Annotated in this window: 145 protein-coding genes, 2 pseudogenes and 1 riboswitch (1 of these 148 running past the window's edge); of the genes and pseudogenes, 69 read left to right on the top strand and 78 right to left on the bottom strand. The window is 67.1% G+C overall.

Annotated elements, in window-relative coordinates; translation table 11 throughout:
• From pcaF to ACFQXB_RS09115, 3 genes are all read right to left on the bottom strand, one after another.
• Positions 1-403, bottom strand: the 5' portion of a protein-coding gene (pcaF, locus tag ACFQXB_RS09105; protein ID WP_377402466.1) for a 3-oxoadipyl-CoA thiolase. The gene continues 803 nt to the left of window position 1, outside the view; the window shows 403 of its 1,206 coding nt (coding positions 1-403); its start codon is at positions 401-403; its stop codon lies off the left edge, out of view.
• A gap of 154 nt (positions 404-557) precedes the next feature.
• Positions 558-1,460 carry a PaaX family transcriptional regulator C-terminal domain-containing protein gene (locus tag ACFQXB_RS09110; RefSeq protein WP_377402469.1) on the bottom strand — a complete coding sequence of 301 codons (903 nt, stop codon included), beginning with the start codon at positions 1,458-1,460 and terminating at the stop codon, positions 558-560.
• Positions 1,461-1,531: 71 nt separating this feature from the next.
• Positions 1,532-4,945, bottom strand: coding sequence for an indolepyruvate ferredoxin oxidoreductase family protein (locus ACFQXB_RS09115; RefSeq protein WP_377402472.1), 3,414 nt, complete (start codon positions 4,943-4,945; stop codon positions 1,532-1,534).
• Positions 4,946-5,088: 143 nt separating this feature from the next.
• Between ACFQXB_RS09115 and ACFQXB_RS09120 the strand changes: the two genes are divergently transcribed.
• On the top strand, positions 5,089-5,547 hold the full coding sequence (locus ACFQXB_RS09120; RefSeq protein ID WP_377402475.1) for an Lrp/AsnC family transcriptional regulator: 459 nt from the start codon (positions 5,089-5,091) through the stop codon (positions 5,545-5,547).
• A 7-nt stretch (positions 5,548-5,554) separates the two neighbouring features.
• On the opposite strand, the gene ACFQXB_RS09125 is transcribed toward ACFQXB_RS09120, so the two are convergent.
• The 5 genes from ACFQXB_RS09125 to ACFQXB_RS09145 all read right to left on the bottom strand — a co-directional run bounded on the left by ACFQXB_RS09125 (position 5,555) and on the right by ACFQXB_RS09145 (position 12,794).
• On the bottom strand, positions 5,555-7,024 hold the full coding sequence (locus tag ACFQXB_RS09125; RefSeq protein ID WP_377402478.1) for an L-lactate permease: 1,470 nt from the start codon (positions 7,022-7,024) through the stop codon (positions 5,555-5,557).
• Complete coding sequence (locus ACFQXB_RS09130; RefSeq protein ID WP_377402481.1) at positions 7,024-8,034, bottom strand: 2-hydroxyacid dehydrogenase; 1,011 nt, start codon at positions 8,032-8,034, stop codon at positions 7,024-7,026. Before ACFQXB_RS09130 ends, ACFQXB_RS09125 begins: the two co-directional genes overlap by 1 nt.
• Before the next feature lie 42 nt (positions 8,035-8,076).
• On the bottom strand, positions 8,077-8,955 hold the full coding sequence (locus ACFQXB_RS09135; RefSeq protein WP_377402484.1) for a substrate-binding domain-containing protein: 879 nt from the start codon (positions 8,953-8,955) through the stop codon (positions 8,077-8,079).
• Between the two features lie 558 nt (positions 8,956-9,513).
• On the bottom strand, positions 9,514-11,133 hold the full coding sequence (locus ACFQXB_RS09140; RefSeq protein WP_377402487.1) for an isocitrate lyase: 1,620 nt from the start codon (positions 11,131-11,133) through the stop codon (positions 9,514-9,516).
• Between the two features lie 74 nt (positions 11,134-11,207).
• Positions 11,208-12,794 (bottom strand): malate synthase A, encoded by a 1,587-nt coding sequence (locus ACFQXB_RS09145; RefSeq protein WP_377402490.1) that lies wholly within the window; start codon positions 12,792-12,794, stop codon positions 11,208-11,210.
• 159 nt (positions 12,795-12,953) lie between these two features.
• Between ACFQXB_RS09145 and ACFQXB_RS09150 the strand changes: the two genes are divergently transcribed.
• On the top strand, positions 12,954-14,378 hold the full coding sequence (locus tag ACFQXB_RS09150) for a helix-turn-helix domain-containing protein (protein WP_377402493.1): 1,425 nt from the start codon (positions 12,954-12,956) through the stop codon (positions 14,376-14,378).
• A gap of 392 nt (positions 14,379-14,770) precedes the next feature.
• Here the strand turns inward: ACFQXB_RS09150 and nrdF are convergent, their stop codons facing one another.
• The 7 genes from nrdF to ACFQXB_RS09185 all read right to left on the bottom strand — a co-directional run bounded on the left by nrdF (position 14,771) and on the right by ACFQXB_RS09185 (position 20,746).
• The gene (gene nrdF / locus ACFQXB_RS09155) at positions 14,771-15,742 is read right to left on the bottom strand and encodes a class 1b ribonucleoside-diphosphate reductase subunit beta (protein WP_377402496.1); all 972 of its coding nucleotides are present in this window, start codon (positions 15,740-15,742) and stop codon (positions 14,771-14,773) included.
• A 7-nt stretch (positions 15,743-15,749) separates the two neighbouring features.
• Entirely contained in the window at positions 15,750-17,903 is a 2,154-nt protein-coding gene (nrdE, locus tag ACFQXB_RS09160) for a class 1b ribonucleoside-diphosphate reductase subunit alpha (protein WP_377402499.1), read from the bottom strand.
• On the bottom strand, positions 17,885-18,301 hold the full coding sequence (gene nrdI / locus ACFQXB_RS09165) for a class Ib ribonucleoside-diphosphate reductase assembly flavoprotein NrdI (protein ID WP_377402878.1): 417 nt from the start codon (positions 18,299-18,301) through the stop codon (positions 17,885-17,887). The genes nrdE and nrdI overlap by 19 nt, the downstream gene beginning before the upstream one ends.
• 29 nt (positions 18,302-18,330) lie before the next feature.
• Positions 18,331-18,549 carry a glutaredoxin-like protein NrdH gene (nrdH, locus tag ACFQXB_RS09170; RefSeq protein WP_377402502.1) on the bottom strand — a complete coding sequence of 73 codons (219 nt, stop codon included), beginning with the start codon at positions 18,547-18,549 and terminating at the stop codon, positions 18,331-18,333.
• Between the two features lie 95 nt (positions 18,550-18,644).
• A riboswitch (cobalamin riboswitch) is annotated at positions 18,645-18,832 on the bottom strand.
• Between the two features lie 372 nt (positions 18,833-19,204).
• A complete protein-coding gene (locus ACFQXB_RS09175; RefSeq protein WP_377402505.1) occupies positions 19,205-19,591 on the bottom strand; it encodes a type II toxin-antitoxin system VapC family toxin in 387 nt (128 codons plus the stop codon).
• On the bottom strand, positions 19,588-19,830 hold the full coding sequence (locus ACFQXB_RS09180) for a type II toxin-antitoxin system Phd/YefM family antitoxin (protein WP_377402508.1): 243 nt from the start codon (positions 19,828-19,830) through the stop codon (positions 19,588-19,590). Before ACFQXB_RS09180 ends, ACFQXB_RS09175 begins: the two co-directional genes overlap by 4 nt.
• A gap of 61 nt (positions 19,831-19,891) precedes the next feature.
• Positions 19,892-20,746 carry a helix-turn-helix domain-containing protein gene (locus ACFQXB_RS09185; protein ID WP_377402511.1) on the bottom strand — a complete coding sequence of 285 codons (855 nt, stop codon included), beginning with the start codon at positions 20,744-20,746 and terminating at the stop codon, positions 19,892-19,894.
• A 574-nt stretch (positions 20,747-21,320) separates the two neighbouring features.
• Here ACFQXB_RS09185 and ACFQXB_RS09190 point away from each other — a divergent pair.
• The 4 genes from ACFQXB_RS09190 to ACFQXB_RS09205 all read left to right on the top strand — a co-directional run bounded on the left by ACFQXB_RS09190 (position 21,321) and on the right by ACFQXB_RS09205 (position 25,846).
• Positions 21,321-22,769: an aldehyde dehydrogenase gene (locus tag ACFQXB_RS09190; protein WP_377402514.1), complete on the top strand. Its 1,449-nt coding sequence runs from the start codon at positions 21,321-21,323 to the stop codon at positions 22,767-22,769.
• 604 nt (positions 22,770-23,373) lie between these two features.
• Positions 23,374-23,838, top strand: a complete 465-nt coding sequence (locus tag ACFQXB_RS09195; RefSeq protein WP_377402517.1) for an Lrp/AsnC family transcriptional regulator — start codon at positions 23,374-23,376, stop codon at positions 23,836-23,838.
• Between the two features lie 28 nt (positions 23,839-23,866).
• Positions 23,867-25,510 (top strand): aminotransferase class V-fold PLP-dependent enzyme, encoded by a 1,644-nt coding sequence (locus ACFQXB_RS09200; protein ID WP_377402520.1) that lies wholly within the window; start codon positions 23,867-23,869, stop codon positions 25,508-25,510.
• Positions 25,511-25,576: 66 nt separating this feature from the next.
• A complete protein-coding gene (locus tag ACFQXB_RS09205; RefSeq protein WP_377402523.1) occupies positions 25,577-25,846 on the top strand; it encodes a DUF6522 family protein in 270 nt (89 codons plus the stop codon).
• Here ACFQXB_RS09205 and ACFQXB_RS09210 read toward each other — a convergent pair.
• The 4 genes from ACFQXB_RS09210 to ACFQXB_RS09225 form a co-directional block, all read right to left on the bottom strand.
• Positions 25,824-26,270, bottom strand: a complete 447-nt coding sequence (locus tag ACFQXB_RS09210) for an NUDIX hydrolase (protein WP_377402526.1) — start codon at positions 26,268-26,270, stop codon at positions 25,824-25,826. The genes ACFQXB_RS09205 and ACFQXB_RS09210 overlap by 23 nt on opposite strands.
• A gap of 76 nt (positions 26,271-26,346) precedes the next feature.
• Positions 26,347-27,216, bottom strand: coding sequence for an SMP-30/gluconolactonase/LRE family protein (locus ACFQXB_RS09215; RefSeq protein ID WP_377402529.1), 870 nt, complete (start codon positions 27,214-27,216; stop codon positions 26,347-26,349).
• Positions 27,217-27,309: 93 nt separating this feature from the next.
• Positions 27,310-28,302, bottom strand: coding sequence for a YcjF family protein (locus ACFQXB_RS09220; protein WP_377402532.1), 993 nt, complete (start codon positions 28,300-28,302; stop codon positions 27,310-27,312).
• 1 nt (position 28,303) lies between these two features.
• Positions 28,304-29,731, bottom strand: a complete 1,428-nt coding sequence (locus ACFQXB_RS09225) for a YcjX family GTP-binding protein (protein ID WP_377402535.1) — start codon at positions 29,729-29,731, stop codon at positions 28,304-28,306.
• A 97-nt stretch (positions 29,732-29,828) separates the two neighbouring features.
• On the opposite strand from ACFQXB_RS09225, the gene truA reads away from it, so the two are divergent.
• A complete protein-coding gene (gene truA / locus ACFQXB_RS09230) occupies positions 29,829-30,650 on the top strand; it encodes a tRNA pseudouridine(38-40) synthase TruA (protein WP_377402538.1) in 822 nt (273 codons plus the stop codon).
• On the opposite strand, the gene ACFQXB_RS09235 is transcribed toward truA, so the two are convergent.
• The 11 genes from ACFQXB_RS09235 to ACFQXB_RS09285 all read right to left on the bottom strand — a co-directional run bounded on the left by ACFQXB_RS09235 (position 30,622) and on the right by ACFQXB_RS09285 (position 46,738).
• Positions 30,622-32,727: an exonuclease domain-containing protein gene (locus tag ACFQXB_RS09235; protein WP_377402541.1), complete on the bottom strand. Its 2,106-nt coding sequence runs from the start codon at positions 32,725-32,727 to the stop codon at positions 30,622-30,624. The genes truA and ACFQXB_RS09235 overlap by 29 nt on opposite strands.
• A complete protein-coding gene (locus ACFQXB_RS09240) occupies positions 32,720-33,127 on the bottom strand; it encodes a response regulator transcription factor (RefSeq protein ID WP_377402543.1) in 408 nt (135 codons plus the stop codon). The genes ACFQXB_RS09235 and ACFQXB_RS09240 overlap by 8 nt, the downstream gene beginning before the upstream one ends.
• Entirely contained in the window at positions 33,127-33,663 is a 537-nt protein-coding gene (locus tag ACFQXB_RS09245) for a hypothetical protein (RefSeq protein WP_377402546.1), read from the bottom strand. Before ACFQXB_RS09245 ends, ACFQXB_RS09240 begins: the two co-directional genes overlap by 1 nt.
• A 4-nt stretch (positions 33,664-33,667) precedes the next feature.
• A complete protein-coding gene (locus tag ACFQXB_RS09250; protein WP_377402549.1) occupies positions 33,668-35,491 on the bottom strand; it encodes a DUF294 nucleotidyltransferase-like domain-containing protein in 1,824 nt (607 codons plus the stop codon).
• 51 nt (positions 35,492-35,542) lie between these two features.
• Positions 35,543-37,312 (bottom strand): sodium:solute symporter family protein, encoded by a 1,770-nt coding sequence (locus ACFQXB_RS09255; protein ID WP_377402552.1) that lies wholly within the window; start codon positions 37,310-37,312, stop codon positions 35,543-35,545.
• A gap of 10 nt (positions 37,313-37,322) precedes the next feature.
• A complete protein-coding gene (locus tag ACFQXB_RS09260; protein ID WP_377402555.1) occupies positions 37,323-37,583 on the bottom strand; it encodes a DUF4212 domain-containing protein in 261 nt (86 codons plus the stop codon).
• A gap of 60 nt (positions 37,584-37,643) precedes the next feature.
• Complete coding sequence (locus tag ACFQXB_RS09265; RefSeq protein ID WP_377402558.1) at positions 37,644-38,324, bottom strand: adenylate kinase; 681 nt, start codon at positions 38,322-38,324, stop codon at positions 37,644-37,646.
• 10 nt (positions 38,325-38,334) lie between these two features.
• On the bottom strand, positions 38,335-40,305 hold the full coding sequence (gene acs / locus ACFQXB_RS09270) for an acetate--CoA ligase (RefSeq protein ID WP_377402561.1): 1,971 nt from the start codon (positions 40,303-40,305) through the stop codon (positions 38,335-38,337).
• Positions 40,306-40,637: 332 nt separating this feature from the next.
• The gene (locus ACFQXB_RS09275; protein ID WP_377402564.1) at positions 40,638-42,317 is read right to left on the bottom strand and encodes a SulP family inorganic anion transporter; all 1,680 of its coding nucleotides are present in this window, start codon (positions 42,315-42,317) and stop codon (positions 40,638-40,640) included.
• A gap of 279 nt (positions 42,318-42,596) precedes the next feature.
• The gene (locus tag ACFQXB_RS09280; protein WP_377402567.1) at positions 42,597-44,888 is read right to left on the bottom strand and encodes a glycosyl hydrolase family 28-related protein; all 2,292 of its coding nucleotides are present in this window, start codon (positions 44,886-44,888) and stop codon (positions 42,597-42,599) included.
• Positions 44,889-45,157: 269 nt separating this feature from the next.
• A complete protein-coding gene (locus ACFQXB_RS09285; RefSeq protein ID WP_377402570.1) occupies positions 45,158-46,738 on the bottom strand; it encodes a lysine--tRNA ligase in 1,581 nt (526 codons plus the stop codon).
• A 117-nt stretch (positions 46,739-46,855) separates the two neighbouring features.
• On the opposite strand from ACFQXB_RS09285, the gene ACFQXB_RS09290 reads away from it, so the two are divergent.
• The gene (locus ACFQXB_RS09290) at positions 46,856-47,278 is read left to right on the top strand and encodes a tellurite resistance TerB family protein (RefSeq protein WP_377402573.1); all 423 of its coding nucleotides are present in this window, start codon (positions 46,856-46,858) and stop codon (positions 47,276-47,278) included.
• Between the two features lie 257 nt (positions 47,279-47,535).
• Here ACFQXB_RS09290 and dacB read toward each other — a convergent pair whose 3' ends face one another.
• A complete protein-coding gene (dacB, locus tag ACFQXB_RS09295) occupies positions 47,536-49,041 on the bottom strand; it encodes a D-alanyl-D-alanine carboxypeptidase/D-alanyl-D-alanine endopeptidase (protein WP_377402576.1) in 1,506 nt (501 codons plus the stop codon).
• Between the two features lie 556 nt (positions 49,042-49,597).
• Here dacB and ACFQXB_RS09300 point away from each other — a divergent pair.
• Entirely contained in the window at positions 49,598-50,455 is an 858-nt protein-coding gene (locus ACFQXB_RS09300; protein ID WP_377402580.1) for a DMT family transporter, read from the top strand.
• Here the strand turns inward: ACFQXB_RS09300 and ACFQXB_RS09305 are convergent.
• Entirely contained in the window at positions 50,388-51,047 is a 660-nt protein-coding gene (locus tag ACFQXB_RS09305) for a nicotinate-nucleotide adenylyltransferase (RefSeq protein WP_377402583.1), read from the bottom strand. The two genes, ACFQXB_RS09300 and ACFQXB_RS09305, sit on opposite strands and share 68 nt — an antisense overlap.
• A 148-nt stretch (positions 51,048-51,195) precedes the next feature.
• On the opposite strand from ACFQXB_RS09305, the gene ettA reads away from it, so the two are divergent.
• The 4 genes from ettA to ACFQXB_RS09325 all read left to right on the top strand — a co-directional run bounded on the left by ettA (position 51,196) and on the right by ACFQXB_RS09325 (position 55,728).
• Entirely contained in the window at positions 51,196-52,851 is a 1,656-nt protein-coding gene (gene ettA, locus ACFQXB_RS09310; protein ID WP_377402880.1) for an energy-dependent translational throttle protein EttA, read from the top strand.
• Positions 52,852-53,649: 798 nt separating this feature from the next.
• The gene (locus ACFQXB_RS09315; protein WP_449301243.1) at positions 53,650-53,811 is read left to right on the top strand and encodes a DUF3309 domain-containing protein; all 162 of its coding nucleotides are present in this window, start codon (positions 53,650-53,652) and stop codon (positions 53,809-53,811) included.
• Positions 53,812-54,089: 278 nt separating this feature from the next.
• Positions 54,090-54,296, top strand: coding sequence for a cold-shock protein (locus ACFQXB_RS09320; protein ID WP_377402586.1), 207 nt, complete (start codon positions 54,090-54,092; stop codon positions 54,294-54,296).
• A 145-nt stretch (positions 54,297-54,441) separates the two neighbouring features.
• On the top strand, positions 54,442-55,728 hold the full coding sequence (locus ACFQXB_RS09325) for an acetylornithine deacetylase/succinyl-diaminopimelate desuccinylase family protein (protein WP_377402589.1): 1,287 nt from the start codon (positions 54,442-54,444) through the stop codon (positions 55,726-55,728).
• Positions 55,729-56,065: 337 nt separating this feature from the next.
• On the opposite strand, the gene ACFQXB_RS09330 is transcribed toward ACFQXB_RS09325, so the two are convergent.
• Genes ACFQXB_RS09330 through ACFQXB_RS09360 form a run of 7 tightly spaced genes read right to left on the bottom strand, consistent with a single transcriptional unit; the run spans position 56,066 to position 63,955 of the window.
• On the bottom strand, positions 56,066-57,418 hold the full coding sequence (locus ACFQXB_RS09330) for an MmgE/PrpD family protein (protein ID WP_377402592.1): 1,353 nt from the start codon (positions 57,416-57,418) through the stop codon (positions 56,066-56,068).
• On the bottom strand, positions 57,415-58,530 hold the full coding sequence (locus ACFQXB_RS09335; RefSeq protein ID WP_377402595.1) for a CapA family protein: 1,116 nt from the start codon (positions 58,528-58,530) through the stop codon (positions 57,415-57,417). Before ACFQXB_RS09335 ends, ACFQXB_RS09330 begins: the two co-directional genes overlap by 4 nt.
• A complete protein-coding gene (locus ACFQXB_RS09340; protein ID WP_377402598.1) occupies positions 58,520-59,500 on the bottom strand; it encodes an oligopeptide/dipeptide ABC transporter ATP-binding protein in 981 nt (326 codons plus the stop codon). Before ACFQXB_RS09340 ends, ACFQXB_RS09335 begins: the two co-directional genes overlap by 11 nt.
• Positions 59,497-60,486, bottom strand: a complete 990-nt coding sequence (locus ACFQXB_RS09345; protein WP_377402601.1) for an ABC transporter ATP-binding protein — start codon at positions 60,484-60,486, stop codon at positions 59,497-59,499. The genes ACFQXB_RS09340 and ACFQXB_RS09345 overlap by 4 nt, the downstream gene beginning before the upstream one ends.
• A 2-nt stretch (positions 60,487-60,488) precedes the next feature.
• Positions 60,489-61,394, bottom strand: coding sequence for an ABC transporter permease (locus ACFQXB_RS09350; protein WP_377402604.1), 906 nt, complete (start codon positions 61,392-61,394; stop codon positions 60,489-60,491).
• Entirely contained in the window at positions 61,394-62,317 is a 924-nt protein-coding gene (locus tag ACFQXB_RS09355) for an ABC transporter permease (protein ID WP_377402607.1), read from the bottom strand. The genes ACFQXB_RS09350 and ACFQXB_RS09355 overlap by 1 nt, the downstream gene beginning before the upstream one ends.
• A 51-nt stretch (positions 62,318-62,368) precedes the next feature.
• Positions 62,369-63,955 carry an ABC transporter substrate-binding protein gene (locus ACFQXB_RS09360; RefSeq protein WP_377402610.1) on the bottom strand — a complete coding sequence of 529 codons (1,587 nt, stop codon included), beginning with the start codon at positions 63,953-63,955 and terminating at the stop codon, positions 62,369-62,371.
• Between the two features lie 149 nt (positions 63,956-64,104).
• Between ACFQXB_RS09360 and ACFQXB_RS09365 the strand changes: the two genes are divergently transcribed.
• Positions 64,105-64,767, top strand: a complete 663-nt coding sequence (locus ACFQXB_RS09365; protein ID WP_377402613.1) for a GntR family transcriptional regulator — start codon at positions 64,105-64,107, stop codon at positions 64,765-64,767.
• A 3-nt stretch (positions 64,768-64,770) separates the two neighbouring features.
• Here ACFQXB_RS09365 and ACFQXB_RS09370 read toward each other — a convergent pair whose 3' ends face one another.
• On the bottom strand, positions 64,771-65,994 hold the full coding sequence (locus ACFQXB_RS09370; protein WP_377402616.1) for a cytochrome P450: 1,224 nt from the start codon (positions 65,992-65,994) through the stop codon (positions 64,771-64,773).
• Positions 65,995-66,123: 129 nt separating this feature from the next.
• Here ACFQXB_RS09370 and ACFQXB_RS09375 point away from each other — a divergent pair, with 129 nt between their 5' ends.
• Positions 66,124-66,702 (top strand): GNAT family N-acetyltransferase, encoded by a 579-nt coding sequence (locus ACFQXB_RS09375; RefSeq protein WP_377402884.1) that lies wholly within the window; start codon positions 66,124-66,126, stop codon positions 66,700-66,702.
• A gap of 20 nt (positions 66,703-66,722) precedes the next feature.
• On the opposite strand, the gene ACFQXB_RS09380 is transcribed toward ACFQXB_RS09375, so the two are convergent.
• The 6 genes from ACFQXB_RS09380 to ACFQXB_RS09405 are packed head-to-tail and all read right to left on the bottom strand — an operon-like array spanning position 66,723 to position 71,886.
• Positions 66,723-68,024: a TRAP transporter large permease gene (locus tag ACFQXB_RS09380; protein ID WP_377402619.1), complete on the bottom strand. Its 1,302-nt coding sequence runs from the start codon at positions 68,022-68,024 to the stop codon at positions 66,723-66,725.
• Positions 68,021-68,542, bottom strand: coding sequence for a TRAP transporter small permease (locus ACFQXB_RS09385; protein WP_377402622.1), 522 nt, complete (start codon positions 68,540-68,542; stop codon positions 68,021-68,023). Before ACFQXB_RS09385 ends, ACFQXB_RS09380 begins: the two co-directional genes overlap by 4 nt.
• Before the next feature lie 49 nt (positions 68,543-68,591).
• A complete protein-coding gene (gene dctP / locus ACFQXB_RS09390) occupies positions 68,592-69,716 on the bottom strand; it encodes a TRAP transporter substrate-binding protein DctP (RefSeq protein ID WP_377402625.1) in 1,125 nt (374 codons plus the stop codon).
• A gap of 31 nt (positions 69,717-69,747) precedes the next feature.
• Positions 69,748-70,620 carry an amidohydrolase family protein gene (locus ACFQXB_RS09395; RefSeq protein ID WP_377402628.1) on the bottom strand — a complete coding sequence of 291 codons (873 nt, stop codon included), beginning with the start codon at positions 70,618-70,620 and terminating at the stop codon, positions 69,748-69,750.
• Complete coding sequence (locus ACFQXB_RS09400; RefSeq protein ID WP_377402631.1) at positions 70,617-71,090, bottom strand: MarR family winged helix-turn-helix transcriptional regulator; 474 nt, start codon at positions 71,088-71,090, stop codon at positions 70,617-70,619. Before ACFQXB_RS09400 ends, ACFQXB_RS09395 begins: the two co-directional genes overlap by 4 nt.
• Positions 71,083-71,886: a crotonase/enoyl-CoA hydratase family protein gene (locus ACFQXB_RS09405; RefSeq protein WP_377402634.1), complete on the bottom strand. Its 804-nt coding sequence runs from the start codon at positions 71,884-71,886 to the stop codon at positions 71,083-71,085. Before ACFQXB_RS09405 ends, ACFQXB_RS09400 begins: the two co-directional genes overlap by 8 nt.
• A 190-nt stretch (positions 71,887-72,076) precedes the next feature.
• Between ACFQXB_RS09405 and ACFQXB_RS09410 the strand changes: the two genes are divergently transcribed.
• The 4 genes and pseudogenes from ACFQXB_RS09410 (at position 72,077) to ACFQXB_RS09425 (ending at position 77,584) form a co-directional block, all read left to right on the top strand.
• Positions 72,077-73,921, top strand: coding sequence for a feruloyl-CoA synthase (locus ACFQXB_RS09410; RefSeq protein WP_377402637.1), 1,845 nt, complete (start codon positions 72,077-72,079; stop codon positions 73,919-73,921).
• Positions 73,921-74,679: an SDR family NAD(P)-dependent oxidoreductase gene (locus ACFQXB_RS09415; protein WP_377402886.1), complete on the top strand. Its 759-nt coding sequence runs from the start codon at positions 73,921-73,923 to the stop codon at positions 74,677-74,679. The genes ACFQXB_RS09410 and ACFQXB_RS09415 overlap by 1 nt, the downstream gene beginning before the upstream one ends.
• Positions 74,676-76,319 (top strand): acyl-CoA dehydrogenase family protein, encoded by a 1,644-nt coding sequence (locus ACFQXB_RS09420; RefSeq protein WP_377402640.1) that lies wholly within the window; start codon positions 74,676-74,678, stop codon positions 76,317-76,319. Before ACFQXB_RS09415 ends, ACFQXB_RS09420 begins: the two co-directional genes overlap by 4 nt.
• Positions 76,320-76,533: 214 nt before the next feature.
• Positions 76,534-77,584 (top strand): annotated as a pseudogene (locus ACFQXB_RS09425) (IS110 family transposase).
• A 276-nt stretch (positions 77,585-77,860) separates the two neighbouring features.
• Here ACFQXB_RS09425 and ACFQXB_RS09430 read toward each other — a convergent pair.
• The 4 genes and pseudogenes from ACFQXB_RS09430 to ACFQXB_RS09445 all read right to left on the bottom strand — a co-directional run.
• Positions 77,861-78,057: pseudogene (locus ACFQXB_RS09430) on the bottom strand (transposase domain-containing protein); the annotation flags it as partial.
• A gap of 355 nt (positions 78,058-78,412) precedes the next feature.
• Positions 78,413-79,351, bottom strand: a complete 939-nt coding sequence (locus ACFQXB_RS09435) for a methylenetetrahydrofolate reductase (protein ID WP_377402643.1) — start codon at positions 79,349-79,351, stop codon at positions 78,413-78,415.
• 112 nt (positions 79,352-79,463) lie between these two features.
• On the bottom strand, positions 79,464-80,870 hold the full coding sequence (gene ligM, locus ACFQXB_RS09440) for a vanillate/3-O-methylgallate O-demethylase (protein ID WP_377402646.1): 1,407 nt from the start codon (positions 80,868-80,870) through the stop codon (positions 79,464-79,466).
• Between the two features lie 109 nt (positions 80,871-80,979).
• A complete protein-coding gene (locus ACFQXB_RS09445; RefSeq protein ID WP_377402649.1) occupies positions 80,980-81,717 on the bottom strand; it encodes a GntR family transcriptional regulator in 738 nt (245 codons plus the stop codon).
• A 158-nt stretch (positions 81,718-81,875) separates the two neighbouring features.
• On the opposite strand from ACFQXB_RS09445, the gene ACFQXB_RS09450 reads away from it, so the two are divergent.
• The 4 genes from ACFQXB_RS09450 to ACFQXB_RS09465 are packed head-to-tail and all read left to right on the top strand — an operon-like array spanning position 81,876 to position 84,086.
• Positions 81,876-82,580, top strand: coding sequence for an alpha/beta fold hydrolase (locus ACFQXB_RS09450; protein WP_377402652.1), 705 nt, complete (start codon positions 81,876-81,878; stop codon positions 82,578-82,580).
• The gene (locus ACFQXB_RS09455) at positions 82,577-82,918 is read left to right on the top strand and encodes an extradiol ring-cleavage dioxygenase (RefSeq protein ID WP_377402655.1); all 342 of its coding nucleotides are present in this window, start codon (positions 82,577-82,579) and stop codon (positions 82,916-82,918) included. The genes ACFQXB_RS09450 and ACFQXB_RS09455 overlap by 4 nt, the downstream gene beginning before the upstream one ends.
• A 3-nt stretch (positions 82,919-82,921) precedes the next feature.
• Entirely contained in the window at positions 82,922-83,764 is an 843-nt protein-coding gene (locus ACFQXB_RS09460) for a class III extradiol dioxygenase family protein (RefSeq protein ID WP_377402658.1), read from the top strand.
• A 4-nt stretch (positions 83,765-83,768) separates the two neighbouring features.
• A complete protein-coding gene (locus tag ACFQXB_RS09465) occupies positions 83,769-84,086 on the top strand; it encodes a YciI family protein (protein WP_377402661.1) in 318 nt (105 codons plus the stop codon).
• 610 nt (positions 84,087-84,696) lie between these two features.
• On the opposite strand, the gene ACFQXB_RS09470 is transcribed toward ACFQXB_RS09465, so the two are convergent.
• Positions 84,697-85,602, bottom strand: coding sequence for a LysR family transcriptional regulator (locus ACFQXB_RS09470; RefSeq protein WP_377402664.1), 906 nt, complete (start codon positions 85,600-85,602; stop codon positions 84,697-84,699).
• Positions 85,603-85,693: 91 nt separating this feature from the next.
• Here ACFQXB_RS09470 and ACFQXB_RS09475 point away from each other — a divergent pair, with 91 nt between their 5' ends.
• The 9 genes from ACFQXB_RS09475 to ACFQXB_RS09515 all read left to right on the top strand — a co-directional run bounded on the left by ACFQXB_RS09475 (position 85,694) and on the right by ACFQXB_RS09515 (position 96,947).
• Positions 85,694-86,977: an NAD(P)/FAD-dependent oxidoreductase gene (locus tag ACFQXB_RS09475; RefSeq protein ID WP_377402667.1), complete on the top strand. Its 1,284-nt coding sequence runs from the start codon at positions 85,694-85,696 to the stop codon at positions 86,975-86,977.
• A gap of 745 nt (positions 86,978-87,722) precedes the next feature.
• Entirely contained in the window at positions 87,723-88,814 is a 1,092-nt protein-coding gene (locus tag ACFQXB_RS09480; protein WP_377402670.1) for a transporter substrate-binding protein, read from the top strand.
• Positions 88,811-89,413 (top strand): ANTAR domain-containing response regulator, encoded by a 603-nt coding sequence (locus ACFQXB_RS09485; RefSeq protein ID WP_377402673.1) that lies wholly within the window; start codon positions 88,811-88,813, stop codon positions 89,411-89,413. Before ACFQXB_RS09480 ends, ACFQXB_RS09485 begins: the two co-directional genes overlap by 4 nt.
• A complete protein-coding gene (locus ACFQXB_RS09490) occupies positions 89,394-90,278 on the top strand; it encodes an ABC transporter permease (protein ID WP_377402676.1) in 885 nt (294 codons plus the stop codon). The genes ACFQXB_RS09485 and ACFQXB_RS09490 overlap by 20 nt, the downstream gene beginning before the upstream one ends.
• Positions 90,278-91,198, top strand: a complete 921-nt coding sequence (locus ACFQXB_RS09495; protein WP_377402679.1) for an ABC transporter permease — start codon at positions 90,278-90,280, stop codon at positions 91,196-91,198. Before ACFQXB_RS09490 ends, ACFQXB_RS09495 begins: the two co-directional genes overlap by 1 nt.
• Before the next feature lie 26 nt (positions 91,199-91,224).
• Positions 91,225-92,850, top strand: coding sequence for an ABC transporter substrate-binding protein (locus tag ACFQXB_RS09500; protein WP_377402682.1), 1,626 nt, complete (start codon positions 91,225-91,227; stop codon positions 92,848-92,850).
• A gap of 1 nt (position 92,851) precedes the next feature.
• Entirely contained in the window at positions 92,852-93,796 is a 945-nt protein-coding gene (locus ACFQXB_RS09505; protein ID WP_377402685.1) for an acetamidase/formamidase family protein, read from the top strand.
• Positions 93,793-95,541 carry an ABC transporter ATP-binding protein gene (locus ACFQXB_RS09510; RefSeq protein ID WP_377402688.1) on the top strand — a complete coding sequence of 583 codons (1,749 nt, stop codon included), beginning with the start codon at positions 93,793-93,795 and terminating at the stop codon, positions 95,539-95,541. The genes ACFQXB_RS09505 and ACFQXB_RS09510 overlap by 4 nt, the downstream gene beginning before the upstream one ends.
• Before the next feature lie 482 nt (positions 95,542-96,023).
• Positions 96,024-96,947, top strand: a complete 924-nt coding sequence (locus tag ACFQXB_RS09515) for a LysR family transcriptional regulator (protein WP_377402691.1) — start codon at positions 96,024-96,026, stop codon at positions 96,945-96,947.
• Here ACFQXB_RS09515 and ACFQXB_RS09520 read toward each other — a convergent pair.
• The 10 genes from ACFQXB_RS09520 to pip form a co-directional block, all read right to left on the bottom strand.
• Positions 96,901-98,283 (bottom strand): MmgE/PrpD family protein, encoded by a 1,383-nt coding sequence (locus tag ACFQXB_RS09520; RefSeq protein WP_377402694.1) that lies wholly within the window; start codon positions 98,281-98,283, stop codon positions 96,901-96,903. The two genes, ACFQXB_RS09515 and ACFQXB_RS09520, sit on opposite strands and share 47 nt — an antisense overlap.
• A 3-nt stretch (positions 98,284-98,286) precedes the next feature.
• Entirely contained in the window at positions 98,287-99,201 is a 915-nt protein-coding gene (locus ACFQXB_RS09525) for a serine hydrolase domain-containing protein (protein WP_377402697.1), read from the bottom strand.
• Entirely contained in the window at positions 99,198-99,983 is a 786-nt protein-coding gene (locus ACFQXB_RS09530) for an ABC transporter ATP-binding protein (RefSeq protein ID WP_377402700.1), read from the bottom strand. Before ACFQXB_RS09530 ends, ACFQXB_RS09525 begins: the two co-directional genes overlap by 4 nt.
• Positions 99,980-100,846, bottom strand: a complete 867-nt coding sequence (locus ACFQXB_RS09535; protein WP_377402703.1) for an ABC transporter ATP-binding protein — start codon at positions 100,844-100,846, stop codon at positions 99,980-99,982. The genes ACFQXB_RS09530 and ACFQXB_RS09535 overlap by 4 nt, the downstream gene beginning before the upstream one ends.
• A complete protein-coding gene (nikC, locus tag ACFQXB_RS09540; RefSeq protein WP_377402888.1) occupies positions 100,839-101,747 on the bottom strand; it encodes a nickel transporter permease in 909 nt (302 codons plus the stop codon). The genes ACFQXB_RS09535 and nikC overlap by 8 nt, the downstream gene beginning before the upstream one ends.
• A gap of 11 nt (positions 101,748-101,758) precedes the next feature.
• Positions 101,759-102,805: an ABC transporter permease gene (locus ACFQXB_RS09545; protein WP_377402890.1), complete on the bottom strand. Its 1,047-nt coding sequence runs from the start codon at positions 102,803-102,805 to the stop codon at positions 101,759-101,761.
• An 83-nt stretch (positions 102,806-102,888) separates the two neighbouring features.
• A complete protein-coding gene (locus ACFQXB_RS09550) occupies positions 102,889-104,493 on the bottom strand; it encodes an ABC transporter substrate-binding protein (protein WP_377402706.1) in 1,605 nt (534 codons plus the stop codon).
• A 39-nt stretch (positions 104,494-104,532) separates the two neighbouring features.
• A complete protein-coding gene (locus ACFQXB_RS09555; RefSeq protein WP_377402709.1) occupies positions 104,533-105,960 on the bottom strand; it encodes a M20 family metallopeptidase in 1,428 nt (475 codons plus the stop codon).
• A 9-nt stretch (positions 105,961-105,969) separates the two neighbouring features.
• Entirely contained in the window at positions 105,970-107,748 is a 1,779-nt protein-coding gene (locus tag ACFQXB_RS09560; RefSeq protein ID WP_377402712.1) for a prolyl oligopeptidase family serine peptidase, read from the bottom strand.
• On the bottom strand, positions 107,741-108,718 hold the full coding sequence (gene pip, locus ACFQXB_RS09565; protein WP_377402715.1) for a prolyl aminopeptidase: 978 nt from the start codon (positions 108,716-108,718) through the stop codon (positions 107,741-107,743). Before pip ends, ACFQXB_RS09560 begins: the two co-directional genes overlap by 8 nt.
• 471 nt (positions 108,719-109,189) lie before the next feature.
• Between pip and ACFQXB_RS09570 the strand changes: the two genes are divergently transcribed.
• From ACFQXB_RS09570 to ACFQXB_RS09590, 5 genes are all read left to right on the top strand, one after another.
• Complete coding sequence (locus tag ACFQXB_RS09570) at positions 109,190-110,539, top strand: NAD(P)/FAD-dependent oxidoreductase (protein WP_377402718.1); 1,350 nt, start codon at positions 109,190-109,192, stop codon at positions 110,537-110,539.
• 13 nt (positions 110,540-110,552) lie between these two features.
• Positions 110,553-110,906, top strand: a complete 354-nt coding sequence (locus ACFQXB_RS09575; RefSeq protein WP_377402721.1) for a DUF5368 domain-containing protein — start codon at positions 110,553-110,555, stop codon at positions 110,904-110,906.
• A gap of 329 nt (positions 110,907-111,235) precedes the next feature.
• Positions 111,236-111,952, top strand: a complete 717-nt coding sequence (locus tag ACFQXB_RS09580; RefSeq protein ID WP_377402724.1) for an ABC transporter ATP-binding protein — start codon at positions 111,236-111,238, stop codon at positions 111,950-111,952.
• A complete protein-coding gene (locus ACFQXB_RS09585; protein ID WP_377402727.1) occupies positions 111,946-114,306 on the top strand; it encodes an ABC transporter permease in 2,361 nt (786 codons plus the stop codon). Before ACFQXB_RS09580 ends, ACFQXB_RS09585 begins: the two co-directional genes overlap by 7 nt.
• Positions 114,307-114,309: 3 nt before the next feature.
• Entirely contained in the window at positions 114,310-115,488 is a 1,179-nt protein-coding gene (locus ACFQXB_RS09590) for an efflux RND transporter periplasmic adaptor subunit (protein ID WP_377402730.1), read from the top strand.
• A gap of 21 nt (positions 115,489-115,509) precedes the next feature.
• Here ACFQXB_RS09590 and arsH read toward each other — a convergent pair whose 3' ends face one another.
• The 11 genes from arsH to ACFQXB_RS09645 all read right to left on the bottom strand — a co-directional run bounded on the left by arsH (position 115,510) and on the right by ACFQXB_RS09645 (position 125,877).
• Positions 115,510-116,223, bottom strand: coding sequence for an arsenical resistance protein ArsH (arsH, locus tag ACFQXB_RS09595; RefSeq protein WP_449301244.1), 714 nt, complete (start codon positions 116,221-116,223; stop codon positions 115,510-115,512).
• 28 nt (positions 116,224-116,251) lie between these two features.
• The gene (arsC, locus tag ACFQXB_RS09600; protein ID WP_377402733.1) at positions 116,252-116,674 is read right to left on the bottom strand and encodes an arsenate reductase (glutaredoxin); all 423 of its coding nucleotides are present in this window, start codon (positions 116,672-116,674) and stop codon (positions 116,252-116,254) included.
• Positions 116,671-117,690 (bottom strand): ACR3 family arsenite efflux transporter, encoded by a 1,020-nt coding sequence (arsB, locus tag ACFQXB_RS09605; protein ID WP_377402736.1) that lies wholly within the window; start codon positions 117,688-117,690, stop codon positions 116,671-116,673. The genes arsC and arsB overlap by 4 nt, the downstream gene beginning before the upstream one ends.
• Positions 117,691-117,693: 3 nt before the next feature.
• The gene (locus ACFQXB_RS09610; protein ID WP_377402739.1) at positions 117,694-118,041 is read right to left on the bottom strand and encodes an ArsR/SmtB family transcription factor; all 348 of its coding nucleotides are present in this window, start codon (positions 118,039-118,041) and stop codon (positions 117,694-117,696) included.
• Positions 118,042-118,383: 342 nt separating this feature from the next.
• A complete protein-coding gene (gene nagB, locus ACFQXB_RS09615; protein WP_377402742.1) occupies positions 118,384-119,139 on the bottom strand; it encodes a glucosamine-6-phosphate deaminase in 756 nt (251 codons plus the stop codon).
• Between the two features lie 19 nt (positions 119,140-119,158).
• Complete coding sequence (locus tag ACFQXB_RS09620; protein WP_377402745.1) at positions 119,159-120,247, bottom strand: ROK family protein; 1,089 nt, start codon at positions 120,245-120,247, stop codon at positions 119,159-119,161.
• Positions 120,247-121,287, bottom strand: a complete 1,041-nt coding sequence (locus tag ACFQXB_RS09625; RefSeq protein ID WP_377402748.1) for an ABC transporter ATP-binding protein — start codon at positions 121,285-121,287, stop codon at positions 120,247-120,249. Before ACFQXB_RS09625 ends, ACFQXB_RS09620 begins: the two co-directional genes overlap by 1 nt.
• Positions 121,287-122,804: an argininosuccinate lyase gene (gene argH, locus ACFQXB_RS09630; RefSeq protein ID WP_377402751.1), complete on the bottom strand. Its 1,518-nt coding sequence runs from the start codon at positions 122,802-122,804 to the stop codon at positions 121,287-121,289. Before argH ends, ACFQXB_RS09625 begins: the two co-directional genes overlap by 1 nt.
• A 2-nt stretch (positions 122,805-122,806) precedes the next feature.
• The gene (locus ACFQXB_RS09635) at positions 122,807-123,661 is read right to left on the bottom strand and encodes a carbohydrate ABC transporter permease (RefSeq protein WP_377402754.1); all 855 of its coding nucleotides are present in this window, start codon (positions 123,659-123,661) and stop codon (positions 122,807-122,809) included.
• 1 nt (position 123,662) lies between these two features.
• Entirely contained in the window at positions 123,663-124,610 is a 948-nt protein-coding gene (locus ACFQXB_RS09640) for a carbohydrate ABC transporter permease (protein WP_377402756.1), read from the bottom strand.
• A 16-nt stretch (positions 124,611-124,626) separates the two neighbouring features.
• Positions 124,627-125,877, bottom strand: a complete 1,251-nt coding sequence (locus ACFQXB_RS09645; RefSeq protein ID WP_377402759.1) for an extracellular solute-binding protein — start codon at positions 125,875-125,877, stop codon at positions 124,627-124,629.
• 207 nt (positions 125,878-126,084) lie between these two features.
• On the opposite strand from ACFQXB_RS09645, the gene ACFQXB_RS09650 reads away from it, so the two are divergent.
• The 3 genes from ACFQXB_RS09650 to ACFQXB_RS09660 are packed head-to-tail and all read left to right on the top strand — an operon-like array spanning position 126,085 to position 130,552.
• The gene (locus ACFQXB_RS09650) at positions 126,085-127,302 is read left to right on the top strand and encodes an ROK family transcriptional regulator (protein WP_377402762.1); all 1,218 of its coding nucleotides are present in this window, start codon (positions 126,085-126,087) and stop codon (positions 127,300-127,302) included.
• 34 nt (positions 127,303-127,336) lie between these two features.
• Positions 127,337-129,655 (top strand): PIG-L family deacetylase, encoded by a 2,319-nt coding sequence (locus ACFQXB_RS09655; protein ID WP_377402765.1) that lies wholly within the window; start codon positions 127,337-127,339, stop codon positions 129,653-129,655.
• A 6-nt stretch (positions 129,656-129,661) separates the two neighbouring features.
• Positions 129,662-130,552, top strand: coding sequence for a DMT family transporter (locus ACFQXB_RS09660; protein ID WP_377402768.1), 891 nt, complete (start codon positions 129,662-129,664; stop codon positions 130,550-130,552).
• On the opposite strand, the gene ACFQXB_RS09665 is transcribed toward ACFQXB_RS09660, so the two are convergent.
• Positions 130,549-130,839 (bottom strand): hypothetical protein, encoded by a 291-nt coding sequence (locus tag ACFQXB_RS09665; protein WP_377402771.1) that lies wholly within the window; start codon positions 130,837-130,839, stop codon positions 130,549-130,551. The genes ACFQXB_RS09660 and ACFQXB_RS09665 overlap by 4 nt on opposite strands.
• 523 nt (positions 130,840-131,362) lie before the next feature.
• On the opposite strand from ACFQXB_RS09665, the gene fni reads away from it, so the two are divergent.
• From fni to ACFQXB_RS09700, 7 genes are all read left to right on the top strand, one after another.
• Positions 131,363-132,394, top strand: coding sequence for a type 2 isopentenyl-diphosphate Delta-isomerase (fni, locus tag ACFQXB_RS09670; protein ID WP_377402774.1), 1,032 nt, complete (start codon positions 131,363-131,365; stop codon positions 132,392-132,394).
• 68 nt (positions 132,395-132,462) lie between these two features.
• Positions 132,463-133,320, top strand: coding sequence for a fatty acid desaturase (locus ACFQXB_RS09675; protein ID WP_377402778.1), 858 nt, complete (start codon positions 132,463-132,465; stop codon positions 133,318-133,320).
• Positions 133,317-133,844, top strand: a complete 528-nt coding sequence (locus ACFQXB_RS09680; RefSeq protein WP_377402781.1) for a sterol desaturase family protein — start codon at positions 133,317-133,319, stop codon at positions 133,842-133,844. Before ACFQXB_RS09675 ends, ACFQXB_RS09680 begins: the two co-directional genes overlap by 4 nt.
• A gap of 5 nt (positions 133,845-133,849) precedes the next feature.
• Positions 133,850-135,061, top strand: coding sequence for a glycosyltransferase (locus tag ACFQXB_RS09685; RefSeq protein ID WP_377402784.1), 1,212 nt, complete (start codon positions 133,850-133,852; stop codon positions 135,059-135,061).
• The gene (crtY, locus tag ACFQXB_RS09690; RefSeq protein ID WP_377402787.1) at positions 135,058-136,230 is read left to right on the top strand and encodes a lycopene beta-cyclase CrtY; all 1,173 of its coding nucleotides are present in this window, start codon (positions 135,058-135,060) and stop codon (positions 136,228-136,230) included. The genes ACFQXB_RS09685 and crtY overlap by 4 nt, the downstream gene beginning before the upstream one ends.
• Entirely contained in the window at positions 136,227-137,714 is a 1,488-nt protein-coding gene (locus tag ACFQXB_RS09695; protein WP_377402790.1) for a phytoene desaturase, read from the top strand. Before crtY ends, ACFQXB_RS09695 begins: the two co-directional genes overlap by 4 nt.
• Positions 137,711-138,619: a phytoene/squalene synthase family protein gene (locus ACFQXB_RS09700; RefSeq protein WP_377402793.1), complete on the top strand. Its 909-nt coding sequence runs from the start codon at positions 137,711-137,713 to the stop codon at positions 138,617-138,619. The genes ACFQXB_RS09695 and ACFQXB_RS09700 overlap by 4 nt, the downstream gene beginning before the upstream one ends.
• 406 nt (positions 138,620-139,025) lie before the next feature.
• Here the strand turns inward: ACFQXB_RS09700 and ACFQXB_RS09705 are convergent, their stop codons facing one another.
• Complete coding sequence (locus ACFQXB_RS09705) at positions 139,026-140,060, bottom strand: polyprenyl synthetase family protein (protein WP_377402795.1); 1,035 nt, start codon at positions 140,058-140,060, stop codon at positions 139,026-139,028.
• 253 nt (positions 140,061-140,313) lie between these two features.
• Here ACFQXB_RS09705 and ACFQXB_RS09710 point away from each other — a divergent pair, with 253 nt between their 5' ends.
• The gene (locus tag ACFQXB_RS09710; RefSeq protein WP_377402798.1) at positions 140,314-140,970 is read left to right on the top strand and encodes a hypothetical protein; all 657 of its coding nucleotides are present in this window, start codon (positions 140,314-140,316) and stop codon (positions 140,968-140,970) included.
• 1,028 nt (positions 140,971-141,998) lie between these two features.
• Here the strand turns inward: ACFQXB_RS09710 and ACFQXB_RS09715 are convergent.
• A complete protein-coding gene (locus tag ACFQXB_RS09715; RefSeq protein ID WP_377402801.1) occupies positions 141,999-144,170 on the bottom strand; it encodes an esterase-like activity of phytase family protein in 2,172 nt (723 codons plus the stop codon).
• Between the two features lie 68 nt (positions 144,171-144,238).
• On the bottom strand, positions 144,239-144,361 hold the full coding sequence (locus ACFQXB_RS09720) for a hypothetical protein (protein ID WP_377402803.1): 123 nt from the start codon (positions 144,359-144,361) through the stop codon (positions 144,239-144,241).
• Positions 144,362-144,698: 337 nt separating this feature from the next.
• Between ACFQXB_RS09720 and ACFQXB_RS09725 the strand changes: the two genes are divergently transcribed.
• From ACFQXB_RS09725 to ACFQXB_RS09790, 14 genes are all read left to right on the top strand, one after another.
• Positions 144,699-145,184, top strand: a complete 486-nt coding sequence (locus tag ACFQXB_RS09725) for a TRAP transporter small permease (RefSeq protein WP_377402806.1) — start codon at positions 144,699-144,701, stop codon at positions 145,182-145,184.
• Positions 145,177-146,481: a TRAP transporter large permease gene (locus ACFQXB_RS09730; RefSeq protein WP_377402809.1), complete on the top strand. Its 1,305-nt coding sequence runs from the start codon at positions 145,177-145,179 to the stop codon at positions 146,479-146,481. Before ACFQXB_RS09725 ends, ACFQXB_RS09730 begins: the two co-directional genes overlap by 8 nt.
• 27 nt (positions 146,482-146,508) lie before the next feature.
• Positions 146,509-147,522: a TRAP transporter substrate-binding protein gene (locus ACFQXB_RS09735; RefSeq protein ID WP_377402812.1), complete on the top strand. Its 1,014-nt coding sequence runs from the start codon at positions 146,509-146,511 to the stop codon at positions 147,520-147,522.
• A 103-nt stretch (positions 147,523-147,625) separates the two neighbouring features.
• Entirely contained in the window at positions 147,626-148,606 is a 981-nt protein-coding gene (locus ACFQXB_RS09740) for a VOC family protein (RefSeq protein WP_377402815.1), read from the top strand.
• 2 nt (positions 148,607-148,608) lie between these two features.
• On the top strand, positions 148,609-150,132 hold the full coding sequence (gene mhpA / locus ACFQXB_RS09745; RefSeq protein WP_377402818.1) for a bifunctional 3-(3-hydroxy-phenyl)propionate/3-hydroxycinnamic acid hydroxylase MhpA: 1,524 nt from the start codon (positions 148,609-148,611) through the stop codon (positions 150,130-150,132).
• A gap of 3 nt (positions 150,133-150,135) precedes the next feature.
• Positions 150,136-150,978: a fumarylacetoacetate hydrolase family protein gene (locus ACFQXB_RS09750; protein WP_377402821.1), complete on the top strand. Its 843-nt coding sequence runs from the start codon at positions 150,136-150,138 to the stop codon at positions 150,976-150,978.
• A gap of 38 nt (positions 150,979-151,016) precedes the next feature.
• The gene (locus ACFQXB_RS09755; protein WP_377402824.1) at positions 151,017-151,811 is read left to right on the top strand and encodes a DNA-binding transcriptional regulator; all 795 of its coding nucleotides are present in this window, start codon (positions 151,017-151,019) and stop codon (positions 151,809-151,811) included.
• 365 nt (positions 151,812-152,176) lie between these two features.
• Positions 152,177-153,070 carry a LysR family transcriptional regulator gene (locus ACFQXB_RS09760; protein WP_377402827.1) on the top strand — a complete coding sequence of 298 codons (894 nt, stop codon included), beginning with the start codon at positions 152,177-152,179 and terminating at the stop codon, positions 153,068-153,070.
• Between the two features lie 101 nt (positions 153,071-153,171).
• A complete protein-coding gene (locus ACFQXB_RS09765; protein WP_377402830.1) occupies positions 153,172-153,978 on the top strand; it encodes a carbon-nitrogen hydrolase family protein in 807 nt (268 codons plus the stop codon).
• A gap of 12 nt (positions 153,979-153,990) precedes the next feature.
• Positions 153,991-154,662 carry an RraA family protein gene (locus ACFQXB_RS09770; protein WP_377402832.1) on the top strand — a complete coding sequence of 224 codons (672 nt, stop codon included), beginning with the start codon at positions 153,991-153,993 and terminating at the stop codon, positions 154,660-154,662.
• Positions 154,663-154,700: 38 nt separating this feature from the next.
• Positions 154,701-155,753, top strand: coding sequence for an ABC transporter substrate-binding protein (locus ACFQXB_RS09775; protein ID WP_377402835.1), 1,053 nt, complete (start codon positions 154,701-154,703; stop codon positions 155,751-155,753).
• A gap of 12 nt (positions 155,754-155,765) precedes the next feature.
• Positions 155,766-156,869: an ABC transporter ATP-binding protein gene (locus ACFQXB_RS09780; protein WP_377402839.1), complete on the top strand. Its 1,104-nt coding sequence runs from the start codon at positions 155,766-155,768 to the stop codon at positions 156,867-156,869.
• Positions 156,866-157,729, top strand: coding sequence for an ABC transporter permease (locus tag ACFQXB_RS09785; RefSeq protein WP_377402842.1), 864 nt, complete (start codon positions 156,866-156,868; stop codon positions 157,727-157,729). The genes ACFQXB_RS09780 and ACFQXB_RS09785 overlap by 4 nt, the downstream gene beginning before the upstream one ends.
• Positions 157,730-157,741: 12 nt before the next feature.
• On the top strand, positions 157,742-158,536 hold the full coding sequence (locus tag ACFQXB_RS09790) for an ABC transporter permease (RefSeq protein ID WP_377402845.1): 795 nt from the start codon (positions 157,742-157,744) through the stop codon (positions 158,534-158,536).
• Positions 158,537-158,767: 231 nt separating this feature from the next.
• On the opposite strand, the gene ACFQXB_RS09795 is transcribed toward ACFQXB_RS09790, so the two are convergent.
• The gene (locus ACFQXB_RS09795; protein WP_377402848.1) at positions 158,768-159,679 is read right to left on the bottom strand and encodes a LysR family transcriptional regulator; all 912 of its coding nucleotides are present in this window, start codon (positions 159,677-159,679) and stop codon (positions 158,768-158,770) included.
• Positions 159,680-159,789: 110 nt separating this feature from the next.
• Between ACFQXB_RS09795 and mdlC the strand changes: the two genes are divergently transcribed.
• The 7 genes from mdlC to ACFQXB_RS09830 all read left to right on the top strand — a co-directional run bounded on the left by mdlC (position 159,790) and on the right by ACFQXB_RS09830 (position 168,785).
• Positions 159,790-161,370, top strand: a complete 1,581-nt coding sequence (gene mdlC, locus ACFQXB_RS09800; protein ID WP_377402851.1) for a benzoylformate decarboxylase — start codon at positions 159,790-159,792, stop codon at positions 161,368-161,370.
• A 58-nt stretch (positions 161,371-161,428) separates the two neighbouring features.
• On the top strand, positions 161,429-162,445 hold the full coding sequence (locus ACFQXB_RS09805) for a TRAP transporter substrate-binding protein (protein ID WP_377402854.1): 1,017 nt from the start codon (positions 161,429-161,431) through the stop codon (positions 162,443-162,445).
• 25 nt (positions 162,446-162,470) lie between these two features.
• On the top strand, positions 162,471-162,938 hold the full coding sequence (locus ACFQXB_RS09810) for a TRAP transporter small permease (RefSeq protein WP_377402856.1): 468 nt from the start codon (positions 162,471-162,473) through the stop codon (positions 162,936-162,938).
• A complete protein-coding gene (locus ACFQXB_RS09815; RefSeq protein WP_377402858.1) occupies positions 162,938-164,236 on the top strand; it encodes a TRAP transporter large permease in 1,299 nt (432 codons plus the stop codon). The genes ACFQXB_RS09810 and ACFQXB_RS09815 overlap by 1 nt, the downstream gene beginning before the upstream one ends.
• 25 nt (positions 164,237-164,261) lie before the next feature.
• Entirely contained in the window at positions 164,262-165,722 is a 1,461-nt protein-coding gene (locus ACFQXB_RS09820) for an aldehyde dehydrogenase (RefSeq protein ID WP_377402860.1), read from the top strand.
• A 402-nt stretch (positions 165,723-166,124) separates the two neighbouring features.
• On the top strand, positions 166,125-167,801 hold the full coding sequence (gene ggt, locus ACFQXB_RS09825; RefSeq protein WP_377402862.1) for a gamma-glutamyltransferase: 1,677 nt from the start codon (positions 166,125-166,127) through the stop codon (positions 167,799-167,801).
• A gap of 15 nt (positions 167,802-167,816) precedes the next feature.
• A complete protein-coding gene (locus ACFQXB_RS09830) occupies positions 167,817-168,785 on the top strand; it encodes a 2-hydroxyacid dehydrogenase (RefSeq protein WP_377402864.1) in 969 nt (322 codons plus the stop codon).
• A gap of 142 nt (positions 168,786-168,927) precedes the next feature.
• Here ACFQXB_RS09830 and ACFQXB_RS09835 read toward each other — a convergent pair.
• The coding region (locus tag ACFQXB_RS09835; RefSeq protein ID WP_377402866.1) for a hypothetical protein at positions 168,928-169,126 on the bottom strand (199 nt) is incomplete at its 5' end.

The following is a 169,126-nucleotide window of genomic DNA, read 5'->3' on the forward strand; positions in this document are numbered from 1 at the left end:
AAAAGGCGCTTTCGGCCTTGGGCATGACAAAGGGCGCGCGGCTCATGCTTTCGACGCCGCCGGCAATCATCAGATCGCAGTCGCCGGCGCGGATCGCGCGGGCCGCCATGCCCACCGCATCCAGACCCGATCCGCACAGCCGGTTGACCGTCGTGCCCGGCACGCAATCCGGCAGGCCGGCCAGCAGGGCCGCCATGCGCGCCACATTGCGATTGTCTTCGCCCGCCTGGTTCGCGCAGCCATAGACGAGGTCATCGACCCGCGCCCAGTCCACCCCGGGATTGCGCGCCACAAGGGCAGCCAGCGGCACTGCGGCAAGATCATCCGCGCGCACGGTCGCAAGCGCGCCGCCATAGCGGCCGATGGGCGTGCGCAGCGCATCGCAGATGAACGCTTCCGACATGACGCCTCCCCTCGCTGTCGTCCGGCAGCGGCTAATCATCGACCGCTCGGTTGATGATATAGCGCGCGAAGCGTCACAAATCAAGCATGGCGAAGCTCAAATCTGTGATGTTTCGCAGCCTGATTTCCGTCCCCGCAACAAGCCCCTGCGAATGCTAGGAAATCGCCTTTTCAAGCCCCTGTGCGCGGGCAAGCGTTGCGGCGGTCCTGGGGGGAAGCGGGCCAAGACGGGTGACGAAATCGGCCGCCACCGCCGACTCGGCCCCCGGGGACAGGGCCAGATAGCTGCGGGAAAAAAGCCGCCGCGCCTCATGGCCGGGCCAGTCTGTCGGCAGTGCGGCGCCGGGCAGGCGCGGATCGCGCAGCAGCACGGCGCGGAACAGATGCACCAGCAGCAGGCGCGCGGTCAGGCAGGTGCCGGGGCCGGGCGGACCGTCCTGTTCCAGGATCCGGGCAAGCGGGGTGAACCAGCCGATGAACCGGGCATAGGCCGCGGCGTGACGGTCCAGATCCCAGTGCGCCGCCGCAAAATCGCGCAGAGCCTCGGGCGGGGCACCGGCCCCGCAGGGCATGCGGGCGGAAAAGACCAACCCGGGAAGGGCCGACCCGTCCCCGCGCGCCGGCCCGGCGAAAAGCTGCGGCCCGACACGGGCAAAGCCCATCGCCTCAAGCAGGGAGATCTGGGATGGCGGGGCATCGGCGCCAAGGTGAACGAAACGCCAGGCCTCCGTCTGGCCCGCCGCCGGCGGATGGAACAGGACCTGCGCTGCCTGCGCGAATTCGGCGCGGGCCTCGGGCGTCAGGCTGTAGTAGCTGCGCCGCCCTTCGCGTTCCCCCGACAGCTGCCCCGCGGTCACCAGCCGCGACACGGCGGTGCGCACCAGCGTTTCGCTGATGCCTGCAGCCGCGCAGGTGGCAATCAGATTGCCCATCCAGACCTCGCCACCGCGCGGGTCGATCACGTCGCCATAGATGGTGACGATGAAGCTGGCGGCCCGCAGGCCGCAGTCTTCTAGTATCCGGTCGATCTGCCGCCCCGCACGGTCGTTTCTGGTCACGTCGCCGCCCTATGCCCACTGCCCGACCGGGTCTGACATGGGCGCAGGGGGTTGGCAACCGGGGCGCGGGTTCAGCGCGCGGCGGACAGCCCCTCCAGAAGGGCCGCAACCCGCGCCTGCCCGGCCTGCACCGCAGCCTCCTTGACCGGGCCATAGCCCCGCATCTCCATCGGGGCGGACAGGATCTGCAGCCAGGTGGCGCGGGTCGTCGCGCCGGTCTCCGGGTTCAGATCATGCGCCGCACGTTGCAGCAGCGCCTCGTACCAGGGGATCAGCGCGCGCTCCATCCGCCGTTCGGCGGTATGGCCGAAGGGATCGAGGGCCGTGCCGCGCAGCCGCTTCATCCGGACCAACGCCGCAAAACCAAGCCGCATCGCACTGCCGAATTCGCGCTTGCGCGGGCGACCACGTGCGTCGCGCCCCGGCAGCAGCGGCGGCGCCATGTGCCAGCGCAGCTTTGCCCCCGGCTCGAAAGCTTCAGCGATCTGCGTGGCAAAGGCCGGATCGCGATGCAGGCGCGCCACCTCGTATTCATCCTTGTAAGCCATGAGCCGGAACAGCGACCGCGCCGCAACCGCCTGCAGATCCGGGTCCGCCGCCAGGGGCGCCAGCGCCGCCCGGTATCGCGCGGCATAGGCGGCATCCTGATAATCCGTCAGGAAGGCGGCGCGCCGCTCGATCAGGTCGGAGACATCGGCGGCAGGGGCATCGGAGGTTTCGCGCAGAAGGTCCGGCGCGGTGATGGCCAGCCGACCCAGGGCAAAGGCCAGCCGGTTGCGATCGGGGGCCACGCCGTTCAGCGTGATCGCCTGATCCAGCGCCGCGCGAGAAACCGGCACCAGCCCTGCCTGCCAGCCCATGCCCAGCATGATCATGTTGGCAAAGACCGCATCGCCCAGCAGACGCTCGGCCAGACGGTTCGCGTCGATCGCCCGCATGCGCCCGGGCCCGGCCACGGCGGCGATGGCCGCCAGCCGGTCGTCGATCCGCAGATCGGCGTCACGGTTCAGAACGATGTCTCCGGTGGGCATCATGGCCGCATTCACCACCGCCCCCATGCCGGGGCGATAGCTTGCCGAGGCCTTGGGCGAGGATGACACCACCGCATCACAGCCGATCAGCGCATCGGCACTGGCCGCATCGATCCGCACCTGCCGGATGTCGTCAGGTGTCGGGGCCAGCCGCACATAGCTGAGCACCGGTCCGAACTTCTGCGCGAACCCGGTGAAATCCAGCACGCTCGCGCCCCGGCCCTCCAGATGCGCGGCCATGGTGACCAGCGCCCCCAACGTGACGACGCCGGTGCCGCCGACCCCTGTCACCAGAAGGTCATAGGGCCGATCGAGCAGCGGCAGATCCGGTTCCGGCAGCACCTCCAGCGCGGCGGCGATATCCGGCGGAAGCCCCCCCTGCGCGCGCCGCCGCTTGCCCTCGACCGTGACGAAGCTGGGGCAGAAGCCGTTCAGGCAGGAATAATCCTTGTTGCAGGCCGAGGGGTTGATACGGCGCTTCGGCCCGAATTCCGTCTGCACGGGTTCAACGGACAGGCAGTTCGATTCCACCGAACAGTCGCCGCAGCCTTCACAGACCAGTTCGTTGATGACGACATGGCGGTCAGGGTCGGGCATCAGCCCGCGCTTGCGCCGACGGCGCTTTTCGGTGGCGCAGGTCTGTTCATAGATCAGCACCGACACGCCCGGAATCTCGCGCAGGTCACGCTGCACCGCGTCCAGATCACGGCGGTGGTGCAGCGTGGTTCCGCTGGGGAAATCGGCCAGACGAAACTTTCCGGGTACGTCCGAGACAAGCGCGATACGCTCCACCCCCTCGGCGCGGCAGCTGTGGGCCACCGCCTGCACGCTGACCGGCCCGTCCACCGGCTGGCCACCGGTCATCGCCACGGCGTCGTTGTAAAGGATCTTGTAGGTGATGTTCGCCCCGGCGGCGCGCGCCTGCCGGATCGCCATCGAGCCCGAATGATACCAGGTGCCTTCGCCCAGGTTCTGGAACACATGGCCCTTGCCGGTGAACAGCGAGGATGCGGCCCAGTTCACCCCCTCGCCGCCCATCTGGATCAGCGACGAGGTTTCGCGGTTCATCCAGCTGGCCATGAAGTGACAGCCGATCCCCGCCAGCGCCTTCGATCCTTCCGGCACCCTGGTCGAACTGTTGTGGGGGCAACCCGAGCAGAAATAGGGCGTCCGCACCGCCCCGGGCACCGAAAGCTGCGGCACCGGTGCCGCCAGAAGCGCCTCGGCGCGGGCCAGGAAGCCCTGATCGGGAAACAGTGTCTCAAGCCGGCGCGCCACGATCGGCACCAGAAGGCGCGGCGACAGCTCGCCCGTCCAGGGCACCAGCCGTGCACCGGACTCGTCGCGCTTGCCCACCATGCGCTGCGGCTTGTCGCCGGGCCAGTCGTAGAAATATTCCTTGAGCTGGCTTTCGACGATGCCGCGCTTTTCCTCGACGACCAGCACCTCTTGCTTGCCGCGCACGAAATCCAGCGCCCGGCGCCGGGCCAGCGGCCAGACCATGCCGACCTTGTAGATATCAATGCCAAGGTTGCGGCAGCGCGGCGCATCCAGCCCCAGAAGCCGCAGCGCCTCCATCAGGTCCAGATGCGCCTTGCCGGTGGTGACGATGCCAAAGCGCGCCGGGCCGCCGTAAAGCGCGTGGTCGATCGGGTTTGCCTCGGCAAAGGCCAGCACCGCGTCTTTCTTGGCCTGCATCCGCTCTTCGATCTGCGGGCCGGGCAGGTCGGGCCAGCGATAGTGCAGCCCCGTTGCGGGAGGCCGGTGATCGGGCGCGACAAAGATCCGGTCGGGCGCCAGTTGCACCGACATCGCGCTTTCCACCACATCCGAGATCGCCTTGAACCCGACCCACATCCCCGAATACCGCGACAGCGCATAGCCCCATTCGCCAAAGCTCAGATATTCCGCGACCGAGGCGGGACTGAGCGTCGGCATGAACCACGACATGAAGGCCACGTCGGACTGATGCGGCATCGAGGACGACACGCAGCCGTGGTCATCCCCGGCGACCACAAGCACCCCTCCGTGGGGCGAGGATCCATAGGCATTGCCATGTTTCAGCGCATCGCCCGCCCGGTCCACCCCCGGCCCCTTGCCATACCACATGGCAAAGACACCCTGAACCTCGCGCGCGGGGTCGGTTTCCACCTGCTGGCTGCCCAGCACCGCCGTGGCGGCAAGATCCTCGTTCACGGCGGGCAGAAAGCGGATGCCCGCCGCATCGATGCGGTCGCGCTGGCGCCAAAGCTCCAGATCCACCCCGCCCAGCGGCGATCCGCGATAGCCCGAGACGAAGCCGCCCGTCTTCAGCCCCGCCGCCGCATCGCGCCGCGCCTGATCCAGCAGGATGCGCACCAGCGCCTGCGTTCCGGTCAGGAACACCCGCCCCTCGGTGCGCAGGTAACGATCGTCAAGCGCGTAATCCTGCAACGGCTGATGATGAAAGGTCATCCGGTCCTCCCCTCCCGAGCTGGTTCTTCAGGATATCACGCGCGCCCTGGCGATTGTTTCCCGATTGTCCCGCGGATCGCGCTTGTTGCGAAAGCAATTTTCCGCCATCCTGCCCCAAGCGGAAAAAACTGCCACGAGGCGCGATGAAGCTGGAAGATCAGGACTGGCGCCTGCTGCGCATCCTTCAGGAGGACGGGCGGATCACGAATCAGGATCTGGCCGACCGCGCCGGCATGTCGGCCTCGGCCTGCTGGCGGCGCGTGCGCGCGCTTGAGGGCGCCGGGGTGATCCGGCGCTATGCCGCCCTTCTGGACAACCGCAAGGCCGGCCTCGATTTTCACGCGATTGTCCATGTGCAACTGGTGCGCCACAGCCGCGAGAATGTGCAGGAATTCGTGGACGAGGTGACGCGCTGCCCCGAGGTTCAGGCCTGCTATGCCACATCGGGGGTCTCGGATTACCATCTGCGGGTGCTGTGCCGCGATCAGGATGCCTATAACGCCTTTCTGGAACGGTTCCTGTTCCGGCTGAGCGGCGTTGCCAACGTGCAGACCAATATCGTGCTGCGCGAAATCAAGGCCGATGCGTCGCCGGGCGGCTAGGCGCCCTTCATCCCGCCAGCCACACCAACACCCCGCCCGCCAGCGCATAAAGGCCGCAGATCGGCAGGGTCAGGCGCAACACCTCGCCCTCGCGCCCCGGAGCAAGGGCAACGGTCGCTGCCCCGGCGATGATGTTGTGCGGGCTGACGATATTGCCGATCGCCGCGCCGAAGTTCTGCGCGCCATGCATGAGGGGCGGTGTGAGGCCAAGCGCCTCGGCGGCACCCTGCTGCAACCCGGTGAACAGGATGTTCGACGCCGTTGCCGATCCGGTGACAAAGGTTCCCAGAACCCCCACGAAGGGTGCAAGAACCGGCCAGATCGCCCCGCTGGCCGCCGCAGCCTGGGCCAAGGCCGCGATCATGCCGCCATGCACCAGAACCCGCGACAGCATCAGCATGGCGAGAAGCGCAAGCGCCACCGGCGCCAGGCGGCGCAGCGCCCGCGCCATCGCCGGGGCAAGGCCCGCCGCCTGCCCCTGCAGGACACCGCCCAGAAGAAACCCGATCAGAAGCAGGGTTCCGGGATGGTAAAGCGGCTCGATCCGGCCCGAGAAGCCGCCGGGAAGAGTCCAGGCAATCTCGATCGCGCGCAGGGGTTCGCGCAAGGGCGGCAGAAGCCGGGTCGCAAGGATCAGCGCCATCAGCACCAGATAGGGCAAGGCGGCCCGCAGGAGCGCCCCGGCCGGGGGGCCGGGCAGATGTGCCGCTACCGCATGACGCCGCGCCACCAGCGCGAAGGCCGCCCCGCCCACCAGTGCCGGCGCAAGCGTCGGAAGCTCGGGGCCTACCATCGCGGCAAGGGCCAGGGAGGGGCCAAGGAACAGCGCCGCCGCCAGAACCGGCCAGCCCCAGGCTGCCCGCGGGGGCCACCCCGGCGCGGCCAGCCGGAACAGCGCCGCAACCAGCCCAAGCCCCAGTGTCGCATGCAGCGCCGCCGCAGGCCAGGCCAGTGCCTGACCATCAAGCCCGGTGATCCCCATCTGCGCCATGACCGGCGTGCCGACCGCCCCGAAGGATACCCCCGCGGCATGGCCCACCAGCGCCAGCACCACCGCCCGCACCGGCGCGATCCCCAGCGCCACCAGAAGCGGCGCCGCAAGCGCAACGGGCGTGCCGAAACCCGCCACCCCCTCCATGAACAGGCCGAAGAACCAGGCAACCAGCAGCACCTGGATGCGCAGATCATCCGCCACCCGCACCAGCGCGCTGCGGATCGTCTCGAAGGCGCCGGCGCGCAGCTGCGCCTCGTAAAGGCAAAGGGCGGGAAAGATGATCCAGAGGATCGTCACGGTCAGGAAGCCCGCCTCGGCCGCGGTTCCGGCAAGCACCGTCGCACCGCCATAGTCGAAGGCGAACGCGCCCACTACCAGCGCCGCCCCCAGCCCCAGCGCCCCGGCCGAGGCCGCGCGCCAGCGCAGGCCCAGCATTGCCCCCACCACCAGCGCGATGGGCAAGGCGGCCAGCAGCACCGGCATCAGGGCTTTCCGGCGATCATCTCGACCGAGATCTCATGCGGCGCGCGCCCGCTCTGGCGGAACGCGATCAGGTTCTCGACCGTCGTCTCGGCGATATTGGTCATCGCCTCGCGGGTGAAGAAGGCCTGATGGCCGGTGATCAGCACGTTCGGGAAGGTCAGCAGCCGCGCAAAGACATCATCATGCAGCACCTGATCGGACAGGTCCTCGAAGAACAGATCGGCCTCTTCCTCATAGACATCCAGCCCCAGCCCGCCGATCACCCCCTCCTTGAGGCCGCGGATCACTGCCTGCGTTTCCACTACCGCGCCGCGGCTGGTGTTGATCAGCATCATGCCGGGCCGCAGGAGCGGCAGCACCTCGTCCCGGATCAGGTGGTGGGTTTCCGGTGTCAGCGGGCAATGCAGGCTGAGGATATCCGAACGCGACAGGATCTCGTCCCGGCCGACATAGTCCATGCCCAGGGCCTCGCACACCGGGTTGGGAAAGGGGTCATGCCCCAGCAGCCGGCAGCCAAACCCGGAAAGGATGCGGGCCAGAACCTCGCCGATCTTGCCGGTGCCGATGATGCCCACCGTCTTGCCATGCAGGTCGAAGCCCAGAAGCCCGTCCAGCGCGAAATTCCCCTCGCGCACGCGGTTATAGGCGCGGTGGATACGCCGGTTGAGCGCGAGGATCAGCGCCATGGTATGTTCGGCAACCGCGTGGGGCGAATAGGCCGGCACCCGCGCCACATGCAGCCCAAGATCGCGCGCCACCGGCAGATCGACATGGTTGAAACCGGCGCTGCGCAAGGCGATCAGCCGCACACCGCGATCGGCAAGCACACGCAGCACCGGCGCCGAAAGGTCATCGTTCACAAAGGCACAGACCGCCCCGGCGCGGGCCAGCGCCGCGCTGTCCGTCGTCAGCCGGGCTTCGAGAAAATGCAGCGCAAGATCCTGCCCGGTTGCGGCGGCGTCAAGGAACTGCCGGTCATAGGGCTTGGTGCTGTAGACGGTTACATCCATGAAATTCCTCCTCGTGGCATGATCGGGCAACGATCCGTGCGCCTAGCCGTTCCAGCGCACCGCGCCCAGATCGGTCAGATCGTAGCCGCCCAGACGGGCGGCACGGGCGGCCATGTCGGGGCCTCGGGCAAAGCGCAGCAAGGCTTGCACGGGGGCTTCGAAATAATCCCGGCGGCGAAGCACCAGATCGAAACATTCGTCCGCGATCAGCGGCAGGAAGCCCAGCGGCCCCGCCACGGCCTTCAGCCCCAGCCCGCAATCCGCCTCGCCGGTGGCGACCATGGTGGCAAGGTCGGCATGGGTGGCAACCCGGCGCGCGGCGGGCTGCACGGCCATTGGCGTCAGCCCGGCGCGCGTCAGCAATACATCCAGAAGACGTTCAGAGCCGCTGCCCGCGGTGCGCCGCGCCAGACGCAACCCCCGCGCCGCCACATCGGAAAGATCGGTGATGCCCAGCGGATTGCCCGGTGCGACCAGAAGCCCCTGTTCGCGCCGCGCCCAGTGGATGACGACGATTCCGCCGCTCAGGCGCGCGCGCACCGCGGGCAGGTTGTATTCGCCGCTTTCCGGATCAAGCAGATGGCAGCCTGCCAGAACTGCCTGTCCCTCGGCCAAGGCTGCCAGCCCCTCGCCCGAACCCGAGGCCAGCACCGCCAGGCCCGATCCGCTTTCCCGCAACGCCCATTCCAGCAGCGGATCGTTCGACCCGGCATAGATCGGCGGCGGAGCGGCAGGGCCTCCCGCAGGATGCTCGGTCTGCGCCTCGACCCAGGCGTCGATGAGACGGCGCGGAAACAAGAGCTTGCCGGTTACCCGCGTGAAGGGGATGGTCTGGCGGTTGACCATCTCGTAGATCGTGCGCTCCTTGACGCGAAGATAGGCCGCGATTTCCGCCGTGGTCAGAAGCGAAGGGTCCTGCATCTGCTTGCAAATCCTGGGTTGTCCTTCGCCAAGCCTACCCAGTTCCACCTGCGGGGGCGAGGTCAATCTGTCACCCGCCGCGCCGGTCCCGATGCGGCGACAGGCCGCCACATCCATGCAGCAGACAGTCTCCTCGGACCATGTTGCGACATCGCCGGAACCGGAGGCAGCAGGACCAGCCGCCTGCGACCCCCGGGCACCGGCACGCGAGGATATCTCGCCGTCGCCTTCGGCAGACAGCCAGCCCCCCGCCCGCACCAGTTCGCGCCGGGGCAAGTCCCACAAACCCAGCCGCTGCCGCGACAGGCACGATCGGCAAGGCTCCGGCGCCCCCGCGCAGGGGCATCGGGGCAGTGCCTGCCTGCGTGACCGGCGGTCGGACGCATGGCCGTCGGCCCAGGGGAGCGGCAGGCGGTTGCCCGGGGGATCGCCTTGCCGGCCCAAGGGCCCGCCGCTTGTCACAGCGCGCGCCGGCCGGCGGTGCAAATGCGATCGTCCCGAAGGCCGGAGCCTTCGGGACGCGGTCTGCACCACAACGGGGCCGGAGGTCGGCCGCGGTTACTCTGCGGCGAACTGGTTCATGGTGTTGGCATGGCCACCGGCCTTGAGCGCACGTTCGCCCGCGACCATTTCCTTGAATGTGTCGCCCAGATCCGAACCCACTTCGTGCTGATGCTTGACGGCCGAGATGCCGCGGCGGATCTCTTCGCGCTGCACGGTGTTGACATAGGCCAGCATCTTGTCCTCGCCAAAGTAGCCCCGGCTCAGTTCGTCCACCGATTTCGCCGTCAGGTGGAAGGTGGGCAGGGTGATCAGGTTGTGGAACACGCCGGCCCTGGTCGAGATGTCGGTCTGGAAGCGGCGCAGCCGGTCGTCGGCCTCGCGGCCCAGGTCGGTCGCGTCATACTCGGGCTTCATCAGCTCGTTGCCGGCCGGATAGTCGGCCTCGGTGATGCGGCCTTCGCTGATCCACTGCTCGCGCACCTGCTTGCGCAGGTTCAGCGTCCAGTTGAACGAGGGCGAGTTGTTGTAGGTCAGCTTGGCATTCGGCACCACCGCGCGGATTTCGTTCACCATGCCGGCGATTTCATCCACATTCGGGGTGTCGGTCTCGATCCACAGCAGATCGGCGCCGCCCTGGGTCAGCGAGGCGATGCAGTCCTCGATCACCCGCGCCCGGCCGGACCCGTCCTGGAAGGGGAACAGGCCATTGGGCAGGCGGGCCGGGCGCACGAACTGGCCGTCACGATAAAGCGCCAGCTCGCCGTCGCGGATCGGGTTGGCATCGCTGATCGGCTCGGTCTTGAGCCACTTGATGTAGTCGGACGCCAGATCGCCCGGCTCTTTCGACACCGGCACCTTCTGGGTGAGGCCTGCGCCAAGGCTGTCGGTCCGGGCCACGATCACGCCGTCGTCCACGCCCAGTTCCTCGAAGGCCAGGCGGCAGGCGCGCAGCTTTTCGATGAAATCCTCGCGCGGCACGGTCACCTTGCCGTCCTGGTGGCCGCATTGCTTGGCATCCGAAACCTGGTTTTCGATCTGCAGGCAGCAGGCACCGGCCTTGATCAGCTCCTTGGCCAGAAGGTAGGTCGCATGTTCGTTGCCAAAACCCGCGTCGATATCGGCGATGATCGGCACGACATGGCTTTCGAAGGTATCGATCGCCTTGATGGCAGCCTTTTCGGCAGCGGCGTCGCCAGCAGCGCGGGCCGCCTTGAGGTCCTTGAACAGATCGTTGATCGCCACTTCATCCGCCTGCCGCAGCGAGGTGTAGATTTCCTGGATCAGGTCGGCAACGGCGGTCTTTTCATGCATCGACTGATCGGGCAGATGGCCCCAGCGGTTGCGCAGCCCGGCCACCATCCAGCCCGACAGATAGACATAGGCGCGCTTGGTGGTGCCGCGCAGACGCTTGACCGACTTGATCATCTGCTGCGCGTGAAAGCCCGACCAGCAGCCCAGCGACTGGGTCGAAAGGCTCGGGTCCGCGTCATAGGCAGCCATGTCCTCGCGCATCACGCGGGCCATGTCGCGCGCGATGTCAAGATGGGTGTCATAGCTGTTCTGCAGCCGAAGCTGCACGATGTCGTCCACGCTCACGCCGCCGGGGGTCTGGCCGGAGGGATAGCGGGCCAGTGCCTCGTTGCGAAGATCGGCGTAGGATTTGCGTCGTGCCATGCTGAGGGTCCTTTTCTGACAGGCAAGAGGGTATGGGTGGAACGGCACCGGGCGCGACGGCCCGGGCCGGAACGTCATTCAAGCGCGTTGAGCACGTCACCCGCCGGGACGGCGATGAAATCGGGCAGCATCTCGGCGGTGACCGCCTCGCTCAGCAGCCGCACGGCCGAGGCGTAATGGCCGCGGTGGAAGGCGCCGCCGCCGATCCGGTCAAGGATCGTGCCGACTTCGGCCTGCAGAAGCGCGCTGAACCACTCGGCGGTCATGGTCCGGGTGCCGCCCTGATCCAGCTGGACCGTCGCGCCATGACGCACCCATTGCCACAGCTGCGCGCGGCAGATCTCGGCGGTCGACATGTCGGGCGGCGCATCGCCGGCGGGGGCACTGCCCCGGCCCGAAAGCCAGCGGGCAAGGCATTCAAGGGCGGTGGCGATGCTGTCACGCAGGCCGGTTTCGGTAATCGCGCCCCGATGCGGTTCAAGCAGCTTCTGCTCCTCGATGCGGTAATACTGGCGCGGACGCTTGATCTGGTTCGCCTCGGGCATATGGGCGTCGAAGACGGCCCGGACCGGCGCCACGAGGGCCGGATCCGACACGCGGCTGCCGTCATGGCCCATCTCGACCTCGCGCAGCTTGTCGGCGCGCAGCACCTCAAGCGTCGCGGCGGGGCCGGCAAGCTGGCTGGCCACGCCGCCCAGGGCATGAATGCCGCGGCGGTGGCAGACCTTGACCAGCCGTGCGCCGTAATGGGCCAGGAATCCGTGATCCAGGCGCAGCTCGGCCCGGTCGGGCAGAACATGGGCGGCATGGTTGCGCAGCGTCCGGATATAGCTGAGCACATAGGTTCCGGGCGCCGCGATCAGCGCAGTGATGACCTCGCGCAGTTCCCAGACGATTTCGTCCATTTCAAAGGCAGCGCGCAGGGCGTCGATCTCGACCGTGACGCGGATCGCGCCGGGGGCAAGCTCCAGCCGCTCTTGCGCCCAGCCAAGGATGCTGTTCCACAGCCGCGCCTCGCGGTGGTTCTCGATCCCGGCAAGGCACAGGAACGGGCCGCGGCCCGCGTCGGCCAGCGCCCGGGCGTTGTGGAACATGTGCAGTCCGAAGTCGAACAGCGCCGCGGCAATCGGGCCGCCGTCGATCATGATGTTGCCTTCGTGCAGGTGCAGGCGGCGGGGGCGGACGAACAGAACCGGCGCATCCGGAAGGGCCGGGGCGCCCTCGGCCAACGCTCCGCTGCACAGGTCGATCAGATTGGCCTGACCCGCGATCATCGTGTCGAAGCGCGGCGCGGTGGCATCGTCGAAATCGGCGACAAAACTGCGTGCGCCCGAAGACATTGCGGCAATCATCTCGGGGCGGGTGACGGGGCCGATCAGTTCGACCCGGCGATCGGCAAGGGGCGCCGGAACCGGGGCGGCCGACCAGGGGCCGCGGCGGATATCGGTGGTTTCCTCGAGATAGCCCGGCAGGCGGCCCGAGTCATACCCATGCTGGCGTGCAAAGCGGGCACGCAACACCGCCTGGATCTGCGGCCCGAAGGCGGCATGCAGCGCGCCGAGAAAGGCAATCGCCTCCGGCGTCAGCACACGCTCGGCACCGGGCACGTCGCGCAGAACAAGAAGGGTCTTGGCAGCGGTCGGAGAGAGATCAAGGGACATTCCGGCATCCTTTCCGTATGCGACTGTATGCGATTCACAATGTCACACTAGTAATGTCAGTTCCGTTATGCATTATGCTTTTCAAATAAAGGGGTGCGGCTGTAAGTTTTGTAATGCCGCACCGCATCATTCAGTAGGATTGTCAGTGTGACAAAACGCATGACCAAGTTGATGATCGGGCGCCGGCTGCGGGTGCTGCGCAAGTCGCTGGGCCTGACGCAGGCGCAGATGGCCGAGCAGCTGGACATCTCGGCCAGCTACATCACCCTGATTGAGGCCGATCAGCGCCCGGCCTCGGCCAAGCTGCTGATGCGGCTGGCGCAGGTCTATGACATGAACATCTCGGAGCTTGCCCCCGAGGTGGACGCGCAGCTGGCCTCGGATTTCGAGGCGGCGCTGAAGGATCCCGCACTTGAACTCGGCCCCCTGCCCCGCAGCGAGATCGAGGCGGCGCTTCAGGCCTCGCCACGCATCGCCGCCGCGCTGGTGCGGCTGCAGGGAAAATACACCGAAACGCTGATGCGGACCCAGGCCGAGGACAATCCCCTGACCGACCGCAACAAGGTCGAGGTTCTGGGCCAGATCGCGCGGCCCGTCGAAACCGTGCGCGACTGGCTTTACGATCACGGCAACTATGTCGATGCGGTGGACCGCGCCGCCGAGGCGCTGGCCCGCGACATGGGTCTGCACCGCGATGAACCCCATGTCGCGCTGACCGAGCGGCTGTCGCGCCACGGCATCCGGGTTCGCATCCTTCCGGCCGCGGTGATGGGCGGGGCGCTGCGCCGCTATGATCCGCACCGCAAGGATCTGATGCTGTCCGAGCTTCTGGGCCAGGCCAGTCGCCGCTTCCAGATCGGCGTGCTGATCGCCCGGCTGGAATACGAGACGCTGATCGAGGAGACGATCGCCGCCGCCGCCTTCGAGGATCGCGAAACACGCAGCCTTGCCCGCGTCAGCCTGGCCAATTATTTCGCGGCCGCCCTGCTGATGCCCTATGCGCGGTTTCTGGCCGCCTGCGAACAGGAACGCTATGACGTGGAGCTCATCAGCCACCGGTTCGGCGTCAGTTTCGAGCAGGCCGCGCATCGCATGTCTACCCTGCAACGCCCCGAGGCGCGCGGCATCCCGTTCTTCTTCGTCCGCATCGACCGGGCCGGAAACGTGTCAAAGCGGTTCAGCGCCGGCCGTTTCCCGTTCTCGCGCTTCGGGGGCACCTGCCCGCTGTGGAACATCCATGCCGCCTTCGAAATGCCCGGCCAGGTCCAGACCCAGATCATTCGCATGCCCGAGGGGACCAGCTATTTCTCGATCGCGCGCACCGTCACCCGCGCCGGGGGCACCCATTCGGCGCCCGCGCAGCGCATGGCGATCGGCCTTGGCTGCGATGTCTCCTACGCGCCGCGGCTGATCTATGCCGACCGCATCGATCCGACCCGCAGCGAGCCCACCGATATCGGGCTGAACTGCTATCTGTGCGAACGGCAGAACTGCGCCTCGCGCGCGCAGTCGCCGCTCAACCGCAAGCTGGCGATCAACGAACGCGAACGAAGCCTTGCGCTGTTCACCTTCGAGGGCGACTGAACGCAGCAGAACGCGGGCCGGTTCAGGCGCCACGCCATCCCGCGCGGGATCATGGTGCCGCTGCGGGGGGCTGCGGCTTCGCGCGATCCGGCTGTCCGCCGTCGGCAGCCCCGGTCGCCGTGCGGGGCCAGACGATTCTTTCGCGACAGATCCCCTCGGCAGGCAGAGCCGCGGGCTGTTCACCGCTACCCGGCCAGTCGGAGCCCGGCTGCCGCCCGAAGAGCCCGTCGCAGAATCACCGGCCGGAACGGCCCGGCCGGCTGTCCTGCCGCCCGGTCAGCGACGGCATCGCGGCCGGAGCACGATCCGGCCTTCCGGACGGTGATCACGAACTCGCGCGGAGGCCGGAACGGCGCATCGCTGCGGGTTCCGGCCTTCCTCGTCGCGGCGCCTCAGAAGTCCCAGTCCTCATCCTCGGTGGCAACGGCCTTGCCGATGACATAGGACGATCCCGAGCCCGAGAAGAAATCGTGGTTCTCGCTGTCCGGGGCCAGGGCGGCCAGGATTGCCGGGTTCACCTCGCAGGCAGCGGGCGGGAACAGCGCCTCATAGCCCAGGTTCTGCAGCGCCTTGTTGGCGTTGTAATGCAGGAAGGCCTTCACATCCTCGGTCAAGCCGATCCCGTCATAAAGCTCCTGGGTATAGCGGGCCTCGATCTCGTAAAGCTCGAACATCAGCGAGAAGGCGAAATCCTTGAGCGCGTCGCGCTCGGCCTGCGGCAGCCGTTCGCAGGCGCGCTGGAACTTGTAGCCGATGTAATAGCCATGCACCGCCTCGTCGCGGATGATCAGGCGGATCAGGTCCGCGGTATTGGTCAGCTTGGCCCGGCTGGACCAGTACATCGGCAGGTAGAAGCCGGAGTAGAACAGGAAGCTTTCGAGGAACACGCTTGCGATCTTGCGCCTGAGCGGGTTCGCGCCGGCATCATATTCGTCCAGGATCAGCCGCGCCTTGGCCTGAAGATGGGGGTTTTCCTCGGACCAGCGGAAAGCCTCGTCCACCTCCTTGGTCATGCACAGCGTCGAGAAGATCGAGGAATAGCTGCGCGCATGAACGGCCTCCATGAAGGCGATATTGGTCAGCACGGCTTCTTCATGCGGGGTCTGCGCATCCCCCAGCATCGTGGGCGCACCGATCGCGTTCTGGATCGTGTCCAGCAGCGTCAGCCCGGTGAAGACGCGGATCGTCAGCTCGCGCTCTTCGGGGCGCAGCGTGGCCCAGCTTTGCACGTCATTCGACAGCGGCACCTTTTCGGGCAGCCAGAAGTTCACCGTCAGCCGGTTCCAGACCTCGAGATCCTTGTCATCCTGCAGACGGTTCCAGTTGATGGCGCGCGGCACCGCGCGGGGGATGAAATCCTTCATGAATGCCTCACAATGTGCAGGAAACGCAGCCCTGGACCTCGGTGCCCTCAAGGGCGGTCTGGCGCAGGCGGACGTAATAAATGGTCTTGATGCCCTTTTTCCACGCAAGGATCTGGGCACGGTTGATATCGCGGGTCGTGGCCTCGGCCGGGAAGAACAGGGTCAGCGACAGGCCCTGGTCCACATGCTCGGTTGCGGCGGCATAGGTTTCGATCAGCGCCTCGGGGCCGATTTCATAGGCGTCGCGGTAGTATTCGAGGTTGTCGTTGTTCATGAAGGGCGCGGGATAATAGACCCGGCCGATCTTGCCTTCCTTGCGGATCTCGATCTTGGAGACGATCGGATGGATCGAGGAGGTGGAATTGTTGATATAGCTGATCGAGCCCGTCGGCGGCACCGCCTGCAGGTTGCGGTTGTAAAGGCCGTCGCGCATCACCGCTTCGCGCAGCGTCGCCCAGTCCTCGCGTGAGGGCAGAGCCACCCCCATCCGGGCGAACAGGTCGCGCACTGTCTCGGTTTCCGGCAACCAGTCGCGGCTGACATACTTGTCGAAGAAACTGCCGTCGGCATATTTCGATTGCGCGAAGCCAACGAAGCTGCGGCCCTTTTCGCGCGCCAGCGCATTCGACGCCCGGATCGCGTGAAAGGCCACGGCGGCGAAATAGCAGCGGGTGAAATCCACGCCTTCCGAGCTGCCATAGTGGATGTGTTCGCGCGCCAGGAAACCGTGCAGGTTCATCTGCCCCAGCCCCACGGCATGGGCTTCGTCATTGCCGCGCCGGATCGAGGGCACGCTGTCGATGGCCGACATTTCCGACACCGCCGTCAGCGCGCGGATCGCGGCCTCGACCGTGGCACCCAGATTGCCGCCATCCATCGTTGCCGCGATATTCAGCGAACCGAGGTTGCACGAGATATCGGTGCCCAGGTGACGATAGCTGAGGTCATCGTTGAACTCGGACGCCTCGTTGACCTGCAGGATCTCGGAACAGAGGTTCGACATGGCGATGCGCCCGGCCACCGGATTGGCGCGGTTCACCGTGTCTTCGAACATGATGTAGGGATAGCCGGATTCGAACTGGATCTCGGCCAGGGTCTGGAAGAAGGCGCGGGCATTGATCTTCTTCTTGCGGATGCGCTTGTCGCCGACCATCTCGTCGTATTTCTCGGTGACCGAGATATCCGAGAAGGGCATGCCATAGACGCGCTCCACGTCATGGGGTGAAAAGAGGTACATGTCCTCGTTGCGCTTGGCGAGGTCGAAGGTCACATCCGGGATCACCACGCCCAGGCTCAGCGTCTTGATGCGGATCTTCTCGTCGGCGTTCTCGCGCTTGGTATCGAGGAACCGCAGGATGTCGGGGTGGTGCGCGTTCAGATAGACCGCGCCCGCCCCCTGCCGTGCGCCAAGCTGGTTGGCATAGCTGAAGCTGTCCTCGAGCAGTTTCATCACCGGGATCACCCCGGACGACTGGTTCTCGATCCCCTTGATGGGCGCGCCATGTTCGCGCAGGTTCGTCAGCATCAGCGCGACCCCGCCGCCGCGCTTGGACAGTTGCAGGGCCGAGTTGATGCCGCGCCCGATCGATTCCATGTTGTCCTCCAGCCGCAGCAGGAAGCACGAGATCAGCTCGCCCCGGCTTTTCTTGCCGGCATTGAGGAAGGTCGGCGTCGCGGGCTGGAACCGGCCCGAAATGATTTCGTCCATGAAGCTCATGGCCAGGGCTTCGTCGCCACGCGCCAGCGCCAGCGCCACCATCACCACCCGGTCTTCATAGCGCTCCAGGAAGCGCTGCCCGTCGCGGGTCTTCAGCGTGTAGGAGGTGTAATACTTGAAGGCGCCAAGGAAGGTGGGGAAGCGGAACTTGCGCGCAAAGGCCGCGTCCCAGATCCGATGCAGGAAGGCACGGCTGTAAAGCCCCAGAACCTCGGCCTCATAATATCCTTCGTCCACCAGATAACCGAGCTTTTCATCAAGGCTGTGGAAGAACACGGTGTTCTGATTCACATGCTGGAGGAAATACTGGCGCGCCGCCATCCGGTCGGCGTCGAAGCGGATGCGGCCGGCCTCGTCATAAAGGTTCAGCATCGCGTTCAGCGCGTGATAGTCAAGCGTCGCCGGCGCGGTCGCGGCCGGGCCTTTCAGGCCGTGGTCAAGCATTCCATTCCCCAGAATTTGCCAAGCCCGGCACGAACGCGGGCGATGTCGGTTTCCGTTCCCGCAAGCTCGAAGCGATAGAGCACGGGAACGTTGCATTTTTCGGCGATCACCGCGCCCGCAAGCGCGAAGGTCGCCCCGAAGTTGCGGTTGCCCCCGGCAATCACGCCGCGCAGAAGGCTGCGCCGGGCGGGATCGTTCAGGAAGCGGATCACCTGTTTCGGCACTGCGCCCCGCCCCTCGCCATCGGCATAGGTCGGACAGATCAGCACGAAGGGCGCCGCGGGCTGCGGCAGCGGCGCATCGGCCGCGATCGGGATGCGCAGGCTTGGCAGGCCAAGGGCGTTCACGAAGCGCTCGGTATTGCCCGACCGCGACGAGAAATGCACCAGCTGCGCCACCCCTGCCCCCTGCATTGCCTCAGATCCGGTCAGGCCAGACGGCCGATCAGATCCGGGCGAAAGCCCGACCAGTGATCCTCGCCCGCCACGACCACCGGCACCTGGCGATAGCCAAGCTCGGTCACATGCGAAAAGGCTGCATCATCTTGGGTCAGATCGACCACCTGGAAATCGAGGCCGCGGGCCTCAAGTGCGCGGGTGGTGGCGGTGCACTGCACGCAGGCCGGTTTCGAATAGACGGTGATCATCGTTCAGTCCCTTTCACGTTTCGCGCGGGCAGGGACACGTAGCCGGCACGGGATATCCCGGCCGGTGCGCGCGCCCCAGGGCCCTCCGCCGCTGGTCGTCATCTCGTGCCCTGGCAGGTCTCCTGGCTTGCGGGTCGGGGCTCGGCTGGCCTTCCCGGGCAAGGCCCAGTGGCATTTCCAGCGTCACTCGCCGCTTACAGTTGCGGGGGCAGCACCGGAATCGCACCGGCTTCCCTCTTCGCCTGCGAGTCGCCCCGCAAGCACCAAAGCTCCGCCATATTGCGTCCTGGTGGGCCGCAATGTCAATATCTGGGGTGGCCGTGGCGTGAATTTGGTCGCGGCAGGACCGAAGGCCCTTGCGATACAGGGCCGGATCGCCCGCGCGGCACCGCACGAGTCGCCTGATTCCGCCGGGTGTCTCGCCGCAACTTCCGCAGGGTGGGCCAGGCGTTGCAGAGAACTGCACCCGCGCCGCGCACGCCGGAATCAGGTGCCACCGCCCGTGGCGTGGGCCCAGCATCGCCCGGCCGCCTGCCGTTCATTCACGGCCGGCGGACACCGATGCGGGGAACTTGGCAGCTCATATGCGGCTGGATCCGCGTCCGGTCCACGCCCCGGTTCGCAGGCGCGCCGGCGGGCGGTGCGGAGGCAGCGCTCAGACCAGAACCACCGGCCCGCCATAATCGGCAACACGTCGGTCGGCGGTCAGCAGTGTCAGCCCTTCCGCCATCGCCTGCGCGATCAGGATCCGGTCGAACGGGTCGCCGTGAATCGGCGGCAGCGTGGCAAGCGACAGCACATGCCGCCCCTCGACCGCGATCTCGCGGTAGCCATTGGCCAGAAGCCCGGCCCGCAGAACCGAGGCATCGGTGCGGAAATCCGGACGGTCAAGGCTGCGCTTGATCGCCACCTCCCAAAGGCTGGCGACGCTGAACCACAGCGCATTCGCGGGATCCTTGACCAGGGCATCGGCACGGGCCGACATAAGGTCATCCCGCGCCGCCGCCCACAGCAGAAGATGCGTATCCAGAAGCAGGTTCACGCCGGCCCACGCCCCTCGAACAGGGTCTGGATCTCGTCACTGGCCATGCTGTCGAAATCCTCGGGCAGATCGACCGCACCCTTGAGAAACCCGGTGCGGCGCGGCTCCTCGGCCTGGATCATCACGACCTTGACCAGGGGCTTGCCCGCCCGCGCGATGACAAAGGGCTCGCCCTTCACCGCGCTCTCGACAAGCCGCGACAGATGGGTCTTGGCTTCATGCATGTTGACGATCTTCATGGCGGCACTCCGGTTTAGTCCGCCAGACTTAGTTCAATGCACTGCCGATTTCAAGATCATGTCACGGCCAGGCCGCAAAGGACTGATCCTGCCCCCCGGCAGCCGCCCGGCGCATCCGCCGGTATCGACCGGGCGAAAGGCCCTCGGCGCGGGTGAAGAAGCGGCTGAAATAGGCAGGATCCTGAAACCCCAGCCGAAAGGCGATTTCAGCCACATGCAGCGGCGCGTTCTGCAACAGGTCGCGCGCCTCGGCCAGCATCTCGCGGTGGATATAGGCCTGGGGGGAAAGACCGGTCGCCCGCTGGATCGCCCCGCCAAGCCGGTCGCGGGAGACACCGAGCGCGCGGGCATAATCCTCGACCCGCCAGTGATCGCGCCGATGCTCCGCAACCAGCAGCACAAACCCGTCGACCACACTGCGTGGCACCGAACGGGGATAGACCCGGTCCCCCTGCGCCTGTCGCCACAGCAGGATCAAGAGCGCCGTCACCACGCTCGTGACCAGCACCTCGGCCCCCGGTTCGGCCCGATAAAGCTCGTCCGCGATATCGCGCATCTGCGCGGCGATCCGGCGTTGCTCGGACCCCGGCGACAGGACAAGACGATGGCTCAGAAGCCCCCGAAGCTGCGCAAAAAGCGGCCCCGTCGGCATCGCCTGCAACAAGCCGCGGGTCGATAGTGCCAGATGCATGCCGCGCGATCCCGCCATCAGGCGCAGTCGTCGCCCCTCGCCCTGCGGCAGCCACAGAATCTGCGGCGCGGACAAGAGCGGCGCCGGCCCGTCGCTTGCGCCCGCTTCAATCAAGACCAGATGCGCCTGCCCCGGGGACAGGCCGTATTCGGCCACCCCGAGTGCCGGACGAATGACTTGTGCTGCAAAGGCGGGAAAATCTCGGGCCTGCGTCTCGGACCTCATGTCACCCCCAAAAGTACAGTATTTGCCCGCAACAGTGCATTCCTACCGGGTGACAGTCGCTTACACTAGCAGGAACCGCAGTGGGGAATGAGCTGCGGTGACCAGGGAGGAAACATGCGGCATTTCTCGCGCAGAACGGTGTTCTGTATCGTGTCGGCGGTTGGGCTGCTGGCGTCGATGCGGGATCGGGTCCATGGCCTCTTTCCCCGTCTTGCGAAACGGCGCTGCCGACTGGCCCCACGGGGGCGAGAGGCGCACAGCAGGTGGTCGGCATCGGTCGCACACTGATGCCGGCGCCCGACCATCTGCTGCTGGACAGCCCCTCGCCTGGCCTTGCTTCGGTCGTGACTCAGGAACCGTTTGCCGCACTGATGCGTAGCCAGAGTGCGGGACGTGCCCTGGTCATCTTGGAGCAGAAGGTGCGCGAGAGCCTGAAGCTGGCAGGTCGCGCCCTGATGCCGGAGGGGGCGCGCGGCGTGGGCCAGGGCGCAGCGGCAGCGTTTCTGCACGATCCCGCGGTGCAACATGCCTTCCTGGGCGGCACCACTCCGGACATTCACGAGAAGGACATCCCATGCACAAGACCGAGCTTTTCATCGATGGCGAATACCGCCCCGCCTCTGACGGGAACCGCTTCGAGCGAACGAACCCCGTGACGGGCCAGGCCGTGACAAGCGCTGCCGCCGCCACTACCGAGGATGCCGAGGCCGCCGTGGCCGCGGCGGCGCGCGCCTTCCCGGAATGGGCGGCCACCGCACCGGGCGAGCGGCGGCGCCTGCTTCTGGCTGCGGCCGAGTCCCTGCGCGGGCGCGCCGATGACATCGTTCTGGCGATGAAAGAGGAGATCGGCGCGACCGAGGCCTGGGCGCGGTTCAACGTTTCGCTTGCCGCCGAGATGCTTGTCGAGGCCGCCGGCCTTGTCACGCAGATCAAGGGCGAGATCATCCCCTCGAACCGCCCCGGCAGCATGGCCATGGCGGTGCGCCAGCCGGTGGGCGTGGTGCTGTCGATGGCACCCTGGAACGCGCCGGTCATTCTTGGCGTGCGGTCGCTGGCAGCGCCGCTGGCCTGCGGCAATACCGTCGTGATGAAGACGTCCGAGCTGTGCCCCCGGACCCATGCGCTGATCGTCGAGGCCGTGGCCGAGGGCCTGCCTCGTGGGGTGGTCAACGCAGTTTCGAATGCGCCCGAAACCGCAGCCGAACTGGTCGAAACCCTGATCGCGCAACGCCCCGTCCGGCGTGTGAACTTCACCGGATCGACCCGCGTTGGCCGGATCATTGCCGAAACGGCGGCACGCTATCTGAAACCCGCCTTGCTGGAGCTGGGCGGGAAGGCGCCGCTGATCGTTCTGGACGATGCCGATGTGGATGCGGCCGTGGCCGCCGCAGCTTTCGGTGCCTACATGAACCAGGGCCAGATCTGCATGTCGACCGAACGGATCATCGTCACCCCCGGCATCGCTGATCGCTTCGTTACCGCCTTTGCCGAGAAGGTCCGCAGCCTCGGCGCCGGAGATCCGACCGAGGCACGCCACCCGCTGGGCTCGCTCGTCAATGCCGAGGCGGCCGAGCGTGTGAAGGCTCTGGTCGCCGATGCCGTCGCCAAGGGGGCCCGCCTGATCGCCGGCGGCGATGGCCGGGGCACGATGCTGGACGCGGCCGCCGTTGACGGCGTGACACCCGCAATGCGGCTCTATGCCGAAGAGAGCTTTGGTCCGGTCGCCGCGATCATCCGGGCCGGCAGTCTGGACGAGGCCGTGCGCATCGCAAATGACACCGAGTTCGGGCTTTCTGCCGCGGTCTTCGGGCAGGACGAGGCCCGCGCGCTCGAGGTCGCACGCCGGATCGAAAGCGGCATCTGCCATGTGAACGGCCCCACCGTGCATGATGAGGCGCAGATGCCCTTCGGCGGGGTGAAGGACTCGGGCTATGGCCGTTTCGGCGGCACGGCGGCCATAGCCGAATTCACCGAACTGCGCTGGATCACCACCCAGAACGGCCCGCTGCATTATCCGATCTGAGGCGGCGCGCCGGCAGATCCGTCCGGCCCATCCGGGCCGGGTTCCGGCGCGGCCGCCCCCCCGGCAGCAGGGCATCTGCGGCCGGGGACGGGGCAGATACCCCCACAGGCACGATCCCCGACACCTGCGCCGGCCGGGCTGGCGCAGGTTCGGTTCCCAGATCCTTCGTGCCGGATCACGGGGGCACCCGGGCTCTGCTGCTTCGGACCCGAAAAACAGCCTGCCACCGCCTGGGCGATGTGACATCACGGCCTTGAGGGCAGGAGCCCGCTGCAGCACGGGTGCCGCCGGTCCTGATCAGAGATCCGCCGGCATCCCGCCCTCAACGGCCCGATGCACGCCCCGCCAAGCATCGGGCCGGAGCCATCAGGCCCTCACCGGACCCCGCACATCGGCACGGATGTGATCCCATATCGGGCGCAACCTGCATCGCCGGGCCGACTCAGGCGGGATCGCTCCTGATGAAAACTGCCGGTGTCGAAAATCAAGGCCCCGGGCCTGGGCGACCGGTGGCGCCGCATGGCATGTTCATTCCGCTTGACGCGGCCAGAGCCACGCGCTCTGGTGCAAAAACACTCCAAAGAAGCACAATGTGAGGACAATCTTGCCAATTGATTCCTTTGATCTGCGCATACTTGACGCTTTGCAGCGCAATGGTAGCCTGTCCGTTGCCAAGGTCGCCGACATGGTGGGCCTGTCCCCCACCCCCTGCTGGCGGCGCATTCAGCGCCTTGAGAAGGAAGGCTATATCGAGAACCGCATCGCGGTCCTGAACCCGCAGAAGCTTGGCTTCGGCCTGACCGTGTTCGTCATGGTCAAGACCGACCGGCACACGGTCGACTGGCTCGAACGCTTCGGCGAGGCCGTGCAGGCCTTTCCCGAAGTGATGGAGGTAAACCGGCTCGCGGGGGAATATGACTATCTTCTCAAGGTCATAACGCGGGACAACCAGTCGTATGACGCATTCTACCGGCGCCTCATCGCCCGAATCGAGCTCAGCAACGTCACATCCTGCTTCTCGATGGAGCAGGTCAAGAAGATCACCGAGCTTCCGCTCGGCCAGGCCTGAGGGCGGCGACACCGACTGGCTGGAACGTGTGCGCGCCGGCCTTGTCGGCGAAGGCAGCGCCTTTGCCGGCCCGTTCGGCCCCCGTCCGCTGATCTATGCCGATTACACGGCTTCCGGCCGGTCGCTCGATTTCATCGAGGAAGCGATCCGTCGGCAGGTGCAGCCCTTCTACGGCAATACCCATACCGAAACGTCCCACACCGGCATGCACACCACGCGCCTGCGCGAAAGTGCGCGCGCCGCGGTGCGCGCGGCGGTTGGCGCCGGGCCGGAGCATGCGGTGATCTTCACCGGGGCCGGGGCGACCGCCGCGATCGACAAGTTCGCGCGCCTGCTGGCGCAGCACCCCGGGGGGCGGCCACTGGTGCTGATCGGCCCGCATGAGCATCATTCGAACGATCTGATCTGGCGCGAGGCCGCCTGCGACACTTTGCGCATTCCGATGGGCGCCGATGGCGCGCCCGATCTTGCGGCCCTGGCCGAGGCGCTTCGGCTCCACCGCGACCGCCCGCTCAAGGTCGGGGCCTTCGCGGCGGCGTCGAACGTGACCGGGCTGCGCACCGATCTGCGCGCGATCGCCCGGATGATGCATGCGGCGGGGGGTCTGATCGCCTGCGACTTTGCCGCCGCCGGCCCCTATGTTTCCATCGGCATGGCCGGCAGCGCCCCCACTGCCGACGACCATCTTGATGCCGTGTTCCTGTCGCCGCACAAGTTCGCCGGAGGGCCCGGCGCCTCGGGGGTGCTGGTGGTTGACCGCGCCTTGTGCGACACGCCGCGACCCACCGTGGCCGGGGGCGGCACGGTCAGCTATGTGACCGCAGACCGGCACAGTTTCGTCGCGGCCGCCGAACGGCGGGAAGAGGCCGGAACGCCCGCGATCCTGGGCGATATCCGCGCCGGCATGGTGCTGCGACTAAAGGATCTGGTGGGCACCGCGCGTATCCATGCCGAAGAGACGCGGATCGTGGCCGAGACCTTCGCCGACTGGGGCAGGAACCCGCGGATCAGGATCCTCGGCCCGCAGAACCCGGACCGGCTGGGGATCTTTGCGCTCAATGTCGTTGCAGGCAGGCGGATGCTGCATCACAACCTTGTCGTGGCGCTGCTGAATGACCTGTTCGGCATCCAGGCCCGCGGCGGCTGTTCCTGCGCAGGCCCCTACGGCCATGCGCTGCTGGGGCTGGATCGTGACACCGCCGCCCGGCACGAGGCGTTGGTGGCCGCCGGCCACAGCCTGTTCCGCCCCGGCTGGGCACGGATCGGCCTCAACTGGCTGATGACGCCCGCAACCTGCGATCACATCCGGCGTGCGGTTGCCTTTGTCGCCGATCACGGCGCCGATCTGATGCGGCTTTACCGCGTGGACAGCCGCAGCGGCATCTGGCGGGCCAGGGGCCACGGCAGCCCGGCAGAGCCGACGGATATCGCCAGCCTTCTGCACCCTGCCCCACCGCCCGAACTGGTCGCGCCGGATCCGGCCGCCTGTTTCGATCTGGCGCGTGACCTGGTCGCGGCGGCCCGTGAGATGCCGCCACCCCCCGCGCCCGATGCCCCCGATCCCGCGCAAGAGGCCGTGCGCTGGTTCTGGTGGCCGCACGAGGCGGAGGCAGCCGCCACAGGCGGCGCAGATCACGGCGCCGCTTTCGCCCCGGCGTCCGGTCGGCTATGATCCTCCCATGCAGATCCGAGCCTCATCCCGCCGCGTATCGCGTCCGAACATTCCCTGCCCCGCGTCATGAGCGGGGTGACCCGCGAGGGCGAGGGATTCGTGGTCGAAGCCGCGCTTCTGGCCGAAGGGCTTGGTCTTCAGGCCGATGAGGTGCCGGAGCTGATGCGCTCGGGCCAGATCAGCAGCCGCTGCGAGAAGGGCACCGGTGAGCATGAGGGGCGCTGGCGGCTCAGCTTCCGCCTGGGCGGCCGGACGCTGCGCCTGACGGTCGATGGCGCGGGACGGATCCTGGCCCGCGCCCGGATCGGTGGCGTCAACCGCGGCTCGGCGGGCTAGCCGCCTTCCACGCCAGCGCCTCGCTCAGGACAGTGTCCACATCGACGCTCATCTCCAGATCCCGCGCGAGGATGCGCGCCACCGGAAACCAGGCGGCATCCGCCACATCATCCTGCGGCACCGGATCGCCCGCCACATGTCGGCAGAGCACCGGCACCAGAAAGAAGTGATGCGCCCAGCCGCCGCCGGGCGCCGGCAGGATCACGTCCAGCCCGCCCAGATAGCGCAACGGCTCGGCGATCACGCCGGTTTCTTCGCGCAATTCGCGCAGGGCGGCGACAGCCACGCTTTCGCCTGCATCGACATGGCCCCCGGGATAGCCCCAGAGCCCGGCATCGGGCGGGTTCCGGCGGCGTGCCAGCAGCACCTCGCTGCCACGCAGCAGCACCGCAAGCGCGGCCAGTCTGGGAAAGGGGATCGTCATGGCGCTGATGTCAGCACGGGCGGCGGCCAAGGGCAAGGGCCGCCGCAACTTGCCGCCTTGCAGGGCCCATTCGCCGTCAGGCCGCGGGATGATCCACCGCCGGCTCCGGCAACCCCGGCGCCATGCCCTCCAGCGCGAAGGTGGCCCCTGACAGCGGCGCCGCGGCCCGTTCGGCGGCACTCATCCCTTCGCTGGCCGAGGTGCAGAACAAGGTATCGAACGCGGCCCCGCCATAGGCCGGGCAGGTCGTCTGCGGCGCGGGCAGGGCATGGCGCGGGCCGATCCGCCCGTCGGGCCGCACCTCGATCACCGCGCCGGCGCCCCAAAGCGCCACCATCAGAACCCCGTCGGCCCGCGTCACCGCGCCGTCCGGATTCAGGCCCAGGGCCGCGAAATCCACCAGCAGTTCGGGCCGGGCCCGCGGCCAGCCGTCCCCGTCCAGCGCCAGACGCATCAGCGCGCCGCGCGCGGTATCGGCGAAATAGGCGCAGGACCGGTCGGGGGCGAAGCAGGTGGCGTTCGGGATGCTCAGGCCCTGAACGACCTGCCGCAATTGGCCCCGATACCAGCGATAAAGCGCCCCCGCCCCGGGTTCTGCTTCCTTGCCCATGGTGCCGATCCAGAATCCCCCCCAGGGATCGGCGCGGCCGTCATTCGCGCGGGTCGCCGGGCGGTCGGCTTCAAGCCCCGCGACGCGGCCGAGGGCGCCCGTTTCAACGTCAAGCAGCCACAGCCCAGTTTCCGAGGCCGCGAAAAGCCGCCTTTCGTCAACCCAGCCAGCGGCCGAGAACATCTCGGGCAGCGCAATGTCGCGGCTCTGCCCGGTTGCCGGGCTGCGCACCAGAAGCCGGGACGACAGGATGTCGAACCAGAACAGGTCCTGTCGCAGGGGATGCCAGAGCGGCCCTTCGCCAAGGCGGCAAGGACGAGGATCAAAGGGTGTCATGGCGGGCCTCCTGCCGTTGCCGGGAGCATTGCGCGCGCCGGTTGTGCGCCGGACGACGGCGAAAGCCGGGGCCGAGCGGCGGCGGCGCCCGTGTCAGACACGGGCGAAAAGCCCCGTCACCCCCAGGCTGACCAGGGCCGAGGTGCGGGGCGGGGCCAGAGCGCGGAACGGCAGCGGACGGCAGACCTCCATCGCCGCGACGCCCACCCGCGCGGTCAGCGCGCCATTGACCACACCTTCGCCAAAGCGCCGCGAGAGCTTGGAGATCACGCCGCCACCGGCCGCCGCGCCGATCAGATCATCGCCCACGGCCACCGCCCCTGTTGCCACCAGATGCGCCAGCACCGCCCGCGTCAGCCGCCAGGCGCCCAGCGTCCCGGTGCGGCCGCCATAGATTTCGGCCAGACGGCGGATCATGCGCAGATTGGCCAGCAGCGCGGCCGCCACATCGGCAAAGGCCAGCGGCACGAAGGCGGTGACGGCGGCAACCTGACGGGCAGCGGCGGCAACCTCAAGGCGGGCAGCCTCGTCCAGCGGGGCCAGAAGCTCGGTCTCGGCCAGGTCGATCAGGGCGGAAGCGTCGAACAGTTCGTCACGCCGCTCGCCCAGGCGGCGGCGCGCCCAGGCCAGATCCTCGCGCCCCGCATAAAGCGCCTCGATCCCCGCCACCACCCGCAGCGCCTGCGCCCGGTCGGCCGAAAGCACCGCGGCCTCGGCCGCATCGCGCAACTGGTCGATGCGACGCAGCCGCGCGAAGGCCAGAAGCTCGCGCAGCGCGAGCGCCACCGCGGCGCACAGGAGCAGCACCAGAAGCAGGCCCGCCACCGCCCCCAGAACCGGAACGCGGGCCAGAAGGCGCGCCACGAAGTCCCAGGCCGCCAGCGACAGGACCAGCGTCAGAAACCCGCCCGCCGCAGCAAGGAACAGGCGCCCGGCGAGGCTGCCGCGCCGGCCCCGCGCGGCGATCTGCGCCGCACGCCGCATGGCGCGGCCCTCGGGTGCATCCTCGATCGGCGGGGCATCGGCGGGGCTTGGCCCCTCGCCATCAAGTTCGATCAGAAGCGGATCGTCACGGCCTTCGGTCATCTCATTCCCCCAGAAGCCGGTCGCCGAACAGGAAGTCGGCCGCGCGATCCAGCCGGATATGCGGCGGCCCTTCCCCCGGGCGCAAGGTCATGCGGGCGGGGGCAAAGTTCATCACGCGGAAATCGGCGTCAAGCCAGCGCTCTGCCCCTTCGCGCGCCGGCGACAGAAGCCGGGCCGGATCCTCGGGCAGCGCGCCCGGATAAAGCGCCGCCTGCCGCCCGGTCTCCAGCAGAAGGCCGCGCACCGCATCGACGCTGCGGCCCTGATGGGTCAGCGTTTCCTCGACCGTGGCGCGCACCGCAGCAAGCGCCATCGCCCCGGTGCGGGCGCCGGCGAAATCGGCGCGACTGCGCGCCTCTTGCAGCAGGGCTTCCAGGATCGCGGTCAGGCGCGGATGCTGGCTGTGATGCAGGTGATCGGCCTTCGAGGCGGCGAACAGGATCCGCTCGACCCGCCGCCCCTGCAGAAGGCGCGTCAGGAAGGCATTGCGCCCGGGACGGAAGCTGCCGAGGATCTCGGCCATCGCGCGGCGCAGATCCTCGACCGCCTGCGGACCGGAATGGATCGCGCTTAACGCATCAACCAGCACCACCTGCCGGTCGATCCGCGCGAAATGGTCGCGGAAGAAGGGGCGCACCACCTCGCGGCGATAGGCGTTGTAGCGCCGTTCCAGTTCCGCATGCAGACTGCCGCGGCGGGGCCGGTCGGGGGCGGGAAGCGGCGCGAAGGTCAGCACCGGCGAGCCGGCCAGTTCCCCCGGCATCAGGAAACGCCCCGGCGTGCAATCAAAAAACCCCGCCTGGCGCGCGGCGCTCAGGTAGTCGGTAAAGGTTGCGGCCAGACGCTGTGCCAGCCCTTCATCAAAGGGCTGCGACGGGTCAAGCCCCTGCAGGGCTGCCAGATAGGGCGCGGCCGCGGGGCGGGGGGCGATCCGCTCCAGCACCTCGCGCGACCAGGCGTCATAGCTTTTCTCCATCAGCCCGAGGTCCAGCAGCCATTCGCCGGGATAATCGACGATATCCAGATGCACGCGACGCGGCCCGCGGAACCCGCCCATGATCCCCTGCCGCGCCACGCGAAACGACAAGCGCAGCTCCGACACCGCGCGGGTCGAGGAGGGCCAGCGCGGATCATCGCCCGTCAACGCGGCCAGATGCGTTTCGTAGTCAAAGCGCGGCACCGTGTCATCAGGCTGGGGCTGCAGCCAGACGCCCGCGATCGCGCCGCGCGCTTCGGCCCGCAGGCCCGGCATCCGGCCCCGGTTCAGCAGATTGGCCACCAGCGAGGTGATGAACACCGTCTTGCCGGCCCGCGCCAGCCCCGTCACGCCCAGCCGCACCACCCGCTCCGAGGAAACCGCATCGCCCAGCGTTTCCCCCGCAGCCCCCAAGCCGCGCCCGATCTGTTCCGTCAGCCTGCCTACGACCACTGCCTGTCCTTCCGCCACCTGCCACTCAACATAGGCACGGTGCGCGGCTTAGGGTAGGCCCATTGCCAAGCCCCGCGTCCCGGGCTAACCCGCGTCCATGCCCAGATATGCCCTGCAGATCGAATATCACGGAGCGCCCTTTGCCGGATGGCAGCGCCAGGCAGAACAGCCCTCGGTCCAGGCTGCGGTCGAGGCCGCGCTGCGCCGGCTGGAACCCGACGCCCCCGGCATCGCCGCCGCCGGGCGCACCGACGCCGGGGTTCATGCGACGGCGCAGGTGGCGCAGTGCGATCTGGCCCGCGACTGGGATCCGTTCCGGCTGAGCGAGGCACTCAACCACCATCTGCGGCCCTTGCCGGTGGCGATCCTGCAGGCGGCGCGGGTGGCGGATGATTTTCACGCCCGCTTTTCGGCGATCGAGCGGCGCTATCTGTTCCGGCTCGTGTCGCGCCGCGCGCCGGTGACGCATGATGCGGGGCTGGTCTGGCAGGTGCGTCATCCGCTGGCGCTGGCACCCATGCAGGAGGCGGCCAGCCATCTGCTTGGCCTGCATGATTTCACCACCTTCCGGTCCACGCTGTGTCAGGCAGCCAGCCCGGTCAAGACGCTGGACGAGTTGACGATCACCGAACACCCCGTTCCCCAGGGAACCGAGTTCCGCTTTCACCTGCGCGCGCGCAGCTTTCTGCACAACCAGGTGCGCAGCTTTGTGGGCAGCCTTGAACGGGTGGGCGCCGGAAGCTGGCCCCCCGACCGCCTGCGCGCAGCGCTTGAGGCGCGCGACCGCGCCGCCTGTGGGCCGGTCAGCCCGCCGCAGGGGCTTTATCTGTGCGGCGTGGGCTACCCCGAGGATCCCTTCGCGGCCGCGCCGCAGGGCGGGGATGATCCCGTCAGTGCAGCTCTTCGTTCAGATCCCTGAGCAACCGCCCATGGCGGCGCACCTCGGCCAGCACCGCGCCGAAGGTCTCGAAGCCGCGCGCCTGAAGCATCGGCAGCAGCCGCAGGAACGCCTCGGCCGTGGCCACCGTGTCGCCAAGGGCGGTGTGACGCGCCTCTTCGGGGATGGTGATGCCCAGCCGCGCGGTCAGCGCATCAAGGCTGTGGCTTTCACCCTGCCCGAAGATCACCGCCGACAGCAGCACCGTATCAAGGATCGGGTTGTCGAACCGCTTGCCGATCGTGGCCTCGTGCCGGCGCAGGAATTCCATGTCGAAGGGGGCGTTATGCGCCACCAGCACCGCGCCATCGGCAAAGCGATGAAACTGCCGCCCGGCCTCGGCGATGTCGGGGGCCCCCATGACCATGGCATTGGTGATCCCGTGCACCAGGGTCGAAGCCTGCGGAATGTGGCGCCCGGGATCCACCAGCGTGTCAAACACCTCGCCGGCCACGCGCCGGCCGTTGACCAGCCGCACCCCGGCGATCTGCACGATCTCGTCGCTGGCCGGTGACAGGCCGGTGGTCTCGGTGTCGAAGACCACATAGGTCAGGTCGCTCAGCCGGCTGTCGGCGACCTTGTCGTTGCGCGCCTTGGACAGAAGGTCGAAATCATAGACGACCGCCCGCGCCACCGGGGCGGGCCGGCGCCCGGCGCGCCGCGCCTCGCGGATAGGGATGCAGATGGCGGCCCGGCCGTCGGCAAGGCGTTCGGGCCAGGCCTCGGTGCCATGGGTGTGCAGCACCGACCGCCCGGTGACATCGGCAAGCCCGATCTCGAGCGGCTCGGTCAGCCAGCGGTCGAGGTCGCCCACCGACAGGGGCGGACCCGGCCAGCTGAGTTCGATCACCGCGCCCGGGCCATCCTCTTCGCGGATCACCAGGCCAAAATGCCTACCATAGCCCTGCGCGGCAAGCCGCGCCCCAAGCCAGGCCAGCAGCGCCACCAGCTCGAACCCGTCGCAGCGCAGGATCAGGCCACCCCCCTCGGTATCGACGGCAAGCCCTGCCGCCTCCATCCGCGCCCGGATCCCGTCCAGAAGGTCCGAAGACCGGGTCTGCGCCAGCGGCCACCAGTCGGTGCGGCCATCGTCATAGCGCCGGCCCAACTCGGAAATCGCCGCCGTCAGCGCCGCCACCTCCTGCATCAGCGCCGCGTTCAGCGCGGCGGCACCGCCCCCGGCCATCTCGGCATGTTCCGCCAGAACGCCGATCACCGTCTGCAGATTGGCGGCGGGGCGCCGCACCCGGTCGAACACCTCCTCAAGAAGCTGTTCGCGCCGCGCATGGGCGGCCAGATCGGCCGTCACGTCGCGCAGCGTCAGCACATAGCCCGGTGCCCCGTGCCCATCGCTGCCCCGCCCGGCCAGAAGCCGCATCCGTCCCGCAAGCACCCGTGCCTCGCTGCGCGTCGCGCACAGAAGATCCGAGGCGGCATCGGCATCCTCGGCCTCGCACAGGCGTTGATAGGCATGGCGCACCGGGGCGTCGCGCAGATAGTCGAACAGATTGCGGTCCAGCCCCGGCGCATGGCCGCTGCCCAGCAGATCCACCGCCTGCCCATTGTAGAACACCAGTTGATGTTCCCCCGAACACAGCAACACCCCCACCGGCACATCGGCCAGCAGCGTTTCAAGCCGCGCCTTTTCTTCCGAAAGCCGCGCCGTTTCGCGGGCCACCGCCTCGGCCAGCGCGCCGCGGGTTTCGGCAAGGCTTGCCGTCACCGCCACCGCCGCCGGCGCCAGATCGCCCAGATAGCGCGCCCGGCTTGCGTCGATCTCGTCGCGCACCTCGGCATGGGCGCGGGCGCGGATGCCGGCGGCCAGGCCCTCGACGGCGCGGGCCACATGGGTGTCGAACAGGAGCCAGATCCAGGTCACCAGCCCCAGAATGGCGAAGGCCGCGATGATCCCGCCCTGCTGCACCGCCGGAAGGATCGCCGGATTGCCGAAGTGGCGGTAGCCCAGCCACAGCCCGGCCGCCAGCGCCACAAGGCTGCCCCCCGCCAGCGCCAGGAAGAACAGGAAGATGCGCAGCCTCAGCCCCAGCCGCTCAACCATGGCCGGCGGCCTCGCCCCCCGGTTCGAGGATGCGCTTCACCTCGGCGCGCAGTTCCGTCAGTTCGAACGGCTTGGAGATGAACCCGTCCGCCCCCAGCGCAAGGCCCTTGCGCCGCTCCATCGCGCTGCCCCGGGCCGTCATCATCAGGATCTTCACATCGTCCAGCCCGGGATCAAGCCGCACCGCCTGGCAGATCTCGTAGCCCGAAACCTCGGGCAGCATCACGTCCAGCAGGACCAGATCGGGATGGGTGGCGCGGATGCGCTCCAGCGCCTCGCCGCCATTGGCCACACGATCCTGTTCATAGCCTTCGCGGGTGATGAGATAGTCAAGCGCGACGGCGATATTGTCCTCGTCCTCGACCACCAGCACGCGTTTCCTGGCCCTGTCGTCGCCCATCAGACCCCCCTTTCGCCCCCCTCGGCGCAGGCCCGCGCCAGCGCCGGATCGTCCGGCGGCAGCGTGACCCAGTCGGCCCCCACCGGCGCGCCGTCGGCGGCGAAGGCCACCGCGTCGGTCAGCGCCGCGCGCCGGCTGCCGGCGCAATCGAAGATGACCGGCACATCCGCGCCCGGCTCCCACCGCGCGCGCAGCACCAGCCGGGTCAGCACCAGATCGGGCAGGGCCTCGTTGCGGCGGTTCATGCGCGTGTCCACGGCGACCAGACGGTTCGCCAGCGGCGAGAGATAGGTCCAGGGGCGGTAGAAGCTGGTTTCGTAATTGACCGAAACCACCTCGACGCCGTCGGGGAAGCTCTCGGTCATGCGCGGCAGCCAGCTGTATTCGCTCCAGACGACATAGGAAAACATCGCAAGCCCCGCAGCGGCCGGCATGAACCAGCGCGGCAGCCTTCCGCGCATCGCCTTGTTGAGGATCAGGACAACGCCGGCGGCAGCAAATCCCGAGGCGATGGTGGCGATCAGTTCCAGAAACATGTGGTCATCCCGGCGCGCCGCGGCCGTGGCCGATGGCGGATTGCATTGTGCGCACGACGACGAAGGCGTCGCGCAGATGGCTTCGTTCGAAATCCGACAGGTCGGACGGCGCCATGTAGTTGTCGGGGCGGCGCCCCGATTTCACCAGCGCCGCCTGGTTCTCCAGCCGCATCGTGGCGATCAGGTCATAGGCCTCGATCAGATCCCGCGCGCCGGAAACCGAGATCACGCCCGCCGCCTCGGCCGCCAGCAGCCGCGCCCGGGTGTTGACCTCGGGCAGCTGGCCGATCAGCGCATAGACCCGGCCCAGATCGACCACCGGGATCACCCCGTTCAGCTTCATGTCGACATGGTTCTTGAACTCGCCCGACCGGATCGTGGCAAAGCCGCGCAAGAGCCCCAGCGGCGGCGTATGCTTGAGCGAATTGGCGATCATATGCGCCACGAAGATCGTGTTCTTCGAGGCCATCTCCAGCGTCTCGGCCTGAAGATCGCGGAACAGCGTGGCCGCACCGCCGATCGGCCGCAGATCGAACATGACCGAGGCCAGCATCTGCGCCATCGGGTCGGGCTTGTCGACCCAGCCGCGGAAATAGTCGCGCCAGACGCGCATCGGCTGGCACCATTTGGGATTGGTCGCCATCATGTCGCCGGGGCAATAGTAATAGCCGCAGACGCTCAGCCCGTCCGATACCTGCCTTGCAAGCGCATGGAACCAGGGCATGTCGTCCGGGGTCACGCTGTCATGCAGGAACAGGCAGTTGTCCTGGTCCGAGACGCCGGTCTGTTCCTGCCGCCCCTGGCTGCCACAGGCCAGCCAGAGATAAGGCACCGGCGGCGGGCCAAGCGCGGCCTCGGCCATCTGCAACAGCCGCCGGGTAACGGCATCGGTGATATCGGTCACCAGCCGGGTGGTGACCTCATGCGCGTTGTTGCCGGCGGTCAGCTGCACCAGAAGCTGCGGAATGCGGGCGGTGATTGCGGCCATGTCCTCGACGCGCTCGGCGGAACTGATGTCACGGATCAGCTGGGCCGAGGACACCGCCTGGAAGCGGGTCAGATCGGTCTGGGTGATCATGCCGACCAGCCGTCCGGCCTCGACCACCGGCAGATGGCCGATGCGCCGTTCCAGCATGATGTGGAGGATATCCGAGCCAAGCGCCTGCGGCGGCAGGGACACGGGATCCGCCGTCATCACCTCCGAGACCGGCGTCTGCGCCGGAAGGCCGGCAGCCAGAACCCGGTTCGACAGGTCGCGCACGGTGACGATGCCCAGAAGCTCTTCGTCGCGGACCACGCCCAGGCTTGACACCCGCGCATCGCGCATCCGCCGCGCGGCCTCCTGCACCGGCGTGTCCGGTGCGCAGGTGACCGGATGGCGCGCCATCAGGTCGGCCACGCGCAGTGTCGTCAGGTCCGAGCCGCGGCCCTCGCCGCCACGGGCGCGGTTGAAGAACCGCTCGAAGGCGGGATAGGCGGTCAGCAACTCGCGGAACCGCACGGCCGGCAGCATCAGCAGCACGCTTTCCTCGGTGGTGCGGGCGGTGGTCACGGCCAGCCCGTCGCGCATCAACCCGCGTTCGCCAAAGCTGTTGCGCGGCCCGAGGATCGAAACCAGCCCGCCGTTGCGGTCCAGCACCTCGACCGATCCACGCTTGATCAGGAACAGCCCTTCAAGCGCCGCACCGATCCGGTAAACTTCCGTTCCCGGCGCATAGACCCTGCGGCTGAAGCAGCCGGCGACACGCGCCAGCTCGTCCTGCGGCAGGCTGTCATAGGGGTGCACCGTCTCCAGGAACCCGATGATCGTCGCCGTCTGATCGTCCATTTCCCCCTCCCAAGGGTGGCGCGCGCCCCGAATGGGGGCGCGCGTCCGTTGTCAATGGTCGACCGCTGCGCCGGCACCGCGCGGGATGCGGATGCTTTCCACCAGGTCCTGCACGTCCTGGGGCGGGGCGGCGGTGAGCGACGACACCAGATAGGCCGTGCCGAAGTTCAGGATCGCGCCGATCGTGCCGAAGGACAGGGGCGACACGCCCAGGATCCAGTTGTCCGGCGTATTGGCCAGCATGTTGGTGCCCGGGATGAAGAACCAGCCCAGATAGGTGAAGATGTAAAGCAGGGTCGCCACCAGACCCACAAGCATCCCCGTGATCGCCCCCGCGCTGTTGATGCGCTTCGAGAAGATCCCCATCATCAGCACCGGGAACAGCGTTGCCGCCGCAAGCCCGAAGGCCAGCGCCACCACCTGCGCGGCAAAGCCGGGCGGGTTGAGCCCCAGATAGGTCGCCACCACGATCGCCCCCGCCATCGAGATCCGGGCTGCAAGCAGTTCGCCCTTCTCGCTGATCCGCGGGTTCAGATAGCTCTTGATCAGGTCGTGGCTGACCGCCGAGGAGATCGCGAGCAGAAGGCCGGCCGCCGTGGACAGCGCCGCGGCAAGACCACCGGCGGCGATCAGCGCGACCACCCAGCCCGGAAGCTGTGCGATTTCCGGATTGGCCAGAACAAGGATGTCGTTGTTGATCGTCAGTTCCGATCCGGCCCAGCCGCGTTCGGCCGCCTCGGCCGCAAAGGCCGGATTGCCGTCGTTGTAAAGCTGGATGCGACCGTCATTGTTCTTGTCCTCGAAGCGCAGAAGACCCGTCGTTTCCCAGGTGCGCATCCAGTCGGGGCGCGCCTCGTATTCGATCGGCTCTTCGGCGGCGCCCTGCGGATAGAGCGTGGTCATGATGTTCAGCCGCGCCATGGCACCCACAGCCGGAGCCGTCAGGTACAGAAGCGCGATGAAGACCAGCGCCCAGCCCGCCGACCAGCGCGCATCGGCCACTTTCGGAACGGTGAAGAAGCGGATGATCACATGCGGCAGGCCCGCCGTCCCGATCATGAGCGAGATGGTGAACAGAACCATGTTCATCATCGAGCTGTGCAGGCCGGTGTAGCTGGTGAAGCCCAGGTCGGTGACGATCTGGTCAAGCGTCTGCAGCAGCGGCTGGCCACTGCCGGTATGGCTGGAGAACAGGCCCAGCGGCGGCAGCGGGTTGCCGGTCAGTTGCAGCGAGATGAAGACCGCCGGAATCGTATAGGCCACGATCAGCACGCAGTATTGCGCCACCTGGGTATAGGTGATGCCCTTCATGCCGCCCAGAACCGCATAGACGAAGACCACTGCCGAGGCGATGAAGAGGCCCGTGGACACGTCCACCTCGAGGAAGCGCGAGAAGGCCACGCCGGCGCCGGTCATCTGCCCGATCACATAGGTCACCGAGATGATGATGAGGCAGAGCACCGCCACCAGGCGCGCGGTCTGGCTGTAGAACCGGTCGCCGATGAATTGCGGCACGGTGAACTTGCCGAACTTGCGCAGATAGGGCGCAAGCAGCAGCGCAAGCAGCACATAGCCGCCCGTCCAGCCCATCAGGTAGCTCGAGTTCACATAGCCCGCGAAGGCCACGAGGCCCGCCATCGAGATGAACGACGCCGCCGACATCCAGTCGGCCGCCGTAGCCATGCCGTTCAGAACCGGGTTGACGCCCTGGTTGGCGGCGTAGAATTCCGCGGTCGAGCCCGCACGGGCCCAGATCGCGATGCCGACGTAAAGCGCGAAGGACGCGCCCACGACGAGCAGGTTGAGTGTATACTGATCCATCGCCGCCCCCTTACTGCTCGTCCACGCCGTGTTCGGCGTCGAGTTTGTTCATGAAGCGCGCGTAGTTGAAGATCAGCGCGATGAACACGAGGATCGAACCCTGCTGCGCAAACCAGAAGCCGAGATCGGTGCCCCCGACCGGAATGCCCGACAGCAGGGGCCGCAATACGATGCCGAAGCCGATCGAGCAGACGAACCAGATCACCAGACTGATCAGAATGATGCGCTTGTTCGCGTCCCAATAGGCTGTGGACGAAGACTTGTCCGCCATAGACGTTACTCCCTGTTTTCCCTCCGTTCCGCTGCCCCGTGCCCCGGGACAACGGCCTCCCTAAGCCGAAACGCGGCTTACGATGTCGGAAAGCGCGCCGGAAATCGCCTCGATGGTCCCCATCGCGTCGATCCGTTCAAGCACGCCCCTTTCCTCGTAATAGGCGATCAGCGGTGCCGTCTGCGCGTGATAGGCGGCAAGCCGTGCCCCCGCAGTCTCGGCATTGTCGTCGGCCCGGCGCTTGAACTCCGTGCCGCCGCATCTGTCGCAGACCCCGGCAACCGCCGGGATCTTGTAGCTGTCGTGCCAGCCCTCGCCGCAGGCGGCGCAGGTATAACGCCCCGCCACCCGCGCCACCATCGCGGCGTCATCCACCTCGAGCGAGATGGCGGCCGAGATCTGCAGTCCCTGCCCCTCCAGCAGCGCATCCAGCGCCGCCGCCTGCCCTTGGGTGCGCGGAAACCCGTCGAGGATCACGCCGCGCACCACGTCGGGGGCGCTCATCCGGTCCCGGAGGATCGCAAGCACGATCTCGTCGGACACCAGCCCCCCGGCCTCCATCACCGCCTGCGCGGCGCGTCCGGCCTCGGTGCCCGCAGCCACCGCCGCGCGCAAAAGGTCACCAGTGGACAGTTGCACCAGCCCGAAGCGTTCCTCGAGCATCCGCGCCTGGGTCCCCTTGCCGGCGCCGGGCGGACCCAGCAGGATCAGGACGGCGGGACGGGCTTCAACCTCTGCCATGGTCATCGCCTCAGCCCCGGTTCATGCGGTTCTCGATCAGATCCTCGACCACCGAGGGATCCGCGAGGGTCGAGATATCCCCCAGCGCGCCATAGTCGTTTTCGGCGATCTTGCGCAGGATGCGGCGCATGATCTTGCCCGACCGGGTCTTGGGCAGGCCCGGCGCCCACTGGATGAGGTCGGGCTTGGCGATCGGCCCGATCTCGGTGCGCACCCAGGCTTCCAGCTCCTTGCGCAGCGCATCCGTGGGCTCGACCCCGTTCATGAGCGTGACATAGGCATAGATGCCCTGGCCCTTGATGTCGTGCGGATAGCCCACCACCGCCGCCTCGGCGACCTGGGCATGGGCGACAAGGGCGGATTCGACCTCGGCCGTGCCCATACGGTGCCCCGAGACGTTGATCACGTCATCGACCCGTCCGGTGATCCAGTAATAGCCGTCCGCATCGCGCCGGCAGCCATCACCCGAGAAGTAATAGCCCTTGTATTGCTGGAAATAGGTCTCCTGGAAGCGGTCGTGATCGCCCCAGACGGTGCGCATCTGCCCCGGCCAGCTGTCGGCGATGCACAGCACCCCCTCGGCCTCGGGCGTCTCGATCAGCTTGCCGCTTTCGGCCTCCAGCACCACCGGCTTGACGCCGAAGAAGGGCTTGGTGGCCGATCCGGGCTTGGCCGGGATCGCGCCGGGCAGCGGCGTGATCAGATGGCCACCGGTTTCCGTCTGCCACCAGGTATCGACGATCGGGCAGCGCCCCTTGCCCACGACCTCATTGTACCAGTTCCAGGCCTCGGGGTTGATCGGCTCGCCGACCGAGCCCAGCAGCCGCAAGCTCGACAGGTCATGCTTTTCGACAAAGCCGTTGCCCTGCCCCATCAGCGCCCGGATGGCGGTGGGCGCGGTGTAGAACTGCGTGACCTTGTGCTTTTCGCAGACCGCCCAGAACCGGCCGGCATCGGGATAGGTCGGCACGCCCTCGAACATCAGGGTCGTCGCGCCATTCGCCAGCGGGCCATAGATGATATAGCTGTGGCCCGTGACCCAGCCCACATCGGCCGTGCACCAGAAGATGTCGCCGTCATGGTAATCGAAGGTGTACTGATGGGTCATCGCCGCATAGGCAAGGTAGCCGCCCGAGCTGTGCACCACGCCCTTCGGCTTGCCGGTGGAACCGCTGGTGTAAAGCACGAACAGCGGATCCTCGGCGTTCATCTCTTCGGCCGGGCAATCCGGCGCGGCATGGTCCATCAACGCCTTCACATCGACATCGCGGCCATCGACCCAGGTGGTCTGATCGCCGGTATGCTTGACGACAAGGCAGCGCACCCGGTCCGAGCAATGCAGCAGCGCCGCATCGGTATTCGACTTGAGCGCCGTCTTGCGCCCGCCCCGCGGCGCCGAATCAGCGGTAATCACCACTTTCGCGGCCGAATCGTTGATGCGGTTGGCCAGCGCATCGGGGGAAAAGCCGGCAAAGACGATCGAATGAATCGCCCCGATCCGCGCGCAGGCCAGCATCGCATAGGCCGCTTCGGGGATCATGGGCAGATAGATCACCACCCGGTCACCGCGCGTCACGCCCTGGCTGCGCAGCACATTGGCCATCCGGCACACCTTGTCGTGCAACTGGCGATAGGTGATGTGCTGGGCCGGCGCGTTCGGATCATCGGGTTCGAAGATGATTGCTGTCTGGTCGCCGCGCGTCTCCAGATGCCGGTCCACGCAGTTCTGCGCCACGTTCAGCGTGCCGTCCTCGAACCATTTGATGCTGACCTGACCGAAGGTGAAATCGGTGTTCTTCACGCGGCTGTAGGGCTTGATCCAGTCCAGCCGAAGGCCATGTTCGCCCCAGAAGGCGTCCGGATCGGCAATGGACGCGGCGTACATCTCTTCATAGCGCGCCGCATCGACATGGGCCTTGGCAATGAATTCCTGGGGGGCCGCGTAGCTTTCCGGCGCAGCAGCCTGGGCCTGAGCGTTCATGAACAATCCTCCTGCATATCCGGCACCGCAGGCCCTTTCCGGCGCGGCGCCCGACCGGCCAGTCGAGGCCGATCCTCCATCCCGGGATCGAGTGTAACGCATAAGTCAACGAATACGTAACCCTTTTTAGACATGGGTTTTTTCTGCAAATATTTTCACGTTACTCGGGCAAAGGTGTAAATTTTCCTGCAGGATGCGAGCAAAGAGTGTTACGTTTCAGTAACTTCCATGTTCACGCTTTGGTGAGGTCGCCGCCAGCCATAGTGACGCAGCGTCACGCCCGGCGGTCGTGCGGCCGGCCGGGATCACGCGGATGAACCACAGGTGATTCGCTACAAGAGGGCGCGGGCCTCGGCCAGTGCATCGCGGATGGTCGCGCGATAAAGCACCTCGGGTTCATGCAGGCCCTGCGCCAGCAGCAGGCGCCGGATCTCGGCAGTGGTGCCGGTCAGATAAAGCTGCCGCCCGCCCCGCCGCATCCGCTGCGCCAGCAGGTCGATCGCATGGGCGCCGGTGCTGTCCAGAAGCGGCACATCGCTGAAATCCACGACAAAGGCACGGGGCCGGTCGGCAATCCGTTCAAGCACGCTGCCCGCCGTCGCCGCCGCGCCGAAGAAGAAGGCCCCGCGAATGCGATAGACGACCACATCGCCATCCGATGCCTCGGCCGGGTCGAAGGCTTCGTCATCCTCGTCCGCCGCGCGCAGATGACCGACATCGACCCGCGCCGCTTCGGACATGCGGTGAATGAACAAGAGCCCGCCAAGCGCGAAGCCGACCACGATGCCCTCGGTCAGGTCGCGGAACACCACCAGAAGGAAGGTCACCAGCAGGACGGCCGCATCGCCGCTCGAACTGCGCAGAAGGCCCCAGAATTCCTGCTTCTCGGCCATGTTCCAGGCCACGACCAGCAGAACGCCGGCAAGGGCGGCCAGCGGCACATGGCCGGCGAGCGGCGCGGCCAGCATCATGAAGGCCAGCAGGAACAGCGCATGCAGCATCCCCGACACCGGCCCGCGGCTTCCGGCACGCACGTTGGTGGCGGTCCGGGCAATGGTGCCGGTCACGCAAAAGCCGCCGAAAAGCGCCGCGCCCATGTTGGCAACGCCCTGCGCCACAAGCTCCATGTTCGAACGGTGCTGGCGGCCGCTCATCCCGTCGGCAACGACCGCCGAAAGCAGCGACTCGATCGCACCCAGAAGCGTGAAGCTGACCGCCCAGGGCAGCGCGGCCAGAACCTGCGGCCACGAGAAGGACGGCATGCCCGGCTGCGGCAATCCCCGCGGCAGTTCGCCAAAGCGGCTGGCGATCGTATCCACCGGCAGGCCCGCCACAGCCGCCAGGGCCGAGGCCAGCCCGATGGCGATCAGCATGCCGGGCCAGCCCGGCCGCAGCCGCTTGATGCCGGTGATGATCGCGACAGTCCCCGCACCCAGGGCGAGCGCCGCCGGGCTGAGACTGGCCCGCGCCTGCCATAGCGCCTCGATCTTGGGCAGAATCGCTGCGGGTTCCGGGCCGGTCAGCCGGAGACCAAAGAACTCGCTGAGCTGGCTCGCCAGGATGATGACCGCAATCCCGGCCGTGAAGCCGACCGTGACGGGATAGGGGATGAACTTGATATAGGTGCCCAGCCGCAGCGCCCCCAGGCCGATCAGCATCAGGCCCGACAGGAAGGTCGCAAGGATCAGCCCGCTAAGCCCGGTTGCCGCGACACAGGCCGAGACCAGCACGATGAAGGCCCCCGCAGGCCCTCCGATCTGATAGCGGCTGCCCCCAAGAAGCGAGACAAGGAAGCCCCCGACGATTGCCGTGTAAAGCCCCCGTTCCGGCCCCACGCCCGAGGCGATGGCAATCGCCATCGACAAGGGCAGCGCGACGATGGCAACCGTCAGGCCTGCCACCCCATCGCGCCGCAGAGCGTCAACCCCGTAACCTTCCCGCAGCACCGTCACCAGCTTTGGCGTGAATTCGGATGCAGAGGGCGAAGGCGGCAACGGGCGGGAAAGAGTCATGTCACTTCGTTGGCTGGGTTGCGCAAGCCTGCGCGCGCGCCGCGCCTCTTGTCAACCGGAAGGGCCGTTACGCCCCGATCGGTCTTGCTGCAGATGACCGCGCGCAGCGCGGTTGCGCCCTCTGCAGATGGCGCCGGCCAGGACATGTCGCGGCCGTGGTTCCAGATCCCCGGATCCGGGGTGCGCTGGCCGGTGGCGGGGGTGGCTCTTGTTCCCCGCGACGGCCCGGCGGCACGCCTGTGCCGCCCCGGAAAGGCGGGGCGGCTCGGCCGCGCAGGCCTAGTTCGGATTATCGACCCGCACGGTCACCTGGGCCCGGCCGCGCACAGCCTCGGGCCAATGCAGCTGGATCTGGCTCCGGTTCGGCCCCTGTTCCACCATCGCATAGGGCATGTTGCCGCGCAGCTGTCCCGCTCCGTTCAGAAGCGGCCCCTCGGCCATCACCGACTGCACCAGCCGCGCCCAGCCCCCGAAGGGCAGGAAGGGGGCGGCGTCGATCGTCCAGGTCGTCGCGGCCGTGTTCTGGTCATGGCGCAGCACCACCGGGCTTGCCGTCAGCTGGGCGATGCCGTTGAAGGTATTGCCGTCGAAGGTGATGTTGCGCATCCGGCCGAAATCGAGTGTGGCGAAAGTGCTGTCCACCGCCTCGACCCGGTCGATATTGCTGTTGAAGGTGCGGAAGGTGTTGCCCGAAACATAAAGCCCGTGGATGAAATGACCCGGGCCATAGGGCTTGACCACGAGCCAGCGGAACCAGGGCGCCACGTTGGTCGCGATGAAGATATTGCCGGTGATCGTCAGCCCGCCGAAGGAAAACTGGTTGGAGAACTGCGGCACCGCCTCGTGCTCATTCGTCCACTCGATCGAGCAGTTGTCGATATAGTTGCCGGTGATCGTCGATTTGCAGTTCGGCGTGGTCATGATGAGCCCGCCGACGCGGCTGCCGTTGTTCTCGTCATCGCCGTTGAAGAAATGGTTGCCCACGAACATGTGGCCGGTGCCGTTGCAGATCGCGAAATGCAGGAAGCGAACCACGCGGTTGTTGCGGACCTTCACGTCATTGGCGTTGACGTTCAGCGCGATGGTGCTGCGGTTGGGCGCGCGCACCGACATCTCGTTCGACAGGAACTGACAGCGATCAACGAACATGCCCTGGCAGCCGCGTCCCGGCGAGGTGATGCCCCGGTCGCGGGGGCGGTTGATGACGCAGTCCGAAACCCGGAAGGTCAGCCCTTCGGGGGCAAGAAGGATGCCGCTCGCCAGCCCGTTGCACAGGAACTCGCAATTCGTGACCTCAAAGGCCGACAGCGCGCTGAAGCCCGAGAAGTCGAGCACATAGGCAAAGCGGCGGAAGGTGTACTGCTGGGTTCCGGCCGCATCGAACAGGGGCTGGCTCAGCGTGAGGACACCGGTGGCCACGTTCTTTTCGCGCACATAGACCTCGCGCCCCACGCCGTTGCCGACCACCAGCGACCCGACCGGGATGTTGGCGATATTGGTGACATTGGTCAGTTGCAGCGGCTGGTTCGGGTTGTAGGTGCCGGCCGAGGTGAAGGACCGCGTGTTCCAGGAGGGCCCGTCGATGATGTTGAACTGGCCGTTGGTAATGCCGCGCCGCACCGCAAAGCTGGTCACCGCGTCCACCGCCGCCTGCACATCGATCGGTGCATCCACCTCCACGCGCCGCCCGCACAGATCGAAAGTCACGTGATCGGTAAAGTTGAACAGCGCCTGAATGCCGCGGCGCAGCCCCTCCATCTCGCTGCCGAAGGCCTGGGCATAGGTGGCGAGGTCAAAGTTGCGGGTCAGCGCCAGCCGCCGGTTCGCCGGCAGCGTGACCGTGCCCTCGAACCGGACCGGAGCGTTCATCGTGACATGGTCGCCCAGGAAATAGCTGCCCGCTGGCACCAGAACCTGGCGCCCCGCCGCCGCCGCATCCGCAGCAAGAAAGGCCGCGCGGTCATTGGTCACCCCATCGCCGCGCGCGCCAAAGTCCCGCACATCGACCCAGTCCATCATCTTGCGCAGGAAGGCGCTGGTGACATCCTCGATCTCGATATCGTCGATCCGCACCACCCCGCCATTCGATCCGGTCAGGTCCAGCCCGAAATGGCCATAGATCGCATTGGTGCCCCAGGCCATGTCAACGCCCGGCCGCGCCCCCGATCCGACGATGGCGCTGACCGTCACCACCTCGCCATAGGTGGTCAGCGGCAGCGACGGGCCCGTCTGCACCACCCCCGACACATTCCCGCCCGAGGCGTTTCCGGCCCAACCCGCGATCCGGACCGAGGGCAAGGCCCCGCTGATCGCCTTGATCCGTGCCGTGATCCGCAGATACATGCCGGGCACCAGCGGCGTCTGGCCCATATGGCGCAGCCGCTGGGTGGACTGGGTCTTCTGCAGCTCCAGGCACCCCCCGAAATCCTGATCCGCCGGCACGAAGGCCGCGTTGCTCGCGGAGTCATATGTCGCGCTACCCGGGGTGCCGTTGCCGCTCGACCAGAAGGAAAGCCCTGCAGAAAAGGGCCGCGGCATCAGCACCAGCCCGTCGGTAATGGCCATGTTCATTCGATATCCTCGCTTGCAATCCGCCTGAGAGGCAGCGCGGCGGGGCATCTTGCCCACAGCCCTCTGACATGGGCTGGACAAGGGCCACCACGGCGCCGTCACGCCCTCAGACCTAGCAGCGAGTATTTAAGAAGGGTTAACCACACCGTGCGCCGCGGGATGCAACACCCCGCAGCGCCCGAACTGTGCCATCGTCACGGGACAGCAGCGCCGGCCAGCCCAAGAAGCTTGTCGCGCTTGATGACGATCGGCGGGAACCAGACGCCGCGTCAGGCGGCGAGCTCTCCGGCCAATGCCTTTTCAAGCAGCGTCACCGTCTCATCCACGCCGTAAAGGGCGATGAAGCCGCCAAAGCGCGGCCCCTGGCTGGCCCCCAGCAACACTTCGTAAAGCGCGGTAAACCAGTCGCGCAGTGGCTCGAACCCGTGCTCCTTGCCCACGGCAAAGACAAGGCTCTGCAGTTCCTCGGCATCCAGCCCGCCCTGCCAGGCCTTCAGGCGCGCGACCAGGTCCGCCATTGCCGCGCGCTCCTGCTCCGTGGGCGCCCGGAACTGGCGCGTCGGCGCCACGAAATCGCGGAAATAGCGCACCGCAAACTCCGCCGCCGCATCCAGATCGGGGTTGGTTTCGGGGCTGGCATCGGGGGCATAGCGGCGGATGAAGCCCCAAAGCCCGGCCTTGTCCTTGGCGCCGGCCACGCTGGCAAGGTTCAGAAGCATGGCAAAGGGCACGACCATCCGCGATTCGGGCGGATTGCCGCCATGGATATGCCAGACGGGGTTGTTCGCCCGCCCCGCCGCATCCTGCCCCGGATAGGCCTTCAGCTGCTGGTGGTATTCGTCCACCGCCTTCGGGATCACGTCGAAATACATCCGCTTGGCCGTCTTGGGCTTCTGATACATGAAGTAGGACAGGCTCTCGGGGCTGGCATAGGTCAGCCATTCGTCGATGGTCAGCCCGTTGCCCTTGGATTTCGAGATCTTCTCGCCGTTCTGGTCCAGGAACAGTTCATAGGTGAAATGCTCGGGCTTGCGGCCGCCCAGAATCTCGCAGATCCGGTCATAGATCGGCGTATTGGTGGAATGATCCTTGCCGTACATTTCGAAATCGACGTCAAGGGCGGCCCAGCGGGCGCCGAAATCGGGCTTCCACTGCAGCTTGACGTTGCCACCGGTGACCGGCAGCGTCCATTCGCGGCCGGTCTCGTCGTCAAAGGTGATGGTGCCGTCGCGCGGGTTCACCTCTTTCATCGGCACATACATCACCCGCCCCGTTTCGGGATGGATCGGCAGGAAAATCGAATAGGTCTGCTGGCGTTCCTCGCGCAGGGAGGCCAGCATCACCTGCATCAGATCGTCATAGCGTTCGGCCGCACGCAACAGCACCGCATCGAACTGGCCCGACCGGTAGAAATCGGTGGCGCTGATGAATTCGTATTCGAACCCGAACGTGTCCAGAAACCGCCGCAACATGGCGTTGTTGTGGTGGCCAAAGCTCTCGTATTCGCCAAAGGGATCGGGAACCGAGGTCAGCGGACGTTGCAGATGCTCGCGCAGCATCTCGGGGTTCGGGACATTGTCCGGAACCTTGCGCATCCCGTCCAGATCGTCGGAAAAGCAGATCAGCCGGGTGGGGATGTCGCTGATCACCTCGAAGGCGCGGCGGATCATCGTCGTGCGCGCGACCTCTCCGAAGGTGCCGATATGCGGCAGGCCCGAGGGGCCATACCCGGTTTCGAACAGCACATGGCCCTTTTCGGGCGGCGCCTTTTCATAGCGTTTGAGCAGCCGGCGCGCTTCTTCAAAAGGCCAGGCTTTCGAATTCATCGCGGCATCGCGCAGGTCCGACATGTCACAAACTTCCCGCTAATGTGAGGCCCCATGCCTCACCAAGGCCGTGTCTCCCTATTGCCCGCGGCGTGGGGCGTCAATAATCTCGGTCCGTTCCCAGCAGAAGGACGCGGAAACGTGCCACAGAAATGCCCACTGATTTCGCCGCAGGATGCACTTGTCGCGGTGATGGTCGCGGTCTCGGTTTCCGACGAACAGATCCGCACCACCGAGATTCTGGCGATTCAGCGCATCGTCAACCATCTGCCGGTGTTCGACGGCTACGATCCCGACCGGCCGCGGCAGGTAGGCGAAACCGTGCTTGACCTGTTCGAGGATGAGGACGGGCTCGATGCGCTGTTCGGCATGGTGCGCGAGGCCCTGCCCGAACGGCTATATGAAACCGCCTATGCGCTGGCCTGCGACGTGGCCGCGGCCGATGGCACCCTGCGCGAAACCGAGTTGCGCCTGCTGGAGGAGATCCGCCACGAACTCAACATCGACCGGCTCCACGCCGCCGCGATCGAACGCGGCGCCCGCGCGCGGCATCTGCGGGCCTGAGAGACATCCCGGAACGCAGGCGCGCGGCCCCGTCACGTCGGCCGCTTTTTCCCTGAGCCGCCGTGACAGGGCGCAGATCCTGCGCCAAGCCGGGTGGCTGGTGCAGATCCCGGCCTCGCACCTCCCTCCCGCGCCGGAACCGGCCAGCCACGATGGACGGAAGGGGCGAAGGGAATGATCCGGCCAAGGGGCTGCCTCGTCCCTGCACCCGGTGCTGCACAATGCAAAAGCTCCCCGCCGGTGAGCTGACGGAGGCCCTAGACGTGAACCGCCGCCCAGCGTTCGATCAGCTGCTGTTGCAGCCGGCGCGCGCGCTGGGTCCATTCGCGCCCACCTTCGGGGCGTTCGCGCTCGGCGGGGCCAAGGCGGTCGCGGCGTGCGGTATCTGCGCAGAAGATGGCAAAGACCATCTCGCGCCCGCCCGGCGCGGTGATGTATCCGCCCAGCCCGCTTACGAAATTCAGCGTGCCGGTCTTGGCGTCCACCCGGATCGGATGGTTGCGGATCTCGTTGTTCTGCGCGTCGCGCATCGGGAAATTGCGCAGGATGGGGCGCAGTTGCGCCTCGGAACCGGCCAAGGCCCGCACGATGTCCAGCGCCGCGATCCGTGAGGCATCGCCCAGGCCCGAATGATCGACCAGCCGCGGCCGCGCAAGCCCGAACCGCGCCCCGGCCCAGTCCGACATCGCCCCCGCCGAGGCCGCGAGCGTTCCGGGCCGCAGCCCCCGCGCGACCGAAGCCGCGAGGCCCAGAGTCTCGGCCGTGAGGTTGGTGGACCACCGCAGCATGTCGCGCGATACCGTGCGCAGATCGTCACTGTCGTGCTGCACGATCACACTGCCGGCGGGCAGGTTGGTCACGATCTGTGCCGGCGGAAGGCGGATGCCCTGCGCGGCGGCCAGCGTCTGGAACACTTCGGCAGCATAGGCTTCGGGGCGGCGCACCGGCAGCAGCCGGCTGCCGCCATTCCCCAGTGCGGCGCTGGCGACGGTCCAGTCCTCATAGGGGCCATTGGCCGCAAAGGTGAAGGTCGGGCTCTGGCGTTGCACGACCTGCATCCGCGCGAGGCTGACGGCGGGGCGGCTGCGTTCGGCACGGGCTTCCATGCTCAGCCGCCAGGCGCCCTGGGCGCGCTGCCATTCGAAATGCACCTGATTGTAGTTCAGGTTGAGCCCGGAAACCGCCGGATTATAGCCGACATGCGCAGGTTGCGCGGGGTCGATCGCGGGGATCGAGGGCAAGGCGGCGCCATGCACCAGAAAGCGCCCTGAAACGCCGTTTACCCCTAGCCCGCGCAGGGCAGTGACCATCGTCGCCAGCCCGTCCGAGGACAGCGTCGGATCGCCACCCCCTACCAGCACCAGATCGCCGTTGACCACGCCCCCCTGCACCGGACCTGTCGCCATCAGCCGGGTGGCAAAGCGGTACCCCGACCCAAGGGTCTCGATCGCGTAAAGCGCCGTCATCGCCTTCACCACGCTTGCAGGGGGCAGGCTGCGCTCGGCCCCCGCCGCCTCCAGAAGCTGGCCGCTGCGCGCATCGGCAACGACAAAGCTCACCTCGCCGCCCAGCCGCGCCGCGTCGATCAGCTGCGCCGCCGCCGGTACCGTTGCGCTGGCCACCCGCGCGCCGGAAGCCAGGGTTGCGCCGCGCGCGGGCGGACGCAGCGAAACGGTCGGCGCTCCGGCCAGCGCGGGGCCCGCCGCGCCCGCGACAAGCGCGCCCAGAAGCCAGCGCCGCGATACGTTTGATGGATTCGTCATGGCGCAACTCTATCCGAGGCCCATCCCGGCCGACAAGCGGCTGATGACCGCCGGACCCGGCGCGAAACATGTGGCATTCGCACACTGCCGCCGAGCGCCGCTCGCTCCTTGCGGTGCGGACAGACGAAAACCTCACCCTGACCCCTATCGCAGGATTCTGCCGGATCGCGGCGCAGGCGACCCGGCTTCACAACCGCGCGGGTCTTCTTACAGGCAGCGCCCCGGGTGGAAATCCGGTGAGGCCGCGGGGCCTTCTCGGGACCGGGCCGAACTGCCTTTTTCACACGGCGATCCGGGCAGCCACGCGCTTAGCTTCCCCGGTCAGGATTGGTGCGGGCGTGATCGGAACCACCGCGGGGCCTGTCTGGCACTACAGCTGACGAGGCTGGGTGCGGCGCGGACAAGTCGAGGGTCGGCACCTCCAGATCTGTTCCGGCTGCGGGAAGAAGCGGCCGGTTGCATCCGCCAGGATGGAGACTTCCGACCGAGGGGCGATCGCCCGGATCTGCCGAAAGCGCTCTTTCCTTGGCCTGCCCCGCGGCATAGCCTGCCGCAGATGACTCCGCTTCACGCAACACCCCCCGCCGCGATCGCGCTCATGCTTCTGGCGATGGCGCTCATTCCCGCAGGCGACACCGCCGGCAAGCTTCTGACCGACGATCTTGGCGCGGCGCCGCTCTTTGTCGCCTGGAGCCGCTTTGCGCTCGGTGCGGTGCTGCTTGTCCCCTTCCTGCGCGGCGCCGGGCTGTCGCCGGGGCTTCTTGTCGACTGGCGCATCTGGCTGCGGGGCGTGCTGGTGGTGGCGGCGATCGTGGCGATGATCACCGCGCTTTCGACCGAAAGCCTTGCCAATGTGTTCGGCGCCTTCTTCGTGGGTCCGATCCTGTCCTATTTCCTCTCGGCGCTGTTTCTGGGGGAAAGGATCCACCGCGGCCAGACCCTGATGCTGTTCCTGGCCTTCCTGGGCGTGCTGGTGGTGGTGCGCCCGGGCTTCGGCATGAGCCTTGGGACCGGGCTCGGCCTCTTGGGCGGCGTATTCTATGGCAGTTTCCTGGTCACGAGCCGCTGGCTCTCGGGCGTGGCGCGGCCGCGGGCCCTGCTTCTGTCGCAGCTTGTCATCGGCGCGCTGGTGCTTGCCCCCTTTGCGCTGCCGCGCCTGCCCGAATTCAGCGCGCCGGTCCTGTGGCTGACCCTTGCCTCGGCGCTCGGATCGATGCTGGGCAATCTGGCGCTGGTCTTTGCCTACCGGCATGCGCCGGCCTCGCGGCTTGCGCCGCTGGTCTATGCGCAGCTGCTCGCGGCCACGGCCTATGGCTATGCCGTCTTTGGCGACTGGCCGGACGCCTTCACCTTGCTGGGGCTGACGGTCCTGATGGCTGCGGGTGCGGGATCGTTCCTGATCCGGACCCGCTAGGCCAGCCGCCCCTCGCCCGCAGTTCGGTGGAGGAGATCCGCATCAGCGGCACGTTCAGATAGACCCAGGCCGGCGCCGGCATCCGCGCAAGCCGCGCCGCCGCAACCGACGGCAGCCGCGCGGTGCGGAACCGACGCGCGGCCGGCGAGCGCAACGCAGACAGCCCGGCCCCGGGTCGTGCGATCACCGCCATCGGCAGCAAGCGCGCGATGCTCTCCCAGCGGTCCCAACGGTGGAAACTGGCCAGATTGTCGGCCCCCATCAACCAGACGAACCGCACCCCCGGATAAAGCGGCAAAAGCCGCACCAGGGTCTGTGCGGTGTATCGCGTGCCCAGCCGCGCCTCGAGGTCGGTGATCTGCACCCGCGGATGACGCATCATGGCCTGCGCCCGCGCCACGCGCTGCGCCATCGGCGCCGGCCCCCGCAGCTTGAGCGGATTGCCCGGGCTCACCAGCCACCAGACCTGATCCAGCCGCAGCCGGTTCAGCGCCTGCCGCGTGAGATGCACATGGCCGGCATGGGCCGGATCGAACGACCCGCCCAGAAGACCTATGGTCATCCCCGCCCGGGCGATGGGAAAACCCTGCATCCTGCCCCCTGTTGCCGCGCCGGCGCGGCCAAGGGCCGCCCGAACCGGGGCCGAGGCTAACCACCCCGCGATTGCCCTTGTCCAGCATAATCGCTACATGACGGGCCAGATCACCGAAACGACCGCTATCCGCGAGGAGAATTCACCGATGGCCTCTTACCAGTATGTCTATCACATGGATGGTGTCTCCAAGACCTATCCGGGCGGCAAGAAGACCTTCGAGAACATCCGCCTCTCGTTCCTTCCCGGCGTCAAGATCGGCGTCGTGGGCGTCAACGGTGCCGGTAAATCGACCCTGCTGCGCATCATGGCCGGCATCGACAAGGATTTCTCGGGCGAGGCCTGGGCCGCCAAGGGCGCCCGCGTGGGCTACCTTCCGCAGGAACCCGAGCTGGACCCCGCGCTGAACGTGCGCGGCAACGTGATGGAGGGGGTGAAGGCCAAGCAGGCCAAGCTCGACCGCTACAACGAACTGGCAATGAACTATTCGGACGAAACCGCCGACGAGATGGCGCGCCTGCAGGACGAGATCGACGCCGAGAACCTCTGGGATCTCGACAGCCAGGTCGATGTCGCGATGGAGGCCCTGCGCTGCCCGCCCGACGATGCCGATGTGAACAGCCTTTCGGGTGGCGAAAAGCGCCGCGTCGCGCTCTGCAAGCTGCTGCTTGAGGCGCCGGACATGCTGCTTCTGGACGAACCGACCAACCACCTTGATGCCGAAACCATCGCCTGGCTGCAAAAGCACCTGATCGAATACAAGGGCACCATCCTCTGCGTGACCCACGACCGGTACTTCCTCGACGACATCACCGGCTGGATCCTGGAACTCGACCGCGGCCGGGGCATCCCCTACGAGGGCAACTATTCCAGCTGGCTGGAACAGAAGGCCAAGCGGCTGGCGCAGGAAGCGCGCGAGGACAAGGCCAAGCAGAAGGTGCTGGAGCGCGAGCTTGAATGGATCCGCGCCGGCGCCAAGGCCCGCCAGGCCAAGCAGAAGGCCCGGATCAACGCCTATGAAGAAATGGCGAACCAGTCCGAGCGGGAAAAGATCGGCCGCGCCCAGATCATCATCCCCAACGGCCCGCGCCTTGGCGGCAAGGTGATCGAGGTCGAGGGGCTCAAGAAGGCCATGGGCGACAAGCTTCTGATCGAGAACCTGAGCTTCTCCTTGCCGCCGGGCGGCATCGTGGGCGTCATCGGCCCGAACGGCGCGGGCAAGACGACACTTTTCCGGATGCTGACCGGCCAGGAGCAGCCGGACGAGGGCACCGTCAGCTATGGCGACACGGTCAAGCTCTCCTATGTCGATCAGTCGCGCGATGCGCTGGATCCCAACAAGACCGTCTGGGAAGAGATCTCGGAGGGGCTCGAGGTGATCCATCTGGGCGATGCCGAGATGAACAGCCGTGCCTATTGCGGCGCCTTCAACTTCAAGGGCGGCGACCAGCAGAAGAAGGTGGGCCTTCTCTCGGGCGGTGAACGCAACCGGGTGCATATGGCAAAGCTGCTGCGTTCGGGCGGGAACGTGCTGCTGCTGGACGAACCGACCAACGATCTCGACGTCGAGACGCTGCAGGCGCTGGAAGCGGCGCTGGACGATTTCGCCGGCTGCGCGGTCATCATCAGCCACGACCGCTTCTTCCTCGACCGGCTCTGCACCCATATCCTCGCCTTCGAAGGCGACGCCCATGTGGAATGGTTCGAAGGCAACTTCGAGGCCTATGAGGAAGACAAGATCCGCCGCCTCGGCCCGGATTCGGTTGAACCGAAGCGCGTGAAATACAAGAAATTCACGCGCTAGCCCGACGCAGCATTCGGAACGGGGCCGGAACATCGCCGGCCCCGTGCAGCGGGCGTCCCTGACCGGGGCGGCCAGCATCCGCAGGACGCCCCCGTGCCCGCGGATGGCAACGGTGTCGCCGCCTTCCCCCTGCGGTTCCCGGTGTCCCTGCGGAATGCGCTGGCCGAACAGCAGGCCCGTGACGAAGCCGTCGGGACAGCGTCAGCGCCCGAGGAGCGGCCGCCACCGCATGCAAGCCTGTGCGGGCGCGGCGCCGGCAGGCCCCTCGATCACCGCGGCCCCTTGCCGGCGGTAGCTCTGCCGGGTCGAGAAGGCACGCTTTCCCCCAGGTTGGGATCCGCCCCCGCAGCGCGCCCTGATGATGGCGGGCCGGAAGCGCCATTGCGCGGCGCGTGCCGGTTGTTCCCCCGAGAGGCCTGGCAACGCGCGCCCCAGCGCCGGGGCGCCGCGTGTCACATGGACTCACTGCGCTTGTCTGCCCCCGACAGCTGCCGCACCTGCCCCAGGCACCTCATCACCGGCATGTGCCGCGCTGGTCACGTGGCTGGCTCGGTGGCTGCGGATGCGACCCGTGCGTTGGGCATCATGTGCCCCCAGGCGCTTCGGCCTTCGGGCAGCGGGAGAAACGGCGCCCGGGACGAGGCCGGGCCCGCCCCGCCCGGCAGCAGCGCCCGGCGGCAATACCTGGTGCCCGCCAAGATACCGCCATTCGATCGCCTGCAGGCGAAGATCACATCTTCGGGAACATCTTGGCAGGCGCTGCGTTGGCCGACAGAAGCTGGACAAGGAATGCCCATAATGCCGCTGTCAACGATCCTGATCATCATCCTGATCCTTGCGCTCATCGGCGCACTTCCGACCTGGGGCCACAGCCGCGCCTGGGGCTATGGCCCGTCGGGCGTGCTGGGTGTGGTGCTGATCATCCTTCTCATCATGGCCCTCACCGGACGAGGATTCTGAGCCCATGCGCGGGATTCTTCTTTGGCTGATCGGGGTGCCCATCCCGATCATCATTCTCATCTACCTGCTCTTCTGAGCTCATCCGGAGGCCTCCCCGCGCGGCCTCCGGCTTTCTTGCGCAGGCACCTTGCAATGCAAGCCGACTTGCCCCATATTCGACTGGCGACGTTTTTCTCTATCGACCATCTGTCTCCTTCAAGGGCTTCAGCACTCGATCTTTGACTTGCGGAGCCAGGCTGCCGCAGTTCCGTGGGCAGCATAGTTTAGGAGATCTCACGATGGCAAATGGCACCGTGAAATGGTTCAACGCCACCAAAGGCTTCGGCTTCATCCAGCCCGATGGCGGTTCCAAGGACGTGTTCGTGCACATCACCGCGCTTGAGCGCGCTGGCCTGCGCAGCCTTGACGATGGTCAGAAAGTGACCTTCGATCTGGAAACCAGCCGCGATGGCCGCCAGTCGGCGACCAACCTCGCACTGGCCTGATCGGCACACGCCGCACCGGCATTGAAATCGGGAAAGGGGGCAGCTTGCTGCTCCCTTTTCTTTTGCGGGGGCGGCGCTCTTTCGTATCGCGTGGCGATGCAACTGTGTTGTTGTGGGATCGCATGCCCGGCGATACTCTGCGGCCATGACAGCAGATGCCCCCTCCCTTCTGGCGGAGATCGACGCCCGCCGCGACAGCCTGATAGCCCTCACCCAGGGGCTGATCCGCATCCCCACGTTGAACCCTCCTGGGCGCAACTACAGGGAGATATGCGATTTTCTGGCCGAACGGCTTCGCGCAAGCGGGTTTTCGGTGGAACTGGTCCGCGCGACCGGCGCGCTGGCCGACAGCGACCGCCACCCGCGCTGGAACCTTGTCGCGCGGCGGGAAGGCACCCGCCCCGGCGACTGCGTGCATTTCAACAGCCACCATGACGTGGTCGAGGTCGGCCATGGCTGGACCCGCGATCCCTTCGGAGGCGAGCTGGACGGCGACCGGATCTATGGCCGCGGCGCTTGCGACATGAAGGGCGGGCTTGCCACCAGCATCATCGCCGCCGAGGCCTTCATCGCTGCCCATCCCGGTTTCGCGGGCGCGATCGAGATTTCCGCCACCGCCGACGAGGAATCGGGCGGCTTCGGCGGTGTCGCCTATCTGGCGGAACAGGGCTATTTCGATCCGGCCCGCGTGCAGCATGTCATCATCCCCGAACCGCTGCACAAGGACCGGATCTGCCTTGGCCACCGTGGCGTCTGGTGGGCCGAGATCGAGACGCATGGCCGAATCGCCCATGGGTCGATGCCCTTCCTCGGCGACAGTGCGGTGCGCCACATGGGCGCGGTTCTGGCCGAAATGGAGACGACGCTGTTTCCCCTCCTCGCCACCAAGCGCACCGAGATGCCGGTGATTCCGGAGGGCGCGAAGCAATCGACGCTCAACATCAACTCGATCCATGGCGGGGAACCCGAACAGGAAGCCGATTATACCGGCATGCCCGCGCCTTGCGTGCCGGACCGGTGCCGGATCATCATCGACCGCCGTTTCCTGATCGAGGAGAACATCGACGAGGTGAAGGGCGAGGTCACCGCGATGCTGGAGCGCGTGAAGGCCGAACGCCCCAGCTTCCACTATGAGGTGCGCGATCTCTTCGAGGTGCAGCCCTCGATGACCGATCGCGATGCGCCGGTGGTGCGCACCGTCGCCGAGGCGATCCGCAAGGTGCTGGACACGCAGGCGGATTTTGTCGTCTCGCCCGGCACCTATGACCAGAAGCACATCGACCGGATCGGCCGCCTGAAGAACTGCATCGCCTATGGGCCGGGGGTTTTGGACCTTGCCCATCAGCCCGACGAATGGATCGGCGTGCAGGACATGGTCGACAGCGCAAAAGTCATGGCGCTGACGCTGGCGGAGCTGCTTCTGCCCCGCTGACCGCTGCGGACGCCCTGACATGCCTGACCACGATGGCGCCGCGGATCGGCCAAAGCCTCCATCATTCGTGGATGTGCGGCCTGGCCCGGGCGATGACCTCGTCCGCCTCCGATTGCCGGGGCGCGGGGCGGCAGCGACAACGCCTCACTGACGAAACCTCTCCGACAGAGAGCAGGTCCTGGACCCGGCCAGATCGACCCGCAAAGGCCGAAGCACCCGAGCAACGCCGTCAACGTGATCTGTCTGCCGCAGCTTCTGCCTCAAGCCGCGCATGGTTACCCGTCGCCACGCGCCTGCGCCGCCGATCCCGTTGCGGGGTGCGGCCGCTGCAGGGGCATCAGTCCCCGCCCGCGACAGCCTTGCCGCCCAGATGCGCCATCAGCGCCCCGATCCCCTGCCGGGGCACCGTCCTGATCGCCGCAAGAAGATCGGAGACCGCAACCGGAAAGGACGCATGGACCAGACATTCCGCGATCTTCGGCTGCAAATCGTCCGGCGTCAGATCGCCGCTGCGCCATAGCGGAACCTCGGGGACCTCCTCGTGCAGGACCTCTCCGCTGTGGGTGATGATCTTGAACACGGCCTCGTGCCCATCCGGCGCGATCCCTCCAAGCATGACCTTCGGAGCAAGCTGCAGCACACCCGGATCGTTCAGCCGCGCCGGGGCAAAACTGCCGAGGCCGGGATCGCCATGAAGCAGGCTGCTCGCAAAGACGAAGGGCACCGAAAACTTGGCGTCGATGGCGCTGCGCGGGGCGCAGCGTTGCGCCCGCGGCACGAACAGCATGTCGGCAGGCGGGCGCACAGTCACCTCTACCGAGGCGATATCAGCCGGCGCGATCTGGCCGCGCAGGGCCCGCGCCACAAGGATCGCGGGATGGGTGCCCCGGCAGGAAGGCCATCGCTTGAGCCCCACTTCAGGCCCGAAGAACCGCCTGCCAAGCCCTTCCAGCAGCGGCGCCTCCCGCGGCGGCGCGCCGGTGAGGACTGCAAAGACCCCGCCCTGCCCCTCAAGCGGTGCGGGCACCGCCACCACCCCTTCACGTGCGAGAAGGACGGACTGCACCGCCGCCTGCGCTGCAAGCCCGTCGCGCACCGCCCGCAGATGCGAGGCCGGGCTGTGCTTGAGCGCGTCACTGAGCAGGAACTGCGTGGCGAACAGCCCGAGGGCGTTGACAGTCGTGGCAGGTGCCAGCCCCAGAAGCCGTACCGCCCCCATCACCGCGCCCAGCCCGGACAGAACCGGAGGATGATACCAGCCGCGCGCCGCCGGGTCGGCCGCGAGCGCCAGCGACAGCCGGCAGGCAAAATCGCAGCCCAGGGCCAGCGCCTCGGCGACGCCGCCGGCGCCCTCGCTTTCCGCCAGGGCAAGGACTGTCGGCACAAGCACCGCATTGGGATGGATCATCCCGGCCTCGAACGTGTCCTCGTAATCGATGGCATGGGCCAGCGCGCCATTGGCCAGCGCCGCAAGCGGCGGCGGGGCTCGCCCGCCGCCAATGATCGTGCAGGATCCGCCCCCGCCCATGGCGCGGGCATGCCGCGCAAAGGCGCCTGCCGCAGGTTCGAGCCCCGTTGCGGCAATCATGACGGCAACCGCATCACCCAGCGCCACCAGCGCGGCGTCCCGCGCGGGTTGCGGCACCGTAGCCGCTGCATAGGCGGCGGCAAGTTCATGCGAAAGGCTCATGCAGCGGCGACCCGCAGCGCCTCGCCTTCCGCGGTGATGCGGCTGCCCAGCCCGGCCGCGTCCGAGATCTGCTGCAGGTAATCGCGGATGCGGCCGAAATCCGCCTCCTGCGGCCCGACGATGCGCGGATTGGCATCGCGCCCGATCATCACCGGCAGCAGGCGCAGGTCGCTGACCCCGCCCCTGGCCAGCCGCGCTTCGGCGATCATGCTCATCGCGCTGTCCGGGGGGAAGTTGTAGCTGCTGTCGAAATCGGGCACCCAGTCGGGGTTCAGCTTCTGGATCTCGCGGAACCCCCTGGAGGCCGCATGTGCCGCGTCCATCTTCAGGTCGATGGCAAAATTCGCAAGGCTGTAGAGGATCGGCTTGCCGCGATAGATCTCGACCCCCTTCAGGATGTGGGCATGATGGCCCAGCACCAGATCGGCCCCGGCATCGATGGCGGCATGGGCCACCTCGCGCTGATAATCGGGGATGGCGGCGGGAACGAAATGGATCCCCGCGTGATGCGACAGGATTACCACATCGGCGCGGTCCCGCATCTCGGCGATCGTGTCCACGAGCGCGGCAAGGTCCGCGCGATGCGCCCAGGTGTGAACACGGGCCGGCGTTCCCGGCTGGTCATGTTCGATCTGTTCATAAAGCGTGTGGCCGCGCAGCGGTGCACAGCCGGGGCGGTTTTCCTCGGCCCAGTAGTTCATCGGCAGGATCGAGTTCACCGCGACAAAGCCCACCGTCACCCCGTTCCGGGTGACATAGGCGGGCGCCCGCGCCTCGTGGATGTTGCGGCCCGCGCCAAGCTGAACCGCGCCCGCCGCCTGCAGATGGTCAAGCGTATCGAAAAGCCCCTCGGGGCCCCAGTCCATGCAATGATTGCCGGCGAAGGAAACGACCCCAAGCCCCGCATCGACCAATGCAGGCGCGATGGCGGGGTTGCCCCGGATGGTGTGGCGGGCCTGCGGCATCCGCGTGCCACGGGTGGTCAGGTTGACCTCCAGCTGGCAGAAGCCCAGATCGGCGCGGCGCAGCCGGTCGCGCACCTTGTCAAAGATCGTGGCGGGCTGGTCGCGGTCCATGCCCACATCGCCCACAGCCACGAAATCAAGCGACATGGGCGGCCTCCGGTTCAAGCAGGTGGCAGGCGGCCACACCCCCGTGGGATGCGGCCAGCATCGCCGGCCTGTGGCTGGCGCAGATCTCCATCCGCAGGGGGCAGCGAGTGTGGTAGGGGCAGCCCTGCGGCGGGTCGAGCGGGCTTGGCAGTTCGCCCTGCGGTGGCAGTTCCGGCGGGGCGGCGTCCGGATCGGGCGGCAGGGCCGCGGCCAGAAGTGCCTTGGTATAAGGATGGGCCGGACGGGTGCAGATCGCCTCGGCCGTGCCGCGTTCCACGGGGCGGCCCAGATACATCACGATCACCTCGTCCGCCATGAAGCGCACCGTTGCCAGATCATGCGAGATGAAGACACAGGCCAGCCCGTTCTCCTCCTGCAAATCCTTCAGGATGTTCAGGATCTGCGCGCGGATCGAGATATCCTGCGACGACACCGGTTCATCCAGCATCAGCACTTCGGGGCGCGAGGCGATGGCCCGTGCAATGGCGATACGCTGGCGCTGGCCGCCGGAAAACTCGTTGGGAAAGCGGCGGGCGTCGGTGGCGCGCAGGCCCACGGCCTCCAGCACCTCGGCCACGCGCGAATCGATCTCGGCGCGCGACAGGCCGGGGATGGTCGAAAGCGGCTCGGCGATGATCCGCCCCACGCGCATCCGGGGGTCGAGCGATGAAAACGGGTTCTGGAAGACCGGCTGCACGGCGCGGCGAAAGGCACGTTTGCCCGCAGCATCAAGCGTGTTGCAGGGCCTGCCGCGAAAGCGCACCGTGCCCGCCGACGGCTGGTCAAGCATCAGCAGCATCCGGTTCAGTGTGGTCTTGCCACAGCCGGATTCACCGACGATGCCCAGCGTCTGGCCGGCATGAAGCGCAAGGTCGACGCCCGCCACCGCGTGCAGATCCTGCATCCTTTCCTTGTGACGCACGCGGAAGATGCGGGTCAGGCCCTCGGCGCTCAGGATCGGGTCGCTCATGCGGGGGTCCTTTCACTGTCCAGCGGGAACCAGCAGCGCGCGCTCTGGCCCGGGCGCCGTTCCTGCATCGGCGGGGCGCTGCGGCAGCGGCTCTGCGCATTGGCGCAGCGCGGATGAAAACGGCAGCCCTCGGGTCGCGCCGCAACGGTGGGCGGCGCACCGGGAATGGTGGGCAGGCGGTCAAGGCGCGTGTTCACCGTCGGCACGCTGTCCAACAGCGCGCGGGTGTACCAGTGCGTCGGCCGCGCAAAGATGTCGCGCACCGGCCCTTGCTCGACGATCTGCCCCGCATACATCACCGCAACCCGGTCACACATCCGCGCCACCACGCCGAAATCATGGGTGATGAACAACATCGCCATCCCCAGACGCGCCTGCAGATCCTTGAGCAGGTCCAGAAACTGATACTGGATCGTCACATCCAGCGATGTCGTGGGCTCATCGGCGATCAGCAGGCGTGGCGCCCGGGTCAACGCGATCGCGCCCACGACACGCTGCCGCATGCCACCACTCATCTGGTGAGGGTAGCTCGCCAGCCGCGCTTCGGGCGAGGGAATGCGCACATCGTCCAGCGCACGGATCGCGCGTTCCTGCAGGCTGCCGGGTGCGGTCGCATGGCGGCGCAGCCCCTCTTTCAGCTGGTTCCCCACCGAAAACACCGGATTGAGCGAGGCCATCGGATCCTGCAGGATCATCGAGATCTCGCTGCCTCGTATGTCTGCCAGTTCCGCAGGCTGCATCCGCGCCACATCGCGCCCGTCATAGATCACCTGCCCCGACAGGCCGCGGTCGAGCAAGGGTGGCAGAAGGCGCATCAGCGCCATGCCCAGCGTCGTCTTGCCCGATCCGCTTTCCCCGACAAGCCCCAGCGTCTCACCGGGGCGCAGCGAAAGGTTCACCCCCTCGATCAGCGCCGGCGCGTCGGGGGCGCCCAGCCGCACGCTCAGGTCACGCACCTCGAGCAGGGGCGCGGGTGGGATTTGCATGTTCACAGGTTCCGCCCCCTCAGCGCCGGGTTGATGCGGTCGGCAAGCGCGTCGCCGACAAGGTTGACCGACATCACCGTCAGCAGAATCGCGATCCCCGGGATCATGCACAGCCACCAGGCCGAGGTGATGTAGGACCGTCCGTCCGCCACCATCGAGCCCCAGGACGGCGCCGGCGGCGGCACGCCCACCCCAAGAAAGCTGAGCGAGGCCTCCAGCACGATGACGATACCCACCTGCAGCGTCGCGATGACAATCAGCGCCGGCGCGATATTGGGCAGGATGTGCCGCCACAGGATCCGCAGGTCCGACAGGCCCGAGGTTCGGGCAAGATCCACGTAGTCCTCGTTGCGGATCTTGATCGTCTCGCCCCGCGACATCCGGGCATACTGGCTCCAGAGGACAAGCGAGATGACGATGATGATATTGGCAAAGCTTGGCCCCCGGATCGCCCCCAGAAGCAGCGCCAGCAGGATGACCGGAAAGGACAGCGCAAGATCCACCAGCCGCATCAGGATTCGGTCTGTCCACCCGCCGAAATAGCCCGCGATGGTGCCCACCGCCGTGCCGATCGTTCCGGCTATGGCGATGGCCAGCACGCAGACGGTCAGCGAAATGCGCGCGCCCGCGATCAGCCGCGACAGGATATCCCGGCCCAGCCGGTCGGTGCCGAAGACATGGGCCCAGCTTCCGCCCTCCTGCCAGACCGGCGGCACAAGCCTTGCGCGCAGCGAGCCCTGCATCGGATCATGCGGTGTGATCCAGGGGCCGAAGATCGCGGCCACCATGAAGACCGCCAGCAGGATCAGCGCCAGCCGCACCGGCCAGCCCGTCTGCCGCCAGAGGGCCATGCCGGGCATCGGCCCCTTGGGCCGCGCGCCGCGCAGTATGAGGATCTTCTGCACCATCAGCCGCGGCTCCGCATGCGGGGATCAACCACGATGTAAAGGACATCGACCATGAGGTTCGCGAGGATGAAAAGCGCAGTGATCACCAGCACCACCGCCTGCACCACCGGGAAATCGCGCGCGAGGATGGATTCGTAGGCCAGCCGCCCGATCCCCGGCCAGGCAAAGACCGTTTCCACGATCACCGCGCCGGTAATCATCACCGCAAAGAAGGTGCCCATGAAGGTGATGACCGGGATCAGGCTGTTTGCCAGCGCGTGTTTCCAGATCACCATGGCCTCGGGCAGGCCCTTGACGCGCGCGAGCTTGATGTATTCGCTGCCCAGGGCCTCCAGCATGCTGGACCGCACCAGCCGGGTGATGGCCGCCAGCGTGAACAGTCCCAGCGTCGCGGCGGGCAGGACATAGTGGCTCCAGCTGCCATAGCCCGAGGTCGGCAACCAGCCCAGCTTCACCGCAAAGACATACATCAGAACGATGCCCAGCCAGAAGCTGGGGACCGACTGGCCCACCAGCGCGACCAGGCGCGCGGCCACATCCACCGGCCCGTTGCGCCGGATCGAGGCCGCAACTCCGAACAGAACCCCCACCACAAGCGTGAAGACCAGCGCCACCCCCGCCAGGCTGAGCGAGGCCGGAAGCCGCGCCAGCACCAGGTCCAGCGCCGGCTGCCCCCCCGCTGTCAGCGAGCGTCCGAAATCCCCACGCAGCACATCGGCCAGGAAGCCGAGATACTGCGCCGGCAGCGACCGGTCGAGCCCGAGATCGCGCGCCAGCGCCTGGCGGTCGGCCTCGGTCGCGCCATCGCCCAGCAACAGCGCGATCGGATCGCCCGTCAGACGGCTGAGCAGGAAGATCACGATACTCATGAGCAGAAGCGCGATAAGCGCCTCGATCGTGCGTGTGGCGATGACCTTGACCATTGGCTCCCTTTCCTGGTCGGGGCGGCGCAACCACCAGCCCGCGTGCTGCGCCTAGTTTCCGGCGCGGCCCACCTGATCGAAGTTCCAGACGTAGGAAGTGGAGATATCCCAGTCGCCAACCTTGTCGCTGACACCATAGGGTTCATTGGCAAGGGCGATGAAGACCGCTGCCGCCTCATCCCGCAGGTGCTGGCCGATTTCGGTGAACAGGGCTTCACGGCGGGCCGCGTCAGGCTCGTTCGAGAAGGCACTGATCATCTCTTCCAGCTCGGGTGAGGTATAGCTCGCGAAAAGGCTGCTGGCGGTAAAGCCCGCCTCCAGCCCGTTCACGGCGCTGGCAAAGGGAAAGCCGCGATGGGTCCAGACATAGTCGTTCGCCCGCCCCTCGGTCCAGGCACTGCGCAGCGAGGGCCAGTCCACCGGCTCGATCGTGACGTTGACACCGATATCCTGCCAGTAAAGCGCAACCGCCTCGGCCATCAGCGGCAGTTCTGCACCGGGCGTGGTGGTAAAGGTGCGGATCGTCACGTCAAAGCCGTTGGGATATCCGGCCTCCGCAAGCAGCGCGCGGGCGCGCTCGGGGTCATAGGGATAGGGCTCGACCGACTCCCAGGCCGGGACCGGTGTATCGCTGGCGGCGATGGTTGCCTCGCCCTGAAACAGCGCGTCGATGATTTCCTGCTTGTCCACGGCATAATTCAGCGCCTGCCGCACTTCGCGCCGCGCCCAGGGCGCATCGGGGTTGTAACGCTCCTGCGATGTCTGGACGAGCCCGCCAAAGCGCACCACCGGCGACCAGGTGGCCGGCGCCGAGACGATCCGCAGCCCCGCATCGCGCACCGTCGGGATCGAATCGAAGCCGATCGGGGCGATGTCGGCCTCGCCCGTGCGCAGCATGGCGACGCGGGTCGATTCCTCGGGCACCACGCGGAAGACGACGCGCGAAAATTCGGGGCGGGCACGCCAGTGGTCCCCGACATCGTCGCGCAGCGTCATCACGATTTCGGACCCCGAGGCGATGCGCTCCAGCCGATAGGGGCCGGTGCCGATCGGATCGGCTTCGGCCGCCGCTTCGCCCACCGCATCGAAATAGGCCTTGGAAACGATGCCAAGCTGCTGCGAGGCGCCGAAATAGCCCTGCGCAAGCTCGTGATCCGGGGTGTTCAGCGTCACCACCACCGTGCGTTCGTCCGGCGTTTCGACCGAGGCGATCGCGCGGCGCAGCACCGAGGAGGGGCCGGCGCGCGAATCGTCGCGGATGAACCGCTCGATCGAATAGGCGACATCGGCCGATGTCATCTCGCCATGGCCGCCGGCGAACTGCACGCCCTCGCGCAGGTGGAAGGTCCAGCGGCGCCCGTCCTCCGATGCCTCCCAGCTTTCGGCAAGCCCGGGCACCGTTTCGCGCGTGTCAGGGTCGATATAGGTGAGGTATTCGTAAACAAGGTCGAGATAGGTCTTGCGCTGCCCGCTACCCGCCCAGGGCACCATCGTCTCCTCGGAGAAGGTGGACAGGGCAATGATCAGCTCATCGCCCTGTGCAACCGCGGCGCTGCTGATGCAGGTGCCGATCAGGAATGCGGCAAGTCCGCCACGCAGCGGCCGTCCGAACCGCTGCAGTCTTGTCTGCTGGCCCATCTTCTCCTCCCCAGGATAAAGGCTGTTCTGCAATGGTATCCGAGGAAACAACTTAGTCAACAAGATTGTCGACCAAAAGCGCGGATGTTTGACTTTCGGTGCGGCCTCGGACGATAGTGGACGGGGTTTCGACAGCAGGACAGATGCCAGTGAACCAGCAGACCGCGCCAGTGACCACCGCCACCATCGCCGAGGGCGTCAAGGAACGCATTCGCCGCGGGGCCTATGCGCCCGGGCAGCGCCTGATCGAGGTCGATCTGGCCGAGGAATTCCACGTCGGACGTGGCCGGATCCGCGAGGTCTTCAAGACGCTGGTGGGCGAGGGATATCTGGAGTTCGTGGAAAATCGCGGCGTCTATGTCCGCCGCTTCACCCGCGACGAAATCCTTGCAATGGGCCGGGTGCGGGAAGTGCTGGAAGGGCTGGCGGCACGTCTGGCCGCGGAAAGCCGCCTGTCGCCGGAACAGGTGGCGGCATTGTCCGGCCATCAGGCACGCATGGATGCCGCTGTCGCAGGGCATGACGTCGACAGCTACAACATCGAGAACTTCCAGTATCACGCGACGATCTGCGCCATCGCCGCGAACCATCACATTGACGATTTTCTTTATCGGGTGCGCCTGCCGCTGTACCGGCTGCAACTGCCGCGAACCTTTTCCGCCGATTCGATGGCTCATTCCAACCGCGACCATCAGGTGATCACCGCGGCGATCCTTGCCGGCAATCCCGACGCGGCCGAGGCGGCGATGCGTGCCCATGTCCGCGCCGGCAACGCCCATGTGGCGCGGCTGGCGGCGGATCATTTCGAGTGAACGCTAGCGGAACCGGACCGGGACCGACAGCGGGCCGTATTCGGGCCAGGTGGTCATCGGCACGGGGCCGGTGATCTCCCAGCCATTCGTGCGGGCGATCATCTCTTCAAGGGTCACCCGCAGCATCAACCGCGCCAGCGGCGCGCCGGCGCATTGATGCGGCCCCCGGCCAAAGGCCATGTGCTGCCGGTCACCACTTCGATCAAGGCGGAAGCTGTCCGGATCGTCAAAGGCTTCGGGATCGCGGTTTGCCGCGGTGAAGGCCAGCGCGATGGGTTCGTCCTTGCGGATCAGCCGGCCGCCGATTTCCACATCGCGCGTCGCGGTGCGGGCAAAACCACGATAGGGCGTGTAAAGGCGCAGCAGTTCCTCCAACGCCGCCGGAATCAGGTCGGGCTGCGCCTTGAGCAGGGCGAAATGCTCCGGATGGCGCGCCAGGTGAATCGCCATCGAGCCGGTAAAGGTCGTGGGCGCGATGATCCCCACCACAAGAAGCTGCCGGATCGTGCCCAGAAGCATGTCGTCGGGCAGCGGGTTACCGGCGTCATCGCGGGCGGCCAGCAGCGCGCTGGTGGGATCGACGCCGGGATCCAGCGGCTGTTCCTTGCGCAAGGCGATGATGTCGCGGGCCACCTCATAGAGAAACAGGCTGGTCTGTTCCAGCTTGGCCAGATCGCGCACCTGCAGCGCGCGGTTGAAATCGGCACCGATGTCGCGGATCCGCTCGGCCTGTTCGGCGGGGATGTGAAAGAATTCGGCCAGCACGAAGATCGGCAGCCGATAGGAAAAATCCACACAGATGTCGGCAGCACCGCGCGCCACCAGCGGCTGCAACAGCTCGGCCACGATCTTGCGCACCACCGGCTCCCACGCCGCCATCCGGGGCGGATGGAACAACGGCATGATCGCCCGCCGGTAGGGCGTGTGTTCCGGAGGATCAAGATGCAGCGGCGGCCGGCGCCCCGAGGTCGCCACGCGCGGCACGACATTCTGGCAGGCGGTTGAAAAGGTCTCGGAGTCCGAGAGTGCCGCCGCTACGTCCTCATAGCGGGTCAACAGCCAGAATCCTTCGAAATCCGCGCTATGTGCAACCGGACAATGGTCACGAAGCCGCCGGAACAGGGCATGGGCATCATCGAACCCTTCGGCAACATCGGCATCAAATTCGTGCAGATCATTCTGCGGTGGAACGAAATGTCTGGCAGTAGGTCGTGGGGCCGCTGTCATGATGGTCTCCTCCGTTTTGTCGACAATATAGTCGTCATTTTCGGCATGCAAGCGCGTCGCCGGTCTCACCGGGATGAGGAGGGCCCTGCCCCACCACCCGGCCCGGCCATGCCGGACGCGCAAGTGACGATGCCCGTGGTGACCGTGCCGCCGGCGAGGGATGGCAACCCGCAGCGTCCCCGGACCAACCGGAACGGGCTTGTTTCGACAGATGAAATCGCCGAGCCTGCAGACCCGCCCGACACAGGTGCCCTCATGCTGCGCGACGCCACACCCGCCGACATCGCCTTCATCCAGGCCATCGCCGATGCACCCGACAACTGGGACAAGCTGGAAACCTATCCCGAGGAAACGCTGCGCCAGGCCATTCTTGGCCCCGGATCCCGCGTGCTGATCTGGCAGAGCCGGGACGGGCCGCAGGGCTTCTGCTGGCTGAAGCAGGAGCACACGGGTTTCAAGCTGGAGGAGTTCGGCGTGCTACGGCCCGGCCGCGGCACCGGGCGCCCGTTCCTTCAGGCGGTGCTTGACCAGCTGCGGCAGGCGGGCGCGGCCCGGATCTGGCTGACGGTCGCGGCCGACAATGCGGGCGCGATCCGCTTCTACAGCACCTTCGGCTTCATCCGCGGCGCGGTGCGGCCGGGCGTCTGGCACCGGCGCCGCGGCCCGGTGGCGGATGCGCTGCGCATGGATCTGGCGCTGCGTCCCTGATCCCGCGCCGCGGCCCCCGGTCAGAGCAACGACGGAAGGATCATCACCAGGGCCGGGAAAGCCACGACCAGCGCCACCACCACGATATCGGCCAGAAGGAAGGGGATCACCCCGCCGAAGATCTGCACCACGGTCGCATATTTCGCAGCGACGTTGCGGATGACGAAGACGTTCAGCCCCACAGGGGGTGTGATCATCCCGATCTCGAGCAGCTTGACCACGACGACACCGAACCAGACCAGGCTGATGCCCTGGGCATTGAAGATCGGGATCAACACCGGCAGCGTGATCAGCAGGGCGCCGAATGGCTCCATCACCATGCCGAGCAGGATGTAGATCAGCACCACGATCAGCATCAGCTGGAAATAGCTGAGCCCGGCATCATTCACATAGCCCGAAATGAAGGACGACAGCCCGGTGATGCCGAGGAAGCGCGTGAACATCGCCGCCCCGATCCCGATGATGAACAGCGAGGCCGAGGTCATCAGCGTTTCCAGCAGCGCCTGTTTCAGCACCGCCCAGTTCAGCCGCCGCACCAGTGCGGCACAGGCCAGCGAGCCAGCCGCCCCCACCGCGCCAGCCTCGGTCGCGGTGAAGAAGCCGCTGAACATCCCGCCAAACACCAGCACGATCAGCAACATCACCGGCCAGATGCGCCCCAGCGCCTCTCGCGCCGTCAGGCTGCTGTCCTCCAGCGGCTTGCGCGGCACGATGTCGGGGCGTGCCCAGGCAATCACCAGCACGACGATCGTATAGGACAGCGCGGTCAGGATGCCGATGCCTATGCCACCCAAGAACACCTGCGTGATCGAGGTTTCGGCAAAGACGCCATAGATGATCATCAGGATCGAGGGCGGGATCAGCGCACCGATCGTGCCGCCCGCCGCAATGGACCCGGCGGCAAAGCCCGGGTTATAGCCCGCGCGCACCATTTCCGGGATCGCGATACGCCCCATGGCGGCGGCGGTGGCCAGCGAGGATCCGCAAACCGCCGCAAAGCCCGAACAGGCAAAGATCGACGATATCGCCAGCGCCCCGGGCAACTTGCGCAGCACGGCCTTGGCCGCATCGAACAACCCGCCGGTCAGCCCGGCGTGAAAGGCCACGAAGCCCATCAAGAGGAACATGGGCACCGCGCTCATCGTCCAGCTGGCTACAAAGCTGTAGGGGGTGTTCGACAGAATCCCCAGGGCCGGGGTCAGCCCGATCAGCCAGGCGATGCCCCCGAACGACACCGCGATCAGCGCCAGCGCCACCGGCACCCGCAGCAGCAGAAGCAGCACCAGGATGCCGGCGCCATAGAAACCCGCCTCGACATTCATTGCAGCGCCTCCCGGTTGTCGCCCCGGGCGTCGGTGCCGGTCGCGATGAACAGTGCGCGCAGCATCACGACCAGCCCCGCCAGCAGGAAGCCCAGCGGCGCAAGAAAATAGGTCGGCCAGACCGGCACGGCATATTGCAGCGCGGTCACGAAGGTGCCGGTATTGTAGTTGCGCATCGCAATGCCCCAGCTTGCATAAGAGAGGCCGAAATAGACCGCCGCGGCCAGAAGCGCCGCCATCACATCCGACAGCAGGATCATTCGGCGCGACAGGAAGCCATCGATCAGTTCGACGCGCACCATGCCACCGCGTCTTTCAACCCAGGCAAGCGGCAGGAACGCCACCAGTACCATGTAGTAGCGCGACACGATCTCGACCGTGGCCGGCAGCGGCCCGCCCGAGATCTGGCGCCAGATCACATCGGCGCAGACATGCACCATCATCACCAGCACGCCCAGCGAGGCAAGCGTGGCCAGAAAGCTCATCGACAGATCAACGCCGCGGCGAAGCTGCTCCATTCAGACCTCCGGGAAGGAAGATGCCCCCGGCGTGCCGGGGGCGGTTGCCTCAGCCACCGTAGGCGGCAGGATCGACGTTGTCCCAGACCTCGGCCTGAACGCGCTCGGCGATGGCCGCCGGATCGCCGTCAAGTTCCTCGACGATTGCAGTCCATTTGTCCACCAGGCCCAGGAAGATCTCGACCCGCTCTTCGGCATCGGCAAGGCCGAACTGCTGCTGTGCGCGCGTGATGGCATTGGCGCGGTCCGCTTCGGCGAATGCCTCGCTTGCGGCCAGAAGCTCGGCGTCGGGTTCCACCCGCTCGATCCCCGCCTCGGCGGCGGCGGCCTGGGCCTCTTCGCGCATCGTATAGCCCCAGCGCTGCGTGAAGTCGGCATTTGCCCGGTTGGCCGCGCGGATGATCGCCGCGCGATCCTCGGCATCCAGCGATTGCCAGACCGGCAGCGAGAAGGCGAAGTTCGACGTCGCGTGATAGGTGCCCAGCGGCAGCTCCGAGTAATGCGTGGCAAGTTCGATCAGCCGGAACGACAGAAGGTCGGCGACCGAAGCCATGCTGCCGTCGATGACGCCCTGCGACATGGATTCGAACTGATCGTTCACCGACACATCCGTGGGCACCGCGCCGAAATGTTCCGCCCACCGCGAAAACGGCGCCCCGCCCGACCGGAGCCGCAGACCGCGCAGATCGGCCGCCGTGCGCACCGGCCGGTTGGTCAGCACGGTATAGACGTCCGAGGAGCCGGAGCCGAGATAGACGATCCCGAAGCGGCTCATCTCCTCCTGGCAGGTAGCGCAATTGACCATGTATTCGGTCATCGCGGCCGCCATGGCATGCGGGCTGCGCCCCGACAGCGCCATTTCCCCGGCCAGGGCCATGTTGGGCAGGTCGGCGGGGAAATAGAGCGGCAGCAGATTGCCGACCTCGACCAGTTGCGATTGCAGCGCATCCTTCATCTGGCCCAGCGTCACGACCTCGGTGCCGAGAATCTGTGCGGTCAGGCGCCCGTCGCTCTCCTCGGGCAGATACTGCGCGAAATTGGTGTAAAGCACACCATTGGCCGGATGCGGGGGCGGGCCGCCCGGGGCGGTGCGCAATTCGCGGGCCTCGGCGCCCGCGGCAAGGCCCAGCACCACGGCAAGGGCCGCAGCAGCGGTGGTCTGCAGAAGCTTCATGATCTCTCCTCCCTGATTGATCGTCTTCGGTTCAAAGGTTCAGAAGGCGCCGCGCATTCTCCTTCAGCAGAAGCGGGCGCACTTCGTCGCGGATGTCGATCTTCTCGAAATCCGCGAGCCAGCGGTCGGGCGTGATGGCCGGCCAGTCAGACCCGAACAGCATCTTCTTCTTGAGCAGGCTGTTGGCGTATTTCACGAATATCTCCGGGAAATAGCGCGGTGACCAGCCGGACATGTCGATATAGACGTTGGGTTTGTGGGTCGCGACCGACAGCGCCTCTTCCGTCCAGGGGAAGGATGGATGGGCCATCACGATCGGCATGTCGGGAAAATCCACCGCCACATCGTCGATATACATCGGATTGGAATATTTCAGCCGCATCCCCATGCCGCCGCGCATCCCCGACCCCACGCCGGTCTGGCCGGTGTGGAACAGCGCCACGGCGCCCTCCTCGGCAATCGCTTCGTAAAGCACATAGGCCGCGCGATCGTTCGGATAGAAGCCCTGCATCGTGGGGTGGAACTTGAAGCCCCGCACCCCGAACTCGCGCACCAGGCGCCGGGCCTCGCGTGCGCCGGCCTTGCCCTTGGCCGGATCGATCGAGGCGAAGGGGATCATGATATCGCTGTTCTCGGCGGCAATCCGTGCCACATCCTCGTTGGAATAGCGGCGAAACCCGGTCTCGCGCTCGGCATCGACAGGAAAGATCACGCAGCCGATCTTGCGTTCCCTGAAGTAATCTGCCGTCTGCTGAACGGTCGGCAGGTGGTTGTGTCCTACCGGGTTCTTGAAATAGGCCGCCATGCCGGCCTGAAACTCGTCATATCCATCATCGCGCGGACCGCAGCAGGGTTCTTCGGCATGAGTATGGAAATCGATGGCGATCAGATCGTCGATGTTCATTTCGCTCCGTCCTCCGGCAGATCGAGGTATTTGCGCAGCAGGCGCAGCAGGTCCGCCTCCTCGGCGGCGCTCAGGGTTTCCTTGGGCCGCGCCTCATGGGCGCGCCAGCGCGGAAGGTGACGCGCGACAAGATTCTGGCCTTCGCCCGTCAGCCGCAATTCGACCGAGCGGCGGTCGTCCTCGGGGATGGCCCGTTCAACCAGCCCCGCATCCTCCATCGTGCGAATCATCTTTGTCATATGCGCGCGCTTGATCATCAGCCGCTGCGCAAGCACACCCTGCCGGATGCCGGGATTGCGATAAAGGATGATCATTACCGAGAATTCCCCCGGACGCAGGCCGAGATCGGCCAGCCCGGTGTAGAAATCCTCGAAGCTGGTCAGCTGACCGAGGCGCAGCAGAAATCCGAGCGAGGACCGAAGCGGCCCCATGTCGATGCCCCGCGCCTCGGCCTGGGACAGCTCAGCCATGGGCCACACCCTTGGGGATGTCGAGGGGGCGGGCGCGTTTCTCGAGGAAGGCGCGCAGCCGCTCCGCGGCCTCGGGCGTGGCCGAGGTCAGCGCCGACATGATCGATTCGACGAACAACCCATCCTCGGACGACATGTCCTGGATGCGTGGAAGTGCGTTGAGGATCGCGTAATTCGACAGTTCCGCGTTGCTGGCGGCGATGTTGGCCAGTTCCAGTGCCCGGTCCAGCGCGCCCCCCGCAGGGGCAAGATACTGAACAAGGCCCCAGCGCTCGCCCTCTTCGGCGGTGGCGACGCGGCCCGTCAGCATCAGGTCGCCCATCCGCGCCGCCCCCATCAGCCGCGCGATGCGCACCGCGCCGCCGCCGCCGACAAAGATGCCGCGCTGACCCTCCGGCAGGGCAAAGAAGGTGGTGGCATCGGCCACACGAATATGCGTCGAGGCCGCCAGTTCCAGCCCCCCGCCGACCACCGCGCCGTGCAGCGCCGCGACATAGGGAATGGTGCCGCGTTCGATCATTGCAAAGACCTCGTGCCAGCGGCGTGATCCGCGCACCCCCTGGATCGGCGTCTTGGTCACATGTTCGCCCAGATCCAGCCCGGCGCAGAAATGCTTGCCATGCCCGTGAATCACCGCAGCACGGGCTTCTGTCTCGGCGCGGCGCACGGCCTCGGCAAAGGCCTCGATCACGCGGTCGCTGATCGCGTTGCGCTTGTCAGGCCGGTTCAGGCCGATCAGCGCGACGGGTCCGCGCAATTCGTAGGTTATCAGTGCTTCGGTCCCCGTGCCTTCCATCGCATCATCCTTCTTCGCTTTGGCACAGGTTAGCGGCAGTTCGCGGAAAAAGTCCACAAGTGTTTTGTTTCCATGTAGACAAAATCGCATGACCCCTTAAACTGCAGGCCAGAGAACCCGGGGTGTCGGACAGGGGGGTCCGGTCCCGCCCGGGGAAGGCGGGGCCAGCCCCGGGGGAGGACGAGAAACCATGTCAGACACAGCCATTCAGCCAGCCGCGCTCTGGTCACCGCAGATCCTGATGGAAGAGCGGCCCTGCGGGACCGTCATCGTCCGGCAGGCGGCACCGCTGGAACCCTATCCGCCACGGATGAACGACCGGCTGCTGCACTGGGCCGCCGAGGCCCCCGACCGGATCTGGATGGCTCAGCGTGACGGCGACGGCTGGGCCACCGTGACCTATGCAGAAGCCGCCCGCGCGGTTGCCGCCATTGCGCAGGGATTGCTGGACCGCGGCCTCTCGCAGGACCGGCCGCTGCTGATCCTGTCGGGCAACAGCATCGCCCATGCGCTGATGGCCCTGGCCGCGCAACATGTCGGGATCCCCTCGGCGGCGATCGCACCGGCCTATGCGCTTGTCTCGACCGATTACGGCAAGCTGCGCGACATTGCCGGGCAACTGACGCCAGGCATGATCTTTGCCGAGGATGCCACCCCCTTCGCCCCGGCGATCGAGGCGGTCTTCGGCCCCGAGGTGCCGGTGGCTTCGGTAACCGGAACGCTTCCGGGCCGCGACTGCGTGACGCTTGCCGAATTGCGCGCAACCCCCGTCACCGAGGCCGTCGATGCCGCCTTTCAGGCGGTTGGTCCCGACACGGTCGCCAAGTTCCTGTTCACATCGGGCACGACCGGATCGCCCAAGGCGGTGATCCAGACTCAGCGGATGCTGTGCAGCAATCAGGAAATGATCGTGGACTGCTATGCCTTCCTGCGCCAGCGGCCGCCGGTGGTGGTGGACTGGGCGCCCTGGAACCACACGGCCAGTGGCAACAAGGTGTTCAACCTCGTGCTGTACAACGGGGGCACCTATTACATCGATGACGGCAAGCCGACGCCGAAGGGCATCGCCGCCACGATCCGCAACCTGCGCGAAATCTCGCCCAGCTGGTATTTCAATGTTCCCGTCGGCTATCAGATGCTGCTGGATGCGATGGAGACGGATGACCAGCTGCGCCGCACCTTCTTCCGGCACCTGTCGATGATGATGTATGCCGGCGCGGGCATGAGCCAGCCGGTCTGGGACCGCCTGACCGCGGTGGCCGATCAGATGGTGCCGGGGGGCGTTCTGCTGGCCACCGGGTTCGGCTCGACCGAAACCGGCCCCTTCGCACTGATGTGCACCGAGCGGCAGGATCAGGCCGGCAACCTGGGTGTTCCGGCGCGCGGCGTGGTGCTGAAGCTGGTGCCGCAGGGCGACAAGCTCGAGGCGCGGGTGAAAAGCCCGTCGGTCACGCCCGGCTACTGGCGCAACGAGAAGCTGACCGCCGAGGCCTTCGACGAGGAGGGATTCTATCGGTTCGGGGATGCGTTGCGCTTTGCCGCGCCGGGCGATCCGGAGCGCGGCTTCATCTTCGATGGCCGGCTGGCCGAGAACTTCAAGCTGGATACCGGCACCTGGGTCGCGGTGGGGCCGCTGCGCGCAGCCTTCACCAACGATCTGCGCGGCCTGGCCAGCGATGTGGTGATTGCCGGCGAAAACCGCGCCAGCCTTGCCGCGCTGGTGGTGCCGGACTGGTCGGCGCTGCGCGCGCTTGCCGGCGAGGATCTGGAGGGCGCGGCGCTGCTGGCCCATCCGCGCGTGCGCGACCGGGCCGCGCAGATGCTGGCCGATCACGCGCGTCGTGCCACCGGATCCTCGACCCGGGTGACGCGGATGATGTTCCTCGAGGATCCGCTGGAATTCGACCGTGGCGAGGTCACGGATAAAGGCTCGATTAATCAGCGCGCGGTATTACGGCATCGCGACGAGCTCGTGCAGGCGCTTTACAATGACGATCCGCGGGTCATTCTGCCCGCGCAAACCGGAGGGGAATGATGCAGGTTCAGGGGGCGACAATCGTGGTCACGGGCGCGGGCTCGGGCCTGGGGGCGGCAACCGCGCGCCATCTTGCGGCGCATGGGGCCTCGATCGTACTGCTTGACCGCAACGCCGATGCGGCGCGCAAGGTGGCCGCCGAATTCGGTGGTCTGGCGGTGGAATGCGATGTGACCGACCCGACCGAGGCGCGCGCCGCCCTTGCCCAGGCGTCCGAGCTTGGGCCGATTCGCGCGCTGGTCAATTGCGCGGGCGTGGCGGCGGCGGGCCGCATCGCGACCCGGGAAGGCGCGATGCCGCTCGAGGATTTCGAGCGGGTGATCCGCATCAACCTGATCGGCACCTTCAACATGCTGCGGCTGGCCGCCGACCGGATGGCAAAATCGGATCCGCTTGCCGATGGCGAACGCGGGGTGATCATCAACACCGCCTCGGTCGCGGCTTTCGACGGGCAGATCGGCCAGGCAGCCTATTCCGCTTCCAAGGGCGGGGTGGCGGCCCTTGCCCTGCCGGCTGCGCGCGAACTCGCCCGCTTCGGGATCCGGGTCAACACCATCGCCCCCGGGATCTTCCTGACCCCGCTGCTGGAGGAGCTTTCCGAACCCGTGCGTGCAGGTATCGCCGCCGCCGTGCCCTTCCCCGAACGGCTGGGCGATCCGGCGGAATTTGCCGAGACGGTGCGCTTCTGCATCGAGACGCGCTATCTGAACGCCGAAGTCATCCGGCTGGACGGCGGCGTCCGGCTGCCTCCGAAATGAGCGCCGCCGCCGGGTCCGCCCCGGCCCCCGAACCGGCACGCACGCCCGGCTGGGCGCGCAGCCTCGCGCTTTTGCCGCTCACCCCCGGCTGGGGCGCGCTATGTGCCCGCGATCCGGATCTCGATCTTGCCACCGCGGCTGCCGTGCTCGAGGAAGGGGCGCGCTTTGCCGCAGGTCGGATCGCACCGCTGAACGCCCCCTCGGACCGGATCGGCTGCACGCTTGAGGGCGGGCGGGTCCGCACGCCGCCGGGCTTCGCCGACGTCTATGCCGAGATGGGACGCGATGGTTGGCTGGGCATCGACCTGCCGGCAAATCTTGGCGGTCAGGGCCTGCCGCTGGTGCTGCATGCCGCCGCCTCGGTCGGCTTCGACGGTGCGGCGATGGCCTTCATGATGGCCAGCGGCAGCAGCCGCGCAGCCGCGCATATGCTGGTGCAGGTGGCGCCCGATCTTGCCGCCGAATGGGTGCCACGGCTGGCGGCGGGCGACTGGGCCGCGACGATCTGCATCTCCGAACCTGACGCAGGCTCGGATGTCGGGCGGATCCGCACCCGCGCCGAACGCGGGCCCGATGGCTGCTGGCGCGTCACCGGCACCAAATGCTGGATCAGCTTCGGTGACCATGACATGGCGGGCCGGATCGGCCATTGCCTGCTCGCGCGTACCGGGCCGGGCATCGGCACCCGCGGGCTCAGCCTGTTTCTGGTGGCGGACCAGCTTGACGACGGGCGGCGCAACCGCATCAGCGTCACGCGGCTTGAGGAAAAGATGGGCCTGCACGGCTCGCCCACCTGCGTGATGGCGTTCGACAGCGCCGAGGCTATCCTTCTGGGCGAAGAGGGGCGCGGCCTGCCGCAGCTTTTCGCGATGATCGAGCGGATGCGCCTGCAGACCGCCTGCCAGGGGCTGGGCATCGCCGAAACCGCCCTCGATATCGCGCGCGCCTATGCCGAAACCCGGCTGCAGGGCGGCGACCCTGCAGCGCCGCCGCTGCCGATCCTGCGTCATGTGGACGTGCGCCGCCAGCTCCTCGCAATCGCCGCCCCGACCGAGGCGTTGCGCGCCCTGATCCTCGAACTCGCCACGATGGACGACCCCGCGCTTGCCGGGTTCCTGCTGCCGCTGGCCAAGAACTTCGGCGCCGAAACCGCCTTTGCCGCCGCGAGCGGTGCGATGCAGGTGCTGGGCGGGGCCGGTTATACCCGAGAATGGCCCGTCGAACAGCTGCTGCGGGATTCGCGCGTCATCGCGATCTATGAGGGGACGACGGGCATGCAGGCGCAGGATTTCCTGCTACGGCGCCTGCTGCGCGATCGCGGTGCGGCCCTGGCAGCCTTCCGTGCCCGCGCCCTGCCCGAAATCGCCCGCGCCGATCCTGCTGCCCGCAGCACGGCCGAGACGGTCATCGCGCGCTTCATCGCGCTGTCCGAACGTCTGCTGGCCGACGATGCGGGGGCCGAGCGGGCCGCCGACGGCTATCTGCGCGCCGGATGGCATGCGGTCTGCGCCTGGATGGCTTGCCGGCTGGTCAGCGCAGAGGATGCCGATCTGAACGCAGCCGGCCGGTTCCTGCTGCATGTCCTTCCCGCCCGGATGGCAGAGGCCGAAAACCTCTGCACCCTGCCCGACTGGATCTGACCCCAGGCGCCCCGCCCCGCGGCCCCAAAGGGGGGGTGGCACCACAGCCACTGCCCAGGCGGCAGCCTCCGCAGAGCGAGCCCTTCGGTCCGTCTCGGCCTCCGCCAGAGGCACAGAGGCCATTGCGGCCCGGCCTGTCAACGCTTCTCGGCGAATTCAGCGCGTCGGCCCCCAAGGACCGTAAGCGATGGGATGGACGTCCCCGGCGGCATGGATGCTCCAAGGTGGCGGGTGTCGAGGCACCGCGACGGAGGGAGCGTCCAGGGGAGCGGTTGGCATCATCGGCCGGGATTTGGCCAAGAACGTGTTTCAGGCGCATGACGCTGCGGCAGACGGGGGGATGTGTTCCGCCGCAAGCTGTCGCGGGTCCAGCTGTTGAAGTTCATGGCAGTGCTTTCATGGTGGCGATGGAAGCCTGCGCCAGCGCGCATCACTGGGGCCGGGCGATCGGGGAGCTTGGCCATGAGGTGCGGCTGATCCCGCCGGCCTGTGGGAAGCCGTCCGTGAAGCGGCAGAAGAACGGCATGGCGGATGTCAAGGCGAACGCGAAAGCCGCGTCGCGTCCGACCATGCGGTTCGTCGCCGTGAAGCGCGAGGCCCCGCAGGCATCCGCGAAGGCCTACCGGACCCGGGATCTTCTGGTTCGCCAGCGCATGCAGACGATCAACGCGCTGCGGGCACATCTGGCCACGCAGGGCATCGTCGCCCCCACCGCGCCTACGCATGTCGGCCGCCTCGCAGCCATCATCGATGGTGACGATGGCCTGCTGCCTGCAGCGGTGCCTTCTGCTGGCCAGATCGCCGGATTGGCAGAGAAGATTGCAGGCCGCGATGCCGCGTTGCGCAGGCGCGTGACCAGTGACGACACGGCGCGGCGGCTGACGACGGTCCCGCGAGTGGCGGCGGTGACCGCGGCAGCGATCACCAGCTTTACGCCAACGATGGAGACCTTCTCGCAGGGCCGTGATTTGCCGCCTGGGTCGGCCTCGCACCGCGGCAGCATTCGAGCGGTGGCAAGGGCCGTCTTGGCCGAACCTCGACGATGGGCCAGCGCGACATTCGGAGGCTGCTGATCGTTGGGGCCATCGCTGTCCTGCGATGGGCCGCACGCAAGGGTGCCCCGACGGCTCCTGGCTCGACCGCATGCTGGCGCGCAAGCCGAAGATGCTGGTCACGGTGGCCTTGGCCAACCGCATGGCCCGAACCGCCCGGGCGATGCTGCGCAGGGCGAGGAATACCGGGATCCGGCGATGGCGGCCGCATAGGCTGGTGTCGCCGGTTGTCCCCGGATGTGAGAGGGGCGAGGGAAGGTAAGGGCGGACGGTCAAGAGACCCGGACGGGAGAACCAGCATCCCGGACGGAGCGCCATCGAGCGCGGGTAAGCGAACTGGTCCTGACCTGCATATCTCCATACAGGCCCGCGGCGCATGACAGGCCGCAACTTCGAGGCCGGACACACGACCGCACCTGATCACATGCCCGACTGTGCCCAAGAGTCCGCTTGCATCCGAGGGGCGTCCGCGCACGTCCGGCTTGACCGCTACGCGTGCCATTTCCACGGCAGCAGGTCATCGACCTTCGTGATCTTGTAGTCGAGATTCGTGCGGAGCTGTCGGCAAGCCATGCCTGGGGATCGACCGCATTGAGCTTTGCCGTTTCGATCAGGGTATAGGCAATAGCGGCAGCGTTCCCGCCTGCTGCGGAGCCGACGAGGAGGTGGTTCTTTCGCCCCAGCGCGAATAGCTGGCATGGAAAGCGCGCCCGCAGTCACCCGAAAGTGCCCTTGGACCCGGCGGCGGCGGGAGTCCGCAAGCCGATCCGGCCGGGCTGCGCGGGCCGGTGGGCGGCATGTGCCCTGCGGCCAGATCGCAGCGGGTGTCGAATGGCCCCTCGCCGGCCGGACAAGGGCCAACGGAAAAGCCTGTCGCCCCTGCGCGCCCGGATGCAGTGGATCGGGCTGCGCGCGGCGTCGATGCAGGGGTAGCACCCGCACAGGCAATCGTTCCCGACCCGCTGCGGAGCCGGAGGGTTGGGGATCCGGCGCGCCCGGCCAGGCGTGGCCGGCACTTCGCCCTGATCGCAAGCGGCAGGATCAGCCGCCCGCGCGGTCGCGCTCGGCGGCGGCCGGCGCAAGGCCTGCGCGGTCGTTCATCCATTCGGCGCTGGCGCGGATGCCGCCCAGCGGAAAGACGTGAATGCGGCGGATGGCACTGTCGGGATGGTTGGCCTGCCAGTCGGCGATGCCGGCCAGAACCTCGTCCGGGGTGAAGGGCACCAGCAGTTTCGAGACATCCATCGCCCGCTTCTGCAGAACCTGGAGCGATGGCCCCACCCCGCAGGCAATGGCGAACTTGATCAGCGTCGAGAGCTTGGTCGGCCCCGCGATGCCCAGATGGATCGGCAGGTTCACCCCCGCCGCGGCGATGCGCTGCGACCATTCCAGCGCCGGCGCGGGATCAAAGAGGAACTGCGTCACGATGGCCATGGAGGCATCGGTCCGCTCGGAAAAGGCCTGCTTCCACCGTAGCGCCTCGTCCACCGCCTTCGTCCCGCCGTCGGGATCGATATCGCGGTTGCCCTCGGGATGGCCCGCCACATGCAGCGCGCGGAAGCCGTGGCGGTCGAAAAGCCCCGTCTCCATCAGGCCGATCGAACTGTCGAAGGCACCGCGCGGCGCGGCAACACCCCCTGCGAGCAGCAGCCCCCGCTCGACCCCCGCCTCGTTGCGGTAGCGCAGGATCCAGTCTTTGAGGACTGTCGCATCGGGAATGATCCGCGCCGGAAAATGCGGCATGACGTCAAAGCCCTCGTCGCGCAGGCGGCGGGCGGTCTCCACCATCTCCTCGATCGGGGTGCCGTCGATATGAGCGATATAGACCAGCGTGCCACGCGGCAGCAGCGCACGGAAATCCTCGATCTTCGCGGCGGTGCGGGGCATGACCTCGATCGAATAGCCCCGGATCGTGTCGGCCAGCCGGGGCGAGAGGCCTGCCGGTTCGTCCTTTCGCCCGAAAAGATTGAGCAACGCCATGATGATCCTCCGCGAGACGGTTTCTGAACCGGGCCGGCCCTGTGCAAGCGCGGCCCGATGCAGCGGGACAGAGGGCGGGGGCTACACGCCCCCACCCGGGTTATTGCCGGCTTCAGGCGGTCCGCTTGGTCCGCCAGCTTTCGGCATAGTTCTCGCGGGCTTCGCTTGCATAGGGCGTGGGCGAAACGCGGACCCGGATCTCGGCCTGTTCGTGGCGCTCGACCGAGGTCTTGCCCGACCCGCCGTTCGGCTCGCCCCAGATCAGGGTGAGCACATCGCCTTCCTGCACATCCGCATCGACCACGCCCAGCGACAGCAGGCAGCGCTCGTTGAAGCTGTAGCCATTGAACATCGACAGACCAACCATCTTGTCGCCGTGCATCACCTTGTCGAAGCTCGACGAGGCATAGTTCGGCTGCGGGAAGTCGATCCATTTCTTGTTCGGCTCGCCCTTCTTGAAGGACGACGCGATGACGTTCATCACGTCCTCGGCGTTCCATTCGAAGGTCACCTTCTTGCGGCGCACCTGATCCTTCATCTTCTCCAGCGCGGCGCGGCCCACGAAATCATGGTCGAACTTGACATAGATGCCATAGCCCAGCTCGTAGGGGTTGGTGTAGTAATCGCGAATGTCATCCGAGATGAAGCTGCCACCAAGCGAGCCGTTGGCCTCGTAGCTGTCGGCGCCCAGCCACTTGCGGTATCCTTCCAGCTCGGGGCTGGTGTAGATACCCGGCAGCGGCGAGGGGATCCAGCCCGACTCCAGCGTGTTGGTCGAATAGGCGCGGCTGCCGACCTGGTGCAGATCGACCCCCGCCTCTTCGGCGGCCTTGAGGATCGCAGCGCGGATCTCGTCCTTTTCGTCATAGGGGCCCCAGATTTCCAGCCCCGGCGCACCGGCCATGCCGTGACGCAGTGCGCGCACCTTGCGGCCGGCGATGTTCACCCAGTCGACGTGGAAGAACTTGATGTCCGGGATCGGGCCGCCGTTCATCTTCTCGAATATCTTCGGCGCCTCGGGGCCCTGGATCTGGAAGCGGTAGTGGATGCGGGTGACCAGCTTGCCGTCGGGGCGCGAGGGCGACCGCGGGCTGTGCGTGAGCTTCACGTCATGCTTGCCCAGCGAGGCATTATAAAGCAGCCAGTTCGAGGTGGGCGCACGACCGACCGAGACGAACTTGTTCTCGTTCTCGCGGAACATGATGTGATCGCCGATCACATGGCCTTCGGGCGAAACGGGCACGAAATGCTTGGCGCGGTTGGTGCCGAAATTCGCAAAGCTGTTGATGGCAAGCCCTTCAAGGAACTTTGCCGCATCCGGGCCTTCGATCACCACTTCGTCCATGTGGTGCGACTGGTCGAACAGAACCGCCGAATCGCGCCATGCCTGCTGTTCGCTGCGCCAGTTCGTGAATTCGGGCGCCACGACAGGGTATACATACATGCCGATACGCGAATTGCGCAGCAGCGTTGTCGCAGGGGTCTCCTGCAGGATGTCGTGGAGATTCTTGTGGCTCATCGTGATTCCTCCCGTTACGCCTCGTCAATTGTATACATTGGATGCAAAGCGCAGGACAAATGCAAGTCGAAAATGCAGATTGCCGCAACGCTCCGATGTCCTGGCGGCCTTATTCGATGATGAAGGACAGCGCCGGCACCTGTGACATCAGGCTGCGATCCTGTGACAGGATGTATTCAAGGTTGCCGCGCGCGATCCGGGCATGTTCGCGCACCAGCGCCTCGGCGCGGGCGCCTTCGCGGTTGCGGATCGCCTCGCCCATGCGACGGTGCTGTTCCTGGGCCAGGTGCAGCGAATGCTCGAACGCCTCGACGGCCGCCCGGTTCGGAATGAAGGCAGAAGGCGAGGCGAAGGGCAGCCGCGTGGCGCGGGCAACCTCCTGCGCAATGATCTTGCTGCCGGAAAGGCTTGCCAGCGCGGCATGCAGATCGGCGTTCAGTTCGGCATAGCGCTCGAAATCCACCGCAGCGCGATCGCTGCCCGGAAAACAGGCGTCCAGCTGTTCTATGATGTCCAGAAAGGCCTGCATGCGATCCTCGGGAACGCCCCGCTCGGCGGCAAGGCGCGCGGCGGTGCCCTCGACGACGCCCCGCAACTCGATCGCGTCGATCACATCGGCAGCGGTGAAACTGCGCACCATGAAGCCGCCGTTCTGCAGCCGTTCCAGCAGCCCCTCCTCGACCAGGCGCGACATCGCCTCGCGCACCGGCGTGCGGGAAATCTCCAGCTGGTCGGCGATATGCACCTCCAGAAGGCGCATGCCGCCGGGCAGTTCTCCGCGCAGGATGCGCCGCCGCAACTCGGCCAGGGCGCGCTGGCCGTGGTTCTTCTCTTCCGCGATACCCATGGTCTTTCTCCGTTATACCTGTCCTGCGTGCCACAGCCCAAGAATTCAGGCAACACCCCTCGTCACCCGCCATGTATGCATAAAATCCCGCGACAAGGCTTGCCAACCGCGAATCTCCGCCATAAAGTCCCGTCAATGTATTCATTTGGGGGCAAGGGATGCTGACAGCAGTGCTGATACCCGGATTGATCTCGGACAGCCGGATCTGGCGGCCGCTGGCGACGGCGCTCAGCTCCGAGATGGCCCTGCACCAGCCGGACCTCGCGCAGATGACGGGAATAACCACGGCCGCCGAACAGATCCTTGCCGATGTGGACGGGCCGCTTCTGGTGGCGGGCCATTCGATGGGCGGCCGGATCGCACTTGAAATGGCGCGGATCGCCCCCGACCGCGTGCGCGGCCTGATCCTAGCCAATACCGGCCACGGCCCCCTGCGCGAGGGCGAGCCTGCACAGCGCCAGAAGATGATCGACCTTGGCCATCAGGACATGGCCGCACTTGTGGATCTGTGGCTGCCGCCGATGGTCGCACCCGCGCGGCGCGGCGATGCCGCCCTGATGGACAACCTGCGCGACATGGCACTGGGCGCCAATGCCGCCTGCCATGAACGGCAGATCCGGGCACTGATGGCGCGGCCCGATGCCGGGCAGTATCTGGCGCAGATCCGCTGCCCCGTCCTGCTTGTGACCGGGCGCGAGGATCAGTGGAGCCCGATCCGCCAGCACGAGGAAATCGCCGCGGCCGTGCCCGAAACCGAGCTGGTCGTGATTGAAGACGCCGGCCATTTCGCGCCGATCGAACGCCCCGAGGCCGTGCGCGACGCGGCACTGGCCTGGCTTGCACAGAAGGGACTGCACGGATGACAACACCGAACCCGATCCCCGACACGCCGCTTTTCGACCGCAAGGGCTCGATCCGCGGCTATCGGATGAACAAGATGGCGATGGCCCTTGGCAACCCGGCCAACCGCAAGGCGTTTCTCGAGGACGAGGAGGCCTATCTCGACCGCTTCGGCCTGACCGCGGAAGAAAAGACCGCCGTCATGGCCCGCGACTGGCACGAGATGGTGCGCCTGGGCGGCAACCTGTTCTTCATCCTGAAAATCTCGGCCGTCGATCCGGTGCCGATCACCCAGATCGGCGCGGCGCAGGCGGGAATGGAACACGGGGCATTTCTTGCCCAACGGCTTGGAAAGGTCTGAGACATGGCGCAAATCATCGGCGGGCTGGGCACCAGCCACGTTCCCTCCATCGGCGTGGCGCTGGATCGCGGCCTGCACGACACGCCCGACTGGAAACCCTTCTTCGACGGCTACGAGGCCGGCAAGCAGTGGATGCGCGACGCGAAGCCGGATGTCGCGGTGGTGATCTTCAACGATCACGGCAACAGCTTCTTCCTGGATCGCGTGCCGACCTTCGCGGTGGGCGTGGCCGAAACCTACAAGCCCGTTGACGAAGGCTGGGGCCCGCGCGCGATCCCCGATTTCCAGGGCGCCGAGGACCTGTCCTGGCACCTGGTGGACAAGCTGGTCGAGCGTCACTTCGACCCGCTGGTCTGCCGCGAGATCGAAGTCGATCACGGCCTTCAGGTCCCGATGGAGCTGTTCTTCGGCCGCCCCGACGCCTGGCCCGTCAAGGTCGTCCCGATCTGGGTCAACACGATCCAGTATCCGATCCCCACGCCCCAGCGCTGCTGGGACATGGGCCGGGTGCTGCGCGAGGCGATCGAAAGCTGGCCGGGGGATGAACGGGTGGTGATCCTTGGCACCGGCGGCCTGTCGCACCAGCTTCAGGGCGCCCGCGCCGGTTTCATCAACCGCGAGGCCGATCTCGCCTGGCTGGATGGCATCGCCACCGACCCCGAGCATTACCGCAACATGACCCGCGAGGACTATGTCGAGCAGTTCGGCTCGGAAGGGGCGGAACTGATCATGTGGCTGGTGATGCGCGGCGCGATGGACGCAAAGGTGAACCTGATCCACAAGCATTACCATGCCCCCGCCTCGATGACCGGCGCGGGCATGGTGGTGCTGGAAAACGCAGGGTAGGCGCGTGTTCTTCCTCATGCACTGCCTGCATCATCCCGGGATGGATGCCGCCCGGGATGAGCACCGCCCCGCCCACCGCGCCTGGGTCGGCTCGGGTGGCGGCGGGATCGTCTCGGTCCTGATCGGTTCGGCGCTGCTGGACGGGGGCGCGTCGGTCGGCAATTTCGGGATCCTTGAAGCCCCGGATGCAGCCACCGCCCGCGCCTTCGCCGAGGGCGACCCGTTCCACCGCGCGGGCATCGTGTCCAGCATCACCCTGACCCCGCTTCCCGACAGCTTTCAGGCCGACCGGATCACCAATCCGATGAGTCCCCGGCTCTGACCCTGCCGGAACCGCGGCCGGCCGGACCAGACCCCCGCAGCCCGGCTCGGGAAGCATGGCCACCGCGCCTGCGCCGGAACCCTGGCCCGCGTCCGCGCAACGCAGCGACCTGAGCTGGCGCGGCCGGACTCTCGGGTGCTTCCTATCGTTGCGCGAGGGGCGTCACAGGGACGCAGCGCGGCCGCGCTGCTGCGCGTTCAAACGTGCATGGCGAGCAGCGCGAGAAGGCCGTCGAAAGCAACAGGGCCGTCATCGGGCACCAACGCGACGCTGCCTTGGGCCCCTGACGGCTGGGCAGCGCGGTTCCTTCAAGCAAAGCATCATCCGCCAAGGCGGCGACAGCGGCCGTCACTGCCGGCGCCACGGCAATGCCGCAAGGGGAAGGCAACGCCGATACCCGAGCCGGATGCGCAGCCGACCCTGCGGCCGATTGCCGAACCGGAGCCACCGCGCGCGCCGTGCTTCGGCGCCATGGGCCATGGAGCCGGATGACGCAACCCTGGAGGCAGGCTTGCCGCGCCGGGCGTTGAAGCGACGATCCCGATCGATGCAGAGGAGGCGGCCGCGCCTTGCGGGGCCCGCGCAGCCTGCCAACGGGGCTTGCTGCTGCTCAGGGCCCCGCGCCGTCGCGGACACTGGTCTCGGCCAGCCACGCCCGGAAGGCGATCAGCGGCGGATGGTCGGCCCGATCAGGCGGCCAGCACAGGTAATAGGCCTCGGGCGCGGGGTGGGGGCTGTCGCTCAGGGGCTGCAGGCTTCCCGCCGCAAGCTCGTCGGCAATCAGGAACCGCGGCAGCAGGGCCACGCCCAGCCCCGCCTTCGCCGCCTCGATCACCAGGGTGAACTGGTCGAAAAGCATCCCGCGCACATCCGCCGCATCCACCCCCTGCGCGATGAACCACCGCTCCCAGGCATCCGGGCGGGATACCAGATGCAGAAGCGGCGCGCGCCGGATATCAGCCGGCACCCGGACGATGAACCGCGCCGCGAGGGCGGGGCTGCAGACAGGCACGACATCCTCGTGTCGGAACAGCATCATCTCGGCCCCGGCCCAGTCCGCATGGCCGAAGTGGATTGCGGCATCCACCGCCTCGAGCGCGAAATCGAAAGGGGCAAGCCGGGTGACGATATTCACCCCCACCTCGGGGTGCAGCGCGAGGAACCCGCCCAACCGCGGCGCCAGCCAGCGGGTGCCGAAGGTCGGCAGCACGGCAAGCGTCAGCGTGCCCCCCGCGGGATTGGCACGCAGGTTCAGCGAGGCCGTGCTGATCTTGCGCAAGGCATCGCGGATCTCGCGCGCATAGGCTGCCCCCGCCCTTGTGAGGCGGATCGTCTGCCGTTCGCGCAGGAACAGCGTCACGCCAAGCTGCGCCTCCAGCGCCCGGATCTGGCGCGACACGGCACTTTGGGTCAACGACAGTTCACGCGCCGCCTCGGTCACGCTTTCGGTGCGGGCCGCGGCCTCGAACGCCGTCAGAAGCGCAAGCGAGGGCAGGAAACGGCGCGGGATCTGCATCTCATTCCTCCAGGGCATGACCTCTGGATCAATCTTCGCTTTGCAGCGCGCGTGCAAGCGGCGAAACTGGTCTATCTGCACGGAGACCCACATGCTCAACGATCCCCGCTCTCACGGCCTATGGGAGAAATCCGCCCCCGAGGCGCCCGCAACCGCCCCGCTTTCGGGTGAGATTACCGCCGATGTCGCCGTGATCGGGGCGGGATACACCGGGCTTTCGGCGGCGCTGCATCTTGCGGAAGGCGGGGCGAGCGCCGTGGTGCTCGAAGCGGCCGAAATCGGCTTTGGCGGTGCGGGGCGCAATGTCGGGCTGGTGAATGCCGGCATGTGGGTCATGCCCGATACCCTGCCCGGGGTTCTGGGGGCGGTTCACGGCGACCGGCTGCTTGGCGCCCTCGGGGATGGGCCGGGCGAGGTATTCGACCTGATCTCCCGCCATGACATCGACTGCGAAGCGGTCCGCACCGGCACGCTGCATTGCGCCGTGGGCGCGGCGGGCATGGCCGAGCTGCGCGACCGCGCCGTCCAGTGGCAAAGCCGCGGCGCGCCGGTGCATCTTCTGGATGCCCGGGAGGCCGAGGCGCGGATCGGATCGCGCGCCTATGCCGGGGCGCTACTGGATCTGCGCGCGGGCACGGTGCAACCGCTGGCCTATGCGCGGGGCCTTGCCCGTGCCGCGCTGAAGGCAGGTGCCGTGATCCATACCCGCACACCCGTGGGGGCGTTGCAGCAGGCTGACGCCGGCTGGCAGCTTGTGACGCCGGAAGGGCGGGTGCATGCGCGGCAGGTGCTGATGGCGACCGATGCCTATACCACCAGGGTGTTTCCGGAACTGGCCACCGAACAGGTGCGTCTGCCCTATTTCAACATCGCGACGGTGCCGCTGTCGGACAATCTGGCCCGTTCGGTCCTGCCCGAACGTCAGGGCGCCTGGGACACGCGCGAGGTGCTGTCGTCGTTCCGCTTTGACCGGGAAAACCGGCTGGTCTTCGGCAGCGTCGGTGCGCTGCGCGGACCGGGCGCCGCCCTGCACCGGAACTGGGCGCGCCGCGCCATCCGCAGCATCTTTCCGCAGCTCGAGGGCGTGGCCTTCGAGTCCGAATGGTATGGCCAGATCGGCATGACCGCCGACAACCTGCCGCGCTTTCACCGGCTGGCGCCGGGCATCATCTCGTTCAGTGGCTACAACGGTCGGGGCATTGCACCCGGGACCGTCTTTGGCCGACTGGCGTCCGAACTGCTTCTGGGCCGGATCAGCGAGGATGACCTGCCCCTGCCCCGCACCGATCCGGCGCCGGCCCGCTTCCGCACCGCCCGCGAAGCCTATTACGAAATCGGCGCGCAGCTTGTGCATCTGACCGCGAACCGCGTGTGAGGCGCGCACCCGGAAAGCTGGTGACGCCCGCCGCCGCCATCACCTGTCGCGGGTGGCAGGCTGCGCGCTGACACCTCTTGCCTTGGAACAGATCGGGCGGGCGTCCTGCCCCGGCCGGGCCAAAAGGCGCGGATCCGCCTTCAAGCGGATTTCCGGTGCGGTCACGGAGACAGGCTTGCCCCCGTAGCGTCTGGCGGTGCCCTGCGCTCCGCCGCCCGGGCAGGCACTCGGTCCTGCGCGTTTCGGGTTTTCTGACGTTGGCGATCGGGCGCAAATCGGGGCGCGCCCAAGCGGATTCAGCACATCCTCCCGGGCCGCGTAGCGCACAGGAAAAAGCCTGTCGTGAACGCGACAAACCGGCGTCATCGTCCGCGTCGCGGCAACGGCGTCTTGGCGCGAGAGTCGTAACGCGTGGTGAATCCGCCTTTCCTGCCGAAAGCGCGTGCATCACTTCATGGCCGCGCCGGTCCTCCCGCCCACCTCCCGGCAGCACTTCTCTGCATGCGACCTGCGGTGGGCCGCCGTCTCTGCCCATTCTTGTGGCACGCGTCGAAAACCCTGCCCCCGATCTGAGCATTTCCGGCCTTTGCCTTCGGGCAAGCCCGCCATCGAAATCTCTGCTTGACGTGGGTTCCGCCACGGGCCTAGCTGAGGACACATTCGGAAAAACCGACCGGCACTCATGCCCCGTTCCAGGCCGTCCCGCACCGGCGCCCTGGCCGGCGCTTTTGGCATTGGAGGCAGCATGCGGCGGCGCGTCGAGATCGGCTTGCTCTATTCGCTGGAAGGGAGCTATGCGCTTCTCGCCCAGGCCGCGCGCACCGGTGCACTCCGGGCGATGGCCGCGGTCAACGCCGATCCGGCACTGGATCTGACGCTTGTACCTGTCGAACGTGATCCCAGAGGAAATATCGACCTTTACGGCCCGCTCTGCGAAGAAATCCTGCGCGATACCACGGCGCGGCATGTGGTTGGCTGTGTCACCTCCTGGAGCCGCAAGGAGGTGATCCCGACGCTGGAAAAGGCCGGTGGAACCCTCTGGTATGCCATCCCCTACGAAGGGTTCGAGGCAGCGGACTGCGTGGCCTATACCCATGCCTGCCCGAACCAGCACCTTGTTCCGCTTCTGGACTGGGTCTTTCCGCACCACGGACGGCGGGGATACCTGACCGGATCCAACTACATCTGGGGATGGGAAATGAACCGCATCGCCCGACAGGTGATCGGCGATGCAGGCGGCGAGGTGCTGGGCGAACGTTACCTGCCGCTCGGATCGACCGATGTGGATCGCCTGTTGGCCGAGATCCGCGCGACGCGGCCGGATTTCATCCTGAATTCGCTGATCGGCCCGTCCTCCTACACCTTCATGCGGGCCTATGCCGCTCTGGGCCGCGAAGACCCGCATTTCCTGCCTGCCCGCTGTCCGGTCCTGTCGTGCAACGTGACCGAATGCGAACTGCCCGCCCTTGGCACGGCCGGCGAGGGCCTCGTCGCCGCCGGCCCCTATTTCCGAGGCGCCACCGGGTGGCCTGCCTGGGGCGCCCCTTTCGGCAGTTCGCACGAGGCCGCAGCCTATGCCGCGGTTCGCGAACTTGCCGCCCTGCTGGCGCATCGCCCCGGGGCCGAGATGCTCCCGCTCGTGCAGCTTCTTAAGGGGCGGCCCGGCGCCATCGACCCGCAAACGCATCACACGACGCTGCCGGTGCTGATCGCGCAGATCGAGAACGGGGCCTTTGCGGTCCGGGCCGAGCTTCCAGCCGTGGCGGGCGATCCCTACCTCTCGCACCGAAACCGGCGCAGCGTTCCGCCCGCGCCGCGGCTGACGGTCGTGTCATGAGGCGAGGGTTTCGCATCCCCGAACTGGGTGGCGCCCGGGTGGTGATCCTGCACCGGCCCCATCCGAACGTGCAGGCGCTTGCGCGCCAGCTTGTGGCCATCGGCCTGCGCGTGACCGAAAGCTGGCCCGATCCTGGACCCGAGGCACTGGCGGCCGACTTCATCTTTTTCGACGCTGACATGGGCTATGACCAGCAGTTCCCCTGGCGTGCGGGGGAATCGCCCATGCCGATGGTCGCGATGATCGGCTCCGAGGCGCCAGGCCGGATCGAATGGGCCCTGGCCCAGGGGGCGCATGCGCAGCTGCTGAAACCGGTCGGCACCAACGGCGCCTACAGCGCGCTTCTGATTGCGCGACAGGCCTTCGAGGCACGCCGCGCCCTGTCGGCGGAGATCGCCGATCTGCGGCGCCGGCTCGCCGGCCGACAGACGGTGGTGCAGGCGGTGACACTGCTGGCTGCGCGCGGGAAATGCGAGATCGAGGCCTATGCGCAACTGCGCCAGCTTGCGATGGCCTGGCGCGAACCGATCGAGGATGCCGCCGCCCGGATCGTGGCGCAACAGATGCAGGACGACGGGAATGACCGCACACACGGCTGATCCGCTTCCACCGCCCGCAGGCGCCCTGCGCCGACTCTCTCGGCGTCCGCTGGCGCTGATCGGCCTCGCCATCATCGTGATCGCGGTGCTGGGCGCCCTTCTTGCCCCCTGGCTGACACCCCACGCCCCCAATGAACAGTATTTCGACGGGTTGACGCTGGAGGGCGCGCCAATGCCGCCCGGCGGCGCCTTTGCCCTGGGGACCGACCTTCTGGGCCGCGACCTTCTGACCCGCATCCTGTATGGCGCCCGGACCTCGCTGGTGATCGGAATCGTGGCAAACGGGCTTGCGTTGCTGATCGGGACGGTGATCGGGGTGACAGCGGGATATTTCCGGGGCTGGCTGGGCACCTTGCTGATGCGCTTCACCGACCTGATGATGGCATTCCCCGCCCTTCTTCTGGCGATCTGCCTGGCGGCGATCTTCCGGCCCTCGCTCTGGATCGTGGTGATGGTGATTGCGCTGGTGAACTGGGTGCAGACCGCGCGGGTGATCTATACCGAGACGACCTCGCTGGCCGAGCGCGAGTTCATCGCTGCTGAACGCACCCTTGGCGCGGGCACCTTCCGCATCCTTGGCCTGCACATCCTGCCGCATCTGGTGCCCACGATCATCGTCTGGGGCACGCTGGGAATTTCGACGACCGTCCTGCTGGAGGCGACGCTGAGCTTTCTTGGTGTCGGCGTTCAGCCGCCGGTCCCGAGCTGGGGCAACATCATCTTCGAGAACCAGACCTGGTTTCAGGCCGCGCCCTGGCTCGTGTTCTTTCCGGGGCTGGCGATCCTGATGCTGGCGCTGGCCTTCAACCTTCTGGGCGATGCATTGCGCGACGTGCTGGACCCGACGCAGAGGGGGCGTGACTGATGGCCGTCTATCTTGCCCGCCGTCTGATACAGGCTGCCCTCATCCTGCTGGGCGTGTCCTTCATCACCTTCTTCCTGCTGTACGTGCTGCCTGCAGATCCGGTGCGCCAGATCGCCGGACGATCCGCCACGCCGCAGACCGTGCAGAACATCCGCGAGCAGCTTGGCCTCGACCAGCCGTTTCTGGTGCAATACGGGCGCTACCTTGCGGGGCTCGTGCAGGGGGATCTGGGGCGCTCCTATCTGCAGCGCTCCGAGGTTTCGGCCCTGATTGCGGCACGGTTGCCGGCGACGCTGCAACTGATGGCGGCAGGGATCTTCTGCGAACTGCTTCTGGGCCTTGGCATGGGCATCATCGCGGCGCTGCGCCGCGGGCGGGTGGCTGACCAGGCGCTGATGATCTCCTCCTTCGTCGCCGTTTCGGCGCCGCAGTTCGTGGTGGGCCTGTTGCTGCTTTACGTCTTTGCGGTGCAGCTGCGCTGGTTCCCGATCGGGGGCTATGGCACGCTTGCGCATCTGGTGCTGCCGGCGGTGTCGCTCGGGATCATGGGGTCGGGCTGGTACAGCCGGATGATGCGCTCCTCGATGATCGAGGTTCTGCGTCAGGACTATATCCGCACGGCGCGGGCCAAGGGGCTGTCGCGGGGACGGGTGGTCCTGCGCCACGCGCTGCCGAACGCGATCCTGCCGATCATCGCCATGATCGGCATCGACATCGGCATCTTCATGGGCGGGCTTGTCGTGGTCGAAAGCGTCTTCGGCTGGCCCGGGATCGGCCAACTGGCCTGGCAGGCGATCCAGCGCGTCGACATTCCGATCATCATGGGGGTCACGCTGGTTTCCGCCCTTGCCATCGTCCTCGGCAATCTTCTTGCCGATCTTGTCACCCCTTTCATCGACCCACGCATCAAGCTGCGCTGAAACAACCACAACAGGAGAGACGAGACATGAAATACTGGCTTTGCAGCACTGCCCTGGCCCTGACCTTGGCCACGCCGGGTCTTGCGCAGGATGATCACCTTGACCCCAATGCGACCCCGGGCGGCGGGATCGTGGTGACCTACAAGGACGACGTGGCGACGCTTGATCCGGCGATCGGCTATGACTGGCAGAACTGGTCGATGATCAAGTCACTGTTCGACGGCTTGATGGATTACGTGCCCGGTACCACCGATCTTCGCCCGGGCCTCGCAGAAAGCTACGACGTCTCGGAGGACGGGCTGACCTATACCTTCCGGCTGCGCTCCGGCGTGACCTTCCACAACGGCCGCGAGATGACGGCCGAGGACGTCAAGTATTCGCTCGATCGCGTGACGCGCCCCGAAACGCAATCGCCCGGCGCGGGCTTCTTCGGCATGATCGAGGGATTCGAGGCAGTGGAAAGCGGCGCGGCCGACAGCCTTTCGGGGGTGACCGTCATCGACCCGCAGACCGTCGAGATCCGGCTTTCGCGTCCCGATGCCACCTTCCTGCATGTGCTCGCGCTGAACTTCGCCTCGGTCGTTCCGCAAGAGGCCGTCGAAGCAGCCGGTGACGACTTCGGCAAGCAGCCCGTGGGAACCGGCGCCTTCCGGCTTGCCGACTGGACCATCGGCCAGCGCGTCGTCTTCGAGAAGAACGCGGACTACTGGCGCGCTGGCCTGCCCTACCTGGACACGATCACCTTCGAAGTCGGGCAAGAGCCGGTCGTGGCGCTTCTGCGCCTTCAGAATGGCGAGGTCGATATCCCCGGCGACGGCATCCCGCCCGCCAAGTTCCAGGAGGTGATGAACGATCCCGCGCAGGCCGAACGCGTCGTGATCGGCGGCCAGTTGCACACCGGCTACATCACGCTGAACGTGACGATGGAGCCCTTCGACCGCCCCGAGGTGCGTCGCGCGATCAACATGGCGATCAACAAGGACCGGATCGTCCAGATCATCAACGGCCGCGCGGTGCCGGCGAACCAGCCGCTGCCGCCGTCGATGCCCGGTTATACCGAGGGCTACGAGGGCTATGCCTATGATGTGGAGGGCGCGAAGGCGCTGCTGGCCGAGGCAGGCCTTGCGGATGGGTTCGCGACCGAGCTTTACGTCATGAACACCGATCCGAACCCGCGCATCGCCCAGGCCATCCAGCAGGATCTGGCGGCGATCGGCATCCAGCTGCAGATCCTGTCGCTTGCGCAGGCAAACGTGATCGAGGCCGGCGGCACCCCCGGCGGCGCACCGATGATCTGGTCGGGCGGCATGGCCTGGATCGCGGACTTTCCCGATCCGTCGAACTTCTACGGCCCGATATTGGGCTGCGCCGGGGCGGTTGAGGGGGGCTGGAACTGGTCCTGGTATTGCAACCCCGCGCTGGATGCGATGGCGGTCGAGGCCGACAGCATGACCGGTGAGGACGAAGCCGACGCCCGGCTTGCGAAATGGTCGGATGTCTACATGGGCGTCATGGAAGACGCGCCCTGGGTGCCCGTGTTCAACGAGCAGCGTTATACCATGAAATCACCCCGCATGGGCGGCGATGACGCGCTTTACGTCGATCCCGTCGCGATCCCCGTCAACTATGACTACGTTTATGTGACCGAATAACATGTGCAAGACCTGCAACTACACCATTCATGGTGCGCAACATCACTTTGGCTGGGACAACACGCTTGTCCCGGCGCAAAGGGTGAAACCCGGCGCCACCATCCTGTTCCACTGCCATGACAGTTCGGCGGGCCAGCTTGGCGCGTCCTCGACCGTGGCCGATGTGGCAGGACTCGACTTCGGCAAGATCAATCCGGTCTCGGGCCCGATCTTCGTCGAAGGCGCCGCACCGGGCGATGCGCTGAAGATCACCATCGACAGCTTCAAACCTTCGGGTTTTGGATGGACGGCGAACATCCCCGGCTTCGGCCTTCTGTCCGACCAGTTCCCCGACCCGGCGCTGACGATCTGGAAATATGACCCCGAGGCGATGGAGCCGGCCCTGTTCGGGTCGCAGGGGCGGGTGCCGCTCAAGCCCTTTGCAGGCACGATCGGCAACGCGCTTGCCGAAACGGGGCTGCATTCGGTGGTGCCGCCGCGGCGGGTGGGCGGGAACCTCGATATCCGCGATCTTGCGGCCGGAACCACGCTTTACCTGCCGGTCGAGGTTGCGGGCGCCCTGTTCAGCGTGGGCGATACCCATGCCGCGCAGGGCGACGGCGAAGTCTGCGGGACCGCCATCGAAAGCCCGATGGATGTGGTGCTCACGCTGGATCTGGTGAAGGACGCGAACCTGAAGATGCCGCGCTTCACCACCCCGGGGCCTGTGACACGGCATCTGGATGCGAAGGGCTATGAGGTCACCACCGGCATCGGCCCCGACCTGATGTCCGGGGCGCGCGACGCGGTTTCAGGGATGATCGACCTTCTCTGCGCCACGCGCGGCCTTTCCGCGGTCGATGCCTACATGCTGGTTTCGACCTGCGGCGACCTGCGGATTTCCGAAATCGTGGACGCCCCGAACTGGGTTGTCAGCTTCTACTTTCCGCGCTGCGTCTTCGAATGACCACCGGGCCGGTTCTGACAGTCGCGGGGCTGGAGGTTTCGGTCAGCACCGAGGGAGGGTTGCGCCCGCTGGTGCAGGACCTGTCCTTCAGCCTTGCCCGCGGCGAGACCCTCGCCATTGCCGGCGAAAGCGGCTCGGGCAAGTCGATCACCTCGCTTGCGATCATGGGGCTGCTGCCGCCGCCTGCCGTCCGGGTGACGGGCGGGGCAATTCATCTGGGCGACACGGATCTGACGCGGCTGCCGGAACGCCGCCTGCAGGCGGTGCGGGGCAATCGCATCGCCATGATCTTTCAGGAACCGATGACCTCGCTCAACCCGGTGCTAACGATCGGAACGCAGGTGACCGAGGCGATCCGCGCGCATTCCGACCTTTCGCGGCGGGCGGCGCGGGACGAAGCGCTGGCGGCACTGAAGGCCGTGCGCATCTCGCAGCCGGAACGCAGGCTGGCCCAGTATCCGCACGAACTCTCGGGCGGCATGCGCCAGCGGGTGATGATTGCGATGGCGCTCGCGCTTCGGCCGGATGTGCTGATTGCCGATGAACCGACGACGGCGCTTGATGTCACCGTTCAGCGCGAGGTGCTGGACCTGATGCGCGACCTGCAGCGCCAGACCGGCACCGCAATCATCCTCATCACGCATGACATGGGTGTCGTGGCCGAGATGGCCGACCGGGTGATCGTCATGCAGCAGGGCCGCATGGTCGAGGAAGGGCCGGTGCGACAGCTTTTCGCGGCACCCGAACATCCTTATACCCGGGCGCTGCTGGCGGCCGTTCCGCGGCTGGGCGCGGGCGCGGAACGCGGCCGCCAATCGCCGGCAGAACCCGGAAATCCGCCCGTCGCAGCCGTGAATGAACTCCGCGTGACATTCGACATTCGCGGCGGCGTCCTGGGCGGCGTGACGCACCGGGTTCACGCCGTCGAACAAGTGCGCTTCGACATCCGTCCTGGCGAAACCTTCGCCCTGGTGGGGGAATCCGGTTGCGGCAAATCCACCATCGCCCGCGCCCTTGCGGGCCTCGTGCCCCATCACGGCCGGATCGAAATCGCAGGCCGTTCCGTCGCGGGCCTTGACCGCGCCGGGCGCAAGGCGTTGTGCCGCGACGTGCAGATCGTCTTCCAGGATCCGATGGCGGCACTCGATCCCAGGATGCGCGTCGGCGATCTGGTGGCCGAGCCGTTGGTGATCCATGGCATCGGCACCAGGGCCGAACGGCGCACAACGGTCGCGGCCCTGTTCGAACGCGTGGGCCTCTCGCCCGAACATCTGGACCGCTATCCGCACGAGTTTTCCGGAGGTCAGCGGCAGCGAATCTGCATCGCGCGGGCCCTGGCTTTGCGGCCGCGGCTCATCATCCTCGATGAAAGCGTTTCGGCGCTCGATGTCTCGGTCCAGGCGCGGGTTCTGGCCCTTCTTCGGGATCTGCAGCAGGAAACCGGCGTCGCCTATCTGTTCATCTCGCATGACATGGCTGTGGTGGAAAACGTCGCTGACCGGGTCGCGGTGATGTATCTGGGGCAGATCGTCGAAACCGGAACCCGGGATCAGGTGTTCGGCAACCCCCGCCACCCCTACACACGCCGCCTGATCGAGGCCGTGCCGATCCCCGACCCGACGCGCAGCCCGCCGGTGCAGCTGCGCCTGGCCGGCGAAGTGCCAAGCCCGGTTCATCCGCTCGGCTCCGGCCCCGAACGTGTCATACTGCGCGATCTGGGCGCGGGCCATCTGGTAGCTTCCTGACGCGAGCGGCGGCGTTCAGCAGGGGCGGGCTGCCCGACGGCTCTGCGATCCGCCACCGCTGCGCAGGTCGTTTCCGCATGCTGCGGGCATCCCCGGATCAAGGCGTCGGGGCCGGGCAACGGCGACTGCACTCCGGCGCCGTTGCATGCCGGTTCCGGTGCGGGCCATCCTGCAGGCGCGCCGACGCAGTTCCCGGCCGGGGCCGGCGCGGCAATGCCTGCGCCAACGGCAGTGCGCCGCGGGGGGCAGACGGGGCAAGGGCCGCGACCGCCGAGCGTCCTGCAGGAGGTGTCTTGCCAGCCGATCCGCGGTAAGCGAAACAGAAGCCCAGGGCGCTGCCCGTGACCAAGGGCACGCTTTCGACGACAGGCAGAACTGCCCGGGCTCCCGCACGTCAGGCAACCGGACCCAGACCAGGGGCCGGCGGGCCATCAGCCGGAAGAGCGGGGCGACGTGATCGGCAACGGGCAGAGAGCGGGGCGATGATCAACACGGATCTTTTCAAGGATTTCCTGCATCTGGTGCAAAGCCGGAACTTTTCCGCCACCGCCCGCGACCGGGGCATGTCGCAATCGACCCTGTCGCGCCGTATCGCCGCACTCGAAGCCTATGTCGGCGCGCCGCTTTTTGACCGCGCCATCCAGCCGGTTTCGCTGACCGAGGCGGGCGAGACCCTTCTGCCGCTGGCCCAGTCGATTCTGGAGCAGATGGAGGCGGCCTATTACATCGGCCATCCCGAGGCGCGGCGCCCGGACCAGAAATGCCACCTCATCTCGCTCAGCACGCTCATGCTGCATTTCTTCCCGGACTGGCTCGAGCAGCACGCGCTTGACGAACCCTGGCAGGTGGACCTTCTCAATACCGAACCGCTGCTTGCCGCCAATATCCGGAACTTCCTGAGCGGACAGGCCGAGTTCCTGCTGACCTTCGCCGATGACCGCGTTCCCGATCTTCAGCCGCTGCGGCATCACCGCTATATCGTGCTGGGCCACGAAACGGCGGTGCCGGTAAGCCGGGCGAACAGCGATGGCCTGCCGATCTGGCCGCTGGAGGGCACGGGCACCATTGCCTATTGCGGCTATACCCGGGGCAGTTTCTTCCAGCAGGCGCTTGCACCCTTCTTCGAACGGCTTGGGCCGCGGATCCAGAAGGTGCGCGACAACTCGATGGCGGCGGTGATCCATTCGCTGGTGCGGCAAGGCCATGGCATGTGCTGGCTGCCGCACATGATGATTGGCGATGATCTGCAGTCAGGCGCGCTGGTCCGCGCGGGCGGCCCCGAGTTCGACCTCAGGACCGAAATCCGCCTCTATCGGTCGCACAACATGAGCCGCTATGCCCAGAGCTTCTGGGCAAGGGTCAGCGAGGGGCATCAGATCTGCCGAAAAGCGGTGCGCATCGCCTGAGATCCGCGGCCGCGTCAAGGTCCAGAAGCCAGTCATGCACCGCCTCGGCCCAGGGCGCATGCCCGCAACAGGCAAGGAACTTGGCCCGCATTGCGGCATCCGGGAACGGATCGCGCAGATCTCCACGCGGAAAGCACCGTTCGGCCGCGATCACCTCGCCCGAGCCGAGATGCAGCCTGACCTGATGGGGAAGGCGGGTGTCCTCTCCGGCCGCCGCTTCCTCGGCGGCGCTCCAGGATGTCATGTTCAGCCGCGCCAACAGCGGATCTTCGCGCTGCAGGCGCACGCTGGAGGGGGTGAAATCATCAAGGGTCAGGGCCCCTTTGCGCAGGGCAACCGCAACGCAGTAATTCATGGAAAAGCGCGCCTGCATTTCGTCCTCGGGGCAGGCATAGGGCAGGTTGCGCCGGTTGGCGATGCCGACGCGGACCTCGATCGCGCTGATCTCGTCCACGGGAAGGGCGCGTTCGGCGCGGATGTCGGAAATCGCATCGATGATGAAATGGGTCGAGCCGCAGCACGGATGCAGCTTCGGCACCACACCCGCGGTTTCGATCACATGCCGTGTGGTTGCGTCGATCACGCCCGCATCATAGCCGGGGGTGCTCGGACCCTGGAACATTTCGGCAAAGCCCTGCGGGCCTTCAAAGGCGACGGGGCTTCCCTCCAGCCCCTGCAACGCAAGGCGCGCCGCCTCGACCGCGTTGCGCGCCGCAAGGCCCGCATGAAAGGGTTTGGCAGGCGTTCCGAACTGGCCCTTCGTCCCGCTGGCGAAACTGCAGGCAAGCGTCAGCGCGCGCCGCAGCGCCTCGGTATCGCCGCCCAGCAGGAAGGCAACGCCGGCGGCCGTTCCCACCGAACCGACCGTCGAGGTTCCGTGCCAGCCGGCCGCGTAATGCCCCTGCCCCACGCCCGCGCCCACGAAGGCCTGTGCCTGAAGGGCCACCAGATAGGCATCCACCAGATCGCGCCCGGGGCGCCCCATGTCGCAGACCGCAAGCAGCGCCGGCACGATCACGGCCGAGGCATGCGACATGCCTGGGGCGAAGTTGTCATCATAATCCAGCGCATGGGCTGCGGTGCCGTTGACCATCGCCGCCATGGCCGGGTCGACGCTGCCGCCGGTCACCAGCCAGGCCGGGCCGGGCGCGCCCGCCACCGCCGCCACGTGGCGCACGGTCTCGTCCATGCGTCCCGCGTTCAGGCAACCCAGTGTGTCGGCAATCGCCAGCCGTGCCAGCCGCCGTCCTTCCGGCCCCGCTGCGAAAGGCCCGTGGTCGTGGCGCGCGTCAAACCAGCGCGCCATCCGGCCCGCGATCGTGTCTTCATGCTTCATGCTTCAGTCCAGGGTCTCGAGGATGCGGGCCAGCAGCGTTCCGAATTCGAAACGGCTGACAGCGTCGCCGCGATCGGTATCGACGCGGTGCAGGATGATGGCGTTGCGGGCCGGCATCACTATGGCATAATGGCCACCGGCGCCGACGGCGCTGTAGGTGCCCGCGGGCAGGACGACATTCGGCAGGCCGCAGCCATCGCGCTCCAGCCACCACATGTAGCCATAGGCACCGTGAAGACCGGCATCGCTGTTGCGCAGGGTGCAAAGCCTCGTCCAGCCGGGCGGCAGGATCTGCTGCCCCTCCCAGACCCCGCCCTGAAGGTAAAGCTGGCAAAAGCGCAGCAGGTCGCGGTTCGACAACCGGAAAGGATAGGCAGGATGGCGCGACTCGGTGAAGGTTTCCAGCCAGGCATCGGGCTGCGGCCCGGCCAGCGCGAAATCCTCCATCCCCAGCGGGGCCGCCAGATGACGCGCGAACCCCTCTGCCACGCTGTGCCCGCTGGCCTGCACGTAGATGGTGCCAAGCGCGTTGAAATCCCAGTTGTTGTAGCACCAGAAGGTGCCCGGCGGGTGCGAATGGCGTCGCTCCTTGATGGTGCGCATCCACTCGGTCTCGTATCCGGCCGGATGATAGATGCCCGACCGCGCGGTCAGAAGGTCATAGACGGACGCCTTGCGCTCCACCTCGGACAGGCCTTCGTTATCGTCGATCCCCAGCTCTTCCAGCGTCGCGCCCAGGTTGATCCGGCCCGCGTCCACCTCGATCCCGATCAGCGCGGCAAGGATGCTCTTGCGGATCGAGTGACACAGGAACTTGCGATCCTGCGGCCCGAATGTGCCAAGGACGCGCCCGTTCTGCCAGATCATCAGGGCCGCCGTCGGCTGCCGCGCGATGGCGCTGCCAAGATTTTCGATCATGCCGCATCCCCTCCTTCAAGTGCCGCGGCAAAGGCCGCGCTGGCGTTCAGAAACTCGCGTGTATAGGGCTCTTGGGCCTGGCCGCTGCGCACCGCATCCGAGGTGAGTTCCTCGATGATGCGCCCATGCTGCATCATGCCGATGCGCTGGCAGACATGGGCGATCACCGCCATGTCATGCGAGACCAGCAGATAGGTCAGGCCCCGGTCGCGCTGAACCTGCGTCAGGAGGTTCAGGATCTCGGCCTGGACCGAAACATCCAGCGCCGAGGTCGGCTCGTCCAGCAGCAGCACCTCGGGCTCCATGATCAGGGCCCGGGCGATGGCCACACGTTGCCGCTGTCCGCCCGACAACTCGTGCGGGTAGCGAAAGCGGAACGCGGGATCGAGCCCGACCTGAACCAGCACCTCGTCGATCCGCTGGCGCTTGCGGTCGAAGCCGTGGATCTGCAAGGGCTCGCTCAGCACCTTTTCGACCATCTTGCGCGGATGAAGCGAGGCGTAGGGATCCTGGAACACCATCTGCACACGGCGCAGGAAATCCGCACCGCGCCGCGCCTTCGGCTGTTCGCGCCCGTCCAGCAGCACCGCGCCGTCGTAATCGGCGTTCAGACCCGCGACGGCCCGCAGCACCGTCGACTTGCCGCAGCCGGATTCCCCGATCAACCCATAGCATTCGCCCGGCGCGATCCGGAAGCTCACGTCCTTGACGACGTGGTGGCGATCTTCCTCCTCGCCGAAGGACACGTTGAGCCCCACCGCCTCGATCAATGCCCGGGTCATGCCTGCTCCTCCAGCCGGAAGACCGGCCCGTCCAGCCAGGCGGGATCACGTTGCGGCACGCGTAGGGTTTCGACCTGCCGGTCAAGGCGCGGCAGGCTGTCCAGCAGCGCGCGGGTATAGGGGTGGCGGGCGTTCCGCAGGTTCTTTGCCTCGATTTCCTCAAGGATCCGGCCGGCATACATCACCAGGATCCGGTCGCAGAAGCTTGCGACAAGATTGAGGTCATGGCTGATCAGGATCAGGCCGGTTCCCCGCGCCTCGACCAGTTCGTTCAGCACCGACAGCACCTGTTTGCGCACCGTCACATCCAACGCCGAGGTCGGCTCGTCCGCGATGATGATGTCGGGTTCCGGGATCAGCATCATGGCGATCATGATGCGCTGGCCCATGCCGCCCGAAACCTCGTGCGGATAGAGCGAGAACACCCGCTCGGGGTCACGGATATGCACCGCCTCCAGCATTGCCAGCGCCCGCGCCCGGGCCGCGGCACGATCGGCGCGATGATGGACGCGGAAGGCCTCGACAATCTGCTCGCCCACCCGCATCAGGGGATTGAGCGAGAACTTCGGGTCTTGCAGGATCATCGAGATCGACCGCCCGCGGATCGCGCGCATCCGCCGTTCCGACGCGGCCAGAAGATCCTCGCCGCGAAAGGCCATCCGCCGGGCCGTGACCACCGCCGACCGCGGCGTCAGCTTCAGCAAGGCGCGCCCGGTCTGGGATTTGCCGGACCCGGATTCACCGACGATCCCCAGCTTTTCGCGGCCCACCCGGAAGGATACGCCCCGCACCGCGTCGCGGCCCGTCCGGTTGCCGGCAAAGCGGATGCGCAGATCCTCGACATCGATCAGGGTCTCAGTCATGGCGGGGGTCCAGTACATCGCGAAGCCCGTCGCCGGCGAGATTGACGGCAAGGCTGGTCAGAAGGATGGCAACACCGGGTATCGCGGCCACCCACCAGGCGTTCATCATGAATTCACGCCCCGTGGACAGCATCGCGCCCCATTCCGGGCTGGGCGGCTGGGCGCCAAGGCCCAGAAAGCCAAGGCCTGCCGCCGTCAGGATCACGATGGCCATGTTCAGCGTCACGCGCACCACCACCGAGGGCAGACACATCGGCACGATATCCGCCCAGAGGATCCGCAGATGCGAGGCCCCCTGCATCCGCATCGCCGCGACATAATCGGATTTGCGGATCGTCAGGGTTTCGGCACGCGCCAACCGCGCGATGGGAGGCCAGGCCGAAAGCGACAGCGCGATCACCGCGTTCTCGATCCCCGGCCCCAGCGCCGTCACGAAGGCCAGCGCCAGGATCAGCGACGGAAAGGCCAGGAACACGTCCACGACCCGCATCAGCACCAGATCAAGCCAGCCGCCGAAATAGCCGGCAACGGTGCCCACGATCAGCCCGACGGGCGCCACGATCGCCGCGGTCAACACCGCGATGTAAAGCGTGATCCGCGACCCGTGGATGATGCGCGAAAAGATGTCCCGGCCCAGTTCGTCAGTGCCGAACCAATGCGTGGCCGAGGGCGGTTGCAGCCGCATTGCAAGCGATTGCTGGTAAGGGTTGTAAGGGGCGATGGCCGGGGCGAGCCAGGCCACGATGACCAGCAGCAGCAGGAAAAGCGCCCCTGCCAGGGCCGAGCGGTTGGCAGCAAAGCGCCGCCATCCCAGCCAGATCTGCTGGGCCCGCGCCTGCCCGGCCGAGGCCGGCACCGGCGCATGAAGCCAGCTGCGGAAATCGGCCCGAGGAGTGTTCATCATCTCGGATCCTAGCGTGTTCTGGGATCAAGGACGCGATAGAGCGCGTCGCAGATCAGGTTGATGGTGACGAAGATAAGCCCGACGATCAGGGTGCAGCCGACAACCGCGTTCATGTCACCGGCCAGAAGCGCGGTGGTCAGGTAACGGCCAAAGCCCGGCCAGGCAAAGACGGTTTCGGTCAGCACCGCCCCTTCCAGCAGAAACGCATAGGAGAGTGCCACGACCGTCAGGACCTGAACGGCGATGTTGCGGAAGGCATGCCGCCAGACCGTGCGCCGCCAGGACAGCCCCTTGACCCGTGCGGTGATGACATATTCCTGCGACAGTTGCGCCGCCATGAAGCTGCGCGTCATGCGGCTGATGTAGGTCATGGCCCCGAAGGCCAGGATCGAGGCGGGCAGCACGATGTGCGAAACGGCATTGCGGAAGGCCGCCCAGTTGCCGGCCATGGCGGTGTCGATCAGAAGCAATCCGGTGCGTTGCTCGAACCCGTATTCATGGATGAACCCGATCCGCCCCGGCCCCGAAACCCAGCCCAGCCCGGCATAGAATACCATGAGCCCCATCAGCCCCAGCCAGAAGTTCGGCGCGGAATAGCCGATCAGGCAGACGGTGCGCACCAGATGGTCGATCCAGCTGTTGGCATACATCGCCGACAGCACCCCCAAGGGCACGCCCAGCCCGGTTCCGATGATCATCGCCACCGTCGCAAGCTCGATCGTCGCCGGAAAGACCCTACGGATATCCTCAAGCACCGGCCGCCCCGAGGTCAGCGAATTGCCCAGATCCAGGGTCAGGGCGCTTTTGAGGTAGCTCAGGAACTGCACGATCAGCGGCTGGTCCAGCCCAAGTTCCCGATAGACCCGGTCATAGGCCGCCTGCGGAGCGTTTTCGCCCACGATCTTGATCACCGGATCAAGCGGAAGCATCCGGCCGATGAAGAAGGTCAGCGCCACCAGTCCGAGAAGCGTCACGCCGACTGATCCGATCGTCAGAAGGGCGGCCTTCAGCTGCCGCTTTCGCCGCGGGGGCAGATACCCGCGTTGCGCTGCCATTCGCATGGTCAGTCTCCTTCGCATGTTCCGGCACCTGTTCAGGCCCCCGCCCGCGGATGCAGGCGGGGACCGGTGACAGGCGCTTATTTGGACGCCAGGTTGTAGAAGGCCTTGAAGCCATGGAAGGTCCAGCCCTGCAGTTCCGCGCGGTGCGCGACGTTCTGCGTTGTCTGGAACATGAAGACCTGCGGCCCCTCCTGCATCTGGTCAAGCTGCAGCTGGCGATACAGTTCTTCGCGGGTGTCCGTGTCCGGCTCGAGCAACGCCTCCAGCACGCGCTGGTTGTACTCTTCCGAGAAATAGGCCGAGCGCCAGCTGGGATACTGGGTCAGCTTGGCTTCGGCAGCGTTGTCAGGGTTGTAGATCTGACGCGAGGCCATGCCATGAGCATCCCCGACCGAGGTCTGCCAGCTCATCACCGCCATCTCGAATTCCCGTCCGCGCACCCGTGCGAACAGCTGGGCATTGGCCATGCGTTCAACCGCGATGGTCAGCCCGGCTTCGGCGGCATTTTCCTGGAAATGCTGCCCGATCGGCATCGAATAGGGATGGGTGCCAAGGATCAGCGAGATCCGGGTGCCGGGCTCGACCCCCGCCTCGGCCAGAAGCTCCCGCGCACGTTCGACATCCAGCGAAAAGGGCCGGCCTTCTTCCTCGCTCAGGGCACCGAAGGCGCCAAGCTGAACCGGGCTTTGACGGATGGTGCCGATGCCGCGCAGGAAGGATTGTTCCATCGCGTCATAATCCAGCAGGTAGCGCAGCGCGAGCCGCGCCCGCGGATCGGTAAACGGGCCGAATTCGTTGTTCAGCGCCAGATAGGTAAGCTGCGGCTTGAGCGCCGTGGCGACCTCGATCCCCTCCATCTGCGACACATCCGCGATGTCTTCGGGCGTCAGGTCGCGCGCCACGTCGATATCGCCGCTGGTCAGCATCAGGCGCTGCGTCGCAGCCTCTGCCACATGCCGGACCAGGATCGTCTTGAGCGCCGGCGCTTCACCCCAGTAATCGTCATTGCGTTCAAGGATCACCACCTCGCCCGGGTTCCAGCGCGCCAGGCGATAGGGGCCGACGCATTCGGTATGGGTGCCCAGATACTGATTGCCCAGATCGCCGTTGACTTCATTGGCCATCACCGTTTCCCGGTCCAGCAGGATCGCAACGGGATAGGCCGCGATTGCCTGCAGCACCAGCGAACTTGGATAGGCCTGGTCGAACTCCATCACCAGCGTGGTGTCGTCGGGGGCGGTGATCCGCTCGGCGGCGTTTTCGGCGGTAAAGCCATATTCGGTGAGCCCTGCCGAGGCCCCCAGCCCGATCTGGAGCACCCGGTGCAGCGACCAGGCCATTTCCTGCGCGGTGGCCGGGTTGCCCGAGGGGAAGGTCAGCCCCTCGCGCATCCGGAAGGTGATGGTGCGGCCGTCGTCCGACACCTCGTAATCCTCGGCCAGCCCGGGGATGATGTTGGTCTCATCCTCGGGATCATATTCCATGAGCCGGTCACAGGTATTGGTCAGCAGCTCGATCGTCACCACTTCGCCGACCTGCGCCGGATCGAAGGTGGAAATGGCGTCGATGTTCCACGCCATCACCATCACGTCAGGGGGGGTATTGGCCGCTGCCGGAACCGACAGGGCCGCGGTCGTGGCCAGGGCCAGCGCCGAGGACAGCATCCCGTTTCGTAGCTTCATCTTGTAGTCTCCCGGTTGGTTGTTGTTGTTGCTTCGTGATTAGGCCGCATCCGGCCTGGGCTGGAGCGGGGGCCGGACCTCGGCCGGAATCGGGCAGACGTAGGGCGCCGCGGCAAGCCGCGCGTCCAGATCCGCCCGCGCCCGTGCGATCAGGTCGGGGTTGGTCAGGCAATCCTGGGCGGTCGCGGCCATCACCTTGGCCACCCAGGTCAGCACCTTGTGCGCGGCGGGCGTCTTGCCCTGCGCGGTCACCTGCCAGCTGTGGCCGGGGGTGCCGATCGCCAATGTTGCGGCATGGGCCTGAACCGTGGGCACGATCCAGCTGACATCGCCCACATCGGTCGATCCGATCATCGGTTCGCGCGCGGTGCCGCGCGGCACGATGAAGTCGCACAGGGCCGCGGTGTCGCGCGGCGCAAGGCCCACGCCGCGCCAGGCGCTGGCGATGTCCGAGGCCTGCAATGTCGCCTGGATCTCGGCAGCGAAAGCGCGATCGGCCTCGTCAAAGACGGGGGGACCAAGCCGTTCGAGATTGGCCTGCATCGCCTCTTCCAGCGGCGCATTCGGCAGCAGGTTCGACACCGCGCTCATGATCGAGATATCAACCCTCGTGTCGGTCATCATCGCTGCGCCCTGTGCGATGCGCTTGACCCTCTCGTTCAGTTCGAACATCCCCGGAAGATCGGGCGACCGGATGGCAAAGCGCAGTTTCGCCTTTGCCTGCACGACATTCGGCGCAACCCCGCCCGCATCCAGGAAGGAATAGTGGATGCGGCTTTCCTGGGGCACATGTTCCCGCAGATACTGGACCCCGGTGCACATCAGTTGCGCCGCATCCAGCGCCGAACGGCCCAGATGAGGCGCGGCTGCGGCATGGCTGGCCCGGCCGGTGAATTCGAAATCCATGCGGGTATTGGCCAGTGACAGGGCCGGCGCCACCTCGTTGAAGCAATGCGGGTGCCATGTGATCGCGACGGCCACGCCGTCAAAGGCGCCTTCGCGCGCCATGAAGGACTTGGCCGCGCCGCCTTCCTCGGCGGGGCAGCCGTAATACCGCACCCGCCCCGGCGTTCCTGTCGCCTCAAGCCAGTCCTTCAGCGCGCAGGCCGCCAGAAGCGCCGCCGAGCCCAGCAGGTTATGCCCGCACCCATGCCCCTGGCCATTGCCCGGCAGCGGACGCGGCTCGGCCACCCCGGCCTCCTGGCTGAGGCCCGGCAGCGCATCGTATTCGCCCAGAAAGGCAATGATCGGGCCGCCCTGCCCGGCCTCTCCGATCACGGCGGTAGGGATGCCAGCCACGTTTTCCGTGATCTGAAAGCCCTTGTCCCTCAGCATTGCCGTATGTTCGGCCACCGAACGGTATTCGGTATAGCAGATTTCGGGCATCCCCCAGACCCGGTCCGACAGGCCGATAAGGTCAGGGGCGTGCTGATCGACGCTGCGCCAGATATCGGGTTCGTTCTTCATGAATGCTCCTCAGAGTTCTTGTGCAAGGAAATCGGCCAGCGCGCCGAACACGCGGCGGATGTTCTCGATCCGCTTGAAACCATGCCCCTCATGCGCGACGCGCAGGAAATCGCAACGCTTGCCCAGGCCGAACATCAGCGCATGGATGATCTCGCTTTCCGACGGCGGGACGCGGGGATCGCGGTCGGCATGGACCATCATCAGCGGCGCCTGCACCCGCTCGATCCGGTTGACGGGCGAAAGGCGCGCCAGCAAATCGGCCTGCCTGGAGGGATCGCCATATTCCGCGACGCGGATCATGCGTGCCCAGGGGCCGGTTGCCAGAAGATGGGTCGCGAAATTGCCGATCCCGTAGAAATTGATCCCGCAGGTCCACAGATCCGGGGTTTCGGTCAGCGCGGCCATGACCATGTACCCCCCGTAGGAACGGCCGAACACGGCGCAGCGGGCGGGATCGACGGTGCCGCTTTCCGCCAGCAACCGCCGCAGCGCGGTCAGGTCGGCAAGGCTGTCGAGCCGCTTTTCCTGATCGTCGGCGGCATGGTATTTCCGTCCATAGCCGGTCGAGCCGCGCACGTTCGGTGCCACCACCATAAGACCCTGGGACAGCATCCACTGCACATCAGCGCGCCATTCGGGCCGCCACTGCATTTCCGGTCCGCCATGGATGATGAACACCGCGGGCCAGCCTGCGGCCGGCCGGGCGCCCTTCGGGGTGTAAAGGAAGTAAGGCACCTCCAGCCCGTCAAAGCTGTCGAAACAGGCGATATCGGGCATGATCCCCGCCGGAAGGGGCGCCGGGCCGAACAGGCGTCGGGCCGGGCCGCCGTTCAACGGGATCTCCCAGATCGCAGGGGCAGACACGGCCGAGGAAATCGTGCAAAGCAGGCTGTTGCCCGCGCCCGGCAGGCTGGGATTGCTGACGACCCCCGGCACCGGCATCTCCAGCGGCCGCACCGCGCCCGAGGCAAGATCGATCCACACAAGGCGGCTGTAGCCACTGTCATTGACCGCAATCACCGCCCCCTGCTGATCGGGGGCAAGGGCAATGGCATCCAGATCGGAGCCCGGCGCCTCATGAAGGCAATCCGTCGGCTTTCCGTCGCTATCAAAGCGCCACAGGGCCAGCCGATCGCCGCCATGGTCGCAAATTGCAAGGCCGCCGCCCGCCTTCAACGGGCGTGCGGCGGTGAACTTCACCCTGTGCGGCGCATCAAGCACAGGGCCGCGACGGCCGGTGGCGATCTCGACCAGTTCCAGCTTCTGGTCGCTTGCCGCGCCCAGCGTGCGCCGCACCAGCAGACAGCTGGCATCAGCGGTGAAGGCCAGCACCTCCTGATGGCCCGCGCTGTCGCCGACGGCCAGGACGCGGCCCGAGCCGAGCTCCATCACGCAAAGATCAAGCTGGTCCTTCTGCCGGGCGTTGGCCGAAAAGGCGATCTGCGTGCCGTCAGGCGAAAACGCGCCCCACATGTGGGCAGTCATGGGATCGGCCGTCAGCGGCCGCACCTGCCCTGTTTCCACCTCGCAAAGATAAAGCTGCCACCGCTCGTCGCCGCCGCAATCGGCGGTAAAGACAAGCGCACCGCCGGCCGGGCTCCAGGCAAAGCTGTTCACGGGCTCGGGGTGCCGGGTCAGCTGGCGTTTGCCCGCAGCGTCCCCAAGCCAGATCTGCGGCATCCCGCTTTCATCATCGATGAAGGCCAGCAGCCCGGTGTCAGGGGCCTGGGCCGGCGCGCGGCACGAGGTGATTTCAAGCAGGGGCTGGATTGCTGCGGCATCAATCATGTGCGGTCATTCCGATCCGGTCGGCCAGCCGATCCGAGGCCGCGCGAAGCGCCGCCAGCAGGTCGGGCGAACTGGTATGGTTGGCAAGGGGGACGATTTCGAAGCGCGCCTCGGGCCAGGCCTTGTGCAGCGCCCAGGCCGAGGCCATGGGCGTCACCATGTCATAGCGCCCCTGGAGGATCTCGGCCGGGATGTGCCGGATCCGGTCGATGCCCCGCAACAGCGCGCCTTCGGCCAGGAAGGCGCGGTTGATGCAATAATGCGTGAAAAGCCGCGCGACGGGCAGGTATTTCTCCGGCGATTCGAGCAGATTTGCCACATGCGCGGCGTCGGGCACCAGCGTCTGGGTATGGGCGGAAAAGCTGCGCAATTCCCAGGCGGCAGCCAGTGCCACCGAGGCATCCCCGGAGACCAGGCGCCGGTAATAGGCGGTCAGCAGGTCACCGCGTTCGGCCTCGGGAACGAAAGCCGCGAACCGCTCCCAATGGTCGGGAAAAACCTGGCGGATGCCATGAAACCACCAGGCGATATCGGCGGCACCGCCCAGAAAGATGCCGTGAAGCCGCAGGCCCAGAACCCGCCCGGGATGGGCCTGGGCATAGGCCAGCCCCAGACAGCTTCCCCACGAGCCCCCGGTGACCATCCAGCGTCGAAATCCGAAATGGGCGCGGATCACCTCCAGATCGGCAACGAGCGCGGCCGTCGTGTTCCCGTGAATTCCGGCCAAAGGCGTCGAACGCCCGGCACCCCGCTGATCGAACAGGATGATGTCGTGGCGGGCGGGATCGAAGCCCTGCAGCGCCGTCCGGGACAGGCCGGCCCCCGGGCCGCCATGCAGAACAACCGTCGGCAGCGCGCCCGGTGTGCCGTGACGCTCCAGATGCAGGTCATGCCCATCCGTGACCGGAAGGCGAAGGCTCGGCACCGCGCTGTCAGTCGCGTCAGGGGAGGATGGGTTGGCATGAGTCATTCCAAGGTTGCTAGGCAACCGGGGCAGCCCCTGACAAATGCGTAATTTGCATGGGCTACCCGGTTTCCGGATCGCGGGCGGGCCCGAACCCCCCTCGGCCCTTGATTTGCAGGCCGCGCACGGACGGGCAGAGCTTTCACTGCGGCCTGCCTGCTGCGCCCTCTGCCCGCCATCCGCGCGCCAGGCTGAAAAAAGCGGCGCTGCGACGACGGGATGATCCCGACAGCGCCCCGCTTTCCCGCGTTGCCGAAGCCACGCCCCGGGGTTGATTTCCGCGACAGCTTGCTCTTGTTCCGCCTTGCCATATTCTTATATTCAAATATAGATCGTTCCTGGAACCGACTCCGACAGATCGGGCACCGGGCTGGGCGTCTGCCAGAAGCGGTTGCCCCCGTCAGCTGTATCGGAACGGTTCCGGGAGGAACTGCACGCCTGCGCCGCGAACGGATCGCGGACGGTGGAGGAGGACGAATGAGCAGATCTGAAAACCTGAGACCCTCGCGCCGTGCAGTGCTTGGCATGGCTCTCGCCGGTGCGGCCTGCGCCAGCGTCCGTGCGGCCCCGGCACAGGCCGCGCGGGTTGCGACCTCGGCACGTATCGTGATCATCGGCGCCGGTGCCGCCGGAACGGCGCTGGCGAACCGGCTGGTCCAGCGGCTTGAGGGCGCAGAGATCACCCTGATCGACGGACGTGCCGAACATCTTTATCAGCCCGGCCTGTCGCTGGTCGCGGCCGGGCTGCGGCCGGCAAGCTATGTCGTCTCGAGAACGACCGACTGGCTGCCCTCCGGCGTGACGCTGATCGCCGAACCGGCAGTGGCGATCGACGCCGAAACGAAAACCGTTGCTACCGCAAGCGGTCGCAGCCTTGGCTACGATTTCCTGGTGGTGGCGCCGGGTCTCGTGCTTGACCATGACGCCATCGAGGGGTTCTCGCTCGACATGGTCGGGCGCGACGGGATCGGGGCGCTTTACGCCGGGCCGGATTATGCCGCCCGCACCTGGACGGCCGTTTCGAAGTTCACCGATGAGGGCGGCATCGCCCTGCTCAGCCGGCCGGCAACCGAAATGAAATGTGCGGGCGCGCCGCTCAAACACGCGTTTCTGGTCGAGGATATCGCCAGCCGCGGCGGCGCGAAGGGGCGCTACGAGGTGCATTACACCTGTCCGCAACCGGCGCTTTTCTCGGTCCCGATCGTGGCCGAGAAGGTGCGGATGCTGTTCGAGCAGCGAGGCATCGCAACCCATACCGGTCATACGCTGACCGCGATCGATCCGGGCCGCAAGACGGCCACCTTCACCACCTCTGCCCCCGATCCCGTGACCGGCGCCGCGATCCAGTCGCAGGTTGAGCTGCCCTATGACTATCTCCACGTCATCCCGCCCCAGCGCGCGCCCGAGGTGATCCGGCAGTCCGGCCTCAGCTGGGCCGACCGCTGGACCGATCAGGGCTGGGTCGAATGCGACCCGCAAACGCTGCGCCACCGGCGCTATCCGGAGGTCTTTGCGCTTGGCGACGTGGCCGGTGTGCCCAAGGGCAAGACGGCGGCCTCGGTGAAATGGCAGGTGCCGGTGGTCGAGGACCATCTTGTTGCAGCCATAGAAGGGCGCGAGGGTAGCCAGAGCTATGACGGCTACACGTCCTGCCCGCTGATCACCCGCGTCGGCCGCGCGATGCTGATCGAGTTCGATTATCACAACAACCTGGTTCCGTCCTTCCCCGGCCTGATCGCCCCGCTGGAAGAGCTCTGGATCAGCTGGCTGATGAAGGAGGTGGCACTGAAGGCCACCTATAATGCCATGCTGCGCGGCCAGGCATGAGGGAGAAAACGCCATGAAGGATTTCACGTTCGGCACCCTGATTGCGGTACTTGAGGAAATGTTCGGCGCTGGCCTGTTCTGGACGCTTGTCGTTCTGGCCGGGCTGATCACCCTTGCCTATCTCTATGTCCTGATCCGCGATCGGGCGGTGTCGATGCGCAAGTTCCTCTGGGCGCAGCTGTCGATGCCCTTCGGGGCCGTTGCGGCAGTGATCTTCATCCTTGCCATCACCCATTCCGGGCTTCGCGATATCGGCGGGCCGATCGATGTGATCGTGCTGCTGGGGGTGGCCGTTCTGGGCGCGGTGGGTCTGGCCATCCTGGTCTATACGGCGCAATCGCTGATCCGGCGCAAGCCCGGATCCTGACGACCGCTCGCGACTCTCCGACTGCGCGGATGGCTGTGCGCGCCGCCCTGCTCCCGTTCGTCGCGGAAAGGGTGGCGCGTCTTCGTGCGCGCCCTGCAACGCCCGGTCATGATCTGCCGTCCTGGCCCCCGGCTGGCAAAGGCCGTCGGGTTGCGGCCCAGGTCGAGGCCGCGGGCCGCACGGGCGCACCGGAATCCTCCCCCTGCGTCCGGCCGCGTCCCGCGACGGTTGCGGCCTGACCTGCGCGATCTGTCGCGGCGGGACGCAAAGTTAGCCATCGGGATCGCCGCAGGATCGTGTAGGATGACCGCGTGCAGAAGGAGGCACGCATGACGGTTGCATCGGACATCGTGATCCGCACAGAGGGGCTCTCGAAAGTCTATCGCAGCGGCAGCGTGGAGGTTCACGCGCTGCGCGGCGTGGACTTCGAGGCGGCGCGCGGCGAATTCGTCGTGATCCTCGGGCCGTCCGGATCGGGTAAATCGACCTTCCTGAACATCATCGGCGGGCTGGACACCGCAAGCTCGGGCAGGGCCTGGTTCGGAGACAGCGAACTCACGGCGCTCGGCGAAGCCGGACTGACGCGCTATCGTCGCGATCACGTGGGCTTCGTATTCCAGTTCTACAATCTGGTGCCCAGCCTGACCGCGCTTGAAAATGTGGCGCTTGTGACCGAGATCGCGCGCGATCCGATGCCCGCGGCCACGGCGCTGGACCTGGTTGGCCTGTCCGACCGGCGCGATCACTTTCCCGCCCAGTTATCGGGGGGCGAACAACAGCGGGTAGCGATCGCCCGCGCCATCGCCAAGCGGCCCGAGGTGCTGTTATGCGATGAACCGACCGGGGCACTGGACAGCGCCACCGGCATCCGTGTGCTGGAAGCCCTGACCGAGGTGAACCGAACACTGGGCGCGACCACGCTGGTCATTACCCATAACGCCGCGATCCGGGCCATTGCCGACCGGGTGATCCGCTTTGCCGACGGGCGCATCGCCGAGCACGAACGCAATGCCGACCGCAAGCTGCCCTCGGAGGTGGAATGGTGATCTCGCCCCTGCGCCGGAAGGTCCTGCGCGACCTGCGGCGCCTCTGGGCGCAGGCCCTGGCCATTGCGCTGGTTCTGGCGGCCGGGGTGGCAACGCTGATCCTGGGCAACGGCGCCCATGACGCGCTGGTCGAAACCCGGGCGCGCTACTATGCCGACAACCGCTTTGCGGATGTCTTTGCCACCGTGACCCGCGCGCCCGAGGCAATGCTGGCCGATATCGCGGCCATCGACGGCGTGCTGCAGGCCGAGGGCCGGATCGTCAAGCTGGGCCTGCCGCACCTTCCCGACATGGGCGAACCCGGCACCGTTATGCTGGTATCCCTCCCGGCTACGGGGGGGCTGAATCAACCCTATCTGCGCCAGGGTCGCCTTCCCGATCCACAGGCCCCGCACGAGGCGCTGATCTCGGAAGGCTTTGCTGCCGCGCACGGGTTGCGCCCCGGCGACGGGCTGAACGTTCTGATGAACGGGCGTCAGAGGACCTTGCAGATCACCGGCATCGCGCTGTCGCCCGAATTCATCTATGCGATCGGCCCGGGCGAAATGATGCCCGACCCGCGCCGCTTCGGGATCCTCTGGCTCCCGCGCAGCGGGCTGGAAAGCGCCTTCGATCTGCGCGGCGCCGTGTCGGACGTGATCGTCAAGCTTGCGCCCGGTGCCAGCGAAACCCGGGTGATCGACGCGCTTGACCTGCTGCTGCGCCCCTATGGCGGCACCGGAGCCACGGGGCGCGAGGATCAGATCTCGCACGCCTTCCTGAATGCCGAGATCGACCAGATCGGCGCCATGGCAAAGGTGTTGCCGCCGGTTTTCCTGCTGGTCGCGGCCATGCTGGTCAACATGACGCTGACGCGGCTGGTGACGCTGGAACGCGAACAGATCGGGCTGCTCAAGGCAATGGGCTATGGCCGCCGCGCGATCTCGCAGCATTATCTGGAATTCGTGTTCATGATCGCGCTCGTGGGCATCGTGATCGGTTGCATGGCCGGTGCCTGGCTGGGGGCGGGGCTGGCGCAGCTTTACGCCCGGTTCTTTTCCTTTCCCTTCCTGCTGTTTTCACGGGATCCACAGATTTATGCGACCGCCGCCCTGGTGACACTGGCCTCGGCGGGTCTGGGGGCGCTGCGGGCGGTGCACTCGGTGGCGAAGCTGCCGCCTGCGGTAGCCATGGCGCCCCCGGCCCCGCCCGATTACCGCCACAGCCGCAGCGGGCTCGCCCGGCGCCTGGGACTGCGGCAGCGCGACGTCATGACCCTGCGCCACCTCGGCCACTGGCCGCTGCGCACGGCCTCGTCGGTGCTGGGTGTGGCGATGGCGGTGGCAATCCTGATGGGATCGCTTTGGTCGTTCGGCTCGATCGATCACATGATCGACGTGACCTTTTCCCGAGCCGAACGGCATGACGTGCAGATCGTCTTTGCCGCCGCCTCGGCCCCGGCCGCGCTGCAGAATGCACGCGCCCTGCCCGGCGTCCTCGCGGCCGAGCCGTTCCGCACCGTGCCCGCGCGGATTTCGCACCGCAACCTGTCGCGCCGGATCAGCATCAGCGGCAAGCCGCCCGACGCCCGCCTGTCGCGCCTTCTGGCGCCTGACCTGCGCCCGATGGAACCGCCAGCGGATGGGCTGATCCTGTCGGATGCTCTGGCCGATCTTCTGCAGGTCCGCCCGGGCGACCTTGTCCTGGTCGAGGTGCTGGACGGCAGCGGGCGGGTGGCCGATGTCCGGGTCAGCGGCCTGTCCCTGGGCTATTTCGGGCTGGGCGCGACGATGGAGCTGGGCGCGCTGGACCGCCTTGTCGGGGGCGGGCCGCGGATTTCCGGAGTGAACCTGCTGGTTGACCCCGCCGAACGCCCGGCCTTCTTTGCAGCGGTGGCCACCACCCCCCGCACCGGATTTCTGTCGATCGCCGATCTGACGGTAAGCCGGTTCCGCGCAACGATCGCCGAGAATATTGCCATCATGGTGACGGTCTATGTGGCGCTGGCCGGGATCATCGCCATCGGCGTGGTCTACAACTTTGCCCGCATCGCCCTGTCGGAACAGGGGCGCGAGCTGGCCAGCCTGCGGGTTCTGGGCTTCACCCGGTCCGAGGTGTCGGGCATCCTGCTGCGCGAACTGGCCACCGTCGTGGCGCTCGCACAGCCGGTGGGCTGGGCCATCGGCTACCTGCTGGCGCTGGCCATGGCGGTGGCCTTTTCATCCGACCTTTATCGCGTGCCCTTCGTGATCGGGCCCGCGGTCTATGCCATCTCCAGCCTGGTGGTCATCGCAGCGGCGCTGCTGTCGGCGCTGCTGGTCCGGCGGCGGATCGACCGGCTGGACATGATCGAAGTGCTCAAGACACGGGAGTGACAGATGCGCCGAACCCTCACCATCCTTGCTGCGCTGGCCGTCCTTGGCGCCCTGGTCTGGGCCCTGATGCCCCGCCCGATCCCGGCCGAACTGGGCGAGATCGCCCGGCGCACCATCGACGTGGTCATCGAGGACGAGGGCGAGGCGCGGATCCGCAACGTCTTTACCGTCTCGGCCACCAACGCGGGCAAGCTGCACCGGATCAGCCTTCATGCGGGCGACGAGGTCTTTGCCGGGCGCACGGTCGTGGCGGTGATCGGCCCCGCCGCGCCGGCGCTGCTGGATTCGCGGGCACGGGCCGTGGCCGAGGCGACGACGGCCGCCGCGCGGGCCGGGGTCGATCTGGCGCAGGCGCAGGTGATGCAGGCCGAAGCCGCGCTGGAATTCGCCAGCGCCGAGGCCACCCGCGCCCAGGCGCTTTATGAACGGGCGGCCATTTCCCGGCGCCTGCTGGACAATGCGATGCTTGAACAGCGCACCGCCCAGGCGGCGCTGGACAGCGCCCGCGCCAATCTGGACGTGCGCCAACGCGAGCTTCAAAGCGCCGCCGCCGTCCTGGGCGGGCCCGAGATGAACGGCGCCGAAAGCTGTTGCGTCAACCTCTTCGCGCCCGTCTCGGGCCGGGTGCTGCGGGTGCTGACGGAAAGCGAACAGATCGTGCAACCAGGAACCCCGATCCTTGAAATCGGCAATCCCGCCAATCTGGAGATTGCAGTCGATCTGCTGTCGCGCGATGCGGTGCGGATCCGCGAAGGCGCCGAGGCCTGGATCACCGGCTGGGGCGGCACCACGATCCCGGCCCGGGTGCGGCGGGTCGAACCCTCGGCGCGCACCAGGGTCTCGGCCCTCGGGATCGAGGAGCAGCGCGTGCAGGTCCTGCTGGATCTGCGCGGCGACCCCGGGCTTTGGCGCGGGCTGGGCCACGGTTTCCGCGTGGTGGTCCGCATCGCGGTCTGGCGCGGCGAGGGGGTGACCTCGATCCCGGTCGAGGCGCTGTTCCGCGACGGATCGGACTGGGCGGCCTATGTGGTGCGCGACGGCCGCGCCCGGCTGCAGCACATCACGCTGGGCGAACGCAACGAGGCCTTCGCCGAGGTTCGGGCCGGGCTGGCCCTTGGTGACCGGGTGATCCTGCGCCCCTCGGACCGCATCACCGACGGAACCGCCATCACCGCGCAATAGCTGCCTTTGCGCGGAGTGGTCTTACAGCGCGCGCTGGTTGACCCGCGCCGACAGCGCAGCCGCATCTTCCTTCCGCTCGGAATAGCGATCCACGAGGTAGTCGCCCAGATCGCGCGTCAGCAGCGTGAACTTCACCAGTTCCTCCATCACATCGACGATCCGGTCATAATAAGGCGAAGGCTTCATGCGCCCCGCCTCGTCGAACTCCAGAAAGGCCTTCGGAACCGAGGACTGGTTGGGGATGGTCAGCATCCGCATCCAGCGGCCCAGGATCCGCATCTGGTTGACGGCATTGAAGCTTTGCGATCCGCCGGACACCTGCATCACCGCCAGCGTCTTTCCCTGGGTCGGTCGTTTCGCCCCGTCGCTCAGCGGGATCCAGTCGATCTGCGTCTTCATGAGGCCGGTCATGGCGCCGTGTCGTTCCGGGCTGGACCAGACCATGCCCTCGCACCAGTTGACCAGATCGCGCAGGGCGCGCACCCGGGGGTGATCGGCATCCGCGCCCGCGTCATCGACCAGCGGCAGGCCAGAGGGATTGAAGAACCTGACCTCGGCACCAAGCCGCGTGAGGATCCGCGCGGCTTCCTCGCCGCTCAGCCGGCTGAAGGACCGGGGCCGCAGCGATCCGTAAAGGATCAGGATCCGGGGCGGATCCGCGCGGCCCGGCCCGGGCATCAGGCGCGCACGGTCGATGGGGCGGAAGCAGGCCTCGTCCAACTGTGGCGTGGTCAGGTCGGCAAGCGGATCCGTCAGGGCCGGGTCAGACACGGCGGTTGCCCTCGGCGTCGATGATCAATTGCCCGTCCTCGCGCGCCAGGGGCCCCGGGGGAAGCCGGTCCAGAAGGTCCAGAACCTGTTCGGAAGGCCGGCAGAGGCGCACCCCCCTGGGCGTGCAGACGATCGGACGGTTGACGAGGATCGGATGCGCTACCATGGCGCTCAGCAGGGCGTCGTCACTGATGTCGGGCGCGGTCAGCCCCATCTCCTCGGCGGGGGTCCGCGAGACGCGCAGGGCCTCGCGGGGCGTCAGGCCGGCTGCGGCGAACAGCCCCAGCAATTGTGGCCGCGTCCAGCCTTCGTGCAGATAGTCGATCACCACCGGCGCGGCATCCGCCGCGTTCAGGATGGCCAGCACATTACGCGATGTGCCGCAATCGGGGTTGTGATAGATGACAGCAGTCATGCGGGAAACCTTTCACGGGTACGGTTGGCAAACCAGACAAGCGACAGCATTACCGGCACCTCGACCAGCACCCCGACCACGGTCACCAGCGCCGCGCCCGAATTCAGGCCGAACAGCCCGATGGCCACAGCCACCGCCAGTTCGAAGAAGTTCGACGTGCCGATCAGCGCGCAGGGCGCGGCCACATCATGCGGCACCTTCCAGCGCCAGGCCCAGGCATAGGCCAGCGCGAACATGCCATAGGACTGGATCAGGATCGGCGTTGCCAGAAGCACGATCAGGAACGGGTTGTCCAGAATGACATTGCCCTGAAATCCGAACAGCAACACGACCGTCAGCAGCAGGCCGAGGATCGAGGCCGGCTTGATCCGCGCGGTAAAATCCGCAACAGCGGCCGTGCCTCCCTGCCGCAACAGCCGCGCCCGGGTCAGCGCCCCCGCCACAAGCGGCAGCACCACATAGAGCACGACCGACAGCACCAGCGTATCCCAGGGCACCACCAGATCCGTCACCCCCAGCAGCAGCGCCACGATCGGCGCGAAGGCGAACACCATGATCACGTCGTTCAGCGACACCTGCACAAGCGTGTAGTTCGGATCGCCCCGCGTCAGCTGCGACCAGACGAAGACCATCGCCGTGCAGGGCGCCGCCCCCAGCAGGATCAGCCCGGCGATATACTGGCCCGCATCCTCGGGATCGATCAGATCCGCAAAGACCAGCCGGAAGAACAGAACGCCAAGCGCCGCCATCGTGAACGGCTTGATCAGCCAGTTCACCACCAGCGTGATCACCAACCCCTTTGGCCGCGCGCCGACATCCCTTAGCGCGGAAAAATCCACCGCGACCATCATGGGATAGACCATCGCCCAGATCAGCACCGCGACGATCAGGTTGACCGAGGCGAATTCGAGCCCCGCCAGCGCCGTGAAGACCCCGGGCAGCAGCGTTGCCAGCCCGATCCCCGCGACGATGCACAGCGCGACCCATAGCGAAAGATAGCGTTCAAAAAGCGACATGGTTCATCTTTCAGAGGATGGCGGGGTGATGCAGCAGCCGTCCGGCTCTGTCGCGCCCGCTGCTGCAAGGTCCTGGATCAGCGCGCCCAGCGGCCCGAAGGCCGCCGGTGCAAGGGAATAGCAGACGCGTGGCGGATCGATCTGCCCCTCGATCACCCCGGCGGCCTTGAGGATCCGGAGATGCTCGGAGACGGTGGATTGCGCCAGGCCCACTGCCTCGACGATGTCGCCGCCGATGCAGCCGGGGGTGCGCGCCAGCAATCGCAGGATCCGCAGCCGGGCAGGATGCCCCAGCGCCTTGGCCATGGCCGCGATCCGCGCATCTTCATCGTCGTGGAAGGCCAGCGTCATCGTTCCGTCCAATCGTCTATCGTCGTTTATCGATATACCGGCACTCCCTGCCGGTCAAGAGGCCGCACCACCGAGGGCGCGGGCGGCCGCTGATGCCTCAGATCCCGCTTCTGCTGAAGGGCCCGGCGGCCGGGGCAGCCCGTGGCGACTGCCCGGCACCCTAAGCCAACCCGTCCGGCACCGCGGCGCATCAACGGGCCCGAGCGGATGCCAAAGGCGCTTTCGCTGCCAGGGAGCCGCCGCGCCGCGAGAGGCCCTCACCGCTGCCGCGGTCCCTGCAGATCCCGGCGCTCCGCCGAGCCCTGATGGAAAGCATGCAGTCAGCCACAGCCCGGGCGGGCCTCAGCCCGGACGCGCCACCCGCGCCGCGGCCTCGGCGTCGCACAGAACGGTGACACGGGGATGCAGCCGCAGCGCGGATGCGGGGCAGGCCGGGCCGACCGGCCCATCGATCATCGCCGCGACCGCCTCGGCCTTGGCGGGTCCGCAGGCCAGCAGCACGATCTCCCGCGCCTCGAGGATCGTGCCGATTCCCATGGTGATCGCCCGTTCGGGCACTGTGCCGCCCGGAAAATCGCCCGCATTCGCCGCCCGGGTCGAGGCCGCCAGCGGCACCATCCGCGTGCGGCTGTCGAAGGGCGAACCCGGTTCATTGAAGCCGATATGGCCGTTCTGCCCGATACCGAGAAGCTGAAGATCGATCCCGCCCGCCGCCTTGATCCGTGCCTCATAATCGCGCCCGGCGGCAACGGGATCGGCGGCAAGCCCGTCCGGAACATGCGTCCGGGCCAGATCCACATCCGAGCCCGCAAACAGATGCCGGTTCATGTAGCTGCGGTATGATCCGGGATGATCGGGCGAGAGGCCCGCATATTCGTCCAGGTTGAACGTGCTGATCCCCGCAAGGCTCAGCCGCCCGTCGCGCACCGCCTCGGACAGCAGCGCATAGACCCGCAGCGGCGTGCGGCCGGTGGCCAGGCCCAGCACGCGCGCCGCGCCCTGCCGGATCCGTGCTTCCAGCAGCGCCGCCGCCTGCCGCGCGACGTCTTCCTGGCTTGCCAGCACCTGCAGACGGGGTTGAAAAAGCAACTCGGACATCGGGTTTCCTAGGACGGGATCAGGACGGCTGATACTGCCGCGCCAACGCAAGACGGGCCGACCAGACGGCGCCAATCACCCCGGCGCGGTTTCCCAGCGCGCTGATCCGGCAGTCGGGCGCAGGGGCCATGCAGCGGAGCAGATGGCCGCGCAAGGCTGCCAGAAGTTCCGGCCGCGATCCGATGCTGCCTCCCAGCACGATCATCTCGGGGTCGATCACCGCGCTGACGGACAGGATGGCCAATGCCAGAAGCCGCGCCAGATCATCAAGCGTTTCGGCGAAGGCCGCATCATGAGGCGCAGCGAAGGCCTCGCGCAGGGTGCGGCCGGCCGCCCCGCCCCGCCGCTCGTAGGCGGCCAGCAGCGCCTTGCTGGACACCACGCTTTCCAGCGCGCCGGTTGCATGGGTCGCCGGATCGAAGGCATCGCCGCCGATGGGAAGGGCACTGATTTCGCCAGCCGCGCCCCGGGCGCCGCGCAACAGCCGGTCATGCACCATGATGCCCATGCCGATGCCGGTGCCAAGGGCAATGAAGACCATCGTTGCGGCGCCATGCCCCAGCCAGTGTTCGCCCTGCGCGGCAAGGTTCACATCGTTTTCCACCACCACCGGCAGGTTCAGCCGGTCTGACAGCAGGCGCGGCAGATCCAGCGCCTCGATGCCGCGGATATTCGGAATGCGGCTGAGCGCAGCCGTCTGCGGATGCACCGCCGCCGGCATGCCGATCGCAGCAGCGCCGATCCGCGCCGCGTCGATGCCCGCGCGACCGGCGAGCATCCTGCGATGCGTCGCGATCTGGTCGATGACGGCATGACCGCCATCGGGGGCAGTGGGCTCCTTGATCTCGGCCATCACCCGGCCCGAAAGATCGGCGATGACGGATTGGGTCTTGGTTCCGCCCACGTCGCAGCCGAACAGCAGTGCCGCCCCGGGGTCAAGCTGTCCGGATCCCGGCACCACCCAGCCCGCCGCCGCAAGTGCGTCGCGCGCCGGGCCTGCGGCCACGCTGCCGCCGCGGTCGCGCAACAGCCGGGCGAGGGCGTCACGCGCCTCGGGCGGCAGGCCGCCGCTGGCCGGCCGCGTCGTCTGAACCTGCCTGTTGCTCATCACCGGCGCCCGATCGCCTTTTCGGTGCGGGCATCGAAGGTATAGAGCTTGCCCGCCGCGGCACGGGCCGAAACGGTTTCGCCGATTGCAGGGATCAGATGGGCAGGGGCGGTTCCGATCGCGGACTGGCCCTGCATGTCGAAATGCACCAGCGTTTCCGGGCCAAGCGGCTCGACTGCGGTGACAAGGCCCTCGGCCTCGAAGCCAACCGCGGCGGGCGCGGACGCCCCGACCACAAGGTCGTGCGGGCGGATGCCGATCCGGAGAGGCCCGTCGGCCGCAGCGGTCAGGCGGCCGCCGCTTTCAGCCCCGGCAATCAGGTTCATCGACGGGCTGCCGATGAACCGGGCGGTGAAGATGTCGGCGGGGTTTTCATAGATGTCCATCGGCGTGCCGGCCTGAAGGATATGCCCGTCCTTCATCACCACGATCCGGTCGGCCATGGTCATCGCCTCGACCTGGTCATGGGTGACATAGGCGATGGTCGTACCAAGACGGCGGTGCAGGCGCTTGATCTCGATCCTCATCTGCGCCCGAAGCTGGGCATCAAGGTTCGACAACGGCTCGTCAAACAGGAAGGCGGCAGGGCTGCGCACCATGGCGCGCCCCATCGCGACCCGCTGCCGCTGCCCGCCCGAAAGCGCCGAGGGCCGGCGGTCCAGCAGCGCCTCAAGCCCCAGCATCTGCGCGGCCTCGGTCACGCGCGCCTCCTTTTCCGCCTTGCCCAGCGACGAGGTGTAAAGCCCGAAGGCGATGTTCTGGCGCACGGTCATGTGCGGATAGATGGCGTAGTTCTGGAACACCATCGCGATGTTGCGCTGCTTGGGGTCGATATCGTTGACCACCCGGTCGCCAATGCGGATTTCCCCGCCCGAGACCTCTTCCAGCCCCGCGATCATGCGCAGCGTCGTGGATTTTCCGCAGCCCGACGGGCCGACGAAGACCACGAATTCCCCGTCGGCAATGTCCAGGTTGATCCCATGGATCACATCGGTCTTGCCATAGGATTTGACCAGGTTCGCAAGTGTGATCGTCGCCATCAGGCCGCCCCCACCAAAGCTTGAAAACAGGTGTCGAGGTCGCGTGCGGCCTCTTCTTCGCGCTGCGCCTCGGCGCGCGCCCGCGCGGCAAAGCCGTCATGGGCGGCGCGATACTGGGCCAGCGCCTCGGCCATCGGCTCGGGGGCGGGACCACCGAAGCGGTCGCGCACCGAGACGAAATACCCGGGCGAGACGATCTCGCGGAACGTCTGCTCGCTCAGCCCCGTCTCGTTGCCGGTGGCTTCGGCAAAGGCGGCGCGGAAGGGCGCATAGCCGCCGGTTTCAAGGTCGCTTCCCGCCGCCACGACGGCCCGGGCCACATCGGCCGCGATCTCATGCGCCTGACGGAACGACAGGCCTTCGCGCCGCACCAGCGTATCGGCAAGTTCGGTGATCGTGATGCAGGACCGGCGGATGTTCGTGGCCACCCGCTCCGGATCGACGCGCACCGCCCCGATGAAGCTGGCCATCAGGTCCAGCACCCGGCCGGCGCAGTCGAAGGCCTCGTAGCCCGCCCCCTGGCTTTCGCCTTCGCTGTCATTCATGTCGGTAAAGGGCGTGTTGTGCATGATATCCAGCATCACCCGCGCCCGCGCCATGGTCTGGCTGGACAGGTGCCGCATATGTTCGATCGGGACCGGATTGCGTTTCTGCGGCATGATCGAGGAGATCTGGACAAGCGCGTTCGGCACATAAAGCTGGCCCACCTCGAAGGCGGTCCAGAACTGGAAGTCCTGGATCAGCCGCCCCAGATGCAGGAACATGAGCTCCAGCGCCGAATAGCTGGCGGTGGTGTAATCCACCGCGGCGATGCAGCTGTAGGAATTGCGCTGCGGGGCCGCAAAGCCCAGAAGCTGCGCCACCCGCGCCCTGTCGATCGGAAAGCCCGAGGTGGTGATTGCCGCAGCCCCCATCGACGACAGGTTGACGATCCCGCGCGCGGCCTCGATCCGCTCCATGTCGCGGATCAGGATCTCGATCGCCGCCGAAAGGTAATGGCCCAGCGTCGTCGGCTGCGCCGGCTGGCCGTGGGTATAGGCCACGATCAGCGTCGCCTTTTCCCGATCCGCGGTGTCGATCAGCGCCGCCAGAAGCGCGCGGCATTTCTCCAGCAGCCCATCCAGCCGTTCCTTCAGCGACAGCTTGAACAGCGTATGGTCGATGTCGTTGCGCGACCGCGCCGTGTGCAGCCGGCCGCCCTCATCCGGGCCAAGGCGCTGCTTGAGCTCTTTCTCGACCAGGAAGAAGAAATCCTCGACCTCGCCGGTATAGACCAGGGTCGCGGGATCGACCTCGCGCGAAATATCGGCGAGGGCGCGGGCGATCCGGGCCGCCACGGGGCGCGGCAGGATCCCGGTCTCGGCCAGCATCACCAGATGCGCCCGGTCGATGCGCCCGAAGCCCGCGGCATGGTGGGTCTTGGCGCCGTCGAACAGGGGCCGCAGCACGGTCTCCTTGTAGACCGGATCGGGAAAGCGGCTGGTGTCGGAACGGCGCGGATCGGTGTGGTCAGCCATGGTCATCCTTTCAGGCCTGCCAGCATCACGCCGCGCACGATGTAGCGTTGCAGCGCAAGAAAGACGACAAGCGTGGGTATCGTGGCAAGCGAGGCGCCGGTCATGATCATCTCCCACTGAATCGACTGTTCGACGGCAAAGCTCGAAAGGCCGATGGGCAGGGTGTAAAGATCCTGACTGGTGGTAACGATCAGCGGCCAGAAGAATGCGGTCCAGTTGCCAAGGAAGGTGAAGATCGCGAGTGCCGAGAGCGCGGGCGTGACCAGCGGCATTGCCACCCGCCACCAGATCGCGAATTCGTTCAGCCCGTCGATGCGCGCCGCTTCAAGAAAGTCGTCGGGGATGGTCTCGAAGAACTGCTTCATCAGGAAGGCGCCGAAGGCCGTCATCATGCCCGGGAACATGATCCCCCAGTAGGTGTCGAGCCAGCCGAACTCGGCCGACATCAGATACCACGGGATCACCAGCATTTCCGTCGGGATCATCAGGGTGGACAGGATCGCAATGAAGATGAACTGCCGGCCCCGGAACCGGAACTTGGCCAGTGTGTAGCCGACAAGGCTGTCGAAAAAGAGGTTCGAGACCGTCACCGCGATGGCCACGATGGTCGAGTTGAAGAACCAGCGCAGGAAGCGCCCGTCCGACAGGACACGTTCGTAATTGGCCAGCGTCGGGTTCGCCGGGATCAGCCGCAGGTCATAGACCTGGCCGGCCGTCTTGAGCGAGGTGGAGAACATGAACAGCAGCGGCGTGATCATGATGACCCCGCCGATGAACAGGATCGTCCAGATCACGATCCGGCCGGGGCGGATGCGCGGCATGGCAAGGGCGGGCGCGGTTGCGGTGGTATCGGCCATCTCAGCGCTCCCTCAGGACCCAGAGCTGCAGCAGCGAGACACAGAGCAGGATGGTGAACAGCACCACCGTCTGCGCGGCCGCATAGCCCATCTGGTAGGATGAAAAGGCCGTCTGGTAGATCATCAGAACCAGCGGCTTGGTGGAATTGAGCGGCCCGCCCGGGTCGTTCGTGGTCATGTTGTAGACCTGATCGAAGATCCGCAGGAACCCGATCGAGGAAAAGACCACCAGAAAGACCGTCGTGGGCTTGAGCAGCGGCAGCGTGATGCGCCGCAGGATCGCCCATTCGCCCAGCCCGTCGATCCGCGCGGCCTCGTAAAAGGTGCTGGGGATCGCCCGCAGCCCGGCCATGAAGATGATGATCTGGAACCCGAGCCCCGCCCAGATCGCCGTGACCATGATCGAGGGCAGCGCCCAGGTGGTCGAGTTCAGGAAGGCCAGCTGCGCTATGCCGAAGCGGCCCAGCATGTCGTTGATCACCCCGATCGGCGCCGGCTGGTAGAACCAGCGCCAGACCCAGGCCATTGCGGCCGCCGTGGTCACGAAGGGCAGGAAGTAGAGCGCCCGGATCAGGGTATGCCCGAAATGGATCCGGTCAAGAAACCAGGCGATGGTGAAGGCCAGCACCAGGCTGATCGGCGTGCCAAGGATCAGGTAGGTGAAGGTGTTGCGGAACACCTGCCAGAAAACCGGATCGCCGGCCATCCGGACATAGTTGTCGATCCCGATGAAGCGCGGGTCCGACAGCAGGTCCCAGTCGGTCAGCGACAGGCGAAAGGCCTGGAAGGTGGGGTAGAACCGGATCACGCCATAAAACAGCACCGGAATGGCCAGGAAGGACCAGACCCAGATCAGCTTGCGCCGCTGCATGGTCCAGCCCCGTCCGGGCCGGCGTTCGGGGGCAGCCGGGCGCCCCTCGGGCGCCCCCTTGCGGAATGTGGCGGACATGGTTCTGCCCCCTCGCTTACCGGGCGCGGTCCAGCATGGCCTGTTCGGCCTGTGCGGCGGCGGCGATCGAATCCGCCGGCGACTGGCCCTGCATCAGGATCCGATTCGCCATGTCGATCGTGTTCTGCCGCTGGGCCGCCTCGTCCACGAAGATCGTGGTATGGGCATATTCAAGCCCACGCAGGAAGGGGCCAAAGACCGGGTCCTGCAGGTTTTCCTCGGTCAGGGCTGCGCTGCGCCGGGCCGGAAGCTCGCCCACCACGTCAAGCCAGATGGCCATCGCCTCTTCCGACGAGATGAACTGCAGGAACTTCTGCGCCGCCTCGAGCTTCTCGCCGCTGGCGCCCGAACCGATGCCATTGGCAAAATAGCTGGCATAGTTCGACCGCATGCCCTCGGCATTGGCCGGAAGCTCGGTCACGCCCCATTCGAAATCCTCGATCGTGCGGAACGAGCCAAGGCGGAAGGTGCCGTCGATCGTCATCCCGGCGCGCCCGGCCCGGAACGCCGCCTGCCCTTCGTCCATGAAGCCGCGCACGCCGACTTTCTCGACCAGTTGCAGGTCGGTATAGAACTTCAGCGCCTCGATCCCGGCGTCGGAAGTATAGGTGACCTGGCTGTAATCCTCGGTATAGGGCTCGCCGCCGAACTGGCGCACCAGGACCTCGCGCCACCAATGGTGATCCTGCCCGCCCATGTCCAGCGTCATGCCGACCGTGGTCAGGTTGCCGCCCGCATCCGTCTGGGCAATGGCCTTGGCCGCGGTGACCATTTCCTCCAGCGTCGTGGGCGGGGCTTCGGGATCAAGGCCGGCCTGTTCGAACAGGTTCTTGTTGTAGAACAGCGCAAGCGACCGCACCGCGGTGGGAAGGCCATAGTAATCGCCATTGCGTTTCATCGCGGTGACGATCGGGAAGAACTCGGCCTCGATCTCGTCATGGGGGAAGGCATCGGCCGAAAGCGGCTGCAGCACGCGGCCATTCACGAACTGGTCGGTCCAGCCATAGAACAGCTGCAGCACATCCGGCCCCCGCCGCGCCATGGTCGCGGCAACCACCCGCGTCTGGTAATCGGCATAGGGGAAGGTCACCTGCTTGACGGTGATGTCCGGGTTCTGATCCTGGAACGCGGCGATCAGCTGGTCCATCGCGGCGACGCGGGTGTCGAAGACATATTGCCAGTATTCGATCTCGACCGCGCTGGCCGCTGTCACCGAAAACGAGCTGACGCCGGCCATGAGTCCGGCCACAAGCATTGCTTTACGCATATTTACCTCCGTTGACCTGACCTTTGCCGGCCAGCTTGTTTCTGCCACGCTCCCGTCACCCTCCACGCAGGGGCGCGGCGGCCGCGCCTGACGCAACCACAGCAAGATTTCCCGCGAATTCGGCATGAGTCAATAAAATAATTCACTTGAGTTATTCTAGGCAGGCAGCCACACTGATCGCCGGCGAAACCGGGGACAGGACGCGGAATGGCAGGGGCACTGCAGGACGGACGTTTGATCGCGCTTGGCAAGAACCCCGGGCGCAGCCGGTCCCATAACCGCCGGGTGATTCTGGATCTGGTGCGCAGCCGGGGGCAGTTGGGGCGCAAGGAGCTGGCCGATCTGACCCAGCTGACCACGCAGGCCGTTGCGAACATCATCGAGGAACTGCTGTCGGAAAACCTTCTGGTCGATCTGGGCCGCCGCCGTTCAGGCCGAGGCCAGCCGCCGATCCAGTTCGCGATAAACCCGGATGGCGCGATCACCATCGGCTTCGAGGTGGCCGTGTCACGGCTGGTGACCACCGTGCTCGACCTTGGCGGCAACATCCGTGAGGCGCGTTCGGTCGAGGTGAGTGACCCCTCGCCCCAGGTGCTGATCCCGCGCCTGGCCCGGGAGGTCGCGGCGATCCGCGACCGCTTCCGCACCACCCTGACCGGTGTCGGTGTGGTGATGCCCGGCCCGTTCGAAATCGAGGGCCTTTCGGGTGTCGGCCCCACCACCCTGCCCGGCTGGGCCGGAGTTGACGTGGCGGCGCAGCTGGGGGCGCTGATCAACGTCCCGGTCGTGATCGAAAACGATGCCAATGCCGCAGCCGTCGGGGAAACGCTGTTTGGCGCCGGTCAGCAACTCTCCAGTTTCTGCGTGATCTATTTCGGCGCGGGCCTTGGCCTTGGGATCATCCAGGAAAACCTGCCGCTGCGCGGCGCCTTTGGCAATGCCGGCGAAATCGGCCACGTGGTGGTGGTGCCCGGCGGGCGGGCCTGCGCCTGCGGGCAGGCGGGCTGTCTTGAACGCTATGCCTCGCTGCATGCGCTGCACGAACGACTGGGCCGCATCACCGATTTCGACGATCTGGACCGGATGCAGGCCAGCGACGACCCTGATCTTGCCGCCTGGCTGGACGAGGCCGCGGTGCATCTGTCGCCGATGATCGTGATGCTGGAGAACATCCTCGATCCGGAAACCGTCATTCTGGACGGCGCGCTTCCCGACGCGATCATCGATGCACTGATCGAGCGGCTGTCGCTCGGCACCTCGGTCGCGAACCGCCGCAACCGCGCCACACCGCGGGTGATCCGCGGGCGCACCGGCCAGATGACAGCGGCCCTTGGCGCCGCCGCCCTGCCGTTTTCCGACGCGCTGACGCCGCGGCTTGATACCAGCCGTGGCCCCACCGCCGAGCCCACCCCGGAACCCGCATAGACAGTCGAACCGAGCCGACGCCCAGGAGGATCCCATGACCGATCGTGACCGCATCGCCCGCCAGATGGAGGACCCGGCCCTGCTGCGCCTGCACCGGGCGCTGTCGCGTCTGGAATCGGTCGTGACGGTGATGAATACCGGCGCCCACCCCGATGATGAACAGAACGGGCTTCTGGCTTTCCTGCGGCTTGGGCTGGGGATGCGGGTGGTCGTCGCCTGCTCGACCCGGGGCGAGGGCGGGCAGAACATCCTTGGCCCCGAACGCGGCGCGGCGCTCGGCGTCCTGCGCACCCGAGAGATGGAGGCCGCCGCCGCCCGGATCGACGCGGATGTGGTCTGGCTGGGCTTTGGCCCCGGCGATCCGGTGCATGACTTCGGCTTTTCCAAGACGGGTGAAGGCACGCTTGCCCGCTGGGGCGAGGAGCGGCTGCTGGAACGCCTTGTGCGCGCCTATCGCAGCGAATGCCCCGATATCGTGATCCCGACCTTTCTGGACGTGCCGGGCCAGCACGGCCATCACCGCGCCATGACCCGCGCGGCGCGGCAGGCGATTGCGCTGGCGGCCGATCCTGCGGCCTTTCCCGATCATCTGGCCGAAGGCCTGCAGCCCTGGCAGGTGGCCAAGTTCTACCTGCCCGCATGGTCGGGGGGCGGGGCGACCTATGATGATGAGCTGCCCCCGCCAAAGGCGACGCTGCGGGTTCAGGCCGCCGGGCGCGACCCGGCGACCGGGGCGGCCTGGGATCACATCGGGGAATGGTCGCGCTATTACCACGCCTCGCAGGCGATGGGGCAGTGGCGCGATGTGCCGCGCGACGGCTGGGACCTGCATCTGGAGGGCGGCGCGCCGGAAGCCGCGATCACCGAAGACCTGCCCGCGAGCCTTGGCGATCTAGCGGCACTGCCGGGCGCGCCGCCCGCGCTTTCGGTGGCGGCGGATGCGATCGGGGCGGCCATCGCGGCCTTTCCGGCAGCCGACCGCATCCTGCCCGCCCTGCTGCAGGCCGACCGCGCCCTGCAAGAAGCCGAAGCCGACAGCGCATATCCCCATCGCCACCGCGTGACCCGCAAACGCATCGAGGTTCAGGCGGCGCTGTTCGAGGCGGCGGGCGTCACGATCCGCGCCTGGCCCGAACCTGCGCTGCTGCCCGCGGGCGGGCAGGGGCGGATCGGATGGCATGTCGCGGGCGACCGGCCCGTGACGCTGCGCGCCGTCCTGCCGGATGGCGTCACCGGCGGCGAGGCAGGCCCCACCGGCCTGACCGTCACGGCCGCACCCGATGCGCCCTTTTCGCAACCCTTCAGGCCCGGATGGGAGGCGAGGGGCGGCAATCACGGCACCTTCCTTTCGGCCGAGATGGTGCTGGAGGACCGGACGATCCGCCGCCGCGTCGATCTGGATGAGCCGTTGCAGATCGTCCCCGCCCGGACGCTGCAGGTCGAGCCCGACGCCTTTGTCCTGCGCCTGGCCGACCCGCCGGCGGCGCTCGATCTCCGGTTCCGGGGGCCGGTGCCGGACCTGAGCCTGCCGCCGGGCGTGACGCTCGATGGCACACGCCTGCATCTGACGGGGCCGATTGCGCCCGGGCTGCACGATCTTGCGCCCCGGCTGGACGGGCGGCCCGCGATGCGGATGACGACCGCCGCCTATCCGCATGTCGGGCGGCTCGCCTATCTGGAACCGGCGGCGTTGCGCCTGCTGGCGCTGGATCTTGCGCTGCCCGATGCGCGGATCGGCTATGTCGGCGGCGGGGGTGATCGCGTGGGGCTGTGGCTGGGGCGGATGGGGCTGGATGTCACGGTGCTGGACGATCTGGCGGCGGATGCGGATCTGTCGCGGTTCGACACCATCGTCATCGGCATCGTGGCCTTCGGCACCCGGCCCGACCTGGCTGCGGCGGTTCCGGCCCTGCATCGCTTCGTGCAGGACGGGGGCCATCTGGTCACGCTTTACCAGCGCCCCGATCAGGGCTGGACCGAAGGCGTCCCGCCCCGGCCGCTGACCATCGGCACCCCCTCGCTGCGCTGGCGCGTGACCGACCCCGCCGCACCCGTCACGGTGCTTGCGCCGGACCATCCGCTGCTGTCCGGCCCCAACCGCATCGGCCCCGAGGACTGGGCCGGCTGGGACAAGGAACGCGGCATCTACTTTGCCGCCCGCTGGGATGCGGCCTATCAGCCACTTCTTGCCATGAGCGATGCAGGCGAAGCCCCGTTGCAGGGGGCGCTGGTATCGGGGGCCATCGGCGCGGGGCGCCATACCCATACCAGCCTTGTGCTGCATCATCAGCTTGACCGGTTGGTGCCCGGCGCCTTCCGCCTTCTGGCGAACCTCGTGCAGCCGGCATGGTAGGCGGTGATGGCAGACAGCCAGGCCGGTCCTGAGGAGACGCCCTCGCTCGCGGGGGTGCCCTGGCTTCTGGCCGACATGCTGCTGGTCACGGGCATGACCGTTCTGGTCAAGATCCAGGGGGCCAGCTATCCGGCCGTGCAGATGGTCTTCATCCGCGCGCTGATCGGGCTTGTGGCGATCCTGCCGCTGATCTGGCAGCGCCGGCGCGATTTCCTTGGCATGCGCCAGCCCTTGCGCAATGCCGGCCGTGTGTGCTGCAACGCGGTCGCGCTCACGATGAACTTTGTCGCGGTTGCCGCGCTGCCGCTGGCGCTGGTGAATGCGATCGGCTTTACCCGGCCGCTGGTCTCGATGGGGCTTGCCGCGCTGCTGCTGAGCGAACGGATCAGCCGAACGCGCTGGCTGGGCGGGGTGATCGCCTTCTTCGGCGTGCTTGTCCTGATCTCGCCGGGCGATCTGGTGCTGAACGCGGGACTTTTCGCGGCCTTTGCCTCGGTCTTCTTCGGCTCGATGGCGGCGGTCCAGACCCGGGCCTTGCGCGGCGAAAGCACGACGGTGATGATGGTCTTCTATACCGTGGGCCTTGTGGTGCTGACGCTTGGCCCCGCGCTCTGGCTCTGGCAGCCGGTGCGCCCGGCCGACTGGGTGCCGCTGCTGGCCATCGGGATCCTGGCGCAGATCGCGCAATACTGTTTCCTGAGCGCCTATCGCCGAACCGAGGCCAGCCGTCTTGCGCCCTTCTCCTACCTGTCGATCCTGCTGGCGCTGGGGGCGGGCTGGGCCTTTTTCGGCGAACGCCCGCATGCCGGCATGCTGATCGGCGGCGCGATCATCATTGGCGCGCTGCACATGATCTGGCGCAGCGAACGCCGCCGACCGGGACGAGGCCGCCCCTAGCGCACCGGCCGCGGCAGCCCGAGCGCGAGAGCCGGAAGCGCAATGATCCGCCGCAGCCGCGGATGATCCGTCACGCCGAAAGACAGCACGCCGCGACAGATCTTCGGCAGGGATCTGTCCGCGCAATCGTCTTGATGACAAGGACATTCCTGCCGATGAGCGGAGATCATCCCCGAGTGCACCACAGCTCCGGACCGGGCCGGATCGACCAGCCCGATCACCGCCGGAAAGACGATCGGCACCGAAAGGATGACGAGCGCCGTTGCATGAAGAACAGGGGCCGGCATCAGGAACAACCCGAGGATCTGAGGCACGCCGGACAGGGCCGCAGCCCCAGCCCACCACGAAAAGCCAGGACCTCAGCGGCGCCTGCATGATCGCCGGGAAAGACCGACACCCCTGCCCCGATCAGGATCCTCTCGTTCGCGACGCTCTTGCGCCGCGCCTCGGCCAGACGGTCGTGCTCCAGGCCTGCGACCCGCGGAGCAACGCGGCCAGGCAGGTGCCGGCAGCGGCCGCCCCGGACGCGCGCACCCACCGGACGCGCCTCGGCCGATGACGTCGATGAACAGAAACGGTGACCACCGCAACCAGATCGGGCACCACCCGGCGTGATCACGCAGCCCCGGCTGCGCTGCGGCATTCTGATGCAACCGTGCCGCGACTCAGGGTCCGGGCCATCCTTCACAGGACTTCCTGCCGGAAGGGCATGGAAAAACCCCACCATCCCGCTAGAACAGGGATGTGCCACAGGACGGGCCCTTGCAAGCCCGCCCGAACCGGACAATCCGGGGCAGAACGGGGGACGGCATGGGCGACATCGGCAAGCGCAAATCCGAACATCTCGCAATCGTGGCCGAGGGACGCGGCGCGCAGGGGCGGATAGCCACCGGCTTTGACGGGGTGCGCTTCCTGCACAACGCCCTGCCCGAACTGGACCATGACGCGATCGACATGCGCAGCCACTTCTGCGGGCGGACGCTTGCGGCACCGATCCTCGTCTCGGCGATGACCGGCGGCCCGGCCGAGGCCGAGGCGATCAACACCCGCATCGCCCGGGCCTGTCAGGCGCTTGGCCTGGCGCTTTCGGTCGGTTCGCAGCGCATCGCGCTGCAGGCGGGGGGCAATGGCGGGCTGGGGCGTGGCCTGCGCGCGCTTGCGCCGGACGTGCCGATCCTGGGCAATCTGGGGGCGGTGCAGCTTGCCCATGGGCTTGGCCCCGACGATGCGCTGCGCGCGGTCGAGATGATCGAGGCCGACGCGCTGATGCTGCATCTCAACCCTCTTCAGGAGGCGATCCAGGAGGGCGGAGACCGCAATTTCTCCGGCCTTCTGGCGCGGATCGAGGCGCTGGCCCGCCGCCTGCCGGTGCCCCTCGGCGTCAAGGAGGTGGGGGCCGGGCTGTCGGCGCCGGTCGCGCGCGCGCTGATGGATGCGGGCGTGGTGATCCTTGATGTGGCGGGCGTGGGGGGCACCAGCTGGGCGCGGGTCGAGGCGGAACGCGGCACGCCCCGCACGCGCCGCATCGCCGCCCCCTTCCACGACTGGGGCATCCCCACCGCCGATTGCCTGCGCCAGATCGCACCGCATCTGCGCGAGGGCTGCAGCCTCATCGGCTCGGGCGGGGTGCGGCACGGGCTGGATGTCGCGCGCGCGATCCGGCTGGGGGCCGATCTTGCCGGGCAGGCCGCGGGCGCCCTGCCCGCCGCCCGCGACAGCACCGAGGCCCTGACCGAACATCTCTCGGACATCATGGCGCAGCTGCGCATCGCCATGTTCTGCACCGGATCACGCAATCTTGCGGCATTGCGCGCCGCCCCGCTGCATCCTGCGGTGGACTAGCGATGGACAGCCCCCCTGCAAGACCACAGGATCAGGACAGACCCGAACCGCAACCGGCAAGGCAAGCGATGACGCGACACCATCCCACATCCGGCGTCCCCGCCCCAGCAGCAGGGACCGCGCCGCCCGGCCCCCTCGGCCACGCCGCCCGTCCGGCCCCGCCCGCCGCCGCGCAACCCGGCAAGGCCGCGCCGCGCCTGCCCGAGCGCAGCACCATCAGCCTGCTTCTGGCCGGGGCGATCGTCGCCGCCTGGCTTGCGCTGCATGTTCATGCGCTGTGGTTTCTGGACGCGCCCCGCCAGCCGCTGCTGGCCCTGGCCGAGGTCGCGGGCCTCACCTGGCTTTCGGTGGGGCTGTTCATCATCGCCCATGATGCGATGCATGGCGCGGTGGTGCGGGGATCGGCGCGCGCGAACACGGTGGTCGGTCAGTTGGCGCTGGCGCTTTACGCGGGCTTTTCCTGGCGCAAGCTGATCGTCAAGCACATGGCCCATCACCGCCACGCCGGCACCGATCACGACCCCGATTTCGCCCATGGCGGGCCGGTGCGCTGGTATCTGGACTTCCTGCGCACCTATTTCGGCCTGCGCGAAGCGCTGGTGCTGGGGCTGGCGGTGGGCGCCTATGCGCTGGTGCTGGGGCCGCGCTGGCCCTATGTCGCCTTCTGGGTCCTCCCCTCGATCCTCGCCTCGATCCAGCTGTTCGTCTTCGGCACCTGGCTGCCGCACCGCCCGGGCACCGCCCCCTTCCCCGACCGGCACAATGCCCGCTCTTCCCGGATGGGGCGGGCGGTGTCGCTGCTGACCTGCTACCACTTCGGGGGCTTTCACCACGAACACCACCTTCACCCATCGGTGCCCTGGTGGCAGCTGCCGGCCACCCGCCCTGCCTCCGGCGCACCCCCAGCGCAAGGGACCGACGCATGACCATCCTGGGCCCGATCCTGATCGTCCTTCTGACCGTCGCCGCGATGGAACTGATCGCCTATGCCACCCACCGCTGGATCATGCATGGGCCGATCGGCTGGGGCTGGCACAAATCGCATCACGAAGACCATGACCACCTGTTCGAGAAGAACGACCTTTACGGCCTCGTTTTTTCGGTCCTCGCCTTCCTGCTGTTTCTGGCCGGCGGGCTCTGGTGGCCCACGCTCTGGTGGGTCGCCCTGGGGATGAGCGTCTATGGCCTGATCTATTTCGTGCTCCATGACGGGCTGGTGCACCAGCGCTGGCCGTTCCGCTATGTGCCCCGGCGCGGCTATTTCCGCAGGCTCTATCAGGCGCACCGGCTGCATCACGCGGTCGAGGGGCGCGACGATTGCGTGAGCTTCGGCTTCATCTACGCCCCCCCGGTGGACAGGCTGAAGGCGCGGCTGCGCGCCTCGGGGGTGCTGAACCGGCGTCAGTCGCAGCATCGCGATGCCTGGGCCCCCGACCGCGACGACAGGTAGCGCCGATGGCCCGGATCGCCTTCTGCCTGCCCGCGCTGCCCAGCCATGCCGCCGTTCACGGCGCGCTGGCGCGGGTGCTGATGCAGCGCGGCCATCGCTGCCATTTCGTCGGCGGCACCGGGCTGGCCCCGCTTGCGGCCCGCGAAGGGGTGATCTTCACCGCGCTTGGCTTTCGCGATCCCGACCTGCGCGGCGCGGGGCTGGCGCGCACGCTCTGGGCGACGGCGCAGGCCACGCGCGGTTTCGTCGATCACGGCCCCGCGGTTCTGGCACGGCTCGCCCCCGATCTGGTGATCGCCGATCAGGCCGAACCGGGGGCGAGCCTTGCCGCCGAGGCCGCGGGCCTGCGCCGCGCCACCCTTGCCTCGGCCCTGCCGATGGACCGGGAGGACACGATCCCGCCGCCTTTCCTTGACTGGCCCTGGCAGGAGGGCCCGGCGGCGGAACGGCGCAACCGCGGCGGCTGGCGCGTGGCCGACCTGCTGATGACCCTGCAACGGCGGGCGCTGGCCCGGGGCTGCCGCCGCCATGGCCTGCCCGTCCGCACCGGGATGGGCGACTGGATCTCCCCCCTGCTGGATCTGCGGCAACTGCCCCGGGCGCTGGATTTCCCGCATGACTGGCCGGCCTCGGCGATCTCGGTCGGGCCGCTGCGCGACCCCGATCGGGGCAGCTTCACCCCGCCCGACCCCGGGCGGCCGCTGGTCTTTGCCTCGCTCGGAACCCTTGCCGGGCGGCGGCGCGGGCTGTTGCAGGCGATCTGCGCGGCGGCCAGCGATCTTGATGTGACGCTGCTTCTGGCCCATGCCGGCACCCTCGATGCGGCCACGGCCGCCGCGCTTCCGGGCCGGCCGGTCCTGCGCGATCTGTTCCCGCAGCGCGCGGTGCTGGCCCGGGCCGATGCCTGCATCACCCATGCCGGGCTGAACACGGTGCTGGATTGCGCCGCGGCGCAGGTGCCCATGGTGGCGATCCCGCTGGCCTTCGAACAACCCGCGACCGCGGCGCGGCTGGCCCATCACGGCGCCGCCCGCGTGCTGCCGCACCGCAGGGCCAGCGCCAATGCGATCCGCGCCGCCCTGACCGAGGTTCTGACCAACCCCGCCTTCCGCGCGGCCCTTGCCCCGGCGCGGGCCGAAATCGCCGCCGCGGGCGGGGCCAGCCGCGCCGCGGATCTGGTCGAGGCCACGCTGTCCCGCCCGGGTCTTGCCGCATGACCAGCGATCTTCTTCTTGCCGGGGCGGGCCTGGCCAACAGCCTGATCGCGCTTGCGGTGGCCGAGGCCCGCCCCTCGGCCCGCATCCTGCTGCTGGACCGCGCCCCCGGCCCCTCGGATCTGCACACCTGGTCGCACCACCTCACCGATCTGAGCGCCGACTGGCTGCGCCGCCTCGCCCCCGCCCGGCGCGCGACATGGCCCGATCAGGAGGTCCGCTTTCCCGATCACGCCCGCCGCCTGCGCGCGGGCTATGCGGCGCTTGATGGCACAGGACTGGCGCGGCTGCTGTGCGACAGGGGGATCGAGATCCGCTGGAACGCCCGGATCACCGCGCTGGATGCCACCGGCGCCACGCTGGCCGATGGCACAAGGCTTGGCGCCGCCTGCGTCGTGGATGGCCGGGGCGGCCGCCCTTCTCCGCATCTGGTCACCGGCTTTCAGAAGTTCCTCGGGCTGGAACTGGAAACCCCTGCCCCGCATGGCATTGCGCGGCCCTGCATCATGGATGCGACGGTCAGCCAGCAGGATGGCTACCGCTTCATCTACCTTCTGCCGTTCTCCGCAACGCGGCTGCTGATCGAGGATACCCGCTACAGCGACGGCCCCGATCTGGACGAAGCCGCCCTTGTCGCCGAGGTGCTGCGCTATGCCGATGCGAAGGGCTGGCAGGGCGCGCGGGAAATCCGGCGCGAACGGGGCATCCTGCCCATCGCGCTGGCCCATGACGCCCGCGCCTTCTGGGCCGATCACGCGACGGGCGCCGTGCCGGTGGGGCTGCGGGCGGGTCTGTTTCACCCGGTCACCGGCTATTCCCTGCCCGTCGCTGCCGATGTGGCCGATGTGGTGGCCGATGTCGCGGCCCGCGCGCCAGCCCTGACCACCGACACCCTGCGCCGCGCGGTGCAGGCCCATGCCATCGCCCGCGCCGACCGCGACCGCTTTCTGCGGCTTCTCAGCCGGATGATGTTCCGCGGCTGCGCCCCCGATCAGCGCCGCCGCCTCCTCTCCCGCTTCTACCGCCTTCCCGAAGGTCTGATCGAACGCTTCTATGCCGGCCGCCTGACATGGCCCGACCGCCTGCGCATCGTCACCGGCAAACCGCCGATCCCGATCCGCACCGCGCTGGCCTGCCTTCCCGAATCCCCGCTGCTCCAGGAGAAATCATGACCCCGCGCACCGCCATCGTCATCGGCGCAGGCTTCGGCGGTCTCGCCCTTGCCATCCGCCTGCAATCCGAAGGCATCGCCACCACCCTGCTGGAGGCGCGCGACAAGCCCGGCGGCCGCGCCTATGTCTGGCAGGATCAGGGCCATGTCTTCGATGCCGGCCCCACCGTCATCACCGATCCCGAGGCCCTGCGCGAGCTTTGGGCGCTCAGCGGTCAGGACATGGCCCGCGATGTCACCCTGATGCCAGTCTCGCCCTTCTACCGCCTGCTCTGGCCCGACGGGAAGAAGTTCGATTATGTCAACGATGCCGATGCATTGGAGCGGGAGATCATGGCCTTCAGCCCCTCCGACCTGGAGGGCTATCGCCGCTTTCATGATTACGCGGAGGAGGTGTATCAGGAAGGCTACCTGAAACTCGGCACCGTGCCCTTCCTCAAGCTGGGCCAGATGATGCGGGCCGCGCCCGCCCTTGTGCGGCTGGAGGCCTATCGCTCCGTCCACAGCATCGTCGCCAGGTTCATCAAGGACCCGCATCTGCGGCAGGCGTTTTCCTTCCACACGCTGCTGGTGGGCGGCAATCCCTTTTCCACCAGTTCGATCTACGCGCTGATCCATGCGCTGGAACGGCGCGGCGGTGTCTGGTTCGCCAAGGGCGGCACCAATGCGCTGGTCTCCGGCATGGTCGCGCTGTTCGAACGGCTGGGCGGCACGCTGCACCTTGACACCCGCGTCGCGCGTATCGAGACGGAGGGCGCCCGCGCCACCGGCGTCACCCTGTCCGACGGGCGCAAGATGCAGGCCGACATGGTCGCCAGCAACGGCGACGTGATGCACAACTACCGCGACCTGCTGGGCCATACCGGTCGGGGGCGGATGAAGGCGGCGCTGCTGGGGAAACAGCGGTGGTCGATGTCGCTGTTCGTGCTGCATTTCGGCCTGTCGAAGATGCCGGAAGGGCTGGCGCACCACACCATCCTGTTCGGCCCCCGCTATCGCGAACTGGTCACGGAAATCTTCGGCGGCCCCAAGCTGCCGGAGGATTTCTCGCTCTACCTCCATTCCCCCTGCGTAACCGATCCCGGCCTTGCGCCGCCGGGGATGTCCACGCATTACGTGCTGGCCCCGGTGCCGCATCTGGGCCGCGCGGATATCGACTGGGCGGCGGAAGGGCCGCGCCTGGCCGACCGCATCTTCCAGAGCCTGGAGGAACGCCTCATCCCCGATCTGCGCAAGAACCTGACGGTGCAGCGCATCTTCTCCCCCACCGATTTCGCCACCGAACTGGGCGCCCATCACGGCAGTGCGTTCTCGATCGAACCGATCCTGCGCCAATCGGCGTGGTTCCGCCCCCATAACCGCGACCGCAGCATCCGCAACTTCTACATCGTGGGTGCCGGCACCCATCCCGGCGCCGGCATCCCCGGCGTCGTGGGCTCTGCCAAGGCGACGGCGGGGGTAATGATCGCGGATGCCCGGGCATGAGCGAGCTTCTGGCCACGTCGGAAGCCGCCATCGCACAAGGCTCGCAAAGCTTCGCCGCCGCCGCCCGGCTGATGCCGGCGGCGATCCGCGCGGATACGGTGATGCTTTATGCCTGGTGCCGCCACGCCGATGACGTGATCGACGGGCAGGACCTGGGCAGCACGCCCCGCGCCCCCTACGACCCCGTGGCCCGCCTTGCCGCGCTCCGCGCCGAAACGCTGGCTGCCCTGACCACCGACACAGCCGTCGCGCCGCCCTTCGCGGCGCTGCGGCAGGTGGCCCGCCGCCACGATTTCCCCGAAAGCTGGCCGCTTGACCTGATCGAGGGCTTTGCCATGGATGTGGAGGGGCGGCATTACCGCACCCTGAACGACACGCTGGACTATTCCTATCACGTCGCGGGGGTGGTCGGGGTGATGATGGCGCGGGTGATGGGGGTGCGCGATCCGGCCATGCTCGACCGCGCCTGCGATCTTGGCCTCGCATTCCAGCTGACCAATATCGCCCGCGACGTGATGGATGATGCCCGGATCGGGCGCATCTACCTGCCGCAGGACTGGCTCGATGCGGCGGGCGCCACCGTCAGCGGTGACATCCCCTCGCCCGCGCTTCATTCGGTGATCCTGCGGCTTCTGGACCGGGCCGAGCCCTATTACGCCTCGGCCCGCGCCGGTCTGCCCGCCCTGCCCGCCCGCTGCGGCTGGTCGATCGCGGCGGCGGCGCGGATCTATCGCGCCATCGGCAGCCGTATCCGCAGCGGCGGGCCGGACGCCTATCGCCAGCGCATCGCCACAACGCGCGGGGCAAAGCTGGCGCTCGCGGCCCGGGCCCTGGGCGATCTGGCCGCGGCCCGCACCGCGCCGCCACCCCCCCGCACCGGCCTCTGGACCCGGCCGGGGCGTTGAGCTTCGCCGCGGTGCCCGGATGGCCGTGCCTGTTCCGGGTTCCGCTGCTGGCCCGGCGGCGGGCCTGCGGCGCCGATGGGTCGGTGGCCTGGCCTGCGCCGCGGCACCGGTGACAGGCACCGGACGGCCCGGCGGCCGGTCATGGCCGTGCTCCGGACAGCGGCCATGGCGGCCACGCGCCCTTCCTGCCCGCGGGGGTGGCGCCACAGCCCGACACGCCGCAGCCGACTGTGCCAGGCCGCGACGCGCCGGGCGCACCGCAGGGGCGATTGTCCCGGCGGCCTCCTGCGGCCTCCGCCGGACCGGGCTTGCACGCCCCAAGCGCCCGCCCGGCGAGCGGAAACACGCAGGCCCGGCCGGGGGTAAGCCCCGCCACCGCAGAGGGCCCCACGCCGATTGCGGCGCGTCAGGCCGGTGCCCGGTGCGGCAGCACACGGCCGATGAAGCGGCCGATCTCTTCGATGGGGAAGCCCTGCGCATGCAGGATCCGGTCCAGTTCGGCGCGCTGGTGTTCGTAATGGCGCGTCGCCTCGGCCCGGCCCCGCGTGGCAAGGATGCCCTGCCCCCGCCCCGGCGCCGCGTCGCGCCCGGTATCCTTGCCAAGGGTGGCAGCCTCGGCCAGCACGTCCAGCAGATCATCATAGCACTGGAACACCCGTCCGATCTGACGCGCAAGCCCGGCCAGGCGCTCGGCCTCGGGCGTGGCCAGGCCGCGGATCACCGCCAGCATCGACAGGCCCGCGACGAACAGCACCCCCGTCTTGAGATCCTGTTCGCGCAGCACGCCCGCCTCGGTCTTTTCGGCGTGCAGATCCAGCTCCTGCCCGGCACAAAGCCCCTCCGGACCAAGCGCATCGGACAGGATCATCACCAGCTGCATCCGCTCGGGCGCGCCAAGTCCGCGCGCGCCCGCCAGCAGGCGATTGGCTTCGGTAATCAACGCAATCCCGGCCAGGATCGCGCGGCTTTCGCCATGCACCACATGCGAGGCCGGCTGCCCCCGCCGCAGCCGGGCGTCGTCCATGCAGGGCAGATCGTCAAGGATCAGCGAGGCGGTATGCACCATCTCGATCGCACAGGCCGCATCCACCAGCGCATCGGGAACCGCGCCCGAGGCCTCGGCCAGCTGCAGCATCAGCATGGCCCGGAACCGCTTGCCCGGCGCCAGCAGCGCCTCGGACATCGCCCGCCCCAGCGCCGGCGACTGGCGCCCGAACCCGGCGGCCATTTCCTGCAGCCGCGCCTCGATCCGGGCCTGATGACCCCAGGCGCCATCCCGCAGCACGGCGTCGTCGCCTCGGGCACCTGGACCCTCGGCCCCGGTATCCCGAGCACCGTCCCCGCCCGTGGCCGCCGCAGGCTGGGCCATTGTTCCGGGAACATATTCCTCACCGGTTCTGTCAGGGCGGCACCAGCCGATGCCCTCCATCGTGCTTGTCATGATCTACCCCCTGCGCCGCGACCTCACAACTGTGACGTGTCGGGCTCATGCTGTCCACGTCTCCGTGGGTCTGCCTGCGCGAAAGCCCCGGGGCCTGTCCCGCCCGCCCCGGCCTCTGGCCGATGTTCTAGGGCACGACCTGGCATGCGCAAGATGCGCGGCAAAATTGTGACGCCCTCTTCGCTTCGTCGGGCAGTTGTCACACACGCGCGCAGCCGTTGTCACACACGCGCGCAGCCTTAGATCGCCGGGGATGAACAAGCCTGCCCGCCCCCCGTCCTGCGCCTTGCGCGCCGACGATCCGCACCTGCGTCACCGGCATGCCCTGCTCCGCCAGGCGCCGTCCCTGCAGGCAGTGCAGGTGTTCTTTCTCGCGCTCATCCTCATCGATATAGCCCGTGGGGCGCCCTGGGCGGCGCTGGGGGCGTTCGGAGGACTTGGCGCCTGCCTTCTCGTGCCGGCGGTGCGCGAAAAGAGCCGCTTTACCGTGCCGATCCCGGTCGATCGTGCCACGGGAGCCTTCGTTTTCGCCACGATCTTCCTGGGCGAACGCGTGGCATTCTACGACCGCTTCTGGTGGTGGGATCTTGCCGCGCATTTTCTGGCCGGAGTGCTGCTGTGCAACCTCGCGGCGATCCTGTTCGACCAGTTGACGCAGGCGGGTCCACGCCTGCTGCGGGCGCTTTTCATCTTCGGCCTCTCGGTCGCCGGCGCCGCGCTCTGGGAGGTGGTCGAATACCTGCTTGATCTGGTCTTCGACGCCGATGCGCAGCGGGGCAGCCTTGACGATACGATGACGGATATCCTTGCCCATGTTCTGGGCGCGCTGCTTGCCACGGCGGGCCTGGTCCGTCGTGGCGCCGTGCAAGGGATGGGCCCGCGCCAGCCAGGCCCCGTTCAGCGCGGCTGAAGCCCCGGCACGCGGTTGCGCCGTCCGACCCCGATGCTGCCTTCGCGGCGGCCGCAGCTTCCTCGTGTCGCAAAAGGGCGGCATGAGGGGCGCGAAGAAGCATGGCAGAAGCCGGGACGCGGCCGTGACTTCTGCGACCGGAAAGCCGCGCAGCAACAGCGTCACCGATCCGGACGTCACGCCGGCCGGAAGAGCGGCCCGCCGTGCCTGCGCCACCGCGCCTGATCGGCGCGACATTTGAAAGCGGGGCGGCGATCCGCCTCGGCATGACATTGGCGGTCCCTGGCGCTGCATGGACACCGGCCGAACCGCTGTGCGTCGTCCCATGCCGGGACCACGCCGCTGGGTCGGCGCGGCGGCAGATCAGGCACATTGCGCCTGACGACGACGGGCGCCGCTCCTTCTGCCGGAACCGACAGCCAGAGGCGCACGGCCTTCTGGACAGGCGGACGACACCGCAGTCGAGGTAATGACCAGCAGATGCCGACGTTCCCGGGTGCGCCTTGGCCGCGTCCGGTCCGGCGACGTTCCCAAAGCCCGTCGCGATCCTGATGATCCGGATCTCGTGCCGCCAGCCCGTGCAGAGGACGGGACGATCCGCCCAGAGCCCGCGAAGCCCGAAGACGGCACGACCGGGACGGCATGGCGGCTGTCTGCGTGCGCATGGCCAGACAGCCACGCACGGGCGTCCTTGCCGCAGCAGCCTCAGGGGGCGACTGCCGCCCTTTCTTGCCGATCCGCCGCAACAGGCAAGCCGCAAAACCCATGTCAGCAGCCGCGCTCCGGGGGTGACCACCGCTACACCCATCAATCATTGCTCGGCCTGGGCAAGGGAGCATTACCGATCCCGCCAATGCCGGCGGCAGCGGCACGATCTGCACCCTTCAAGCGTCTCACGACGATGAGGCAGAGACATTCCCGGGCTTGGAGGCAGCGCGGCAGGGGCCGGCAGAAGGCGCCTGGACCGGCAGGTCCGGGACGATCGGCGTCACAGAGGCGGCAGGCCGGCACGGGCCGGCCGTCCCGGTTCAGTCGATCTGGCCGATGCTCCAGAACAGCGTCTCGCCCGACGCGTCCTGCAGACCGTCATTGTCGGTCACGACCCATGCCGTGCCTGCCGCGTCGATGGCAAAGCCTTCGATCTTGTCCTGCACATAGCCATTCAGTGCACGAAGGTCGGGAATGAAATCCCGCACCAGTTCCTTTTCGACGACCGGCAGTTCACCGCCCAGCGGCGCGGGCTGGAGTTGCGAGATGGCGACACGATAGAGCTTCTTCGTCTGCGCTGCCTCCCCGATCAGGTTGTCGCGCTCGACCACATAGGCCCAATCGCCGTGCAGGGTGATTTCGGAAAGCCCGATCCAGGCGCCCTCGGCGGGCCTGTCGAGCGGGTAATGCACGGCGCCCCAGGTCTTTGCCGCCGTATCATAGGCGACCAGCTTCACCAGACCGGCAGGATCGTCGCGCCATTCACGCTGCACGGCCATCCACAGCCTGTCCCCCTGAACGGCGATGCCCTCGAAGCCGAAGCGGATCTCGTGAGCCAGCAGTTCCGCAGGCAGGGCAATCTCCTCGCGGATCTCGCCCTTCGCGTCGGTGCGGTAGATGGCATGCGGGATCAGGCGGTCCGTCCGTCCCTCGGAGGCGAGCCAGAACCCGCCGTCGGCGGCCAGAGCGATGCCTTCAAGGTCAAGCTTCTGGGCGGGCTGACCCGCGCGCGTGACGACGATCCTGTCGGTGATCCGTGCCGGGCTCTGGGTGGCATCAATGGTGAAGATCGAGGGCTGCATGCCAAAGACGCTGTCCGATACCGCATAAAGGCGTCCCGGCGTCGCGGCATCCGCGACCATTCCCGACAGCGCCCCCCAGCCGATCAGCGTCTCGGCGCCCTCGGAGGTGATCATCGGATAGGCGGCCGGACCCTCCTGCCATTCATAGATCATCACATGGCTGCCCGCCGCACCATCCGCCCGGCCGTCCAGTTCGTTGGCCGTGACCAGAAGGCCACGCGACGGGATGGCCACGACGCCTTCGGGGCTGATGCCCGAAGGCAGAAGCTGGTGCAGGCGCGGTGCGGCAAGATCCGACACGTCATAAACCGCGATCAGCGAGGCGCGCTCCAACGCCACAAAGACCATCGGCACTCCGTCGAATGTTGCCGCCTCCATGCCCTCGGGCTCGATTCCCTTGGAATGGCTGCGATGCTCGGGATAGTGGCCGATGCGGATCACGGCATGTTCCAGCGTGTTGCCCGCGTCCCAGACCGGCGTGCCGTCGCGGCGGAAGACCGACCAGCCGCGCGTGCCGCCCGTCCAGTCGCCTTCATTGGCGAAGGCGACATGATCGGCATCAAGCCATTTCACCGCATCGGGTTCGCGCGCCGTCGCCGCCTTGCTGCCCGAAAAATCCAGGGCACCGTCGCGGCGCGTGTCGATCCCCTCAAGCGCCACCTCGCCGGCCGGGAAATGCGTCAGCACCGCACCATCGGCGCCGATGATGACGATATGGTTGTTTTCCTGAAGCGTGACGACGATTTCGCCGGCCGCGTTGATATCGACGAATTCGGGCTCGGGATCTTCGGGGAAGATGTCGGCCAGCCCGGTCAAGTCGATCACCTGCAGCGCGCCGCAATCGGCCTGGCCATCGGCGATGGGCAGCTTGACGACAAAACCCGCCGGCATCTGCGGCAGCCCGCCATCGCCCAGGCTCTCGTCCCGCTCGTTTTCGATGGCGATCGCCAGGAAGCTGCCATCGGGCGCCTTGGCCACGGCATCGGGCTGCCCGCCGAGGTCGCATTCCCCGGTGATCGACATGCTGACCGGATCGACAACCACCAGCTTGCCCGAGGGATCCGCGAAGCTTTCCGAGGTGTTGACCCCGACATAGGCGGACGCGCCGATGAAGACTGCCGTGGTCGGCTCGCCGCCCATGTCGATACTGCCGATCGCCCGCGGCGCCTCTGGGTCCGTGATGTCGATCAGGCCGATGACGCCAAGGGGGCTGTCGGAATAGATCAGCATCATCCCGTCTTCAGAGGCCGAGACGATCTCGGCCGAGCTGGTGCGCGACCGATCCTCGCCCTCGGCCATGTTCTCCGTCACCGGAAAGCTGGCGATGCGGTTGAAATGGCGCTCGGCAAGCGCGGGGGTTGCAGCGATAAGTGCCAGCATGGACGACAGGCAGGTGGAACGGATGGACATGGCGCCTCGCGAATCTGTTGAGCGAGGCCGGAGCCTAGCTGCGGCGTGTCACAGATCCGTGACGCGCGTCAGCGCAGCTCGCCGCCGCCATGGCACGCCCGCACCGGCAGTCCGAACGCGCCAGGCTGGTGATTCCGACGCATCCGGGCGGCAGCCACCGGGCTGATGTCGTCACAGCCCGGATCGGTCATGCTGCTCTCGCCGCTCAAGGCCTATCTGGCTGCCGCCATCGCCGCGGGGCGGTGAACGACCTGATGGCGGCCGTCGGCTTCCGGTCGGTGCTGGCCATCTGCTGACAAGCTGTGACACGACGATCGCCGGCGTGGCCGCGGCAACGCCGCAGGCACCCTCGCGGGCGGGACGGCGATCTGTCCGCCTGGCGGACGTATCGCAAATGATGCATGAAATCACCGCCACGATGCGGCACCTTCCGGGCCGGGAACAGAGTCGCTGGTTGAGGGGAGAGATCATGCGCTCAGACATCACGATCGGTCCGGCGCGCCGGGCAGCCGCTGAAAAGATCATGGCATGAGGGGCAGACGACGCTCGGCCCTTCTGTCGTCGCTGCTTTACGCCTCGGCGGGCTGTTTCGTGCTGGGCGCGGGGGTCACCGTGGTGGATGTCGCGCTGCGCGGGCTTGCCGGGCGCAATGTGCCCGCCGCGATCGAGCTTACCTCCTTCGCAATCGGGCTGGGGGCGCTTCTGGCGATGCCGGCCTGCTATTGGCTGCGCAGCAATGTCACCGCCCGGCTTCTGTCAGAGCTTATGCCCCGGCGCTTCGGTCGACCGCTGTCGCGCCTGGGAGCGGCGAGCGCGGTGGTTTTTGCGGCGGTCCTGTTCTGGGTCATGGCGGGCAACACGCTGTCAAAGATCGGGTCGCCCGAAACCTCGCGCGATCTGGGCCTGCCGATGCCGGTGCTGCTGGGCATTGTGTCGGTGACGCTGGGCCTGTCGCTGCTGGCCGCGCTTGTCGGCCTCTGGACCGAATGGCGAGGGGCGCGCCCCCATGATTGACGGTCTGATGATGGGCGGGCTCGGCTTTGCCGCGGCCATTGTTCTTGTCCTGCTGGAGGTTCCGGTCGCCGTGGCGCTTGGGCTGGTGGGCCTTGGCGGAGCCGCAATGATCCTTGGGCCTGGTGCCGCGGCGACCATCGGCGCCACGACGATCTGGGACAGCCTGACGAATTACACGCTGACGATGCTGCCGTTGTTCGTGCTGATGGGCAATCTGGCCGCGCAATCTGGGCTTTCGTCGCGGCTCTACCGGTCGATGACCACGCTGATCGGGCACCGCCGGGGCGGGCTGTCGCTGGCGACCATCGGCGCCTCGGCAGGGTTCGGGATGATCTCGGGTTCGTCGCTGGCAACGACGGCGACGATGGGCCGGATCGCGCTGCCGGAAATGCGCGCCGCAGGCTATTCCAATGCGCTCGCGTCAGGGACAGTGGCGGCGGGTGGCACGCTGGGCATCCTGATCCCGCCGTCGACGGTACTGGTGATCTATGCCTTCATCGCCGAACAGTCGATCCGTGCGATGCTTCTGGCCACGGCGGGGCCGATCCTGATCGCGGTGACGCTTTATGCGCTGGCGGTCTGGCTGCCCATCCGGCTTGGCTGGCAGGCTGCGCCCGAACGCGCCCGTGCCGACCGGGCCGAACGACGCGCGGCGCTGCGTGAATTGTTGCCGCCGCTGGGCGTGTTCGGGCTGATCATGGGCGGGCTCTACACCGGACTGTTCACCGCGAACGAAACCGCCGCGATCGGCGCGGCCGTCGTGCTGGCCTATGGCGTCCTGTCGCGCCGGCTGACCTGGGCCGGGTTTCTGGAGGCGGCGATGGATACCGCACTGACCTGCGGCGCGCTTTATCTGGTGCTGATCGCGGCCAATCTGTTCAACTTCTTCCTGGCGCTGTCGGGGCTGCCGTTTTCGCTGACCTCGATGTTCGCGGGGGTGCTGGACAGCCCGCTGACGGTGATCCTGCTGATGCTGGTGATCTATCTGGTGCTGGGCACCCTGATGGACAGCCTTGCGATGCTGCTGCTGACGGTGCCGCTGTTCGTGCCGGTGGCGCAGGCGGCGGGGATCGACCTGATCTGGTTCGGCATCTTTGCGGTGATGGTCGTGGAAATGGGGCTGATCACGCCGCCCGTGGGGATGAACCTCTTCGTGCTCAAGACCACGAATCCTGAGATCCGGATGGTCGAGCTGTGGAAGGGTGTCACGCCCTTCGTCCTGGCCGATTTCATCCGCCTGCTGATCATTATCGCGGTGCCCGCCATCGTGTTGTGGCTGCCGCAGAATGCCTTTTGAAACCGGAATCCATGGGAGGGATACCGCATGACCATGTTGAAACGCCTTGTTGCCGGCACTGCGCTTGGCCTGATCGTCGCCTCGGGGGCGCAGGCGCGCGAAATGCGCGTGTCCTCGTTCGAGCCGCCGCAGGGGTTCTATTCGGCGCAGATCCTGCAGGCCTGGATCGACGAGGTGAATCCGAAGCTTTCCGAAGGTAATGCCTTCAAGCTTTACCCCGGCTCGATGCTGGGCGCACCGCCCGCACAGGCCGAACTGGTCAAGGCCGGGGTGGCCGATGTCGCACTGGTGGTCCCCACCTATACGCCGGGGCTGTTCCCGATGTCGGGGGTGGTCGAAGTGCCGGGTATCGCCCGGACCTCGGCCCAGGGCACGGCGGTGCTGAACGCGCTGGCCGATGAAGGGTTTCTGGCGGCGGAATATGCCGATTACAAGATCATCGCGCTGTTCACCACCCCCGGCTATCGGCTGCTGATGAAGGGCAATGGCGCTTCTGCCCCGGATGATCTGAAAGGGCTGAAGCTGCGCACGCCGTCGCCCTTCGGCACCAGGCTGCTGGAGATGATGGGCGCCTCGGGCGTGTCGATTCCGGCGCCGCAGGTCTATGAAAACCTTGAACGCGGTGTGGTATCGGGGGCGGTCTGGGTATTCGATGCCTACAAGACCTTCCGCCTGGACGAGGTGGCCCCCACCGTCACCACCACGCGCATCACGGCATCGCCGATGGCAATCCTGATGAACAAGGCCAGCTATGAAGCCCTGTCCGAGGATGACCGCGCGGTGATCGACGCAATGGCGGGCCGCGGGGCGGCCGAATGGGTCGCAGGCGTGGTCGATGCCGCGGATGCCGCGCTGGAACAGGGCTTCCGGGACGGGGGCAAGGTGACCTTCATCGACCAGGAAGGCGAAGCGGCCGAGGCCTGGGCGGCTGCCCTGTCCTCCGCCTCGGAACTCTGGGTGGCCGATCAGGCCGATCCGGCGGCGGCCCGCGCCGTTCTGGACCGCGCAACCGCGGTTGCCAGCGAAGCGACGACGAACTGAGCCCATCCCCTGTCCGCCTGATGGACGGACAGGGGGCCGCCCTTGGGTCTGGCGCCCGGCTGCGCCAGAACGGGGCACACATCACGAAGCAAGGATGCGAACCATGGCGATTTCGGCACTGGGTTATCTTGGCGTGCGCTCTGACAAGTTGGAGGACTGGTCGGATTTCGCGGGCAGATTGTTGGGGATGCAGAAGATCGACCGCGGCGGCAAGGCGCTGGCCTTCCGCATGGACGACCGCATGCAGCGGCTGCTGGTTTCCGACGAACCCGGCGAGACGCTGGCCTTCATGGGCTGGGAAGTCGCGCGGAAATCCGACCTGCAGACCTATGCCGCGCGGCTGGATGCGGCGGGCGTGCTCGTGCATCCCGGATCGCGTGAACTGGCCGACCGGCGCTTCGTCGCCGATCTGATCTGGTTCGAGGACCCGATGGGCAACCGGGTGGAACTGTTCCATGGGCCGATGATCGCCTCTGATCCCTTCGTGCCGGGCCGGCCCATCGATGGTTTCAACACCGGGCCGCTGGGCATGGGCCATGCGGTGCTGCATGTGAAGGACATCGACGTGATGTTGCCCTTCTACCGCGACCTGCTGGATTTCCATGTGTCCGACTACGGGCTGGTGCCCTATGGGCTGTATTTCTTCCATGTGAACAACCGCCATCACAGCTTTGCGATGGTCGGCTCGGGCCAGGCGGGTTTCCACCATTTCATGGTCGAGTTCCTGAACCTCGACGACGTGGGACAGGGCTATGACCTGGCGCAGCTGGAAGAGGGCCGGGTGGCCTATACGCTGGGCCGGCACACGAATGACTACATGACCTCGTATTATGCCCATTCGCCCTCCGGGTTCTTCGTCGAGAACGGCTGGGGCGGGCGGCAGATCGACCCCGCGACATGGCAACCGCATGAAACCCACGACGGGCCAAGCTTCTGGGGGCATGAACGGCTTTACCTGCCCGAAGAGGGCGGGCGCAAACGGCTGCGCGACATGCGGCTTGAGGCAGCCGAGCGCGGGCGCCGGGCGCCGCCGATGGCGGATTGCCCGTGGCTCTACGGGGAACTTGCGAAACAGGGGCGCTGAGCATGACAACACAAGAGGCGATGCAGACCGAGGAAGAGTATGACGTGGCGATCGTCGGCTATGGCCCCACGGGCGCCACGCTGGCGCATCTGCTGGGCGATTGCGGGCTGAAGGTGGCGGTGCTGGAACGCGAAAGCGCCGCCTATCACCTGCCGCGGGCGGTGCATTTCGACGCCGAGGTGATGCAGGTTCTGCAATGGATCGGCGCCGCCGAAAAGATCGAACCGCTGACCGCGTTTCACCCCGGCATGCGCTTTGTCGATCCCGATGGCAAGCTGCTGCTGGACTGGCCGCGCCCTCAGGGCATCGGCCCGCAGGGCTGGCGCGCGAACTACCGCTTTCACCAGCCGGATCTGGAGCGCATCTTGCGCGAGGATCTGGCCCGGCGGCCCGGCGTCAGCATCCGCACCCGTTGCGATGTGTTCCTGGTGGAAGACCGGGGTGACCACGTCCACCTGCGCTACGAGGACATGTCTTGCGGCCGCGTGCGGGGCATCCGGGCCAAATATGTGGTGGGCTGCGATGGGGCACGGTCGCTGATCCGGCGGTTCATCGACACCGGGATGGAGGATTACGGCTTCCACGAACGCTGGCTGGTGGTCGATGTGATCCTGAACCAGGAAAAGCCCGAGCTGGGCGATCATTCCATCCAGTATTGCGACCCGAAGCGGCCGGCGACCTATGTGCGCGGCCCCTTCCTGCGGCGGCGCTGGGAAATCACCGTGCTCGAGGGCGAGGATGCACACGCCCTCACCCAGCCCGAGGCAGTGTGGAACCTGCTGTCGCCCTGGCTGCGCCCCGACGAGGCGCGGCTGGAGCGCACGGCGGTCTATGTGTTCCATTCGCTTGTGGCCGATGACTGGCGGCGCGGGCGGCTGATCCTTGCCGGCGACGCCTGCCACCAGACACCGCCCTTCATGGGGCAGGGCATGTGCGCGGGTGTGCGCGATGTGGCGAACCTGTACTGGAAACTTGCGCTGCTGTGTCAGGGCAAGGTGACGGGCGCGGCCGCCGAAGCGCTGCTGGACAGCTATGAATCCGAGCGCAAGCCCAATGCCCGCGAATACATCCAGACCGCCGTGCGCCTGGGCGGGCTGATCAACACCTGCGGCACCGAGGCGGCGCTGCGCGCGGCCCTGCCGGTGGGCGATGGCAGCGCGCGGATGACCTCGATCGCGCCGCCCATCGGGCCGGGCCTGGGATCGGGTCCCCTGGCCGGGCGTCTGTTCGGCCAGCCGTGTCTGGCCGATGGCCGGCTGATGGATCGCGCCTTCGCGCATCGTTTCGTGGTGGTCGCCCATGCCGATCTGGCAGCGGGCCTGACCCTGCCCGACGGCGTGGCGCTTGTCACCACCGACACCGCGCCCGATGCTGCGGCGCATCTTGAACGTCTGGGCGCACGCGCGACCGTGCTGCGCCCCGATCGCCACACGCTGGGCGGCGCCGATACACGGGCCGAACTGGAGGCCCTTCTGGCCCGCATCCTGCCCGCCCCGATCCCAACCCCCGAACCGGAGATGATCTGAGCCATGAAACTGTGTTCCTTTTCGAAAGACGGCCGCGCCAGCTATGGCCTGATCGTCCCGTCCGGCATCGTCGATCTGGGCAGGCGCCTGCCCGAACCGACGCTGCGCGATTTCCTGGCCTCGGGCGACATGGGCCGCGCTGCGGCGCTTGCGGGCGAAGCCGCCGATCATGCCTTTGACGCGGTCGAACATGCGCCGGTGATCCCGAACCCCGACAAGATCATCTGCGTTGGCCTGAACTATCACGCCCATGTGCAGGAAACCGGCCGCACCGAAACCGCGAACCCGGTGCTGTTCGCCCGCTATGCCGGAAGCCAGATCGGCCATGGCGCGGCACTGGTCAAGCCGCGGGAATCGGATGAGTTCGATTATGAGGGCGAGCTTGCGGTGATCATCGGCAAGGAAGGCCGCCGCATTTCCGAGGCCGATGCGCTGGATCATGTCGCGGGCTATGCCTGCTATAACGATGCTTCGGTCCGCGACTGGCAGAAGCACACGCACCAGTTCATGCCGGGCAAGACCTTCGCCGGCACCGGCGCCTTCGGCCCCTGGATGGTGACGGCGGATGAAATCCCCGACCCGACCAGGCTGCGCCTGCAGACCCGCCTGAACGGAGAGGTGGTGCAGGACACCGGGGTCGATCTGCTGATCACCTCGATCCCGCGGCTGATCGCCTATTGCTCGACCATCCTGCCGCTTCTGCCGGGCGATGTGATCGTGTCGGGAACGCCGGGCGGTGTGGGCGCGCGGCGCAACCCGCCGCTGTGGATGCGCGACGGCGATATCTGCGAGGTGGAGATCACCGGAATCGGCACGCTGTCAAACCCCGTGCGCGCCGAGGCCTGAGCCTTCCGCCGCCCGCCGGCTCGTGGCATGGTGCAGCCATGACCGACGCCCCCGATCCGCCCCGCAAGGAGACCGTGCGCGCCCTTGCGCGCGGCCTTGCCGTCCTGCGCCATGTCAATGCCATGGGCGCGGCCCGCCCGTCCGAGATCGCGCAAGCGCTTGGTCTGGCACGTCCCACCGTCTATCGCCTGCTCGAGACGCTGGAAGAGGAAGGCTATGTCACCTTTTCGGCCAGTTCCAACCGCGTCCGGGTGACGCGGCTGGCGGCGGCGCTGGGGGACGGGGTGGCGATCACCTCGCAGATATGTCAGGTGGCCGCGCCGGTCCTTGCGCGCCACGCGCCGAAACTGCTCTGGCCGCTGGATCTGACGGTGCATGACAATGCCGCGATGGTCATTCAGGAAACCACCCATGCCCGGTCGCCGCTGTCGATTGACCGCGGCATGACGGGTTACCGTCTGCCGATGCTGCGCTCGTCCGCGGGGCGGGCCTATCTTGCGCATTGCAGCGCGGGGGAACGGGAAATCATCCTCGAGCATGTGCGAAGGCTTGGCGAACCGGCGGATCTGCCGTTTCTGGAGCCGGGGCGCCTGAACCATCTGCTGCACGATGTGGAGCGGAAAGGCTTTGCCATCCGCGACGGCGCGGAATTCCGTCCCCACACCGCCTCGATTGCGGTGCCGCTTCTGCGCGATGGGGCGGTGCTGGGCTGCATCTCGATCATCTGGATCGCCAGTGCCATGAGCACCGCGAAGGCGATTGAAACCAGCTTTGAGCCGCTGCGCCGGATGGCCTCGGAAATCGTGCAGGGGCTGCAGGCGTCTCAGGCCTGACGGATTCACAACGCTCACAGTCAGCCCCGCGCCTCCTGGTCCGCTCTGGACGACATCGACGGTTGGCCCGGGTCGGTCCAACCCGCCATCCTGACCAGCCGCCAGCCAGTCTTGTGATGTCATCTGCGGTGCGCCTTTTCTCCCCCGGCCGGCAAGGCCAAACCGCATAAAGCGGGCTGGTACCGCTCCCGCAACCGAGGCGAGAACTCGGCAACAGCGATGATCCCCCACCCGCCTTTCTTGGACATGGAGGTGGCAACGTGTCGGCGCCCGCACGATCCTGGCTCCTGCCCGACCTCACGGGTTCATGACAGGGTTCAACTCTTGGTCCAGTGTCACCTGGACGGGATCAGGAGTGTAGCGACATGAACTTGCGATTCATCGAAACCTTTCTCTGGGCCGCGCGGCTCGGCAGCTTTCGGGCAGCGGCAGAGCGTCTCAATATCACGCAGGCGAGCGTTTCGAACAGGGTCGCAGCGCTTGAAAGCGAGATCGGGCACCAGCTTTTCGAGCGGCTCCCGGGGGGTGTGCGCCTTTCCTCCGTCGGGCAACGCGCGATTGAGCCCGCGGAAGAGCTGCTGCGCGTGGCCATCAACTTCCGCGATGCCGTGGCACATCCCAGCCTGATGCGAGGCACGGTTTCGATCGGCACGATCGACTCGATCGTTCATGCCTGGCTGCCCCGGTTCATCGAGCAGGTAAAGCTGCGCTACCCCGCGCTTTCGCTCGATCTCAACGTGGATACATCCTTCGCAGTGGCCCGGGATGTTGCAGACCGGAAGATCGATCTCGCGCTTGCCATGGGGCCGGTCCATGCGCCGGGCCTCAAGAATGTGGATCTGGGCAGGATGGAATGCGTCTGGGTGGCGGCGCCGGCATTCGGGCTGAAGGGCCTCAGCCTGACGCTGCGCGATCTGGCCAGCTATCCGATACTGGCCTTTTCGCGCAACAGCGTGCCGCACCAATGGTTGCAGCGGCAGTTCGATGATCTGGGGCTGGCGCCGGTCATCTCCAACTCCAACTCGCTGGCGACGATCATCCGGCTTGCGCGCGACGGCATCGGCATCGCCCCCCTCCCCCGCGCCATTCTTGCGGATGCGCTGCAGGAAGGCGCGCTGGAGGTGCTGGACGTGGCGCCCTCCTTTCCGGCGCTCATGCTGCATGCCGCCTATGCCGACGACCCGGACAACACGGTGCCGTCGATCCTGGCACAGATCGCGCGCGACAGCGCCTTGGACAGCCAGATCAGGAGTGGCTGAGCCACGCTGCAATAGCAAAAACCTATCACAGCCCGGAAGATTTTATCGTTTGTCACAGCTTCATCAGGTGGCCAGACTTCCTGCAGGAAAGAGAAGGAAACATGATGAAGGTCAGCCTTGTTCAGATGAATTCGGACTCCGACAAAGCGCGCAACATCGCCGAGGCGGAACGCCTGGTACGCCAGACCGTTGCAGAAGACGCGCCGGATCTGGTGGTTCTGCCGGAATATTTCGCCTTTCTTGGCGAGGGGCGCGACAACATCCATGGCAGTGGCGAGAGCTTCCCCGAGGGCGAGATCTGGCAGCGCATGTCAGCCCTTGCAGCCGAGCTTGGCATAACCCTGCATGCAGGCTCGGTCGTGGAAAAATCCGGGAACGGCCATTTCAACACGACCCTGGTGTTCGGCCCGGACGGAACGGAACTCGCGCGCTACCGCAAGATGCACCTTTTCGACATCGACGCCCCGGGCGGAACCGCCTACCGCGAATCCGATACGATCAGCCGCGGCGAAGAGATCGTGACCTACAAGGTCGGCGATGTCACGGTGGGCTGCGCCATCTGCTACGACATCCGCTTTCCCGAACTTTTCCGCGCCCTGCGCGACCGCGGTGCGGATGTGATCGTTTTGCCGGCGGCCTTCACGCTGATGACCGGAAAGGACCATTGGGAAGTGCTTGCGCGGGCGCGGGCGATCGAAACCCAGACCTATTTCCTCGCCGTCGGCCAGACCGGCGCACATGCGGAGGGGCGCAAATGGTGCTGGGGCCATTCCATGGTGATCGATCCCTGGGGACACGTGGTCGCGCAGTGTTCGGACGGCGTGGGCACCGTTGCCAGCCGGCTTGACATGGCGCGGGTGGCCCAGGTCCGCGCCGATGTCCCCGTCGCGCAACATCACGTCCTCTGAGGAGCTGCCCGCATGTTCATCGTCAACCCGATGCCCGCCCAGATCGACCCGGCACTCATCACGCGGATGGAACGGGTCGAGACCGCCACGATCGGCCACTTCCTGCACTCCGGCTTCATGGACCGCGATCTGCGCGCCGTCCTGCCGGAAAAGCGGATTGCCGGAACAGCCGTGACGATCCGACTGCCGCATGCGGATTCCACGGCGCTGCACTATTTCACGAAGCTGGTCCGCCCGGGCGATTTCGTCGTCGTGGACCGGTGTGGCGATGACAAACATGCCTGTTGGGGCGGTGTCGTCACCCATGCGATGAAGAACGCCGGCATCGTCGGCGCGGCCATCGACGGCCCCGCCACCGATTTTTCCGAGATCCGCCGCGTGGACCTGCCGATGTGGTGCCGCGGCCCCTCGCCGATCACGACCAAGATCCTGGGCCTTGAAGGGGCGATCAACGTCGCCGTCAGTGTCGGCGGGCAGGTCGTTCACCCCGGCGACGCGATCATTGCCGATGAAAGCGGCATCATCGTCCTTTCCCCCGATCAGGCAGCCTGGGCCACCGACAAGGCTTTGGGAATGCAGGAGAACGAGCTTGTCCTGCTGGACCGGTTGCGCAAGGGCGAATGGCTGCCCGACATTTCCGGCGCGACCCGGATCGTGGAGGAGAAGACCGCAACGACCGCCTGAACCGACATGTGAAGAACAAACCAGCAGAGGAGATGACAATGACCAGACGTGTTAAGCAGATACTCGGAACGACAGCAGCTTCCCTCGCGCTCGTGGCGGGGACGGCTTCGGCAGAGACCGTTGTGCTTGCGGCTTATTCGGGCATCTTCCAGGATCATTACACCGCTGCCGTCGTGGAGCCCTTCATGGCGGCAAACCCCGACATCACGGTCGAGTTCTACGGAATGCCGAATTCCGCGCAGATGCTCGGGACGCTTCGCGCGCAGTCCGGCGCGCCGCAGATCGACGTGATGATCCTGGACATCTCGGTGGCCAAGGCGGCAACGGACGAAGGCCTTTTCGCACCGATGGACGAAAGCGTCACCAGCCATGTCGCCAACCTCTATCCGCAAGCGCGGGCCGAAGGGGTGAATGCGGCGGGCGTCACGTTTGACAACCTCGTGCTTCTTTACAACACCGGCGCCATTTCCGAAGCCCCCACATCCTGGACCGAACTGTGGAACGATCAGCACGCGGGCCGCGTGTCGATCCCGGCTGTGCCGGATATCCAGGGCACCACCCTGACCATCATCACCAACCAGATGGAAGGGGGCGGCGATTATGGCGAAAGTGTCGAGGCCGGCATCGAGAAGCTGATGGAACTTGCGCCAAACGTCCAGACGTGGGAGCCGCGCCCGGATGTCTACCAACCCATCTCCAGCGGCACCGCCGATATCGGCATCGGCTGGAACGCGCGGGCGCAGGTCTATGCCGACCTTTCGGACGGCGCGCTCGGGGTGGTGCTTCCCGAAGAAGGCAGCGGTTTCCAGATCAACGTGATCGCGCTTGTGGAGAATGCCCCCGCGGATGAAGCTGCCCGCCGCTTCATCGACTATGCCCTCAGTCCCGAGGCTCAGGCGGCCTTTACCGAGGCCATGTTCTATGCCCCCACGAATACCGAGGCCGCTGCCCTGATCTCTCCCGAGGCAATGGATCGGACGGCCGCGGGGTCGATGGACCGGATGATCGATATCGACTGGCTGCGCGTGGCCGCCATCCGCGATGCGATCACCGAAGAGTGGCGCCGCCGCATCATCCCGCTCAGCCGCTGAGGGTGGGCACGGATGCATAACGCCCCTGCTGCCCCGCCCGCTGCCGAAGATCACCTTGTGCTTGAACAGCTTGGAAAAAGCTTTGGTACCGCGAATGTCATTCCTTCCCTCTCCCTTGCGGTCCGCAAGGGAGAGATGGTTGCCTTTCTCGGCCCGTCCGGCTGCGGCAAGACGACAACGCTGCGCATGATCGCCGGCCTGATCACACCCAGCCGCGGCCGCATCACGATCGGCGGGCGCGACATCACGCATGTGCCCAGCCATGACCGCGACATGGGGCTGGTTTTCCAAAGCTACGCGCTGTTCCCGCACATGACCGTGCTGCGCAACGTGGCCTTCGGGCTGGAAATGCGCAAACTGTCCCGTTCCGAGGTGCGCGCCCGGGCCCTGCGCGCCCTGGAAATGGTGCAGCTCGCGCATCTTGCCGACCGGAAGCCGCGTGATCTTTCCGGGGGGCAGCAGCAGCGGGTGGCGCTCGCGCGCGCCCTCGTCATCGAGCCGTCCATCCTGCTTCTGGACGAACCGCTCTCAAACCTCGACGCCAAGTTGCGGGACGAGATGCGCGTCCAGATCCGTGCCCTGCAGCAGGCAAGCGGCATCACCGCCGTGTTCGTGACCCATGATCAGGTCGAAGCCCTCAGCATGTGTGACCGGATTGTCGTCATGAAGGACGGCCATATCGAACAGTTCGGGACCCCCACCGAGATTTATGAACGCCCCGCCTCGCCTTTCGTCTCGGGTTTTGTCGGCCGCACCAACCGTCTTTCCGGCATCGCCGACCGCCACGGGGTCATCACGATCGGCGACCAGCAGATCCGGGCGGCATCGGCAATGACCGGGCCGGTCGAGGTCATGATGCGCCCCCACAGGATGCGGTTGCTTGCCGCCGGCGCGGACCGCCCTTCGCCGGATGACGGGCAAAACAGCCTGCGGGGCGTTCTGGAGCGTCAAACCTTCATCGGCGATCTGGTGCAGTATCACGTGCGGGTCGGCGCGGCCGAGGTCGTGATCGAGGAAGCAACCCGTCGGGATCAGGGCGGCCCGGCGCCGGGCACGCCGGTGGACATGACCTGGCAGGCCAGCGACACATTCGTTTTTCCGGCGTCAGCGTCATGAGCGCGGTTGCTGCCCCCCGTCGCCCCCTGCGCGCCGGCGAAGTCGCGGTCCTTCTTCTGCTGCCCATTGCGCTGGTGAATGCCATGGGCTTCATCATTCCGGTCCTGAACCTCGCGCGATATTCGTTCAACCGGGCGCGCGTCGGTGGCGGGATCGAGCAGGTCTTTACCTGGGAGAACTGGACCGGCATCTTTCGCGACAAGTTCTACCTCGATATCGTCGTGAACTCCATCGGCGTCAGTCTGGGCATCACGATGACGACCCTCGTCCTCTCGTATCCGATCGCGCTTTACCTGCATCGGAGCCACGGGCGCTGGCGCACCTTTCTCACGGTGCTGGTGATCTCTCCGCTGCTGACATCGGCGGTGGTGCGGACCTATGGCTGGATCGCGCTGCTGTCGGACGCTGGTCCCGTTGTCGGGGCGATCCGCGCGCTCGGCCTGCCGGCGCCGCGCCTCATGTTCAACATCAACGGCGTCTTCATCGGCCTGACCGAGATCCTGATGCCCTACATGATCCTGGCGCTTCTGGCGGGGTTTGGCCGCCTTGATCCGAAGGTCGAGGAAGCGGCGCGAACCCTGGGTGCCTCGCCCATGCGCACGTTCTGGCGGGTGATCCTGCCGCTGACACTGCCCGGCATCGCCCTTGGCTGCCTCTTGTGTTTCGTGCTTGCCGTTTCCTCCTTCATCACCCCCAAGCTCATGGGCGGCGGCCGGGTCTTTCTGCTGGCGACCGAGATCTACGATCAGGCGATCGTGACGCTCAACTGGCCGCTGGCCTCGACCCTGTCGATCCTGGTGCTGGTGATCTTCGGCGCAGCGCTCGGGGCCTATTCCGCCGTTCTCCGGCGCCTCGACTGAAAGGAAGACCGCATGGATACCGAACGAACGTCCTGGGCGATGCGGATTCTCGTGTTTGTCCTCTTCCTCTATCTTCTGGCGCCGGTGCTTCTGGTGTTCCCGATGTCGTTCTCGGGCGATCAGGTGCTCCGCTTCCCGCCGACCTCGTGGTCCACACGCTGGTATTCGGCCCTGCTGGAGAACCGCGGGATGATGCGGGCCTTCTGGACCAGCCTTGCTCTGGCCGTGATCGTGACCGCCCTGTCGCTTGTCATCGCGATCCCGGCAGCCTGGACGATGACGCGCCTGCGCTTCAGGGGCCGGGATTTCCTGTTCAACCTGTTCACGGCGCCCCTGTTGTTGCCGACGATCGTGCTTGGGCTTGCCATCCTCATCGTCTTTGCGTCGATGGGTCTGCTTGCAACCATGCAGGGCCTCGTGATCGCGCATCTTGTCGTGACCTTGCCCTATGCGCTTCGCGTGCTGGCGGTGTCATTAAGCACGCAGAACCTGCAATGCGAGGAAGCGGCACGCAGCCTGGGGGCGCGGCCGCTTGTGGTGTTTTTCCGGGTGACGTTGCCGATGATGATGCCAGGCATCGTCGCGGCAACGGCCCTGTGCTTTCTTGTGTCCTTCGACGAGGTGGTCATAACCCTGTTCCTGACCGGCCCGCGCATCTCGACACTGCCGGTCGAGCTTTACAACTACGTCTACAATCGGGCCGATCCGCTGGTCGCGGCGGCATCCGTGCTCCTGATCCTGCTGACACTGGGCGTGATCATGATCGTAGAGCGGACATTGGGGCTGGGACGCGCCTTTGTCCGATGATCCGCGCCTGACGTGCCGCGGTCGCCGAACCTGCATGGCCCTGCGATCCACGGTTTAGGGAAGGCTGCGGAAAAGCGCGTGCAGGCGGTTTCGCAGCGCCAGAGCCGACCGTGGCAGATGGCCAGGTTCGCGGCGCCTGCCCGAATCGCGCGCCGTAGTGCAAGCGCCGCCTCCCGGCATGGGGACCACGGATTTCGCGCGGTGCTACCCGGCCTTGCGGTGCAGCACACTTCAGCGGGTCTCTTCGCGGGCAAGCTGCTGCAGGGCGCGCAGAAGCTGGACTGCTGCCGGTGGCAACTGGCCCATGCGACGGCGGTAGACATGGAAGGTGCGGCGATGGCGCAGTTCCGGGATCGGCAGCGCCACAAGCTCGCCCGCAGCCAGTTCCAGCGTCACCAGACCCCGGGGCATCCAGCACATCAACCCGCCCTTCGCCGTCATGCTTTTCAACATGTTGACCGAACGCGAGACGACGCGGACCTCGATCGTGTCGATGCCGCGGGCAAAGAAGCGGCGGCGGAGTTCGCGGGTCACCGGCGTATCCTGCGGCGGCAAGGCCCATGGGTGGCGGGCCACCTCGGCCAGCGTCACGTCGCGCGCCCGGGCCAGCGGGTGATCGGGGCTGCCGAAGACCTCGACCTCATCATGCAGGCCCTCGGGGCAGGCAAGCGCGATCTCTTCATCCAGATAAGGCTCGGGTGACACGGCAAGGTCGATCTCGCCATGTTTCAGCGCGTTCAGCAGCTTGTCCTCGATCTCCTCGACCACGAGGGCCTGCAGGCCGGGCTGCGTCTCCAGAAGCCGCTGCAGCGCGGCGGCAAGATGGCCCGAGGTGACACTACCCACCCCTCCGACCCGCACGACGCCCCTGCTGGCACCGCGCAAGGCATCCAGCAGCTTTTCCGCATTGGCCATTTCGGCCGAGACCAGGGTTGCGTAGGGCAGCAGCGCCTTGCCATAGACGTTCAGCGTGACACCGGTTGTCGTGCGGTCGAACAGGGGCGCGCCCAGATGCGCCTCGAGCCGGCGGATGATCCGCGTCACGGCCGGCTGCGTCAGATTCACCTCACGCGCGGCGCGGCCAAGGCTGCCTGCCTCTGCGGTTGCAAGAAAGACGGAAATCGTGCGCTGATCCCAGGTCATGCCGGAACGGTATGGCTTTGTGCAGAGAATGACAATTCCTTAAAGGAGCCATTCCCGCCACCATCCTCCCACAAGACAAGATCCCGGCGCTGCCCGGGACGGGAGGAGAGATGATCCACTCGGGAGCAACCCGCGCCAGCACCGTGCGCGAGGCCGTATTCGACCTGCTGCGCCACCACGGCATGACAACGATCTTCGGCAATCCGGGATCGACGGAACTGCCGATGTTCAGTGACCTGCCCGAAGGGTTCCGCTATGTCACCGGGCTTCAGGAATCGGTGGTCGTGGCGATGGCGGATGGCCACGCACAGGCGACGCGCGGGCCTGCCTTCGTCAACCTGCATTCCGCGGCAGGCGTCGGGCATGCGATGGGCGCGATCTATTCGGCCTTTCGCAACCGGGCGCCCCTGGTGATCACCGCCGGACAGCAAAGCCGCCCGCTGCTCCGATCCGATCCGTTCCTCTTTGCCGAGGCGCCCACCGTGCTGCCGCAGCCCTATGTCAAATGGGCGATCGAACCTGCCCGCGCCGAGGATGTGCCGGCGGCCATTGCCCGTGCCATTCACATCGCCTGCCTGCCGCCTGCGGGCCCTGTCTTCGTGTCGATCCCGCTGGATGACTGGGCAAAGCCCTGCGATCCGCCCGTGCTGCGCGCGGTGACGGGCCGGGCGCAGGCCGATCCGGCCGCGCTGGCCCGCCTCGCCGCGCAATTGGAGGCCGCCGGAAACCCGGTGCTGGTGGTCGGTGCAGGCGTGGATCATGACGGCGCCTGGGACAGCACGGTCGCCCTGGCCGAACACTATCAGGCGCCCGTCTGGGTGGCGCCGCTGTCGTCCCGCTGTTCCTTCCCCGAAAGCCATCCGCTTTTCGCCGGCTTCCTGCCCGCGAACGAGGCCGATATCGAACGCCACCTGGCCGGGCATGACCTGATCCTCGTGCTCGGGGCGCCGGTCTTCACCTATCACTACGAGAGGCCCGGGACCGTGCCTCCCGAGGGCGCGGCCCTGGTGCAGATCGTGGGCGATGCGCACCAGGCGGCGGGCGCGGTGTGCGGCACGGCGCTGGTGGGCGATCTTGATCTGACCTTGCAGGCCCTGCGCGACCATCGTGGCCCGCCCCGCCCACGCCGCGACCGGCCAATGCGCATGCTGGGCATCCCCGCGCCCGTGCGCGGGATCAGTTCCGCGATGGCGCTGAAGGCGTTGCAGGACCTGCGCCCTGCGACGGGCATCGTGGTCGAGGAAGCGCCGTCAAGCCGCGATGACGTGCATGATTTCCTGCCGATCGACCGTCCCGGCGGCTTCTTCGCCACGGCCAGCGGCGGCCTTGGCTATGCGCTTCCCGCCGCTGTGGGCGCGGCGCTGAGCGGCCCCGGCGAGACGGTTCTGGCGATCCTGGGCGACGGGTCGTCGATGTATTCCATCCAGGGGATCTGGAGCGCGGTGGAACACGATGCCGACGTGCTTTTCGTGATCCTGAACAACGGCGGCTACGCCGCGCTGAAGGGCTTTGCCGGCAACAAGCCGGTGGTCGGATGCGACATCGGCCATCTTTCGCTGGCGGCCATTGCCGAGGCGCAGGGTTGCCCGGCGCGCCGCATCTCGGACCCGGCAGAGCTGGAGCCCGCCTTGCGGGAAAGCTTTGCCGCCCGCGGGCCCCGGCTGGTGGAGGTGATGATCGACGCAGGCTGAGCCCCGGGGAGGGGGCCGGCGATGCGGGCGCTGCAACACTCTTGAGGAGGAGTAAGAGATGATGCGAACGGCTTTTCTGGCGGCAACCGCCGCCGCTGCGCTGGGGGGCGCGGCATTTGCACAGGACACCCCCGTCGATCTGCGCTTCGGCGTCTGGGTCGGTGCGACCCACCCGCTGATGGAGGGCACCGCGGAATGGATCGACTCGATCCACGAAGCCTCGGGCGGTTCGATCAGCATCACCGTCTATCCCTCCCAGCAACTCGGTTCGGCTGCGGATCACTACGATCTCGCGCGCGACGGGATCGCCGATATCACGCTGGTCAATCCGGGCTACAACGCGGGGCGCTTCCCGGTCATTTCCTACGGCGAACTGCCGTTCCGCTTCAACGCGGCACCGGCAGGATCGCGGGCCCTGGACCAGTGGTACCGCGACTATGCGGCGGAGGAGATGAGCGACGTGCATTTCTGCATGGCCTTCATGCATTCCCCCGGAACCATCCACACCACCCGCCCCGTCACCGCACCCGCGGACCTGTCCGGCCTCTCGGTGCGCCCGGCGAACGGCACACTGGGCCAGTATCTCTCCAGCCAGGGCGCGACGACCATCCAGGCCACGGCCGCCGAGATGCGTGACCTTCTGAGCCGCGGAACCGCGGATGGCACGGCAAGCCCCTACAGCTCGCTTGCGACCTGGGGGATCGCGGATGTCGCGACGCATCACCTCGACATGCCGATGTATACGGCGAACTTCGTCTACGTGATCTCGCCGGTCACCTGGGCGCGTCTGAGCGAGGCACAGCAGGCGGTGATGAACGAGCATTGTTCCACCGAATGGGCCGGCCGCATCGTCGAGGTCTGGGCCGAGGAAGACACCGTCGAACGCGCGGCGCTGGAAGAAGACGGCGCCCACGTCTTTGCCACGCCCGACGACAGCCAGCGTGCCGAATGGCTGGCCGCGACCGATCCGATGATCGCGCGCTGGCGCGACATGGTGACTGCAGCCGGAGTCGATGCCGGGGCGGCCGAAGCCGGTATTCAGGCCGCGATCGCCGAACATGACGCCGGGCTCTGATCCGCATCCGGTGGGGGTGGGCGTCATGGCCCGCCTGATCCAGGCCATCGAGGCGGTCGCGGGCATATTCCTGGTGCTGATCGCGCTGCTGACCGTCACCGAGGCGGGGCTGCGCTATGCGCTGGGGATGCGGATCCCGGACGCCTATATCGGCGCCACCGCGCTGCAGGGGATCGCCATCGCCTGGGGAATTGCCTGCACCACCTGGACCCGGCGTCACATCAGCGTCGATGCGGTCTATCTTCTCGCGCCGGTCTGGGCGCGCTCGGCGATGAATGTCTTCGCCTCGGCCGTCACCTTTCTTGCGATGGGCACGCTGATGTGGATGCTCTGGCGCAAGACGGGCCAGAGCCTGCGCAGCGGCGAGGTATCGAACGACCTGCTGCTGCCGCTCTGGCCGGTCATTGCCGCCACCGCCACCGGCATCGGCGCGGCTGCCGCGCTGGGATTTCTGCGCCTGCTGCGCGACATGATGGAATTCAGGACCCGATGATGGACCCGACAACGCTTTCGTTTCTGGGGTTCGGCGCCCTTTTCCTGCTGATGATCCTGCGCGTACCGATCGGAATTGCCATGGGCATTGTCGGCGTGACGGGCTTTGCCACCATGGTCAGCTGGACGGCGGGGCTGAACCTGCTGGTGAACGCGCCCTACCGGATGATGTCGGATTATTCGCTGAGCGTCGTGCCGATGTTCATCCTGATGGGCGTCTTTGCCGGCGCCGGTGGTCTGAGCCGCGAGCTGTTCGATGCCTCGAACACCTGGCTGGGCCATGTGCGCGGCGGCCTCGCAACCGCGACCGTGGCGGCAAGCGGCGGCTTTGCGGCCATCAACGGATCCTCGGTTGCCTGTGCGGCAACCATGACAAGCGTTGCCCTGCCCGAAATGCGCCGCGCGGGCTATGCGCCGGGGTTCGCGGCGGGGGTGATCGCCGCGGGGGGAACGCTGGGGGCGATGATCCCGCCCTCGGTATTCCTGCTGCTGTACGGGATCATCACCGAACAGAACGTCGCCATGCTGTTCATGGCCGGTGTCGTGCCGGGGCTTCTGGGGCTTTCGCTTTATGCGCTGGTGGTGCAGGTGATCGCCCGGCGCTATCCCGACACGATGCCGCGCGGCGCCCGCGCCAGCTGGGCCACCCGTTTTGCCGCGCTGCGCAGCCTGTGGGCGACGCTGCTGCTGTTTGCGCTGGTCATCATCGGCATGTATGGCGGGTTTGTCACCGTGACCGAAGCCGCGGGCCTTGGCGCGGTGGGCGCGCTGGTGATCGGGCTTGTGCGGGGCAAGTTGCCGCCCCGGGTGATCCTGCGCTGCCTGATCGAGGCGTTGCAGATCACCGCCGCCATCTTCACCATCGCCGTGGGCGCGACGCTGTTCGGCTATTTCCTGACCGTGACGCAGGTCACGCAGAACCTGACCGCCTTTCTGACGCAGGTGCCGCTTCCGGCCTGGGGCGTCCTGGGGCTTGTGCTGCTGGTCTATCTGGTTCTGGGCGCGGTGATGGACGAGCTGGCAGTGATCCTGCTGACGGTGCCGATCGTGTTCCCGGCGATGCAGGCGCTTGGCTTCGACCCGGTCTGGTTCGGGATCGTGCTGGTGACGACGATCTCGATCGGGCTGATCTCTCCGCCGATCGGCATGAATGTCTTTGTCATCAACTCGATCGCGCGTGACGTGAAGCTGACGGATATCTATCGCGGCGTCCTGCCCTTTGTCGGCGCCGACCTGCTTCGAATTCTCATTCTGTGCCTGTTTCCGGCGCTGGCCCTGTGGCTGCCGGGGACGATGTGATCCAACCCAACGAGGAGACTGACCAATGGACGGACAAAGCCTGAACCTTCGCACCCCCAGCAGGTTCTTCATCGGCGGCGACTGGGTCGCCCCCAAGGGAAGCGCGCGCCTTGAGGTGATCTCGCCGGTCACCGGCGAGAAGCTGATGGACTATCCCGAAGCCTCGGTCGCGGATATCGATGATGCCGTGGCCGCGGCGCGCGACGCCTTCGACAATGGCCCCTGGCCGCGGATGTCGCCCACGGAACGCGCCGGCTACCTGCGCAAGGTGGCCGACAACATCGAGGCCCGGCTGGACGAGATTGCCCGGAGCTGGACACACCAGATGGGCGCGCCGATCACGCTGACGCGGATCCTCGCACCACAGAACGTGGCGCTGTTCCGCTATTATGCGGATCTGATCTCTTCCAACTCCTACAGCTTCGAAGAGGAGCGCACGCGCGCCAATGGCGGCCGCACCGTCATCGCGAAAGAGCCGATGGGCGTCTGCGCCGCCATCACGCCCTGGAACGCCCCGATGGTGCTTCTGACCTACAAGATCGCGGCAGGCCTTGCGGCGGGCTGCACCTTCGTGTCGAAGCCCTCGCCCGAAACCCCGCTCGAGGCCTATGTGCTGGCCGAATGCATCGAGGCCGCGGGCCTGCCCAAGGGTGTCTTCAATCTTGTTCCCGCAGGGCGCGAGGTGGGCGATTACCTGGTGCGCCACAAGGATGTGGACAAGGTTGCCTTCACCGGCTCGACGGCCGCAGGCAAGCATATCGCCGCCGTCTGCGCCGAGCGTCTGGCCAGGGTCTCGCTTGAACTTGGCGGCAAGTCGGCGGCGATCCTGCTGGATGATGCCGATTTCGCGGCCGCGCTGCCAACGCTGATGATGTACACGATGCCGATCACCGGGCAGGTGTGTTTCTCTCTGACCCGGATCCTCGTGCCGGAATCGCGCGCCCGGGAATTCACCGACCTCTTCGTCGGGGCCGTCAAGGGCATCAAGGTGGGCGATCCCGCAGACCCGGCCACCCAGATGGGACCGCTTGCGATGGGCCGGCAACTGGAGCGCGTGCAGGGCTATATCGAGGCGGGCCGTGCCGAGGGCGCGACCATTGCCACCGGCGGCGGCCGCCCCGAGGGGCTGGCGAACGGCTTTTTCATCGAGCCCACGGTCTTTACCAATGTCACCCCCGACATGCGCATCGCGAAAGAGGAGATCTTCGGCCCCGTCGTCTCGATCATCACCTACACCGATGACGAGGACGCGATCGCCAAGGCCAATGCCACCGATTACGGGCTGAACGGCGCGATCTTCTCGTCCGACAGTGACCGCGCCTACCGGATGGCGCGGCGTGTCCGGTCCGGGGGGCTGACGATCAACGGCAACATCATCGACCCGCTGATGCCCTTCGGCGGCGTCAAACAGTCGGGCTATGGCCGCGAGGGCGGGATCGAGGGGTTGGAGAACTATCTGGAAACCAAGACGGTCCACTTTGCCTGAACGCCCCGGGTAAACCTGCGCCCCGGGACACCGGGCCAGAACCAGGGTCCGACCACTGCGCCAGCCGCTTGCCCGGCGCCCCCGGGCGCCGCAGCGGCTGACGCCCCCTCGGCGGTTCCTGCGGGCCGCGCGGGCGTCGTCGCCGCGATGCGCCGAACGGGGTCGTGCCAGGCCCGGCGCAGGACCAGCGCGCGGGGCGAGGCGGCCACGCAAGCCACGGATCGTCACGATCGCGGCCGCCATGTGCTGCCCGATCTGCTGAAGGCCCCCTGCCACCATGACCTTTCGGACAGGCCCGCCCGTCGAAGGTGGGTTTCCCCCGGCGAAACCGCGCGCTAGGCTGCCGGCACCTGCCTGACGATCCTGCCGGACCTCGGGCGCAATCCCAGACCGGAGAGAGCCTTGGCAGACCCTTCCCTTCCGCTGCCCTTCCTGTGTGAAAAACGTCCGGCCTCGGGTGCCCTGGGCGTCGTCGTGACCAATGCGCCGCTCGGCTCGGCCGCAGGAAACGAGATGCTGGCGATCGGCGGCAATGCGATCGACGCGGCGGTGGCGGCGATGCTCGCGCTGACGGTGGTCGAACCGATGATGGTCGGGATCGCGGGCGGCGGCATGACGCATATCCGGCTGGCCGACGGGCAGCATGTGGTGATCGACGCGCTTTCGACCGCAGGCCGGAACGCGCGCCCGGACATGTTCCGGACCGTCTCGGACGCGCCGCCGAACTACATGGATACCAAGGGCCGGCGCAATCTTGTCGGCCCTTCGGCCGTGGCGGTGCCGGGCAACCTGCGCGGCTGGTGCCTGATGCACGAAAAATACGGCAAGCTGCCCTTTGCCGATGTTATCGAGCCCGCAATCCGCGCGGCCGCGCGCGGCTTTCACGTCAGCGCCTATCTGAACGGCGCGCTGCACGAACACCGCGCCGATCTGGCGGCCGACCCGGAAATCGCCCGGCTGATGCTGCCCGGGGGCGAGCCCCTGACCGTCGGGTCACGCCTTGCCATGCCCGACTATGCCGAGAGCCTGCGGCTCATCCAGGCCGAGGGCGCTGCGGCGCTGCATGGCGGGGCGCTGGGGCGGGCGCTGGTGGACCGTCTGGCGCAGGCGGATGCGGAGGACGGTGCGGGCCATGTGACGCTGGACGATCTTGCCGCCTATCAGGCGGTCGAGCGGGGCGCGATCTTTGGCAGCTATCGCGGCCATACCATCGCCGGGCCGCCGCCGCCGGCCTCGTCCGGGGTGCATGTGGTGCAGATGCTGAACATGCTGGAACCCCACGACATCCGCGCGCTGGGGTTCGGCACACCCGATGCGCTGCATCTTCTGGCCGAGGTGATCCGGGTGGGGTTCGAGGACCGGCGCGCTGCCTCGGGCGATCCGGATTTCGTCGATGTGCCGGTGGCGCGTTTTACCTCCAAGGACTATGCCCGCGCCTGCCAGGACCGTTTGCGCAGCATCGCGCAGGCCGGGCCGCCGCAGGTCACCGGCCATGAAAGCCGCGACACCACCCATCTGACGGTGGCGGACCGGGACGGAAACGTGGTTTCGGCCACCCATACGATCAACGGCCTTTTCGGCGCGCGCTTCATGGTGCCCGGGACCGGGATCATCCCGAACAACTACATGCTGAACTATGATCCCCATCCCGGTCAGGCGCTGTCCATTGCGCCGGGCAAGCGGGTGCCCACCTCGATGGCGCCAATGATGGTGCTGAAAGAGGGGCGCCCGCTCTATGCGCTTGGCCTGCCCGGGGCGGTGCGGATCTTCCCCTCGGCGCTGCAGGCCATCGTCAACCTGATCGACCATGGCATGTCGCTGCAACAGGCGGTCGAGGCGCCGCGGCTCTGGACCGATGGCGGGCATGTCGAGCTTGAGCCCGCCTATGCCCCGATGGCCGATGCGCTGCGCGCCCGCGGTCACGAGGTGCGGCTGGTCAAGACCATCGGCGGCGGCATGAACGCCATCGCCTTTGCCCCCGACGGGCTGATGACCGGCGCCGCCTGCTGGCGCGCCGACGGCACCGTCATGGCGCAGGGCGGCGGGCTCGCCCGCCCTGGCGTGCGCTTCCAGATCTGAAACCCGGAGTATGCGATGACCGATGATGTGACCGTTGTTCTGCTTGACCCCGCCACGCCCGACCGGCTGGACCGCATCGCGGCCTTTCTGCCCGAGGGGTGGCGGCTGACCACTGCCGCGTCGCGCACGCCCGAGGATCAGATCGCGGCCCTTGCGGGCGCGCGGTTCGCCATCACCGGCGATGCGCCGGTCACGGCAGCGATGATGGCCGTGCCGGGGCTGAAGGCGGTGCATAAATGGGGCGTCGGCTATGACGGGATCGACCTTGATGCCGCCCGCCGGGAAGGCGTGCGGGTGATGCGCACCACGGGCTCGAACGCCGTGGCGGTGGCGGAGACGACGCTGGGCCTGATCCTCGCGGTGAACCGCAACCTGGTGCGCGGCCATTGCGGCATTGCGGAGGGCCAGTGGCTTAAGGGGACGCTGGGGGCAAGCTCGATGAAGCTGAGCGGGCGCACCGTGGGCATCGTGGGCATGGGTTATATCGGCAAGGCGCTGGTGCGGCTGTTGCAGGGGTTCGGCTGCACCGTGATCTATACCAAGCGCAGCCCGCTTTCCGAGGCCGAGGAGGCCGAGCTTGGCGCACAGTTCGTGCCGCTGGAGGAATTGCTGACGCGCGCCGATGTGGTGACGCTGAACTGTGAGCTGAACGCCTCGACCCGCAACCTGATCGGGGCCGCGCAACTGGCGATGATGAAGCCCGACGCCATCCTGATCAACGCGGCGCGCGGCGGCGTTCTGGACGAGGCCGCGCTGGCCGAGGCGATCATCGGCAACCGTCTGCGCGGGGCCGGCCTCGATGTCTTCGCGGTGGAGCCGATCCAGCCGTCGAACCCGCTTCTGGGGCTCGACCGGGTGGTGCTGACGCCGCATATCGCGGCGGTTTCGGCCGATGGTTTTGCGCCATCGGTGGAACGCATGATCGCCAACCTGCGCGCGATCCATGACGGTCACGCACCGCGCGACATCGACATTCTGGTCTGAGCGGCCTGTCCGGCGGTCCGGATGACCCGAGAGGCTGGGGGCCGGCGCCAAACGGGACGGATCGCGGCACCCGGCCTCCGCGCGCGACGCGGCGCCCCTTCCGAATGGATGCGCCCGGGGGCGGCGCTCGGGGATCGGTGCCTCAGGGCAGCGAGGGCCGCGGACCCTGGGCCGGCTCCAGCCCCAGTTCCCGGGCAAGGCCCGGCGCGACGCGGCGCGTCGTCTCGATGAAGTCGAGCACGAGGGCCGAGGTCTCGCCCGCCGGCCAGGCCACCACAAGCTCGATCGAGCGGGGCAGTTCGGGCACCGGCCGGAACGCGATATAGGGGGATCGGATATTG

This window comes from Halodurantibacterium daqingense, assembly GCF_042666235.1.
Taxonomy (GTDB): domain Bacteria; phylum Pseudomonadota; class Alphaproteobacteria; order Rhodobacterales; family Rhodobacteraceae; genus Halodurantibacterium; species Halodurantibacterium daqingensis.

Excerpts from the sequence above, each read along its gene's own strand:
- ACFQXB_RS09115 (WP_377402472.1), bottom strand. The coding sequence starts at position 4,945 with ATGACCTTTCATCATCAGCCGTTGCAGGATTACGCGCTTGACGATCGT.
- ACFQXB_RS09120 (WP_377402475.1), top strand. The coding sequence starts at position 5,089 with ATGAAGCTGGAAGATCAGGACTGGCGCCTGCTGCGCATCCTTCAGGAG.
- ACFQXB_RS09125 (WP_377402478.1), bottom strand. The coding sequence starts at position 7,024 with ATGCCGGTGCTGCTGGCCGCCTTGCCCATCGCGCTGGTGGTGGGGGCA.
- ACFQXB_RS09130 (WP_377402481.1), bottom strand. The coding sequence starts at position 8,034 with ATGGATGTAACCGTCTACAGCACCAAGCCCTATGACCGGCAGTTCCTT.
- ACFQXB_RS09135 (WP_377402484.1), bottom strand. The coding sequence starts at position 8,955 with ATGCAGGACCCTTCGCTTCTGACCACGGCGGAAATCGCGGCCTATCTT.
- ACFQXB_RS09140 (WP_377402487.1), bottom strand. The coding sequence starts at position 11,133 with ATGGCACGACGCAAATCCTACGCCGATCTTCGCAACGAGGCACTGGCC.
- ACFQXB_RS09145 (WP_377402490.1), bottom strand. The coding sequence starts at position 12,794 with ATGTCCCTTGATCTCTCTCCGACCGCTGCCAAGACCCTTCTTGTTCTG.
- ACFQXB_RS09150 (WP_377402493.1), top strand. The coding sequence starts at position 12,954 with ATGACCAAGTTGATGATCGGGCGCCGGCTGCGGGTGCTGCGCAAGTCG.
- nrdF (WP_377402496.1), bottom strand. The coding sequence starts at position 15,742 with ATGAAGGATTTCATCCCCCGCGCGGTGCCGCGCGCCATCAACTGGAAC.
- nrdE (WP_377402499.1), bottom strand. The coding sequence starts at position 17,903 with ATGCTTGACCACGGCCTGAAAGGCCCGGCCGCGACCGCGCCGGCGACG.
- nrdH (WP_377402502.1), bottom strand. The coding sequence starts at position 18,549 with ATGATCACCGTCTATTCGAAACCGGCCTGCGTGCAGTGCACCGCCACC.
- ACFQXB_RS09180 (WP_377402508.1), bottom strand. The coding sequence starts at position 19,830 with ATGAAGATCGTCAACATGCATGAAGCCAAGACCCATCTGTCGCGGCTT.
- ACFQXB_RS09185 (WP_377402511.1), bottom strand. The coding sequence starts at position 20,746 with ATGAGGTCCGAGACGCAGGCCCGAGATTTTCCCGCCTTTGCAGCACAA.
- ACFQXB_RS09190 (WP_377402514.1), top strand. The coding sequence starts at position 21,321 with ATGCACAAGACCGAGCTTTTCATCGATGGCGAATACCGCCCCGCCTCT.
- ACFQXB_RS09205 (WP_377402523.1), top strand. The coding sequence starts at position 25,577 with ATGAGCGGGGTGACCCGCGAGGGCGAGGGATTCGTGGTCGAAGCCGCG.
- ACFQXB_RS09210 (WP_377402526.1), bottom strand. The coding sequence starts at position 26,270 with ATGACGATCCCCTTTCCCAGACTGGCCGCGCTTGCGGTGCTGCTGCGT.
- ACFQXB_RS09215 (WP_377402529.1), bottom strand. The coding sequence starts at position 27,216 with ATGACACCCTTTGATCCTCGTCCTTGCCGCCTTGGCGAAGGGCCGCTC.
- ACFQXB_RS09220 (WP_377402532.1), bottom strand. The coding sequence starts at position 28,302 with ATGACCGAAGGCCGTGACGATCCGCTTCTGATCGAACTTGATGGCGAG.
- truA (WP_377402538.1), top strand. The coding sequence starts at position 29,829 with ATGCCCAGATATGCCCTGCAGATCGAATATCACGGAGCGCCCTTTGCC.
- ACFQXB_RS09235 (WP_377402541.1), bottom strand. The coding sequence starts at position 32,727 with ATGGTTGAGCGGCTGGGGCTGAGGCTGCGCATCTTCCTGTTCTTCCTG.
- ACFQXB_RS09240 (WP_377402543.1), bottom strand. The coding sequence starts at position 33,127 with ATGGGCGACGACAGGGCCAGGAAACGCGTGCTGGTGGTCGAGGACGAG.
- ACFQXB_RS09245 (WP_377402546.1), bottom strand. The coding sequence starts at position 33,663 with ATGTTTCTGGAACTGATCGCCACCATCGCCTCGGGATTTGCTGCCGCC.
- ACFQXB_RS09250 (WP_377402549.1), bottom strand. The coding sequence starts at position 35,491 with ATGGACGATCAGACGGCGACGATCATCGGGTTCCTGGAGACGGTGCAC.
- ACFQXB_RS09255 (WP_377402552.1), bottom strand. The coding sequence starts at position 37,312 with ATGGATCAGTATACACTCAACCTGCTCGTCGTGGGCGCGTCCTTCGCG.
- ACFQXB_RS09260 (WP_377402555.1), bottom strand. The coding sequence starts at position 37,583 with ATGGCGGACAAGTCTTCGTCCACAGCCTATTGGGACGCGAACAAGCGC.
- ACFQXB_RS09265 (WP_377402558.1), bottom strand. The coding sequence starts at position 38,324 with ATGGCAGAGGTTGAAGCCCGTCCCGCCGTCCTGATCCTGCTGGGTCCG.
- acs (WP_377402561.1), bottom strand. The coding sequence starts at position 40,305 with ATGAACGCTCAGGCCCAGGCTGCTGCGCCGGAAAGCTACGCGGCCCCC.
- ACFQXB_RS09275 (WP_377402564.1), bottom strand. The coding sequence starts at position 42,317 with ATGACTCTTTCCCGCCCGTTGCCGCCTTCGCCCTCTGCATCCGAATTC.
- ACFQXB_RS09280 (WP_377402567.1), bottom strand. The coding sequence starts at position 44,888 with ATGAACATGGCCATTACCGACGGGCTGGTGCTGATGCCGCGGCCCTTT.
- ACFQXB_RS09285 (WP_377402570.1), bottom strand. The coding sequence starts at position 46,738 with ATGTCGGACCTGCGCGATGCCGCGATGAATTCGAAAGCCTGGCCTTTT.
- dacB (WP_377402576.1), bottom strand. The coding sequence starts at position 49,041 with ATGACGAATCCATCAAACGTATCGCGGCGCTGGCTTCTGGGCGCGCTT.
- ACFQXB_RS09300 (WP_377402580.1), top strand. The coding sequence starts at position 49,598 with ATGACTCCGCTTCACGCAACACCCCCCGCCGCGATCGCGCTCATGCTT.
- ACFQXB_RS09305 (WP_377402583.1), bottom strand. The coding sequence starts at position 51,047 with ATGCAGGGTTTTCCCATCGCCCGGGCGGGGATGACCATAGGTCTTCTG.
- ettA (WP_377402880.1), top strand. The coding sequence starts at position 51,196 with ATGGCCTCTTACCAGTATGTCTATCACATGGATGGTGTCTCCAAGACC.
- ACFQXB_RS09315 (WP_449301243.1), top strand. The coding sequence starts at position 53,650 with ATGCCGCTGTCAACGATCCTGATCATCATCCTGATCCTTGCGCTCATC.
- ACFQXB_RS09320 (WP_377402586.1), top strand. The coding sequence starts at position 54,090 with ATGGCAAATGGCACCGTGAAATGGTTCAACGCCACCAAAGGCTTCGGC.
- ACFQXB_RS09325 (WP_377402589.1), top strand. The coding sequence starts at position 54,442 with ATGACAGCAGATGCCCCCTCCCTTCTGGCGGAGATCGACGCCCGCCGC.
- ACFQXB_RS09330 (WP_377402592.1), bottom strand. The coding sequence starts at position 57,418 with ATGAGCCTTTCGCATGAACTTGCCGCCGCCTATGCAGCGGCTACGGTG.
- ACFQXB_RS09335 (WP_377402595.1), bottom strand. The coding sequence starts at position 58,530 with ATGTCGCTTGATTTCGTGGCTGTGGGCGATGTGGGCATGGACCGCGAC.
- ACFQXB_RS09340 (WP_377402598.1), bottom strand. The coding sequence starts at position 59,500 with ATGAGCGACCCGATCCTGAGCGCCGAGGGCCTGACCCGCATCTTCCGC.
- ACFQXB_RS09345 (WP_377402601.1), bottom strand. The coding sequence starts at position 60,486 with ATGCAAATCCCACCCGCGCCCCTGCTCGAGGTGCGTGACCTGAGCGTG.
- ACFQXB_RS09350 (WP_377402604.1), bottom strand. The coding sequence starts at position 61,394 with ATGGTGCAGAAGATCCTCATACTGCGCGGCGCGCGGCCCAAGGGGCCG.
- ACFQXB_RS09355 (WP_377402607.1), bottom strand. The coding sequence starts at position 62,317 with ATGGTCAAGGTCATCGCCACACGCACGATCGAGGCGCTTATCGCGCTT.
- ACFQXB_RS09360 (WP_377402610.1), bottom strand. The coding sequence starts at position 63,955 with ATGGGCCAGCAGACAAGACTGCAGCGGTTCGGACGGCCGCTGCGTGGC.
- ACFQXB_RS09370 (WP_377402616.1), bottom strand. The coding sequence starts at position 65,994 with ATGACAGCGGCCCCACGACCTACTGCCAGACATTTCGTTCCACCGCAG.
- ACFQXB_RS09375 (WP_377402884.1), top strand. The coding sequence starts at position 66,124 with ATGCCCGTGGTGACCGTGCCGCCGGCGAGGGATGGCAACCCGCAGCGT.
- ACFQXB_RS09380 (WP_377402619.1), bottom strand. The coding sequence starts at position 68,024 with ATGAATGTCGAGGCGGGTTTCTATGGCGCCGGCATCCTGGTGCTGCTT.
- ACFQXB_RS09385 (WP_377402622.1), bottom strand. The coding sequence starts at position 68,542 with ATGGAGCAGCTTCGCCGCGGCGTTGATCTGTCGATGAGCTTTCTGGCC.
- dctP (WP_377402625.1), bottom strand. The coding sequence starts at position 69,716 with ATGAAGCTTCTGCAGACCACCGCTGCTGCGGCCCTTGCCGTGGTGCTG.
- ACFQXB_RS09395 (WP_377402628.1), bottom strand. The coding sequence starts at position 70,620 with ATGAACATCGACGATCTGATCGCCATCGATTTCCATACTCATGCCGAA.
- ACFQXB_RS09400 (WP_377402631.1), bottom strand. The coding sequence starts at position 71,090 with ATGGCTGAGCTGTCCCAGGCCGAGGCGCGGGGCATCGACATGGGGCCG.
- ACFQXB_RS09405 (WP_377402634.1), bottom strand. The coding sequence starts at position 71,886 with ATGGAAGGCACGGGGACCGAAGCACTGATAACCTACGAATTGCGCGGA.
- ACFQXB_RS09410 (WP_377402637.1), top strand. The coding sequence starts at position 72,077 with ATGTCAGACACAGCCATTCAGCCAGCCGCGCTCTGGTCACCGCAGATC.
- ACFQXB_RS09415 (WP_377402886.1), top strand. The coding sequence starts at position 73,921 with ATGCAGGTTCAGGGGGCGACAATCGTGGTCACGGGCGCGGGCTCGGGC.
- ACFQXB_RS09420 (WP_377402640.1), top strand. The coding sequence starts at position 74,676 with ATGAGCGCCGCCGCCGGGTCCGCCCCGGCCCCCGAACCGGCACGCACG.
- ACFQXB_RS09435 (WP_377402643.1), bottom strand. The coding sequence starts at position 79,351 with ATGGCGTTGCTCAATCTTTTCGGGCGAAAGGACGAACCGGCAGGCCTC.
- ligM (WP_377402646.1), bottom strand. The coding sequence starts at position 80,870 with ATGAGCCACAAGAATCTCCACGACATCCTGCAGGAGACCCCTGCGACA.
- ACFQXB_RS09445 (WP_377402649.1), bottom strand. The coding sequence starts at position 81,717 with ATGGGTATCGCGGAAGAGAAGAACCACGGCCAGCGCGCCCTGGCCGAG.
- ACFQXB_RS09450 (WP_377402652.1), top strand. The coding sequence starts at position 81,876 with ATGCTGACAGCAGTGCTGATACCCGGATTGATCTCGGACAGCCGGATC.
- ACFQXB_RS09455 (WP_377402655.1), top strand. The coding sequence starts at position 82,577 with ATGACAACACCGAACCCGATCCCCGACACGCCGCTTTTCGACCGCAAG.
- ACFQXB_RS09460 (WP_377402658.1), top strand. The coding sequence starts at position 82,922 with ATGGCGCAAATCATCGGCGGGCTGGGCACCAGCCACGTTCCCTCCATC.
- ACFQXB_RS09470 (WP_377402664.1), bottom strand. The coding sequence starts at position 85,602 with ATGCAGATCCCGCGCCGTTTCCTGCCCTCGCTTGCGCTTCTGACGGCG.
- ACFQXB_RS09475 (WP_377402667.1), top strand. The coding sequence starts at position 85,694 with ATGCTCAACGATCCCCGCTCTCACGGCCTATGGGAGAAATCCGCCCCC.
- ACFQXB_RS09480 (WP_377402670.1), top strand. The coding sequence starts at position 87,723 with ATGCGGCGGCGCGTCGAGATCGGCTTGCTCTATTCGCTGGAAGGGAGC.
- ACFQXB_RS09485 (WP_377402673.1), top strand. The coding sequence starts at position 88,811 with ATGAGGCGAGGGTTTCGCATCCCCGAACTGGGTGGCGCCCGGGTGGTG.
- ACFQXB_RS09490 (WP_377402676.1), top strand. The coding sequence starts at position 89,394 with ATGACCGCACACACGGCTGATCCGCTTCCACCGCCCGCAGGCGCCCTG.
- ACFQXB_RS09495 (WP_377402679.1), top strand. The coding sequence starts at position 90,278 with ATGGCCGTCTATCTTGCCCGCCGTCTGATACAGGCTGCCCTCATCCTG.
- ACFQXB_RS09500 (WP_377402682.1), top strand. The coding sequence starts at position 91,225 with ATGAAATACTGGCTTTGCAGCACTGCCCTGGCCCTGACCTTGGCCACG.
- ACFQXB_RS09505 (WP_377402685.1), top strand. The coding sequence starts at position 92,852 with ATGTGCAAGACCTGCAACTACACCATTCATGGTGCGCAACATCACTTT.
- ACFQXB_RS09510 (WP_377402688.1), top strand. The coding sequence starts at position 93,793 with ATGACCACCGGGCCGGTTCTGACAGTCGCGGGGCTGGAGGTTTCGGTC.
- ACFQXB_RS09515 (WP_377402691.1), top strand. The coding sequence starts at position 96,024 with ATGATCAACACGGATCTTTTCAAGGATTTCCTGCATCTGGTGCAAAGC.
- ACFQXB_RS09520 (WP_377402694.1), bottom strand. The coding sequence starts at position 98,283 with ATGAAGCATGAAGACACGATCGCGGGCCGGATGGCGCGCTGGTTTGAC.
- ACFQXB_RS09525 (WP_377402697.1), bottom strand. The coding sequence starts at position 99,201 with ATGATCGAAAATCTTGGCAGCGCCATCGCGCGGCAGCCGACGGCGGCC.
- ACFQXB_RS09530 (WP_377402700.1), bottom strand. The coding sequence starts at position 99,983 with ATGACCCGGGCATTGATCGAGGCGGTGGGGCTCAACGTGTCCTTCGGC.
- ACFQXB_RS09535 (WP_377402703.1), bottom strand. The coding sequence starts at position 100,846 with ATGACTGAGACCCTGATCGATGTCGAGGATCTGCGCATCCGCTTTGCC.
- nikC (WP_377402888.1), bottom strand. The coding sequence starts at position 101,747 with ATGAACACTCCTCGGGCCGATTTCCGCAGCTGGCTTCATGCGCCGGTG.
- ACFQXB_RS09545 (WP_377402890.1), bottom strand. The coding sequence starts at position 102,805 with ATGGCAGCGCAACGCGGGTATCTGCCCCCGCGGCGAAAGCGGCAGCTG.
- ACFQXB_RS09550 (WP_377402706.1), bottom strand. The coding sequence starts at position 104,493 with ATGAAGCTACGAAACGGGATGCTGTCCTCGGCGCTGGCCCTGGCCACG.
- ACFQXB_RS09555 (WP_377402709.1), bottom strand. The coding sequence starts at position 105,960 with ATGAAGAACGAACCCGATATCTGGCGCAGCGTCGATCAGCACGCCCCT.
- ACFQXB_RS09560 (WP_377402712.1), bottom strand. The coding sequence starts at position 107,748 with ATGATTGATGCCGCAGCAATCCAGCCCCTGCTTGAAATCACCTCGTGC.
- pip (WP_377402715.1), bottom strand. The coding sequence starts at position 108,718 with ATGACTCATGCCAACCCATCCTCCCCTGACGCGACTGACAGCGCGGTG.
- ACFQXB_RS09570 (WP_377402718.1), top strand. The coding sequence starts at position 109,190 with ATGAGCAGATCTGAAAACCTGAGACCCTCGCGCCGTGCAGTGCTTGGC.
- ACFQXB_RS09575 (WP_377402721.1), top strand. The coding sequence starts at position 110,553 with ATGAAGGATTTCACGTTCGGCACCCTGATTGCGGTACTTGAGGAAATG.
- ACFQXB_RS09580 (WP_377402724.1), top strand. The coding sequence starts at position 111,236 with ATGACGGTTGCATCGGACATCGTGATCCGCACAGAGGGGCTCTCGAAA.
- ACFQXB_RS09585 (WP_377402727.1), top strand. The coding sequence starts at position 111,946 with ATGGTGATCTCGCCCCTGCGCCGGAAGGTCCTGCGCGACCTGCGGCGC.
- ACFQXB_RS09590 (WP_377402730.1), top strand. The coding sequence starts at position 114,310 with ATGCGCCGAACCCTCACCATCCTTGCTGCGCTGGCCGTCCTTGGCGCC.
- arsC (WP_377402733.1), bottom strand. The coding sequence starts at position 116,674 with ATGACTGCTGTCATCTATCACAACCCCGATTGCGGCACATCGCGTAAT.
- arsB (WP_377402736.1), bottom strand. The coding sequence starts at position 117,690 with ATGTCGCTTTTTGAACGCTATCTTTCGCTATGGGTCGCGCTGTGCATC.
- ACFQXB_RS09610 (WP_377402739.1), bottom strand. The coding sequence starts at position 118,041 with ATGACGCTGGCCTTCCACGACGATGAAGATGCGCGGATCGCGGCCATG.
- nagB (WP_377402742.1), bottom strand. The coding sequence starts at position 119,139 with ATGTCCGAGTTGCTTTTTCAACCCCGTCTGCAGGTGCTGGCAAGCCAG.
- ACFQXB_RS09620 (WP_377402745.1), bottom strand. The coding sequence starts at position 120,247 with ATGAGCAACAGGCAGGTTCAGACGACGCGGCCGGCCAGCGGCGGCCTG.
- ACFQXB_RS09625 (WP_377402748.1), bottom strand. The coding sequence starts at position 121,287 with ATGGCGACGATCACACTTGCGAACCTGGTCAAATCCTATGGCAAGACC.
- argH (WP_377402751.1), bottom strand. The coding sequence starts at position 122,804 with ATGGCTGACCACACCGATCCGCGCCGTTCCGACACCAGCCGCTTTCCC.
- ACFQXB_RS09635 (WP_377402754.1), bottom strand. The coding sequence starts at position 123,661 with ATGGCCGATACCACCGCAACCGCGCCCGCCCTTGCCATGCCGCGCATC.
- ACFQXB_RS09640 (WP_377402756.1), bottom strand. The coding sequence starts at position 124,610 with ATGTCCGCCACATTCCGCAAGGGGGCGCCCGAGGGGCGCCCGGCTGCC.
- ACFQXB_RS09645 (WP_377402759.1), bottom strand. The coding sequence starts at position 125,877 with ATGCGTAAAGCAATGCTTGTGGCCGGACTCATGGCCGGCGTCAGCTCG.
- ACFQXB_RS09650 (WP_377402762.1), top strand. The coding sequence starts at position 126,085 with ATGGCAGGGGCACTGCAGGACGGACGTTTGATCGCGCTTGGCAAGAAC.
- ACFQXB_RS09655 (WP_377402765.1), top strand. The coding sequence starts at position 127,337 with ATGACCGATCGTGACCGCATCGCCCGCCAGATGGAGGACCCGGCCCTG.
- ACFQXB_RS09660 (WP_377402768.1), top strand. The coding sequence starts at position 129,662 with ATGGCAGACAGCCAGGCCGGTCCTGAGGAGACGCCCTCGCTCGCGGGG.
- ACFQXB_RS09665 (WP_377402771.1), bottom strand. The coding sequence starts at position 130,839 with ATGCCGGCCCCTGTTCTTCATGCAACGGCGCTCGTCATCCTTTCGGTG.
- fni (WP_377402774.1), top strand. The coding sequence starts at position 131,363 with ATGGGCGACATCGGCAAGCGCAAATCCGAACATCTCGCAATCGTGGCC.
- ACFQXB_RS09675 (WP_377402778.1), top strand. The coding sequence starts at position 132,463 with ATGACGCGACACCATCCCACATCCGGCGTCCCCGCCCCAGCAGCAGGG.
- ACFQXB_RS09680 (WP_377402781.1), top strand. The coding sequence starts at position 133,317 with ATGACCATCCTGGGCCCGATCCTGATCGTCCTTCTGACCGTCGCCGCG.
- ACFQXB_RS09685 (WP_377402784.1), top strand. The coding sequence starts at position 133,850 with ATGGCCCGGATCGCCTTCTGCCTGCCCGCGCTGCCCAGCCATGCCGCC.
- crtY (WP_377402787.1), top strand. The coding sequence starts at position 135,058 with ATGACCAGCGATCTTCTTCTTGCCGGGGCGGGCCTGGCCAACAGCCTG.
- ACFQXB_RS09695 (WP_377402790.1), top strand. The coding sequence starts at position 136,227 with ATGACCCCGCGCACCGCCATCGTCATCGGCGCAGGCTTCGGCGGTCTC.
- ACFQXB_RS09700 (WP_377402793.1), top strand. The coding sequence starts at position 137,711 with ATGAGCGAGCTTCTGGCCACGTCGGAAGCCGCCATCGCACAAGGCTCG.
- ACFQXB_RS09705 (WP_377402795.1), bottom strand. The coding sequence starts at position 140,060 with ATGACAAGCACGATGGAGGGCATCGGCTGGTGCCGCCCTGACAGAACC.
- ACFQXB_RS09710 (WP_377402798.1), top strand. The coding sequence starts at position 140,314 with ATGAACAAGCCTGCCCGCCCCCCGTCCTGCGCCTTGCGCGCCGACGAT.
- ACFQXB_RS09715 (WP_377402801.1), bottom strand. The coding sequence starts at position 144,170 with ATGTCCATCCGTTCCACCTGCCTGTCGTCCATGCTGGCACTTATCGCT.
- ACFQXB_RS09720 (WP_377402803.1), bottom strand. The coding sequence starts at position 144,361 with ATGACCGATCCGGGCTGTGACGACATCAGCCCGGTGGCTGCCGCCCGG.
- ACFQXB_RS09725 (WP_377402806.1), top strand. The coding sequence starts at position 144,699 with ATGAGGGGCAGACGACGCTCGGCCCTTCTGTCGTCGCTGCTTTACGCC.
- ACFQXB_RS09730 (WP_377402809.1), top strand. The coding sequence starts at position 145,177 with ATGATTGACGGTCTGATGATGGGCGGGCTCGGCTTTGCCGCGGCCATT.
- ACFQXB_RS09735 (WP_377402812.1), top strand. The coding sequence starts at position 146,509 with ATGACCATGTTGAAACGCCTTGTTGCCGGCACTGCGCTTGGCCTGATC.
- ACFQXB_RS09740 (WP_377402815.1), top strand. The coding sequence starts at position 147,626 with ATGGCGATTTCGGCACTGGGTTATCTTGGCGTGCGCTCTGACAAGTTG.
- mhpA (WP_377402818.1), top strand. The coding sequence starts at position 148,609 with ATGACAACACAAGAGGCGATGCAGACCGAGGAAGAGTATGACGTGGCG.
- ACFQXB_RS09750 (WP_377402821.1), top strand. The coding sequence starts at position 150,136 with ATGAAACTGTGTTCCTTTTCGAAAGACGGCCGCGCCAGCTATGGCCTG.
- ACFQXB_RS09755 (WP_377402824.1), top strand. The coding sequence starts at position 151,017 with ATGACCGACGCCCCCGATCCGCCCCGCAAGGAGACCGTGCGCGCCCTT.
- ACFQXB_RS09760 (WP_377402827.1), top strand. The coding sequence starts at position 152,177 with ATGAACTTGCGATTCATCGAAACCTTTCTCTGGGCCGCGCGGCTCGGC.
- ACFQXB_RS09765 (WP_377402830.1), top strand. The coding sequence starts at position 153,172 with ATGATGAAGGTCAGCCTTGTTCAGATGAATTCGGACTCCGACAAAGCG.
- ACFQXB_RS09770 (WP_377402832.1), top strand. The coding sequence starts at position 153,991 with ATGTTCATCGTCAACCCGATGCCCGCCCAGATCGACCCGGCACTCATC.
- ACFQXB_RS09775 (WP_377402835.1), top strand. The coding sequence starts at position 154,701 with ATGACCAGACGTGTTAAGCAGATACTCGGAACGACAGCAGCTTCCCTC.
- ACFQXB_RS09780 (WP_377402839.1), top strand. The coding sequence starts at position 155,766 with ATGCATAACGCCCCTGCTGCCCCGCCCGCTGCCGAAGATCACCTTGTG.
- ACFQXB_RS09785 (WP_377402842.1), top strand. The coding sequence starts at position 156,866 with ATGAGCGCGGTTGCTGCCCCCCGTCGCCCCCTGCGCGCCGGCGAAGTC.
- ACFQXB_RS09790 (WP_377402845.1), top strand. The coding sequence starts at position 157,742 with ATGGATACCGAACGAACGTCCTGGGCGATGCGGATTCTCGTGTTTGTC.
- ACFQXB_RS09795 (WP_377402848.1), bottom strand. The coding sequence starts at position 159,679 with ATGACCTGGGATCAGCGCACGATTTCCGTCTTTCTTGCAACCGCAGAG.
- mdlC (WP_377402851.1), top strand. The coding sequence starts at position 159,790 with ATGATCCACTCGGGAGCAACCCGCGCCAGCACCGTGCGCGAGGCCGTA.
- ACFQXB_RS09805 (WP_377402854.1), top strand. The coding sequence starts at position 161,429 with ATGATGCGAACGGCTTTTCTGGCGGCAACCGCCGCCGCTGCGCTGGGG.
- ACFQXB_RS09810 (WP_377402856.1), top strand. The coding sequence starts at position 162,471 with ATGGCCCGCCTGATCCAGGCCATCGAGGCGGTCGCGGGCATATTCCTG.
- ACFQXB_RS09815 (WP_377402858.1), top strand. The coding sequence starts at position 162,938 with ATGGACCCGACAACGCTTTCGTTTCTGGGGTTCGGCGCCCTTTTCCTG.
- ACFQXB_RS09820 (WP_377402860.1), top strand. The coding sequence starts at position 164,262 with ATGGACGGACAAAGCCTGAACCTTCGCACCCCCAGCAGGTTCTTCATC.
- ACFQXB_RS09830 (WP_377402864.1), top strand. The coding sequence starts at position 167,817 with ATGACCGATGATGTGACCGTTGTTCTGCTTGACCCCGCCACGCCCGAC.